Origin of the sequence: Sphingobium baderi, assembly GCF_001456115.1 — a bacterium.
Classification (GTDB): Bacteria; Pseudomonadota; Alphaproteobacteria; order Sphingomonadales; family Sphingomonadaceae; genus Sphingobium; species Sphingobium baderi_A.
Genome location: NZ_CP013264.1, coordinates 1071084 through 1297654 on the forward strand (window position 1 = coordinate 1071084; position 226571 = coordinate 1297654).

Sequence of the window (226571 nt, forward strand, 5' to 3'; positions counted from 1 at the left end):
TAGCGGGCCGCGACGGCAGCCAACGAAAACTCCTTGATGACGCGCGCGCGTCCCAATTCACCTTTCCGGCGGCGTCCCTGCGCGCCCATCCCGCTGAGCAGCGCGATGGCGTTCGCTATCGCCGCCGGATCGCCGGGCGGCACGCAAACGCCGCCTTCTCCCATGATGATGCGGCTGTCGCCCACATCGGTGGCGATGCAGGACACGCCGCACGCCATTGCCTCGCCCAATATGTTGGGGAAGCTTTCCCCCCAAGCGGAGGAGAGCGCCACGATGTCGCATCCCGGCAGCCATTCCGCCACGTCGGGCCGGTCCCCCAGAAGGCTGAGCCGGTTCCGGGGCAGCCAATGCTCGCAGGCGCCTTGCAGATCGGTAGGAAGCACGTCAGTCCCGGCACCCGCCAGCAGCAGATGCACGTCATGCCCCATCCGCCGAGCCCTCCCCGCCGCTTCGATCGCGGTGGCATGATCCTTCATGGGATGACGCCGCGCGATCACCGCCACCAAAATTGGATCAGGCTCGATCCCGAACCGCTCCCGCAGCCTGACGCGGCCATGGCCATCGGCTTCGTCGGGCCTGAAACATTGCGGGTCGAACCCATTGGGAATGACGATGGCCCCTTCGGGCGCGTACCCATTGGCCACATGCTGCCGTACGGACGCGGCGGCATTATAGATGATCGCCTTGGGGCGCCGGGAAAGCAGCGCGCCCAATCGTATGACAAGGCGGCTGGTCCGCTTTTCGGCGCGAATATCGTGCAGCGAATGGCGAATGTTCCAGAGCATCGGCAGGTTCCGCCGCCCCGATCTGGCAGCCCAGGCGGCAGCGATATTGCCATGATACATCCAGCCCTGGATCAGATCGGGCTCATAACGCCTCACGATTCGCGTCAGGCGCGCCATCGCTTCGGGCAGGCGGCGGAGATTCGTGAGGCCCAGCGTTTCGACGCAGATGCCGTTGGCGGCCATTTCCTGGCCCACTCGTCCCGGCGGCAGAAGCGACAGGACAATGGAGTCGGGATGCGCGGAATGCGCCCCATGCTGCCCGACCAGCTTGGCGAGCATCGCTTCGGCCCCTCCATAATTCAGGGCGGTTATGACGTGCAGCACTTTCATGGATGTTCCGCCGCCCGGTTGGCGACGCCTTCAACGGGAGCCATCAAGAACATAGTGCGCTCACCCTTGTCGGAGGGATCACCTCAAGAGGAAGAGAGGTGGATGCGTTCAATCGATGGCTTCAGATTAATCACTGCGCGCTGCATGCGGAGTGACGAAAAGGGTTGATAGCCTTTGGGCGCAGGTGACCGCGTCACGGCTCCGGCAGATGGATGCCCTGGCGGCCGTCGCCCATCCTACGGCGATCCTGTCCGCCTGGATGGGCGCAATGTGGACCGCTCGTGGCCCTAAAGGATAGGGCGCTGCCCCATTCGAAGTGCTGGCGGTCTTAAGGGATAGTCTCCCACCGATCAGCTTACCAAGCCGTCCCCTCCGATGGCAGGCTTCGCCGCGGCAGTGATCCGGCGCGCGCACTGCGCCCGTGCCGGTCTTGGCCCGTTCAACAGGAGGCGAAATGAGCTATGTTCATCGGTCCGCAGGCCGAATCCGGCTGCGTTATCTCGCCGCCATTCTGGTGGACGCCAGCGTTGCCGCATTGTCCCTGTTCCTGGCGCTAGAGCTTCGGCTTCAAACCGCATTGTCCGATGCGATCGTCTCAGCCGCTTCTGGCAGCGCGATCTGCACGGCCTTCATCACCGTCGTGGTTTTCCATGGGCTTGGCATCTATCGCCATGCATGGCGCTACGTATCGGTAAAGGAACTGCTGTTGCTGGCGCAGGCGACGACCATCACGGTCCTCCTGTCGACCACGGCGATATGGATGTTCTTTTCCGATCCCCCATGGCTGCCCCGGTCGGTGCCCGTCATCCAGTGGTTCGTCCTGCTGGTGATGGTGGGCAGCCTGCGCGTGTTCCGGCGCATGGCGCGCGAAATGCTGCGCCCCGCTCCGGCTTCCAGACCCATATTGCGTGCGTCGTCGGAGCGGAACGCGGAACGCGAGGATGTCCTGCTGTTGGGCGATCCGGACTGGGCCGAATCCGTTTTGCGGACATTGCAGAGCCCCGGCAATCGCCATGTTCATCCCGTGGGCATCCTGACCCACGACGATGATGGTGAGCGCAACCTCAGCATCCGCGGCGTTCCCATATTGGGTACGATGGACGAGCTGGAAAATATCGTCGGCGAACTGGCGCGCGGACGGCACCGGCCCAGCTACATTATCGTCAATCAGGGCGACGCCTGCCTGACCGGGCCCCGCATGGCGAAGCTCGCCACGAGAGCGGCGCAGCTCGGCCTTGAAGTCGCGCGCGCGCAGGAGCCCGGCCGCCTTCAACGATCAGGCGATGGCAATCTGGACCTGCGCTTCGTCAATCTTACCGATCTGCTCGGCCGGCCTGAACTGAGGCTGGACGGCACGGTCGTCCGCAATGCCATCAAGGGACGGCGCATCCTCGTCACCGGCGCGGGCGGCACCATAGGCAGCGAACTGGTCCGGCAGATCGCCTCCTTCGAAGCGGAGGAAATACTGCTGCTCGATCATGGGGAATATAATCTCTATGCCATCGACATGGAGCTGCGGGAGCAATTCCCCCATGTCCGGGGCACCCCGCTGCTCTGTTCCGTTCGCCAGCGCGACGCGCTTATCAAGCTGTTCGTTCATTATCGGCCGGACCTCGTCTTCCATGCCGCCGCGCTCAAGCATGTGCCCCTTGTCGAGGCCAATCTGTCGGCAGGCGTGCTCACCAATGTCATCGGCACGCGCAACGTGGCCGACGCCGTCCAGGCTTGCGGCGCCAAGGCCATGATCCAGGTGTCCACTGACAAGGCGGTCAATCCGGTGGGCATGATGGGTGCGACCAAAAGATTGGGCGAACTTTATTGCCAGGCGCTTGATCTTGCCGTGCCGGGCGATAGCGACACATGCCGTTTCCTGACCGTGCGCTTCGGCAATGTGCTGGGGTCCAGCGGATCGCTGATCCCGCTTTTCCTGCGCCAGCTCAGCCGGCGCGGGCCGTTGACTGTTACCCATCCGGACATCGAACGCTATTTCATGACGGTGCATGAAGCCGTCCAGCTCATCCTCCACAGCACGGCGGCCACTTTGCGCGGCGGTATCCAGCGCGGCAGGGTTTTCGTGCTCGATATGGGCGATCCCATCAAGATCGTCGATATCGCCCGCCGCATGATCCGCGCCGCCGGACTGGTGCCTGACATCGACGTGAAGATCGACTTTGTCGGCCTTCGTCCGGGAGAAAAACTGTTCGAAGAACTGTTCGACGAAAGCGAGGAACGTCTGCCTTCCACATTGCCCGGCATATTCGAAGCCGAACCCCTTTCCATCCCGCTGCCGGAATTGCAGGCCGTTTTCCAGCGTCTGGAAAAGCTGGCGCATCAGGGCGACGCCGAATCGATCAGGCTCATCATGCACAGCGTCATCCATATGTATGGCGATGATCCGCAACCCGTGCAGTCGCTCGCGAATGTCGCCGGGCCAGTTGCCGCCGTATCGCCGAACCTGCGGACGGCGCGGCTGTGACTGGCTCCGCAACGCAGGTGGCGCCAATGGCCCACCGTATCGCGCTGCCACCGGAGGAGGACGCGATACGATCGCGCTGGCCTTTCCACGGTGAGGATGAGATTGCGGCCGTCGCGGACATATTGCGGTCGGGGCGGGTCAATGCGCTGGTGCATGGTGACCATCGGCAACGCTTCGAGCAACGCTTCGCCGAATATATCGGGGCGCCTCATGCCCTGGCGGTGGCCAATGGCACGCTTGCGCTCGAACTCGCTTTGCGGGCGCTGAGCATAGGGGCTGACGACGAAGTGATCGTCAGCCCCCGCAGCTACTTCGCCTCGGCGAGCGCGATCGTGGCCGTGGGCGCAAAGCCGGTGTTCGCGGATATCGATCCTATCAGCCAGAATATCGACCCCGACAGTATAGCCCATGCCGTGACTTCTCGGACCCGTGCCGTGCTTTGCGTCCACCTTGCCGGATGGCCCTGCGATATGGACCCGATCATGGCGATCTGCGATCGGTACGGATTGAAGCTGGTCGAGGATTGCGCGCAGGCGCTGGGAGCCGCCTATCATGGCCGCAAGACCGGGTCTTTTGGAGACGCCGCGGCCTTTTCCTTCTGTACCGACAAAATCATGTCCACCGGCGGGGAAGGCGGGATGCTGCTCCTGCGGGATTCTGAAGTCTGGGAGCGGGCATGGTCCTACAAGGATCACGGAAAGAGCCGAACCCGGTTGATGACGGCAGCAGCGACATCCGACGGATGTTTCCGCTGGCTGCACGACGGGTTCGGAAGCAATTATCGCCTTACCGAAATGCAGGCGGCGATCGGGTCCATACAGCTTGGAAAACTGCCCGCGTGGCTGGCGGCGCGGCAGCGTAACGCGGCCATTCTCGATGACACGCTAGGCGACATTCCATCCCTGCGACTGGCGCGTCCGCCGTCCCATATCCGTCATGCTTATTATAAATATTATTGTTTCCTGCGAACCGGCACGTCCGACGAGGGCGCTGCGCGGGACGCATTGGTGCGCGCTCTTCAGAAAAAGGGCATTCCGTGCGGAACGGGTTCCTGCCCGGAAATCTATCGGGAACAGGCCTTTGCCGCCATCTCGGCGCGACGCTTGCCCATGGCGCGGCTGGTCGGCGCCAGCAGCATCATGTTGCCGGTCGATCCATCACTGACCGCTGAGGACATGCGGTGCATCGCGGACCGGATCAGAACATGCGCGATGCATCAAGAAGGATGAGACCGCCTCTGGCAGGCATCGGCCCGCGCGAAGCCTTTCCCGAAGGTTTCGTCCCGCCGGATCAGGATGGCGGCGTCCGCGACGCGGGCAAGGCCATGGTCACGCCTCTCCTGACTATCGCTGTGCTCTTCTTTTGCTTTCACCTCTGGCGCATCGGCAATGTGAACATCACGCTGAGCGACGCGCTGTTCATGGGCGTCGTCCTGATCGAATTGGGGCTGGGGCGCCTTAACGGAACGCCGTTCGGGACGCTGACGCCGATTTGGCTGGCCAGTCTCGTCCTCATGCTTTCGGGTCTTTTCGTCGGAAGCTATGTCAACGGCGACTTGCTGCGCTGGATCATCGTCGCGGGGCAATATCTGTTCAGCTACATGCTGCTGCCCATGGTGCTGATCCGGGACATCGGCACGATAAACAGGCTGATCGTCACGCTCATCATCGGCATGACCGCCATGGAAAGCCTGGGCGTGCTCGTTTACTACACGATGGACGGGTTCACGCAGGTCAATGCGATATTCGGCCCGGATTTCATCACCGGCGGCAGGCGGCTGGGCGCGATGGTGGGAGATGCGAACTGGAATTCCGCCGTCATCGCCATGACCCTTCCCTTCGTGATCTATGCGGGCGTCAGGCGGTTGATCCCTGCTGCAGCCGCGCTGGCCTGCGCCACGATGCTGATGTGGGCATTGATGCTCGCGGCGTCCTTCACGGGCTTTTCCGCCGCGCTGCTGGCTGTAGGTGTGATGGCCTTCCTCGGCCGTTTGCGCCCTTCGCCGAAGATATTGCTGCTGGCCGGAATATTGGCCGTGGGCCTCTTTGCGTCGGGCTATCAGATGCCCGACATCTTCGCCAAGCGGGTGGCTCCCGCTTTCCAGAGCGGCGACATAGAGGAAGCCGGCACCTATGACGACCGCGCCGAACTGATTGCGGAAGCATGGGGTAATGCCGAAAATACCGTGATTATCGGGATGGGCGTCGACCAGTTCCGGGAATTCAGCCCTTCGGGGCAGCCAGTCCACAACATGTATATGCTTGAATTGGCGGAAGGCGGCATCGTCGCGCTGATGGGCTGGTTCGGCGTCGTCCTCAGCCTGACTTTGATCCCGTTTACCAGGTTGCGGCAGCATCGACTCGAAGCTTCGCTTTCACTGGCGGTCATCGTCGTGTTCCAGGTGTTCACCATGGCCAGTCCGCACATGTATGCCCGCCTGTGGATGGTTCCTGTACTGCTGTCCCTGGGCACTGTCCTGAAAGCGGCGGACGCATCCCCCTTTTGGGCAGGTCGTTCCTCCCAAAGCGTAACCCCTCCGCGCGCTGCATGGAATAAAATCCATCGCAATCAAGTTCCGCGGAGGCGATGATGACTAAAGACAAGCGGCATCACGGACTGGGGCTTCTCGCCTGCATGGCGTTGGCGGCCTGCTCCCCCACATCGGGCCTGACGGATCTGCCGCCGGCGCCATCCAGCGAATATGCGCTGGGCGCGGGAGATGAATTGCGGGTGAGCGTCTATGGACTGGACGGGTTGGCGAACAATTACGTGATTACCGATGCGGGCGTGATCTCGCTTCCCTTCATCGGTGACGTGGCGGCAAGCGACAAGACCGCCGACCAGATAAAGCAATCCATTGTCGAGGCGTTGGTCGCCAAGCAGATCGTTAACAATCCGATCGTCAATGTTCAGGTCAATCAATATCGCCCCTTCTTCATCATCGGAGAGGTCAAGAAGCCAGGCGAATATGCGTTCCGGCCGGGCACGTCCGTGCTGACCGCGATCGCCATGGCTGGCGGTTATACCTTCCGGGCGAACACGTCCAAATTCTCCATAACAAGGCGCGACGGTAACGGGAGCATCACCGCCGCCGCCACGGAAAAGGCATATATCCAGCCCGGTGATACGATCCGGGTTTATGAAAGCTGGTTCTAAGCCGTGCGCCGGTCGACACAGCCGCCTGGAAAGGGGCGGCGCCGTCCTTATTATGGCGCCGCCCTGCTGGTGCTGGGCATGGCGCAGGGCGTCCAGGCGCAGACCATAGAGGAAGACGCCCAGCAGCATCAGTCCGTGCTCGATCTGGAACGCCCCGGATATGAACCGCGCCGAATAAAACTGGGCAATGTCCTATTGTCGCCGGAGCTGGATGTCGGCGTGACCTACAACAGCAATATCTATGCCGCGCATGTAGACCGGCGGGACGATTTCGTCACGCGCATCCAGCCGCGGCTGACCATCGAAGAGGATGAGGGCCGGTTCCAATGGCATGGCGAACTGTCTGGCGAACTGCGCCGCTATGCTTCGAACGGCCGTGAAAATAGCGAAAGCTATGGCGCAGTCGGGACGTTTGCGGCGCTTCTCAGCCAGCAATTGACGGTTACAGGAACGGCGGGTTATCGGCGGGCGGTCGAAAATCGTGCGGACCCCGAAGTGCGACAGAACCCCACGCTGGGGCCGCCGCTGTTCGACGTGCTGAACGGCGAGCTTCAGATGCGCGTCGAAGGCAGCCGACTGGGATTTTCCCTGAAGGGGCAGGCGGAAAAATATGATTTCGTCGCCCGCGCCAATGACGATCGGGATTTCACCAGCTACCGCGGTACGGCAAGGCTGTTCTACCGATTGTCGCCGATGTTCGACGGCTATGTGCAAGGCTATGTCAACCAGCGTAATTTCCGGCGCGCGGATATCGGATCGGGCGCGAGCCGCGATGGGCGCACCATCGGCGGCCTGGTTGGCGTGCAGGTCAATCCCAGTGGCAAGCTGCGCGGCGACATCGGTGCGGGCGTTTTTCGCTACAAACCTGAATCCGCTTTTTTCGAAAGCTTTTCCGGCTTTGCGCTCGAAGGATCGCTGATCTATTCGCCGCGGCAGCGCACGGCGTTGATCCTCGATGTCTTCAGCGGCGACGTCGCCACCGTGCGTAACGGCGCCAGCGGCCGCATCGACCGTAGCGCGCGCCTGACCGTGCAGCAGGAAATCCGCCATAACCTGATCGCCAGCGCGGCTTTTCGCTATCGCCAGACCCGCTATCGCGGCATCGACAGCAGGCTGAACACGATCGGCGGCGATGTGGATATCGAATATCTCCTCAATCGGCACCTGTCGCTCGCACTGACGGGGCAATTGGTGAAACGGACGGGCGGAAACGACATGGATCGGTTCGAGCGGAGCCGCATCGGCATCGCCCTGCGGATGCGGTATTGAAAGGGCGATGATGGGCAAGGCCACCCTGCTGACCCTGATCGCCGGAGGCGCTCTCCCGGTAGCTGCGCTTTTGTCGACGGCGGGTGTGGAGCGCATGAGCCAAAAGTCCGACACGCTGAAAACGGCATTCCCCGGCGCGGAAGGCTATGGCGCGATGGCGGTGGGCGGGCGCGGCGGACGGGTCATCGCCGTCACGACCCTTGCCGACAGTGGCTCCGGATCGCTGCGGGCTTGCATCGATCATCAAGGCCCTCGCGTCTGCGTGTTCCGCGTGGCGGGCGTCATCCGCTTCACGCAGCGCCCGCCCATCATCACCAACCCCTTCATCACGATCGCGGGCCAGACCGCGCCGGGCGGCGGCATCACCTTGGCACATGGCGGCGGACCCTGGGGCGTCACGCCGCTGCTTATCAAGGATACCAACGACGTGGTGATCCGGGACATCCGGGTCAGGCCGGACATGCGAGGCGACGTGCGCGGCGGGAACGATGCCATCACCTTCGAAAACAGCCGCAACATCATTCTCGACCATGTGAGCGGCAGCTGGGCGCTGGATGAGAATATCAATGGGCAGGGCGACAATGACAATGTGACGATAAGCTGGTCGATCTTTGCCGAGGGTATACCAAAGCACGACAAATGCGCGCTGCTGGGCAGCGACCCGACCAAACCGCAACGCATGAGCTTCATTTACAATGTCTGCGCGCATAATGGTGATCGCAACCCGGACATGAACTTCACGCCGAAATCCTGCATCGATATCATCAACAACATATTCTATGATGCCGGCTCCCAGTTCGCCGAACTATGGGAAAGCTATGGCGGCACTTGGGCGAATATTGTGGGCAATATCTTTCGCGCCGGGCCAAGCACGTCACCCCAGGCTATCGGCATAGACCGCCAGCAGATCGGCAGCCGCGGCGCCGGGCGCCTGTTTCTTCAGGACAACCTGTTCGAAGGGACTTTTATCCAATTGGCTCCATCCCTCTCCGAGATCGTCGTCGACAGCCCGGTCTGTCCCCTGTCGATCAAGCCCATGACGCCACAGGCCGCTTATGGCGCCATCCTGCAACAGGCAGGCGCTTTTCCCCGCGACGCCATCGATCGACGGATCGTGGCGGAAATCCGCGATCGCACCGGTCATATCCGCAAGCAGCCGGGCGCCATTCCGTCCATAGCGCTGGGCGAGACGGAAGCGGACAGCGATGGCGATGGTATGCCCGATACATGGGAACGCGCCCATGGCACGCAGGCGGGGGTCAGCGATCCCTGGCAGGATGCCGATCGCGACGGGGTGCTCAATCTGGATGAGTATCTGGACGATGCCCACAGACGGTTGGTCGCGTCGACCGATTGATCCTTTCCCTCAGCGCCCGCCCCAGCGCGCCGCGATCGTCCTGTCGATCGCCTCCGCTATATGCGCGGCGCCTTCGCGCGTCAGATGATTGTCGTCGCGATAGAAAATGGCCGTGCCGTCATGGCTGAGGCAGCGTTCGCTCCGGCATAGGCTTTGTTCCGGATAGATGCGGGCAAGGCCGGGATTCTCGCCGAGGGAATCGAGCAGGGCATAAGTCCGGCGGCTGCGATCGCGGAACTGCTGCCGGGACACGGACGCCTGATCGGATAGCTGCCAGACGTCAGAAGGCTGCGCGCGGGCGATTTCCAGCAGCTTGCGCGGAATGTTCCAGCCCATCTCCGGCACGGGATAGACCAGCACGACCTTCACACCGCTGTCGAGCAGGCGATGTATCATGGCCGTCAGTGCTGACTGGACGGTCGCGTCATCGACGGCCCGGTCATAGGGGCCGGTGGTTCTGGAAATATGCGGAGGCTCGCCCGATTCGACGCCGCCGACGCCATTGTCGAACCGACTTCTTTCCACCACTACGGGCAGGCGCATCATCAGGACGGCGATGGCGCGGGGCTGCCGCGTCAGATAACGCATCCGGATCGCATTATAGCTGTCAGGGCAACTGGGTTGCATGGCGTCGACACGGGTAAGGCCGGGCAGCAACAGGCATCCGCCCCGGTTGAGCAGGGTGAGGCTGGCCAGATCCGCGGCGCTGGGCAATCGGTCGATTAGCGCGTTGCTCAGCGTGCGGGCATGGGAATCGCCTGCGACTATAAGGTTATAGCCAGCCGGGTTCACGCCTTGGAACCGGCATGGTCCTATTTCGGGAACATAGTTGAGACATCCTTTCCCGCTCTGAAAAATGGAGGCTTCCTCTATGCGCTCCGCCTTTGCGATGGCATCGAGCGGTGGGGGGAAGCGCCCCGGCATGCCCTTGCCCATAAAAATTGCGATACCCGCGCCTGCCAGAAGCACAGCTCCGCTCAGGGCGATCATCCAGATGGTGCCGCTGGACACCTGCCGCCGGTTGCGCGTCGGCCGCTCGACTAGCAGGAACGTGCCAATGGCCAACAGGATCGAAAGCGCGATCCATCCTATCTTGACCGACAGAGTCGGCTCATCGGCGCGGATGAGGCGGCCGAAGGCGAACACCGGCTGATGCCACAGATAAAGCGAATAGGAGATCAGCCCGATCGCCGCCATCGGCCGGGAAGAAAGCCAGCGTCCGACAGGATCACCCCGTCCCGAATAGCGGATGACGATGGCTGTCCCCAGCACCGGGATGGCCGTCGCCAGACCGGGGTGATGCAGATGGACCGCCATGAAGGGAACGGAACAGAGGATCGCGCCCATACCCATGAATGGCATGAAAATGGACGACGGCCTGGCCGCGCCCCTGCCCCTCAATTCGTCCAGGGCCAGCAAGGCGCCAGCGCCCAGTTCCCACATGCGCGAGGGCAGCAGGAAGAAGGACGCATCGGGCGCCTTAGCGGTCAGGACTTCCGCCAGAAGAAGGGAAAGGACGCAAAGACCGCAGAGCAGATGCGGCAGCCATCGCGGAGCATAGCGGTGCGCCGCCCACAGGATCGCGGGAAACAGCAGATAGAATTGTTCTTCCAGCCCAAGGCTCCATGTATGGATCAGCGGGTTGGTGAGGTTGTCGCTCGCGTCATAGCTGACCTCATGCCAGAAGAAGATGTTGGACGCGGAAACCACCGCGCTCGTCAGCGCCGCGCCGTAATTCTTCATGGCTTCGGGCAGCATAAAAAACCAGGCGGCCGGTATCGTGGCTAGCAGCACGGCATAGAGCGCGGGCAGTATCCGGCGCGCGCGACGCTCATAAAAGCGTAGCAGGCTGAACCGTCCTTCGCCCATTTCCCGTAGCAGGATCGATCCGATCAGATAGCCGCTGATGACGAGAAAGATGTCGACGCCGATGAAGCCGCCGGCGAAAGGATCGGTCCCGCCGATCCGGAACCGCGCATGATAGAACAAGACGAGCACGACCGCGACGGCGCGTAGCCCATCGATCTCCGGTCGATATTGCGTCCCGGTCGCGGATAGGCCAGGAGCCTGCCCGGCGGACGGCGGCGCGGTGCTTTCCTCCTCGAAGCGCGGCAGCAACCCCTCGCTTGGGATGGAGGAAATATCCTTCACGCTCATCGCGCGGCGGCCTTTGCCGTAGGTGCCTCATGAAGAGGAGCGCGACATGCCAGCGCCCCTATCATCGTCTCCCATTGCCGGGCGATTTCGTCCAGTCTGAAGCGGCGGGCCGATATGGCGGCATTTTCCCCCAGCGCGCGGCGGGTCGCGGCGTCCTTCATCAAATGATCGAGCGCTCGTGCAAGGGCGACGACATTGCCATTGGCGACAAGGAGGCCGTCATGGCCGGTCTGGATCATCTCGCGCGGGCCATAGGGACAATCGAAGGCAAGGACGGGCAGGCCGCACGCCATCGCCTCGCCCAATGCGTTGGGGAATCCTTCGTAGCGCGACGACAGCACGAAGGCGGAGGCGCCTTCCGTCCATGCGCCCTGAATCCCGCTCACGCCTCGAAGGAAGATGCGGTCGGCCATGGCCAAAGCCCCAATCCTTTCGGCCAGCGCGGCATGGTCTGCACCTTCCCCCCAGATGCTAAGCGACCAGCGGGGATTGCCGGGTGCTACCCTTGCGAAGGCGTCGATCAGCAGATCGAATCCTTTTTGCCGGGTCAGGCGGCCGACCGCCACGCATTGGAGCGGCCCTTCCACGTCGTAGGGTGCAGGCCGTCCGGGCGGTAGCTCGATAGGGTTGGGAATCACGCGCGTCCGGCCACGGACGGACGGCGGGACGTGGCCGGCAACGCGCTTCGTCTGGAGGACGATGGCGTCGGCGCGCCGGATCAGCATTTTCAGCAGCAGATTCCACAGCGGATTGGCCTGCTGCTGGGCCGGATTGTTCCGTTCGCTCACCGCGATCTTAAGATGCATTCCGATGCCCGCCGCCAGCGTCAGCGCATTGATCTTGGTCAAAAAGCTCAGAACCGCGTCGGGCTGTTCCCGTCGCAGCACTCCCCGCAGCCGGATCACGCGGCGGATCAGGGCCGCGAACCGTGACAGTCGGCCTTGCTCCGACTTTCCCTCGCCAAGCCGCGACAGCCGGACGCGGGGATCGAGCGCATGATAGATTCTGTCCCCCGGATCGTCGAAAGTGCAGATCGCGACATCCCAGCCCGCTTTCGCCCATCGCGACGCCAGCAGGCTGATGACGCGCTCCGCCCCGCCCGGCCCCAGCGCCTCGGTCACGAAGCAGACCCGGCGGGCAGCAGGCGGTCGCCCCGCGCGATCGGCAAATCCATGCATAAGGCGATGCTACATCGTCGCCCTGGGGAGTGCCGCCGGTTCTTTAAGGTTGATACCTTAGGATAGGTGGGTGGCCCCTGCTCGCGCCAATGCTGTCCATAAGCCCACATGTCTCGTCCTTCTGGTGTATTTTGGCGGCAGGCCTCTTCTTCTAGCCTGCATGGCGCATATTCTTGCCCGGAGGAGCCGATGCAGGTCGTTCCCACAGATCGAAAGGGTCCCGTATCGGTTACCCATCAGCATTTGCTGACGGCTATCGGCACATTGTTGGCCGATGGCCGCGTTCGGCCATCGCAGGGGCGGCTGCGTATATTGGATATCGGCTGCGGCGATGGCCAGCTCATCGATTTTCTGCATGATCGCCTGACTCGAACATTTCCCGATCTGGCGATCGAGCTGCACGGTTTCGACATCGGGGAACAGGGATATAATGACGGCGGCCAGTTCCATACCGCCACGCAGATGCTGGCCGCGCGCCACCCCGGCATCGCATGGGCGGATCGCATCAGCATGATTTCCGATGCGGAAGCATGGCGCTATCCGTCCGGCTATTTCGACATAGCGCTTTCCAATCAGGTGTTGGAACATGTCGCGGATTTGGCGGCCTTCTTGGCCGAATTGCATCGCTGCCTCGCCCCGGCGGGCATGTCCCTGCACCTTTTCCCCCTCGCGCAAAGCATCGTGGAAGCGCATTGCCAGACGCCCTTCGCCCATTGGATTCGCGATTTCGATCGGCGGGTGAACTGGATTGCCCTGCTCAGCCGCATGGGCGTCGGCGCCTATAGGCGTCATCGCAAGGTGCTGGGGCATGACACGCCCAGGCAACATGCGGTGGAAACCGCGAAATATATCCAGTGCTGGACGCATTACCGCACCTTCAATGCCATCGCAGATCAGTGCAGCCGGACCAGTCTGGCGGCATCGAGCGGCCTTACCAATGGCCTGTTCATCGCCAAGCTTCGCGGCATGCTGAAGCTGCGTCCGCTTGGCCGTTACCGGCGTTCGCGTCTTCCGGGGGTGGATTGGCTCGGCTTCATGATCGGGCGCTATCTTTCTTCCTCGACGCTGGTCATCGCGCCCGTGAGCTATGACATTGGCCGGCGCATAGCGGCGGAAAAAGCCGCCAATACGCTCAGGAGGGCGGCATGAAAGGAATGGCGAACGATCGGCCCGCCAATCTGACGGCGCGGCCCGTCTGCTTCCCGTTCACCGGCGATGTCGTTGGTGGCAGCCATTTTTCCGTGCTGGGCCTTGTCGAAAATCTCGATCCGTCCCGCTATGTCCCGGTGATCGTGCCGCAGTTCCCCGATGGCGCCGTGGCGAAGCTGTTCCGCGACCATGGCATCAGGACGGAAACGCCCATGCACTGGACCGAACTGCCCTATGACCGCAACGTCAGTCCATGGAAGATCGCGCAGGTCGCCAAGGACATACCGTCCCAGATCCGGTATCTGCGCTCCCGCCGCTATCCTGTCGTCCATACCAATGACGGGCGGACCCACGCCACCTGGGCGCTGGCGGCCCGCCTTTCGGGTGCAAGATTGCTCTGGCACCAGCGTGGCGACCCCGGCGCCCTGGGCCTGCGGCTGGCCGCGCCATTGTTGGCCAATCAGGTCGTGGCCGTGTCGCAATTCGCGTCGCCAAGACCGGGCCTCTGGTCCGCCGCGCGCAAGGCCCAGGTCGTCCACAGCGCCTTCGCGACCGATGTGCAGGAGGATCGCGCCAGCGCGCGCACGCAGCTTATCCACGAACTGGGATGCGATCCCCGAACCGTGTTCATCGGCTTCTTCGGCGCCTTCATTCCGCGCAAGCGGCCTAAATTGTTCATGGACGCGATTGCCGAACTGGCCGGACGCGATCTGCCGCGCCCCGTGATGGGCCTGATGTTCGGGGAAGCCTATGATGGAGGCCGGACAGAGCGGGAACTGAAAGATCATGGCCGGCAACGCGGTATGGGGAACATCGTGCGGCAGATGGGATTCCGCACACCCGGTCCGCACTGGCTGGCGGCTTGCGACATGCTGTTGGTTTCGGCGTATGGCGAACCCTTCGGACGTACGCTGATAGAGGCGATGCTGGTGGGAACGCCGGTGGTTGCCACGGCCTCCGGTGGCAATATCGAGGCGCTGTGCGAAGGAGCGACCGGGATTCTGGTTCCGCCCGAAGATGCCGCGGCGCTGGCCAATGGCGCACAGGCTCTCATCAAACGCCCTGAAACGGCGCAGGCCCTCGCCTCCGCCGCCATGGCCAGCGCCAAGTCGCGCTTCGGGGACAGAAGCCACGCCGAGCGGATCATGGCCGTCTACGACGAAATGCTACGCATCCCGCTTCCCAACGCCGCCGACCGATCCGGCCCCTCATCCCCATCCATCAAGCCCCTGGGCTTGAAGAGCGAGGCGACATCATGATCCGTTTTGTCAACCATGCATCTTTTGTCGTGGAATCGGGCGGCGTGTCGCTGCTGTGCGATCCATGGATATCGGGAACGGTATTTCACCAGGGCTGGAGCCTGATCGCCGAACAGGACCATGCGGGACTGGATGAGGTGGATTATATCTGGTTCAGCCACGAACATCCCGACCATTTCTCGATCTCGTTCCTGCGCTCCATTCCGGAACATCGCCGTCCGCAGATCACCATTCTCTATCAGACGATGCCTGACGGGCGCGTGGCGTCCTTCTGCCGTCAAATGGGCTTCGCTGTGAAGGAACTGACCCATGCCAGGGAAGAGGATCTGGGCGGCGGCATTCGGATCGTCTGCGGCAAGATACCCTTTTACGATAGCTGGCTCTACATCGAAACGCCCGACTATCGGATACTCAACACCAATGACTGCATCCTGGAAAGCCCGGCGCGCCTCAAACTGATTCAACCGCATGTCGACCGATGCGATATATTGTTCACGCAATTTTCCTACGCCAACTGGCAGGACAGCCGCGACAATCGCAAGGCCCGGCAGGACCTGGCTCAGGAAAAGCTGCGCCGGATCGCATTGCAAAGCGAAATGTTCCATCCTCGCTTCATCGTTCCCTTCGCCAGCTTCTGCTATTTCAGCCATGTCGAAAATGAGTTCATGAACGCCGACATCAACATGCCGGTCGATGTGGTCAACTTCGTCGCCGACCATTGCGATGCGGACCCGGTGCTGCTCATTCCCGACGAGCGGTGGGACGGCCTCACGCCCAAGGACAACGGGCCGGCGCTGGAATGGTGGGCGAAACAATATTCGCAGGCGCTGTCGCGTGAAAAGACCATGCCGGGCAAAAGCGTGCCGTTCATGGACCTGTGCCTGAAAGCTGACGGTGCCATGCGCCGCGTCAGGCAGCGCAACAATTATGCGATCGTCACGGCCTTGCAGCGGCTGGGCATCACCCGCCGCCTTGAATTTCATCTGACGGACAGCGGTCAGGCGGTGTCGTTCGACTGGATCGGAGGGCTGCAATTGCTGGGCGCTCCATCCCTCCACGCGATCGAGATTCATTCAGAATCGCTAGCTTTCATCTTCGACAATGACTTCGGCATAGACACGGTCAATGTGAATGCGCGGTTCGAAGGGTCCATCCGCGACAAGAAACGGATGATCGCCCTCTTTTCCGTTCTGGAACTCAACAATACCGGCCGATGCCTGAAATTTTCCGACGGGCTGAAGCTGGTCAATCCGGCGCTGGTCCAACAGGGGCTTCGCACTATCGGCCTGTCCCGCGCCTGATGACATGGGGGAAAGGCAACCTCTGCTGATTCTCGGCGCGGGCGCACATGGCGGCGTAGTGCGCGACTGCGTGGACGATCGCCATTTTCAGTTCATGGGATATCTGGACGATCGGCCGTCCGACCGGCCTTCGGGCAAAGGCGAACCCGTGCTGGGAGGATTGGACGATCTTCCCGTTCTTCTGCGCGATTATCCGCACGCGGCGGCAGTCATCGCGATCGGAGACAATATGTCCCGCCGCCGCGTGGCGGAACGGGCGCAAAGCCTTGCGCCGGGGGTGACATGGGCACGCATCGTCCATCCCACGGCGATTCTTTCCGTCCATATAGAAATCGGGCCGGGTACGGTCATTGTCGCCGGATCGATCGTCAATTGCGGCAGTAGCCTGGGTCGGCATGTGCTGATCAATACAGGCACCATCATCGACCATGACAACAGCATGGATGATTTCGCCTCGACCGGTCCGGGCGTGTCTACAGGCGGCGACGTCCAGATCGGCAGCCTTAGCCATATCGGGATCGGCGCGAGCGTCCGGCATGGCATACGGATCGGCCGGAACTGTGTCATCGGCGGAAAGGCCTATGTAGACCGCGATGTGGGTGACAATTGGGTGAGCTTCGGCATCCCCGCCCGCCCGCAATATCAAAGAGTGCTGGGGCAGTCCTATCTCTGAATGACACGCGGCCGAATGGCGGCAGCGGCATCTCCCGGTCCGGCGGAGGCCGCGATCCGGATACGCCCCGGTTCAGGGCGACGGTAATGGCAAATATCCCCTCCTGATCCAAATCAATCGTCGCAGGTCCCCAGGCCGCGCAACGGGCTCACTATTTAGGGGTATAGCGGCCTGTTTCATTGCCATCCTTCCCATTCGTCATCCATTCTGCGTGGGCGGCTTGGAGGATGGATTGATGAAAATCGCGGTGCTGGCCGTTGCGACGAATATCCATACGATCCGATGGGCCAATGCGCTGGCGGAACGGGGCGTCGATGTGCTCCTCATCACCCAGCAGCCTCCGCGGTCAAGCGATTATCATCCGGCCGTCGTCTTTCGGATATTACCCTTCCGGGGTGCTCTTGCCTACGCGCTCAACGCCCCGATCCTGCGATATGCCTTTGATCGTTCGGGCGCGGACCTGCTCCATGTCCATTATGCGGGCGGCTATGGAGCGATGGCCTGGCTTTCCGGGATCAGGCGAAGGCTCGTTTCCGTTTGGGGCGGCGACGTCTATGATGTTCCCCATCGCAGCTTTCTGCATCGCAGGCTGGTGCTCGGCGCCCTGCGGGGCGCGCTCAGAATATCCTCGACAAGTCATGTCATGGCCGATGAAGTCCGTCGGCTGGGCATCACTGAACAGATCGATGTCATTCCGTTCGGCGTGGATACCAGCGCATTCCGGACCCGACCGGAAGCGCAGGGAGACGATCCCTTCGTCATCGGCACGGTAAAATCGCTTCAACGCAAATATGGCATAGATACGCTGATCCCCGGTTTCACGGCCGCCCTGGCCGATCCGGCCTTTGCGGCGCTGAACCCTATTCTTCGCATCGCGGGGGAGGGAGAAGCGCGCGCCGAATATGAAAGCCTTGCGCGCGCCATAGGCCAGAACCGGGTTCGCTTCGAAGGCCATATCGACCATGGCAATGTCCCCGATATGCTGCGCCAGTTCCACATTTATGTGGCGGTGAGTCGCGACGACAGCGAAAGCTTTGGCGTCGCCATTATAGAAGCGAGCGCTTGTGGATTACCCGTCATCGTATCCGACGCTGGTGGGCTGCCCGAGGTTGTCGATCATGAATCGACCGGGCTGGTGATTCCCCGCGACTCCCCGTCCGATCTGGCACGGGCGATCGTCCGTCTCGCGCTCGACGCGCCTTTGCGTCAGCGCATGGGCGAAGCGGGACGGCAACGGGTGCAGCGGCAATATGAATGGAGCGCCTGCGTCGAACGCATGATCCAACTCTATCGCGAACTGTGCGTTCCTCCGTTGGGATTACCCACTCGGTTGCAGGCCGCGCCCACCGAACGCACCGATGGCTTCCACCGAAATAGCGCCTGCAAGCTCGCGCCAGCGGAGTAATGTTCTAGACGAAAGCGGCCAGCTATGCGCTTGCGCGGGCATCCCTGGCGGGAGGATCAATCATGGCCGAAGGAAACGCAGCCGCGTGGGCGTCGGAAAATACGGGCGATCTGACGCGTGCCACCGGGAACGCATCCCGCGCGAAGGCTGGTCGTTCCGACTTCAATATCGCCGCGCATGGCCTGCGCGGGATCGCGGCGCTGATGGTGTTCTGGGGCCATTTGCTGGGCGGGACCGCGCGGCATATCTACGACAGCGACCCATCCTATGCGCGGACCGTGGAAGCTATGTGGCATCTGGGAACGGCCGGTGTCGTCCTGTTCTTCGTCATCAGCGGCTTTGTGATATGGCCCAGCGTGGTCCGTTATTCGCCCGGCCAGTTCGCCTTGCGCCGGTTCATGCGGCTCTATCCGCTGTTTCTCGCCCTGACGCTGCTGTTCATGGGCCTGAACCTTGCCACCAACGCCTACCCTCATCTGAACGACGCGAAGACGATAGCGGCGGCACTCAGCTTCACGAATATCTTCGTGGGGACAGAGCAACTGACGCCCAATGCCTGGAGCCTCAGTTTCGAAGTCATGTTCTACGCGCTGACATGCGCTACGGTTTTTTTTACCCTTCATCGGCCCAGCCGCGCGGGCATGATCGTCAGCGGCGCGATCTGCCTCTGTTTCCTGCTGGTATTTCCCATCGCCTGCTTCTTTTTAGGCGGTATCGCGGTTCGGCTGCTCCATGACCGGGGGATCACGCCACCGGCCGGGATGGCGCCCTTCCTCGAGGTGATCGCGCTCATCTGCTTCGCACTTTACGCGTCCATGTCCTGGTTCGCCTATGTCCCGGCCGACTTCGCCAACCCGATCGCGCTGATGATCCTTTCGTCTAGCCTGATCTATTTCTATCTGGCGGTTCTGCCGACGAGCCTGACCACGCTATGCCTGCGTTCAAGCCAGACGCTCTATATAGGAACGGTCAGCTACAGCCTCTATCTGGTGCATCCCTATACCTATTATCTTTGCCGGATGGCGTTCGATCGGCTGGGCCTTTTCACCGAACATCAACTTGCTTCCATGACGCTTTTCTTCGCGGTGACCACGCCGGTCACACTGATCGCGACGCACTTCGTGCACAAGACGGTGGAGATGATGCCTTATCGCTGGGCATTCGGGCAGAAAATCTATCGAGGGCGCGCTTCCGATACGCAGGTCGCGAGGGAAGCGGATACAGATAGAAGAGCGCCCAGCGCAGCGGAAGGCTAGGCTATATGCATCTTGCGGATCGGGTTCCGGCGAAAATGCCGCCCATCGCACATGTGAAGGTTGCGGACCTTGCGCCCGGAGCCTTGGGCCAGTGTTTTCACGACGGCGCGGTGGCAGTGGTGATAGAGGGCAGCGCGGCCGTGGCCTCTCTCTGGCATGGGCTTACGACGCAGAATGCCGACATGCCCTGGACGGCGCCTCTGTATGAATTGTCGGTCAATCTGCAGGCCCATGACGATCTGACCGAAACGCTGGGCGACGTCTTCTATTTCAAGCCTGGCCGCCATGCCTATATCGCCCGCAAGATCGAGATCTGCGTGGAAGGGCAGGAACTGGTCGCCCGTCCCACGACATTTCATGGTCGTCACGGCAACTGGACCATGGGCGCGGAGCTTCGGGAAGAATGTTGGCGGTTTTCCGCTGCGATCATGGAAGCGATCGCCCCTGCCAGAGGAAGCCATGGTCCCTTTCGCGCGGTCGTGCAGCAGCTAAAATATCATGAATCAGTCGCCGGGCATGACGCGCTGTTCCAGATGATGCACAATTCGCTGGGGTCATGGGGGCGCATCGGATATCGGCTCGACCAGCGCAGGGAGGAAATGCGCGGACCGCTGGGTCGGCGGGGGATATGCGATGCCCTGGCGCTTTTTTCGCTGATCCCTCTGCTGCGGTTTCCGATCGACGGATTGAATGGCGCGGCGGCACATCTGGACAAGCGCAGCATGGTGCCGGAGGGATACAGGCTGATCGTCAAACCCCATGTGGACACGCGCTATTTTTCCGCCCTGTGCGGGTCTCGCCACAACCTTCGAACGGAGGTTTTCGTCGACGGCCAATGGGTGCTGCTGCCCATCAACCAGGATGACATCGTGGTCTTTCCCGGTTCGGCGGCGAAGAGCGCCTATGGCATCGCGCCAACCTTGCATCGCGTCATTCAGGCCGATGACGCATCGTTGCCGATCGACGATCCCGGTCCTTCCAACATGACGCTGCTGCTTGGGGCCAAATGATCCCGCCCGTGCGAAACCCATTTGTGCAAAGGAGGTAGCCCGTCGGCGCGCTCGCGATGGGGAGAACCCTTGGCTAGCCTGCAAAGGCAACAGTGCAATATCATTGAAATGCCAGGCGGACAGGGAGACCAGCAGGTGCCGGCAAACAGCATCCGATCGCTCCACCGATCATTCGGCAAAAGCATTGGCCGGCTTGCGCCCGAATGGGTCGTGGAAAGATACAGGCACTGGACGACCGATGCCTATGTCGTTTCCTTTCCCAAAAGCGGGCGGACCTGGTTCCGCACGATGCTGGGCACTGCATTGCAGCTTCAGTTCGGAACGCGGACGGTCGATCCGACGTCCGTCCACCTGATGTGGATGTTCGATCCCAATGTGCCGAGGCTATTGTTCACGCATGACGTGAACGCCCATCTCAACCATGTGGATAGCATAAGCTGGGACGGACACAGATACCGCAGCAAGAAGACCATTCTTCTGGTGCGTGATCCCCGCGACACCATCGTGTCACTCTATTTCGAGATGACGAAGAGGGTGGGGGCCTATGACGGTCCGATCGATGCGTTCATCCGACAGGACGCGGGAGGAATTGCCTCTCTCGTGGCATTCCTCAACAGCTGGATACGCAATTTACACCGCGTCCGTGCCTCGCTCCTTCTGACCTACGAAGATTTGCACAGGCAGCCTCATACCGCAGTCCGCACCGCGCTGGATTTCATAGGTGCCCATGATGTCAGCGATGAAAATATCGCGGAGGCGATCCGCCTGTCTTCCTTCGAAGCCATGCGCCGGATGGAACGCGCGGGCGCCGTTCAGCATGTCCGCCTGCGTCCCGCCAATGTCGACGATCCTCAGTCCTACAAAGTGCGGAGCGGTAAGATCGGCGGCTATCGGGAAGTCCTTTCTTCCCGGGACTGCGCCTTTCTCGACGATTATATCGCCACGCATCTCGATGCCAGACTCGTCCGCTACAAGGAGTCGATGCTAACCGGATGAATGTCCTGGGAAATTGTCAATGAATCTGGCAATCGGTCCCGATATTAACAATTGGAACAAATAATTTTATTTGTTTCTTTATTGTTTCCATTCGATATTGCTTTATCAAAGCGACGTGATGCTGAAGGGAGCAATATGCGTTGCGGCAGTCACTTCAAGCTTTCGGTAATCGGGCCGGAAAAAGGATGTAAAAGCCTTCAGTCATGTCTGACAGGCAGCGCATTTCAGATCCGGGTCTGGACCTTTCCGCAGCTTTTGGAACTATTGATGGATGTCGAGGACAATCCCGACCAGATTGTCATCTTGATCATGACCGACGAACGGTCCGCCCTTATGGCCTGCCGATTATTGATGCAGCGTCTCTCAGGTCCCCGGTTATTATTGATATATGATTATCCGCAAGAATCGCCTGAGACGTCCGATTGCCTTCCTGCTCCTTCGGCGCTCCCTGCTTTCTTGAAATCCCTGCTCGATTGTCTCGGTGATGAAAAGCTGACGAATATCGCGGAAAACCCGATCGGCCAGGAACCGCCCAGCCAAAATCCGCTGTCGATGCGGGAGATCGAAATCCTGTCCTGTCTGGCCCATGGTCACGCGAACAAACGCATCGCTCGCGTACTCAACATCGCCGAAGCGACCGTGAAGGTGCATGTGAAGGCTATTCTGCGAAAACTGCACCTGACGAACCGGACGCAGGCCGCCATCTGGGCCGTGCAGCAGGGTTTCACGTGGAAGCCCGAAGCGCCTTCCATTGTGGAAGCAGCTCCAGCCCAAGAGCGGTCTCCGCTGGTCGAGCAATCGCCCATAATCCTGCCGACAGAGTTTCACTGAAGCTCATATATCCGCGATTCGCGCTCCGGGTCCTATCGTCGCGGCCCGATCATCTGGATTGCGTAAGGGGCAGTCGGCTATCGAAAGGCAGCCGCATCCGATGCAACCGTCGAGTTGGTCGCGCAAACGGGTCAGCAAGGCGATGCGCCGATCGAGATCGCTCCTCCAGTTCGCGGACAGCGCAGACCAATCCTGAGCCGTCACGGGCCGCCCGGCGGGCAAGGCCGCGAGCCGCTCCCTGATGACCGCAAGCGGAATGCCGACGCGTTGCGCGATCCTGATGATGGCGATCAACCGCAGGACGGAACGCGGATAACGGCGCTGATTGCCGCGCGTCCGCCAGCTTTCGATCAGACCCTGCGCCTCATAAAAATGCAGGGTGGAGACCGGAACGCCCGCTCGCCGGGCTACCTCACCGACGCTAAGTTCTGGACCCTGTTCCTTCAAACTCATAGGCTTGCCATGGCGCCTTTTTTCAGGTGGAGCGAAAAACCGCTTTACCTCAATAATAGTTGATGTTCTATGGAGGCGCTCCTGAGTTCAAACATGGGGGCAGATTTTGGAAACGGCAGAACGCCAGACGGACCAGCGAGCGATCGCGTCATGGCGCAACATGGCAATAGCCGTGGGTATTATAGCCCTCATCTTCCTGTTGCTTTTCGCCTGGAGAAGCTGGCGCAATGCGGCTCCTGCCGCTGCCGGTCCGCCACCCACCGCCGTTGCCGCCACGCTGATACGGCCGGTGGACGCGCCGGTTTCGCTGGAAGCGGTAGGGTCGTTACGCGCCGTAGAGGAAGTGATGCTGGCGCCCGAAGTGGCGGGACGCGTCACCGCCATCCTGTTCCAGCCCGGCGCGCGGGTGAAGGCGGGCGCGCCGCTGGTGCAGCTATATGATGCGCCAGAGCGGGCGGATCGTGCGGCGGCCGCAGCGAAGGCGCGATTTGCGGACGCACAACTGGCACGCTCTCGCGAATTGGTGCCGGGCGGCGCGGAGTCGCGCGAAATGCTCGACCAAAGGCGGGCCGAGCACGATCAGGCGCTGGCTTCGGTCCGGCAGCTGGACGCCCGCATCACCCAGAAACGGATCGTTGCGCCTTTCCCCGGCGAACTGGGTGTGCGCCGCATCAACCTTGGCCAATATCTTAATCCGGGCGACCCGATCGTCAGCCTGACGGCGCTGGACCGGCTCTATGCCGATTTCACGGTGCCGCAGCAGGATCTGTCGCGCATCAAGGTCGGCGGACCGGTGCGCCTGACGTCGGACGCTTGGCCCGGACGCAGCTTTGCCGGCCGGATCACCACCATAGAGCCACGGATCGGCACGGACAGTCGTAACATCATGGTACAGGCTATGGTTGCCAATCCCGACCGTGCGCTTCGTCCCGGAATGTATGTAAACGCTGCGCTGGAATTGCCGGTGCAAAGAGCGGCGCTGATCGTTCCGACAACGGCGATCCAAACATCGGCGTCGGGCGACAGCGTCATCGTCATTCGGGGAAGCAATGCGCGGCGACAGGGTAAGGCCGAGGCCGTATCCGTTATCACCGGGCGCCGTATCGGCAACAATGTGGTGGTGACCCGGGGACTTAAGGCCGGCGATGTTGTGGTAAGCGAAGGACAGCTTCGCATCCAACCGGGCGCTGACGTGCGCGTCACGCGTCTTGTTCCCGCGACGGAGCGCTGAAGGCCATGCGGTTCACGGATATCTTCATACGCCGCCCGATACTTTCCATCGTCGTTAGCCTGCTGATCCTGCTGGTGGGGAGCATATCCTTCTTCCTGCTGCAGCTGCGGGAATATCCGAAGATGGAAAGCGCGACCATCGTGGTCGATACCAGTTATCCGGGCGCGACGCAGGATGTGATGCAGGGTTTCGTCACCACGCCGATCGCGCAGGCGATCGCAACGGCGAACGGCATCGAATATCTCACATCGACCTCTACCCAGGGCAAGAGCCAGGTGAAGGCGAAGCTTGTGCTCAACGCCAACGCTGATCGTTCGATGACCGAGGTGCTCGCGAAAGTGCAGCAGGTGAAATATCGCCTGCCTCCCGGCGCGACCGATCCTGTCATCACCAAGATCACCGATGGCGCTTCTGCCATCCAGTATATCTCCTTCGTCAGTGATACGCTGACCGTCCCGCAGATCACGGACTTCGCCACGCGGGTCGCGCAACCGCTCATCACTGCGGTGCCTGGTGTGGCGGCGGCGGATATCTATGGCGGGCAGACCTTGGCGATGCGGATATGGGTCGATCCCGACAAACTGGCTGCGAGGGGATTGTCTGCGGGCGATATCGCTGCGGCGCTCCGGGCCAATAATGTGCAGGCCGCGCCGGGCCAGCTCAAAGGCGCGGACACTGCCATCAACATCACGGCTCTGACAGACCTGCGCGGGCTGGACGATTTCCGAGACATGGTGGTGAAGTCCGGAGCGGACGGCGTTGTCCGCTTGCGTGATATCGCGACTGTGGAGATCGGCGGGCAGAATTACGACACGATGGCGCTGGCCAATGGCAGCAGGGCCATATTCATTGCGATTTCTCCTACCCCCGACGGTAATCCGCTGGATATCGTCAAAGGCGTGCAGGATCTCCTGCCCGGTATACAGCGCGTGACGCCGCCGGGCCTTGAAGTCTTCAACCAGTTCGACGTGGCGCATTTCGTCCATGCCTCTATCGACGAAGTGCTCCGCACCTTGGTGGAGGCGATTCTGATCGTCGTGATCGTGATCTTCCTGTTCCTGGGATCGCTGCGGGCGGTGCTGATTCCCGTGCTCACCATTCCGCTTTCGCTGGTTGGCACGGCCGCCTTGATGCTGGCCTTCGGCTTTTCGATCAATCTGCTGACTTTGCTGGCGATGGTGCTGGCGATCGGGTTAGTCGTGGATGACGCCATCGTGGTCGTGGAGAATATCCATCGCCATATCGAGGAAGGTCTGACCCCCGTGCGGGCCGCGCTGATCGGCGCGCGGGAGATCGTCAACCCCGTAATCGCGATGACGATTACGCTAGCGGCGGTTTATACGCCTATCGGCCTGATGGGTGGTCTTACCGGCGCGTTGTTCAGGGAGTTCGCCTTCACGCTGGCATCGTCCGTCATCGTTTCAGGCGTGATCGCGCTCACCCTGTCGCCGATGATGAGCAGCTATCTGCTGAACGACAAGGTCGCGGAAGGAAAATTCGCCCAGCGGATCGAACATGGCATGGCGCGGCTGATCGCAGGCTATGACCGGTTGCTGGGCCGCACGCTCGCCGCGCGGAGTGCTGTGCTGGCGATGGGTGTCGCTATGCTGGTGGGCATTGTGATCCTGTTCAGCGGCGCGCAGCGCGAACTCGCGCCGCAGGAGGATCAGGGCTTCGTCCTCGTCCAGACGAAGGGACCGCAATATGCGAACATCGACTACACGGCCCGCTTCGCGCAGGATGTGGAGCGGATGTTTCGCCAATTCCCCGAATATGTCTCCACCTTCATCACGATGGGTATGGATGGGATGAACAGCAGCTTCAGCGGCATCATCCTCAAGGAATGGAACGAACGACCACGGGGCGCCGATGCGATCCAGGCGGAACTCAACGCCAAGGGCAGCGCGATCACCGGCGTTTTCGCCACGGCCTTTCAGCCGCCGCCCTTGCCTGCGGGCAGCGGTGGGTTGCCCGTGCAGATGGTGATTCGCTCGTCCGAGGATTTTCCAGCCCTGTTCACCAGCATGGAAAAGCTGAAGGGCGCGGCATGGTCGAGTGGGCTTTTCGCTTTTGTCGACAGCGATCTGGCTTTTGACAGCCCGGAAGCCCGCATGGTGATCGATAGGGCCAAGGCAGGCGAGATGGGGGTGAGCATGGATGCCATCGCTTCTACGCTGGCGACGCTCGTGGGAGAGAATTACATCAATCGCTTCAACTGGCATGAGCGGTCCTATGATGTGATCGTCCAGGTGCCGCGCGAACGGCGGCTAACGCCGGACAAGCTGGGACAATTTTATGTAAAGGCAGCATCGGGAATATTGGTGCCGCTCTCCACGGTCGTGCGGATCGACATGCATCCGCAGGCGAACCGCCTACCCCAATTCAACCAGATGAACGCAGCCACCCTGTCCGCCGTGCTGGCCCCTGGTGTCACCATGGGGCAGGCGGTCGATTTCCTGAAGGGGCAACCCTTGCCGGCAGGCATGACCGTGGACTGGCTGTCGGACAGCCGCCAATATGTGACGGAAGGGGACAGGCTGACCTTCTCCTTCGGTTTTGCGTTGGTGGTGATCTTTCTGGTGCTGGCGGCGCAGTTCGAGAGCTTCCGCGATCCGCTGGTGATTCTGGTGACGGTGCCGCTGGCGGTGTGCGGGGCGCTGGTGCCGCTCTACCTCGGCTTCACCACGCTCAACATATACACGCAGATCGGGCTGGTTACGCTGATCGGCCTTATTTCCAAGCATGGCATATTAATGGTGTCCTTCGCCAATGAGATACAGCAAAGCGAAGGGCTGGACCGTATCGCCGCGATCCGCAAAGCCGCGGCAATCCGCATGCGGCCGGTGCTGATGACGACAGCGGCGATGGTGGCGGGTCTTGTCCCGCTGCTCTTCGCCAGCGGGGCGGGTGCGGCAAGCCGCTTCGCGATCGGCATCGTCGTCGTCATGGGCATGTTGATCGGAACGCTCTTCACCCTGTTCGTGCTGCCGACCATCTACAGCTTCGTGGCGCGCGATCATCGCGCGGCGGCGGGCGGTCCTCGTGCCCGGCAGATCGCGGAGATGGAGGCGACCCATGCATAGCGCCAAGGCCGCGACGCTCGCATTGACGCTGTTCGCGAGCGGTTGCGCCGCCGGGCCGGACTATCAGCCGCCCGCGCCGCTGCCCACCGTTGCGGGGGCCTTCATCACGTCTGCGCCGGGGACGCAATCGGGGGAGGGCCAGGACAGATGGTGGCGCCTCTATGACGATCCTGTCCTCGATCACCTGATCGAACAGGCACTGGTCACCAATACCGACCTGCGTGTGGCGGCCGCGAATCTTCGCCGGGCGCAGGCCGTTTTGCAGGAATCCCGAATGGCGCGCCTGCCGTCCACCGACTTGAACGGTGGTGTCAGCTATGGCGATGGCTTCGGTCCCAATGCGGGCGCGCAGTTCGCGGGCAGCGAGCAGCAATGGTCACAATCCGGCAGCTTGGCCGTCGCATGGGAAGCCGACCTGTTTGGTCGCGTGCGCCGCTCGATCGAAGCTGCGCGCGCCGACGCCGCGACTATTGCTGCCGCCCGGGATCGCGTCGTTGTCGTCGTGGTGGCGGAAACGGCGCGGGCCTATGCCGACGCCTGCACCCTGGGCGAAAGCGAAGCTATTGTGCGTCAGTCGATCCGCATTGCCCAGCAGGGACTGGCGCTGACCCAGGCAAGGTTTGCGGCAGGTTCGGCCGCGACCTTCGATGTCGAGCGTGCGGCTGGAGCATTGGCGGATGCACGGGCTGCGTTGCCTCCGCTGGTCGGCCAGCGGCAGGCGCGCCTGTTCGAACTGGCCACCCTTGTCGGAGGCATGCCTGCCGACATCCCGGTGGAAGCGCGGGATTGCATTCGTTCGCCCGCGCCGGTTGCTTCCATTCCCGTTGGCGATGGCGTTGGCCTGCTGGCGCGGCGGCCGGATGTGCGGGAAGCGGAGAGGCGCCTTGCCGCTGACACGGCGCGTATCGGCATAGCGACAGCGGATCTCTATCCCCGCATTTCGCTGGGCGCTTCGGGCAATTTCTTCCGCAACGATCAAGTCAGGGGGAGCGATGCCTTCAGCTTTTCAGTAGGTCCGCTGCTTTCGTGGAGTTTCCCCAATATCGCCGCGGCCCGGGCACGGGTGGCGCAGGCCGAAGCGGGCGCGCAGGCGTCGTTGGCGACATTTGACGGAGTCGTGCTCGGCGCGTTCAAGGAGGTAGAGCAGGCGCTGGCCGCTTATGCCGCGCAGCAGGGGCGTCGCGATGCGCTTGCCGAATCCGTGACAAGGGCGGAAACGGCGCATCGCCTGGCTGAAAGGCGCTACAGGGCGGGGGCGATTTCGTTCCTCGATCTGCTCGACGCGCAACGGCAGTTGGTTCAGGGCCGCATTGCGCTGACTGGCTCTATGCAGGCGCTGGGATCGGCCCGCATAGACCTGTTCAAGGCGCTGGGCGGCGGATGGCAGGCTGCTGCCCCGAAAGCCGGGGATTCAGACAGGCGGGCTGGCAATGCGGATAGCGATATTGACGTTCGAGGGGTTCAATGAACTCGATTCCTTCATAGCGGCCGGGATTCTAGGCCGGATGCGCCCGCAAAGGTGGGAGATCGGCATCACCTCTCCCACCGAACGGGTGACATCTATGAACGGCGTCACGATCGTCCGGCAACAGCCACTGGACTATGCGGCGGAGGCCGACGCGGTCCTTATCGGCAGTGGCGTCAACACACGCCGGATCGCGACGGACGTCGACATGTTGCGCCGCATCCGGCTGGACCCGGCGCGCCAGTTGATTGGCGCGCAATGTTCCGGGGCGCTGCTGCTCGCCAAGCTCGGCCTGATCGGAAAACTCCCCGCCTGTACTGACCTCACCAGCAGGCCCTGGGTCGAGGATGCGGGTGTGGAAGTGATCGACGCGCCCTTCATTGCACATGGCAATGTGGCGACGGCGGGCGGCTGCCTCGCCAGTCAGTATCTGGCGGCGTGGCTGATTCTGCGTCTGGCGGGACGCGCGGAGGCGGAAGCGGCGCTGCACTATGTCGCGCCGGTGGGAGAGAAGGCGGCCTATGTCGAGCGGGCCATCGCCAATGTCCTGCCCTTCGTCAAGGACGCGCAGAGCGCCAGTTGGCGCCGGACGGGCTGACGGGAAAAAGGGCGGGCCGCTAATGCTATCCCGCCCTTCTGGATCAGGCGTCCTTGCCGCCGGGCGTATGTGCGCCGGGCATAGGCGGCACCGGCAGAGGCGGCGCGTCGGCGTCATCTTCATGGATGTCTATAATGCCGCGCCCGACATGGCTCTTGCGATAGCCATAGAGGAAATAGAGCACCAGACCGAGACCGCCCCAGACAGGCAGCACCAGTTGCGCGTCGAAGGGCAGATTGAGGAAGAGGAACACGCAGCCGATGGCGGCGGCCGGCGCGATCACCCAGACTAGCGGCGTGCGGAAAGGCCGGTGGCGGCCTGCGTCTTTTACGCGGAGCACGAGTACGGCGATCGAAACCATGAAGAAAGCAAACAATGTTCCGGAGTTTGAAATGTCGGCAAGCTGGCCGACCGGGAGCAGCGCGGCTCCTATCGCGACGAAGACGCCTGTGACCATGGTCACGACATGGGGCGTCCGAAAGCGCGGATGGATGCTGGCGAGTTTTTCCGGCAGCAGGCCGTCGCGGGCCATGACGAAGAAGATGCGGGTCTGGCCGAACATCATCATCAGGATGACGGAGGGCAAGGCCAGGTTGGCGGCGAGGCCCAGCGCATTTCCTACAACGGTCCAGTTGATCGCGCGCAGCACATGGGCCAGCGCTTCGTTGGAGCAGACCAGATCGCCCGCATGGGCGGCGGTGGCGCAGGTGGCCGCAAAACCGTGCGAGCCGGGGGCCACGGCAAGGCCGTCAGGGCCGAGCACCGGCTGCGCGCCGATCGCGCCGATCGCGCCAGCGGCGACGAAGAGGTAGAAGACGGTGCAGATCGCGAGGCTGCCGATCAGGCCGATGGGCACGTTGCGCTGGGGATTTTTGGTTTCCTCAGCCGCGGTCGAAACCGCGTCGAAGCCGACATAGGCGAAGAAGATGGAGGCGGCCGCGCCGACAATGCCCATGCCGCTGGTTCCGGGAGGCCCGAACCAGCCATTGGGCGCGAAGGGCGAGAAATTGCCGGTGTCGATCACCGGCAACGTCAGGGCGACGAAGGCGGTGAGCGCCGCCACCTTGATCGCGACGAGCACGGCGTTGACGCGCGCGCTTTCGGTCGTGCCGATCACCAGCAGCGCCGTCACCGCCAATGCGATCACGATAGCCGGAATGTTGATGAAGCCATGGGTGAAGTCTGCATGCGGGATCAGGCCGTTCATGGTCCATACGGGACCGGCGGATAAGGCCTGTGGCAGTTCCAGCCCCGTCACGCTTTTCAAAAGACCCATGAAATAGCCCGACCAGCCCACCGAAACGGCGCTGGCCGCGACCGCATATTCCAGGATGAGCGCCCAGCCCACCATCCAGGCGAGCAATTCGCCCACCACCGCATAGGTGTAGGTATAAGCGGACCCGGAAACCGGCACCATCGAAGCCAGTTCGGAATAGCAGAGCGCCGCGAAGGCGCAGACCAGCCCCGCGATCACGAAGCTCCACATCATGCCCGGCCCGGCTTTTTGCGCGGCGGCGGCGGTCAAAACGAAAATGCCGGTGCCGATGATGGCCCCGACACCCAGAAGCGTCAGTTGGATCGGTCCCAATGTCCGGGCGAGAGATTTTTTCTCCGCCGTGGCCAATATGGCGTCCAGAGGCTTGATACGCCCGAAAATCATGGTTGAAGCCCCTTGATCATCTTGTCCCCAGAAGCGGCGCAAGGCCACTTTTGCCGAAGTGGCATTGACACGGAAACTATCGCCTAATCTGTCCCGCGCAAGTATGTTGCGTATCCGGGACACGGATTTTCAACGGGCCGCGAGGGAAAACAGGATGATAGAATTGCTGCGGGCACAGAGCCTGGCAGGCGTGAGGCATGGTTTCGCGGGCAGAAAGGGTGGCGTTTCGACGGGGGTGCATAGCGGCCTGAATGTGGGGCTGGGGTCCGAAGACGAGCGGGAAGCGGTGTTGCAAAACCGCGATCTGGCGCGCGACGCGCTGTTGCCGGGAGGAACGCTGGTCACGGTGCGGCAGGTCCATTCGCCCGACGTCGTGACGGTCACCGGCCCGATTGCGGAAGAGGCGCGCCCATCCGCCGACGCCATGGTGACGGACAGGCCCGGCATCATATTGGGAATATTGACGGCCGATTGCGTGCCGGTGCTGTTCGCGGACAGGAAGGCCCGCGTGATCGGCGCGGCCCATGCCGGATGGAAGGGCGCCATTGCGGGCGTCACGGACAATGCCATCAGCGCGATGGAGGCGCTGGGCGCGACGCGGGCCAATATAGCCTGCGCCATCGGTCCCTGCATCGGCCGAGCATCCTATGAAGTGACGGCGGATTTCGCCGCGCGGTTCGAACAGGAAGAGCGGGCCAATGCGCGATTCTTTACGCCGGGGCGCGAGGGGCACTGCCAGTTCGACATCGCCGCCTATGTGGCGTCGCGGCTTGCCGATTCGGGCATTCGCACGATCGGGATGCTGGACGAGGACACCTATGGCCAGCCCGACCGCTTTTTCAGCTATCGCCGTTCCTGCCATCGCGGCGAAGCGGATTATGGCCGCCAGATTTCCATGATCGCGCTGACGGATTAAGGGATGCCCTTCCGCCGACCCGCCTGACCAATCCGTAGGAAAACAGACATCGGGCCGCAATATTACATGTCCTTAATATCTGGCTGCTAAAATCCTGCGTCACGCCCCGGACCGGACTGCCCATGACCATGCTGCTCATCACCGTCGATACGGAATTGTCCGCCGCGCTTTACCAGCGCGGGGCGGGGTTGGAGGAGAATCTGCGCCGCTCCATCTGGGGCGAGGTGGACGGTCAGCCCTATGGCATAGGGTGGCAGATGACGCTGATGGAGCGGCACGGCATCAAGGGCGTCTTTTTCCTCGATCCCCTGCCCGCGCTGCTTTACGGCCCCGATTTTCTGAGGCCCATTGTCGATGCGGTTGTCGGGCGAGGCCATGACATTCAGCTCCATATCCATAGCGAATGGCTGCAATGGGCGAAAACATCGCCGGTCGACGGACGGCAGGGCCGGAATATCGGTGATTTCTCCCTTGCCGACCAGACGTTGCTGCTGAGCCTTGGCAAGCGATTGCTGGAAGAGGCGGGGGCGCCCGCCGTCACCGCTTTTCGCGCCGGGAATTTCGGTGCGAACGACGATACGCTACGCGCCCTGGCCCAAATCGGCATCCGGTGGGACAGCAGCGTCAATCCCGCCTATCTGGGCGGGGATTGCGCCATTTCCATGCGCGGCCTTGCCGGGCCGCATCACCGGCTGGGCATTACCGAGGTGCCGGTTTCGGGCATAGCGGATCGGCCGGGCCGATTCCGCCCCGCCCAGATTTGCGCCATGTCCGCCGCGGAAATGCGCGCGGGCCTGCGCCATGCCGCGCATGAACGGCATGACGCCTTCGTCGTCGTCACGCACAGTTTCGAAATGCTTTCGCGCGATCGGACACGGCCCAACCGCGCTGTGATGCGCCGGTTCGAGCGGTTATGCAGGGAGGCGCAGCGGCTTCCCGGCATCAAGGCAGGAGGATTTGACGACCTTCCTCCCTTGCTGGCCGACCATAGGGCCTCCGCCTTCACGCTGGCGCGGCCCAATCGCGCGCGCACGGCATCGCGCATGATGCAGCAGCTTTGGGCCAATTGGCGCTATGAAAGAAAGCTGGCCCCTGCGTGACGCGCCATGCCGGTGCCATCGTGCTGGGCCTCGACAGCGCAATCGGCCTTACCATCATGCGGGAATTGGGAAGCCATGGCGTCCCGGTATATGGCGTCGGGCGGGCGGCGTCCGGCACGGCCGCCGCGTCGCGTTATTGCACGGCCGCGTTCGACCGGCCGCAGGGGCCGATTGCCGCATGGCTCCCCGACCTGATCGCGCGCACCGGGGCAGGAGCGCTGCTGGCGACATCGGAATCCGATCTGCTGGAACTGGCCGAACTGCCCGCGCGCATGGGGGATTGTCATCTGCTCGTTCCCCGGATCGACCGGTTGAGGAAGGTGATCGACAAGAATTGCACGCTGGAAGCGGCGATGGCGGCGGGGCTGCGCGTGCCCCGGACATGGCAACCGATGGCGGCGGAGGATTTCGCGGACCGCATTGCGGCGCTTCGCTATCCGGTGGTCGTGAAATGGGCCAATCCGCCCGAGGCGATGGCGTTCCTGAGCGAATGTGGACTGGAATGGATCAAGGCGGAATATGTCCGCTCCGCCGATGAATTGCGACGGCTGCTCGAACGTTATCGCCCGGTGGGGCGCTGGCCGCTGATCCAGGAATATTGCGGTGGGGTGGGCCTTGGCCAGATGCTCCATATGGAAGGCGCGCGCGCCACGCTGCGCTTCCAGCACCGGCGGTTGCACGAATGGCCGCCTGAAGGCGGGGTGTCGACGCTGTGCCGTGCGGAGCCGATGGATCGTCATGCGGCGCAGATGGCGCTCTCCGAAAAGCTGCTGCGCGCGCTCGATTGGCAAGGGCCGGCGATGGTCGAATATCGCTATGACGGCACGCATTACTGGCTGATGGAAGTGAACGGGCGCTTCTGGGGCAGCATGCCGCTGGCCTGGCATTGCGGCGCGCATTTCGCGTGGGAAGCCTATCGCCGGACGGTGTTGGGGCAAAAGGACGCGGCCAGCCCGGCGCGCGGGCATTTGCGGGCGCGCTACATGGTGCCGGAGACGAAACGGCTCGCCCGGCTGCTGCTGGCGCCGCGCCGGATCAGCGATCCCTTCTTCGCCATTCGGCCGGTGCGGGAACTGATCGGCTATGTCCTGGCCTTTTTCGATCCGCGGACGCGCTATTATATCTTCACCCTCTCCGATCCACGGCCATGGATGCGGGATATGGCGCAGATATTCAGGAAAGCCGTGCGCCGGGAAACCCCTTGACCAGCGCATCGACCGCGCCTTCGATGCGGCAAAGGCATTGCGCCATATAGCGATCATCCAGCCCATAGGGATCATGCAGATGCGGTAAAGCCGGGCGCGTCCACCGGCCCAGCAACAGGCGTGGCCGGTCCGCAAGGCGCGGGTCGGCCGCCAGCCGGTGAAGCTGGCGCACTTCCATGGCAAGCAGCAGGTCGCCGCTTTCCGGCACATAATCGCCGGCGTCCAGCGCCCGGTGCGCCGACAGATCATGGCCCAAGGCGGCGGCGGCGGCGATGGCCGGACCGTGCGCGCCCCGCCCGCTGGCCGCGGAAAGGCCGAAGGACGCGGCTCGCAGGCCTGCCGAACGGGCGGCGACCTCGGCAAAGGCGCTGCGGCAGATATTGCCCTGACACACGAAGACCAGACGCCGCACCTCCGCCGGGTCGGGCCGTCTTTCCTCGGCGAGGTGGAACAGCGCCTGCGGATAGGAAAGCGCCAGCCGGACCAGTCCGCGAAATGTGCCGAAACGCGATCGAATCATATCCAAAGCCGGAAAGATGGCGGAGACGCCGGGATTCGAACCCATCGTGCCCCATTCAGGGCACGATGGTTTGGCAAACCGCTGGTTTCAGCCACTCACTCACGTCTCCGGCCTGCTAGAATTTTCTGTAATATACTGAATATATTATATATTTTCGATTATACGGGCTGCCCATTTCCTTTGCAAGAGAAACAATTTCCGGGTTTGCGTGGCGCGATCGATCGGATCGAAGCAAGTGAAATTTGCTTGATTGCGAGAGCCTGCGTCGTTTCGCGGCGGTGATCGGCTTCAGCAGAGAAGTTGAAAAGACGAAGCTGACTCTAGCCCATGTGATGCGGTTGCGTTCCGTCCCGGGGTCACGGTCATAGCCGGTGCGGCGCCGACCACGCGCGGATATTGGAAGCTCGCCGCATCTCGGCTTGCCAGATAGACATGGTGGAAAGCGTCCACCCTGCCGCCGGTAAGAGCCACCGTATCGCAACGCCAGGTCCATGGCAGAGCATCCAGCCGCTTCTCGAACGGAGGGGACGGTTTCGAGGACCAGAAGGCGGCGATCCCTTCCGCAGTGAGGGCGCGCTCGACGGCCCTGATCCCGCATTCCCGATAGATGTCGCCATTTTCCGTGCGGACCAGATGATCAGGGCCATTGTCGGTGTCCATGAGCACGACATCATAAGGTCCGTGCCCGTTTTCCAGCGTATGCCTTACATCTTCCACGCGGACCTCGACGCGCGGATCGTCAAGCGGATTGCCCGCAAGATGGCCGAGATAGCGTCTGTTCCAATGCACGATCTCTGGCACGATTTCCGAAACGACCACTTTGGCGCCATCATCAAGGAAGTTCAGCACCATCCTCAACGTATAGCCCAGGCCCAGACCGCCGATCAGAACCTTCCTGGCCGGCCGGCCCAGCAGGCGCAGGGCCTTTTCCGCGAGGAAATCTTCCGATTGATGGCAGGAACTGCTCATCAGTTCCATGCCGTTATACCGGATTTCATAGAGATCATTTCTTCTCAGCAATAGGATTTCGTCACCGGCGGAAAGGCCGGTTCGTGCCACTTCGGTCCAGATATGCATGCCCATCCCTAACGATCGCGACGCGGCTGACGGCAGCCGGCGCGCTTCAAATTTCGCGTTAGATGATTTTCAGGGGTTGCCCGGCTTCAGAGCCGCGGCAACCCATGGGCATCGTCGGCCCTTGTCCCGACGATCAGCGGATAGATTGCGGAAATATTCACGGCCTGCATGGTCAGTATCGCAATCGGCATCCAAAGTTGCTGGCAAAGCTGCTGGAAAAACATCCATGCTTTGTCGGGATCGGATTGTCCAGTGCAGGGCGGCAGGACATCGGCAGGATCAAGGTCTTTCCCGCAAAGCCGCTCCATGCATCGCCATTCCCATGGGATTGTCGACGCATGGAAACCCGTCGGCGGCCAATATGGAGCAGCGAATGGCCCCCCTTATGAGTGTTGGGAGCCATTCGGGCAAAATTGCGTCCGCGTCGCGCCCGCGCTGCTTTCTGCCAGCCGCAGGATTGCTGCATGCCCTGCCGGACGGGGCCTATGGGCCCGCGCTCAGCAGGTTCACGGAACGAGTAAGCTCGGCCCCCCAAACAGAGCGCGACCGATCATGGCAGGTGCGATATTGACGACAAAGAAGGTGATCTGGAAAAGCCCGATCATTATCCACAATCGCCTTGCTTCGCGCCTCCAACCCGCGGGAACGCCATGCACGCCGAAGCGACGCTCCACCGACATAAAACCGTCAATGCCACGATTTGCCAATATGCCGACGAACCAGCCTGCCCACAAAGCGATCAGCGCAGGGAACACGAGCGGCAATTGCCCTTTATCGCTTTCCAGCGTCGGGCCGACAATCGCATCATATGTCCACCAGCCGTTGGCGACGGAACTACCCTCGACATAGATTTGATAGGCAAAGAAGAGGGGAAAGGCGACGAGCATCGCCCAGGCTTGCACGGGCAGAAACCGGAGCCTGCGGCCCAGCACCATGACCAGCGACGTCAGCAGAGGCAGCGATACCGCAAACCACCAACCCCAACTGAACGGTATGAACAGCGGTTTTACCGGGGTGGTAAATGCCATGTCCCCCCAGAAGGGCAGACGGGAAAAAGCGGGGTTCCAGGCCAGATAGGCACCCCAGTCACCGAAAAATTCCTGCCAAAAGGCGCTTGTCGCGGCGATCAGGACCAGACCGAACAACGGCAAGCGTCGATTTTTCAGGGTCAATGCCACAGCGGCCAGGACCAATATGCCCCACAACCAGATGCTGCCACTTTCCATGACCCACCGGTCAACCGGTTCCCCCATTTGCGATTGCATTTCCTGTATCCCCCCTCTTCCATACGAACGCTGTGCGGCCTGATGGCGCATATAATAGCAAGGCAAAAAATCCGCCAAATAGAAAGCTGGTCCATTGCTCGGCATATCGCGCTGGATTGAACCCGCCGCCAGATAGGGCGCTTGCGCCGCTTCCAGGAGGAACAATCCCCAGCATGGGGCGTAAGCCTTTTGTCCCGCCTCTCATTTGCCCCCCGAATGATAGAGGCGGGGCAACTCATTCCAGGCGCGTAGCCTTGGCGATAGCGGAGCATGTCGACCGGCGGATGGATGTTGGGCAGTTCGTCTGGTCGATGATCACGGCGCTCGAAGCGAGGTGGCGCGCCATGGTTGCCGAGCTTCAACGGGAGTCCGAGCCGCAAAATCCGTGGAACAGCGGGTTTGGAAGGTGTAGCCTCTCACGCTCTGTCCCAGCCTCTGGAGCGTACCGGAATGGTCGAAAAACAGCCCCGTTATAAGGCATATGATCACCCGGCCGGTGGCTGGGGCGCGGCTGCGGCCACTGCGAAGGTTCTTCTGGAACAGAGCGTCGTCACCAAGGGATCGCGCGCGCTCCTCGCGATGAACCAGCCAGGCGGCTTCAAATGCCCGAGTTGCGCCTTTCCGGATGCGGACTGCAAAAAGACCCTCGAATTCTGCGAGAATGGCGCAAAGGCGCTCGCGCATGAAGCCACCAAGTTCCGCGTCACGCGTGAATTCTTCGCCCGGCATACCGTCGCCGAGCTTATGGAGAAATCGGATTATTGGCTTGAAATGCAGGGGCGCCTGACCGAGCCGATGCGCTACGACGCCGCGAGCGACACATATGTTCCCTGCTCCTGGGACGAGGCTTTCGCGCTCATCGGCAAGCATCTGCGCGCGCTCGACACCCCGCACGAGGCGGAGTTCTATACGTCGGGCCGCACGCCGAATGAAGCGGCCTTCCTCTATTCGATCTTCGTCCGCCAGTTCGGGACCAACAACTTCCCGGATTGCTCGAACATGTGCCACGAACCCACGAGCCGCGGCCTGCCGCCTGCGATCGGGGTCGGCAAGGGTACTGTCGTGCTCGAGGACTTCGAGCATGCCGAGGCGATCTTCGTCATTGGCCATAATACGGGCACCAATGCGCCGCGCATGATGACCAATCTGGTGGAAGCCCGCAAACGTGGCGTGCCGATAGTGGCGGTCAATCCGATGCCGGAACGCGCGCTGATCCGCTTCACCGAGCCGCAGGATTTGGTGCAGATGGCGACTTTCGGATCGACGCCGATCGCCAGCGAGTTCGTGCACATCAGGATCGGCGGCGACCTTGCGCTCCTCAAGGGCATGATGAAGGTCATGTTCGAGCGCGAGGAGAAGGGCGAGACGATCCTCGATCACGACTTCCTCCGTCAGCATACGGCCGGCATGGAAGCGGTGCGCGACGAGGTCATGGCGCTCGACTGGGTCGACATCGTCGCAGCGTCCGGCATCGAGGAAGCGCAGATCCGGCGCTGCGCGGAGATCTACATCCGCTCGAAGGCGACCATCATCTGCTATGGCATGGGCCTCACCCAGCATCAGCAGGGATCGCGCCTTCTCCAGCAGGTCGCGGGGCTGCTTCTGCTCAAGGGCAATTACGGCAAGCCCGGCGCAGGCATCTCGCCGATCCGGGGCCATTCCAATGTGCAGGGCGACCGCACCGTCGGGATCGACGAGAGGCCCACCCAGGCCTATCTCGACCGGGTGCGTGACGTGTTCGGCTTCGAACCGCCGCGCGGATATGGTCATCACACCGTGGAATCGGTCGAGGCGATGCTCGACGGCACCGCCAAAGTCTTCATCGGCATGGGCGGCAATTTCGTGCGCGCCGTGCCCGATACGGATATCGCCTATGCAGCGATGCGTAAGCTTTCGCTCTCCGTCGGCATCGCCACCAAGCTCAACCGGGGCCATCTGGTTCATGGGCGGGACGCCCTCATTCTGCCCGTCATCGCGCGCTCGGAACGGATCGAGACTGCGCGCGGCGAGCAGTTCGTGACGATCGAGGATTCCATGTCCAACGTCACGGCTTCCCGCGGGGTACTCGCTCCGGCAAGCCCGGACCTGAAACCCGAGGTCGAGATTGTCTGCCGCATGGCGATGGCCGCGCTCCCGGACAGCCAGATTCCCTGGGAGAGCTACATCGACGACTACGACCTCATTCGCGACAAGATCGCTGCCGTCTATCCCGAGATCTATGCGGACTTCTCCGAACGGATCAAAGAGCCCAGAGGTTTCCATCTCGACGTTGCGCCGCGGCGGCTGGTCTGGCTGACCCCAAACGGCAAGGCCAATTTCCTGCCTCTGCCTGGCCTAGACGTGAATGACCGGGTCGATGATCCGGCGATGCTGCGGCTTGCGACCGTACGCTCGCACGACCAGTTCAATACGACGATCTACAGCTATAACGATCGCTATCGCGGCGTATATAACGACCGGATGATCCTATTCATGAACAAGGAGGATCGGATCGCTCGCGGACTGGAAACAGGGGCAAGAATCGCGCTCGAAACGATCAGCGGCGAGGGGATGAGACGGCGCGTGGATGCGCTGACCATCATCGATTACCCGATGCCGCGCGGTGCGGTTGCGGGCTATTATCCGGAACTCAACCCACTCCTGCCGCTCGATTATTATGATCGGATGAGCGGCACCCCGGCTGCCAAGTCGATCCCGGTTCGGGTCGTCGCGGTCTAGCTGATCCACCGCACTGGCGGCCGCCGGACTCATCCGGCGGCCTCGCCTTCCGTTACGCGCCGCCGAGTTCCTCTGTTCCGGCGAAGTCCTGTGTGACGCCCATTTTTTTGGTGAGATCGGCCATGTCGAGATATTCGCGCCATTTGAGGATGCGCCCGTCACCGTCCAGCTCATAGACCGCGACCATTTGATGCGGGCAGAATTTGCCCATGATGTAGGCGGTGTCCGAGCGTTCCTGCATGACCATGGTGTCGCTGGAGAGGATATTCACCTCGTTGCACTTGTTATGGGTGGCGATCACGCTTTGATGCTCGATTTCCTTTCGGAGAGCCTCCTTGCCTTTGATGACCGGGCCGCCGGGCACCCAGAGCTGCCATTCGGCATCGTCCGCCATCATGGAGAGGATTTTCTCGACATCCGGCTTGGTTTCAGCCGTGCCATCGCCCCAGGCAGCGTGGAATTCGCGGATATAGTTTTCCTGTTTCAGGCCCATCGTCATTCTCCTCCTAAAAGCTGCCGGTTTCAGCACTTGTGCGTATCTTGCGGGTCACGCCGTTGAACAGAGCCGCCCGGCTCTCGCTCTCGCCCCATGAATTGACGATGCGGCATCGGCTTCGCTCATGATCGCAACCTTGTTCAGCGAGGCCCATGCCATCTCCCATGATCCGCCGTCTTTTTGATATTCGCGCGTTCAGCTTAATCCGGCGCATCGGGCGCCCCACCTATCTTTCGGCGGTTCATCGGATGCCGGTCGATGGCCAGAACAGGATCAAGACATTGCCGGGCTGATGATTGCAGGGCGGAGAAATTTGCATCCTTTGCTGGAGTTCTGCTCCCGGCACGCATGGATGATCCTCGCTCGACCGTCCGTTCCCACGGCCCGTCCGCGCCGGAGATGAGCAACCTGACCCATGGTAGGTGGTTCGGAAATCAGCCCGCTTAAACCGGTGCCCCGGAGATAAAGCCGGGCCGATGGGCGCGACGATGGGGGAGGGGCATGTCCAGAACCGAACCGAGTGGATATACTTCGCCCTGCTGTCGAGGTGCTGCGCGCCGTCGAAGGGATCATAGCGACGCGTCCGCCAATGGTGGATGTTGCAAGTGACCGCTGGTGGCACGGCGGCGGCTTCGCGGTGGGCGAGCATCGGAATAAGCCGGATTCATGCGCTGTTGCTGGCCATATTCGGGTTGGCGCTCGCCGGGCCAGCGACAGCCCTGGCGCGAGTGGGCGGATCGCCCTGGTATATGCTGGCGGCGCTCGTGTCGCTCGTCACTGCCGTGCTGGTGTGGCGGCGTAGCGGCCGCGCGCCTGTCGTCTATGGTATCTTTCTGCTGGCGACCTTGATCTGGTCAGTTTGGGAAGTGGGGTTCGAGCCCTGGGCGCTGTTGCCGCGTCTGGGCATGCCGATCATCCTCGGCCTGCCGTTTCTCGCAGGGGTCTGGCCACGCGGCCGCCGGGGCGCCGTTCTCGCCGGGGTCGGAGTTTTGCTGCTGGGCGTCGTCTGGGTTGAGGCGAGCGCGTGGCGCGCAGAGCCAAGCGTTCCGGACGGGATGGGAGCCAGTGCCGCGGTCTCCGGCGACTGGCGGCATTATGGTAACGACGCTGGCGGCACCCGCTTTTCACCGCTGGGGCAAATCGGCCCCATGAATGTCGCCGCGCTGGAGCCGGCATGGACGTTTCGTTTCGGTCCTTCGGCAGTGGCGGCGCCCGTCACGCTGGAAACCACGCCGCTTGCGGTGGCGGGGCGATTGTTCCTGTGCACCGGCGACAATGACGTGATCGCGCTCGACGGTGACAGTGGCCGTCAATTGTGGCGCTTTCGCGCGCACGCCGATGGCCGGGGTGTGCCGATCGCATCCTGCCGCGGCGTCGCCTACCATCGCCAGCCAAATGTCGCAGGTCCATGCGCCGAGCGGATATTGACCGCGACGATGGATGCCCGATTGATCGCATTGGATGCCAGCAATGGCCGGCCTTGCGCCGGGTTCGGTATCGACGGTGCGGTCGACCTCCGCGCCGGGCTGGGCAGGGTCGACAAGGGCTATTATTTCGTCACCTCCCCGCCGCAGATCATCGGCAATCGCGCGGTCGTGGGCGGATGGGTGGTCGACGGCCAATATGTGGGTGAACCGTCGGGCGTGGTCCGTGCCTTCGATGTGCATTCCGGCGCTCTTGCCTGGGCCTTCGATGCAGGACGCCCGGACCGCCGCGGTCCGCCTCAACCCGGAGAGCAATATACGCCGGGGACGCCCAATAGCTGGGCACCGATGAGCGTCGACGAGGGCCTGGGCATGGTCTACGTACCGACCGGCAATGCGACGCCCGATTATTATGGCGCCAGCCGGCGACCGTTCGACGATCGTTTTTCGAGCGCGGTGGTGGCGCTGGATGCCGCGACCGGAACCGTGCGCTGGGTATTCCAGACGGTGCATCACGATCTATGGGATTATGACGTCGCCAGCCAGCCCACGCTGACGGACATCAATGGCGTGCCCGCCCTGATCCAGCCGACCAAGCGCGGCGAGATTTTCGTGCTCGATCGACGCACGGGACGACCGATCGCCCCGGTGGAGGAGCGCGCGGTTCCCCGGAGCACCGTGCCCGGTGAGCGGGCAGCGCCCACGCAGCCCTTTTCCAGCGGAATGCCGAGCTTTGCCGGAGAGACGCTGACCGAGGCGGACATGTGGGGCCTGACGCCGATTGACCAGGCGCTGTGCCGCGCCGCTTTCCGCCGCGCCCGATATGACGGGCCATTGACGCCACCGGGACTGGACCGGCCGAGCCTGATCTATCCAGGCTATGGCGGCGGCATCAATTGGGGCGGGGTTTCGATAGACGTCGCGCGCGGGATCATGATCGTGAACAGCAACCGCGTCGGCAATCTGGTGCAACTGATCACGCGGGATGCCGCCCGGCGGCGCGGGATTGTCCCGCTTTCGGTGAACAGTCATGGCGGCGCGGCGGGGGCGGTCGCGCAGGAAGGGCTCCCCTATGCAGCGGATCTGAAACCCCTGATCTCACCGATCGGCGTACCGTGCCAGAAGCCGCCCTGGGGGATGATCGCGGCAGTCGACCTGCAATCCCGACGGCTGCTCTGGAGCCGCCCGCTCGGCACCGGGCGGGACAGCGGTCCCTTCGGGATGGGATCGCAACTGCCGTTCACGATGGGGGTTCCCAATACCGGCGGATCGATCGCCACCGCATCGGGACTGACTTTTATCGGCGCGACGCACGATCGATATCTTCGCGCCATCGAGACGCGAACCGGGTGCGAACTGTGGCGTGGGCGGCTGCCCGCTGGGGGACAGGCGACGCCGATGATGTTTCGCTCGCCGCGCACCGGGCGGGAGTTCGTGGTCATCGCCGCGGGTGGCCATCCCGGACTGGGCACGAAAGGCGGCGACTATGTCATTGCCTATGCCCTTCCTCAGCGCAAATAGCCAGTCTTGAAAAGCTGTCAGTCCCGGACGACCAGCACCGTTTTGCCGCGCGCATGACCACTTCCGAGCGCAGCCAGCGCATCGCCGAATTGTTCGAGCGGATAGATCGCCGTCACCACCGGCCGGATGGTTCCCTCAGCGACCACCTTCGCCATGTCCGGCCACGCGCCGGCACTGTCCGGGCCGCTCGCGACACGGCAGGCGATATCCTTGGCAGCCCAGCGTTCCGCAAAACCGGCAGAGGGTAAGCCGCGGAGCGCGACATAGCGGCCGCCGGAACGCACCTTTTCACAGAGAGTATCCGCGTTGCTGCCGTCCGCGCTATCCAGAACGCCATCGATCTGGCCAAGATCGTCCAGCCAGTCGGACGCCGCATAGTCTCGCGGTTCAGCGCCGAGCTGACGGACGAGATCGAGATTGCCCGCCGATGCCGTTCCGATCACCCGCGCTCCGCGCCATCGCGCGAGTTGTACCGCGACGCTGCCGATGCCGCCCGCTGCTCCGTTGATAAGGATCGTCTGCCCAGGTTGAACATCGAGGCCACGTGCCGTCGAGAACAGTCCGTCCCACGCCGCCATCAGCACATTGGGGAGAGATGCGGCCTCGATGTGTGATAGCTTCTCCGGTTTCCTGGCGGCACGGTCGCAAGGGATCGTCACATAATCCGCGAATGTCCCTTCCGCGTCTGCCGCCGCCTGCCCAAAAACGGCGTCCCCTGTCCGGAACCCTGCGACTTCCTTGCCGACCGCTTCGACGACTCCTGAAAAATCACGGCCCAGAACCGCGGGAAGAGTGAAGGAGACGAAGGCATTGACATATCCTTCGACCGCGTAGCGATCGAAGGGATTGACGCCGGCGGCGTGCACGCGGACGAGCAGCGCTCCCGGATCGACCGGAGGGGTTGGGATATGGTCGATCCGGACTCCGGTCAAACCGCTATAATCATGAAAGCGCACTGCACGCATCACCGCTTTCCTTTTTCAGGCCGCCAGATCATGTTCAGGGACGGCGCGGGGCACCTGCCTTGAAGCAGGTATATTGTCGAGGCAGTTGGGGCGTGAGATCAAGCGAGCATCCGGTCTACGGCATCGCGTTCGACCGCCGTCACATCCATCAGCTTGCCGCCGAAAACATGTTCGCCCAGCATCAGCCGGCGCTCCACATCGATGGGATGGCTGCTCATCGAGCGCCATCGGATAAAATAATACCCCTCCGGATCAAGCGGATAGGGTTGAATGTGAAGAGATTTTCCGCGGATGATCGCCGTGTTGATGCCCTCGAACATCATGCCCCAGTCGGCAAACGCCCAGCGCTCTTCTATAAATGGTCCTGCCATAGGCAGATCACCTTCGGCTGCGCCCTGATAAAGGGAACGGGCCTCTTCGGTCGTCTTGAATTCCCAGTAATGGGGAATGAGAAGTCCGATTCCGTCAAAGCGGTATGTTACTTCCTTCTCCGGCAATGTTGTCATGATTGCCGCAAGGTCGTTCCGAACCTCGGCGATCCAGTGATCGCGGTACACTTCCAGCATGATACGGTCGCGTGGATTCTCCAGATCGCCAATATTTGCATTGATACGGCGCATCGCGTCGCTGACGGTGGGAATTTCGATCATTTGCGCTCTCTTTGTCAGGATTGGGATTTTTTCGTGCCTTCGACATCTGCATCATCCAGTGAGATTATATCCCGATGTCAAAATGAACATTGAAACAACTGAACCCATCATTTCGGATATTGTCAGCATGACGAGTGAGAGCAGAACCACCGTCAAGGCACGAATGGTTGCAAGGCATATTGCGTGAGACGTTCCCGCGCCGGCAATGCCTCTGCCATGCGGTCATCGACCTGCCTCGCAAAATAGTCGAGCAAGATCGCATCATGGTCCGGCCCCGCTGTCTGGACGAAGTTCTCAACCGCGGCATCAGCCTCTCGCCAGTCCGCAGGACGATAGCCCAGGAACGCGGCAGCACGATCGAGATCGGCCGCGCCATGCTCTTGCCGCATCGCGGCTTCCGCTCGCGCCCATTGGACCAGCTTCTCCGCTGAGCACCTATCGTTCTCGCCAAGCTCGGAGTTTCCCGTATCGATCCTGGCGACCGTTGCTTCCAGAATCTCCCACACGATCCGAGAGCGGCTGTCCGCAGGTTCGGGGGGAGCAGACGTGGGAATAGTGACGCCCATGTGCTCGGCAATGGCCCAGAGCAGCGCCCGACGGCATAGAATATCCCACACAATATATTCATATTGCATGTCCACCGGCCCCGGGTTCGCCATGGGAGCAGCCAGCGTCATGGACGAAGCGAGCATGAAAGTCGCGGTGTGATAGCTGAACGCCTTCTGATCAATCTCCATTCCAGTCGTGCGGGCATAGTGGCGAACCAGATGATTAGGATCAGCGCCCAGAGGCTCGGTCGGATGTCGCAGCCTAAGCGCTGCCAGATCATGCATGGGATCGCCAATGTGCGTGGCCTCGAAATCATACAGGGTAGTGATCTTGCCATTCTGGAAAAGGAACTGCCCCGGATCGCCATGCAAAACGCATGTTCGGGTGCGATGCTGCGGAACGTTTCGCTCTACCCAACGCAGAGCCCATTCCATCATCGGCTGCGGCGTTTTCTTGAGCCGGCGAAAGATTGCTATGTTCGGGGTGAGATAGGAGAATGCGATCTCCCTTGGAGACTGGGGCTGAACCACGCCTGCCGCGACGAAAGGCGCGGTGTCCAGGCTGTGGATGCGCGCTAGGATCTCGACGCTTTCCTCGGCTATCCGCTGCGCTTCTGCGGCGTTGGCTGCTTCGGTGACATCCCGTGTTCCCGGGACGCGATCCATGATGATCCCCTCTGGATCGTGGCTCATGCCATAGACGTGAGGCACCGGAATGCCCCCTTGCTCAAGCAGCCGGAGAATCCCGGCCTCGCGCGCCAGGCCAGGAAATGTCTCCGCGTCGATTCCCTTGTCGCCGCGGACATAGAGCGGGATCGTGCGATCATCGCGACTGACCTCCGCATACCAGCTCGTACGCCATCGCGGTTGCCGATCCAGCATCGTCACGCTTCCGCCCACCAGCCGCTCGATCTGCCGTGTCAGCCGTTCGGTCATGTCGTCCTTAACTATAGCATGGTTCATGTTCATCCCCGTCCCCGGATGAAGAGCGCGCCTTCATCGAGTGAGCTGCCATTTCCGGTCAGCAAAGAAGCGAGCCGCTCAAAGGTCAGGTGTCTGAGGCCAGAAGCGCGAATGCAGCGAGCCGTCCTCCCGAAACAAATATGTTTCAATCGACTCGAGTTCGATGGTCTTTCCGTCCTGAACCAGCTTGTGCGTGAAATAGGTCGCGGCTTCGCCATTGGCGACCATCGCGGACACAAGGCGGGATTGCACGTTGATGCCGTCCTCCCACATGCGATCGAGATGGTCCCAACCCTTGAAAACCTCCCCATTTGCCGGCCATTCGAGCGAGTAGCCGCCAGGTGCGATCTGGCGGTAAAGGGCCATGAAATCGTCTTTGCGGCTCTTGTCGTTGAAGATCCGGGTCTGCTCGTCGAGGAAGCTGTGAATGGTCCTGGATGATGGGATGCTCATGCTGGCTCCTTTGATGGGTCAGGGTCCGCGACGCTGCGATGTGCAGGAGAGGGAGATGGTCTTCCGTCAATAGAAAGGCGCCCGGCCCCGCATGGCAAGGCTAGCCGGCTATGACGGCTTCGGGTTTCATGCCGAGTTGCTTGCCCAGATCGGCTGTATCGAAATATTCTCTCCAGCTCACAATCTTGCCCTCTGCATCGAGATCATAAACGGCGACGAGGGCATGAGAGACGCGGACCCCGTGCATCGTGAAATAATCCAGGCGTTCGGTCATCACGGTCAATCCGGCAGAAACTAATTTAACGATCCCGCATTCCATGAAGGTCGAGAACTCACGCTGGCGTTTGACTTCAGCATGGATTGCCTTTTGGCCCCGCACGACCTGGCCGGGCACCCACATGTGCCATTCCCCTTCCGTCGCGAAATAGCTGGCGATGATATCCGGGTCGGGCTTCTCGATCTTGCCCTCACCCCAGGCAGCGCAGAAATCGCGCACGATCTTTTCGGCATCAATCATATTATCCCTCTCCCATATTCGTCAGGTCCAAAATGCCTCGACGTTAAGCCTGTTGATATATGGACACGGTTTCGACCGCGATTGTCCTTAGCCTGTTTTGGCGATCAGCTTCCGAAGCGGTAGCGAAGCTGCACGCCATACATGCGAGGTTCACCATATATCGCACTGGTGATGCCCAGCAGTGCCGATGTCACAGTGCCGCTGGCATAATATTTCTTGTTGAACAGATTACGCATGAAAACCCCAATATCCATGGGAAGGCCGCCAACATTGTTCAGATCAATCCGACCGTTGAAAAGGTCGTAGCCCGGCAGTTTAACGTCGGTAATAGGGACTTTGCTGGTATGGTAATAGTCCAGGCTCGCCGCCAGTTCACCGGCGCTGCCCAATTCTACGGCATATCGAGCGCCGCCCGAGAAGGTAAACTTCGCCGTCAGGTTGAACGGCACCTCAGGGGATGCGAGGTAGGGCCGCAATACGGCCGGAAGCGTCAATTCCCGCGTTTTAGTGTCCAACAATGTTCCCGCCGCAGTGAACGACAATCCCTGTATCGGCGAAACAAGCGTATCGAAATCAATCCCGCTCACTCGAGTCTTACCGGCATTGACCAGCAGGGTTCCGCCGGTGGGATCGTTGCCAGGATCGCAATCCCCGTCTGGTGACAGCCCCGGCGCGGTGCCCCCCGGCGTTGTGGTGCTGCAGCCAGCCGCAGGCGTCGCCAGTCCTGACAGCGGGATTTGCACGCCATTGTACCAGCCGGAGAAGGCAGACACGTTCACCCGTCCCCGGACGTCACCGGCGCGCCATTCGGTCCTGGCGCCGATTTCGACATCAGTGACCTTTTCCGGCGCGAACGATTGATAAGGCGTGAGACGGCCTGCCAGCGTTGGGCTGTTGACGCCGCCGGTTCGATAGCCACGCCGCGTGACGGCATACAAGAACACGTCCTTCGTCGCCTGCCAATCGAGGCCGATCGTCCAGGTCGGTGCCTTGGATGATGTTCTCTGGACGCTTGCGTTCACGATGTTTGAGGCGCCGCGCGCGCAGTCCGCGGGTTTGACGTCTGGCCTGCTGGTGACGCCGCTGCCGACGCATGCCTCGATCTTGTCCCAGGTATAACGAAAACCAGCGTTGAAACGAAGGCCTTCGACCACCGAGTCGAGCTTGAGCCCGATATTGGCGAACAGGGCCTTGCTGGTCTCGTCGTAGAAATTATAGGAGAAAGGGACGTCCGTGATGCCGGGAATGGTGAAGATCGGGACATAGGTGCCGCTCGGTCCTTTGGGCTTGCTCTTCAGGTAGAAGCCTCCGACCAGCCAGTCGAGATTGCCGTCCATCGCCTCACCACGCAATTGGACCTCGTCACTCAGTTGCTGGACATTCTGCGTCTGGCGGCCATTGACCACGGTGACTGGCGTGCCGACTGGAAAAACGCCTGTGCCATCCGCCACAATGGTAGGCAGGCCATCGGAACTCGCGAAATAATCGAGCTTGTTACGGCGATAGCCAAAGATGTTGATGAGATGAATGTCGTCCGCCAGATCAATCTCCGTGCGATTGGTAAGGCCGCGGCGTGATACATTCTGGAACTGCCCGATATCGGTATCGACAACGCGCGGGCCACGGCGCTGCTGGGCTTCCAGAACATCCACGATCGGTTGAAGGAGGCCGAGTGTGGCGAGCAGCGGGGAGTTTCTGTCAACATCGACCAGCACCGATGCATCGCCCGCCGTTCGGTTTCTCGAATAATCGTAGATCGTTGTGTTGGTAAACCCCTCCACCGGCTCAAGCAGAAGCGAAGCCCTGTAACCGCGGGAGTTGACGTTATCGGGGTCGCGTCCAACGCCGATCGTTCGGGTATAGCCGTCACGCTTCTGATATTGTCCGCTGAGGCGCAACGCGACCTTGTTTGCAACGATCGGAAGATTGAGCACGCCTTCGAACTGCCGATCGTCATAATTTCCGTATGCGCCCTGGATGTAACCACCCAGTTCATAGTTGGGGGCCGTTGGATAATATAAAATCGCGCCGCCCGTGGTGTTGCGGCCAAACAGGGTTCCTTGCGGCCCTTTCAATACCTGAACCGAGGACAGGTCGTAGGTAGGAATGCCGGCACCGACAACGGGTGAAGGAACCTCGGCGAAATAGGGGATCACGCCGGGGGCGCTATTGCCCGAGAGCGCCTTGGATTGCCCGCGAATAGCGTAGATCGTGTTTTCACGTCCGCCGGACCCGGCCAGGAAGATGCCTGGCGTTTTCACGATCAAATCCTGGGTGTTCTGAATGGATGCCTGGCGGAGCATGTCAGCGTTAAAGGCGGTGACGCTAACGGGTGTCGACTGGATGCTTTCCGCCGAGCGACGCGCGGTCACCACAATCTCGTCGAGCGATCCGGTTGAGGCCAGGGCATGGTCCGGTTCTTGAGCCCGTGACTGGCTTTCCCCGCTGGATTGAGCAAGTGCCGCGCCAGTCGTGGCCATGACAAGCAAGCCGGTTCCCAGCAATAGATATAATTTTTGCGATCCGCGCATGACTATCCCCTCAATTTATATATTTAACTCTATGATATTGTATTTTTTTATTATAAATTGGTCGAATACTTTATCATTTTAATTGAAAAATATAATTTTGTATAGTAAATTGTATCAGTCATTTCTTGGTGGTAACAGGCTATTCGCTACCAGATTGCGTCCAGATTGTATCGATATGGTGCGGATAGGGTGCATTCTTGACGCGCGGCGCGCCGAAAATTTCGACAGCCTGCATCACTTCGCTGAGCCCCATGACAGTGCGGTACAAGCGCGCTTCGGCTTCCGGCAGGTCGCCGTCCGGGAAACTGTCGAGATAGGTGAAAATCTCGTCCAGCCGGTTGGCCGCAGCATCGTGAAATGTGCGTAGCTCGTCCATCGTTAGCGACTGGCGCAGCAGATATCGCTCAGAGGCCGTTTCCAATTGACCCCATTTCTCTGCAAATGGCTCAAGCGCTGAAAACTGGTCGGGAAGCTTCGTAATACTCATCTTTCCACCCCCATCGACCTATCATATCGTTATTCAGCGGCGAGACGCTCCGGCTCTCCGCCCAGTCGGTTATCCACCGCCGCCTGCATGATGCCCGACATGTGCCGCAGAAGAATTTCCGGATAGCCGAAATAAACCTGCTCCAGCGCGCCGGATGCCAGCCCCTGATGCTGGCCGTTAATACTGAAATTATCTTCCGTCAGTACATCGCGGTACATCGCCATCATGCATTCCTGGGCGAAGCGCTGACGACGCGTTTTCGGCGCACAGAAATACCATCGTGCGTACCAGCGGGATTTGTCGACTGCCACTGGCCAGTAGCTGTTAAACCACCAGCCATTGGGGAACACGCCAATCTGGCCCGTAGGGAAAAGAAAAAAGCCGTCGCCGCCCCAATTCTTCGCCTTTGGCCGATTGAGATCGGGGTGGTCGCTAAAGCTGGGTTGCGCTTCCTGATCCGGCGCATCGTCCGAATTGGACGTGATCTGCGCCTGATTCATGAATGCGAATGCCTGGATCGGACGCGCGGTCAGATCGACCGTGAAATCGGGGTTGGACGGCAGCGTCGTGATGAGGTGCGGGCCCACCTGTTCCCAACCGAGGGAATGCGAATGGGGATTGTCCTCCGGCAATGCCCAACCCTTGGCGGATTTCCGGTGGAGGGACGAGACATGATAACCTTCGCCCGAAGCTTCATTGCCGAGCTTCCAGTTCGCGTCCATTGGTGAAGTGAGGGATGCCGAGCGCGGATATGCGTCGAATGGCGCATCGATCAGCTTGTTCGAAATAGGGCCGAGAAACTGCTCCAGCGTCTGCTGCGGGTGCGGATCCAGGTTGATGAAGAGAAAACCGGCCCAACTGTCGACGCTGACCGGTTTCAGCTTTTGTTCGCGTTTGCAGACTTGCGGGAAATTCTCCTCATCGGGCAGTGCCTTGAGGGTGCCATCGGTGGCAAAACTCCAGGCGTGATAAGGGCAGGTGAACAGTCCGTTATGGCCGCGCGGTTCCCACAGGAGCTTCATTCCGCGATGCAGGCAGACATTGTGAAATGCTTTGATGCCTTCGCTTCGATCGTTGACGATGATCACGGATGCATCGCAAATTTCCACATCCTTGACGAACCAGTCCCCCGGCTGGGCGACCTCTTCCACCCGACCCGCAAATAGCCACACCTTGCTGAAAATTTCGCGCTCTGCATCGAAGCGTTCGGGGGAGAAATAGACGTCAGCCGGCGCGATGCCGTTCTCCACCGTCTCGCGCTTTGGTAAGGTTGGGCCGAAGCCGATGTCGAAAGGAGATAGCAAGGGTTCGTCGAAGGATCTCACGGCATTCCCCAACGCATGTAATTCATATGAATTATCTAGGTCGGCGATATGGTGCAACCCAGGCAATGTCAAGCTTTGCTCCAAGGCGTTGCGGCCTGATACAGTTCACATATGAAAATCCCGGCAGGTCGTGGTTCGTCGCGCTTATGGGTGTTTGTGACAGTTCTGTGCCCGGGGGACGCTTGACCCAAGGGTGTGAGGAAAAGCCGATAGCGGCGGCATGTCTCTCATCTGGCGCGCAAAATCGCGTGCGCGGCCATCTAGCGATTCCGATGAGCGTGAGGTCGGCATGGTTGCGGACCAGCAACTTCAAGGATTCAATGCGATTTGCCGGGGAGGGTAGGGCATGAGGAAGATGGCGACAACCGCCTGCAATATATCCTGCCAATAAATGGATCCGGCATCATAGGGCGGGTGCTGGCGAACTTTGGGCGGTTCCGGATAGGCCACCGCTATCAGAAATATATTCGCGGCTAGCCGAAAGCGCCGTTCGATGACATCCGCAGGCATGTCGGGCCAGAAATTCATAATGCGGCGGTTTATCTCGGCCGATGCCGGCGAGTTGAACTGGGTGATAAAGAAGGGCTGTTCGGCGAGAGGTAGCGGCATCAGGGCCAGCATGAACCGCGAATAGGTTTCGCGCTCCAGTTCAGGCATGAGGATGATGGGCAATAACAGGGCGCCTATCAGATCCTCAAAGCTGATTTGAGGCTGTATCAGGAGGCGGTCCAGATGCGCCTTCCGGGCCGCTTCGATCATGGGCAGACGCATTTCGTAGACAGCCTGTATCAAACCAGCCTTAGATCCGAAATGATGATGCACCGCCGAACTGTTTGCATGTCTTGCGGCAACCGAAATCTGGCGAAGCGAAACTCCATCCAAGCCATGTTGCCCAAAGAGCTTTTCGGCAGTGACGAGCAGGCGCTGTCCACCCTTGCTATAGGTTTCGAGACTTTTGAGCATGAGAACGTCATGCTGCCATTTCCTGTACGTGCCAAGTCCATTGATGTCGCGGTCGACTCCATGTGGCGCTCGGTATGAGAACGGGAAATATGGATATATCCCGTTCACGCGAATTGAGGACGCAACCATAATGCTTTGCGAGGGCAGGCTTGCAGGCGGGAAGATCTGCCTTTGCTGGCAAGGAATTCGCGCCTGTAGGGCGTCACAAGAAAATTTCTGCCTTCCAGCAGTACGAAAAAGCTATTTCCGTTCTCCCGCGATTTCTTCTCTTCCGATCTAGCGGGGGCATCAAAGTTCGCGGCAGACGCCTTTGTCCGTGCCGTCGTGGCCTTAGCCCGGCATTGGGCCAGTCTAGAGATAGGGAGGATTACGGCTCTTTTCGAAGAGCTTGGCGGAGACGCCGGGATTCGAACCCGGGGTGCCCCATTCAGGGCACGACGGTTTAGCAAACCGCTGGTTTCAGCCACTCACCCACGTCTCCGCAATCATGCCCACCGCAAAAAGGCGGGCAGTGGCTTGGCTGGAACCGGCCTATAGCGATGCTCCAGCCTTGTGGCAACGGCCATATTTGCGATCTCCGCGATCAGAAAAACGGGCCGGATTCGTTCCGGCGCAGAATCGACTCAGGTGGGCGTTCGTTCATTGCCGTTTCAGCTTCGATGCTGATAATCTGCGGAATGGATAAATGCGGGAATGCGGGGAGCCTTAAGGCATGATCGGGACTTTGGCGCGGGTCGTGACCCGCTTTGCGCGCGGCGGCACGCTTGTCGCGGCAATGGCGGGTATGGCGCTGACGCCGCTTGCCGCGCAGGCACAGATCCGCACTGTGGACCCCAACACGGCGATCGATGCCGATCTCGCCCCGCCGCCCCCGGCCAGCAACGCGCCGACCGATCCGGGCGTGGACACCACGGTCGCCCCCGACAGCGGCGTCTATAACGACCAGACCGGCGGCAACGCCTCCACCACCGCCGCCACCGCGACGGGCGCCCCTGTCACGGCCAATTCTCCTCCACCCGCGCCTTCGCCCAGCGATTCCTATCAGGAGGACGACCTGATCGGCGCGGCCGAGGGCGTTTTCGGCAAGGGCGCCGAAGGGTTGGCTGGACTCATCGAAAAAATCCTGAAGGATCAGGGCCGTCCCAATGCCTATATCGCAGGGCGCGAAGCGTCGGGCGCGCTGGTGGTCGGGCTGCGCTATGGATCAGGCACGCTCAATCACAAGATCGAGGGCAAGCGGGAAGTTTACTGGACCGGGCCGTCGATCGGCTTCGATGTCGGCGGCAATGCGGGTAACACCTTCGTGCTAGTCTATAATCTCTACGACACGCAGGACCTTTACCACCGCTTCCCCGCGGCCGAAGGCACGGCCTATCTGGTCGGGGGTTTCAATGCCAGCTATCTGCGCTGGGGCAGCGTCGTGCTGATCCCGATCCGCATGGGCGTGGGATACCGGCTGGGCATCAACGCGGGCTATATGAAGTTCACGGAAAAGCGGAATTGGCTGCCCTTCTGAACGGGTTTCAAAGGGCGAGGGCGAGTTGATCGCCCTCTTCCGCATCGCCTTCCAGATTATGCACGCCCAGCCCCAGCAAACGCGCGCCCATTCGTAGCGGGAGCTGGGCGCGCAGCAACATGCGCCCCGTTTCGGCCAGCAGGTCCGCCGAGCGCAGGGCAGACGGAAAGCTGCGGGACCGGGTGATGATGCGGAAATCGGCGAATTTGATCTTGAGCACCACGGTCCGGCCATAGCCGCCGGATTTCTCGACCCGGCTCCAGAGATTGGCCGCGATCCGATCCATCTCCTCGATCAGCCGCGCTTCCTCTGTCAGATCGTCGAAGAAGGTGTCCTCGACGCTGACGGACTTGCGTCCCTGCCGTTCATGGACTGGACGGTCGTCCTGACCGCGCGCCGCCCGATAATAGAACAGCGCCGCGCTGCCGAAATGCGCCTGAAGGAAAGCAAGGTCGCGCGCCCGCAGATCCGCGCCGGTTTCGATGCCCAGCGCCTGCATCCGCCGGGCCGTGACCGGGCCGATGCCGTGTATTCGCCGGACCGGCATCTTCGCGATAAAGGCCGCGCCCTCCTGCGGACGGACCACGCACAGGCCATCGGGTTTGTTCTGGTCCGACGCGAGCTTGGCGATCAGCTTGTTGTAGGACACGCCCGCCGAAGCGGTAAGGCCGGTTTCCTCGCGGATGATGCGGCGGATTTCCTCCGCCACGCGCGTGGCGGAGGCGATGCCCGGCTTGTTCGCGGTGACGTCCAGATAGGCTTCGTCCAGCGAGAGCGGCTGGACGACGTCGGTGAAGCGGAAAAATATGTCCCGCACCTGCCCGGAAACGGCGCGATAGGCTTCGAAACGGGGCGGCACGAAAATGAGACCGGGGCATAGCCGCCGCGCCCGCGCGCCAGGCATGGCGGAGCGCACGCCGAAGGTTCGCGCTTCATAGCTGGCGGTTGCCACCACGCCGCGCGGACCGCCTCCGCCGACCGCGATCGGCTTGCCCCGGAGCGTGGGATCGTCGCGCTGTTCAACCGACGCGTAAAAGGCATCCATGTCGATATGGATGATCTTGCGCGGCTGTGGCGGCGAGGATTCCATGGCGCGACCTTATGCCATGCCGGGAACGAAAGGGAAACAGAGTCAGTCGGTCACGACCCGCAAATTGTCGAGCATCCATTCGAGATGAGCGCGGCTGATCCGGCTCCACACATTATAGGTGCACCGCTGCCCCGCGATCCGCATATAGGCAAGCGATTGCAGGGCCACGCCTTCGCGGTTTGCGGCGGGATAAGGTTCCGCCCCTTCCTGTCCATAGCCCGCGAAGGAAGCGCCGGGAAATTGCGCGAGGTCGCGGAAATAGGGCCACTGGCGATAGAGCCTGTCCCGCTGGACAGCCACGTCCGCGTCATCGTCCGGCAAAAGGCCCGTACCCGCGAAGCCATAGGCGCTACGCTGGTCTGGCAGGTCGAAGGCGACACCCCAGCCTCCACCGAAGTAAGCGGAGCGTGGAGCGCCTTCCGGCTGGCTCGATGCCGCCAGCGCCAGCGGGGCGCAGTCCTTGCGGTTTTCCGCTTTCGCCCATTCGACGCGCGCGCGCCTTTCGCCGATCAGGGTGGACGGTTCGGCGGCCAGAGCGGGCAGCACGAAGCCGGGCAGGAACAGGGCCGCAGAAAGGAACGCCTTCATTCCTTGGCGCCCTTGATCGAGAGAAGGGCCGCGAAGGGACTGGCCTGCTCCTCCGACATGACACCCGCTTCGCGCAGATGGATGTCTGCCTGCGGCGAGCGGGGATAGGGCGTCATCGCCAGCGCCACCGTTTCCGCGACTGCTTCGCCCATGTCGATGACGTTGCCTGTATAGCCGATGGTGTCGCAATCCTCCGCATCGAGTTCCAGTTCCTCGCCTTCGGGCTGCATCTGGTCCTCGGCCACGAAGCGCAGCAGGAAATCGCTGTCGATCGTCTCTGGCACCGGCACGCCAGTGGCGACGCAGGGCTGAGCCAGATCGGCCTTCACATGACCCCGCGCGATGATCGCGCCATCCTCTTGCGCCAGCGCATAATCCGCTTCCAGCCGGTCGAGCGCGAGCAGGTTGAAACGGCGCGCCAATGCTTCGCGTTCCGCCTCGTTCGCGACGATGGCCGTGGGATCGGCGTGGCGACCAAGCTGATCGAGCCGTACGGGCCGCGAAAATTCAGGTGCCGGGTTGTCGTTCATCCAAGGTCTCCCGTCAGCAGCGCATCGCGGGACAGGCAGCCCAGCCGTATCCAGCGTTCGCGCAATGCGCCCTCGACATGGGCGAGGGCATCGGTCGAAGGCTCGGCCCCGCGATAGAGGTTGCGGCGCAACGCTTCGCCAAGGTCGCCGTCCCCTTCCAACGCGGCGCGATAGGCCGCCAGGCGCCCACCCAGCGCGCTCACCATGCGGCCGATATGCTTGCCGACGACGACGTCGCCTATCCCTTCCTGCCGGAGCTGGCCGTCCATGTCGTCCACGAACAATTCGGTCAGCCACACGCTTTCCTGCTTGGCCCCCTGCTGCTCCAGCCGGATCAGCACCTGCGCCAATATGGCGACGATCATATCGAAACGTCCGTCCAGCGTATCGGGAACCGCGCCTTTCGCATACCAGTGCGGCTGGCGGCCCTCCGCCACGACGGCGTGATAAAGCGGCATCAGCCCTTCTTTGGGATCGCGCCGCCCGAACAGGCGCTGGAGGAAGGACGGGGCGGGTATGGACATGATCTGCCTGCTTTTCACGATCGGTTGAAAGGCGGTTTTTAGCCGCCCGTGCTGCGGCCCCTTGCCGAGGCCCATGCATTTCCATATTGATCGGCGCGCCGCCCGATGCAATGGCGGCTTGATGTTTCTTGGGTTTGGGGGCCGATCCCCGCAGGAGAAGTTCATGCGCCAGTTCAGCCGCCAATCCCGCAGCGGGCGGATCATGCTCGCGGTCGGCCTTTGCGCGCTGCTTCTGGGCACGTCGGGCTGCACGCGGATTCGTACGCATCAGGGGTATCAGGTCGACAAACTGCTGGTCGATTCGGTGCAGCCGGGCATCGACAACCGCGCATCGGTGGAAGGCACTTTGGGCCGCCCCAGCTTCGCGGCGCAGTTCGGCGATCAGGACTGGTATTATGTGTCCCGCGATATGCGGTCGCTGGCCTTTTCCAATCCCAAGCCTGTGGCGCAGACCGTCCTGCATGTGCGATTCGACCCGGCCGGCAACGTCGTGGCGGTCGACCGGATGGGCCTTGAAGATGTGGCGAAGGTGAAGCCCTGGGGTGAAAAGACCCCGACGCTGGGCCGTCATCGCAGCCTGTTCCAGGAAATCTTCGGCAATATCGGGGCGGTGGGCGCTGGCGGCATGGGCGGCGGCGGCGGCGCGACCAGTCCGGGCGGTGGCCCTAACGGTAGCTGAGCTGCCGCGGCCTCGATGCCATCATGACAGGCGTCGTTCGCGCGCCTAGCCGATCTTTTCCGCTTCGCGCCATTGGCCCTGTCCAATTCCATCGAGCGTCCAGTCGCCGATACGCCAGCGCACCAGCCGCAGCGTCGGATGTCCGACTGCTGCCGTCATGCGCCGCACTTGCCGGTTGCGCCCTTCGCGGATCGTCAGTCGCAGCCAGCAATCCGGCACGGTCTTGCGAAACCGAACCGGTGGATCGCGCGGCCAGAGCGCCGGTTCTTCGATGCGTTCGACCTGAGCTGGCAAAGTCGGGCCATCCTTGAGGCGCAGGCCGCCCCGCAATGATTCCAGCGCAGCCTTGTCGGGATCACCTTCAACCTGCACCAGATAGGTTTTCGGCACCTTGAAGCGGGGATCGGCGATCCGCGCCTGTAACCGGCCATCGTCGGTCAGCAGCAACAACCCTTCGCTGTCGAGGTCCAGCCGCCCGGCGGGATAGACGCCCGGCATGTCGATGAACGCGGCCAGCGTCGGACGTGGCGGGCCGGTGCTTTCGTCGGTGAACTGGCACAACACGCCATAGGGCTTGTTGAACAGGATGAGCGTCATCGCGCCTCAGTCCTCGTCATCAAACGCCAGGCTGCCCTGGTCGATCAGGGCCGCAATCAGCACAGCGGCAGGAGCCGATGCGGCAAGGGCCGGGTCCATTATGGTCGATCCCGCGCATAACCGTTCGGCCAGCAAGGCCGTATCGCCCGCGCAGTCGAAGCAATGGCCGTCCACGAATAGCAGGAGCGTTTCTTCCTTCTGCCGGATGAAGGAAAAGCGGCTGGCCGGGTTGCGGCTGAGCGGTACGCTTTCGGCCAGCAGCGCGCGCACGGCCTGCTGCCCGATCGCCTCTTCCGGCCGCCAGTCCGTTTCGGCATATTTGGGCAGGCTGTTGTAAAGCCCGAACCAACGGGCGAAGGCATCGCGATCGGACAGAGCCTCCATCACCATTTCGTGCAGACGGTCGATGGCCGACGTGGCGATTTCGCCGGGATTGGCCTGTAGCGTCAGGTCGGGATCGGTATAGCGATCCTCATCCGGCAATCCGTCGGCCTGATGCTCGCACCAGCTTTCGATCAGCTCGGCGCGCGACGGTGCGCGAAAACCGATTGAATAGGTCATGCAATCGTCGCTGACCGCCACCCCTTCATGTGCGAAACAGGGCGGGACATAGAGAATATCGCCGGGTTCGAGTATCCAGTCGCCCGTCGCTTCGAAATCGGCAATCAGGCGCAGGTCGTCGTGCGGCAGCAGCGGCGTCGCGGAATCGCATCGCGGTCCTACGCGCCATCGCCGCTTGCCCAGTCCCTGCACCAGAAACACGTCATATTGGTCGTAATGCGGCCCGACCCCGCCTCCGTCCGTGGCATAGCTGACCATCACATCGTCGATGCGCCAGTCAGGCACGAAACGGAACGGTTCGACCAGTTCGGCTACCTCGGGCGCATGATGGTCCACGGCCTGCACCAGCAGCGTCCAGGGGTTGCTGTCGAGTTCGCCGAAGCGGGTTTCGGCCAGCGGACCGCTTTCCGCCGCCAGACGGCCTGCGTCGCGTGTGATGAGGCGTGATTCCACGCCCTCTTCGCAGGCGAGGCCCGCCAATTCGTCCGGGTCGAGCGGATTACGCCACTCTTTCCATGGGTTGCGGATCAGCAGCGGGCGTTTCTGCCAATGGTCGCGCAGGAACAGGTCGACGTCGAAATCGGCAATTTGCATGCCTCGCCCATGCGCCCATAGGCGTCCGCTGTCAAAAATCTATCGCTTTCCCGGGGGGCGACCAGAACTGCCAGGGCGCGCGGCGAGGCCTGTTCCTTCCCGATTTCAAGACCAGATATTCTCCGGCTTTCTCAACGCACTACGCATCGGAATCCGATATGAGAAGTGGAGGTGTCGATTGTCTGGGGATAGCGCGCCGCAGGGCGATAGCGCTGGCAATAATTTTCCGCGCAGAGATGCGACCCGCCCTTGAGGGTTTTGCGGGGAAAGGCTGCTCCGGGATCGGAAGGATCATGGCTGCCCCTTTCATCCCCACCGCGCGGGTTGCTGGGAATGCAACAGGATGGCGAATCCTTTCCCTTGGCGCCGGCGCTGTACCAGTCGGCTGTCCATTCCCAGACATTGCCGATCATGTCGTAAAGCCCATAGCCATTGGGTGGAAAGGCGCCCACCGGAGATGTCCCGGCATAGCCATCGGTCATGAGATTTTCCGTTGGAAAGGCCCCTTGCCAATAATTGGCCATCATCTTTCCGTCCGGCGTCAGTGCATCGCCCCAGGCAAAAGCCGCGCGATCCAGCCCGCCGCGCGCGGCAAATTCCCATTCGGCCTCAGTTGGCAGATCCTTACCCACCCATGTCGCATAGGCGCTGGCATCAGCATAGGCGATATGGACGACCGGATGGTCGAGCAATGCGTCGATCGAACTGTCCGGTCCAGCGGGATGCCGCCAATCCGCGCCAAAGCAAAAGGTCCACCATTGCAGGCTGTTGGATAAGCTTACCTTTTTTTCAGGAGGAACGAATAGCGATGAGCCGGCCCGCAACATATGGGGTGAGGCATCAGGATAATCCGCTGGGTCGGGGGCCATTTCCGCAAGCGTTACATAGCCTGTGGTCGCCACGAATTGCTTGAACTGCCGATTGGTCACAGGCAGGGTGTCGATCCAGAAATCATCGACGCGAACCTGACGGGCGGGCGCCTCTTCAGGATAATGTTCGTCCGAGCCCATCCAAAAGGCGTCCCCCGCAATGAAGGTCATGCCGGGCCTGTCGTTGGCTTGCGGCTCAATTTGAACAGGCATTATTCATTCCGTCACAGGCTTTCGCATAAGTGGGGCTGATGCAACCGTAGGTCAGAACCGCCGCATCGGGCAATCTATCCTGGAACAGGCGCCGCCACCCATTCCAAAGGCTGACCCTGTTCTTCGACGCCGCTCCCGATTCACTGCTTCATGCCCAGAGTGATGCCGATGCGTTCAATGCGTCCGTCAAAATGCGGTGTTCCTGCATAATCGGTTACCGGGCGGCCACGATCGTCACCCACATCGAAGGTTTCACCGGGGCCAGCGGGCATCATGCCGACCCGGTCGATCCGGCCCTGGCCGATAGTGCGGCCATTGGCGGCGATGGTGAGAAGGCCGGGGGCTCCCGGTCTGGGCGCATCCGGCACGAAAGAGAATGTCAGGGTCTGCTTTCCGGCCGGGAGAGGAGAGGTGGCAGTGATACGATACTGGTCCGCTTCCGCGCTGGATGCGGCGTGGATGGCGAAGGGGATGCCCTTGTCCAGGCCAAAGGACCAACCGCCCAGGTTGCTGCCGGTGGCGACAAGCGCGCCATTGGAAGCGTTGGACAGCGTGACATCGCAGTCGATCGTGAAGCCGCGAGCCAGCATCGGTTGCTTCGCCCAGGGCAGACTCAGCTCTCCCCAGAAGACATAGTTCAATCTTGGGGTTTCCGGCCGCCGCATGCGCGCGGATTCGACCGGGTCCAGATTGGCGCGCAAGGGATAGACATTGTTGCGACGCGCTTCCGCATCGAACAGCGCCTGCATCTCGGCCAGCCGCTTCGGTTCGGTTGCCGCCAGGTCCTTTGCCTGCGCGAAATCGCTTTTGAGATTATAGAGCGACCATGTGAAGTCTTGCGGTTCGGTGGCCGATTTCTGCTGCCAAGGCATCCGGCCCGGATTGGTCGCCGCCAGCCATCCGTCACGATAGATTGCGCGATTGCCCAATAATTCGAAATATTGGACGGCATGGCGGCTGGGGAGGGAGGGGCCCGTAAAGCTGTAGGCCATGCTTACCCCGTCCAGGCTATGCTGAGGGGCGCCGTCGACGAATTTCGGCGCCGGTATGCCGGTAGCCTCCAGCACGGTCGGCAGGATGTCGTTGACGTGATGGAACTGCTCGCGCATTTGCTGCGGCTGGCCGATATGATTGGGCCATGCAACGACCAGTCCATTGCGCGTGCCGCCCAGATGGGAAGCGATCTGCTTGAACAGGGGGAAGGGGGCGTTCATGGCCCAAGCCCAGCCGGCCGGATAGACCTGATAGCTGTCGGGGCCTCCAAGCTTGTCGATATTGCGGAGCTGTTCCTCGAAGCTCTGGTCCGGCTGTCCGGTCAGCTTGGCGAGTTCGTTGACGCTGCCTTCGGGGCCGCCTTCGCCGCTGGCTCCATTGTCGCCCTCGATGAAGATGATCAATGTATTGGCAAGCGTGCCGGTGCGCTCCAATTCGTCCAGCAATCGCCCAAATTCATGGTCCTGATAGGCCAGCATGGCCGCATAGGCTTCCATATAGCGGCCATAGAGGCGCTGATGATCGGCGTCGAGACTGTCCCATGCTGGCAGCGCCTGAGGGCGGGGTGACACCGCCGTCCCCTTGGGAATGATGCCCATCTCTTGCTGCCGCGCGACCGTTCTGGCGCGTTCTGCATCCCAGCCATCGTTGAACTTGCCCTTGAACCGGGCCATCCATTCGGGAGGCGCCTGATGAGGCGCGTGGGCGGAACCGGGTGCATAATAGAGAAAGAAGGGCTTGTCGGGCGTGGCGGCCTGTTGGCTGTGCAGCCAGCCGATCGCATGGTCGATCAAATCCCGGTCCAGCAGCATCGTCGGATCGCGGCCTTCCAGGCTGACCGGTTGGGTTCCGTGATAGAGCGTCGGGCGGAATTGGTCCGTCTCTGGTCCCACGAAGCCATAAAACTCCTCGAAACCCAGGCCCGTCGGCCAGCGCGTGAAGGGGCCGGTTTCGCCCGATTCGTCGCCCGGCACATTGTGGTGCTTGCCAAACCAGGCCGTGCTGTAACCATTGCCTTGCAATATGCGGCCAATCGTGGCGGAGGTCGCAGGCAGTTCGCCATTATAACCCGGAAAGCCCATGGCGATGTCGGTCAACGCGCCAGTGCCCACGCCATGATGATTGCGTCCCGTCAGCAACGCCGCGCGCGTCGGCGAGCACATGGCGGTGGTATGGAAATTATTATAACGCGCGCCTTGTTTCGCCAGCCGGTCGAGATTGGGGGTCGGAATCGGCCCGCCGAAGGTACTGGACGCGCCGAAACCGACATCGTCGGTCAGCACCAACAGGATATTGGGCGCGCCTGCGGGCGCCTTGACCTTGTCCGCCCAGACCGGTTTCGATTCCCTGAGCGAAGGTTCCATGGTCCCGCTGAAGGACGGGACGGGAACAGGCAGGATATCGCGCGACGCCGTATCTGATGAGGTGGCATGGGCCGTGCCTACCATGCCCGGCGCGCTCGCCAGGGTCATTGCCATCGCCAGCATCGACGTTCGCATCATTGCTATCCTCCCTTATGACGGCGATTTTTCATCTGATCGGCAAATCAATCGACCGTCTATTTTTTCAGGCATATGCCTTAATAATTGACAGTCTGCTAATATTGGGATCAGGAAGAGTCAAGCATTGCTGGATAGGCGCTGAGAGACATATGGCCCGTTTGCCCCTTAAGAAAAAAAGCGGCAGCGCGGCGGATGATATCATCCGCGCGGCGGAACGCCTCTTCGGTGAGGAGGGGGTGTCCTCCATATCGTTGCGTCACATCGCGACCGCCGCCAGCCAGGTGAACAATTTCGCCGTCCAATATCATTTCGGCGACAAGGACGGGCTGATCCGGGCGATATTCGAACGGCGCCTTCCCTTTGTGGAAAACCGTCGCCGGCATATGCTGGAAGCAGCCCGGCCTGCTGGTTTTGATCTGGAAAAGCTGATCGAGGCGACCTTTCGGCCCATCATCGAAGAAGTCGACGAAAATGGGCGTCGCAGCTATGCGCGTTTCCTGGCGCAGATCGTCAACGACAAGCGGTCGGCCCATCACTGGACGGAGGTGCGCTCGCTCGTGCCTTCCGTGGCGGAAATCACCCAGGAACAGGCCCGGCTTTGCCCGGCGCTGAGCAAGGAAAAGCTCGTTTTCCGGCTCCAGCTCGTGAATATATTGATGCTGCAAGCCATATATCTGGCCGACGAGGATGGATGCGACGCCCGCGCCTTTGAAGCGAAATTCATGGATGCGGTACGCATGGCCGCCGCCGCGCTGGGAGCCCCTTGAGTTAGCGGATTCCCCGGCATTTCGTGGTTTCAGCGGTTCTTGGCCGCAGCTTTCATTCGGTTGTGCAATATAGGTGCTTGCCCACCTCATGCTCCTGCGTGAAGCCCGCAACGGCTTCGCCGATCAGCAGCAGCGTTGGATCTTCATCGCTGATCGTCGCGACGAGGAAGGCAAGTGCCGAGAGCTTGCCCCGGATAAGCCGTTCATTGGGTAGCGACACATTGACTGCCACCATCACTGGCGTTTCGGGATTGCGTCCGGCGGCGATCAGGGAACGGCTGATCTCGCTCGCGGCCGCGCGGCCCATATAGATGCCCAGCGTGCCGCCGGCGCGCGCCAGCACGTCCCAGTCGAGTTGCAGCGGTTCGCCCGCCTTGAGATGCGCCGTCACCAGCGTCAGTCCGCGCGCCACACCCCGCAAGGTAAGCGAGGCGTTGCCGCTTGCCGCCGCCGCGCTGGCGGTGGTGATGCCGGGACAGATGCGGACCGGAATCCCTTCCTCCGCCAAATATGCCATTTCTTCCGCCGACCGTCCGAAGACCGATGGATCGCCGCCCTTGAGGCGCACGACGCGCTTGCCCGCTTTCGCCGCGACAAGCAGCAGGTCATTGATGCTTTCCTGTGCCTTGCTGTGACGGCCGGAGCGTTTGCCGACGCTCACCACTTCCGTGCTGTCCGGCACGAGGTCCAGCACGCCTGGTCCCACCAGCGCGTCGTAAAAGACAATCTCCGCCGCCACGATCAGCTTTTCGGCTTTTCGGGTGAGCAGGTCCGGGTCGCCCGGTCCGGCGCCGACCAGCCAGACCTCACCGGGGGCGATAAGCTCATTCTGCTGCATGGAGCGTCTCCTGCTTGCTTTGGGCGAGGATGCTGGCGAGCGCCGGGCGGCAGGAGCCGCAATTGGTCCCCGCGCCCAACGCTTTGCCGATTGCGGGCACATCGACCAGCTGCTTTTCGCGGATGGCCGCCACGATCTGATTAAGGCCGATGTCGAAACAGACGCAGATGGTTGCGCCCTTGTCCGGCTGGTTCCCCGGCCCCCGCGCGGCGAGGACCGAAGCGCCGACGGCGGGCGCCTGAAGCTGGTCGATCAGCCAGTCGCGCGAAGGGAGGATGCCGCTGCGTGTGACGAACAGCACGCCAGTCAGTTGCCCATCGCTGATAATGGCCACACGGCGGGTGCCGCGCGTAACGTCGATGGCTTCCACCCTGTCGCCTTTGGGCAAGCATGCCTCCAACCGCGAGGGATCGCCATTGCCCGCGACCTCGTATAGCGCACCGGATGGCACGGTGACGCGCGTCGCCCAGAGGCAGGGGAGGCGCACCGGGTCTGTGCCGCGAAGGATGAGGAAGCCTTTCCATTCCACCGCCTGCCGTTCGACGCGGGCAGGCGTCGACTTGAAGCCGGGCTGGCCGGAATGAGGGTCGGTGAGTGGGCGCGGCAACAGGCCGGTGCGGCCGCCGGTCGATGTCTGGTCGGTCCAGTGGATCGGCGTGAATATCTCGCCGGGTCGCTGGCCTTCGTTGAACATCACGCGAAACAGGCTGTCGCCTTGCGGCGTGGAGACGCGAGCGAGGTCGCCTTCCTCCAGTGCGAGCGCCCGTGCGTCCTGCGGATGGATTTCGACCAGCGGTTCTTCCCGATGCCGGGCCAATTTGGGGGAAAGGCCGGTGCGGGTCATCGTGTGCCACTGATCGCGATAGCGCCCGGTGTTGAGCGTCATCGGCCAGTCCTTGAGCGGCGCCTGCACGTCCATCTGCCTGACCGGCACCAGCCGCGCCTTGCCGTCGGTCGTGGGAAAGCGGCCATCGGCGAAAGCTGCGCCGCCCCAGCGGAACGGTTCCATCGCTTCATAGGCATCATTGCCGATGGTGGCATGGGATCGCAGGTTCAGCACGCGCGCGCCGTCATTCTGATAAGCGGTCAGGCGCGCATGTTCGCGCCAGATTTCGGCTGGCCGGTCATAGGCGAAAGCATTGCGCCAACCCATGCGGCGGGCGACCTCCTTGATGATCCACCAGTCTGGCCTTGCCTCGCCGGGGAGCGTCAGGAAGGGACGCTGGCGGCTGATCGTGCGGTCCGAATTGGTGACGGTGCCGTCCTTTTCCCCCCATCCTGCGGCGGGAAGGCGGACATCGGCATAAGCGCTGGTGTCGGTGTCGGCGATCACATCCGACACGACCACGAAGGGGCAGGATTCCAGCGCCTCGCGCACGCGGCCGGCGTCGGGCAGCGAGACGGCGGGATTGGTTGCCATCACCCAGAGCGCCTTGATCCGGCCCTCGCCCATCGCACGGAACAGGTCGACGGCTTTCAGGCCCGGCTTGGCCGCCATGGCGGGCGCGGCCCAGAAGCGGCCGACCCGTTCCACATTCTCCGGCGCGAAGTCCATATGCGCCGCCAATGTCGATGCGAGGCCCCCGACTTCGCGCCCGCCCATGGCGTTGGGCTGTCCGGTGATCGAAAATGGCGCCGCGCCGGGCTTGCCGATGCGTCCCGTGGCGAGGTGGACGTTGATGATCGCATTGACCTGATCGGTGCCGCGGATCGACTGGTTGATGCCCTGGCTGAACAGGGTGACGGTGCGCGGGGTCGCGGCGAACAGCTCGAAAAACTGCTGGAGCAGAGCAGGGGCGATGTCGCATGTTTTCGCGACGGTCCACAGATCGTGACCGGTGCGGATATGTTCCCAGAAGTCTTCTGGTGCGTTGACATGTCCGGCCAGGAAAGCGGGGTCGGTGACGCCCGCCTGATCCACCCAGGCGAGCAGCCCGTTCATCAGCGCCACATCGGTGCCGGGCTTCACGGGCAGATGCAGGTCCGCGCCTTCGCAGGTTTCGGTACGGCGCGGGTCGATCACCACCAGTTTCGTGCCACGCGCGGCGCGGGCGGCCTGGATGCGCTGATAGACGATCGGATGGCACCATGCGGTGTTGGAGCCGACCAGGACGATCAGGTCTGCTTCCGCCAGATCGCCATAGCTGGCGGGCACGACATCCTCGCCGAAAGCGCGGGTATGGCCCGCGACTGCGCTCGACATGCACAAGCGCGAATTGGTGTCGATATTAGCCGAGCCGATGAAGCCCTTCATCAGCTTGTTGGCGACATAATAATCCTCGGTCAGCAACTGGCCGGAGACATAGAAGGCCACGCTGTCGGGGCCGTGGCGGTCGATCGTTTCGCGAAAGCGTTTAGCCACAAGGTCCAGCGCCTTGTCCCAGCTTGCCCGCCTTTGGCCGATCATCGGATGGAGCAGGCGGCCTTGCAGGCTCACCGTTTCGCCCAGATGCGTGCCCTTGGAACATAGCCGCCCGGCATTGGCCGGATGCGCCTCATCCCCCTTGATCTGCACGGACCGCGGGCCGGTCGGCGTGGCCGATATGCCGCAGCCGACACCGCAATAGGCGCAAGTGGTGCGGATCGGTTGCCCCATCGTCTTCAGGCCGCCTTCCTCGTCGTCCGGGCCGGTATCACCGCATCGCGCAGCAGGTAGATGCGGCCAGCGTCGACCTTGAGCGGGATGGTCGGCACGCACCCTTCGTCGCTGCCCAGCGCCTCGCCGGTTTTGAGCGAGATGTTCCAGTTGTGCAGCGGACAGGCGACGACATTGCCATGGACGATGCCCTGGCTCAGCGGTCCCTGTTTGTGCGGGCATTTGTTGACCAGCGCATAAAATTGGTTGTCCAGCGTGTGGAATATCGCGATCTCCTCCCCGCCGCGCACCGGCAGGGTCCGGGCGTTGCCGGGCGAAATCTGGCTCACCGGGCCGATATCCAGCCAATCTCCGACATTGTTCGAGACGGTCATGCGGCAAACTCCATGGGGCGCACTTCGGCGAGGTGTTGATGCAGTTCGGCGTCTTCGCCCGCGGCGCGGCGCGCCCAGGGGTCTTCCTGACTGAAGCTTTGGGAGAAGAGGAAGCGGGCACGAAGCGCCTCGCGGCCTTCCTCGTCATCGACGATGCGGCTCTTTACATAGTCGACGCCGACGCGTTCGATCCACGGCGCGGTGCGTTCGAGGTAACGCGCTTCCTCGCGGTAGAGCTGGATGAAGGCGGCGCAGTAATCGAGCGCCTCCTGCTCGGTCGCGACCTTGCAGAGCAGGTCGGTGGCGCGGACATGGATGCCGCCATTGCCGCCGACATGCAGTTCATAGCCGCTATCCACGCAGACCACGCCGAAGTCCTTGATCGTCGCCTCCGCGCAGTTGCGAGGGCAGCCCGATGCCGCGATCTTGAACTTGTGGGGCATCCACGAACCCCAGGTCATCCGCTCGATCTTGACGCCAAGGCCGGTCGAATCCTGCGTGCCGAAGCGGCACCATTCACTGCCCACGCACGTCTTCACCGTGCGGAGCGACTTGCCATAGGCATGGCCCGACACCATGCCCGCGGCATTGAGATCGGCCCAGACGGCGGGCAGGTCTTCCTTCCTGATGCCGAAAATGTCGAGCCGCTGGCCGCCGGTCACTTTCACCATGGGGGCGTTATATTTCTCAACTACATCGGCGATCGCGCGCAACTCGCGAGGGTTGGTGAGACCGCCCCACATGCGCGGCACGACCGAATAGGTGCCATCCTTTTGGATATTGGCGTGCATCCGTTCATTGACGAAGCGGCTCTGCTGGTCGTCCTCATAATCGCCGGGCAGCGCGCAGAGCAGATAGTAATTGAGCGCTGGACGGCAGGAGGAGCAGCCATCGGGCGTCGACCAATGCAGCTTCTGCATGATTTCCGGGATCGACTTCATGCCCTGCGCGACGATTTCGCGGCGGACATCGTCATGGCCGAAGCTGGTGCATTTACAGACCGTCCTGGTGGCGCGCTCCCCCGAATAATCGTCGCCCAGCGTCACCGCGAGCAGGGTTTCGACAAGGCCGGTGCAGGAGCCGCAGCTTGCAGATGCCTTGCAGGTTGCGCGCACCGCGTCCAGCGTGCCATTGCCCGCCTCGACGCAGGCGACGACCTGCCCCTTGCTGACGCCGTTGCAGCCGCAGATCTCGGCATCATCCGAGAGCGCCGCAACGGCCGCCTTAGGGTCCGCCTGCCCACCCCCGGAGGCGAAAGCCTGACCGAAGATCAGCAGGTCGCGAATTTCGGAGACGTCATCGCCTTTCCTGAGCAGGTCGAAATACCAACCGCCGTCCGCCGTGTCGCCATAGAGCACCGCCCCCACGATCCGGTCGTCCCTGACGATGACCCGCTTATAGACCCCGCGCGAAGCGTCGCGCAGGACGATATCCTCGCAGCCTTCCCCGCCGGAGAAGTCGCCAGCGGAGAAAACGTCGAGGCCTGCGACCTTCAGCTTGGTCGACGTGACCGAACCCTTATAGCCCGTGTGCTGATCGGTCAGGCCGTCGGCGAGGCTGCGGCACATGTCCCACAGCGGCGCGACAAGGCCGTAGACATTGCCGTCATGTTCAACGCATTCGCCGACGGCGAGGATGTCGGGGTCGCTCGTCACCATATGATCGTCGACCTTGATGCCGCGCCCGATATCGAGCCCCGCCTCACGCGCCAGAGCGACCGAGGGACGGATGCCCACCGCCATCACCACCAGATTTGCCGGGATTTCGCGGCCGTCCTTCAGGCGAACGCCCTCGACCTTGCCGTCGCCATAGATTTCAGCGGTATCCGCGCCGGTCAGGATGGTCTGGCCGCGTTCTTCCAGCGCGGTCTTGAGCAACCAGCCCGCCGCCTCGTCCAACTGGCGCTCCATCAGCGTGGGCATCAAATGGATGACCGTCACCTTCATGCCGCGCAGCGTCAGGCCGTGCGCCGCTTCAAGGCCGAGCAGGCCGCCGCCGATCACCACCGCGCCGCCGCCATTCGCAGCGGCTTCCAGCATGGTGTCGACATCCTTCATGTCGCGGAAGCTGATGACGCCGGGCAGATCCTTCCCCGGCACCGGGATGATGAAGGGGTCCGATCCGGTAGCGATCAGCAGCTTGTCATAGCCGACGGCGCGGCCCGACTGGCTGGTGACGGTCCTGCCGGCGCGGTCGATGGCCATCACCGGATCGCCCGCGATCAGTTCGATGCCATTGTCATCATACCATTGGCGGCTGTTGATAATGATGTCGTCGAACGTCTTTTCGCCCGCCAGAACCGGCGAAAGCATGATCCGGTTATAGTTCACATAAGGCTCTGCGCCGAAGATGGTGACGCGATAACGCCCCGCATCCCGCGCCAGCAGTTCCTCGACCGCGCGGCAACCGGCCATGCCGTTGCCCACGACGACCAGATGTTCCCGATCATCATGCGGCGGCATGAAGATGTTTTCTTCATTCTCCGCCGCCGGACTGATCCCGTCCTGAAATTCCATCCCCGGTTTCTCCAGAAAAGAAAAAGGCCGCCATCCGGACCCCGGGATTTGAAACCCGAAGTCTGGATGGCGGCCTTGCCATCATTCGCGCCTGGACGGCCCGCCGATGGACCGCTTTGGCTATGAAATAAGAGGACTACCCTGTCCTTTGCATCGCAGCATATGCCGAATCGCTTTGCGGTCAAGCGATTCCTGCGCCTTAGAGACTCCAGTCGACCTGGAACCAGAATTTGTCGGTATCGCTAGCCAGATCATCGGCCTCATAATGTGCGTAGCGGATCGAAAACGCGGTCTTTTCGATCTTCGCGGATGCGAGAAGATTGATCTCATCGCCATAATGCAGGCTTAGCCGATCACTGTCGAACCGATGCCATGTTGCTTGCAGCGCCACGGCGGAAAGCGGCCCCAGCTGTTTCCAGCCATAGCCGCCGCCAACATGGAAATCGCGCACGCCGTTAGGCGGAGTCGTCAGCAACTTGTCCGCCCAGCCCTGAAATTTGAAGTTGCTGCCGAGCGGCGTCTGGAAACTGGTGAGCGCCGCGCCCCTGTCGGCGCCCAGCACCTCATATCCGACGTTGAGTTTCCATCCCTCTACGTCCAGCGTCGCGTCGGCCAGCCAATAATCCGCCGCATAGCGACTGGGATTGGCGCGATAGTCGGATTGCCGCGCATAGCTGAACTGATAGCCGATCTTTGCGATGCTTGAGAGGGCGCGGCTTCCCGCCAGCCGCGCGCCATAGGTCTGGCTGGACAGGCGAAAACCCTGCACCGCCGCTTCATCCTGATCGATCAGATAGGCAAAGCCCGTCAGCGTGCCGACCGGCGTGACATAGGACAGGTTGGCAAGGATATTATCGTCGCTCACCGCCTGTTGCCGCGCCCCATTGCCGTCAATGCCCCAGATCGACCGCACGCTCCAGGCATAGGCGACATCCAGCTTCAGTTTCGGCAGAGGCATGAGTTCCACTCGGATGGCATCGAAGGTCTGGGCATTGTCGCGGAAGGGAACATTGCCGACGAAGCGTTCATCATCCAGAGCGATCTTCTGCCGTCCCGCGGTCAACGTCAGGTCTTTCGTCGCATATTGAAGCTGCGCGATGACGAGCGCCACATTCTGCGGATCGGCCACCAGCGGCCGGGTCGGAGCGCCGTTCAACCCGTCATGATAATGGTCGATCATGGCCAGCGTTCCCTGCCCGACCATTGTTGCGCTGACCGCGCCGCTGCTGGCGGCCAGTCCTGCCCGCGCGCGGACAGTGAGCGCGTCTGCTTGTCTGGCAAGGTCGTCCTGATCGACATGCTCATAACGCAGCCGGGCTTCGGCGATGGGCCTCAGCGTCAGTTGCTGGGCGCAAGCGGGGCCTGCGACGGCCAGCGCGGCCGCCGATGCAAGAAACAGTTTCATGGAAGATTGTCCCCCTTCGGACGATGTGATGCATGGGAAGGGCGGCCGCCCTCATGGGCCGCCGCCTTTCCCTCTCCCATTTCAGATTCGCGCGCCGCTGCTCCAGGTCGCGCGCCAGCGGCCGCGCACCATGGCGATGCCGAGGAAAGCCAGCACGGCCAACGCTGCGAAGATCAGGAAACCCGCCGCGAAACTGCCCGTCATCTGCTTGGCGATGCCGAGCGACGAGGCGAGATAGAAACCGCCTATCCCGCCCGCCATGCCGACAAGGCCGGTCATGACGCCGATTTCCTCCTGGAACCGCTGCGGGACGAGCTGGAACACCGCGCCGTTGCCCACGCCCAGCGCCAGCATCGCCGCCACGAAGAAGCAAAGCGCGGCCGCCAATGTCGAAGCATAAGCGACGGCGGACAGCGCCAGCGCTGCGACCAGATAGACGATCATCAAAGCCCGCACTCCGCCGATCCGGTCGGCCAGCGCGCCGCCCATGGGCCGCACCAACGATCCCGCGAAAACGCATGCTGCGGTGCAATATCCAGCGGTGACGGGGCTCAATCCGAACTGGTCGGTGAAATAGATCGGCAGCGATGCCGCCAAACCCACGAAACCGCCGAATGTGACGGCATAGAAGGCCATCAGCCACCAGGCGTCGGCGGTTTTGAGGGGGTGGAAATAATCGGCCAGCCGCTTGGGCGGCGGTGCGTTGGGCGCGTCTTTCGCCATCACCATATACACCACGAACACGATCGAAAGCGGGATGCAGGCAAGCCCCAGCACCGCGTTCCAGCCGAACAGCTTGGCCAGCCCCGGCGCGAAGAGCGAGGCGAGCACCGTGCCCGAATTGCCCATGCCGGCAAGGCCCATCGCCTTGCCCTGATGTTCGGGCGGATACCAGCGGCTCGCCAGCGGCAGCGCGATGGCGAAGCTTGCCCCCGCAAAGCCAAGGATCACGCCCAGCGCCAGCGTGCCGCCGAAGCTGTTGACGCCCATCATCCAGGCGGTAAACAGTCCGGCGATGACGATGATCTGGCTGATCGCGCCCGACCGTTTCGGCCCGATCCGATCGACCAGCAGGCCGTTCACGACACGCAGAAGCGCGCCCATCAGCGTGGGCGTCGCGACCATCAGCCCCTTTTCGGCGGGGGTCAGCGCCAGCGCACTGGCGATGGAGGGAGCAAGCGGTCCCAGCAGCACCCAGACCATGAAAGCCAGATCGAAATAGAGAAAGGCGGCGATCAGGGTCGGCGTATGACCGGCTTTCCAGAAGCTGGTCGGGCTGGCTTCCCCTTCGCCGTCGGACGGGCGATCCCAATAAGCAGTTGCCATGATGACGTCCTTCAATCTTGTGAAATGGACACGAAAAAAGCCGCTCTCCGAACCTCGTTTTTTCGAAGTCCGGCCAGCGGCTTTGCTGCAAAATATTAGGGGGAGAGCTTAGTCCCGGCGTTGGGAGGGCTCGTCCTGTAAAAACACGCTTCGTCGCGCGACTCTTATCTTATCTCGCGATTGCAACCATGTTGCAAGGCACAATTTACGGGGCGAAATCTTGCCGCGCCGCATCAAAACCGGCGAGAAAATCGTCGATTCGTTCCGGGTCGAAGACGCGCCCATCAAAGAAGCGGTCCGGTCCCAGAGTCAGTTCCCCGCGCTTCGATCCCACCGCTAACGGCGTATTGACCGCCCCTTCGACCTTCATGCTGGCGCCGGGCAAGGCGACGTCGCTGTCCGCCAGCGCACGGCGGAAGACGTCCGGGCGGAAAACGCCCGCCGCGTTCGCCATATTGGCGGGGCTGTGGTCGACCATCTTCCAGCGCACCAGCTGGGAATAGATCCACAGCGCCTGACTGCGCCATGGAAAGGCAGTCGCTTCCCGCGAAAAGAGCATGAAATCGGGCATGGAGAGCGGCGCCATGCCCATCCGGGCGACAATTTGCCCGGACAGGGCGCGCTGGATCAGCTCCGCAGGCTGATCGACATAGCGCGGATCGGATAGCAGATGCGCCAGCGCCGCGTGATTGGAGGCGTCGTCGCACCAGGCGGCCGACCTTGCGAGCGCACGCAGCAGCCGATCCGCGATGGCGGGATTTGCCTCCAGCCAATCCGTGCGGAAGGTCAGCACTTTCTCCACGCCCCGCTGCCAGATACGTTCGCCGACGGCCACCGCTTCAGCCAGACCAACCTCGACCGCCGCGCTGCCCCATGGCTCACCGGCGATAAAGCCGTCAATTTCCCCGGCTCTCATCGCTTCAGTCGTCAGCGACGGCGGCAGCACCCGCAATATGACATCGCGATCCGGGTCGACGCCCGCGCTCGCCAGCCAATAGCGGAGCATGATCGCGTGACTGGAAAAGCGGTGGACGACGCCGATCACCGGTTTGCGCCGCCAAAGGCCGATGGCGGCGGCAAAATCATGGGCGGTGCCCAGCGGATCGTGGAGACGCCGGGCGATGTCCGGGTCCAGCGCCTGCGCGAAATCGCGTGCCATCACCAGCATGTTGCCGTTGACGCTGAGTTTATAGGGCGCGGCCAGAGATGCGCCCTGCTGGCTGAGGCCCAATGTCACCGCCACGGCCAGCGGAGCCAGCATATGCGCCGCCTGCACTTGGCCGAAGACCAGCCGGTCGCGCAATGTTGCCCAGCTGGTCGTGCGGACGAGGTCGAGCGAAATGCCTTCTTCTTCGGCAAAGCCCCGTTCCCGCGCGACAGCCAGCACGGCGACATCGGTCAGGGGCAGGAATGCGATACGCAGCGTCGTCATCATGCCGATCCCCCGAGCAGATCGCTGGCGGTGACGAGAGCCTGGGCGACATCCACGATCTTCTTCCCCTGATTCATCGCGCTGGTCCGCAGCAGTGCATAGGCATCCGGTTCGCTGAGGCCGCGTTGGTGCATCAATATGGATTTGGCCCGGTCGATGATCTTGCGGTCGGACAGGGCGGTGCGTGCTTCCTCCAACTCGGTCTGTATGCGAGCAAAGGCGTTGAAGCGCCGGACCGCCAGTTCCAACACCGGCTTCACCCGTTCCTTCCGAAGCCCGTCGACCACATAGGCGGATATGCCAGCATCGATGGCCGCGCCGATCATTGCTTCGTCCGATTGGTCCACGAACATGGCGATAGGACGGGCGAGGGCGCGGCTGACCGTCAACATCTCCTCCAGCGTATCGCGGCTCGGGCTGCCAAGATCCATCAGGACAACATCGGGCGCCATGCGTTCAAGACGCGCGACAAAAGCGCCGCGCGGTGGGACGATGTGAATGTCGTCATAGCCCGCTTCGCGCAGTCCTTCTTCCAGGACCGTGGCCCGCAACCCGCTGTCATCGATGATGACGATTCTCATCCAGCCACACCCTGTCGCCCCTGTGACGCAATTGCCGACAGTCCTTCCCCCGTCAATGCCCCGCGATTGTTACCGGAACATTCATGTAGGCGTGTGGGGCGCAGCGATGGCATGACAGGCCCGAACGACCGCGATGGACCGTCTAGTTCCCGGCGGCCATCCCGGATAGCTGTTCGCGCTCCTTGCGCTTTCCCGCGCTCAGTAGCAGCGCATAGCCTGCCAGTGCGGACAGGAGCGATCCACCGAGCACGCCGATTTTCACTTCATCCATCAATATGGGATCGGGAAAGGCCAGTCCGCCAATGAACAGGCTCATGGTGAAACCGATGCCGCACAGGACGCATACGCCATAGATCTGCGTCCAGTTCGCGCCGCTTGGCTTGCCAGCCAGCCCGGAACGAACGCATAGCCAGAGAGCGGCAAAGACTCCTGCCTGCTTGCCCAGGAACAGTCCTGCGGCAACGCCGAGAGGCAAGGGCGCTATCAGGTCGCCCATGCCAAGACCCGCGAACGCAACGCCCGCATTGGCAAAGCCGAACAAGGGAATGATGCCATAAGCGACATAAGGATGCAGCCCGTGTTCCAGCCGGTGAAGCGGGGAATCGGCGGCGTCCGGGGCGCCAGGCGTGGCGCGGATCGGGATGAGGGCGGCGGCCAGCACCCCGGCGATGGTGGCATGAACGCCGGACAGCAGCACCGCTAGCCACAACAGGAAAGCCAGTATCAGATAGGGCCAGAGCTGTTTTACCCCCACCCGGTTGAGAATGAACATGGCCCCCATGACGAGAGCGGCCGAAAGCAGGGCAAGGCCCCGGATCTCATTTGTATAGGCGAGCGCTATGATCGCCACGGCGCCCATGTCGTCCACTATGGCGACGGTGGTCAGGAACAGCTTGAGCGAGGTGGGAACCCGTGATCCCAGCAGGGCCATGACACCGATGGCGAAGGCTATATCTGTGGCCGCCGGTATGGCCCAGCCTCTCGCCAGGCCCGGCGTCGACCCGGCAAAGGCTAGATAGACCAGAGCCGGTACCGCCATGCCGCCCGCAGCCGCGATGGCGGGAAGCGCCCGGTCCGACCAGCTTGCCAGATGCCCGTCGACAAATTCCCGCTTGATCTCCAGCCCGACGAGCAGGAAAAAAAGCATCATCAGCCCGTCATTGATCCAGTGCAGCACGGACATCGGGCCGATCTTGACATGCAGGACATGGAAATAGCCGTCGGCAAGCGGGCTGTTGGCCACGATCATCGCCAATGCCGCCGCCGCCATCAGGATGATGCCTCCGGCAGCTTCGCTCTGAAGGAAATTCCGCAGTGCCGAAGGGCGCGTGACCCTCATGGCCGAGTGCCCGTCGTGACGGCTGGGAAGGGCGCGCGAAATGACGGGCCGATGGAAGGAAGTGATTTGTCAGGCATGTCCACGTTACCGGGAAGAGGAGGGGAAGCCCCTTTTTGTAACGATATACAGGGACTTTTCCATCCTTGTATGAATAAATCCACGGCGTGCGCCGCCGTGGATGGATATTGAGGGCGAATAGTCCGCCTTTCCCGTTCCTACAGGATGGCCGGCAGGTCCAGTCCCTTGTCCACCGCACAATCGCGTGCGATTTCATACCCCGCATCAGCGTGCCGCATCACGCCCGTCGCCGGATCGTTCCACAACACCCGCTCCAGCCGCTCTGCCGCTTTCGCCGTGCCGTCGGCAACGATGACCATGCCGCTATGTTGGGAAAAACCCATCCCCACGCCTCCGCCATGGTGCACCGATACCCAGGTCGCGCCCGAAGCGGTGTTGAGCAATGCGTTGAGTAGCGGCCAGTCGCTGACGGCGTCGCTACCGTCCTTCATCGCTTCCGTTTCGCGATTGGGGGAAGCGACCGATCCGCTGTCCAGATGGTCGCGTCCGATGACCACCGGCGCCTTCAACTCCCCCTTCGCCACCATCTCGTTGAAGGCAAGGCCCAGCCGGTGCCGGTCGCCCAGCCCCACCCAGCAAATGCGCGCGGGCAGGCCCTGAAACCGGATTTTCTCTCGCGCCATGTCGAGCCAGTTGTGGAGATGGGTATTGTCGGGCAGCAATTCCTTCACCCTGGCGTCGGTTCGATAGATATCCTCCGGATCGCCTGACAGGGCCGCCCAGCGAAAAGGCCCTATGCCCCGGCAGAATAGCGGCCGGATATAGGCGGGCACGAAGCCGGGAAAGTCGAAGGCATTCTCCACGCCCTCATCTTTCGCCATCTGCCGGATGTTGTTGCCATAGTCGGTGGTCGGCACGCCCGCCGCCTGGAAGTCGAGCATGGCGCGGACATGAACGGCCATGGAGGCTTTCGCCGCCTTCGCCACGGCTGCGGGCTCGCGCTCGCGCCGCTCGATCCATTGCGCGACGGTCCAGTCGATAGGGAGGTAGCCGTTCACCGGATCATGCGCGCTGGTCTGGTCGGTGAGCAGGTCCGGCCGGATACCGCGCCGGTAAAGCTCCGGCAGGATTTCCGCTGCATTGCCTAGCAGGCCGACCGACACCGGCTTCCTGCCGGCGCAGCTTTCCCCGATGATCGCCATCGCCTCCTCAATGGTGGAGGCGACGACATCCAGATAGCCCGTCCGCAGGCGCATATCGATCCGGCTCGGCTGGCATTCGATGGCCAGGCAGGATGCGCCGGCCATCACGGCGGCGAGCGGTTGTGCGCCGCCCATGCCGCCCAGACCCGCCGTCAGCAGCCATTTGCCGCCAAGGTCGCCGCCATAATGCTGGCGGCCCATCTCGACGAAGGTTTCATAGGTTCCCTGCACGATGCCCTGCGTGCCGATATAAATCCATGAGCCTGCCGTCATCTGTCCGTACATGGCGAGGCCCCGCTTATCGAGTTCGTTGAAATGCTCCCAATTCGCCCAGTGCGGGACGAGGTTGGAGTTGGCGATGAGGACGCGGGGCGCATCTTCATGCGTGCGGAACACGCCCACAGGCTTGCCTGACTGGATGAGCAGGGTCTGGTCGTCCTCCAGCCGCTTCAGAGTCTCGATAATCCGGTCATAGCTCTCCCAGTCGCGTGCGGCCCGGCCGATGCCGCCATAGACGACCAATTCCTCCGGCCGTTCCGCCACGTCGGGATGGAGGTTGTTCATCAGCATCCGCAGCGGTGCTTCGGTCAGCCAGCTTTTGGCGGAAAGCGCCATACCGGTCGGAGCCTTGATGATGCGGCTGTTGTCGATGCGGGTCATGATCTGGATTCCTGCTGGGCGAAGGTGATGCAGGCCTGCAATATGCGGGTGAGGATCGGGGCGATGGCGGCGGCGCGCGCCGGATTGAAAGGGGGCGGCCAATTGCCCTCATCGAGAATATCCGGCTCATCCATGTAGCCGCGCATGGCCAGTTCCATCTGGATCGCGTGGACGCCGTTTTCGGGGCGGCCATAATGGCGCGTCGTCCACCCGCCCCGGAAACGCCCGTTCAGCACATGGCTGAAGGGGCCTTCCGCGCAAATGCCCGTCACCGCTGCCTCCAGCGCAGGATCGCAAGTGACGCCGCCATTGGTGCCGATATTGAATTGTGGCAATTCGCCATCGAACAGGCGCGGGACATGGCTGCGGACCGAATGGGCGTCATAGAGGACGATGCGCGGATGCAGCGTTCGCAGCCGAACGATTTCTCCTTCCAGTGCCGCATGATAGGGGGCGAACCAGATGGCCCTGCGCCGCGCGATCTCCGCATCGCCGGGCGTCGTGCCGGTATAAAGCGGATCGCCGTCGAAGGTCGAGGTCGGGCAAAGCTCTGTCGTCGTCTGTCCCGGATAAAGCGAGACGCCGGAAGGGTCGCGATTGAGGTCGATCACGCTGCGGGAAATGCGGCTGCGAACGGTCGTCGCGCCCAATCCCCGCGCAAAGCCGTAAAGCCGGTCCACCCACCAGTCGGCATCCCGCCGCGCCAGCCATGGCGACCGGAAAGCTCCCTCCACATCGGCCAATTCCATACCTGTATGGGGAAAGGCGACGATCAGCGGCGCGTCGCCCCGCGTGATTTCCAGCCAATCAGTCATGCAACCCCCGGCAAATCATGGACGACGGCAAGCAGCGCGCCTGATCGGATCAGCGCGTTGGCCCGCTCCATGACCGGATGGAAATGCCGGTCGTCGGTCAGCGTCGGCACCTCGTTTCGCAAGCAGGCGCGAGCGGCTTCCAACGGTTCGCTTGATGCCAGCGGCGCATGGAAATCCACGCCCTGCGCGGCGGCGAGCCATTCGATCCCGATCACCGCCATCGCATTCTCCGTCATGTCCAGCAGGCGGCGCGCGCCATGGGCGGCCATGGATACATGATCCTCCTGATTGGCCGATGTCGGGATGGAATCGACGCTGGCAGGAGTGGCGCGCTGCTTGTTCTCGGAAACGAGGGCAGCCGCCGTCACCTGCGGGATCATGAAACCCGAATTGAGGCCGGGTCTGGGCGTCAGGAAAGCAGGCAGGCCCGACAGTGCCGGGTCCACCAGCATGGCGATGCGCCGCTCCGCGATGGAGCCGATCTCGCAGATCGCCAGCGCAATCATGTCAGCGGCGAAAGCGACCGGCTCGGCATGGAAATTGCCGCCCGATAGCGCCTCATCGGTATCGGGGAAGATCAGCGGATTGTCCGAAACGCCGTTCGCTTCGATCTCCAGCGTGGCTGCCGCCTGCCGCAGCACGTCCAGTGCCGCGCCCATCACCTGCGGCTGGCAGCGCAGGCAATAGGGGTCCTGCACCCGCGCGTCGCCTTCCAGATGGCTCGCGCGGATCGGCGATCCGGCCATCAGCGCACGCAGGGTCGCGGCGACCTCAATCTGTCCCCTGTGTCGACGAAGATCATGGATGCGCGGGTCGAAAGGCGTGTCGGAACCCCTGGCCGCCTCGGTCGAAAGCGCGCCTGTCACCAGCGCGGACTGGAACAGCCGTTCCGCCTCGAACAGTCCGGCCAGCGCAAGGCTGCAAGAAAACTGCGTCCCATTGAGCAGCGCCAGCCCCTCCTTCGGCCCCAGTTCGACTGGTGAGAGCCCTGCCTGCCTCAAGGCGTCGGAAGCAGGCATCCGAACGCCATCGGCGAAAATCTCGCCCACGCCGATCATCGTCGCGGCCATATGCGCCAGCGGCGCAAGGTCGCCGCTTGCCCCCACCGAACCCTGTGCGGGAACTACCGGCGTCAGTCCCTGGGCCAGCATAGCCTCCAGCAGCGCGACCGTTTCCGGTCGCACGCCCGAAGCGCCCTGCGCCAGACTGGCGAGCTTCAGCGCCATCATCAGCCGCACCACCGGCACAGGCGCGGGCGCGCCCACGCCCGCCGCATGGCTCAGCACGATATTACGCTGTAACCTCGCCAGATCGTCGTCGCCGATGCGGACGCTGGCGAGCTTTCCGAAGCCGGTATTGATGCCATAGACCGGATCGCCCTTCGCCAATATGCGCGCCACCGCCGCCGCGCTTTCTGCCACGCGCTCGGCATGGGCCGGGTCGAGCCGCACCGCCGCGCCGCGATAGATTGCGCGCCATTCCGCCAGGGCTACGTCGCCGGGGCAAAGCAGGACATCGATCATTGACCACTCCAGATGCGGGCATGGAGGGGGTTGAACCCCATGCGATAGGCAAGTTCGGCGGGGCTTTCGATGTCCCAGATGGCAAGGTCGCAACTCTTGCCGGCCTCGATGGTGCCGATCCGGTTGCCCAGCCCCAATGCCCGGGCGGCGTTGCGGGTGACGCCCGCCAGACATTCCGCGACCGTCAGCCGGAACAGCGTCGCCCCCATATTCATTACCAGCAGCAGCGAGGTGAGTGGCGAGGTGCCCGGATTGCAGTCCGTCGCCAGCGCGATCGGTACGCCCGCCCGGCGCAGTCCTTCAATCGGCGGCAGATTCGTCTCCCGCATGAAATAATAAGCGCCGGGCAGCAACGTGGCGACCGTCCCGACCCGCGCCATCGCTGTGATCCCGTCCTCGTCCAGATATTCCAGATGATCGGCGGACAGCGCGCCGAACTCCGCCGCCAGCGCCGCGCCGTGCAGGTTGGAAAGCTGCTCGGCATGAAGCTTCACCGGCAGTTCGAACCGCGTGGCCGCCTCGAACAGCCGCCGCGTCTGCTCCGGCGTGAAACCGATGTTCTCGCAAAAAGCGTCCACCGCGTCGGCCAGTCCACTCGCAGCCACTTGCGGTATCACTTCCTCGCACAGCATGGCGATATAGCCGTCCGCATCGCCTGCAAATTCCGGCGGCAGCGCATGAGCGCCCAGAAAGCTCGTCTCGACCCGCACCAGCCTTTCCGCACCCAGTCGCCGCGCCGCGCGCAGCATCCGGATCTCCGTTCCGGGGTCGAGACCATATCCCGACTTCACCTCGATCGTGGTCACGCCCTCGGCTATCAGCGCATCCAGCCGGGGGAGGGCGGACGCCACCAACTCCGCCTCGCTTGCCGCGCGCGTCGCCTTCATGGTGGAGATAATGCCGCCGCCTGCCCGCGCGATCTCCTCATAAGACGCGCCTTCCAGCCGCATTTCGAACTCACGCGCGCGATTGCCGCCGTGGATCAGGTGCGTGTGGCAGTCGATCAATCCCGGCGTGGCCCAGCGGCCGTGGCAGTCGATGATCTCCTTTGCGTCCGGCGCGTCGGCGGCAGGCCCTACAAAGGCGATGTTTCCTTCGACCGCGCCCACCGCGCCGCGCTCGATGTAGCCCAGGCCCGGTGCGTCCGCGCGCAATGTCGCGATCCGCATGTTGGTCCAGATCCTGTCACATAGCACGGCCCGGTCCTTTTGCCTCTGGCGCCGACTCAATAATGTATATACTTAATTGGACAGGTCAGCGCTTGTCCAGACGGAAGGGAAAGAATGCGGCTTTGGTTCGAAGCGGCCCTGTTGCCTGAAGGGTGGCGGGATCATGTCCGGGTCACGGTGGCGGACGGCCTGATCGTGCAGGTTTTGCCGGACACGCTCCCGGCTCCAGATGACGAACGCCATGGCCCAGCGATTCCTGGCCTTGCCAATCTGCACAGCCATGCTTTCCAGCGCGGCATCGCGGGTCTGACCGAGCGGGCGGGAAGCGGCTCCGACAGTTTCTGGACATGGCGGGAGGCCATGTATCGCTTCGTCGACCGGCTCGATCCGGAAGGGCTGCGCGCCATCGCTGCTCTTGCCTATGTCGAGATGCTGGAAAGCGGCTTCACCCGTGTTGGCGAGTTCCATTATCTGCACCATGATCGCGACGGCCAACGCTATGCCGACCGTGCAGCCATGTCCTGCGTCATCGCCGAGGCGGCGCGCGAAAGCGGCATTGCGCTGACGCTGCTCCCCGTATTCTACGCGCATGCAGGGTTTGGCGGGACGCCGCCCACGCAGGGGCAGAGGCGCTTCGTCCACGACCTCGACGGCTATGCCACCCTGCTGGAGGCGGCGGGTAAGGTGATCGCCGACCTTGAAGGCGCGGTGCTGGGCGTCGCGCCGCATAGCCTGCGCGCCGTCCTGCCGGAGGAACTCTCCCAGATTACGGCGCTGCTTCTGCAAGGCCCGGTCCACATCCACATCGCCGAGCAGATGGCGGAGGTGGACGACTGCCTTGCGTGGAGCGGCCAGCGTCCGGTGGAATGGCTGTTCGACCATGCATCGGTGGACAGGCGCTGGTGCCTTGTCCACGCAACCCATGTTACGCCCGAAGAACTGGGCCGGATCGCCGATAGGCAAGCGGTCGTCGGTCTGTGTCCCATTACCGAGGCCAATCTGGGCGATGGCATCTTTCCCGCACGCGCCTTCCTAAACAAGGGCGGGCGGATCGGCGTTGGCTCCGATTCCAATGTGGAGATCGATGCGGCAGCGGAACTACGCCTGCTCGAATATGGCCAGCGCCTCCAGCATCGGGGCCGCAACCTTCTGGCGGGAGGGCCGGGCCAGTCCACCGGCGGCAGCCTCTTTCGCGCCGTTCAAGGCGGCGGAGCACAGGCCAGCGGGCAACAGCCGCATGGACTGGCGGTGGGCGCGCCCGCCGACATCGTCGCCTTCCGGCCGGACCATAGCGTGTTGGTGGAACGCCGCGAGGATGCGATCCTCGACAGCTGGATTTTTGCGGGCGGGAAGGCGCTGGTCGATAGCGTCTGGCGTCATGGCCGCAGGCGCGTTAGCGAAGGCCGCCATCTGGCGCGCCCCGCGATCGAGGCACGCTATCGCCGGACATTGGGGGCCTATCTGGATTGACGGAGCAGAAGAACAAAAGCGCGCAAGCGATCCACAGCCGTATCCGGCAGGATATCGAAACGCGCATCATGTCGGGTGAATGGCGCCCGGGCCACCGCATTCCTTATGAACATGAGTGGATGGCGCTTTACGGTTGTTCCCGCATGACGGTGAACAAGGCGCTGCGCTCGCTGGTCCAGGCGGGGCTTCTGGAAAGCCGCAGACGCGCGGGCACTTTTGTCGCGGCGCCCCGCTTCCACCGCGCCGCGCTCGAAATTCCCGACATCCGCGCTGAAGTGGCTGAGCAGGGATTGGCCTATCGCATCGAACTCATCCGCTGCGAGCGCCGTCATGCCGATGACGGGGACAAGGCGCTGCTTCAGGTTTCAGGCGGCGACATCCTCGCCATAAAATGTCGCCATTTCGCGGATGACCAACCCTATGCGTTGGAACATCGCCTCATCAACCTTGATGCCGTGCCCGAGGCGGCTGGAGTCGATTTTTCCACTGAACCGCCCGGTTCGTGGCTGCTGGGCCATGTCCCGTGGACGGAGGCCGAACATCGTATCACCGCGATCAACGTGGATGCCGCCGCTGCCGCGCAACTGGGTGTCGCCACGGGCCACGCCTGCATCTCGCTCGAACGCTGGACGTGGCGCGGGGATGAACGGATTACCTATGCGCGACAGGTTTATCCAGGCGAACGCTATGCGCTGGTCGCGCATTTTCGGGCATAACATTTTCCTGTGCTCCTGCTTTCGCGGGAACAGGGTACGTCAATCTTGACGTTCCAGCAGCTTTTCCACCAAGTTGGCCGCTGCTATCGTCACATCGCTCCACGTCACATCGAACCCCTCCGCATCGCCGAAATAGGGATCGGTTACGTTCGTCCCCTCCCGCCCCGGCACAAGGTCCATCAACAGCGCTAGATGCGCCGTTCCGTCCGCCGGGCGAATGCGGCGCAGGTCGCGCAGATTTTCTCCGTCGAGCGCGAAAATATGCTCGAAGCGATAGAAATCCTCTGCCTGCACCTGCCGCCCGCGATAGGTGCTGATGTCGATCCCATGACGCAGCGCCACCGCCTGCGCGCGCGGATCAGGGGGCGACCCAATATGCCAGTCGCCTGTTCCGGCCGAATCCGCCTCCGCTGCCAGCCGCGCCAGTGCTGCCTGTTCGCGGAACGCGGCTTCGGCAAGCGGCGAACGGCAGATATTGCCAAGGCACACGAACAGGACGGAAGGCTTGCTCATCCTTCCGCCGCCGCTGTCGAAAGTCCGAGTTGCGGCACGCCGATGGACCGCCGCCCGCCAAAATCCGTCCGCGCCACGATCACGCCCAGCTTCTCCATATAGTCGATCAGCCGCCGCACCCGACCCGGCGAACTGGTGCCATAGGCTCGCGCCAGCTCCGCGTCATCGGGGCAGGGTAGCCCCTGCATCGCCGCACGCGCGATCAGAAGGAAGGGGGCCAGCATATCCTCCGGCAGAGGGTCGGCCGCCCGCAGCGCATCCTCCCAGCGTGGGTCGGCGGCATCGGCCATCCCCGCCTGCGCCATGGCGAAGCGCTTGCGGAAGGCGGGCAGATCGATGGGCGCGCGCTTCAGTCCCTTCATCCGGCAGCGCACGGTGAAGTCCTGATAGAGCGTCGACACGCTTGGCTGCGCTTCCCCAAGGTCGGCGACGATATCCTCCAGCACCGCGACGATGACGCCGTCGGATTCGCCCATGTCGAACTCCGGCTCCACCGGCTTGGCGGAAGGCGCGGCGGCAAGGGCGCGCATCACTTCCTCCGCAGGCAGCGGCGCGGGTTCGGGCCGGGACGGCGGCGGGGGGAGCGCGCTCTCCTCCTCCACCTGTGCGAACAACAATTCCTGCATGTCGCCGGTCGCGGCGGCGGGCGGCGGCATCAGCTTGTGCGTGCCGCCGCGCGTGCTGGTCTTGACCGAACCGATCTTGACTGCGACCGGACGGCGGCAGATCGCCGGACCCAGCGCGAGAAACCGTCCGCGTTCCAGATCACGAATCTGCTCCGCCTGCCGCCGCTCCATGCCGAGCAGGTCGGCGGCGCGCGCCATGTCGATGTCGAGGAAGGTGCGCCCCATCAGGAAGTTCGACGCTTCGGCCGCCACATTCTTGGCGAGCTTCGCCAGCCGCTGCGTCGCGATCACGCCAGCCAGCCCGCGCTTGCGCCCCCGGCACATGAGGTTTGTCATCGCCGCCAGCGACAGTCGCCGCGCCTCGTCCGATACGTCGCCTGCGGCCACCGGCGCGAACATCTGCGCTTCATCGACCACGACGAGCGCGGGATACCAATGATCGCGCGGCGCGTCGAACAGGGTGGACAGGAATGTCGCGGCGCATTTCATCTGCGCTTCCAGCTCCAGCGATTCGAGACTGAGCACGACGGAAGCGCGATGTTCGCGAATCCGGGTCGCCATCGTGACGATCTCGCGCTCATTATAGTCGCCCGCATCGATCACCACATGGCCATATTCATCGGCCAGCGTGACGAAATCGCCCTCCGGATCGATCACCACCTGCTGCACCAGCGGGGCGCTTTCCTCCAGCAGCCGGCGCAGCAGATGCGACTTGCCCGACCCCGAATTGCCTTGCACGAGCAGGCGGGTGGCGAGCAATTCTTCCACATCGACCAGCACGGGGTTTCCCGAGCCGTCTGTTCCTATGCTGATACTGGCGGTCACGCATGTCCTTTGGCCCAGCCTGCGTCCCCGGCGCAAGCCCTGCCGCATCGAAGGGACATAAAGGGATGTTTCCCTTGACCCGCCCCATGGTGCGATGCAGCATCCCTTCCATGGCGACTCCTGTATCTTCGACGGGCGCTCCGGCGATCACGCAAAACCCCGATATCCGCTATCTTGGCCGTTTGCTGGGCGATGTCATCCGCGCTTATGGCGGGGACAAGCTTTACAAGCAGACCGAATATATCCGCTCCGCCTCGGTGGACCGGGCGCGGGGGATTCAGGGCGCGGATGTCACCGACACTGGCCTCGATGCCTTGAGCCTGGACGATACGCTCTCCTTCGTGCGCGGTTTCATGCTGTTTTCGATGCTCGCCAATCTGGCAGAGGACAGGCAGGGCGTCGCCGCAGAGCCGGGCGCGGATGTCGCCTCCGCCCTCAAGCGGCTGGAAAGTGAGGGCATCGGCCATGATGCCGTGATGAAGCTGCTGGATCATGCGCTGGTCGTGCCGGTGCTGACCGCGCATCCGACCGAGGTGCGGCGCAAGAGCATGATCGACCATCGCAACCGCATCGCCGACCTCATGCGCCTGCGCGACGCGGGGCGCGCCGAAACCGACGAGGGCGAAAATCTGGATGAGGCGATCTTCCGCCAGATCGCCCTGCTGTGGCAGACGCGCCCGCTGCGCCGGGAAAAGCTGTTCGTCGCGGACGAGATCGAAAATGTCCTGACCTATCTGCGCGACATCTTCCTTCCCACCTTGCCAGCGCTCTACGCCCGGTGGGAGCGGGTGTTGGAGGGGCGTCCGCACAGTTTCCTGCGCGTGGGATCGTGGATCGGCGGCGACCGCGACGGCAATCCCTTTGTCCAGGCGCCGCAGCTTCGCTTCGCCCTGTCGCGCGCCTGCCAGGCGGCGCTGGGCTATTATCTGGAAGCCATGCATGCGTTGGGCGCGGAACTCTCGCTCTCCACTGAACTCGCCCATGTGCCCCAGCCGGTGCTGGACCTGGCGCAAGCGAGCGGCGACGATTCCCCCAGCCGGCAAGATGAACCCTATCGCCGCGCCATTTCCGGCATCTATGCTCGTCTTGCCGCGACCTATGCCGCGCATATGGGTCATGCGCCGCCGCGCCCTTCGACGCTGAGCGGCGATCCCTATGCCAGCCCCGCCGAACTGCGCCGCGATCTCGTCACCGTCGCGCAGGGCCTTGCGAGCGAAGGCGATGGCGCGCTGGCGACCGGCGGTGCGCTGGGCCGCCTGATCCGGGCGGTCGAGACGTTCGGTTTCCACCTCGCCACGCTCGACATGCGGCAGAATAGCGACGTGCATCAGCGCGTCGTCGCGGAATTGTTGAAGAAGGCGGGCGTCGAGGACGACTATGGAAATCTCGACGAATTTGCGCGCATCGCCCTCTTGCGCCGGGAACTGGCGAGCAACCGTCCGCTCGGCACCCGCTTTTCCGACTATTCGGAGGAAACCGCTTCCGAACTCGCCATCGTGGAGGCGGCGGCGGAGGCGCACCGCATCTACGGCCCGCAATGCATCACCCACTATATCATTTCCAAGGCGGAAAGCGTTTCGGACCTGCTGGAGGTCAATATCCTCCTGAAGGAGGCGGGCCTCTGGCGCGTGGGCGCGGACGGTGATCCCCCACAGGCCGCCATCATGGCGGTGCCGTTGTTCGAAACCATCGCCGACCTTGAAGCCGCGCCCAAGATCATGTCCGCCTATTTCGGTCTGCCGGAGATTTCCGGCGTGGTGCAGGCGCGCGGCCATCAGGAAGTGATGATCGGCTATTCGGACAGCAACAAGGACGGCGGCTACATCACCTCCACCTGGGGCCTGTTCAAGGCGAGCAAGGCGCTGGAGCCGGTCTTCGCGCAGGCGGGCGCGGCGATGCAGCTTTTCCATGGCCGGGGCGGCGCGGTCGGGCGCGGTGGCGGCTCCTCCTTCGCCGCCATTCAGGCCCAGCCCAGGGGCACGGTGCAGGGCCGCATCCGCATCACCGAACAGGGCGAGGTGATTGCCGCCAAATATGGCACGCGCGACGTCGCCATGGCCAATCTGGAGGCGATGACCAGCGCGACCCTGCTTGCCAGCCTGGAGCCGGAGGGCATTTCCCGGCGCGATGCAGCCCGCTTCGCTGCCGCGATGGACGAACTGTCGCAGATGGCTTTCACCGCCTATCGTGACCTTGTTTACAAAACAGAGGGGTTCAAGGAATTTTTCCGCGAGCTGACGCCCATTCAGGAAATCTCCGGGCTCAAGATCGGCTCCCGCCCTGCCAGCCGCACCCAGAGCACGCGGATCGAGGATCTGCGCGCCATCCCCTGGGTGTTCAGCTGGTCGCAGGCGCGGGTGATGCTGCCGGGCTGGTATGGCGTCGGTCACGCGCTTGCCGCGTTCGAGGACAAGGCGCTGCTCGCCGATATGGCGCAAAGCTGGTCTTTCCTCGATTCCGCTTTCGACAATCTGGAGATGGTGCTGGCGAAATCCGATCTTGGCATCGCCGCGCGCTATCTGCCGCTGGTCGAGGATCAGGCAAGGGCCGCGACGATTTTCGCCCGCATCCGCGATGGCTGGGCTATGACCCATGACGGCCTGCTCGCTGCCACCGGTCAGTCGCGTCTGCTGGAAAAGAATCCGAAGCTTGACGAATCCATCCGTCTACGCCTGCCTTATATCGAGCCGCTGAACCTGCTTCAGGTAGAACTGCTGAAACGCCATCGCGCCGGAGAAGAAGATCCCCGCATCAGGGAAGGCATCGAATTGTCGATCAACGCGATCGCGACCGCGCTCCGCAACAGCGGTTGATATGAAGAGGACGAGCCAGCCTGCAGTCCAAATGGCTGACCCGTCCTCAACTCCTCCGGAGAGGAAGGGGGTGGGCGGACGCAAGGGAATGTCCGCCCAAACCTTATGCGCTGTTCAGATCAGAATTTGGCGACCACGCCCGCCATCGGACGGATGGAACGGAAATTCCCCAGAGTGTCGGCCTGGAAACGCAGGCGGATGGGGCTGCTCGTCGCCGTGCTGCCAAGGTCGGCGGCCGACAACTCCACGCCCGCGCCATAGGTGGTGCCGTGAAAGTCCGGGCTGTCGGAACCCAGCGCGTCGAAATTGACCCAGCGATAGCCGACCTTGCCGAAGATCAGGCTGTCCTTGCCCGCCTTCACGCCTGCGCGGCCAGCCACGCCATATTCCCAGTCGACATCGCCGCTGACGCCCTTGGACGCCGTGCCTTCGACGCCGATGACGATCGGCCCGGCGACATTATAGTTCACGCCCGCGACGCCTTCGACCATCCGGCCCTTATAGCCGACGGGCGGAATGCCCTCTTTGCCGGTTTCGCTGTCATAGTTATCCACGCCGCCCATTACGCCGACATAGGGTTCGATGCGGCGGGTGGAGCCTGCGTCGTCCTGGGCCATGGCGGCAGCGGGAATGAAGGACGCAACGGCGACCGCCGCGAAAAGCAGTTTGTTCATGGGTGACCCTTTTTGTTGTTGGTGAAAAAATCGCGTCCGGGGTTTGGACCCCCGTCGTGCCCGGTGCGCTCAAAGCGGCCAAGGGCACATAAGGAAATCCGCCAGAGGCCTTGAAAGTTTCCTGAACAAACGCAAAATCCGGTCGATCCACCGAAATTGCGGCACAAATACAACGGTTTCTGTCAGCCCGGTGAACGGAGTGCGGTTTTTCTGAACCTCCGATAAATAACTCTTCGATCTGCCGGCCCATTCACAACCAATTCAACCAACGCGCGTTAGGGTGTTGGCAATATTGTTTAAGGAGAAAGGCGATGGCCTTGTTTAAACGGCCTTTGCTCGCGGCGATGAGCCTTGCCGGAGCCCTCATGGTGGCTGGCTGTGCCTATGATGATGGCTATTATGGCGGCGTCGGTGTCGGCAGTGGCTATTATGGCGGCGACTATTGGGATTCCGGTTATTATGGCTCAGGCTATGGATATGGCTGGAATGACGGCTATTATTATCCGGGCAGCGGCTATTATGTCTATGATCGCGGCGGCAAGCGCCACCGCTGGAATGACGGACAGCGCCGCTATTGGGAAAAGCGCCATGCTGAGCATCGCAACGATGACCGGTGGCGTGGCCAGGATCGCGATCGCTGGCAGGGGGGCAACCGGGATCGTTGGCAGAATCGCGACCGTGACGGGCGTCGGGATGGTAACTGGAACAATCGGCCCCAACGCCCGCAGACCACGCGCCCGCAAACGAATGACGGCGATCGAGGCCGTTGGCGCGGCGGCCGGGATGCCGTAACCTCGCCCCGGCCGCAAGCGCGTCCGGAAGCGCGGGTGCCCCGCTCCGATGGAGGCCAACGCCAGCCGCGTGCCGGAAGAAGGCAGAATCCGAACTGAATAATATGGAGAGCGACGGACTGATGGGATGGCAAAAGGGAACGGTTCTTTTTCTGGGAGTTATGGCGCTGGCCGCCTGTGACGGGCGTGAGGAAAGCGCGATCGACAATCTGGCGAACGGCGCCAATGCGGCGCAGGTGCAGAATAATGTAAGGGCTGAAGCGCAGGCGCTGATGGAACCGCTGGCCCCGCCGCTGCCCGGATCACCCGGCGGCCTTCCCGTCCTCTCGGAACCGCCGATCGACGAGGACGCCATCGATCCCGACAGCGCGCAGGGCGCAGCGCAGGTCGTGCAGGGCTATTACGGCCTGCTGGAGGAAAAGCGGTATAATGACGCGCAGGATCTCTGGAACGAGAACGGCGCGATCGGATCGGAGGAAGATGTTCTTTTCGCTGCCCGTTTCCGGGGATTTAGCGAAATTCATGCCAATGTCGGCGCGCCCGGCGAAGCGGAGGGCGCGGCAGGCTCCCTCTATGTGACGGTCCCGGTGCAGGTCTATGGCCGCGTCGCCGCCACCGGCAAGCCCTGGTATACCTTGCGGCAGGTGACGCTGCGCCGCGTCAACGACGTGCCCGGATCGTCGGAAGCCGACCGCCGCTGGCACATCGAATCGATCGGGCCTTATACCGCGCCCGAAGAACCGGCGGGGGAAGCGGCGGCCAACGCCATCTCCCCCACCGACGGCATGGTCAGGAAACCATAGCCTTCACGATCTTGCCGGGGGTTGCCGGCGGCTCGCCCTTGGGCAGGGCGTCGACATGCTCCATGCCGGACGTGACTTCGCCCCAGACGGTATATTGCCCGTCGAGGAAGGTCGCGTCGTCGAAGCAGATGAAGAACTGGCTGTTGGCGCTGTTCGGGTTCGTCGCGCGGGCCATGGAGCAAACGCCGCGAACATGCGGTTCACGGCTGAACTCGGCCTTGATGTCGGGCAGCTTGGACCCGCCCATGCCGGTGCCGGTCGGATCGCCGCCCTGCGCCATGAAGCCGGGGATGACGCGGTGGAACACCACGCCGTCGTAAAAGCCGTCCTTGGCGAGCGACGTGATGCGCTCCACATGGCCCGGGGCCAGATCGGGGCGCAGCTTGATGACGACGTCGCCGCCGCTGTCGAGGGTGAGGGTAAGCGTTTCGTCGGCCATGATGTCCTCTTTGTAGGGAAGGGTCGATGGCCGTCATATAAAGGCTTGAGACCGGGATGGAAGCATTTAGGGACATGACGCTCCGTTCCTCCCCCGAACCCCATTGCAATTCGATTCCGCATGAGCGAAAGCGGCCGGATGTTACAGGAACCGGACAGTAGGGGACGCGATGAGCGAGCACGGCGACGTGGCCGAACCCCGGCCGGACGAGCAGCCTATTGACGAAACGACCGTCGATCAGGCGGATTCCCGTCATGACGAGGATGACCGGCTGAAAACCGACTTCGTATCCGCCGTGCTCGACGCGGTGGAAGAGGGCGAGAGCGAACGTGCGCGCGAACTCGTGTCGCCACTGCACCCGGCCGATATTGCCGACCTTCTGGAACTCACCCCCTCCGAACGGCGCGGGGAAGTCGCCGCAGCGCTGGGCGACCTTGTCGGCGCGGAGGTGCTTTCCGAGCTCAACGACTATGTGCGCGACGATCTGCTCGATTCGCTCGCGCCCGAACAGGTCGCCGAATTTGCGTCCGAACTGGATACCGACGACGCCGTCGCCATCATCGAGGACATGGACGACGCCGATCAGCAGGCCGTCCTCGACGCGCTCGATCCCGAAGATCGCGCCGCCATCGAAAACGCGCTTTCCTATCCGGAGGAATCAGCCGGTCGCCTGATGCAGCGCGACCTGATCGCGGTGCCCGAGCATATGACGGTCGGGCAGGTGATCGACTACCTCCGCGACAATAGCGACCTCACCACCGATTTCTGGGAAATCTTCGTGGTGGACGAGCAGCACAAGCCTATCGGCACTTGCCAGCTTTCGTGGATTCTCACCTGCCCGCGTTCCGTCGCCATGTCGGACCTCATGAAGCGGGAGCAGACACTGATCCCGGTCGATATGGATCAGGAGGAAGTGGCGCTACGCTTCCAGAAATATGCGCTGATCTCCGCCGCGGTGGTGGATGGCAGCGGACGGCTGGTGGGCATGATAACGGTCGATGACATCGTCCACATCATTTCCGAGGAAGCGGGCGAGGACATCCTGCGCCTGTCGGGCGCGGGCGAAGGCGACATCAACGAGCCCGTGATGGACAGCTATCGCGCTAGAGTGCGCTGGCTGCTCACCAATCTGCTGACCGCGCTGGTCGCCTCCACCATCATCGGCATTTTCGAAGGCACGATCGAAAAGATGGTGGCGCTCGCCACGCTGATGCCGATCGTCGCGGGCGTGGGCGGCAATGCGGGCAGCCAGACCATGGCCGTTACCGTCCGCGCGCTTGCCACCAACCAGATCACCGGGACCAACACGCGCCGCACCATATTGCGCGAGATCCGCGTGGCGCTGCTCAATGGCGCGACCGTGGCGGTCGTGCTGGGCATCGGCGTCGCGCTGGTGTTCCAAAACGTCCATCTGGGGGGCGTGATCGCGGCGGCGATGATGACCAACATATTGACGGCGGGTTTTGCCGGGGCGGCGGTGCCTTTGGCCTTCGACCGGATGAACCTCGATCCGGCGGTGGCATCCTCCATCTTTGTCACCATGATTACTGATTCGATGGGCTTTCTCGCTTTCCTGGGCCTGGCGACGGCAGCGGGATTGACGGGCTGAGTTTCGCGCCCATCTTGACGATATGTCCCTTCACCTCACCAAGATCGCCTTTGGCGCTGAAAGTCCCGCCACCCTGCGCGCCTGGCTGGAAAGCCAGGCAGACGAAGCGCGGACCAGCACCCGTTACATGCCCAAGCGTTTCGAGGAACTGGCGGGCGGCTCCCTTTACTGGATACACAGCAGCCAGCTTGTAGGGCGCAGCGCGATATTGGGTTTTGAGGAAACAGGGCAGGGTCGTTTCTGGATACGTCTGGAACCGCGTCTCATCCCCGTGCGCGCTATGCCCAAGCGCCCCCATCAGGGCTGGCGCTATCTGGAAGCAAAGGATGCTCCGCCCGACCTCGGATCGGGGGAAGCGGACGATCTCGACGCCATGCCGCCCGCGCTGCTGGGGGAATTGTCGAAACTGGGACTGGTGTGATCCTGTTTGCCCGGCAGGCGAACCAACCTCTCTGCCGGCCTTGGCGGCATCAGTATCCGTGGCGGCTGGTCCACCACAGGCCTAGCAGGCTGATCGCCGCCGCTGCCGCCATGTAGAGGCCGACCAGTTCCACGCCCTGCGCCGCGATCAGCCATGTCGCGACGATGGGGGCCAGCGCGCCGCCAATGATCCCGCCCAGATTGAAGGAGAAGGACGCGCCGGTATAGCGCAGCTGGACCGGGAACAGGGCGGGCAGATAGGCGCCCAGCGGCCCGTAGACAAAACCCATCATGAAGAGGGCAAGGCTCAGGATCAGGAAGATCGGCAGCAATGCGCCCGTGCCCATAGCGGGCCCGAAGGCGACGCCCATCAGCACGGTGCCGATGCACCCCACGACCAGCACGCGCGTCGGGCTGGTCTTGTCAGCCCACCATCCGGCCAGGACGATGCTGATCGCCATGAAGATGATCGCGCCCAACTGGACCGAGAGGAATATCTCACGGTCGATCTTCAATATCGTCGTGCCATAGCCCAGCGCAAAGGCGGTCGCGATATAATAAATGGCAAAGCAGGCAACCACGGCGAAGGTGCCCGCAATTGCCGCGCCCAAATGGCTTTGGAATAGCGTGGCGAGCGGTACGGCGGGCGGTGGCGCTTCCGCCTGCGCGGCGGCAAATTCCGGCGTTTCGGTGAGCTTCAGGCGAACCCACAGGCCAACGAACACCAGCACCGCGCTGCCCAGGAACGGCAGACGCCAGCCCCAGGCGAAAAACTCCTCGTCGCTCAGCCACAACCCCAGCAGCAGGAACATGCCGTTGGCGGCGAGGAAACCGACCGGTGCGCCCAGCTGTGGGAACATGCCGAAGCGGGCACGCCATCCCGGCGGCGCATTCTCCACCGCCAGCAAGGCCGCGCCGCCCCATTCTCCGCCAAGGCCCAGGCCTTGCCCGAACCGCAGGATGCACAGGATCAGCGGCGCCCACCAGCCGATCATCTGGTAAGTCGGCAGGAACCCGATGGCGAGTGTCGATCCGCCCATCAGCATCAGCGATATGACCAGCGTCACCTTGCGCCCGATGCGGTCTCCATAATGGCCGAACACCGCCGCGCCCAGGGGTCGCGCGAAGAAGGCGAGCGACAGACTGCCATAGGACGCCATAAGCTGCGCCGTGGGAGAGGATGCCGGGAAGAACAGCGCGGGAAAGATCAGGCTCGCCGCCGTCGCATAGATGTAGAAGTCGTAAAATTCGACCGCCGTTCCGACCAGGCTGGCGCCCAGCACCCGTCGGTGACGCCAGACCGCGCCGATGCCGTTTTCATTCCCCATTTCCGCTCCCCCCGTTTATCTTTTCCGCTTCTGGTTCAGCAATTCATAGGCCATCACCGCGCAGGCGACGGCGGCGTTCAGGCTGTCCGCCTTGCCCAGCATCGGCATCTTCACCAGCAAGTCGCACTCGGCTTCATAGGCTTCCGGCAATCCCTGCGCCTCGTTTCCGACGAGGAGGAAGGACGGGCTGTGGTAGCGCGGTTCCTGATAATCCTGCGTGGCTTTCAGGCTGGTGCCGATCAGTTCGCCGGGACCGGCGCGCAACCATGTCATGAACTCGCCCCAGCGCGCCTGCGTGATCGACTGGGTGAAGAGCGCCCCCATGCTCGCCCGCACCGCTTCGACGGAAAAAGGGTCCACGCAATCGTCGATCAGGATCAATCCGCCTGCGCCGACCGCGTCGCCCGTCCGCAGGATCGTCCCCAGATTGCCCGGATCGCGCAGCGACTGCGCGACGATCCAGATGTCGGCCTTCGTCCTGTCGAGTTTCGCCAGCGGCACCAGCCGGTCGCGATAGACGCCGACCACGGCCTGCGGATTGTCCTTGCCCGAAATCTTGGAAAGAATGTCCGGCGTAGTCTCGATAACGTCGCCGCCCGCCGCCCCCATCGCCGCGATCAGGTCCATGGCCAGCGGATGTGTGGACCCGGCATGGAACAGCATTTCGGGCAGCACGCCTTCCTCGCGCGCTTCGGTCAGGATACGAAGCCCTTCGGCAAGGAACAGTCCTTCGGCCTTGCGGAATTTCTTCTCACGCAGGGACCGGACGCGCTTGACCAGAGGGTTGGAAAATCCGGTGATCTCGCGTGCCACGCCCGTGCCTGTTCTTCGAAAGCGAATGAAGCGGCTTCTCTATAGGGGCAATGCGGAAAAGGGTAGGGCTGTATTTTGCCCTAATCCTCCCCGAACTTGTCCTCCACCAGCGTCACCAGCTGGATCAGCGAATCCTGCGCTTCCGGCCCTGCTGCGCTGATGACGATCGAATCGCCCATTGCCGCGCCCAGCATCATCAGGCCCATGATCGACGTGCCGGTGACTTCATTGCCGTCTTTCCTGACGGTGATCTGCGAAGGAAGACCGCTGGCCAGGGTGACGAACTTGGCGCTGGCGCGGGCGTGGAGGCCGCGCTTGTTGCTGATCCGGACTTCCTGGCTGATTTCGTTCATGGAGTGCTACCCAACAGTTCCGACGCTACGCTGATATATTTCTGGCCTGCCTCGCGCGCGGCGGCGACGGCGGACCGCACGTCCATCACCTTGCGGGCGCTTTCCAGGCGGATGAGCATGGGCAGGTTGATGCCCGCGATCACTTCGATTTCACCCGCACGCAGCAGAGATATGGCCAGGTTAGACGGGGTGCCCCCGAACAGGTCCGTCAGCAGGATCACGCCCGACCCGTCGTTCACGCGCTCGACCGCGGCGGAGATGTCCGCGCGGCGCAATTCCATGTCATCTTCCGGCCCGATGCAGATCGTTTCGATCTGCTGCTGCGGCCCCACGACATGCTCCATCGCGACGACGAATTCCGTCGCCAGCGACCCATGAGTGACGAGTACGAGTCCAATCATCTGCGCTAACGGCCCACCTGTTTCATGATTGTGCTTTCGGGCCTCCCGGTCTGCGCTTCTCCAGGGCGTCCTGGGGCGCTGATTCCATGTTTCTGTGGCTGACCGTGGGCGAAAAGCCCGCATCTTGCAAGTATCTGGCGACACGCTCGGCCACATGCACTGATCTGTGCCGCCCGCCGGTGCAGCCGAACGCCACGGTGATGTATGTTTTCCCACCCTCCGCATAGCGCGGCAGCAGGGTGGCGAGCAGCGCCTCGATCCGGCTCACCGTATCCTCATAGGCCGGGTCCCGCGCGATATAGGCGGCGACATCGGGATCAAGGCCGGTCTTGGGCCGCAGCGCGTCGTCCCAATGCGGGTTACGCAGATAGCGCATGTCGAACATCAGGTCGGCATTGCGGGGCATGCCGCGCGAAAAGCCGAAGGACAGGATCGTCAGCACCGGGTCGGACAACCGTTCGCGCGTGTAGCGATTGCGGATTTCCTGTTGCAGCGCATTGCTGCTGAACGCTGTCGTGTCGATGACCTGGCTGGCCCAGCGGCGCAGTGGCTCGGTCAATTCCCGTTCCCGCGATATGCCGTCGGCGGCGGGGCGGTCGAGCGCCAGCGGATGCCGCCGCCGCGTCTCGGCAAAACGCCGCTCCAACTCGCTGCCCGAACAATCGAGGAACAGCGTTTCGACATCATGGCCATGCTTTTCGCGCAAAGCCTTGATCCGGCGGACGATGGCGTTGGCGTCGAAACCCCGCGTGCGCGCGTCGATGCCAATGGCGAGCGGGCGTTCGTCCGCATCGCTGTGCCCGGCGGGCAAAGGCGTGTCGAGCAGCCGGTCGAGCAGGACCAGCGGCAGGTTGTCCACCACTTCCCAGCCCATATCCTCCAGCGTCTTGAGCGCGGTCGTCTTGCCAGCGCCGGAGAGGCCCGACACCAGCAGGATCGTCTTGGGCGCAGGAGTGGATGTCATGTCCGGCCCAGTTCCCTGAGCGCGAGTTCGACCTTGATCGGGGCGGAGGCTTCCAGCGGCGCGATGCGGACCAGCGGAATATCGATGCCGGCGATCCGGCGGCTTGCTCCTTCGGCGGGCAGCCGTTCCGTTACATCGCCCAGATGCGCGATCAGCGCGACCGGCACGCTATCGGCGTGAGGCATGTCGACGACCCCGATGCCGCGCACTTCCATCTTGTCTGCGATGGTGGCGGGTGCGGTGGCGATCAACTGGCCGCCCTCTGCCGTCAGGATCGTATAATCATCGCTCACCAGCACAGCCCCCCGGTCGATCAGGCGCAGAGCAAGGTCGGATTTCCCCGCACCGCTCGGCCCATGGAGCAGGACGGCGCGCCCGCCGATGGCGACGCTCGTTGCATGAAGTGTCTGATGTGAAGTCGCGCCCGTCATGATCCTGTCACCCTTCTAACCCCAGTCGCGAAGGGAAGATACGAAGGAAAGGCCCGCGCGCCCAAAAACTGTCCCGAGAGGGGACGTAGAGGCGCTATTCCGATACGAGGCCGGGATCGCGCTCCACCGCCATGGGCAGGCGGACGATGAAGCGCGCGCCGGTCTGTGCGTCCTCGCGGTCGGCGATGCTGACCTTGCCCTGATGCCCTTCCACGATGGACCGGGCGATGGCGAGGCCAAGACCGGAATGTTTTCCGAAGGCTTCGTTTTCGGGCCGCACGCTATGGAAGCGGCGGAACACATGCTCGCGCTCCGATTCCGGCACGCCCGGCCCTTCATCCTCGACGCTGACCAGCACTTCATTGTCGGCCACGGTCGCGATGATCTGGACCAGCCCGCCTTCGGGTGAAAAAGACACGGCATTGTCGATCAGATTGTCGAGCACGCGGATCAGCCGCTGTTCCTCGCCCAGCACTACGGCCACGTCCTTGCGCGGGCGGGCGAAGGCGAGGCGCACGCCACGCGGCACGCCGCGCGCCTCGCGGGCGATCACCATCCTCTCGATCAGCAGCCCCAGGTCAATCGGCTCGAAGCGTGTGCGCGAAAGCTGGGCGTCGATGCGGGAAGCCTCGGCGATGTCGGTGACAAGCCGGTCCAGCCGCCGCACATCCTCCCTGCAGATGTCCATGAGCTGTTCGCGCAGGTTGGGCTGCTCCACCCGGTCCAGCGCGTCCAGCGCGGAGCGGAGCGAAGCGATGGGGTTTTTCAGCTCATGGCTCACATCGGCCGCGAAGGCGTCGGTGGCGTCGATCCGCTGACGCAGCGCATGACTCATGTCGGAAAGGGCGCGGGCCAACATCCCGATCTCGTCCCGCCGTTCGGGCAGGCGAGGCACCATCACCTCCCGCGCCCGGCCCAGCCGCACGCGCACGGCGGCGCGGGCAAGGCTCTGGATGGGCTGCACGATCGTGCGCGCCAGAAACAGCGACAGCAGCACCGAAGCCAGCACCGCGGCGGCCAGCACGATGCCCAGCCGCAAACGCTCGGCGCGGACGATGCGCGTGATGTCGCGAGCGTTCTCTGTGGACAGCAGGCTGGTGCCGTCCTTCATCTTCACGGCGGCGGAAATCATGAAAGTGCGGTCGGGCGCGTAGCGGTTGGTTGCCTGCGGCTTGCCGGTCCGGTCGGCCAATATGATTTCGGGCCATGCCTGCGCCCGGTCGACCGCCGGTTCCTCGAAATTGGGCGGCCGGTCGGCGAACACGATGCGGTCCATCATCTTGTCGAGGAAGCGGGCGACATGCCGCTTCAATTCCTCTTCGGACGGCAGGCGCAGGCGATAGCGCGGCGCATCCATGGTGAAGCTGTCGGCGACCAGCCGCCCGTCGGGCGCATAGCGGCGCACCCGATCATCGGTCTGTCGCGCATAGGCCGCGATCAGCCTGTCATGCAGCTCGGGCGGCGCGTTTTCGAGGCCGATGGCAAGCAATTTCAACTCGCGCGCGGACTGTTCCAGCCGGTCGTCGACGATCCGTGTGCGATAGCTGTCGAGATAGAAGAATCCCCCCGCCAGCAGCGCCAGCGCAAAGACATTCACCGCCAGGATACGCAGCGTCAGGCTGATGCGGCCCGACCAGCGCACCGCCAGCGGTGCGTCATTCTTCCGAGAATCGGTATCCGGCGCCATAGAGCGTATCGATTGCGTTGAAATCGGAATCCACCTCGCGGAATTTGCGACGCAGCCTCTTGATATGGCTGTCGATCGTTCGGTCGTCGACATAGACATCGTCCTGATAGGCAGCGTCCATCAACTGATTGCGGTTCTTGACCACGCCGGGGCGCGCGGCCAGCGTTTCCAGGATCAGGAATTCGGTGACGGTCAGCGTCACATCCTTCCCGTCCCATTTGACGCGATGGCGGGCCGGGTCCATCTCCAGCCGCCCGCGCACGATCGGGTCGATCGCTGGCTCGTCGGCGGCAGGGGGCGTGCGGCTGACTTCCGCGCGGCGCAATATGGCGCGGATGCGCGCGATCAGCAGCCGCTGGGAAAAGGGCTTGGCGATATAGTCGTCCGCCCCCATCGCAAGACCCAGTGCCTCGTCCAGCTCATCCACCTTGGACGTCAGGAAGATGACGGGCATCTGGTTCCTTTCCCGCAGCCGCCGCAGCAGTTCCAGCCCGTCCATCTGCGGCATCTTGATATCGAACACCGCCAGGTCCGCCGGATTGTCGAGCAGGGCCTTCAACGCGGCGTCCGGGTCCGAATAGATGCGCGTTACGAAGCCTTCGGCCTGAAGCGCGATCGACACGGAGGTCAGAATATTCTTGTCATCATCCACAAGGGCGATGGTGGCGGTCATGCATCATCCCGGTAATGGCGAAAGGGCAATGGGCGCAATCGTTAGACGATGCCTGCCCCGGCTGCAAGGAAGTCGCCATATCCCATCATTATGCGGCATGACCGTCGATTTTCGGGACAAACTCAGCCTTTCGGGGGTTTGACGGTTTCTATCCGACCGCCTAATGCCGACTCCATCCACCACGAGGGACGTCTGCCGGCAGTGATCGGTGCGCCTGAGCGGAAAGGATCGGCCGCCTCCACATGATGAACGGTGGCATGGACTTATATTCAGGAGCAAAGGCGTGCAGGCCAAATCCGCTATCACCTTGGAAAAACAAGGTATTTCAACAAACGCAACGCAATTCTGGAATCTCGGCACCGCGCCGCTGGTGGAAGCCGCCATCCGCAATGGCGAAGGCGTCCTGTCAAAGGACGGCCCTCTGGTCGTCAAGACCGGCAAGCACACTGGCCGCAGTGCGAACGACAAGTTCATCGTCAAGGATGCGGAAACGGAAAACACCGTTTGGTGGGGCAAGACCAATGTCCCCATGACGCCGGAACATTTTGCCGCATTAAAGGCTGATTTCTTCAAGGCGCTGGGCGAAAAGGCGACGCTTTACGTCGCTGACCTCTATGGTGGCTCGCAGGCTGAACATCGCGTCAATGTCCGCGTCATCAACGAACGCGCCTGGCACAACCTGTTCATCCGCACCCTGCTGGTCCGCCCGACGGCGGAGGAACTGGCCGGCTTTGCGCCCGAATACACCATCATCGATCTGCCGACCTTCCGCGCCGATCCGGCCCGTCACGGCAGCCGCAGCGAAACCGTGATCGCGGTCAACTTCACCGAAAAGCTGATCCTGATCGGCGGCACCGCCTATGCCGGCGAGATGAAGAAGTCGGTTTTCGGCATCCTCAACTATCTGCTTCCGACCAAGGGCGTGATGCCGATGCATTGTTCGGCCAATATCGGCCCGAACGGCGACACTGCTGTGTTCTTCGGCCTGTCGGGGACCGGCAAGACCACCCTGTCAGCTGACGCCAGCCGCACGCTGATCGGTGATGACGAGCATGGCTGGTCGGACACCGCTGTCTTCAATTTCGAGGGCGGCTGCTACGCCAAGATGATCAACCTGTCGGCCGAGGCGGAGCCGGAGATCTTCGCCACCACCAAGCGATTCGGCACGGTGCTGGAAAATGTCGTGATCGACGAGGAAACCCGCGTCATCGACCTGGACGACAACAGTCTCGCGGAAAATAGCCGCGGTTCCTATCCCATCGACTTCATTCCCAATGCGTCGAAGGACAATCTGGGGCCGGTGCCCAAGAACATCATCTTCCTGACCGCCGACGCCTATGGCGTGCTGCCTCCGATCGCGCGGCTGACCCCGGATCAGGCGATGTATCACTTCCTGTCCGGCTACACCGCGCGCGTCGCGGGCACGGAAATCGGCGTGACGGAGCCTTCCGCCACCTTCTCCACCTGCTTCGGCGCGCCTTTCATGCCCCGTCATCCGTCGGTCTACGGCAATCTGCTGAAGGAACGGATCAACAAGGGCGGCGTCACCTGCTGGCTGGTCAACACGGGCTGGACCGGCGGCAAATATGGCGTGGGCAAGCGTATGCCGATCAAGGTCACGCGGGCGCTGCTCAACGCCGCGCTCGACGGCAGCCTCAACAATGCCGAATTCCGCACCGACCCGAATTTCGGCTTTGAAGTGCCGGTCGCCGTACCAGGTGTGGAAACCGCGATCCTTGATCCGCGTACGACCTGGGCCGACAAGGCAGCCTATGATGAAACGGCTGGCAAGCTGGTCAAGCAGTTCGTCGACAACTTCGCGCAGTTCGAGGATCATGTCGATGAATCCGTGCGCGGCGCGGCGCTGACCGCCGCCGTCTGACAGGCGCCCGCGACAGATTCGCGAAAGAGCCGGGAAGGGGAGACCTTTCCCGGCTCTTTTGCTTTCTGCGGCCTCATAGAGATGCTAATCTGGATTTGATTTATAGCGGGAGTCGTACATGGGCATGTTTGATGAACTTCTGGGCAGTGTGGGCGGGCTGGAAGCCATTGCCGCAAAAATCGGCGTCTCGCCTGAACAGATGCAGGCCCTGATGACCGAGATTGGCGGTAAGATAGGCGGAGGCGAAACCAGCGTGTCCGCGCTCGCGGAAACGGCGGCGGAACATGGCGTATCGGCCGACAAGCTGCAGGAACTGCTTGGACAGTTCGGCGGCCCCGAAGCGCTTCTCGGCAAGCTGGGTGGCCTCTTCGATCGTGACGGTGATGGCAATCCACTCGGTGAACTGGGCAGCATCGCCAAGGGGCTGTTCGGCTAGGGCAGGCAAAAAAGCTGGTCAGGCGTTTGGCATCCCCTGCACCAGCTTTCCCCGCCAAAAGTTTTTTTGGCCTTGCCATCGCGGCCCGCACGCGCCATTTCGCAGACGCATCATTTATTGCGAACGATATGCAACTGGCGTCATTGTGCGCTGGCTTTTGGCATGGATTGGCAAGGATAAAGGTCTTGAGCGAAGTGACGATCGAAAAGCCGGTGTTGGAACCGACGGGCGCGCTGAGCGTGGAAACGGTGCTGTCGGTGCGGCACTGGAACGAACATCTTTTCAGCTTCCGTATCACGCGGCCCGCCAGCTTCCGCTTCCGCTCCGGCGAATTCGTGATGATCGGGCTTCAGGGCGACAATGGCAAGCCGCTGCTGCGGGCCTATTCGGTCGCCAGCCCGTCCTGGGACGAGGAACTGGAATTCCTGTCGATCAAAGTGCAGGACGGCCCGCTCACGTCCAGGCTCCAGCTGATCCAGCCGGGCGACCAGATCTATCTTGGCCGCAAACCGACCGGCACGCTCGTCACCGATGCGTTGTTGCCGGGCAAGCGCCTTTTCATGTTGTCCACCGGCACGGGCCTTGCGCCCTTTCTCAGCCTGTCGCGCGATCCGGACGTCTACGAATTCTATGAGGAAGTGGTGATCGTCCATTCGGTTCGACGAGTCAGCGATCTTGCGTTCCATGACGAACTGACGGGCAAGCTGGCTGATGACCCGCTGGTCGCCGAGCAAGCGGCCAAGCAGTTCCATTATGTGCCGACCGTCACGCGCGAGGCTTTCCGTAACAATGTCCGCATCGATGCGCTGATTGAGAATGGCAAGCTGTTCGAGGGCATTGCCGGCGCGCCGAAGTTCGACCCGGAGACTGACCGGATCATGATGTGTGGCAGCATGGAGATGATCAAGCAATTCGGTGCCTGGTTCGAGGAGAACGGCTTTGCCGAAGGCTCCAACGCCGCGCCTGGCGCCTATGTGATCGAACGCGCCTTCGTGGGTTGATCGAATACGCATCCGTTCAAGGAAAGGGTCGCTCGCGCGGCCCTTTTTTGTGGCGATAATATTGCCCAGAAAATGGATGACGGCGGCATTGCGGCCATCCTTTGACCGCCAATCTGCCAAACTCGCATCGATAAAAGAAAGGCGCGGAAGATACCGCGCCTCTCCTTCTCATCATCTTGTTGATCCCGGTCAGGCGCCTGCGGGAGCAGGGTCGCCGAAGGGGCCCTTGCGCTTGCGCGTCTTAGGAATCGACGATCCTGCCGCCGGAATGACGGACGGCTTGATCGTCGTCCCGTCGTCGCGGGTGATCTCGCCCTTGTCGAGCAGCGTCTTGATTTCCTCGCCGGAGAGCGTCTCATATTCCAGCATCGCATTGGCGAGCAGGTGCAGCTGGTCCTCATGGGTTTGCAGCACTTCCTGCGCCCGGGCATAGCCCTGCTCGACCAGCCCGCGAATTTCCTTGTCGATCAGCTTTGCCGTCTCGTCCGACATATGGACGCGCTGGCTCTGCGAATAGCCGAGGAAGGTTTCGCCCTGCTGCTCTTCATATTGCAGCGGCCCCAACTTGTCCGACATGCCCCACTGGGTGACCATGTCGCGCGCCAGCTTGGTGGCGTACTGGATGTCGCCCGAAGCGCCCGACGACACCTTGTCATAGCCGAAGATGATCTCCTCAGCGACGCGGCCGCCCATGGCGACGGCCATGTTCGCGTGCATCTTGTCGCGGTGATAGCTGTAGCTGTCCCGTTCCGGCAAGCGCATCACCATGCCCAGCGCACGGCCGCGCGGGATGATCGTCGCCTTGTGGATCGGATCGGACGCGGGTTCATGGACCGCGACGATGGCATGGCCCGCCTCATGATAGGCGGTCATCTTCTTCTCGTCCTCGGTCATGACCATGGAGCGGCGCTCGCTGCCCATCATGACCTTGTCCTTCGCCGCTTCGAACTCGTCCATGGCGACCAGGCGCTTGCCCCGGCGCGCCGCCATCAGCGCGGCTTCGTTGACGAGGTTGGCGAGATCCGCGCCTGAGAAACCCGGTGTGCCGCGCGCGATGGTGCGCGGGTTTACATCGGGGGCCAGCGGCACCTTCTTCATGTGCACGGCCAGGATCTTCTCGCGGCCTTCAATGTCGGGGCGCGGCACCACGACCTGCCGATCGAAGCGGCCCGGACGCAGCAGCGCGGGATCGAGCACGTCGGGACGGTTGGTGGCCGCAACGATGATGATGCCCTCGTTCGATTCGAAGCCGTCCATTTCGACCAGAAGCTGGTTCAGCGTCTGTTCGCGCTCGTCATTGCCGTTGCCCAGGCCCGCGCCGCGATGGCGGCCGACCGCATCGATTTCGTCGATAAAGACGATGCAGGGGGCGTTCTTCTTCGCCTGCTCGAACATGTCGCGCACGCGGCTCGCGCCGACGCCGACAAACATTTCCACGAAGTCCGAACCGGAAATGGTGAAGAAGGGCACGCCCGCCTCCCCCGCGATGGCGCGGGCGAGCAGCGTCTTGCCGGTGCCGGGCGAACCGACCAGCAGCGCGCCCTTGGGAATCTTGCCGCCCAGACGCGCGAACTTGGTCGGGTCTTTCAGGAATTCGACGATTTCCTGCAATTCCTCGCGCGCTTCGTCGATGCCGGCGACATCATCGAACGTCACCTTGCCATGTTTTTCGGTGAGCAGCTTCGCCTTGGACTTGCCAAAGCCCATGGCGCCGCCCGCGCCGCCGCCCTTCTGCATCTGGCGCAGCACGAAGAAGGCGATGCCCAGGATCAGCAGGAACGGGAGCGACTGGTAGACGAGGATCAGCCAGAAGCTCGGTTGCTCCTCCGGCTGACCGGAATATTTGACGTTATAGTCGTCCAGCAAGCCGGTAAGACCCGGATCGTTGACCGGGACAGTGTTGAACTTCTGTCCGCTCGACAAGGTGCCGCTGATGCGGTCAGGGGCGATGGCGACATCCTTCACCTGGCCTTCCTGCACCTTGGAACGGAATTCGGAATAGGCGATGCCAGTGCCCGCGGTCGATGCCGTGCGGCTGTCGAACATGGAGACGAAAAGCAGCAGGGCGATAATCACCCCCGCCCAAATCATGGCGCTTTTGATCCAGGGATTGCCCTGCGGGTCTTTCTCGTCGTTCATCGATACTCACTTTCCCCCTGCAAGATAAGGTGCGCGGGTAAAATCGCAAGCGGCCTCGACCGCTCAGCCTCCAGTGAGGAGGGTGAGTGCCATATAGGCAAGCACCAGCGCGATGCCCGTCGACACGCCGCAGAGCAGATAACCGACATACAGCAGCAACGGCGGATGGGGGCGCGCCAGCTTGCGGTTACGCTGCGCCGCCGAAAGAATGACGCTGGCCAGCAAGCCGTAGGTCAGCGCCGCAAATTCCATCATATCTCGATAATCCTGCCATGAAGAGGCGGGGATTAACCATGATGGCCGTTAAGAAAAGGTCATTGCATCGCACCAAAGCGACAGGCCGTGGAAGGGACGGGCCAATCTGTGGAACCTTGCCAGCCCTATCGGCGCGGAGGTGCCGGAATCAGTATCCATTCCGCACCGCCGATCAGCAGCCAGTCTCCCAAACTCGCCTTTTGCCCTGTCATGGCAGCGGCGATGGCACGATCGACCGAATCGCCCCGCGGCGGCGACGCATCGGGCGCTGCCTGCGCGAGCATCCGCAGCAGAAGGCGACGCTGCAATTCATGGGGAAAGTCGCTTTTCTCCAGCCGCCAGCCATTCCCTTCGCGCCGCAGGTGGCGATCCGCCAGCGAATCGACTGTCCAGCCCAGCGCTTCCTCGGCCTCCCCCAACGCCGCCGCGCTCCGCGCCGCCGCCAGCGGATCAAGCCAATTTGCATCTGCCAGAGCCGACCGCATCAGCGATCGGTCGAAACGGGGGTCGGCATTGGATGGGTCTTGCACATGTGGCAATCCTTCCGTGTCGACCAATGCTTGAAGCACGGACTTCCGCACGCCCAGCAGCGGGCGCAGCACATGGCCCATCTGGGGCCGGACGCCTGCCAGCCCGCCAATGCCCGCTCCCCGGTTGAGCCGCATCAGCATCGTTTCAAGCTGATCGTCGGCATGATGCGCGGTAAACAGCCAATCCAGCTTCCGCTCCACACGCCATGCTTCCAATAGCGTATAGCGTTGGGCGCGGCCCCAATCATGCAGGTTGCCCGTCCTTGGCGCGACCGGGTGCAGGATGGCATGCGCGATACCCTGCGCCGCGCACCACCGTGCGACCATGGCCGCTTCATCGGCGGATTCGGGGCGCAGGCCGTGATCAACCGTAGCCGCCTCCACCCGCCCCGGAAAGGCGCAGGCCGACACATGCAGCAGCGCCATGCTGTCCGGTCCGCCCGATACGGCAATCCCGAAGCGGGCCTGGTCGATGTCCACCGCCAGCCCCTTGACCGCCTCGCGCAGAGACGTCTCCAGCGCGGTCGCATCCGTCAAGGGTTCAGCCATCGCCGATCAGCTACATTTGGCTTTGGTCCGGCCCTTTTCCATCATGCCGCGCAGGCCGGCGGACAGGGTCGCGCCATAGACCTGTTCCAGTTCCGCATAGACCTTGCAAGCGTCGGCAGGCTTCTTGAGCTGGATCAAAGCTTCACCCAGATAGGCCAGGCTGTCGGGCGCCCGGTCCCCGCGCGGCCGCTTCTGGTAATTTTCATACAGGGCGACCGATGCCAATGCGGGTTTGCCGTCGTCCAGATAGGCGCGGCCCAGCAGGTTCTGCGCGCGGCTGGCGACGGACGTGTCGCTATATTTGTCCACCGTGGCTTTAAGCTGTGCCTGCGCCTCCGGGTAGAATTTCGCGTCCCACAGGCGGAAGCCATATGTATAGGCATCCCCGGCGGCATCTCCCGTCTCGGGCCGTTCGATCGCCGCGACAGCCGCCTTGCGCGTGTCGCTCGCCTCAGCCGCCGGTGCCGCGGGCCGGGTTCCGGCGGCGGGCGCGGATACCGTGGATCTGGCGGCCGGTGGAGCGGCGGGGGCGGCGACGCTCGTCTGCTCCGCTTTATATTTGTTGAACGCTTCCTCAAGCTGCTTCAGCTTGTAGCTGTTCTCCTCCACCTGCCCCGTGATGGACGCAAGCTGCGATTCCAATGCTCCCACCCGCGCGGTCAGGTCCGCGATGGGTGCGGAGGACGGGGTTCCCGGCGGCGGCGTCGTGGTGGCGGGCCGGGTGATTTCCGGCTCGACGGGCGTGCCGGCAGGGAACACCTTGCGCTGGACGGCGCGCAGTTCCTTTTCGATGCGGTCCACTCGCGTGTCGAGCGACACGGATTGGGCGGCCGCGGGCATGGCAAAGAGCATCGATGCCGACGCCCCCAAAGCCAATGCGGAGGTCGCAAAAAAGGCGTTACGCATGATTATCCCCGACTAAATCCTTCGCCTTAACCATAAGGCGATATTCCGCGCCGTAAAGCGCGACTTTCATCGGCCTGAGCCGTGTGTCCCAGGCTGGAGCATCATCCGACCGGTTGGAATCGGATCATGGCCTACTCCTGTTTGCCTCCAGCGATTTTCGGGCGACCCGGATGATGCCGTCCGGTTCGAACTCGCTCTATGTACCGGGCGCCTCTGCCGGCGACGGTGCGGGGACAGGGGCCGGAGCAACGCCGCCTCCCCCTTGAGCGGAGGGCGGAGCGGCGGCCGGCGCCGGAATTGTGGAAACGGACGAAGGCGCGGCGCGCGACAACAGCGCTTCTGCGCTGACGGGGACGTCCGCGATGGTGCGGTCGGCGGCGCCCAGGGGTGGAACGGGCTTGCCGCCCACCGTCACGGTCAGCGCCTGTGGACGCCCGGTCAGGATCATCGGATTATGCGCGTCGGCGGGCAGGGTGAAGCTTTCACCCTTCTTCATCAGGCCATCCTTCAAACGCTCGCCCGCTTCGTCATAGATACGCAGCCAGACATCGTCATTCGCCGTGAAGACCACGGTCTGATTGACCGGCGCGGCGGGCGCTGCGCTCGCCGGTTGCTGCGGCGCGGTGAGAGCGGCACCCTCTTGCTGCGCGATTTCCTCGGTCGTGGGCGGCGTCAGGAGCTGCGAACGCCACAGCGCGAAACCGACCACCACCAAAATGGCGATGACTGCGGCTGTCCAGGCCAGCGCCCGGGATGGCACGCGGGTCGGATCGACCGGCTCGAACACTTCATAGCGGTTTGCGCCCAGATCGGAATTATGGACGGCGTGGCGCACCTCGGCGGCAATAGCCACCTCGTCCATGTCAATCGCGCGGGCATAGGCGCGGGCGAACCCCACGGCGTAGGGAATGCCCGGAAGCGCGGTATAATCATCCTTTTCAATGGCTTCGAGCTGGCGTTGGGCGATACGCGTGCGAGTCGCCACATCCTGTATCGAAAGCCCTTGCGCTTCTCGTGCAGCACGCAGCTTCGCGCCGGGTGTGGCGGATTGGCTTTCCTGCGCGTCGACCGCGCCGGTTTCGATTTCCGGTTCTTCTGCCATGCTGCTCCGCGACCTAGGATGGGTCGGCCTTGTCTCATTGTGGGACGGGGATTGTCAACGCCGGGACGAATAGTTCAGCTCAGTTCCACGCCCTTGTCCGCTGCCCACTGGCTGAGGCTGCCGCGAATGTCGACGACGGCGCGTTCCAGCACGTTCCGCATGAACGCTTGCAATTCGCCGACATCGACGGATCGGATCATCGCTTTCACCGGACCAACGGACGCCGGGGTGATCGACAGACGCCGCACGCCAAGGCCGATCAGGGCCATGGCCTCCAGCGTGCGCCCGCCCATCTCACCACATACGCCGACGGGCACTTTATGCGCGTCGCAGGCGCGCACAACCCGGTCGAGGAAGCGGACGATGGCGATGCTGAGCCAGTCATAGCGTTCCGCCAGCCGAGGATGGGCCCGGTCCGCCGCGAACAGGAATTGCGTCAGGTCATTGGTGCCTATGGACAGGAAGTCGATGCGCGGCAGCAGCAGGTCCAGCACTTCGGCAAGCGCGGGAACCTCCAGCATCGCGCCGTAGCGAACGGCGATCGGCATCTTCTTGCGCTGCTTCACCAGCCATTCGCGCTGATGTTCGACCAGAATGCGGGCCTGTTCATATTCCCAGGGCTCCGACACCATCGGGAACATGATGTGCAGCACCTTGCCAGCCGCCGCCTCCAGCAGGGCGCGGGCCTGCGCCTTCATCAGCCCATCGCGGTCCAGCGCCAGCCGCAGGGCGCGCCAGCCCATCGCCGGATTATCCTCCAACTCCTCATCGGCCCGCTGCATATAAGGCAGCGCCTTGTCCCCACCGATATCGACGGTGCGGAAGATGACGGGGCGATCGCCCGCCGCGTCCAGCACATCCTTATAGAGCCGCTGCTGCTTTTCCCGCTGCGGCAGGGTGGAGGACACGAGAAACTGGAATTCCGTGCGGAACAGGCCGATGCCGTCCGCCCCCACCACATCGAGCGCCTGCGCGTCGTCGCGCAAGCCGGCATTGACCATCAATTCGATCCGCGCCCCGTCCTGCGTGACGGAAGGCAGATCGCGCATGGCGGCAAATTCGGCGCGGCGTTTCTGCGTGATATGCAGCTTGTTCTCGAACCCCTCGTCCATGTCGGGCGTCGGGCGGATGAGCAGCGCGTTGGCGGCCACGTCCATGAGCAACAGGTCGCCTTCGTTCACCTGATGCCGGATGTCGCGCACCCGGCCCAGCACCGGCACGCCCATGGCGCGCGCGACAATGGTGACATGGGCGGTCAGCGATCCTTCCTCCAGGATCACCCCTTTCAGCCGCCGCCGGTCATATTCCAGCAGTTCGGCCGGGCCGAGATTGCGGGCGATCAGGATGGCGTCCTGCCGCAGGCCCAGTTGCGCCGCCGTGCCAAGCTGACCCGACACGATCCGCAACAGGCGGTTGGACAGGTCCTCCAGATCGTGCATCCGGTCCTGCAACAACGGATCGTCGATCTGGCGCATCCGCATCCGGGTGCGCTGCTGCACCCGCTCGATGGCGGCTTCGGCGGTCAGGCCGCTGTCGATCGCTTCGTTGATCCGGCGAACCCAGCCTTCGTCATAGGCGAACATCTTGTAGGTTTCGAGAACCTCCTGATGCTCGCCCTCCATGCCGAAATCGATTGCCCCGGTCATGCGGTCGACCTGCTCGCGCATCTTCGCGAAGGCGGAAAGAAGGCGCTGGCGCTCGGCCTCCACATCTTCCGCGACGGTATGTTCGATATGGACGCGGGGCTGGTGGAATACCGCATGGCCGCGTGCCATGCCCATCACCAGTTGCAGGCCGTGCAGGACGACGGTGCCGGTTTCCTGCTCGCGCTGGTCGACGGGGCCATCATCAGCCAGTTCCGCATTGGCGATCAGTTCCGCCAGCACCATGGCGACGGTCTGAAGCGCCTCTATCTCCACCTCTTCATACCGGCGCGGTTCGACATGCTGGACGCACAGCACGCCGATGGCGCGCTCACGCCGGACAATGGGCACGCCCGCGAAGCTGTGGAACAATTCTTCGCCGGTTTCGGGGCGATAGGCATAGTCGGGATGCGATGCCGCCTCATCCAGGTTCAGCGTTTCGACATTGGTGGCGATAAGGCCGACCAGTCCTTCCCCCATCGCCATGCGGGTGACATGGACCGCGTCCTGCTTGAGGCCGCGCGTCGCGAAAAGTTCGAGCACGCCTTCGCGCACCAGATAGATGGAGCAAACTTCGCTCGACAGGGACTGGCCGATGATGTCGACCACCTTGTTCAGCTTGGCCTGTGCGCTCGAACGCGCTGCCATGACCTCTTGCAAACTGGTGAGGATCATGCGGGCGGCGGCGGCGGGCGTGCTGGACATAAGCTATGCGCTATCAGATAGACAGGCCACGTCCAATGCGATTTCGTATTGAAACCGACAAAGCCGTTTTCGCCGCCGCCGCGCACTGTCGTCAGGCGCTCGCGGCGGAGGTTTCGCAAAGCGCCTTGAACTGATCCGCCATCTGGTCCCAGCCGGGATGGAAGCCCATTTCCAGATGTTTGTTGAGCGTTTCCGCGTCCCAGTGGCGCGCCGTCGCAGTGAAGCGCGTGCCTTCTCCCTCGTCGGCAAAGCTCCAGATCGCGGTCATGAAGGGGGTTTGCGGCACCCAGCCAACGGCATAGGCATCGGTGGTGACGATCCGCTCATGCGGCACGACTTCCAGGAATATGCCCTCCATCGGGCCGGTATCCTCGCCGTCCGGGCCATACATGCGGACGGCGCTGCGGCCGCCGGGGCGCAGATCTTCCTCCACCACCTCGGCGCGCCAGGGCTTGGGACAGAACCATTCGTCCTTGAGATCGACCCACACTTTCCAGGCAATTCCGCGCGGCGCATTCACATGCCGCGTCACTGAAAGCTCATGTTCCGCGCCGCTCATACGGTTTCTCCCTTGAAAGCGGCTTTCAGCGCAGCGATGTCCAGCTTGCCCATGGTCATGAGCGCGCCCATCATGCGACCGACCGCCTGCGTGTCGTCGCTCTTTTGCAGGGCAAGTATCTCCTCCGGCACGATCTGCCAGGAAAGACCATATTTGTCCTTGAGCCAGCCGCATGGCCCCGGCTCCCCGCCGTCCGCCGTCAGCGCTTCATGCCAGCGGTCTACTTCCGCCTGATCCTTGCAGGATACGGACAGCGAAACCGCTTCGTTGAAGCGGAAATGCGGCCCGCCGTTCAGCGCCTGATAGCTCTGGCCGAACACAGTGAACTCCGCCACCAGAACATCCCCTTCCTTGAAGGGGGAGGGTGATGATGTGCCGGGCGGATAATAGCTGATGCCGTCCACCGATCCGCCGAAAACGGAAACATAGAAGCGCGCGGCTTCCTCGGCCTGTCCGTCGAACCACAGGCATGGGGAAATCTTCGACATGATGATCCACCTCCCTCAGCTTGCGCGCGTGCCGACCAGCGCGAACATCGCGCCCTGCGGGTCTGTCGCCTGGATGATCCACGCGCCGCCGGGCACCTCCATCGGGCCGTTGAGCAGGGTTCCGCCGCCCGCCTTCACCTTGTCCACTGCCTCGTCGATGTCGCCTACCACGAAGTAGAACAGCCAGAGCGGCTGCGGCATTTCCGCGGGCTTCTTCATCATGCCGCCGGACATGTTGTTGAAATCCGTACCGCCGGACAGGGAAAAAAGCTGATAGCTGCCCATCTCGCCCATATCCATGGCGTCGCCCTTTCCCCATCCGAACTGGGATGTGTAGAAGGCAAGGTCCGCGTCGAAATCGCCGGAATAGAGTTCATGCCAGCCGACATGACCTTTTGCCATGGATGAGGAGGCATCCATCCCTTCAGGGCTGGAGCCTTTGAGCAGCAGGAAGGTCGCGCCGCCGGGATCGCCCATCACCGCAAAGCGTCCCACGCCCGGAATATCCTCCGGCGCGCGCTGCACCTTGGCGCCCGCTTCCGAAAGGCGCCTCGCATCGGCATCGACGTCCGCCGACCCGATATAGCCGCCCCACCAGGGACTCATGCCGCACGCCCCTGCTTCCGCCGGGATCGCCATGATCCCGCCCAGCGGCCCGGTGCTGCCCGAAATCACATGATAGCTGTGATCGCCGCCTTCGAATGCCTGCGCGCTCCACCCAACCACGTCGCCGTAAAAGGCAAGGGCTGCCTGCGGATCGCTGGTCATCAGTTCATACCAGAAGAATTGGCCAGTCAGATTGGTCATCGTCCGTCTCCTGATTGCGGGGCGTCAGGCGCGCTCGTCCAGCAGCACCGAAAAGCCGCCATAGACCATCCGGGCGCCCGAAAAGGGCATGTCCTGTCCCTCCTGTGGCTTCATGCGCTCATCGGCCATCACTTTCGCCATGCCCGCGTCGCGAGCCTCCTTCGAAGGCCATTCGATCCAGGAAAAGACGACTTCCTCATTCTGCTCCGCAATGACGCAGGTTCGGAAATCGTTGATCTTCCCTTCCTTGATGTCATCGCCCCAGCATTCGACCACGCGGGTCGCGCCATGTTCGATGAAGATCGGCGCGGCATAGGCCGCCGCGTCCTTGTAGGCCTGCTTGTTCTCTTTTGGCACAGGCACCACGAAACCGTCCATATAGCTCATCGTCTCTCTCCTAATTGCCCTGTTCGGGTCTCAGGCAGCCGCAGGCTCGCCCTGTCCGGTCGCCAGGGCGGCCTCCATATCCATCCACGTCACCTCCCAGATATGGCCGTCCAGATCCGCAAAATTGCGGCCATACATGAAACCATGATCTTGCTTTGGATTAGGCTCCGTTCCGCCCGCGGCAAGCGCCCTTTCCACAGTCGCATCGACATCCGGGCGGTTCGCTTCGCTGAGCGCCAGCAGCATCTGCGCGGTTTCATGGGCATCGGGAATTTTGCGCGGTGTAAAGCTGCTAAACCGCTCATGCGTCAGCAGCATGGCGTGGATCGTGTCGGAAAAGCTCATCATCTGCGCGTTATCATCGGCAAAATCATTGTTCCGGACCGCGCCGACCGCCTCATAAAAGGCTATCGAGGCGGAAAGATTCTTCACCGGCAGGTTCACGAATATCATCTTGGGAGCAGGGGCATTCGACATCACATATCTCCTCGGGATTATCTGGTCCGGCATCGCATCTGACCTGAACAGGCGAATCGCCGACTTGAACTTTTTGCACTCATAACTTATGTTATGCAACAGACAAGTTATAAAATATAACTATGGATTCTCAAACGTGAAAAAACGAGCCTATCTGGACGGATGCGCGGTTGCCCATGCGCTCGACATCATCGGAGATCGCTGGGCCATGCCGATCATGCGGGAATTGATGCTGGGACCGAAGCGCTTTACCGATCTGCGCGCCAGCCTGCCCGGAATCAGCGCCAATGTGCTGACGCAGCGGCTGGAGGAACTGGAAGCGGCCAGCATATTGATCCGCCGCCGCCTGCCCCCGCCCGCCGCCAGCCAGATCTATGAGTTGACCGATTGGGGCCGCGAGTCGGAAATCCTGTTTCAGGTGCTGGGCCGCTGGGCGTGCCGCTCTCCCACGATGCAGCCGGGTCAGCCGATGAGCAATGTGTCGGTGATCCTGTCGATGCGGACCATGATCGACCGCGGCCGGATCGGCGACATGGATGCCGCCATCGGTATGCGCTTCGGCGAGGAGGTGTTCCGCGCCACCTTGAAGAGCGGGGATTTCATCATCCATCGGGGCGAAACGGAGGATGCCGACGTCATCTTCTCCGGCGACCAGAATGCGCTCGTCGCGGTGGTTTACGGCGGTGCGCGGTTCGAGGATGTGGCGGACGTCCTGACGGTGGAGGGCGACAGGGAACTTGCCGAACGCTTCATCCGGCTGTTTCCCCTGCCACCCAAGGCCCCCTCGACCGTTACGCCGGAGACGACAGCTTCATGAGGAGGAGGCCGCCAAGGATCAGCGCGGCTGCGACCAGACGCATGGCCGACGCGGCTTCTCCCAGAACGGCGATGCCGACCAGAAACGCGCCGACCGCACCGATCCCGGTCCAGATCGTATAGGCCGTGCCGAGTGGCAGGCTTTTCATCGATACGGACAGCAGGGCGAAACTGCCGATCATCGCGACCAGAGTGATGATGGTGGGCGTGAGGCGCGAAAAGCCCTGGGACTGCTTCATCGCAAAGGCCCAGACGATTTCCAGCAGACCGGCGGCGACCAAATATACCCAGGCCATAAAGGCCCTCCTTTCGCAAAGAGAGCCGGGCCGTCCCGGACTTATGCCCGCGTCAGGCGGGGGAGGACGTGGCCTCGCTTGCCGCTCAGATAGGCCCGCCGCTCCGGATGGGCAAGGTCAGCGTTGTCCGGAAGGCAGGGTCGGCACGACGGGCACGGGCGATGCCGACGGCGCGGGTGGCGTCGCGATGCGAGGTGCCGGAGCCGCCACAGCGGGCAGGGTCGGCTTGAAACCCGGTGGCGGCGCTTCGCCCGGCGGCACCGGCGGAGGCGGCAGGGGAGTGGGCGACACGACCACCGTCACGCTCGCGCCAAAACGGGCCTGCCATTCCGCCAGTCGCCGCAGATAGTCGGCATAGGCTTCGTAAAAATCCTGGAACGGCTTTTCCAACGCCGCCAATGCCTCTGGCGCATAGGTCAGCAGCGAAGCGGAAGGCATGGACAGCATCTTCGCCCCGACTTCGACGGCTGCTTTGCAGAAGGTGGGTTGCACTGGCGGCAGCGAGAAGAAATTATAGACGACGGTGTTGAGCTGTTCGCGCCGGGCGATCCCGGTGCTGCCATATTCGAACTGGTAGTTGCGGTCGACAGCGGCGTTCGCCGCGCCCAATGCCGCTTTATGGACATGCAGCATCTGATTATATTGCATCCGCGCCAGATCGCCCGCCCCATGACAGGAAAGAGCCGCGACATTCAGCGCCATGCGAACATGCCACAAAGCCGTGTTGGAGGTGACGCCGCGATTGGGCGTCAGCCGCTTCCCGTCTGGCCCGACATCCGGCACGCTCATGCCAGCCACCGCGCCCATCGGCGGAACGGGCCTTATGGTTTCAATGACCGGAGGCGGGGTCACGACCTCCTTCTTCGGGGTGGCACAGCCCGCGATCAGCGCGAGCGTCGTCAGGGACGCCACTGAACAGAAGCGACGAAATGCGGTACGCGGCGGCACCCGTATCCCCTTTTTCCCTATATTATCCAGACAGCAGAAACTCATGGCAAATGCTGGAGTTCCTGACGACTGCGCCGGACTCGCTTCGTCCAGAAAGGGATTCGGTTCGTCCCGTTTGGATTGGCAGGCGGTGTCAGGCCGCCCGACGTTCGAGCGCGAAGGCCGCTTCTTCCATCAATTGCGCGATAATGGCGGCGACCGGTTCTTCCTTGCTGACCATGCCGACCGACTGACCGGCCATCAGCGATCCGCCCTCCACATCGCCATCGATCACGGCGCGGCGGAGCGCACCGGCCCAGTAATGCTCGATCTGCAACTGCGCCTCATTCATATCGACCGCGCCGCTATCCAGCAGGTTGGCGACTTCCCGCTGCTTGGCGGTGAAGGCTTCGGTGCCCGCATTTTTGAGCGCGCGCACCGGGATGACCGGCAGGCGCGCGTCGATCTGGACGCTGGCGATGGCGTCGCGGGCGGAGGCGCGGAAGAAAGCCTTCTTGAACGCGGGATGGGCGATGCTCTCGCTCGCGCAGGCGAAGCGGGTGCCAAGCTGCACGCCAGCCGCGCCCATTTCCAGATAGCCCGCAATCGCTTCGCCCCGACCGATGCCGCCAGCGACGAACACGGGAAGTTGCGGCGACATTTCCGGCAATATCTCCTGCGCCAGCACGCTGGTCGCGACCGGTCCGATATGGCCACCCGCCTCCATCCCCTCGATGATGAGCGCATCGACGCCCGAGCGCGCCAGCTTCTTCGCCAGCGACAAGGCGGGGGCAAAGCAGAGCAGCTTCGCGCCCTTGGCCTTGATCGCCTCGATGCTGCCTTTGGGTGGCAGGCCGCCGGCCAGCACGACATGCCCCACATCATGCTTCGAACAAACCTCGATCAGTTCGAAAAGCTGGGGATGCATGGTGATGAGGTTCACGCCGAAAGGCTTGTCCGTCAGCGCCTTGGTCGCCGCGATTTCCTTGTCGAGCAGGTCGGGCGTCATCGCGCCACAGGCGATCACGCCAAAGCCGCCTGCATTGGAAATGGCCGAAACGAGATGGCGTTCGGACACCCAGCTCATCGCTCCGCAAAGGATTGCGGTTTCACAGCCCAGAAATTCGGTGCCGCGTGCCATGAGGGACTGGAGCTTGGCGTTCGTCATATCGTGTTCCATCGAATCAAAAGCCCCTCCCGTGTGAAGGGAGGGGTTTGGGATGGCAACGACCCAAAGCCGTCACCGGTTGATATTCTCTGAAGCGGAGAAATCCTCCGGTCAAGCTACCGGCGCATCAAGACCGTAGGCCGTGTGCAGCACGCGCACTGCCAGCTCCGTCTCGTCCTCGTCGATCAGCACGCTGACCTTGATCTCGCTGGTGGAGATGGCGAGGATGTTGATGCCGCGATCTGCCAACGACTGGAACATGGTGGAAGCCACACCAGCGTGGCTCTTCATGCCAACGCCCACGACACTGATCTTCGTAACCTTCGTATCGGGAATGATGCGATTGAAACCGATGGTTTCCTTCTGGCTTTCCAGTACGTCCAGCGCCCGCGCAAGGTCAGCGCCCGGCACGGTGAAGGTCACATCCGTCTCCCCCTTGTCGCGGCCGACATTCTGGATGATCATGTCTACATTGATCGCCGCTTCGGCCAGCGGGCCGAAGATATGGGCCACCGCGCCGGGACGATCGGGCACGCGGGTGATGGTGACCTTCGCCTCATTCTTGTCATGGGCGATGCCGGTGATGAGCTGACGTTCCATCTGGTTTTCCTTGAGCTTGGCTTCCAGTTCCTCCTCGCTGACGATCAGCGTGCCGGGGAGGTCTTCCTGGGTGGGATCATCGAAGGAGGAAAGCACCTGCACGACCACGCCTTCCTTCATGGCGAGGCCGACTGAGCGGGTCTGGAGCACCTTGGCGCCGACCGACGCCAGTTCCAGCATTTCCTCATAGGTGACGAGATCGAGCTTGCGCGCCCGCGCCACGATGCGGGGGTCGGTGGTGTAGACGCCGTCCACATCGGTGTAGATGTCGCAGCGATCGGCCTTGAGCGCCGCGGCCACCGCGACCGCCGAGGTGTCGGACCCGCCACGGCCCAGCGTGGAGATGCGGCCATCTTCCATCATGCCCTGAAAGCCGGGGATCACCGCGACCGTGCCCGAACCCATGGACGCCAGGAGATCGCTGGTGTCGATTTCCCCGATCCGCGCCTTGCTATGCGCTTCGTTCGTGCGGATCGGAAGCTGCCAGCCGAGCCAACTGCGCGCGTTCACGCCCATGGCTTTGAGCGTCATGGCCAGCAGGCCGCTCGTCACCTGCTCGCCGCTGGCGACGACCACGTCATATTCTGCCGGATCGTAAAGCGCCGAGGCTTCCTTGCAGAAGCCGACCAGCCGGTCAGTCTCGCCCGCCATGGCGGAAACGACGACCGCGACTTCATTTCCCTGCTCGACCACATGCTTGACGCGGGCGGCCACATTGCGAATCCGCTCCATCCCCGCCATGGAGGTGCCGCCGAACTTCATCACGATGCGCGCCATTTGCTTGTCGAGCCTGCCTGCTGGTAAGAAAGAAAATGTCCCAAAAGGGCGAAACGGCGCTTCTCTTAGCAGCGGATACGGATATGGCAAGCAGCCCAGACACAGCGATCAACGGGACAATCGATCCGAAGGAGGCCGCGCATTTCGGCGCGATGGCTGCCGAGTGGTGGGATCCGAATGGCAGTAGCGCCATGCTGCACAAGCTGAACCCGGTGCGGTTGCGCTATATCCGGGAAGCCATCGACCGGCATTGGCCGGGAAAGGATCATTCTTTTCAGCCGCTTGCTGGCAAACGGGTGCTGGATGTGGGGTGCGGTGCGGGTCTGCTGGCGGAGCCGTTGGCACGCATGGGCGGGGCGGTGACGGCGCTGGATGCGGCCGAGGAAAATATCGCCGCGGCAATAGCCCATGCACAGCCGCAGGGTCTTTCCATCGACTATCGCGCGACTCCGGTGGAGCAATTGGCGGAGGGCGGATTCGATCTCGTCACCTCCATGGAAGTGATCGAGCATGTGGCCGATCCCGCCGTGTTTGTGGAAGCGGTGGCGGACAAGCTGGCGCCCGATGGCCTGATGATCCTTTCGACGCCCAATCGCACGCCCCTTTCCCGCGTCGCCATGATTACCATCGGCGAAAGCGTTGGCGGCATTCCCAAGGGCACGCATGACTGGAACAGGTTCCTCACGCCCGACGAGCTGACCGCGCTGCTGGAAGATGTCGGGCTGGAGGTGATCGATTCGAGCGGCCTCAGCTTCGATCCGCGTAAGGGCTTTGTGCTGACGGAGAACAAGGCGATCAACTATCTGCTGACCGCCCGTCACCGTCAGGAGAACGGCTGAGAAACGGGAGGGGCTACAACCCTACCGCTTCGGCGCGGGCGACCAAGGCCTTCGCCTCCGCCACATGCATGGATTCGATCATGCGCCCTTCGAAGCGTTCGGCGCCGCCGGTCGCCGCTTCGATCAGGCGGCGGGCGTCTGCGACGGCCTGTGCGTCCGGGCCGAACACCTGATTGGCGACTGGCACCTGGCTGGGATGGATCAGCGTCTTGCCGTCGAACCCCAGGGTATGACCCGCGACGCATTCCGCCTCGAACCCCGCTTCGTCGTCCAGTCGGTTGAACACGCCATCGAACACGGCGATCCCGGCCGCGCGGGCAGCGAGAATTACGGATTGCAGGGCCAGCGCGAGCCCCTCGCGGTTCGCCGATGCGGGGATGCCGATGTCTTGCCGCAGGTCGTTGGTGCCCATGAACAGTGCTGCCGTGCCTTCCCCCGCCGCGATTTGGGACGCGGCCAGTACGCCCTTGGCGCTTTCGATCATGGCGATGACCGGCTTTTGCGTGACGCTGAATACGTCCTTCACCTGTTTGGAATTTTCCACCTTGGGCAGCACGACATAGTCGACGCCGGACTGCTTGGCGGCGATCATTTCCATGCCGTGCCAGGGCGTGCCCTCGACATTGATCCGCAGCGCCGTCAGCCGATTTCCGAACCCCTCCGCCAAGGCTTCCAGAGCGCCGGCGCGCGCCTCTGCCTTTCTGTCGCCGGGCACTGCGTCCTCCAGGTCCAGGATCACGAGATCGCAGGGCAAGGTGCGGACCTTGGCAATGGCGCGAGCATTGGACGCAGGCAGAAACAGCAGCGAGCGGGCGTGGCGAAGCAACATGGCGGCAATCGACTCCATGGAAGAACGGTTCTTGCGGCGGGTTTAGCCGGATTGGCTTCCCCCGTTAATCTTTTCACGTCATAGTCAATTTTGTTCGGGTTTGAGGGGAGGACCTATGGTGACGACATTCGCGCTCACGGTAACCTTGCTGGTGCTGTTCTATCTGGCGGCCAGTATCAAGGTAGTGCGGCAGGGCTATCAATATACGATCGAACGCTTTGGCCGTTTCACCGAGGTGGCGAAGCCCGGTCTTAATTTCTATCCCGCCTTCTTTTACGCTGTCGGTCGCAAGATCAACATGATGGAGCAGGTCGTCGACATTCCAGGGCAGGAGATCATCACCAAGGATAACGCCATGGTGTCGGTTGACGGGGTGGTGTTCTTTCAGGTGCTGGACGCGGCCAAGGCAGCCTATGAAGTGTCCGAACTCTATGTCGCGATCATGCAGCTTGCGACGACCAATTTGCGGACCGTCATGGGGTCGATGGACCTGGATGAGACCCTCTCCAAACGTGACGAGATCAATGCGCGGCTGCTGTCCGTGGTCGATCATGCGACTAACGCCTGGGGCATCAAGATCACCCGAGTGGAACTCAAGGACATTCGCCCCCCCGCCGATATCGTCAACGCCATGGGCCGGCAGATGAAGGCCGAGCGCGAGAAGCGCGCCCTCATCCTGGAATCGGAAGGCTTGCGCGCGTCGGAGATCCTGAAAGCGGAGGGACAGAAGCAAAGCCAGATCCTTGAGGCCGAAGGCCGCCGCGAAGCCGCTTTCCGCGATGCCGAGGCCCGCGAGCGCGAGGCCGAAGCGGAGGCCAAGGCGACGCAGATGGTGTCCGACGCCATCGCCAATGGCAACGCACAGGCAATCAACTATTTCATCGCCCAGAAATATGTGGAAGCGGTCGGCCAGTTCGCCACGTCACCCAATGCCAAGACGATCCTGTTCCCGGTCGAAGCCACGCAGCTGATCGGAACGCTGGGCGGAATCGGCGAACTGGCGCGCGACGCGCTGGGCGGTGACAGGACGCCCCCTCCGCCGCCTCCGCCCGCGCCGCGTCGCGGGCCGTTCGAATAAGGAGCGGAGCCGATGGATATGTTGGCGATGCTGGAGGACCATTGGTGGTGGCTGATCTTCGCCGCGCTGCTGGGTATCGGCGAGGTGCTGTTGCCCGGCGTGTTCCTGATCTGGATCGCAATCGCGGCGGCGATCACGGGGCTGGCGGCGCTGGCACTGCCGATCGGGGTGCCGTTGCAGTTCCTGATTTTCGCGCTGCTTTGCCTGATTGCGGTGTGGGGCGGACGGCGATGGTATGCGGCCAATCCAGTGTCGTCGGAAGACCCGTTGCTCAATGATCGCACCGCCCGGCTGATCGGAGAGGTCGTGACCGTGGTCGAAGCGATCGACAACGGGCGAGGGCGCGTGAAGGTGGGGGACGGCGTATGGTCGTGCCGTGGCCCGGAAGCGCCAGCGGGAGCGCGGGTAAGGATCGTCGGCGCGGACGCCTCCGTGCTTCAGGTGGAACTGGCCTGAGCAGCAGCGGTTCATTTCGTATAATTCGCGTGGCCCCGATTCTATTCGACTTTCGGATGAGACGCGAGGGCCGACTATACCAAAGAGCCGGACGGATACGGGCATGACGCTACCGCTGTAGGAAAGCGGCCATCGCGGGTGCGTGCGCGATATGCTATTTTCCGGCCGCCATCGCCCGGCCGCCAGAGTCGGACGTGACGAGAGGAGCGCAGCCATGTCCGCACCGATCGACGAAACGAAACTTCACGCCTTTGTTGGAAAGATGCTGGGCGATCTGGGCGGCGCGATGAGCGTGCCGACGGTGCGGCTGGGTGCGCGGCTGGGGCTGTTCGATGCGCTGGCGCAGGCACCCGCCACCGCTGCTGAACTGGCGCGGCGAGCGGGCGGCCTGCATGAGCGCTATGTGCGAGAATGGGCGCTGGCGCAGGCGGCGAACGGCTATGTCGATTATGACCCGGCCACGGAACAGTTTAGCCTGTCGCCCGAACAGGCGATGGTGTTCCATGATCCCGATAGCCCCGTCTATCTGATCGCGGCGTTCGAGATGGTGGCCGCGATGATCGAGGCGGAGCCTAAGGTGGAGGAATGTTTCCGCCACGGAACCGGCGTGCGCTGGGGCGATCATGCGGGATGCCTGTTCTGCGCGACGGGCGCTTTCTTCCGGCCCGGTTACCTCAATAATATCGTCCAGACGTGGATTCCCGCGCTCGATGGCGTGGAAGCGAGGCTGCGGGAAGGCGCGAAGGTCGCTGATGTCGGGTGCGGCGTGGGCTTTTCGACGCTGCTGATGGCGCAGGCTTATCCACAAAGCCGCTTCACCGGCTATGATTTCCACGAACCGTCCATTGAGGAAGCGCGGCGTCATGCACAGGCGCATGGCTTGGGCGACCGGGTGCGTTTCGAGGTGTCGACCGCGAAGGATGTGGCTGGGCGGGATTTCGACCTTGTCACCATGTATGACTGTTTGCACGACATGGGCGACCCGCGCGGCTGCGCGGCTCATATGCGGCGGATATTGGCGCCGGGGGGAAGCTGGATGATCATCGAGCCGGTGGCCGGGGACCGGCCGGAGGAAAATCTCAATCCGGTCGGGCGCTTATATTATAATGCGTCCACGATGATCTGCGTGCCGACGTCGCTCGATCAGGAAGTGGGTGAAGCATTGGGCGCGCAGGCCGGGGAAGCCCGGTTGTCGCAGATCGTCCGCGAGGGCGGTTTCGAAAATGTCCGGCGCGCGGCGGAAGGGCCATTCAACATGGTGCTGGAGGCGCGGTAGAGCTGGTTTCTGCTTTTGTGGACGTGACGCGATGACCTCGTCAACTTGAAGTCCATTTCGCCGAATCAAGGTTTCCGCAGGGCAGGCACGGTGCGCGCGGCTTCTTCCGGCGTGATGCCCGGCGGCGGCGCAGCGGCGACCTGTTCTTCGCCGCGCATGATCCGCCCCGCGCGCTGGATCGCGCCGCGCAGCCGGGGATAGATGCCGCAGCGGCAGAGGTTGGTGATCGCCGCGTCGATCTCCTCGTCGCTCGGATCGCTGTTCCGCCGCAGCAGCACGGACGCCGCCATCACCATGCCGGGAATGCAATATCCGCATTGCGATACATTTTCCGCCGCGAAAGCCTGTTGCACCGGATGCCCCCGATCGGGCGAAAGTGCTTCGATGGTGGTGACGAATCGGCCTTCGGTTTGGGCGATGCTGACCTGGCAGGACCGCACGGCTTCCCCATCTATGTCCACCGTGCAGGCCCCGCAATCGCCGGTGCCGCATCCATATTTGGTGCCTGTCAGGTTCGACGCGTCGCGCAGCGCCCAGAGCAGCGGCGTGGCGGGGTCCATGCGATATTGCACCGGCCGGTCATTCACTGTGAAGCGCGTCATTGTCCCTCCGCCGCCTCTTCATCTTCGGCCTTGTGATAAAGCACTTCGTTGCGAATATGGATGGTGCGCGACGCCAGCCGGATTTCCTGGATGAAAGTGGCGAAGGCAGCCGCCAGCAAGACCATCGCCAGGCTGAACAGGATCGCGATGATCCTGCCCAGATGCGCGTCGAACAGTTCCGCCGCGAACAGCAGGATGACGACCAGGCAGATGGCGCAGGCACTGGCGACCGATAGGAAAATCGCGATGTTGACGACGCTCATCCGCCGGTCGAGCACCCGGATTTCGCTCACCATCCGGTCATGTTCCTGGCCGCGCGTGGACAGCACCAGCTTTTCCACCATCCGCGCCCGGTCGATGATGCGCGCCAGCCGTCCCACGCACACGTTCAGGAACGCGCCGATGCCCGCCAGCAGGAACACCGGCGCCAGCGCGAGCTGGATCGTCTGCGCGACCTGCGAAACCTGCGGCAGGGGGATCATGTGGGTACGCTGTCCTGTTGGGGCAGCACGTCCCCCTTATCTTCCTCCGGCTCCGCCTTTGGCAGGCCCCAGCCAACCTGGGCCCATGCGCGTTCGTGGAAATAATAAAGCAGGATCTTGGTGACCACCTCGGTCGACGCGATCGCGCCAGCCGCCTTCACGTCGTGCGTGAAGAGAAGGCCCAGCACAAAAGTGTCGATGCTGCCCAGTGTGCGCCAGCTTATCGCTTTCATCAGCGATCGGGGATTGGACTCCTTGCCGCGAAACAACAGCATATTCCGGTCACATCCCCTCGAAACCTGCGCCAGCCCCCGGACGCTGCGCCCGCATATCCACCATCATTGCCGCGCGGGCAAGGGCCAGCTATCGTGCCGATGCCAGCCCCGTCGCGGAAAAGGGAGGATCAGGCCGCGCCCTTGGCGGGTGTATTCACGCCCATGGACTTGAGATATTGCTTGATGTTGCGTGCCGCCTGCCGCAGCCGCTGTTCATTTTCCACCATGGCGATGCGGACATAGCCTTCGCCGTCCTCGCCATAGCCGACGCCCGGCGCGACCGCGACCTTGGCATGGGTCAGGAGCTGCTTGGAAAATTCCAGGCTCCCCATGTCCTTGAGCGCGGGGGGCAGGGGCGCCCAGGCGAACATCGACGCCTTGGGCGCGGGAATGTCCCACCCGGCGCGGCCGAAGGCTTCCACCATCACGTCGCGGCGCTTGTGATACAGTTCGCGATTCTTCTGCACGATGTCCTGCGGTCCGTTCAATGCCGCGCAGGCGGCCGCCTGGATCGGCGTGAACGCGCCATAGTCGAGATAGCTTTTGACGCGCTTCAACGCCGTGATCAACTGCCGGTTGCCGACCGCGAAGCCGATGCGCCAGCCAGCCATGCTATAGGTCTTGGAAAGCGACGTGAACTCCACCGCCACATCCTTGGCGCCGGGCACCTGAAGGATGGAGGGCGTGGGGTTTCCGTCATAATAGAGTTCGGAATAGGCAAGGTCGCTCAGCACCCAGACCTTGTTCTCCTTCGCCCAGGCGACCAGCCGCTCATAAAAGGCGAGGTCCACCGTCTCCGCCGTCGGATTGCTGGGATAGCCCACGACGAGAATCGACGGGCGCGGCACGGTGAAGGCCATCGCTCGTTCCAGCGATTTCCAATAATGCTCGTCCGGCGTTGTTGGCACGGAGCGAATCGTCGCTCCCGCGATGATGAAGCCGAACATGTGGATCGGATAGCTTGGATTGGGCGCCAGCACGACGTCGCCCGGCGCGGTGATCGCGGTGGCGAGGCTGGCGAGGCCCTCCTTCGACCCCATGGTCACGACGACTTCGCTCTCCGGGTCGAGGTCGACCCCGAAGCGGCGGCCATAATAATTCGCCTGCGCCTTGCGGAGGCCGGGAATCCCCATGGACTGCGAATAGCCGTGCGCGCTCGGCTTCTGAGCCACTTCGCACAGCTTGGCGATGACATGGTCGGGTGGCGGCAGGTCGGGATTGCCCATGCCAAGGTCGATAATGTCCTCTCCTGCCGCGCGCGCCGCGGCCCGCATCGCGTTGACTTCGGCGATGACATAGGGGGGCAGGCGCTTCATGCGATAGAATTCTTCGGACATTATAGACTTTCCTGAAATCGCTCCGTGGAGGATAGTGGCCGCCGCGCTTCGTCGCGGAGCCGTCCCGGCTATATACCGGCCTACGGCGCCGCGCCACAAAAAGCGCAGCGGAACGGCAAGGCCAGGATGAGGAGAATGGCTATGGATAGACTCGAAAATATCGAACCTCATATGCCCAGCCTGGAGGACATGCAGCAATGGACACAGGTGATCGGCCGCGCACAGCAATTGATGCTGGAGCAGGCGGCGGGCGCGACCGGCCGCCATCTGCCCTTCGATCCGCAAACCGTCGCTGATGTCCAGAGCAGCTTCGCCAAGGAAGGGATGGCGCTGTGGCAGCGTTTCCTCGACACCGGCGGGATGCTGCGTAACCAGCCTGTCCCCGCGCCGGAGGGTAGCCCCGCCGCCCGCAAGGATCGCCGCTTCGCCGATCCGGCCTGGACCAGCCACCCCTTTTACGACCTCATCCGCCAGAGCTATCTCCTGGTGTCGGACTATCTGATGCGGCTGACCGATGCGGTGGACGGCGTCGACCCAAAGCAGAAGGCCAGGCTGCGTTTCGCCGCCAGCGGCATCCTTGACGCCCTTGCGCCCAGCAATTTCCCCCTGACCAACCCGACCGTGGTGGAAAAGACGTTGCAGAGCGGCGGTGAGAATCTGGTGAAAGGCCTCCAGCACATGCTGGCGGACATGGAAAAGGGCCAGCTCACCCACACCGACGGCACCGCGTTCGAGGTCGGCCGCAACATCGCCGCCACGCCCGGCAAGGTCATCAAGGAAACGCCCCTTTACCAGCTCATCCATTATGAGCCGACGACGGACAAGGTGTTGGAAACGCCCCTCATCATCTTCCCGCCGTGGATCAATCGTTTCTACATCCTCGACCTCGCGCCGGAAAAAAGCTTCGTCAAATGGGCGGTGGAGCAGGGGCTCAGCGTGTTTCTGGTCTCGTGGAAATCCGCTGACGCTTCCATGAAGGATCTCGTCTGGGACGATTATATCCTGCAAGGGCAGGTCGACGCGATCGACACGGTGCGCGACCTTCTCGGCGTGAAGCATGTCCACGCCATCGGCTATTGCGTCGCGGGCACGACGCTGGCGGCCACGCTGGCCCTGCTCACCGCGCGCGGCGAAGCGGACAAGGTCGCCAGCGCCACCTTCTTCACCGCGCAGGTCGATTTCAGCAAGGCGGGCGACCTCTGCCTCTTCATCGACGATGAGCAATTGAAGCTGGTGGATCAGCTTTCGGCGGGCGGCTATCTGGACGGGCGCTACATGGCCGCGACCTTCAATCTTCTGCGCGGGCGCGACCTCATCTGGAACTATGTCGTCAACAATTACCTGCTGGGACAGGATTATCCGCCCTTCGACCTGCTCTACTGGAATGGCGACACCACCAACCTGCCCGCACGCTGGCACAAGGAATATCTGACGCGGCTCTATCGCGACAATCTGCTGATCCAGCCCGGCGCGATCAGCATCGACGGCACGCCGATCGATCTTAGCCGGATCGAAACGCCCGCTTATGTTCAGGCGGGGCGCGAAGATCATATCGCGCCGGTGGAAAGCGTGTGGAAGATAGTGGGGCATCTGTCCGGCCCCGTGCGCTTCCTGCTCGCGGGTTCGGGTCATATTGCGGGCGTCATCAATCCGCCGGCCGCCGGTAAATATCAATATTGGTCCTGTGACACGCCACAGCCGACGCTGGACGATTTCATCGCCGCCGCTACGGAAACCAAGGGAAGCTGGTGGCCGGACTGGATCGAATGGATTCGCGGCCATGGCGAAAAAAATGTGACCGTGCGGGGCGCGCGCAAGCCCGGCGGGGGCAAGCTCAAGGCCATCGAAAACGCACCCGGAGCCTATGTAAAGTCCCGATAGTAAAAGGCAATTTTCTCCGGCGGGGCGGGTGCTCCGGCCGCCTCCATGTCACTTTTGTTGCAGTGCACAAATTCTCTTGCAATGCGTCCCGGAAATGCTTATTGTGCAATGCAGCAAATGGAGGCAGAGGCGATGGCCGTTACCCCAAGGACAAGGCGTGCCGCGCCGCGCGCCAAGAAAAGCGGCGACAAGACCCTTTCCGCCGCGGACGTGCTGAAAGCGGCGGAAACCGCGATCGGCGAAAAACCCCGGAGCGCCACGCCCAAGGCTGCCGCTCCCACGACTGTGGCGGCAAATCCCGCCGCCGCAAAGCCTGCCCCGTCGCGGAAGCCCGTGACCAGGCCGGCAACTCCGGCGTCTGACGCCGCTCCGGCCGTTGTGGCCGCTGCCGTCATGGCAGTGGACGCCGCGCCCGAACCGAACAGCGAAGGGGCCGAAACCTTTGGCAAGCTAAGGGATGCGTCTTCGACTGCCGGTGTGAAAAAAACGCCTAAGCTGCTGCCTGTTACGGAAGGAAATGCGACGATGAACGAGATTATCGAAAACGGAAAGAAGTTCGCCGAAGACGCCAAGGCGAAGATCGAAACCGCCTATGCCGATTTCAACGAGAAGGCGAAGGCCGGCGTTGAAAAGTCGACCAAGGCGATGGAAGAGATCAGCGACCTTGCCAAGGGCAATGTCGAAGCGCTGGTCGAATCGGGCAAGATCGCGGCCAAGGGTGTCGAAACCCTGGGCCAGGAAGCCGTCGACTACAGCCGCAAGAGCTTTGAAAAGGCGACTGCCTCTTTCAAGAGCTTCTCGACCGTGAAAACCCCGACCGAGTTCTTCCAGCTCCAGAGCCAGCTTTTCGCGACCAGCTTCGACGACTTCGCCAAGGAAGCCGCCAAGGGCAGCGAAACCCTGCTGAAGCTGGCAGGCGACGTGGCCCAGCCGCTCGCGGCGCGCGTATCGATCGTCACCGACAAGGTGAAGACGCTGGCCCGCTAAGCGGCACAGGGTCAGAACCCAAAAAAAAGGCGCGCCTTCCATTGGAAGGGGCGCCTTTTTTTTGGTGATGCTGTTTGCAACCATCCGGCTCTTTCACATCGCCGCGTTCAGGTCAGTCAGCCTGACACCGCCAGATAATATATGATCGCCCTGCTTTAATTCTCCGCTTCGGCCCGCTTGAGTTCCGCAGGTTTGCGGTGGGCGAAAAGGGCCGCGAGCCGTTCTTCCTCGTCTGCGGTCAGTTCCTTGGCGGCGTCGGGGAACATCTCCTCTTCCTCCTCGTCGATATGGTGGAGATAGCGTTTTCGCATCTCGGCGAACTTGCGTTTCCACGCTTCACCATTGAACTTAAGTTCGCTCAATTCCTCCAGATAATCGTCGATTTCCTTATGTTCCGACACGCTGTGCTGGGCGTCTTCCCGCAGATCCGGTCGCGCCAGCATCGTGGCGTAGAGCGTTTCCTCTTCGGCCGCCGCATGGGCGGTCACCTCGATCTTGAATTGCTCGAACAGCTTGTCCAGCCGGTCCGGTTCGCTCTTGGCGTCGCTGATCTTGTCCAGCAACTGGCGGTGGGCGTCGTGATCCTGTTTCAATCGGTTGAAAATCGTGGCGTCGGCCATGGGTCGTTCCTCCTGCAATCGGGAAGAAACGAAGTAGGGATCGCTTTGGCTCCGCCCGGATCAGCCGAACAGGGCGTGATAGACGATCGCTACCGGAATCCACAGCAGGGCGCCGATCAGGCTGGCCGCCCACAATTGCAGCACATCGCGTCGGAACCGCAGCGCCAGCCCGCTATGCGACAGCCCCGCATGTTCGATCATCTGCCAGCGCCGTTCCAACCCTCGCGCGGCCACCGCAAAGCCGCCAATGGCGATGATCACGCCCAGATGCAGGACCAGCGATCCGCCCATTTTTGCGACGATGAAGATCTGAAGCAGGCAAAAGACGACAAGGGCGGCGGCAAGGTGCGAACTGATCCGCTTGGCAAAGGAGGCATCCCGGCCATTCTTCGCGGCGTGATTGTTCCATATTGTTGCCAACCTCATCCCTCCCTTGCGTTCGGCCGGGGTAAGAAAACCATGAAGTGCCACGCCGATCAACCGCAAAGAGCAGGGAAAGGGCGGAAAATCGTCCGCCGCGTGGCTGGAGGTCAGCGGTGGTGTGCCCTCCGCTTCGCCGGATGACGGCGATTCATGCGGTGAATGGCCGGGACAGGGCGGCTTTAGGGTTGAATTTGCGCGACTCTGCTGGTAGGGCGCGCCCCACACGGCGCAGGGTGACTTGCGGCGACTCATGGATTTATATTCGGGAGGCCCGCCGGGAATGGGTTTTTCATTCCTGGCGAACCGCCCGTTTTCGATTGGAGATTGACTGGCTTATGCAAATCATCGTTCGCGATAACAATGTGGATCAGGCTCTTCGCGCGCTCAAGAAGAAGCTCCAGCGTGAAGGCGTTTATCGCGAGATGAAGCTGCGCCGTCATTATGAAAAGCCGTCGGAAAAGCGCGCCCGTGAAAAGGCTGCGGCGGTCCGCCGTGCGCGCAAGCTGGAGCGCAAGCGCGCCGAGCGTGACGGCGTCCGGTAAACATATCTGACGGGGCGGTCGAAGGGCCGCCTTTTCCTTCAAAGTCTTTATCCAACTGCAAGGCGCGCGCCCATGTCCACGACGGCTGTTCCCCTTCATCCCATCGCCAAGGGGTCGCTGACGCGGCTCTGGATCGGCGTCGCCGCGATTGCGCTGGCGGCGGGAGGGCTCGCCTGGGCCGGGCAGCGCAATCTGGAACCGTCGCCCGCGACCTTCCTGACGCAGAATGCGAACGCGGACGGCGTGGAGACGACGCAATCGGGCTTGCAGTTCAAGGTGCTGGAAGAAGGCGCCGGCCCCAGCCCGACCGGGCAGGATGTGGCGCTGGTCGGCTACAAGGGCGCGCTGCTCGATGGCACGGTGTTCGATGAGAACCCGCAGACGGCGATGCCGGTGGATGGCGTCGTGCCGGGCTTTTCCGAAGGCCTGCAGAAGATGAAGAAGGGCGGCAAATACCGCCTGTGGATTCCGCCGCAGCTTGGCTATGGCGAGCAGGCCGCCGGCCCGATCCCGGCCAATTCGGTCCTGGTGTTCGACGTCCAGCTCCATGACTTCAAGTCACGCGCGGAAATCATGCAGATGCAGCAGATGATGCAGCAGCAGGGCGGCGCCCCGCAGGCTTTGCCCGGCAACTGATCGCCGCGCTCATCGCAGGATCAAGGAAGAGGCCCCATTGCGGGCCTCTTTGCTTATGAAGCGTCCTGAAGGATGGCGGGGTCTTCCGTCCGTTCGGCTTCCAGCGCCTTCGACCGTTCCTCCAGATAGACTTTGAGCATGGCGACGATCGGGTCGGCCAGGAACAGGCCCAATATGCCGAACAGCGCGCCGAACAGGATCTGCGCCGCCAGCACCAGCGCAGGAGCGAGGTCCGTCGCGCGCTTGGCGACCATCGGCACGATCAGATAGCCGTCCACGATCTGCACGACCAGATAAACGCCAAAAGCATAGAGCCCGGCGTCCACTCCTGCCGAAAAACCGACCAGAACGATCAATATGCCCGATATGATCGACCCGATATTGGGCAGAAAGGCGAACAGGCCGGTCAAGATGCCGAGCAGACCCGCCATCGGCACGCCGCCCGCCCATAGCAGCAGCCATGTGCCCACGCCCTCCACCGCCATGCCGATCAGCCGCCCGAACATCAGCCGGCGCAGCGTCCAGCCCATCTTGTCCGCGATCCTGTAGAAACGCGCGCGCTTTTCCATCGGCAGCATCCAGGCGACGCCGCGCTCGTAGAGCTTCGGCTCGACGGCGATGAAGATCGCCAGCACCAGCATCATGACCCCGCTGGTCAGCGCGCCCACCATCGTCCCGACCGCCGCCGTGACGCGGCCCAGCGAACTCATCGCCTGGCTCGCCAGGTTCTTGAAGTCCTCGGGCGTCGTCGTGATCCCGAGTTGCTGCATCCATCCGCCGATCTGCGTCACCTGCGTCTCGACGATGACCCGCATGGCCTGCGCCTGCGCGGCGAGGCTCGATCCGGTGAGAAAGAAGGTGTAGATCAGGAAGGCCAGCGCGGCGAGCAGCACGATGGCGAGCCGCCAGCCCCGCCCAATGGGCAGCACGCGGCCCAGCAGGCGGGTTCCGCCATCCATCATCGCCGTCAGGACCAGCGCGCCCAGGATCAGCATGATGGGCTGGGCCAGCAGCACGACCAGCGCAACCGCGATGCCCATCGCGATCCACACGCTGGCGCGTTTCATTTCATGCTGGACAAGAAGACTGCGATATTCGCTGGGGCCGGGCTCTTCGATATGGATCTGCTTGTCGCTCAAACCCGGCTCCCTGATAAATCGTCTATTGTGGCGCGGTAACGCTCCGGGGGCGCAGGCTGTTCCCGGCGCGCCCGCTCCGCAGGGCATGGAGCCAGCTCACGGGGTTCCAGGTGGCGTCGCCGTCCAGCGAGAAGGTGATGAACTCGGCCCGCCCGCCGATCGCTTCCCATGGCACCGGTCCGCCCAGACCGTTTTCCTCCAGCGGTGCGCGGCTGTCGGCGCTGTTGTCGCGATTGTCGCCCATCAGGAAGACATGGTGCGGCGGTATGCGGACGGGACCATACCAGTCCAGCGCGCTCGGCCCCATGTCGATGGTGACATAGGTTTTGCCGTTTGGCAGTACTTCCTGCTTCACGGGCAGTTCGCAATAGCTCTTGCCGTCTGGGCCTGTCCGCCGCGCGCCGGGGAATTGCAGCGGTGGGCAGGGCGCGTTGCCGTCGATGGGGACGCGAACGGGCTTCAGTGTCTTTTGGGGCACTGGCCTGTCGTTCAGGATGATCTGCCCGCCGCGCACTTCCAATATGTCGCCGGGCAGGCCGATCACGCGCTTGATATAGTCCTCCCGCCGGTTCTGCGGGGATACGATCACGATGTCGCCGCGCTGGGGCATATGGCCGAACACGCGCCCTTTCAGAAAGGGCAGCGGGTGGAAGCTGGGCGAGACATAGGACCAGCCATAGGGAAATTTGCTGACCACCAGCCGGTCGCCTTTCAGCAACACCGGCATCATCGACTCCGACGGAATGTAAAAAGGCTTCGCGACGAAGCTGTGAAAGGCCAGCACCGCCAGAATGAGCAGCGCGATGCTCCGCACTTCATGCCACCAGTTGACCGGGCCGGAACGGGCGTCGGCTTCCGGCGGCGCAGGGTTCTGGTCTGCGGGGGGCGGGCTGTTTTCGGTCATGTCGGGTGCCGTCATGGGTGGGGGCGGGCCTCTGGCGCCGCAACGTCCTGCGGCAGGATTTCGATGATGACGAACGCCTGCGCCCATGGATGATCGTCCGTGAGCGTCAAGTGAATGACCGGCTTGTAGCCTGTCGGAACCAGCGATTGAAGCCGGGCGAGCGCGCCGCCCGTCAGCGCCAGCGTCGGCGCTCCGCTGGGCGCGTTGACGACGCCGATGTCCTTCATGAACACGCCGCGCTTGAAGCCCGTGCCCACGGCCTTGGAAAAGGCTTCCTTGGCGGCGAACCGCTTGGCGAGCGTGCCGGCCTTGGTGAAGGGGCGGCGATTGGCCTTGGCGCGTTCAACATCGGTGAAGACCCGCTGTTCGAAACGGTCGCCGAAGCGGTTGAGCGAATTTTCGATTCGTTCGATATTGCACAGGTCGGAACCGAGGCCGATGATCAACGCACGAGGTCCATCTGCCGCCGCATTTCGCGAATGGCGTTTTCCAGGCCTCCGAAGATCGCCTCGCCGATCAGGAAATGGCCGATATTGAGTTCCGCGACCTGCGGAATGGCGGCAATCGGCCCCACATTGTCGAAGGTCAGGCCGTGGCCCGCATGGGGTTCTATGCCGTTTTTCGCAGCGAGCGCGGCCGCGTCCGACAGGCGCCGCAATTCCTGCGTCCGTTCCGCGCCGGCCAGATGGGCGTAGCGGCCGGTATGGAATTCGACCACTGGCGCGCCGAGGCGGATGGCCGCTTCGATCTGGGCGGGGTCGGGTTCGATGAACAGACTGACGCGCACGCCCGCTTCGCCTAACGTGTCAACGATGGGGCGCAGGGCTTCGATCTGCCCCGCTGCATCCAGCCCGCCCTCGGTCGTCCGTTCCTCGCGCTTTTCGGGCACGATGCAGGCGGCGTGCGGCCGATGCCTGAGCGCAATGTCGAGCATTTCCCGCGTCGCCGCCATTTCCAGATTCAGCGGCACGGAGAGCGCGCCGATCAGCGTCGCTATATCCTCATCCCGGATATGGCGGCGATCCTCGCGCAGATGCGCCGTGATGCCGTCCGCCCCGGCCTTGACCGCCAGAAGAGCGGCTTTCACCGGGTCGGGATGCTCGCCTCCGCGCGCGTTGCGGATGGTCGCCACATGGTCGATGTTGACGCCAAGGCGAAGATGCGCGGGAGGGGACGTCATTGGCTACTGCTTCCGGCTGCCCGGCTTTTCGGCGGGGATGGCCGCCAGTTCGGGCGGCACCTCATTTGTTTCATAAACGGGGAAATTGATGCTGACGAGGGGATAGAAGGGCACGCCCAGATCGACCTCGCCCGCCGAACGGTCCACCAGCGCCGCTTCCGCGATCACGATGCCGCCTTCCGCCGCCACGGCCTCGATCGCCTGGCGCGAAGACAGGCCCGTCGTGACCACATCCTCCACCATCAGCACTTTCTGCCCTGGCGCAATGGCAAAGCCGCGCCGCAGTTCGAACGTCCCTTCGGGCCGTTCCAGGAAGATGGCGTCCTTGTCGAGCGCCCGGCCGACCTCATGGCCGATGATAAGGCCTCCCATTGCCGGGGAAACCACCAGATCGATCTCCTGCCGCAATTCGCGCGGAAGTTGCTGCACTATCGCCCGGGCGAGCCGTCCGGCCCGCTCCGCATTCATCAGCACGCGCGCGCATTGCAGATAATTGCCGCTGCGGCGTCCCGATGACAGGATGAAATGTCCTTCGAGCAGCGCTCCCGCCGCCCGAAACTCCGCCAATACTTCCTCGTCGGTCATTCGATACAGATCCATTCGCGTGGCGAATGCGGGGCAAGCCCGCCCGTCACACTCCTTTATTAAAGGGCATGTCGCGCCCCATGAAACAGCGCCCCTATGCGCGGGAGCGGAATAGGCGGGCAAGGGAGGCGTTGCAACAGAGAAGAAAATCTGCTCCTGGATGCTTGAGGCTGAAAAAAACCATGCCTATAAGCCGCCGCAGACCGACCGGGCGAGGACGAAGCATGTGCGCGTGCGTCTTTGCCGCAGGGGCGCGAAGGGGTTACGGGGTAAGAAGACGCTATGAACAAGGTGAAATCGCTCATTCTCGCCGGGATGCTGGCCTTTGCGCCAGCTTTGGCGATGGGCAGTCCGGCGCTGGCGCAGGATAATGCCGTCGCGGCGCCGGCCGCTGCAAATGCCGCCGCGCCGGTCGAATCGGTTGCCAATGCCGCCGAAGCGGCGCCCGCCGCCAAGGTCGCGGCGCCGCCGCGCATGAAGCCGACCGAAGGCATCGGCATGCCCCGTCCGGGCGAAATCACCCTTCAGGAGCAGTTTACGTCCACCGGGCACTCCGCCCGCTGGTTGCATGACAAGATGCTTCTGCCGATCATCACGATCATTTCGATCTTCGTACTGATCCTCATGCTTTATGTGATGTTCCGGTTCCGCCGCAGCGCGAACCCGAATCCGTCCAAGACCTCGCACCATACCCTGATCGAAGTGGTCTGGACGGTGGTGCCGGTCGTGATCCTGCTGGTGATCGCGGTGCCGTCGATCGGCTTGCTCGCCGACCAGTATAAGCCCGCGCCCAAGGATGCGATCACCGTCAAGGTGACCGGCTATCAGTGGTATTGGGGCTATGAATATCCCGACAACGAAATCCCCGAATTCGTGTCGAACATGCTGACCAAGGAAAAGGCGGCCGAAAATGGCGAGCCTTATCTGCTGGCGCCCGACAATCGCCTGGTCCTGCCCGTGGGCCGTCCGATCAAGCTCATCATCACCGGCGCTGACGTGATCCACAGCTTTGCGGTTCCTTCGCTCTGGGTGAAGATGGACGCCGTGCCGGGCCGTCTCAATGAGAAGAGCTTCACCATCGAGAAGCCGGGCGTCTATTACGGCCAGTGTTCGGAACTTTGCGGCGCGCGTCACGGCTTCATGCCGATCGCGATCGAGGCGCTGCCTCCCGCGCAGTTCGACCAGTGGGTGCAATCGCAAGGCGGCAAGCTCAAGGCCGCAGGCGCCCCGGCGACGGCGGAGGCCCCCGCGCCCGCCGCCGCTCCGGCCAAGATTTGATGTAAGGGCAGATACGCCATGACCACCATTACCGCAGACCATCACGGCGATCATGCTCACGAGCATCACGACGCCGATCACAAACCGGCCTTTTTCCAGCGTTGGTTCATGTCCACGAACCACAAGGACATCGGCACTCTCTACCTGATCTTCGCCATCATCGCCGGCATCATCGGCGGCGCGATTTCCGGTCTGATGCGCGCCGAACTGGCGCAGCCGGGCATTCAGTATCTTCATGCATGGGCGCAGTATAGCGACGGTCCCTCGGCTACGCTGGATCAGGCCTATCACCTGTGGAACGTGCTCATCACCGCCCACGGCCTCATCATGGTTTTCTTCATGGTGATGCCCGCGATGATCGGCGGCTTTGGCAACTGGTTCGTGCCGATCATGATCGGCGCGCCGGACATGGCCTTCCCGCGCATGAACAACATCAGCTTCTGGCTGTTGATCCCCGCCTTCGCGTTGCTGCTCGGGTCGACCTTCGTCCCCGGCGGCACCGGCAACGGCGCGGGCACGGGCTGGACGGTCTATGCGCCGCTGTCGACCAGCGGGTCGGCCGGTCCGGCGGTGGACATGGCGATCCTGTCGCTCCACATCGCGGGCGCCAGCTCGATCCTGGGTGCGATCAACTTCATCACCACCATCCTGAACATGCGCGCGCCGGGCATGACCCTGCACAAGATGCCGCTGTTCGTCTGGTCGGTGCTGGTCACGGCCTTCCTGCTGCTGCTCGCTTTGCCGGTTCTGGCCGCGGCGATCACCATGCTGCTCACGGATCGTAATTTCGGCACGACCTTCTATGACGCCGCTGGTGGCGGTGATCCCGAGCTGTATCAGCACCTCTTCTGGTTCTTCGGCCACCCTGAAGTCTACATCATGATCCTGCCGGGTTTCGGTATGATCAGCCAGATCGTCTCGACCTTCAGCCGCAAGCCCGTCTTCGGCTATCTCGGCATGGCCTATGCCATGGTCGCGATCGGCGTCGTCGGCTTCGTCGTCTGGGCGCACCACATGTTCACCACCGGCATGTCGGTCAACGTGAAGATGTATTTCACCGCCGCGACGATGGTCATCGCCGTTCCCACCGGTATCAAGATCTTCTCGTGGATCGCGACGATCTGGGGCGGTTCGATCAGCTTCAAGACCCCGATGGTCTGGGCGCTGGGTTTCATCTTCCTGTTCACCGTGGGCGGCGTCACCGGCGTCGTGCTGGCGAATGGCGGCGTGGACGACGTGCTGCACGACACCTATTATGTGGTCGCGCACTTCCACTATGTGCTTTCGCTGGGTGCGGTGTTCGGCTTGTTCGCCGGTTTCTATTACTGGTTCCCCAAGATGTCGGGGAAGATGTACAACGAGTTTCTCGGCCATCTGCACTTCTGGGTGTTCTTCATCGGCGTGAACATGCTGTTCTTCCCGATGCACTTCCTGGGATTGTCGGGCATGCCGCGCCGCTACCCCGATTATCCGGAAGCCTTCGCCTACTGGAACCAGGTTGCCAGCCACGGCTATGAAATCATGGCGGCTGGCATGGTGATCTTCTTCATCAACCTGATCTGGTCGCTCGCTGCCGGCAAGAAGGCGGCGGACAATCCTTGGGGTGAAGGCGCGACGACGCTGGAATGGACGCTGTCCAGCCCGCCGCCCTACCACCAGTTCGAAACGCTGCCAGTCGTTGACTGACGCTTGATGAAGTAGCGCTCCGAATTGGCGGGGCGCTGATGGGCAGGGCTTTGGAGCCCTGGCCTTGGGTTCAGTCCCGGCGCTGCATCGGCGCCGGGCTGACGCATGAGGAGTTTATGGCAAGTTCGCCGATCATGTCCGGGGCCATCTCGCCCACCTTGCCAGCCCATTGGCGGGACTTTGTGGCGTTGACCAAGCCCAGAGTGATGACGCTCGTCGTCTTTACGGGCCTGTGCGGACTATTGGCCGCGCCGGGGCATATTCATCCGGTTCTCGCCTTCACGGCGATCCTGTGCATCGCCTTGGGGGCGGGGGCTGCCGCCACGCTCAACCAATGGTATGAGAAGGATATGGACGGCCTGATGAAGCGGACGGCCAATCGCCCGCTTCCCGCAGGCCGCATGGACCCGCAGTCCGCTTTGCATTTCGGTGTCGGCCTGTCCGTCTTTTCGGTCCTGCTGATGGGGATTGCGACCAACTGGCTTGCGGCAGGCGTGCTGGCGGTATCGATCCTGTTCTATGTCTTTATCTACACTATTTGGCTGAAGCCCCGCACGGCGCAGAATATCGTCATTGGCGGGGCGGCCGGCGCTTTTCCGCCCGTCATCGGCTGGGCGGCGGTCACGGGCGATATTTCGGCCTTGCCCGTTGCGCTCTTCATGCTGATCTTCTTCTGGACGCCCCCGCATTTCTGGGCCTTGGCCCTGTTCGTGAAGACGGACTATGCCGCCGCCGGTATTCCGATGCTGCCCGTGGTGTCGGGCGAGGTCGCGACCCGGCGCCAGATCTGGTTCTATACCGCGATCATGGCGGCGGCCGCCATGGCGCCGGTGCTGCTTGGCCTGACGGGCCCCGTTTACGGCACCACGGCGCTGCTGGGGACGGCGCTCTTCGCGTTTTTTGCCTTTCAGGTGTTCCGCCGCCGGGAAAGCGATCCGAGCCGGATGGGGCCGGAACGCCGCCTTTTCAAATATTCCATCCTCTATCTGTTCCTGCTGTTCGGAGCGGTCGTGGTCGACCGCTGGTTGATGGCATGACGCCCGAGGAAGACGGTCAGATTCGCGCGCGGCAAAAATCCCGCGCCCTTGTCACCGGCGTGCTGCTGGCTGCGCTGGTGGTGCTCTTTTACGCGATCACCATCGTAAAGATCGGCGGAGGCAATTGATGGCAAGTCTTCCTCCCTCCCCCTTCGATCGTGATCGCCGTAACCAGCGGACGCTCATCACGATGGCCATCGTCGGGCTGGCGATGCTGGGGCTGGGCTTCGCATCGGTTCCCCTATACCGCATTTTCTGTCAGCAGACGGGCTTTGGCGGCACGACGCAGCGCGCATCCGCCGATGTCCAGGTGAAAGCGGCTGTCGGTCATACCCTGTCCATCCGCTTCGATTCCAACGTGCAGCCCGGCATGCCCTGGAAATTCTATCCCGAGCATCCGACCGACACCGTGACGGTGGGTGCGCGCGACATGGCGATCTTCATTGCCAAGAACATGTCGGACAAGCCGGTCACGGGCACGGCCAGTTTCAACGTCACGCCAACCCAGGCGGGCGCCTATTTCACGAAGATCCAATGCTTCTGCTTCACGCAGCAGACGCTGAAGCCCGGCGAAGAAGTGCGGATGCCGGTTCTTTATTATGTCGATCCGAAAATCCTGTCGGACCCCGACAACAAGGACACGCAGGAAATAACGCTGAGCTACACCTTCTATCCTGTTGAGCAGGACAAGAAGCCAAGCTAAGGCAACAGGCAATAACGCGAACAGGGAAGAGTAGGTCATGGCAGGCGCCAAGAATCACGATTATCACATTCTCCCGCCCAGCATCTGGCCGATGTTCGGCTCGCTGTCGGCGCTGGTCATGGCGTTCGGGGCGATCATGTGGATGCATCCCGATGCGCTGCCCGCGGGCGGTGGCTGGGTATTCCTCATCGGCGTCGCGGGCGTTCTCTTCACCATGTTCAGCTGGTGGAGCGACGTGATTCGGGAAGCCCATGCGGGGGATCACACGCCGGTTGTGCAATTGCACCTGCGTTACGGCATGATCCTGTTCATCGCGTCGGAAGTGATGTTCTTCGTCGGCTGGTTCTGGGCCTTTTTCGACTTCTCGCTTTTCCCCAGCCAGCTTGCCCCGATCGATGGCCTGTTCCCGTCCAAGGGTATTGAGGTGATGAACGCGTTCGAGCTTCCGCTGCTCAACACGCTGATCCTGCTCTGCTCGGGCACCACCGTCACCTGGGCGCACCACGCGCTGATCCACGGCGACCGCGAGGGCCTCAAGAAGGGTCTGTGGTGCACCGTGATCCTGGGCCTGCTCTTCTCGTCGATCCAGGCCTATGAATATGCCCATGCGCCGTTCCCGTTCGGCGGCAGCCCCTATAGCTCGGCCTTCTACATGGCGACCGGCTTCCACGGCTTCCACGTTCTGGTCGGCACGATCTTCCTGATCGTCAATCTGGTGCGTTCCTATAAGGGCGACTTCACGCCCCGGCAGCATTTCGGTTTCGAAGCGGCCGCATGGTATTGGCACTTCGTCGACGTCGTCTGGCTGTTCCTCTTCGTCGCCATCTATGTGTGGGGCGGCTGGGGCGCGCCGATTCACGGCGGCTGAGGGTTCCGATCCTTTCCAGCGAAATAAACGGCCGGGGATCATTTCCCGGCCGTTTTCTTTTGCCGCTCCGGGCGCTATGCCGGTTGCTCATGACGACGCAGAACGATCCCCCTTCCGCGCTACCCATGCCGCTCCTGCAAGCGGCGGCCAAAGGAGCGTGTCCGCGCTGCTCTGCGTCCACCATCTTTGCCGGCCCGGTCCGTTTTGCGTCTTCCTGTCGGCAGTGCGGGCTGGATTATGAACAGTTCAACGTCGGCGACGGACCGGCGGCCTTCCTCACCCTGATCGTGGGCGCGGTCATTGTCACGCTTGCGCTGGTGCTGGAACTGAAGGTTCACCCACCGCTCTGGCTGCATGTCCTGCTGTGGACGCCGCTCATCGTGCTGGCGGTCATGGGAAGCCTGCGCCTTGCGAAGGGGGCGCTGCTGATCCTCGAATATCGCAACAAGGCGCGTGAGGGGCGCATCATGGACAAGTCCGACGCATGAGCGATCGGCGCCCCTTGCCGCTGGTCCCAACGATCATCGTCGCCCTCGCCGTGGTGGCGATGATCGCCCTTGGCATGTGGCAACTTGAGCGGCGGCATGAAAAGGAGGCGATGCTGGCGCTGGCGGCCGCCAATCCTACCAAGGTCGCGGTCGCCTTTCCTGTCCTGCCGCCGGTGCCGCCGGAAATCCTCTTTCGCCCATCTTCCGTCCACTGCCTGCGGGTCGTCGGCTGGCAAACCGAAGCCGGGCGCGCGGCGGACGGTTCCACCGGCTATCGCCATATCGCCCAATGCGCGACCGGAGCCGAAGGGCCGGGCGTTCTTGTGGCGCTGGGCGTGGGCCAGCGTCCCGACGTCAAGCCGCAATGGAACGGCGGCCAGATCGCGGGCTGGATTTCCGAGGAGCCTGATCACCGCTCGCTCCTGTCGCGACTCGACCGCCGCGTATCGCCGCTTCGTCCCATGCTGATCGCCCGCGCAGCACCGGCAGGCCTGAAACCGGTTGCGCCGCCCAATGTCGCGGACGTGCCCAACAACCATCTGGCCTATGCGGTGCAATGGTTCTTCTTCGCGGCGGTGGCGGTGGCGATCTACCTTCTTGCGCTTCGGCGGCGGGCCAGGCAGCCCGCCGATCCGTCGTAAAGGCTTGCTCCAAAGGCCGCGCGCCGTTACCGCGCTTCTCCATCATGCAATATGTGAGCACCAGAGGGAGCGCGCCTGCGCTGGGTTTTGAAGATGTGACGCTGGCGGGGCTGGCGTCCGATGGGGGACTATATGTCCCGGAAAGCTGGCCCAGCTTCTCGCCCGACCAGATTCGCGCCCTCGCTGGCCTGTCCTATGTGGAAACGGCGGTGCGCGTCATGGCCCCCTTCGTGGCCGGATCGCTCTCCGAAGAGGAACTGCGCGAATTGTGCGAAGCCGCCTATGGCCGGTTCAGCCATGATGCCGTGACTCCGCTGGTGCAGCTCGATCATCGCAACTGGATGCTGGAGCTGTTCCACGGTCCCACGCTGGCGTTCAAGGATGTGGCGCTGCAATTGCTCGGTCAATTGTTCGAGCGCTTCCTGTCGCGCCGCGACGATCATCTCACCATCGTCGGCGCGACCTCGGGCGACACCGGGTCGGCGGCGATCGATGCGGTCGCTGGCCGGGAAAAGATCGACATCTTCATGCTGCATCCCGATGGCCGCGTATCGGACGTTCAGCGGCGGCAGATGACGACGGTGCGCGCGCCCAATGTTTATAATATCGCTATTGAAGGCAGCTTCGACGACGCGCAGGCGCTGGTGAAGGCGATGTTCAACGACGCGGATTTCTCGCGCCGCTTCAACCTGTCCGCCGTCAACAGCATCAACTGGGCGCGGCTGATGGCGCAGGTGGTTTATTATTTCTACGCCGCTGTCCGTCTGGGCGCGCCGGACCGGGAAGTCGCCTTCTCCGTCCCCACCGGCAATTTCGGCGACGTGTTCGCGGGCTATGTAGCGGCGCAGATGGGGTTGCCCGTCGCGAAGCTGATGGTTGCGACCAACGTCAACGACATTCTGCACCGCGCTCTGTCGGAGGGCGACTACAGCCAGGGACAGGTGGTGCCGACCGTGACGCCCAGCATGGACATTCAGGTCAGCTCCAATTTCGAGCGGCTGCTGTTCGACGCGGGCGGGCGCGATGGCAAGGCGCTGGCCGATCAGATGCGCGGTTTCGAAGCGAGCAGGGCAATGCGCCTCACCAACGCCCAGCGGGATGGCGCATCGAAGCTGTTCACCTCGGCGCGCGTGGATGCCGACAGCATGACCATGGCGATGCGCTGGGCGCTGGACGCGGCGGGGCAGGTGATTGATCCGCACAGCGCGGTCGGTCTGGCTGCGGCGCGAACGATGGAGCTTGATCCGTCGATTCCGGTGGTCACGCTGGCGACGGCCCATGCCGCCAAGTTCCGTGATGCGGTGGAGCGGGCGACGGGCACGCGGCCGCCCTTGCCGGCCCGCGTCGGCGACCTGTTCGCGCGCGAGGAAAGCTATGCCAAGCTGCCCGGCACGTTCGAGGCCGTGACCGCCTATGTCGCGGAACGTGCGACGCCCCGGGGATAGAATAAGCGCGGAGGCTGGCTTGGAACTCCACACACTCGTTGGCGAGCCGTGGGCCGATTATGGGCTGATCGATTCGGGCCATGGCCGCAAGCTCGAACGCTATGGCCGTTTTCGCTTCATCCGTCCTGAGCCGCAGGCGATGTGGGCGCCCGCGACCGACGACTGGCGCGCCGATGGAGAGTTCGTTCCCGGCTCTGACGAGGAAGGCGGCGGGCGCTGGTATTATGAGCGTCCGGTGCCTGCCGAAGGGTGGCCGCTCACATGGAATGAGGTGACGTTCCAGTCCAGTTGCACGCCCTTCCGCCACCTGGGCTTCTTTCCCGACATGGCGCCGGTGTGGGACTGGATGCGCGAGCGGACGGCGGACAAGGCCGAAGCCGATGTCATGAACCTGTTCGGCTATACTGGCGTGGGCACGCTGGCCATGGCGGCGGCGGGCGCGAAGATGGTGCATGTCGACGCTTCCAAGAAATCCGTGGCGCAGGCGCGGTCCAATGCGGCGCTTTCCGGGCTGGATGACCGCCCCGTCCGCTGGATCGTGGACGATGCCGCCAAATTCGTGGCGCGCGAGGTGCGGCGTGGGCGGCGCTATGACGGCATATTGCTCGACCCGCCCAAATATGGGCGCGGTCCCGATGGCGAAGTGTGGCGGCTGGAGGAAGATCTGCCCGGCCTGATCGCCCATTGCCGGCAGTTACTGGATGCCGACAGCCGCTTTCTGTTCCTGACCGTTTATGCCGTGCGGATGTCGGCGCTGGCGATCGGGGAACTCCTGAAACAGGCCTTTGCCGATCTGCCCGGCACGGTCGAAGCGGGCGAACTGGCCGTGCGGGAGGAAACGCGCGGCCTGCTGCTGCCGACGGCCATCTGGGCGCGCTGGAGCCGCTGATACAGCCTCAGCGGCGCGGGCGGAAAAGCGGCAGCATCCGGCTCAGCACCTCGTCCCGGTCCAGAAAATGATGCTTGAGCGCCCCCAGCACATGCAGGGCCAGCACGACATAGATCGCCTTCACCATCAATTTGTGCACGCCGCCCAGCACTTCGGACAGCTCCTTGCCCTGCGCGATGGGCAGGTTGGGTGCAGGCACAGCGCCATAGAGCGGCACTTCCGGCGCGCCTCCGGCTGAGGCTGCGGCCCAGCCCAACAAGGGCGCGCCGATCATCAGTACATAGAACAGGATATGCGTGCCCCGCGCCAATATGCGTTCCCACTGGGCCATCCCACCGGGAAAAGGCGGCCAGGGATGCGCGAAACGCCAGCCGAGCCGGATGAGGCTGAGCAGCAGGATCGTGATGCCGACCGATTTATGAAGAGCGAAATAGCGCAGTCCATCGGCAGGCGTCGTCGCATCCTCCATCCACCCGCCAAAGGTCGCATTGGCAAGGATCAGGACGAAAATCGTCCAGTGGAGCAGGATCGAGACCGTGGAATAGCGGCTTCTGTTTTCGCGCATCTGTCATCCTCCCTGTGCCGATGGAGGAAGAACGCGCCCGGCCCCATCCCGTTGCGCGCTCTTATCGTTCCACCCGGATCTCGAACAGTTTCGGCCAGTTCTTGCCCGTCACGAACAGCCGGTCGCCCGCCGCGTCATAGGCGATGCCGTTCGCCACCGCTTCGCTGTCGCGCACGCCCGCCGCCTTCCGCAAGGGCGCGATGTCGATCCAGTCGATGACGCTGCCGGTGCGCGGATCGATGCGGGCGATATGGGTGTCATACCAGATGTTCGCCCAGATCTCCCCCTTCACCCATTCCAGTTCGTTGAGCCGTTCGACCGGACGGCCGTTCCAGGTGACGGTGATGCGCCGCTCCTCCGCCAGCGTATCGGGATCGAGGAAACGTAGCTGCGCGCTCCCGTCGCTCATGATGAGGTGGCGGTCATCCTGCGTCAGCCCCCAGCCTTCGCCTTTATAGTCGAAGCTGGAAACGGGCGAAAAATCGTCGAGCTTCCACACGAACCCGCGTTCATGCTGCCAGGTCAGGCTGATGAGCCGGTCCTTCCAATTGACGATGCCTTCGCCGAAATAGGGTCGCTCAATGACGCGGCGTTGGAGAACCTTGCCGTCCTTCAGGCGCAGCTTGCGGATTTCCGACTGGCCGGCCAGGCCTGTGCTTTCATAGAGCGCGCCATCGTGGAAGAAGAGGCCCTCCGTAAAAGCGGTGGGGTCATGGGGGTAGCTTTTGACCAGCTTCCACGGCGTATCGGCATAGGCGGGGGACGCGAGCAGGAAAAGAAGCGCAGCCATTAGCCATGACAGGCTCCGTTCGTGTCGAGCCCTTCGACTGTCCGCCTGCGGCAGGCGCTCAGGATAAACTATGTCGAGGCACGCTGGCGCGCCATATCCGTTTATCGACTGCGCTCGAAACGAACGGATGGCAGCGAATATGGCATCGCTCATTCGGCCGCCTGCTCAGCGATGGCGGCGGCAAGCCAGCCGGGGAGCGCGGCGGGGTCCAGATCCTCCACCCGCCGCAGTTCGATGGAAAGGCCCAGGTCCGGCAGGGCGGCGCGCTGGCGCTTTTCGTCGGCTTGCACCAGCGGCACGGTGACGAGGCGGCGGTTCACCTTGTTGCGGTAATGCATCCGCGCGGTGTTTTCCTGCCCGACATAGCAGCCCTTGTCATAGTCGACGCCGCGCAGGTCCTCCGCATTGGTTTCCAGCCAGAGCGTCTGGTCCTGCCCCAGTTCCGCCGCGCCCTCGAACACGCCCAATGACAGCCGCTGGGCGCGGAAGGCGGGGGAGGCGTCGCCTTCCTCCGGCGCGGCCAGCCAGCGATGGCCGAGCGCGGGCAGGCGCGGATCGAGCGGCCTGTCGGCGGCATCGAGCGACCAATGCACGGCAAGGCCCTCCTCCCGCGCGATCGTCACCTTGCGGCGCAGGCGATAGAGGGTGAGGCGTTTCGCCAGCGCGTCGGCTTGGCTTCCTTCGCAGTCGATCAGCACATCATCGCCGTCCGCCCACAGGATGAAGTCGAACAGCGCCTTCCCCTGCGGCGTCAGCAGGCCGGTCCAGCGCGGCTCGCCCTCTTTCAGGCCCAGAACGTCGCGGGTCAGCAGCCCCTGAAGGAAGGAGCGGGCGTCCTCGCCCGAAATTCTCAAGATCGCGCGGTCGCGAAGGGTGGTGCCGGTCATCGGCTTTAGGTAGGACAGTTCCGCCCGATTACCAACCCGTTCGGGCTGAGCTTGTCGAAGCCAGCGCCTGAACTTGGCGAAGGCCCGACCTCACGGACTTCATGGAACGGAATCACGCCATGCCCCAGACTTTCGACCTGATCCTCAAGAACGGCACCGTGCATACGCCGGGCGGCGCGGAAAGCGTGGACGTGGGCGTGCGGGGCGGGCGGATCGCCGCCATCGGCACGTCGCTGGGCGACGCGGGCGAGGTGATCGACTGCGCGGGGCTGGACGTGCTGCCCGGCTGCATCGACAGCCAGGTGCATTTCCGCGAGCCGGGCCTCGAATATAAGGAAGACCTCGAATCGGGCAGCCGCGCGGCGGTGCTGGGCGGCGTCACGGCCGTGTTCGAAATGCCCAACACCAATCCCAATACCGACAGCGCCGAACGCGTCCATGACAAGCTGTCCCGCGCGCACCATCGCATGTGGTGCGATCATGCCTTCTATGTCGGCGCGACGGCGGACAATGCCGAGCAACTCGGGGAACTGGAGCGTATCCCCGGCACGGCGGGGGTGAAGATCTTCATGGGCGCATCGACCGGCAGCCTGCTGGTGGACGACGACGATGCGCTTTCCCGCGTGCTGGCGAGCGGCTGGCGCCGCGTCGCCATCCATGCCGAGGACGAGGCGCGGATGAATGCCCGCAAGGACTTGCGCGTCGAGGGCGATCCGTCCTCCCATCCCGTCTGGCGCGACGATGAAAGCGCGATGATCGCCACGAAGCGCATCATCGCCCTTGCCCGCAAGGCGCGGCGGCGCATCCACATATTGCATGTGACGACGCCCGCCGAACTGGAATATATCGGCCAGAACAAGGACATCGCCACCTGCGAGGTGACGCCGCAGCATCTGACGCTGGCGGCGGAGGATGCCTATCCGCGCCTTGGCACCTATGCCCAGATGAACCCGCCGATCCGATCCGGGGCGCATCGCGAGGGTCTCTGGCGCTGGCTCAATCAGGGCGTGCCCGATGTGCTGGGCAGCGACCATGCGCCCCATACCATCGAGGAAAAGGCGAAGAGCTATCCCGCGTCCCCCAGCGGGATGCCGGGGGTGCAGACGCTGGTGCCGCTGCTGCTCAACCATGTGGCGGAGGGGCGGCTCACGCTGCGTCGCTTCATCGAACTCACTTCTTCCGGACCGCAGCGCGTGTTCGGGCTGGTGGGCAAGGGCCGGATCGCGCTCGGCTATGACGCCGACTTCACCGTGGTCGACCTGAAGAAACGGTGGACGGTCGGGAGCGACTGGCTTGCCTCGCGCTGCGACTGGTCGCCCTTCGAGGGCATGGACCTCACCGGCAAGGCGGTCGGGACGATCATTCGCGGCCATCGCGTGATGTGGGAAGACGCCCTCGCCAACGAAGCCGTGGGCGAGCCGGTCCGTTTCGAAGCGACGGAATTTTCCTAAGCCGTCGCCGGCCGGTTACGGCGGGCGGCGGCCATGCTGTCGCTGGCGAACAGGATGAGGCCCAGCCAGATCAGCGCGAAGCTCACCATCTGGCCATGGCTCAGCGTCTCGCCGAACAGCAGCACGCCGCACAGGAACTGCAATAACGGCGCGACGAATTGCAGCAGGCCCAGCGTCGCCATGGGCAGGCGATGCGCGGCCACGGCGAACAGCACCAGCGGCACCGTCGTCATCGCGCCGCTCACCACCAGCATGACGGTGGTGAAGTTGTCCTGACCGAACGCCAGCCCGCCATGCCCCGAAAGCCAGCCGAGATAGGCGAGCGCAACGGGCGTCAGGATCAGCGTTTCCGCGCCAAGGCCCGCCATCGGCGCAACCGGCGTCAGCTTGCGGACCAGCCCATAAAAGGCGAAGGAAAGCGCCAGCATGATGCTGATCCACAGCGTCGTCAGCGCCGCCGCCGCCATGATCGCGACGCCGATGGCGGCCACGCCGATCGCCAGCGTCTGCCCCCGCCGCAGCCTTTCCTTGAGCACCAGCACGCCCAGCGCGACATTGACCAGCGGGTTGAGGAAATAGCCCAGGCTCGCGGCGATCACATGATCGTCGTTGACCGCCCAGATATAGGTCGTCCAGTTGATCGCGATGAAGAGCGAACTGGCCGTGAGCGGCAGCAGCAGGCGCGGCGTCGAAAGCGCCGCCCACAGCGGACCGAGCGCCCGGCGCGCCGCCAGCAATATCAGAATCAGGACCAGCGACCAGATGACCCGCTGCGCCACCAGTTCGAACGGGCCGACATGGTGAAGCAGCTTGAAGAAGATGGGAAGCAGGCCCCACAGGCCATAAGCCGCCAGCGCCGCCAGCAGGCCGCTGCGTATCTCATCGGCCGGCTGCTGGCCGGCGTTCAAAGCAACCCGCCGCCCATGAATAGCCGCAGAGCGCCGAAGGCCGCGACGATCAGGCAGAAATTGCGTCCACCATTTTTGGACGAAAGCATGCCGATGAACGCACCGACCAGCGCGATCGGCACCAATATCCAGTTCAGCGCGCCCAGCAGGGGCAGCACGGCGGGGATCATCAGGATCAGGGTGACAAGGCCGATCAGGGCTGACAGAATGTTGAGCATGGCCGTCAAATGGCCCTTCCGCCGCGTCAGGGCAAGCGCCCCGGCCATGCCATTACAACGCAACTGGCCTGATCGCCGAGAGAATCGGGCATCGCCGCTTGTAAACACAAGGCTTGGCGATGACCGAAAGCGGCCAATAGCCGCCACCCCACCTCAGGGCGAACGGAGATGGGAATAGCAGACCGTCCGTTCCCCGCCCATCTCAACCATAGATTCTCTCCGCGCCCGCTCGGGAAAAGCCAATCCCTGACGGCCGGCCCTGTCCCCTCGCGCGCCAACCGGGCAAACGGGCGCGACAAGGAGAAACCCATGACCAGCCTGCCTTTCGCTCAGGTCGATGCCTTTGCCGATGCGCCCTTCACCGGCAATCCCGCCGGGGTGATGCCGCTCGGCCAATGGCTTGCCGACGATGTGCTGCAAGCTATCGCCGCGGAAAACAACCTGTCTGAAACCGCCTTCACCGTGCCGACGCCCGACGATCCGGATGCCGATTATGCCCTGCGCTGGTTCACCCCGGCGGTCGAGGTGAAGCTATGCGGCCATGCCACGCTGGCGAGCGGCCATGTGCTGATGGAGCGGGACAGCGTCCGCTTCCGCACGCGCCATGCCGGCATACTCACCGTGTCGCGGGCGGAGCAGGGCTATGCGCTGTCGCTGCCGGCATGGACCATGGAGCCGCGCTCGCTGCCTGATCTGGCGGCGGGTCTTGGCGGCGCGCCGCTCGAAAGTCACTGGCGCGAGGGCGGCTACAGCCTGTTCCTCTTCCCCGATGCCGCCGCCGTTCGGGCGCTCTCCCCCGATTTCGCGCGCCTCAGGGCATTGGGCGACATCATGCTGATCGCCACGGCAGCGGGTGAGGATAGCGACATCGTCAGCCGCGTATTCGTCCCCGGCGGCGGCGTCGATGAAGATCCCGTCACCGGATCGGCGCATGGCCTGCTCACCCCCTTCTGGGCGGATCGGCTGGGCCGAAATCGGATCAGCGCCTATCAGGCGTCGGCGCGTGGCGGTCGCATCGGCTGCGCGCTGGAGGGCGACCGGGTGATCCTGACCGGCGCGTGCCGCACGGTGATAGAAGGCCGCTTTTCCCTCTAACCCGGAAACAGGCCGATCAGCCTGGCCAGTCCCGCCTTCAACGCCTCCTGCTGCTGCGTGCGCGGCGACATGCCGATCCGCACCACGGTCAGCTTCTGCCCCGGCGACACGAGGATATATTGTCCGTTATGCCCGACGCAGCCGAACAGGCTGTCGGGCGCGATCCCCGGCATCAGCGGGCTTTCCTCGCTCGCCCGGTTGATCCACAGATGCGCGCCATAGGCCGGATTGCGCGGCGAAGGGCGGCGCATGAAGTCGATCCATTTTTCCGGCACGATCTGGTGCCCGCCCACGCCCCGGCCATGGTTGCGGAGCAATTCCCCGAAGCGCGCATAATCCCGCGCCGTCATGTGCAGGAAGCTGCCGCCGATCATCGTTCCCGCCGGGTCATATTCGACGGTCAGGCTCTTCAGCCGCGCGGGCGCCTTCAGCCTGCCGTCGATGAATGTCTGCATCGCCCGCCGCCGCGCGTCGGGATCGCGGCTGTTGGTCAGCATCCGCGCCATCAGTTCCGACAATATCGTCGTGCTGCCGGTGCTGTAGGAAAAGGCCGAACCGGGCGCATGGGCCAGCGGCTTCGCCTCGGCATAGGCGGCCATGTCCTGCGCCCCGTCGGTGAACAGCATCCGGGGCGTGTCGCCGCGCTCGATCGGCTTCATTTCCTCCACATGGTCAAGGCCCGACGTCATGGTCAGCAACTGGCGCAGCGTGATTCGTCCGCGCGGATCGCCCGGCTGGCCCCATGCCTCGACCGGCACCGGCGAATCGATGCCCAGCCGTCCGTCCGACACCATCAGGCCGACCAGCACCGCCGTCACGCTCTTGGCGATGGACCAGGACAGCAGCTTCGTCTCCGGCCCGAACCCGGGCGCATAGCGTTCCGCGACGATCCGCCCCCGGTGCATCACCACCAGCGCCCGGGTCTCGCCCATCGCGCCATCCTCGAACAGCGGATCGACGGCGGATCGGATCATGGCCTCGCTCACATCGTCGTCGCTGGCGACGCTATAGACCGGCGCGACGGCGTTCTGCGCGCGCACGGCCCACGCCCCCGCCACGCCGATCAGCGACAAAAAGGCCACCCCTGCGCCAAGGCGCTTTACGCTTATCCCACGGAGCTTCATAAGCCGCGCATAGAGCGTTTTCCCTTCCGGTGAAAACGCTCTGATTTTTGTTTGCCGCATTTTCCGGGTCGCCGCCCATGAATGGGTGGCTCGAAAATGCTCTGCACGGTTTTTGGGAAAGGGGAGCATGTCCGCGCGCCGCAAATGGATTTACGGGTTGGGGGGCCTCATCGCGGTCCTACTCGCCCTGCTGGCGTGGAATTGGCGGTCCCTGAACGCCCGCGCGGCGCTGGGCGCGGCCTATGGCGCGCGCGTCGCCTGCTCCTGCCGCTATGTTGAGCGGCGCGACATGCCAAGCTGTCAGGGCGACAAGGAACCGGGCATGGGCATGGTGGCGCTCACCGACCATCCCGATGCGCGCGCCGTCAGCGCCAGCGTGCCGCTCATCGCGACACGCACCGCCCGCTATCGTCCCGGCTGGGGTTGCCTGCTCGACCCCGTCCGCTAAGGCGTCTCCATGCGTCCCGACATCCCCACGCTGCTGCACGACATATTCGGCTTTCCCGGCTTTCGCGGGGTGCAGGAACAGGTGGTGGGCCGTGTCATGGACGGGCAGGCCACGCTCGCCATCATGCCGACCGGCGCGGGCAAGTCGCTCTGCTATCAATTGCCCTCCGTCGCGCTGGAGGGCTGCTGCGTCGTCATATCCCCGCTGATCGCCCTCATGCACGACCAGCTTCGCGCCGCGCAGGCGGTCGGCATCCGCGCCGCCAGCCTGACCAGCGTCGATGCGGACTGGCGCGAAACGCAGGAGCGGCTTCGGGGCGGCGACCTCGACCTGCTCTATGTCGCCCCCGAACGCGCCAGCGGCGAAGGCTTCCGCAGCCTGCTCCGTTCGGCGAAGATCGCCCTCTTCGCCATAGACGAAGCGCATTGCGTCTCAGAATGGGGCCATGATTTCCGCCCCGACTATCGCCTGCTCCGCCCGCTGCTGGACGAATTCGCCGCTGTCCCCCGCCTTGCGCTCACCGCCACCGCCGACGCGCACACGCGTGAGGACATCCTCGTCCAACTGGGCATCCCGCGCGAAGGCATGGTCATCGCGGGCTTCGACCGGCCCAATATCCGTTATGCCGTCCACGCCCGCGATGGCCTGCCGCGCCAGTTGGCCGACCTCGCCGCCGCCAATCCCGGCCCCGGCATCGTCTATGCCCAGACCCGCGCCGCGACCGAGAAGCTGGCCGACGGCCTCGCCAGGACCGGCCGCGCCGTCCGCGTCTATCACGCGGGCCTCGACCCGCAGGTCCGCGCCGCCAACCAGGCCGCCTTCATCGCCAGCGAGGACATGGTGATGGTCGCCACCATCGCCTTCGGCATGGGCATCGACAAGCCCGACGTGCGCTTCGTCGCCCATGCAGGCCTGCCCAAATCGATCGAGGGCTATTATCAGGAATCGGGCCGCGCAGGCCGCGACGGCGAACCGGCGCAGGCGCATCTCTATTGGGGCGCGGAGGATTTCGCCCGCGCCCGCCAGCGCATCGCCGAACTCGATCCCACCCGCCAGCAGGGCGAGCGCGCCCGCATCGCGGCGCTGGGCGCACTGGTCGAAACCGGCACCTGCCGCCGCGCCATCCTGCTCCGCCATTTCGGCGAAAGCCCGCCCGCGACCTGCGGCAATTGCGACAATTGCATGAGTCCGCCCGCCAGCATCGACGCGACCCAGACCGCGCAGAAATTCCTCTCCGCCGTCTACCGCACCGGCCAGAGCTTCGGCGCGGGCCATATCGAATCGGTCCTGACGGGCGCGGCGACGGACAAAATCCGCGATCGCGGCCATGACAGGATTTCCGTCTATGGCATCGTCGAGGGGGATGAGACGGCGCTCCTCCGTCCCGTCTCCCGCGCCTTGCTGGTCCGCGACGCGCTCGAAACCACCGAGCATGGCGGCCTGATGCTCGGCCCCAACGCCCGCCCGATCCTGCGCGGCGAGGAAGAAGTCCGCATCGTCCTCCCCCCGCGCCGCGAACGCCGCAAGCGCAGCGCCCGCAACGGCAGCGAAGCCAACCCCGTGGGCGATCCGCTGTTCGACGCCCTGCGCGCCTGCCGCCGCGAACTGGCGCAGGAAGCGGGCGTGCCGCCCTATGTCATCTTCCACGATTCCACCCTGCGCGAAATGGCGGAGCAGCGCCCCACGACCCTGGCCGAACTCGGCCACGTCAGCGGCGTCGGCCAGCGCAAGCTCGACGCCTATGGCGACGCCTTCCTGGCCGCCATCCGACCCTTCGCCTGATCCTTCCCTCTTGAATCCCGCAGCCCCAAAGCGCAAGGAAGGCCGCAAAGGAGTCCCGCCGATGTTCCGCCAGCTTACCCCCAGCATCCTCGTTTCGCCGCAGATCAGCGTGGCGGATGTCGAACAGGCCAGGGCGCAGGGCGTGACCGTCATCATCAACAACCGCCCCGATGACGAGGAGCCGGGCCAGGTGAACGGCGCGGAAATCGAAGCCGCTGCCAAGGCCGCCGGCATCGCCTACGCCGCCGTCCCCGTCGCCCATGGCGGCTTCGCCCCGTGGCAGCTTGACGGCATGGCCGCCGCCCTCGCGCAGGCGGGCGAAGGCAAGATCCTCGCTTATTGCCGCTCCGGCACGCGCAGCACGCTCCTTTGGGCGCTGACCCGCGCCCGCGCGGGCGATCACCCCGCCGCCCTCACCGAACAGGCCGCCAATGCGGGCTATGACGTGACGCCGGTGCGGCAGATCATGGACGCGCTCGCCGCGAACTGATCCACCGATTGCCCCAAAGCGACACCCATTATGACGTGATCGTCCTCGGCGCGGGCGGGGCCGGGCTGCTATGCGCCGCCACCGCAGGCCAGCGGGGCAGGCGCGTGCTGCTGATCGACCACGCGCCCGAAGCGGGCAGGAAGATCGTCATCTCCGGCGGCGGCCGCTGCAACTTCACCAACATCCACACCGCGCCGGACCGCTATATCTCCGCCAATCCCCATTTCGCCAAGTCGGCGCTGGGCCGCTACACCCCGTCCGATTTCCTCGCCCTCATCGAGCGCCACAGGATCGCCTGGCACGAAAAGACGCTGGGCCAGCTATTCTGCGACGGCTCCGCGCGGCAGGTGGTGGCGATGCTGCTGGACGAATGCGCGGCAGGCGGCGTCGACATCCGCCTCGACCACCCCATCACCGCCGTGGATCATGCCGACGCCCTATATCGCGTCACCCATGGCGCCCGAACGGCCACCGCCCCCGCGCTGGTGATCGCGACCGGCGGCCCCTCCATCCCGAAAATGGGCGCGACCGGCTTCGCCTATGACCTCGCCCGCCGCTTCGGCCTCAAGGTCGTGGAGCCGCGCCCCGCGCTCGTCCCCTTCACGCTGGGCGGCGAGGATGTGTTGTTCCGCTCCCTCTCCGGCGTCTCGACCGAGGTGATCGCCCACAGCGGCAAGACCGCCTTCCGCGAGGCCACCCTGCTCACCCATCGGGGCCTGTCCGGCCCGGCGATCCTCCAGATTTCCTCCTATTGGCGGCACGGGGAGGCCATCGCGCTCGATTTCCTGCCCGATCGGCCGGACGGCTGGCTGATCGACGCCAAACGCCACAAGCCCCGCGCCACGCTGGCCCAGAGCCTGCGCGCCCATCTGCCCGACCGCCTTGCCGATGCGCTGGGCGAACGCCTTGCGCTGCATGGCGACCTCGCCAACCTCCCCGACCGCAAGCTGGCGGAGGCGGAGCGCCGCCTCGCCCGCTGGTCCTTCACCCCCAACGGCACCGAAGGCTATGCCAAGGCCGAAGTCACCTCCGGCGGCATCGCCACCGACGGCCTGTCCTCCCGCACCATGGAGGCGCGCAAGATGCCCGGCCTCTACGCGATCGGAGAGGCGGTGGACGTCACCGGCTGGCTGGGCGGCTATAATTTCCAATGGGCCTGGGCCAGCGGCTGGGCGGCGGGGCAGGCGGTGTAGAATCGGTTCGCGGCGGAAAAGCCGAAAATAGCCCCTTTCCTTGGGCGATGATGCAGCTTGCAAACGATCCTTGCCTGATAGCCATTATCGATCATAATTAGTCATTGAAACGATAGCCATATCACCCCGGATGCGGTCACGCGCGTATTCCCACGCATCAGGGCCCAGCAATTGGCTTATTCTGCCCAGAGCAGATATTTTCTTGTGCATATGAGGGGGGGGCGTCGGTGCGCTATCGTATTTTTGCTTTCACAATAATGCTCTCGATGCTCGCGGTTATTGCTCCTCCCACCAGCGCCAATGAAGTCGCAAACGGAACGCGATTAGTTACAGCGGCGCAACCAGACCACTGCACTCCGGCCTATGACGCTGAGAAATGCAGAACCGCTTGGGCAAAGGCTCATGAAAAGCGCGAGCTTCTCGCCCGGTGTCTTCGTAAGACTGGAAATCGCCTTGCTGCTTCTGCCAACACATTGGACAAAAATTTTGTCGAATTCGTCGGATCATGCAGCCATGAAAGGGCGCGCTGTATGGCGGCGATGATGAAGGCCCAGATATCACGATCCGCTAGAGCAGACCCTTGGAGCGATAGACGCCCACGGCAAATTGCGATGTTGAATGCGGGAAGCAGATGCGATGAGCAGTTTGAAACCATTTCTGCGCGAACGATCGGTCCACCCGAAATCCAATATTGATCGAACTTTTACAACATGTTTGTCCGAAAGCTGCCATTCTCGAATCCACCCATATCGGTCAGCAAGTCGGAAAGTTTGCCGAGGATATAGCCGCCTTACCTCTGGACGGCTGCTACCGTCTCCACCGTCACATGCTCCATTCCCGGCAGCGCGCCGACCTTTGCGCGCACCGCCGCGATGTTCGCGCCGGGCGTCAGGCTGATGATCGCTGCATGGGCATGGGGTCCGACGCGCCAGACATGCAGGTCGCGGATCGTCGCGCCTTCCGCTTCGGCAAGGCTCCGCACCCGCGCCATCAGCGCCGGTTCGGCCGTGTCCAGCAGGATCGCCGACGTGTCCTTCATGAGGCCCCAGGCCCAGCGCGCGATCACCACCGCGCCCAGCAGGCCGACCGCCGGGTCCATCCACCACCAGCCAAGATAGCGCCCCGCCAGCAGCGCCATGATTGCCAGCACCGACGTCAGCGCATCGGTCAGCACATGCACATAGGCGGCGCGCAGATTATTGTCGGCATGGCCGTGCTTGTGGTCATGGCCACCATGCTCCTGCCCGTCATGGCTATGGTCGTGGCCCAGCAGCAGGGCGCTCAGCAGGTTGATGGCAAGGCCGATCACCGCGACCAGCGTCGCCTCCCCGAACCGGACGTTCACCGGTTCGAACAGGCGCATCCCTGATTCGACCGCGATGAACAGCGCCGTCACGCCCAGCAGCAGCGCGGAGGCAAAGCCCGACAGGTCGCCGACCTTCCCCGTGCCGAAGGTGAAGCGCGGATTGCGCGCATGTTTGCGGGCGTAGGCATAGGCCGCCGCCGCCACTGCCAGCGCGCCCGCATGGGTCGCCATGTGGAACCCGTCCGCCAGCAGCGCCATGGACCCGGTGATCCATCCAAAGGCGATCTCCACCACCATGGTCGCGGCGGTGAGCCAGACCACCCACAGCGTCCGCTTCGCATTGCGGTCATGCCCCGCGCTCAGGTAGATATGATCGAAATAATGCAGTTCCTCCAGCTCGTCGGGCGGCGGCGGAAAATCGTCCGCCGCCCCGGCCTGCATCCGTGCCTGCCCATGCGCCTGCTTGTGCGTGTCCCCATGGCCCTGTCCATGGCGATGGTCATGCCCATGATGAGGGTGGCCGTGGTGAGAGGGGCCGTGATCGTCGTGCATCGTCATTTCCCGTATCGCCGGATCAGCGCGAGCATTTCTTCGGCCGCTGCCTGCCTCTCCATATCGGTCAGGCCGGGGCGCGCCACATGCTCGCGCATATGCTGTTCGATCAGTTCTTCCATCAGGCTGCCCACCGCGCCGCGCACGGATGCGACCAGCTGCAACGTCTCCGAACAGCCCGCATCGCCCATGAGCTGGCGCTCCACGGCCTGAACTTGCCCCGCGATCCGCCGGACCCGCGCCAGCAGCTTTTCCTGATCGGCAACAATATGCATAGGATACCCCCCTATACTATATAGGAGATCGTGCCAACCCCTTCCCCTTCGCCACCTCTCTCTTGCTTTGGCCTCCATCCCTCATCGACATCTTGTGCCCTCCCTCCCCCATGCCCATAAGAGGCGCCATGCTTCCCTTGCCCAGCCCCATCGCCTGATGAACAGGAAGGCCATTGTCATAGGCGCGGGCTTTGGCGGTCTGGCGCTCGCCATCCGCCTCCAGTCCGCGGGGATCGAAACCACGCTGGTGGAAGCTCGCGACCGCCCCGGCGGCTGCGCCTATATGTGGGAAAGGGAAGGCTTCACCTTCGACGCCGGTCCGACCGCCATCACCGACCCGGCCTCGCTGGCGGAACTGTGGCGCCTGTCCGGGCATGACATGGCCGAAGATGTGACGCTGCTCCCCGTCGATCCCTTTTACCGCCTGAACTGGCCGGACGGCACCCAGTTCGACTGCGCGGGCGGGGAGGGCGCGCTGCGTACCCAGATCGCGAAACTCAGCCCGCCCGATGTCGCGGGCTATGAGCGGTTCCTCGACCATGCCGACGATATATATGAAGAAGCATGGCGGCGGCTAGGCTGCGAAACCTTTCCCGACTTCGCCTCGATGGTCCGGGCCGCACCCATGCTGGCCCGCAATCAGGCGTGGCGCTCCGTCTCTTCCGTCGTTTCGTCTTATGTGAAGGATGAACGGTTGCGGCAGGCGCTGTCATGGCGTGTGCTGATGATCGGCGGCAATCCGACGACGGCCAGCGGGATCAACAGCCTGATCCACAAGTTGGAGAAGCAGGGCGGCGTCTGGTTCGCCCAGGGCGGAACCAACCGGCTCGTGCAGGGCATGGCGACACATTTCGAGCGTCTGGGCGGTGTGCTGCGTCTGGGCGACAGGGTTGTGCAGATCGAGGTGCATGGCGACCGGGCGGTCGGCGTGCGGACCGCCTCGGACTGGCATGGTGAGGCGGAGGCCGTCGCCAGCAATGCCGATCTGGTGCACAGCTATCGCGATCTGCTGGGCCATCATCCGCGTGGCGCGAAGCAGGCTGACAGGATCGCCCGCAAGCGCTGGTCGCCCGGAATGTTCGTGCTGCATTTCGGGATCAGGGGAAGCTGGCCGGGCATTCCGCATCATATGATGTTGTTCGGTCCGCGTTATGAAGCGTGGCTCAAGGACATTTTCGATTATGGCATCCTGCCGCAGGATTTCGCCCTATATCTGCAACATGCCACCGTCACCGATCCGTCGCTGGCGCCAGAGGGCTATTCGACTTTCTCCGTCATGACGCCGGTGCCCCATATGGGCAAACTGCCGATCGACTGGGATCGCTTCGCGCCTGCTTATGCAGATCGGATATTGGATGAAGTCCAGCATCGGTTGATACCGGACATCCGTTCCCGTATCGTCACGCAGTTCCATTATACGCCAGCCGATTTCGCGCGCGATCTTTCCACCCATTGCGGCAGCGCTTTCAGCCTGGAACCGCTGTTGACGCAGAATGCCTGGTTCCGGCCGCACAATCACGATGATGTCATTCCCAACCTCTATCTGGTGGGCGCGGGCACACATCCGGGCGCGGGCATCCCCGGCGTGGTGACCGGAGCAAAGGCGACCGCTGCCCTAATGTTGAAAGACCTGGCGTGAAGAGATTGGCCATCTATTGCGGCTCGGCTACGCCCGCCGACCCGGCTTTTGTCGAAGCGGCACGGCAGGTCGGGCACGACCTGGCAAAGCGGGGAATCGGCATTGTCTACGGAGGTGGGCGATTGGGCCTGATGGGCGCCGTGGCGGATGCCGCGCTCGAAGCGGGCGGCGAAGTGATCGGGGTGATCCCCGAGGCGCTGGTCAGCGCTGAAGTCGCTCATCGCGGTTGCACACAATTGCACATCGTCCAGACGATGCATCAGCGCAAGGCGATGTTCACCGATCTGTCCGATGGCTTCGTGACGCTGCCCGGCGGCGTTGGCACGATGGATGAACTATGGGAGGCGATCAGTTGGGCGCAGCTTGGCTATCATGCCAAGCCGGTCGGGCTGTTCAACATGAACGGCTTTTACGATCCGTTGATCGCCTTCTATCGCCAGATGGTGGAGGTGGGATTCATCCGCCATGGCCATGCGGACATTCTCATTCATGCCAGCGAGCTGGATATATTGCTGGACAGGATGGCGAGCTACCAGCCGCACGAACCCATCTTCGCGATGAAATCGACCCAGCTTTAATTGCCCTCACCGGCGTGTCCCGCATAAAAATGGGACCGATGCTTTCGCACCGGCCCCGAGGTATGTTCGCAGGAGGAACAAGGTGAGGCGGGCGGCTTCGCGGCCGCCCTGCCAATCTCAGTAGTTGTAGGCGCGTTCGCCATGCTCGCCGAGGTCGAGGCCTTCCTGTTCGACTTCGGGACTGACCCGCAGGCCGGTCACTGCCTTGGCGATGAATATGGCGATGGTGGTGCCGATCGACGCCCAGACGATGGTGGTCACCGTGGCAAGGATCTGCGTCACGAGCTGGCTGCCGATCGCATAGTCCGCGCCGCCCGGTCCGCCCAGCGAAGGCGAGTAGACGATGCCGGTACCGATCGCGCCGATCATGCCGCCGATACCATGGATGCCGAAGGCGTCGAGCGAGTCGTCATAACCCAGCTTGGGCTTGAGCACTGTGACCGCGAAGAAGCAGATGACCGAGGCGACAGCACCAAGGACGATCGCGCCGAACGGGCCGCTGTTACCCGCCGCCGGAGTCACGGCGACGAGACCGGCGATCACGCCCGAACAGAAGCCCAGAGCCGAAGCCTTGTGCCCGGCGACACGCTCCGCAACCATCCAGGCCAGCGCGGCCGAGGCAGTGGCGACGAAGGTGTTGATCATCGCGAGAGCAGCCGAACCATTGGCTTCCAGCGCCGAACCGGCGTTGAACCCGAACCAGCCGACCCACAGCAGGCCGGTGCCGACGGCCGTCAGCGTCAGCGAATGGGGCGCCATCGGTTCCTTGGGGAAGCCCATGCGCTTGCCCAGGATGATGCACGCCACCAGCGCGGAGACGCCGGCGTTGATGTGCACCACCGTGCCACCCGCAAAGTCCAACGCGCCCATTTCGAAGAACAGGCCGCCTGCCGCCCAGACCATATGGGCAATCGGGAAATAGACAATGGTGAGCCAGACGAGGGCGAAGATCATCACGGCCGAAAACTTGATGCGCTCGACCACCGAACCCAGCACCAGCGCCACGGTGATCGCGGCGAAGGTCATCTGGAAGCTGACGAACACATATTCGGGAATGACTACCCCGTCGGTGAAGGTCGCCGCCGTCGAATCCGGCGTGATGCCGGCCAAGAACATTTTGCCAAGGCTGGCGACGAAGGGCTTGAGCCCTTCCGACGCATCGGGACCGAATGCCAGGCTATAGCCATAGGTGACCCAGACGAGCATCGCGAGACACGCGACCGCGCCGATCTGCGTCATGACGGACAGCATGTTCTTGGTGCGGACCAAGCCGCCATAGAACAGCGCAAGGCCAGGGAGGATCATGGCGAGAACGAGGATGGTGGAAACCATCATCCAGGCGGTGTCGCCCTTATTCGGCACGGGGGCCGCAGCGGCGGCGTCCTGCGCCCAAGCAGGCAGCGCGGTGAACAGCGATAACGCCGCAGCGCCCGCCATGCTGCAAAGTTTTTTGGAAAAGCTCATTATTCCCCCCAATTTTACAGAGCGGTTTCGCCGGTTTCGCCGGTGCGGATGCGAACCGCCTGGCCGACATCGAGGACGAAAATCTTGCCATCGCCGATGGCGCCGGAATTGGCGGCGGACTGTGTTGCCTCGACGACGCGTGGCGCGAGGTCGTCGTCGCAGACAACCTCGATCTTGATCTTCGGAACCATGTTGGTTGAATATTCGGCCCCGCGATAGATTTCGGTCTGTCCTTTCTGACGACCAAAGCCCTTCACTTCGCTGACCGTCATGCCGGCGATGCCAAGCGAGGAAAGTGCCTCGCGGACTTCGTCAAGCTTGAACGGCTTGATGATAGCCATGACAAGTTTCATGTCGCCCCCTTTAACTGGTGTGCGAACACTACTCAGCAAGAGCTGTGCCAATTCGTTAAACGGGGATTAACAGGGGTTTTCAGGTGCGCTGCTTATGATGCAGCGCCAAAAAAATGGGCAGCGGCCGGAATGTGATTAAAATTTGGGCAGCGGCCGATGCTGTTTTACCAGATCGCGCCTTGCGTTGCCGCTTCTGCCTCGCCGGGCCGGTCTGAACGGCCCAGAACGGCATTGCGATGTGGAAAACGACCGAATTGCTTGACAACGGCGTGATGCTCGCGCGCGAAGTCCAGTGATTGCTGATCGCCCGCAGCTTCGAACAGCGTGAGCGAAAGCTCCTGATCCTCAAGCGCCTCGCTGTGCTGGAAAGGCATGTAGAAGAAGAGACGGCCAGCCCCGCCAATCTGGATATCATAGCCATGGGCGATAGCGCCGCGGGCAATGTCGCGGGCGAGGGGATCGGTGGCAAAGGCCGTGGCGCTTTGCCGGAACATATTGCGGGGCAATTGGTCGAACAGCAGCACCGCGGCCAGCGCTTCGTCCGCGCGTTCGAGGAAGTCTTCGGCAGGCAATCTCCGCTTTTCTTCCCAAGTCTTCATGAAACGCGTTTTGCAGAGTCGATCCAATAGCGGATCATGGCCCCACCAGCCTTTTTCGCCGACCTGATTGAACCAGAAGTCAAGCAGCGCCGCCGCCCAATCGGCGGTCACGGCATCGGGACTATCGGTCAACATGTTCATACCAGATGAATGAGCGGCTCGCAGCCGGGTTCCTCAGCCCATGGCGGCTTCGCGTCAGGTCGCCGTGCCGCCGACCGTCAGCCCCTCGATCAGCAGGGTTGGCTGGCCGACGCCAGCAGGCACGCTCTGCCCGCCCTTGCCGCACATGCCGATGCCTTCGTCCAGTGCCCAGTCATTGCCGATGCCTGCGACCTTGGTCAGCGCGGTCGGGCCATCGCCGATTAGCGTGGCACCCTTGATCGGCTCGCCCAGCTTGCCATTCTCGACCTTGTAGGCTTCGGTGCAGGAAAAGACGAACTTGCCCGATACGATGTCGACCTGTCCGCCGCCGAAACTCTTGGCGAAGATGCCGGATTTCATGCGGCTCAGCAACTCTTGCGGGTCATCATTGCCGCCTTTGATGAATGTGTTGGTCATGCGTGGCATCGGCGCGTGGGCGTAGCTTTCGCGGCGGCCGTTACCGGTCGGCTCGACGCCCATCAGCCGGGCGTTCAGCCGATCCTGCATATAGCCCTTGAGGATACCGTCGTCGATCAGGACATTTTCGCGGGTTGGCGTGCCCTCATCGTCGATGGAGAGGGAGCCGCGACGGTTCAGAATGGAGCCGTCATCCACCACCGTCACGCCGGGTGCGGCAACGCGTTGACCAATGCGGCCGGAAAAAGCGCTGGTGCCCTTGCGATTGAAATCGCCCTCCAGCCCATGACCGATGGCTTCATGCACCAGCACGCCGGGCCAGCCCGGCCCCAATAGCACCGTCATCTCTCCGGCGGGGGCGGCGACAGACCGCAGGTTGACACGTGCCTGCGCCAGCGCTTCGTCTATGGCGCGGTTCCAGATCGCCGCATCCATGACCTGATCGTAAAGATAGCGCCCGCCCACCCCGAACACGCCGGTTTCGCGGCGGCCATTCTCCTCCAGGATAACCGACACGTTGAGGCGCACTAGCGGGCGAATATCCGTTGCGGTGAAACCGTCGGCGCGGAGGATCTCCACCACGGACCAGCTTCCCGACAGGCTCACAGATACTTGCGCGACGCGGGGATCGCGGGCGCGGGCGGCTGCATCGATCTCGGCGCACAGCCTCACCTTCTCGGCGAAGGGGACGATCTCCAGGGGATTGGCGTCGGTATAAAGGTGGCGGTTGGTCCGCTGCGGAGGCGGGGCTGGCCTGCCCTCGGCCGGGTCAAGCAGCGTCAATGTTTCGGCGGCGCGGCGAATAGCGGCTTCGCTTATGTCGTTGGCGTGGGCAAAGCCCGTCATTTCGCCCGACACGCCGCGCAGGCCAAAGCCCGCATCGGTCGAATAGTCGGCGGTCTTCAGTCGCCCATCATCGAAGCCGAAGCTTTCGCTCGCCCGATATTGCAGATAAAGTTCGCCATCGTCGCAGGCTTTCAGCGCCTCGGCGGTCAGGCGGCACGCGCCATCTGGATCGAGCAGACCCGGACGATAGAGCAGGCCACGAGCATCGGTGAATTGGGAAGCAAGATCGGTCATGCGTCCGATATAGAATGATTTCGAGGCAGGTGAAGCCCACCGCCTCGGGAATCACGTCAAATTAGATGCCGAAGTCGCCCTTAAGCCCGGCGAAATTTCGTCAGATGCTGGCGCCTGAGGCTATATCGGGCAAATTGCCTACTTCAGGCGTGTCACCCGGCCCGCCGATCAGCACGAAGCGCCGGTCGCAATAGCCGCAGTCGACATAGCCATGCTCGTCGATTTCCAGAAAGACGCGCGGATGGCCGAGGGCGGCGGGAATGTCGCCCGAACCGTCGCAGGAAACGCGCGACCGGGAGACTCGGATGATTTCAGGCGGCTGGATCATGGAGCGGTCGATTAGCAGCGGTCGAGCCGGGCCGCAATATGCTGGCGGGCATGCATTACATCAGCAGCGGAGGCGGGCAGGGCTTGTCCGAGGAGGCTGTGGCCTTGGCGGGTGGATACCAATCGAGGCAGTCCCTCATGCTCGCCGCCGCCGAAGGAGAGAGCAGAAACAGGATGGGGGCTATGACACCGCTGAAAAGGATTGAGACCGGCATGGGCTAGACGAGTGCCTGACCAGAGATTGCTGGCGGATGAATATCATTCATCCGCATCGATACGACGAACGACAAGTCACCGATCATGAATTTATGGTGGGCGATGACGGGCTCGAACCGCCGACATTCTCGGTGTAAACGAGACGCTCTACCAACTGAGCTAATCGCCCCCGTGGGGATTTCCCCGCGCTTCTAGGGTCTTTTGGCCAACGGTCAAGAGTATGTTCGCGGAACAGAGCAGCAGCGAACGGACTGGAATGGATATGAGAGTCCCGAACTATTCCCGAAGGAAGCGGCAGGGATGTCCCACATGGCTCTTGGGCGAGAGGAGCATTGCCTGCAGGTCACGCATGTATCCCCGTTCTTCCATCATGGCCAAGAAAGCGTCGGCTCGCTCCAAACCAACGGGTCAGGGCGGCGGCGGCACTATCGGCCAAGGTGATGAAGACGCGGCGCCCGTCGTGCGGATCGGCCTGTCGTTGCAATAGCCCTTTTTCCGTCAATGTGCGAATCCAACGGAGCGCGGTGGTGGGCGGCACGGCCGATGCGATGCATAGGCTGGACACCGATACGCGTTCCTGTCCCAGCCGCGCGGCAAACAGGTCGAGCAGCATGTCCCATGCCGGATCGGCAAACAGGTCCCCCGGCAGAAACTCGTCACGCAGGCGGCGGACGCGCAACCAGTCCCGCACCTGTTGAGGTGTGATGTCATTCCGTCCATCCACGTCTGTCTGCTCCTCGCCCAGGGGGGCAATGGCAGGCATGCCTATATAATCGCTTGGTCGATCGGAAATGCGGGGGCCAAGTTCGAAGGACGGTGCGGCCTGATGCCGTCTTTGGGTCAGTGTTTCCAGAGTGCGGGCAAGGCGGCTGACTTCATCGCTCAGCTTTTGCAGGCGGATGCCGTCGCTATCGCCGCTGAGGTCATGAAGGGTCTGCCCGTTGCCTATTGTCTCGACGGCGGCAAGTAGCGCGGCAGCGAGATCGGTTTCATCAGGTCGACACAGCAACTGCGTCCGTTCATTACGGGTGCAGGCATAGGCCAGATCGATCGTTTCCAGGCCAGCCGCGAGGATCACCGGAATATCATGCTGGATGGCAAAGGTTTCCACCTGTACGAACAGGCGTTCCAATATCGGATGGGCCCGGTCGCATAGCAGGAGAACGACGTCACAGCCGAGCTGAATGTCAAGCCGGGAGGGCGCGTCCTCTATCGCCACCGCCTCCAGAAGGCGCAGCCCGGCCGCCGAAGCGACAGTTGCCATATCGCCCGTTGCCGCCATATCGGTCAAAACCAGCAAGCCGGCGCGATCATCCTTCGTGCCAAAGGGCAGATCGACCGATCCCTCGTTCGTGCCGTAGGGGAAATCATAGGTCATGAGCGGCTCCCGTGCTTGTTCTGTTCTTCACCCTACTGAAATATCGGAACAGCGCAGCCCGATCTTTTCTCCAAAGCGGAGACAATGGCGGCCGCCCTCGGGGTTGTGTAGGAAAAAGGAAACGGGCTCGCAACGAACGTGCCGTTCCCGATGCGATTCGGCTGACTCATTTCACCAGATGAAGGGAAGGAGCGCATGAGGAGGCATTCCTCCATATTGGACGCATTTTCGATCTTTTCAGGAAGCAGTGCGGCGGGCGAAGTCGATATAGAGTTCGCGCAGCCGCATCGCGACCGGGCCGGGAAGCCCGGAACCGATGGCCTGTCCGTCGATCCGCACCACCGACTGGCAAAGCGTGGAGGCGCTTGTGATGAAGGCTTCGCGGGCGGCGAGCGCTTCGATCACGGTGAAGGGACGGCGGATGACCTTGAGGCCGCTTTCCTCCGCCAGCGCCGTTAACGCCGCGCCAGTGCAGCCCGCCAGCACCGCATGGGAATAAGGGCGGGTGATAATGCCTTCGTCGGTCAGGATGAAGGCGGTGGAGGATGCGCCTTCGGTCACGAAGCCATCCTCTATCATCCACGCTTCCTGCGCGCCTGAGACTTTGGCGGCCTGTTTCGCCATAGCCTGCGCCAGCAGCATGACGCTTTTGATGTCGCGGCGCTTCCAACGCAGATCGGGCGTGGTTGCCACGCTGATCCCCGTGCGGACGGCGGGCACGTCGAGAAAAGGCTTGTCCTGCACGAACATGACCAGAGTAGGCTGGATTGCGGCGGAGGGCTGGAAATCGCGGGTGCCATCCGCGCCACGGGTCAGTTGGAGATAGACGAGGCCTTCGCCAAGGCCGTTGCGGGCGACGAGATTCTTTTGCACCGCCTCAATCTCCGCCGGGGGAATAGGGAGGGGAATGTCGATTTCTCCGGCCGATCGTTCCAATCGGGCCAGATGCGCTGCACTGTCGACCAGATGACCGTCGATCACGGCAGCGACTTCATAGATGCCGTCGGCAAAGAGGAAGCCCCGATCGAGCACGGAGACATGGGCCTGTTCCAAGGGAAGGAACCGACCGTTCAGATAAGCGACGGACATGGCGACGCGATCACCCTTCGGATGCATGGAAAGGTCGTGATGTTGCCGCTCCGCCGCCGCCGGTCAAGAGGTGTCTGGAATGCATTTTGCACGGCTGCTCACTATCCAGCCGCAGCGTGCGTTCAGGCGGCCTTGCCTTGCAACGCCTTTTGCCGCCGTCGCTGGACGGAGGAGCCTATGCCCATGGATTCGCGATATTTGGCAACGGTGCGGCGGGCTAGGTCCATGCCCTTGGCGCGCAGCAGGTCGACCAGCGTGTCGTCGGACAGGATGGCCTGCGGATCTTCTGTAGAGATCAACGCCTTAATGTGGCTTTTCACCGCTTCGGCGGAGACTGCGCCATCGCCGCCCGCCGCAGCCACGCCGCTGGTGAAGAAATATTTGAGTTCGTAGAGGCCGCGCGGACAGGAGAGATATTTGTTCGACGTGACGCGACTGACTGTTGATTCATGCATCTCTATCGCTTCGGCTACGGCTTTGAGCGTCAGGGGCTTCAGATGCGCGACGCCCTTGTGGAAGAAATCCTCCTGCTGGCGCACGATCTCGCTTGCTACCTTGATGATGGTTTTCTGCCGCTGGTCGAGCGCCTTCACCAGCCAGTTGGCGCTGGCAAGACAGTCTGCGAGCCAGCTTTTGGCCGCTTTGCCCTGTGTCCCACTGGACAATTCGACATAATAGCTGCGGTTGATGAGGATGCGGGGCAGGGTGGTCGCGTTCACCTCGATCGCCCAGCCTTCCTTGGTCGGGTTGACGAACAGGTCGGGCGTGACCGGCGCGGCGCGTTCTCCGCCAAAGCGCAGGCCGGGTTTGGGATCATATCCACGCAGTTCGCGGATCATGTCGGTCATATCCTCCTCATCCACGCCGCAGATGCGGCGCAGTTGGGGCAGCGCGCCCCTGGCGAGCAGGTCGAGATTAGCGAGCAGCTTCGCCATGCAGGGATCGTAGCGGTCAACTTCCTTCGCTTGCAGGGCGAGACATTCGGCAAGCGAGCGCGCGCCGACGCCTGTGGGGTCGAAGCCCTGGATCACGCCCAGTACGCGCTCCACATCATAGAGCGGCACGCTCAGCCCATGAGCGGTTTCAAGGAGATTGGCCTCCAGATAGCCCGCTTCGTCGATCTGGCCGATCAGTTGCGTCGCGATGAGGATATCCATGCCCGACAGATGCGATCCGGCCTGCTCCATCAGATGTTCCTGAAGGCCGGGTTCCATCTTGGCGAAACTGTCCAAATCGGGCGCTTCGCCACTATAGCCCGGCATTATGTCGCCGCCGCCTGCTGATCCTACCGCTTGGGCGGCCAAGCGATCGCCGGGGCCGTCATCGATAAAGGTTTCAGCGCTGTGGTCGACATCGAGGGGACAGTCGGCCTCGCCCAACCCCTGTCCGATCAGCGCGTCGGCTTCGCCTATGTCGGCGGAGAGGGTTGGTTGCTCAACATCGCGGTCCACGCCGTCAGCGGAGATGAACCGGTCATCCTCTGCGCCGCTGGATTCAAGCAGTGGGTTCTTTTCCAGCTCTCCCGCGACAAAGGCTTCGATTTCGAGATTCGACAGCGTCAGCAGCTTGATTGCCTGCTGAAGCTGCGGCGTCATGACGAGCGACTGGCTCTGCCGCAGGTCAAGGCGGGGACCGAGCGCCATCAGTCTGTCCCGATGCCTGAAGGGCGGGGGAGGAAAGTGCGCCCGATCATGTCACAGCGAGAAATTCTCGCCCAGATAGAGCCGCCGGACGTCGGCATTGGCGACCAGTTCGGTCGGGCTGCCGGTAAAGAGCACCTGGCCGCTATAGATGATGCAGGCGCGATCCACGATTTCCAGCGTTTCGCGCACGTTATGGTCGGTGATGAGGACACCTATCCCCCGTGTCTTGAGCTGCTTCACCAGATCGCGAATGTCGGCGATGGACAGCGGGTCGATGCCCGCGAAAGGTTCGTCCAGCAGCACGATGGAAGGATTGGCCGCCAGCGCGCGGGCGATTTCGCAGCGGCGGCGTTCACCGCCCGACAGTGCCATGGCGGCGGAATCGCGCAGGCGGGTAAGGCCGAATTCTTCCAGCAGCTGTTCAAGGCGGGCCGCGCGGGAACTCTTGTCCGGCTCGGCCAATTCCAGCACCGCGCCGATATTCTGCGCGACGGTAAGGCCACGAAAGATCGACGTTTCTTGCGGCAGATAGCCAAGGCCCAATATCGCGCGGCGATACATGGGAAGCCCTGTAATGTCCTGCCCGTCGAGGATGATGCGGCCATGATCGGGGCGGACGAGGCCCATGACTGAATAGAAGCAGGTCGTCTTGCCCGCGCCATTGGGGCCGAGCAGGCCGACGACTTCGCCTTTGCCCACGGTCAGCGAGACGTCGGTCAAGACAGCGCGCTTGTCATAGCTTTTGGCAATGGAGATCACTGACAGGCCGTCGCCCACTTCCTGTGGCACAGGATAGGTTTCGGCAGTCTTGTTTTCCATGATCGTCACATCGTCCATTCGTCTGTCCTTGCAGCCGCTTTGGTTAATCACGCGTATAGATCGATCCGAAATGCGGCAATTGGCAAGCTTTGTGCATGTCGGGATCGCCGGAGCAAGGGGAAAATCACTGCCCGCCCGTGACATGGGATGGAAATGGCGCTTTTCCAGTCCCGCCAGCCAGATCGATAGTCCGTTCGATGCCGATGGCGCGGAGGAAGGCGCCATCATGGCTGACCACCAGCAGTGCGCCATCATAGCCGTTAAGGCCTGCTTCGACGGCTTCCATCGCTTCCAGATCCAGATGATTGGTTGGTTCATCGAGGATCAGTAAGGGTGGGGGCGATGCTCCGCCCAGCACGCATGCAAGCCCCGCACGCAGCATCTGACCGCCGCTCAGTGTAGCGACCCGCTGATCGGCGGCGTCGGCGCGGAAACGAAAATGGGCCAGCGCGGCTCGGCAGGCATGATTTCCGACGCCAGGATGGAAGCGCAGGAAATTCTCCGCGATGGTCCGCGCGGGATCGAGCAGCGTGACCTGCTGATCGAGAAGGGCGAAGGGCACATGCAATTTCACGTCTCCGGCCCAGGGCCGTAGATGACCTGTGATGGTGGCCAGCAGGGTGGATTTACCCGAACCATTGGGACCGGCCAGCGCGATCCGTTCCGGCCCGACTATGGAAAAGCCGAGGCTGGTGATGATGGCACGTTCCCGTTCGTGGCCAACTGTCAGACTCTCCACATCGAGCACGCGTTGGGACGCAGCGAGGCCCGTTGGCGTGAGAGCGATGGAGATGGGTTCGACCACTTCGACACGCGCTTTTGCCTGACGAGCAGCCTGCTCGGCATCGGCACGCAGGCGGTCGGCCAGATGAGCATTGTCGCCGCCACTCTTTTCCGCGCGTTCACGCCGCATGCCCAAAACTATGCGGGGCATGTCGCCGCGTGCGCCCTTCCGGCGGCCTGCGGCGTCGCGTCGCTGTTTGCGCTCGACCGCGATCTGGGCATCGCGGCTTGCAGCTTTAACGCGGCGCTCAGCGGTAGCGAGATCCTGTTGTGCGGCGGCGAGTTCAACGGCCTTGCGCTCGCGATAATGGCTCCAGTTGCCGCCATGGCGAGTGGCGCCGATGCTCGTAAGTTCGAGGATCGCGTCCATTTCCTCCAGCAGTTCGCGGTCGTGGCTGACTATAATCGCGCCGCCACGCCAATCACGCAGTAGGTTGAGCACGGCGCGCCGTCCATCATGATCGAGATTGTTGGTTGGCTCGTCCAGCAACAGAAAATCGGGCTGGGCGAAAACAGCCGCAGCAAGGGCAAGGCGCGTGCGCTGACCACCGGAAAAAAGGGCAAGGGAGGTAGCCGGAGTGGCGTCGAGCGCAAGTCGGCCAAGCGCGGACAGGATGCGGGACTCCAGCGTCCAGTCGGCATGTTCCAGTTCTACCATGCTGGCTTCACCGGTTTCGGCCTTTTGCAGCAGCGCCAGATCCTGCGTGACGCCGAACAGATCGGCGACCGTCTCGTCCGATTCGGCGCGGACGATCTGGCGCAGCCCGCTCAGCGTACCATTGAGGATGATATGCCCATTGAGCGGCTTCAACGTGCCATCAAGCAGATGCAGCAACGTGGATTTACCCACCCCATTGCGGCCGACGATACCGGTGCGTTCCTGATTGAATTGGAGGTCGATGCCGGTAAGAACAGGCTGTCCTTCAGGCGTGGACCAACTGATATGGGAAACGGAAATGGAGGGCATGGGCAAGGACTTTCCTGGCGGCGGGGCTGGATGGCTTTGCTGTCAGGTGGAAATCCATGATCGCCTTCTCCCTTGCGATTGCTGGTGCCAGAATAGGGTAGGGAGAGCTGCGCTGCAAGGCGCGGGTTTCGGTTGGGAGGGCGGGTGGTCGAATCCATTTGCCATGTTGCAGGGACGCAGCCTTTTTCGCACAGCTTATAGAGCGGAACGCTTAGGGACGACGTGACGTTGGATTGAGGCGCCATAATGCCCGTCCGTTGGAATGGAGAACAATCTTGTGATTTTGCTCAACCGCCCAGACCTGCTGCGCGAACAAGCCTATGTTGGGGGGGAGTGGGTTGGCGCCGACCGCACATTCGCCATTCACGATCCTGCAACCGGCGCGCCCATCGCAAATGTGCCGGACCTCACCGCGCAGGATATGAGGCGCGCCATCGATGCCGCGGACGTAGCGATGAAAGGATGGGCGGCCAAGACAGCGAAAGAGCGTGCGTTGGTGTTGCGCCGCTGGTTTGACCTGATGCTGGCTCACCAGGATGATCTGGCGGCGATCATGACCGCCGAACAGGGCAAGCCGCTGGCAGAAGCGAAAGGCGAGATAGTCTATGGCGCAAGCTTCATCGAATGGTTCGCGGAAGAAGGGAAGCGTGTCTATGGCGACGTCGTTCCTACCCATGCCGCCGATCGCCGCATCCTGACGCTGAAACAGCCCATCGGCGTATGTGGTGCAATCACACCGTGGAACTTCCCGGTGGCAATGATTACGCGCAAGGCCGGTCCGGCGTTGGCGGCGGGCTGCGCGATGGTGCTCAAGCCCGCAGAGCAGACGCCGCTCTCCGCGCTGGCGCTGGCCGTGTTGGCGGAGGAAGCGGGGCTGCCCGCGGGACTGCTGAGCGTCGTCACCACCAGTGACGCCAAGGCTATCGGCGGCGAAATAACCTCCAACCCCAGGATCGCGAAGATCAGTTTTACGGGTTCTACGGAGGTCGGCAAGCTGCTGATGACGCAATGCGCGGGCACCGTGAAGAAGGTCAGCCTGGAACTGGGAGGCAATGCGCCCTTCATTGTGTTCGACGACGCTGATCTCGACGAAGCGGTGAAAGGCGCAATCGCGTCCAAGTTCCGAAATGCGGGTCAAACCTGCGTCTGCGCCAACCGGCTCTATGTGCAGGATGCCATTTACGAGCGTTTCGTCGAACGGCTGACGCAGGCGGTGGCGGCACTGCATGTCGGTATCGGCACGGAGCCGGGTGTCGATATCGGGCCGCTGATCGACGATGACGCCCTCTCAAAGGTAGAGGCGCATCTGGCCGATGCGCTGGAACATGGTGCGAAAGTCACTGCCGGTGGTGCGCGGCATGAATTGGGAGGCAACTTTTTCCAGCCCACGGTGATCGCGGGAATGACGCCGGACATGCGGATTGCCACTGAGGAAACCTTTGGCCCCCTCGCGCCCATCTTCCGCTTTTCGGACGAGGCGGACGCCATCGCGCAGGCCAATGCGACGCGCTTTGGTCTTGCCGCCTATTTCTACGCCCGCGATCTGGGACGAGTGTGGCGTGTCGCCGAAGCACTGGAATATGGCATTGTCGGCATTAACACCGGCATCATCTCCACCGAAGTCGCGCCCTTTGGCGGCGTGAAGGAATCAGGCATTGGCCGCGAAGGGTCGCGTTATGGCATCGACGATTATGTGGAGATCAAATATCTCGCCATGGCGGGCATCTAGTAAAGAGAAATGAGAGAGCCGTGCAGGATCGGGCGGGGCTTGAAAATTCTTCGCCGCCAGCGACCGCGTCCCTGCACGACTCCGCACTTAGGTCATTGCCTTCCCACCCTTTGCTGATGATAGGATGCGGAAAAGCGGCAATGATGCCGGCAAGGAAGAGGGAAGGCCGGATATGACGATGACAGCGGGCGCGAATGCCGGTTCTCAGGTCGGAACAAGGACGGCGGCGCGGGGGTTGGCCGGTTTCGTCTTTGCTCTGTTCTTCGTGTTCGGTGGAATCACCAGTCTCAACGATGTACTGATCCCCAAGCTCAAGGATCTCTTCACCCTCACCAACGCGCAGGTATTGCTGGTCCAGTCGGCCTTCTTTGCGGCCTATTTCCTGATTTCCATTCCCGCCTCCGCGCTGGTGCATCGCTTCGGTTACATGCGGACGGCGGTGATCGGGCTGCTGTCGATGACGGCGGGGTGCCTGCTGTTCATTCCGGCGGCAGGATCAGGCCTGTTCGGTGCGTTCCTGTTCGCACTATTCGTGCTGGCGAGCGGAATCACCATCGTGCAAGTGGTCGCCAATCCTTTGATCTCCATGCTGGGCACGCCCGAAACCGCGTCCAGTCGCTTGACCTTCGCGCAGGCATTCAATGCGCTGGGCACGACCGTCTTTCCCTATGTCGGGTCGATACTGATCCTGGGCAGCATTGCAAAAATCGATCCGTCCACCCTGACGGGGGAGGCGTTGACTGCCTTTCGCGCGCAGGAGGCGCGGGTGGTCGTCCATACCTATATCGGTCTGGCAGTTGCGCTGGTCATTGTCGCGTTGGCGGTCTGGTTCCGGCGCACGAAGCTCAAGGAAACACGCGCGGCGAAGATGAACGTCACCGCCGCCTTCGGGCTGTTGTCGCGGCCTCGCTTTGCTTTCGGGACAATGGGCATCTTCCTCTATGTCGGCGCGGAAGTGACGATCGGCAGCCTGATGGTGCTCTATCTGGTGCAACCCAGCACGCTGAGCCTCGACATGGAAAGTGCGGGCAAGCTGGTCGCTTATTATTGGGGCGGCGCGATGGTGGGCCGCTTCATCGGATCGGCGGTGCTGCGCTTCTTCTCGCCGGGGCGAGTGTTGGCCTGCGTCGCGACAGGCGCGGTGTTGCTGTTGGGGATTTCGGCTTCCACGACGGGCGCGGTGTCGGGTTGGTCGCTGATCGCTATCGGCCTCATGAATGCGATCATGTTCCCGACGATCTTCAGCCTCGCGTGCGAAGGGCTGGGCCAGCGCGCGGCGGATGGGTCGGGGGTCATCTGCATGGCGATCGTGGGCGGCGCGATCCTGCCGCCCATCGCCGGATGGGTATCTGACATTGCGACGCTCCGCACGGCGCTGATCGTGCCCGCCATCGCCTATGGCCTTATCCTGTTGTTCGGACTGTTCGCTACGCGTCCAGTCATCCCCCTGGAGGAGTAATCAGGCGGCGGCGTCCTTCACTTTCCTGAGACGCAGCGACAGGCCGATGTAGAAGATCCCGACTATCAGCGCGAAGATGCCGATCATCCAGGCGACGGACAGCAAGCCGGTAAGCGGATAGCCGATCAGCAGCGCTCCGAGAATGACGGAGGCAAGGCCGCTCAACGCCAGCATCGATTCATTGTCGATCGCTTTGCGGAGACGGATCGCGCCGATGATCTGAAGCAGGCCCATCGCGATCAGCCATGCCGAGAAATAGAGAAGCAGGCCAAAGGCGGTGACGGCCGGCGCGAAAAAGGTGAGCAGCCCCGCCGCCACGCCCAGCAGGCCGACCAATCCCATCCACCATCGCGACCCTCCGCCCGGCCGTTTCGTCATGAAGGCGGTTGCAATGGCTAAAATTCCGTCGACAAAGGCGAATGCGCCCCACAACAGCACGATCGACAACAGCGATAGCGACGGCCACAGAAAGGTGAGAACGCCGAACAATATGGCCGCGATCCCCCGCAGCAGGATGAGCCACCAATTATCGATCAGCCACGTGATTTCAGAAAAGCGTCCGAGAGCGGTTCCATTCGTCATGTCGGTTCCCCTTTTTCACAATGACGGGCATTTCTTCGAACAGGTCGAGCAACACCGAAATGGCCCGGCAATGACTGATCCAAAGAGGAAGCTAAATCAAAAGGATGCAGGATGCCAGCCATTCGGGTCACGGATAAGGGAACTATCCATGCCCCTGAAGCAGCAGCGTGGCGCGCAGCCCCGGCCCGTTTTCAGCCAGTTCGATACGGCCATGGTGCAACCGCGCGACCGCTTCGGCCAGCGATAGGCCCAATCCCGAACCTGGCTTGCTGCGCGATGGATCTAGCCGCCCGAACCGCTTGAGTGCGGCGGCGCGCAGATCCTCCGGGATGCCGGGGCCATTGTCCGCGACGCTGATTGCCAGCCATGATCCGACCTCACGCTGTTCCGCCGACAGAGTGATGTGATCGCCGCTCTCCGCATGGCTCAGCGCATTGTCGATGAGGTTGGCGAGCGCCTGGCTCACCAATTCGCGGTGCAGCGGGAAGGGCGGCATATCCGGCGCTTCGATGGCGAGGGCAAATCCGCTATCCTCGACCAACGGCCCATAAACCTCCTCTAGGTCGCGCAGTAGCGTTCGGATATCGGTGTCCAGCAGCCGGTCTCCGCCGAAGCCTGCCTCCGTCCGGCTGATGAGCAGCGCCGTCGACAACATGGATTGCAGCGCGCGGGCTTCGCGATGCACTTTTTCCAAGGCGTCGAGCGCCATGTCGTCCCGTGTCTGCGCGCTTGCCTGCTCGACGACGGAGATCAGGCGCGTGACCGGGGATTTAAGGTCGTGGGCAAGCCCGTCGGTCATCATGCGAAGCTGCGTCACCAGCGCGTCAATCCGCTCCAGCATGGCGTTGATCGACTGGCCGAGCTGATCGAAGGCATCAGCGCTGCCATCCGTTTCGACCCGCCGGTCCAGGGCGCCCACCGCGACGGCGTTGGCGGTGTCGGCTATCGCCGAAACTTGCCGCGCCAGCACCCGGCCCAGCAGGATGGCGATTCCTAGTGTCAGCATCAGCGTCATGACGAAGGCGATGCTGAGCGCTTCTTCATAGATGCGAGAGAGTTGCAGGCTGTTGGTGGTCGCGATGCCAGTTAACAGATGGCCGCCGCTGGACAGGGTGTCCGCCGTCACGCCTATGGGTTCGGGGCGGTCATTGCCTATGCGATAAAGGTCGATGGTCTGCCATGGGCTGTCATAGGCAATGGTGGCAGGCCATGCGCCCAGATTGCCGATCAGCACCCGCCCTTGCGCGTCGGTGAGGAGGAGGACGATCCTTTCGCCCCTTACCGTGGAAAGCCGCCCCTTGATCGCGCGTTGTAGCGCCGAAAGTCCGCGCACGCGCTCTACCCGTAGCAGTTCGTCGCGCAGGCTTTCCACGGTCTGCCGGTCCGCCGCGACGATCGAGCGCTGGCTTGCCTGCTGCACAAAGAGCAGCACTCCGCCGCTGACGATGAATTGGCAGAGGAAAGCCAGTCCCACGAAGCGCCCGATGGTTGACCGCGCAAAGCCCCGCAGGCGGGTCGCGATGCTATTTTTCGATGCCAAGGCGGTATCCCATGCCACGCACGGTGTGCAGCAACGGACGGTCGGACCCGTCGTCCAGTTTGCGGCGCAGGCGGCTGACATGCACGTCGATGACGTTGGTGCCGGGATCGAAATGATAATCCCACACGCCTTCCAGCAGCATGGTGCGGGTTACGACCTGATCGGGGTGGCGCAGGAAAAATTCCAGCAGGCGGAATTCCCGCGGTTGCAGATCCACCGCCTTGCCGCCGCGTTTCACCCTGCGGGAGAGGAGGTCCATCTCCAGATCGTCGTGGCGCAGCGCCGTCACCACAGCGCCGCCGCTCTGTCCGTTCCGCGCACGGCGTAGCAGTAATTGCACGCGGGCAAGCAACTCGGCGAAGGCGAAAGGCTTGGTCAGATAATCGTCCGCGCCGCCGGTCAACCCTTCTACCCGGTCTTCGGGCGTGCCGAGCGCGGAAAGGATGATCGCAGGCGTTTCGATACCTGCCGCGCGCAGGGCTTTCAGCACGGACATCCCGTCCATAGCGGGCATCATCCGGTCGAGGATGATCGCGCCATAGCCGCTGTCGCTCGCCAGGAACAGGCCGTCGCGACCATTGTCTGCCCGATCGACGGTGAAGCCCGCCTCCGTCATCCCTTTGGCGATATAGTCGGCGGTGACGGCATCATCTTCGACGATGAGGATTTTCTGGCTCATTTGCTGTCATCCGACAGATCGAAGGTCACTTTCCGCATCGTTCCCTCATGACGCAGCGCCAGCCGGACGCTACTCCGCGAATGATGTAACAGATAGGCGGTCGCCTGATCCAGCGATCGCGAGGCTTGCCCGTCGATTTGCACGATATTGTCTCCCACCGCGAGTCCCAGCCGTCGCGCTTGCCCATCCGACGCCAGGCTGGTGACGATCAGGCCTGATCCCGCAGGCTGTCCATTCACCAGCGTCAAGCCAGGCAAGATATGCCCCTGTGCAGCAGCTTGCCCCGCATGGCTGCCGGTTGCCCGATGGACATGGAGGAAGAAGGCAAAGCTCATTCCCAGCGCGCCGATGGCGAGGCACCCCAGCATCGCGCCGGTCGCGGTTCTGCTTTTCCGGTTATCGCGCCGGAGCGCTTTCATGCGGCGCGCAATCGTCGGGAAGGGCTGGGGGAAGGAAGGGCTTCGCCCGGAGCCATGGCGACGCGGCCCGATCGCTCGAGCTTGCCCCAGCCCACGACCCAGCCGCCGACGGCCGAAGCAATGGCGCGCACCACCACCCAATACATGATCTGGCGGTAGACAAAGCGCTGCGCGATCAGCAGATGCGGGGGATAGCGGAGCGTGCCCCCGTCGAGCCGATAGGCAACCCAGCCGCAGGCGACGTCGATGGCAATGAAGGTCAGCCAATAGACGCCCATGGTCCAGACGTCACCGCTGGTCTGCGCCCAGCCATGTTCCTGCACCCGGACCACGGTGGCGGCGATGGAGAGGATGAGGGCGAGGTCGATCAGCGGAGAGATCGCCGCAAAGACGATCTGGAAAAGCCACGCCTGCGGCATCCCGACCAGCGCGAGGCCAGTGGGCTTGCGCGCCCGCAGCACGCTGGCATGTTTCCACAGGCATTGCAGCGTGCCGAACGCCCAGCGATAACGTTGCTTGGCAAGGGCGCGAAAGTCTTCGGGCGCTTCCGTCCAGGCGACCGCTTCAGGGTCGTAGGTGACGCGCCAGCCCGCGCGCTGGATCGCGATGGTCAAATCCTGATCCTCCGCCAGCGTGTCCTCGGGATAGTCGCCGACCGCATCCAGCGCCGCACGCCGCCACGCGCCGACCGCGCCCGGCACCACCGTTATCGCATCGAAACCCGCCAGCGCGCGCCGTTCCAGATTCTGCGCCGTGATATATTCCAGCGCCTGCCAGCGCGTGACGAGGTTCACCCGGTTCCCTACACGCGCCTCGCCCGCCACGGCGCCGATGGCGGGGTCGACGAACCAGCGGGCAAGGCGAGCGATGGTCGTCGGCTCGAACTGGGTATCGGCGTCGAGCGCGATGACGATCTCGCCCATCGCTTGGGCGAGGGCGCGGTTCAGCGCCGACGCTTTGCCGCCATTTTCCAGCGTGAGCAGCGTGACGCGCGGATCGCCAGCAAATGCGCTGGCGACGGTGGCGCTGGTTGCATCCTTCGACCCGTCATCCGCCACGATCAGTTGGAGGCCGGGATATTGGCTCGCAAGCACCCGGCGGATGGATGCTTCGATCACGCGGGCTTCATTATAGGCGGGGATGATGACCGACACGCTGGGTTGATGGACCGGCGGCTGCATGCGGGGACGGCGCGACTGGAAAGTAGCGAGCCCCGCCATCAGCACCGCCCGTGCTATCCCCAGCGAAATTGCGAGGGTGAAGATCCAGCCGAGCAATGTGCTGAGCGCCGCCAGCGTGACGAAGGCGGCGACGTCGATCCGCACTGCCGTCAGGTCAGCGGGCTGGACCGGCGGCATGGCGGTTTGTTGAGACAGGCCCGCAAGGCGCGAGACGGGCACAAAGCTGTATCCCTCCGCCCGCAGCGTCGCGATGATGCGGGGCAAGGCCGCGACCGTTTCCGACCGCTCGCCGCCGCCGTCATGCAGCAGGACGATATTTTCGGAACGGTCGGGCGTCACGGCATGGACTTGATCGATCACCTGCCTGACGATTGCATCGGTGCCGGGGCGCTGCCAGTCATTGGGATCGACATGGAGACCGACAACCGTATATCCCGCTTTCTGTGCGGCGAGTGCGGGGCCGAGTTCGTCCGCCGTGGTGGGTTCCGCATCCCCGAAATAGGGTGCGCGGAACAGCTTCATGCTACGGCCGGTATAGGCTTGCACCAGCCGCTGCGTGGCGTTGAGCTGGAGTCGCGTCCCTTCCTCCGGCCATGTCGCAAGGTTGGGATGGGCATAGGTGTGATTGCCGATCTCGCTGCCGTCCGCGACGATGCGGCGCAGCAGGGCCGGATGCTCCAGCGCATTTTCCCCGATGACGAAGAAGGTCGCGGGCGTGTGCGTCCTTTCGAGGATGGAGAGGATCTTCGGCGTCCATGTCGCGTCCGGCCCGTCGTCGAAGGTCAGCGCGAGCATCTTCGCCCGCTGCCCGCCGGTCCGCTGCACTTGATAGGGCGTGGGAAGGGCGCGGTAGCTTTCCCGCGCGATCATGCCCTGCGGCCCAAAGGCGATGGCGCGGCTGCCTTCGGTCGGCGTCGCGGTGATCCGCAGGATTTCGCCCGTGCCCTCGACATCGGTGTTGAGCATACTGGCGATGCGGGTCAGGTCCGGTCGGCCGCCGCGGCGGAAGGCGGTGAGGTCGGGCCAGAAGCCGGGGTCTTCGCTGCCCAGCCGCCACAGCGCCACGCTGCCCACGCCGAGTCGTTTGAGCGCTAGCATCTGGTTCCATGTCGCGGCGGCGTCCAGCATCCAGACTTGGTGCCGCTGTCCGCTTTCGTCATAGGCGAAACCGGTATTGCCGCTGGCTGGATCGAAGGTGACGGGCGCATCGCTGTCATGCGCGGCGAGCCATGCCTCGTCTAGCGATAGTGCATCGGCGGCCCCGCCGTGCCAGTCATAGCCATAGCTGCCGAGAGCGACGACCAGTTTGTCAGGACCGATGCGGCGTATCGCCTCTTCAACCTGCCGCACGAACCAGGGCTGCGCGGCGATGGGACCGGCCTCGCCGCCTTGCCAATGCTGGTCATAGGCCATGAAGATCAGTCGATCAGCAGCGCGCGCGAGTTGCTCCATCGGCCATCCGTCGCCCGCCGGAACGGTGAGCGCCAGCGTCGCGTGGGGCGGCATGGCAGCGCGAAGCATGTGGAGGAAGCGCAGATAATCGCCCATCGCCCCGTCCGGCAGGGATTCGAAGTCCATGACGAGCCCGCCCATCCGATGCCGCGCCACATAGTCGCCCAGGTGCCGGGCGAGCAGGCGGCTCGTTTCCGCATGGCCGAGCAGCCGCGCCATGCCCGCGCCGTCCCAGCCATTATCACTGACATTCTGGACCATCGGCAATAGCTTGGGCGGATGCGGCATGGCGGCAATCATCTGGGACAGGCGCGGGTCACTGACGAAATGCGGCATGGGGGAATGAGCCGAAACCGTTACCAGCGCGGGCACGATCCAATCAAGTTGTCCCACATGCCGCCGCAGCGAGGCGATGCTCGTTTCATCATCGGGAACGTAGAAGCCGACGTTCAGCGGCTTGACGGCCCTGCGGGTGGCGGGCCAGTCGGGCAGCCATTTCGTGATGTCGTGATGCAGGCGAGACAGGCCGTAAAGGCGCGCCGCATGGGGTTGGGGCAGCGGCAGGGCCAGGTCGCCTTCGGACGGCACGGCGATCAGCGTGGAGGCAAAGGCGATGGCCGCCGCAACGATGGCCGCCAGTAACGTCGCCAAGGCGCGTCGCGCCCATATGCCCCGCCGCCCGGTGGGGTCGAAGAAAATCGGGCTTGTCATGTCGTCGCTCGAGCGCCTGTCGCTATTATTCCGGGTACATAGAGATCGCCGTCCGCAACGGTGATGATCCGATGATGAAATCTTGGTCATGATGGGCATCGGCCTTTTCGTCGACGTTCGCGTGTTCCGGGCGAAGCGGCGATCTGCTACCGCTGATGCGTCCATATGATCTGGAGACATCATGAGCGTCGTTGCTGCCTATCTCTACAGCGCGGGGAAACCAGTCGAAAGTGTTTCGCTCGATCATGCGCCGGTGATGGGGAATCCGTCCGATTTCGTATGGATCGGGCTGGTGGAACCTTCGGAGCAGGAATTACGGACGTTGCAGGTGCATTATGGCCTGCACCCCTTGGCGGTCGAGGACGCGCTCAAGGCGCACCAGCTTCCGAAGGTGGACGTATATGGCGATCAACTTTTCGTGGTCGCGCGCACGGCCCATCTGGATGGGGACAAGATCCTCTACGGGGAAACGGCGGTTTTTCTGGGGCCGAACCATATCATCTCCGTGCGGCACGGTTCTGCCCGCGCTCACACGGAATTGCGATCGCATCTGGAGGCGGCGCCTTCGCTGCTCAGCCATGGCGTCGACTATGTGCTCCACGCGATCCTCGATTTCATCGTCGACGGTTATCTGCCCATTGTTGAAACCATTGAGGAGGAAGTGCTCGCGATGGAGGATCGGGCGCTCGACACTTTTCTTGAGCGGGACGACATCATGCGTATCTTTCACCTGCGCCGGGAACTGATCCGTTTTCGCCGTATTCTTGGCCCCATGTCGGAAATGGCGAGCCGGCTCGTGCATCTCGATCTGCCTTGTCTCGACGCGCAGGTGCAGCCCTATTTCAAGGACGTGTATGATCATGTGCGGCGGGTTGAAGTCATGGTCGAGAATTTGCGCGAAGTGCTGACTTCGGTGTTCGAGGTCAGCCATCTGCTCGAATCCCAGCGGCAGGGCGCTACCACGCGGCAATTGGCAAGCTGGGCCGCCATCCTTGCCGTGCCCACCGCGATTGCGGGAATTTATGGCATGAATTTCCGCAATATGCCTGAACTGCGGACGCATTATGGCTATTTCGTCGTTCTGGCGGTGATGGCGAGCATCTGCGGACTGCTTTACCTGCGTTTCAAGCGGGCCAACTGGCTCTAGGCGGTCGCTGGTTGCGATTGGTCCGCGGCGTCTTTAGCCTTGTCCCGCTTCCTTCCGATCCAGATATGAGTGCCTGTCCGTTGAAGTCCTTTTCCACTGTCCCACGTTTCCTGTTGCTGATCTTCGCCTTTCTTCCCGGCATGGCCGCCGCTCTTCCTGCCAATCGCCCGACGCCGGGCTATACCCGGGTCGCCATCGAAACCTCTGTCGGGACGATCATCGTTGCTACCGACAATCGCCATGCCCCGCACACAGCAGCCAATTTCCTGGCCTATGTGGATGATGGGCGGTTCGATGGCGTCACTTTCTATCGGGCGGCGCGACGCAAAAGCGCACCGGAACTCGGCCTGATCCAGGGCGGCATCGACACGGATGCGCGTCGTGCGTTGCCCCCCATCCAGCATGAGTCGACGAGCAAGACGGGCATCCGCCATCTCAACGCCACGCTGTCGATGGCGCGGCCCAACCGTCCCGATTCGGCGATGGGTAATTTTTTCATCACGGTGGGGCCGACGCCGAACATGGACGCGCAGGGCAGTTATATCGGCTATGCCGCCTTCGGTCATGTCGTCGCGGGGATGGACGTGGTAAAGCGCATCCTCGCCATGCCGACTTGTTGTGGCTCAGGTCCTATGCGCGGGCAGATGATCGTGAAGCCGATCCGCATCATCCGCGCCAAAAGGCTCGACGGAACGCCACTCCCGACCGGCAAGGTGAAGCCCTGGCTGATCGGGATTAACCGTCCGAAAGCGAAGTGAAGAGACGACCGTGCCTATATTGGAAGGCACGCCGCGTTCCTAGGTTCCGATTCAGAATGGCGACGCGCTTTCCTTCCAGCTAATTCTTGCGCTGCGGCACGGAAAAGGTGCCTGATACGCGCCCGCTGGACCCGCCCGAAACGCCCGGCGTCCCGCCGCTCGCCCGCCCGTCGACAGTGGAAAGCCCGCTGTTGAGGTCCATCACGAGCCGCCCGCCCGTCAGACGATTCGCGCCTTGCGTCAGCGCCACATTGCCCAACATGGTGATGAGCCGCTTGTTGAGGTCGTAAATGGCGACATTGCCACGCGCCGTCTGGTCCGCCTTTGTCACAACGACATTGCCCGAAGCATCGATCCGATCGACTTCCACGCCACTGCCGGTATTGCCGGTGCTGTTGCCCGGCGTCTGGCGATAGGCAACGGTCATGCGCGCCGCATTCAGCGTCATGCCCGCCTGTGTTACGACGACATTGCCCGACACGACCACCCGGTCGGCGCGGTCCTGCACTTCGATCCGATCGGCGGAGAAGTTGACCGGCGCATTGCTATCGTGATTCTTCATCACCTGCGCGCCTGCCCCCGCGAAAATGGCGCTCGCGGTGCCGATCGCGCCTAGTGAAAAGAGGGTGATGGTGCGTTTCATCAATTCCGCCCTTTGAGGCCATTTTGTTCGATGCGCAAGCGCGCCCTGCCGTTCAGCGTCACCGTGCGGGCATTGAGATCCGCTTCCAGATGATCGCCGCTGAAGGTGCCGATGGGGATGCGCCCGTCGACCCGGCCTGCGCTCTTGAGCCTGCGGGACTGAAGGTCGACGCCGACATCGCGGGTCGTCATGCGGTATCCGCCCGCCGACTCGAACTGCACCGGGCCGATGATGCCGACCCGTTCGCTATCCATATTATACTGGCCCTTTTGTGCACTCAGCACCGCGGGGCCGTCGGACAGCAATATGCGCGCTGACAGGTCGCTCAAGTCCACGACGGGCTCGCGTGAGCTTTTCTGCACCGCCGATCCCGCGCGCAGGGAGAAGGGCTGCCCCTTGCTGTCCTCCCCTCGGTAGAGCGCCTCTGTCAGGCGCATCCTCTCATGCGCGATCTCGACCCGGTTCTTGTCGAGCAGGAAGCTGACCTTGTCCCCGCCGGTGAAGGGCGCGGTCGCCAACAGCGCCGCCAGAACGCCCACCGCGACCGGCAGCCAGTTTTTAAGCGTCCTGACCAGCCGGTCATGGCTGCCGCCCGGCCGCGCCCAGTGGCGGCGCGCATGGCGTTGCTGTTCAGCCTGGATCGACATGGATGGCGCGCTTCCCTTTATATCCTTACATGTGGGCGAAGATATCGATCTCCGGCCACCCCGCCAGATCTAGGACAGCCCGATGAGGGAGGAAATCGAAACAAGCCTGCGCCAGTTCCATGCGCCCTTCGCGGATCAGCCGCTTGTCGAGCTGTTCTTTCAGCAGATGCAGATAACGCACGTCCGACGCCGCATAATCCTTTTGCGCGTCGGACAGCAGCGGCGCGCCCCAGTCGGAACTTTGCTGCTGCTTGCTGATTTCCTGCCCCAGCAGTTCGCGCACCAGTTCCTTCAGGCCATGACGGTCGGTATAGGTCCGTACCAGACGCGAGGCGATCTTGGTGCAATAGGCGGGCGCGGCGATCACACCCAGATAATGTTTGATGGCGGCAATATCGAAACGCCCGAAATGATAGAGTTTCAGCCGCTCCGGATCAGCCAGAACCGCCTTCAGGTTTGGCGCGGCATAATCACTTCCCGGACTGAAGCGCACCAGGTGCTCATCGCCCTTGCCGTCGCTGATCTGGACGACGCACAGTCGGTCGCGCGGGGTGATGAGGCCCATGGTTTCAGTATCGACGGCGATCGGGCCGGGTGCAAGGACGCCCTCGGGCAGATCCTCTTCATGGAAATAGACGGTCATGGCTCCCCTCTATGGTGAAAGCGGTCATATCGCAATCGAGGCTTTCATCCTGTCTCTATGGCATCCTGTCTCTATGGAAATGCGGGCCAGCGGAATCTGACGGGTTGCAGGCTAAAATCATTCGCGCTCCCCCGAAAAGTTGATATAGTGATTCTCAAACCGCTGTGCTGCGGTGGATTCTGCATGTCATTTCGCCCGGCATGTTTGTCCGATTTTACATTTGGGCGAAGCGAAAGTGACCAACAGGGCATGAGTTTTGATAGAGGTCGCCGCGGCGGGCGCGGCAAGGACAAGCGCGACGGTTTCGGCGAAGACAGTTTCTACGAAGGTGGCCGCACTTTCGGCGGTGGCGGCTTTGGTGATCGTGGTGGTTTCGGCGGTGATCGCGGCGGCTTCGGCGGTGGTGACCGAGGTGGCTTCGGCGGCGGTGGCGCTGGCGGCGGCGGTGGTTTCCGCAGCGGCGGTGGCGGCGGCTTTGGCGGCGGCGGCGCTGGTGGTTTTGGCGGCGGTCGCGGCGGAATGCCCGCACAGGTCGTCGGCGAAGGCACTGGCGTCGTAAAGTTCTTCAATGGACAGAAGGGTTTCGGCTTCATCGTGCGTGATGATGGCGGCGAAGACGTATTCGTGCACATCAGTGCGGTCGAACAGGCAGGCCTGACCGGCCTGGCGGAAGGGCAGCCGCTTGGCTTCACCCTCGTCGATCGCGGCGGTAAGGTGTCGGCGACCGACCTGAAGATCGAGGGCGAGCCGCTTCCGGTCGAGGAACGTGCGCCGCGTGAGCCGCGCGCAGGCGGTTTCGGCGGCGCTGAGCGTGGTGGCGATCGCGGTCCTCAGCGTCAGCTTACCGGCGAGCGCGCCAGCGGCACGGTCAAGTTCTTCAACGCGATGAAGGGCTTCGGCTTCATTCAGCGCGATGATGGCCAGCCGGACGCATTCGTGCACATCAGTGCGGTTGAGCGTGCGGGCATGCCCGCCCTCAACGAAGGCGACCGTTTGGACTTCGAACTGGAAGTCGATCGCCGCGGCAAATATGCGGCGGTGAATCTCCAGTCGAAGGCCGACTGACGCCCTGCTATCCTGCCGTCAGGATACAGAGCAAGAAAGGGTCGCCTGCCCGGCGGCCCTTTTTCTTTTAAGGTTGCCGTGAATGGGTCGAGAGCGGGCGTTGCCCGCGACATCATGCTGAACTTGGTTCAGTAATCATCATGTCCCAAGAACCCTGCTTGATCCGGCAATTGAACCCTGAGCCGAGCCTGCGAAGCTGAACAAGTCCGCGGTGTCGGGGAAGGATGCCGGGTCGCCACCAATCTCTCACCTTGCGAACCCATCCGTTGCCCGGATCAGGGCGTCCAATATGCCCGGCTCGTTATAGGCGTGGCCCGCGCCCTCGATCATCTCGAAGCGCGCCCGCGGCCAAGCGCGGTGCAGCGACCAGGCGGTCTCCGCCGGGCAGGCCATGTCATAGCGGCCCTGCACGATGACGCCGGGAGTGTCGCGTAGCTTGCCCGCGTCGCGGATGAGCTGGTCGTCCTCCAGCCAGCCGCCATGGACGAAATAATGATTTTCGATTCGGGCGAAGGCGAGCGCAAAATCGTCGGCTTCGTGGGTCGCCGACAGATCGGGGTCGGGCAGCAGGCGGATGGTTTCGCCTTCCCAGACGCTCCATGCCTTGGCCGCTGCGATCTGCGCCGTATGATCCTCTCCCGTCAGGATGCGGCGATAGGCATGGAGCAGATCGCCGCGCTCGCTTTGCGCTATAGGCGCGAGGAAGCGTTCCCATTTGTCCGGATAGATGCGGCTCGCGCCCTCCTGATAATACCAGTCGATCTCGCGCTTGCGGACGGTGAAGATGCCGCGCAGCACCAGTTCGCTGACGCGATCCGCATGGGCCTGAGCATAAGCGAGCGCTAGCGTCGATCCCCATGACCCGCCGAAAACCAGCCATTTTTCGACGCCCATCATGGTCCGCAGCCGTTCGATGTCGGCCACCAGATGCCATGTCGTGTTGGCGTTGAGGTCGGCATGGGGCGTCGAGCGGCCGCAGCCGCGCTGGTCGAACAGCAGCACGTCATAACGCGCCGGATCGAATAGACGCCGATGATCGGGCGCGCAGCCCCCGCCTGGCCCGCCATGAAGGAAGATGGCGGGCTTCGCGCCCGGCGTTCCGGCGCGTTCCCAGTAGACGCTGTGGCCGTCCCCGGTATCGAGATGGCCGGAGGTGAAAGGTTCGATCGGGGGATAAAGTGTTCGCATGGTCCGACATTACAATCTCCCATGTCGGAAATACAATTTGCGACAAATCTCCCTTTGCTCCGCGAGAATTTTGCGACAACTGGCTGCTAGGCTCAGGACCCATTGATCCGGGAGGGATGATCTGATTCAGGCTCCGCAAGGAGATTGAACATGAGCGACCTGTACTGGCTGACGGACGAGCAGATGGCTCGGCTCCGACCGTATTTTCCCAAGAGCCACGGCAGGCCACGAGTCGATGATCGGCGGGTGCTGAGCGGGATCATTTTCGTCAATCGCAACGGGTCGCGCTGGTGTGATGCGCCGAAGGACTATGGTCCCCACAAGACACTCTACAACCGATGGAAGCGGTGGGGCGAGATGGGTGTCTTCCTCCGCATGATGGAAGGGCTTGCCGCCGAGGGCGCCGATCCGAAGACGGTCATGATCGATGCGACCTACTTGAAGGCGCACCGCACGGCATCGAGCCTGCGGCTTAAAAAGGGGATCTCGGGCGGCTGATCGGCCGCACCAAAGGGGGCATGAACACGAAGCTTCACGCCGTCACCGATGCAAACGGTCGTCCGCTCAGCTTCTTCATGACCGCAGGCCAGATCAGCGATTATACCGGCGCTGCCGCGCTACTCGACGACCTTCCCAAGGCGCAGTGGCTGCTGGGCGACCGCGGCTATGACGCCGACTGGTTCAGGGGCGCCCTTCAAGAAAAGGGGATCAAGCCCTGCATTCCTGGGCGAAAATCCCGTCTCGATCCCATCAAATACGACAAGCGTCGCTACAAACGCCGCAACCGCATCGAGATCATGTTCGGTCGCCTCAAGGACTGGCGCCGCGTCGCCACCCGCTACGATCGGTGCCCTACGGTCTTCTTCTCCGCCATCGCTCTTGCCGCCACCGTCATCTTCTGGCTCTGATCAATGAGTCCTGAGCCTAGGCAGGCCATGTTCAGGTCTGTTCTGGGGGTTTCCGTGCGGCGTTCCATGTCCTTTGCCATTTTCACCTTATTGTCCGGCGCGGCGCCCGGCGCGCTGATGGCGCAGGAGGCCGAGCGCCGCCCGCCCGTGGAGATGGACGAAGGGGAGGAAATCGTCGTCACCGGCCAGCCGGAACGTGGGGCGGTGTTCGGAGATGTCCAGCCCGAACAGCAGTTCCGCGCCGCCGACATCCGCGCGCTGGGCGTCGCGTCGATTTCCGAAATGGTGTCTGAACTGTCGGCCGAAACCAACGGCACGCCCATCATCCTCCTCAACGGCAAGCGCATCTCCAGCTTTTCGGAGATTCAGGATCTCCCTTCCGAAGCGGTGGCGCGGGTCGACGTGCTGCCCGAACAGGTTGCGCTGTCCTATGGCTATGCGCCGACGCAGAAGGTCATGAACATTGTGCTGCGCCAGCGTTTTCGCGCGGAATCCGCCGATGTGCGCGGGGGCGTGACGACAGATGGCGGGCGTGAGAATGGATCGGCCGAAGCAGGCATCATGCGTATCCGGGGCGACAACCGCTTCACGTTGAACCTCAAATATAGCCGCGCCGCGCAACTGCTGGAAAGCCAGCGGGATATCATTCCGACCGCGCCGTCCCGGCCCTATTCGCTGGGCGGCAATATCACCGCCCCGACGCAGGACGGGGAAATCGATCCGGCGCTTTCTGCCCTTGCCGGGCAGACCGTGACGGTGGCTGCCGTGCCGAAAAGTGCGGCTGCCTCCGTGCCTGCGCTTAGCGATTTCGTGGCGGGCGCGGGACAGCAGAGCGTCAGCGACCTTGGCCGCTATCGCACGCTCAGCCCCGCCACAGAGAATTTTGCCGCCAACGCCACGCTGGCTCGCGCGCTGGGCGGGGTGTCGGCCACCATCAACGGGCGGCTGGAGCTTTCGGACAACGATTCGTTTCAGGGGCTGTCGGCGGCGGCGCTGACATTGCCTGCAGGCAATCCCTTCTCGCCCTTCGCGGGCGATGCGCGGCTTTACCGCTATCTCGCGCAGACGGGTGCGCTGGGGCAGGGGATAAGGGGCACCACGGGCCATATCGGGATCACGCTGAACGGCGCGCTGGGGGGCGGATGGCAATGGTCCTTTACCGGCAATGGCGACATTTCCGACACCCGCACGCGGACGGATCGCGGCATTTCCACCGGCGCGATACAGGCGGCGCTGGAAGCGGGCGACGCGTCGGTGAACCCCTATGGCGACATGTCCGGCAATCTGCTGGCCACACGCCTCACCGACCGTGCGCGGGCGAAATCGCAGGCGATTTCGGGCGATCTGCTGCTGAGCGGCCCGCTATTCGACCTGCCTGCGGGGGAGGTCACGACATCGCTCAGTCTGGGCGGGTCGGCCAATGGCTTTGAAAGCTGGTCGATCCGGTCGGGGGTCGAGCGCAATGCGGATTATAGCCGGGAAATCGCGAGCGGGCAGATCAGCCTGGACGTGCCGCTCACCAGCCGGTCGCGGGACGTGCTGGGGATGCTGGGCGACATCGGCGTCAACATAAACGCCGCCGCGCAGCGCCTGTCGGATTTCGGCACGCTTTCGACGCTGGGCTACGGTCTGCGCTGGAAGCCAGTGAAGGCGGTTCAGGTCCTGATGTCCGCCAATCAGGACCGGGCCGCGCCAACCGGATCGCAGATCACTGATCCGTTGATCTCCACGCCCAATATGCCTGTCTTCGATTATGCCACCGGGCAGACGGTGTTCGTGACGACGTTGTCGGGTGGCAATGCCGGGCTGAAGGAAAGCGTGCGCGACCAGTTCCGCCTGAGCGCAACGGTGAAGCCCTTCGACAAGCCCAATCTGACGCTGACGGCGACCTACCTCAACAGCCGCACCCGTAATCCCATCGCGGCCTTCCCCACGCCCACACCCGCCATAGAGGCGGCCTTTCAGGATCGTTTCCTGCGCGATGCGGACGGCGCGCTGACGCAGATCGACGCGAGGCCGATCAATTTCCTGCGGTCGCAAAGCGAGGAACTGCACTGGGGCTTCAACCTGTCGATCCCGCTCAAATCGCATGTGCAGAAGCTGATGGAAGCTTGGCGCGCGGCGGGTGGAAAGCCCGAAAACCGGCCGGTCGAGCTGCAATCGCTGTTCGGCAATCGCCGTCCCGCTGGTGGAGGCGACGGCGAGGGAGGCGGCGACGGCCAACCCAGACGCGATGCTGGTCCGGGCGGACCGGGTGAGACTGGCGGCAGCAACGCGGGACCGAGCGGAAGGCCGGGCACCGGCTTCGGCGGGCGGGGTGGTTTTGGCGGGCGGCGTGGCGGCGGCGGTGGCGGACGCCTCAGCTTCAGCCTGTATCACACATGGCATTTGACCGAGAGCATCCTGATCGCGCCGGGCGTGCCGGAACTCAACCTGCTGAGCGGCGACGCGACCGGTTCATCGGGCGGGCAACCACGCCATGAGGTCGAAGCGCGGCTGGGCTATTCCAACAACGGCATCGGCGGGCGGCTGAGCGTCAACTGGGAAAGCGGGACGCATGTCGACGGCGCGCTGGGCGGCACGTCGCGCCTGAACTTCGGCAGCCTCGCCACCGCCAATCTGCGCCTCTTCGCCAATCTGGGGCAGATGCCCGGACTGGTGCGCGACCATCCTTTCCTGCGAGGCGCGCGGGTTTCCATCGGCATCGACAATATCTTCAATGCGCGGCGGGATGTGACGGACGCGACCGGGGCGACGCCGCTGCGTTATCAGCCGGACTATCTGGACCCGCTGGGCCGCACGGTGACGATCAGTTTCCGCAAGCTGTTCTTCTGACCGGCCATGCTGCCGCGTGATCTTGCAAAGCGGCGGTTATTAGGTGGATTTTGGACATATTCCATCCGTTCGTCCTGAGTAGCCACTTCGGCTTCGCTCACCCCTACTCCGGGCGAACGGGTGTTGGGAGGAATGGCCGAGAACGGAGACAATCCCGAGAGGTCAGGATGCGAGTAGGCGGCGAGTGGTGGTTTTCAGGCGGCTGAGATCGACCGCCTCCCGGAATTCCACGCCCATGCGGTCATCCTTCGACCAGTGTGCGACGGCGTCGGCGAAATAATTGTCCGCCAGCTCGATGATGAAGGTCGTCCCTTCCGGCACGTTCCACAGTCCTTCGACCAGCGCGCCGGTGGCGGAAATGTTGCGGATGCGCGCGGAATATATGTCTCCGTCATTATGCACGGCCACGGTCCGCAGCATGGATTTGCGTTCGGGCCGACTGGATTTGAAACCTTCGACCTTGGCAGCAGTGCCCGCGCTCAACTGACGTTCGAGCACCTCAGCGGCGCCCATCGGCCGTCCGTAGACATAGCCCTGCACATGACTGCACCCCAGTTGGCGGATCAGGTCCAGCTCGTCATGGGTTTCCGCGCCCTCCGCCGTCGTGTCCATGCCCAGTGCTTCGGCCAGGCTTACGATGGCCTTGATGATTGCGCTGTTGCGATTGCCCTTGATCGCCGCGCCGCGCACGAAGCTCTGGTCGATCTTGATCTTGTCGAACGGCGCTTTCTTCAAGTAGCCGAGCGAGGAATAACCTGTCCCGAAATCGTCCAGCGCCAGACGTACGCCCAGGGCCTTCAGTCGCGCGAACATCGAATCGGTGTCCGCATTGTCGTTCAGGAACACGCTCTCGGTGATTTCCAGCTCCAGGCGTTCGGGCGACAATTGCGTCGACGCCAGCGCGTTCATGATTGTGGAGGGAAAGCTGGGATTGGCGAACTGGATTGGGGAGACGTTGACCGCCACGCGCGTGCTTCCCACCCATTGCGCCGCGTCCTTGCAGGCTGTGCGGATCACCCAGTCCCCGATCTGCGCGATCAGGCCTGTATCCTCCGCGATGGGAATGAAGATATCGGGGCCAATCAGCCCCCGCCGGGGATGCTGCCAGCGAAGCAGCGCTTCATAGCCAGTGATCTGTTCGGTGACGGACGATACGACCGGCTGATAGACCAGATGCAGCGCGTCGGTCGCCAGCGCGTCGCGCAAATCCTCCTCCAGTCGGCGGCGATCTTCCGCATCGGCGTGCATGTCGGATGAATAGAAGCGATAGACGCCTCGGCCGTTGCCCTTTGCCGCATAAAGCGCCAGATCGGCGTTGCGGATCAGAGCGTCGGTGGTCACGCCGTCGTGCGGGCAGTGGGAAATGCCGATCGAAACGCCGATGACGACGGACGTATCCTCGATCTTGTAGGGCTGAGATATGGTGCTGATGATAGCCTGGGCGAGATGGCCCAGCACCGCTGGGTCCTGACGCCCGACCAGAAGGATCTTGAACTCGTCGCCGCCTTGGCGGCCGACCAGCCCCTGATTGCCGACCACTCGGAGCAGTCGCTCGCTGACCTGTCGCAACAGCGCGTCTCCGGCCGGATGTCCCAGCGTGTCATTGACGCTCTTGAAACGGTCCAGGTCCAGCATCATCAGGGTGCATTCGCCCATCTGGCCATTGATGCTCTTGATGGAGTGCTCCAGCGCCTGCATTATCTGGACCCGATTGGCGAGGCCTGTGAGAGAATCGAACTGGGCCAGTCGCGCCACTTCGGCTTGACTGCGCTTTATTTCGGTAAGATCGGTGCCGCTGCCGCGAAAGCCCTGGAACTGACCATATTCATTGAATACCGGTTGGCCGGAAATCGACCACCAGCGCTCCTCGTTCATCATCGCGGCCTGAACGGCGACCTCGGTAAAACCCGAACGCGCCGACAGATGGAATCCCAATGTACGTTCACCGTCGCCATGAGGGCGGTTGCCGGGGCCGACAAGATCGGTGAAAGGTTGTCCGATGAGTTGTTCGACGGGCCTGCCCAACGTCGTGGCCAGCGTTTTGGAAAGATAGACTAGCAATCCCTGCCGGTCCGTTTCCCAGAACCAGCCCCGACCGGAGCGTTCATATTCATGAAGCAGTCGGTCGGAACGCTGGGCCCGCAATTCCTGCCGGTAGCGTAGCATGGCCTGATCGCGGTCCACCCTGGCCTGCCGCACCGTGGCGATCAGCATGACCGACACGCAGCTCACCGCCAGCCCGGCCTGCATCCAGCCGCCTTGCTGCATGACCGACACCAGCAGGACGCCCAGGAAATAGGACAGGCCCAGCAGCCTACGGTCGCCGAAGATGCACACCGCCAGCAGCGCGACGGCAAATTCGGGCACGATGAAATGCAGGGACGGGGCGGTGACATTGCACCAGAGGCTGAATGTAAGTCCCGAAAGGAAAGCCATGGGCAGCATAAGCCACATCTGTACATGTGGCATGAGCGCGCGGAATCGGCTCTGGCGCGGCGCGATCATCAGCGCGCCGTCCGCCAACAGCATCGCCGCCAGCAGGATCGATTGCCATGGGCTGGCTATATGATGGAAAGGCGCGCCGTAGAGGGCGGAAATGCAAATCCTCGCCAGCAGAACCAGCGGCCAAAGCGCGGCAATGAGAAGGAAGGCCCGTGAAACCCAGGTCGCAGATACATCTCCACCGCTTTCTGCCAGTCCCAGCGACGTCATGAGGCCGGGACTGGGCGCTGTGGACTCCGGAAAAGCTGGACGCACGGGGTTCATGCCCTGTGCCTAACCCAAACTTCTTGAAAGAAGCTTACCTAGAAGGCTCAAAAACGACGGAATTTAATCACTTCATTCGCGAAGATCGGCAATCACACTCGCATCGGCATCAGCACATAGAGCGCCGGGCTGCGATCATTCTCGCGAATCAGCGTGGGCGCCGCCGCATCAGCCAGATGCAGTTCGACGAGGTCGCTGTCGATCTGCCCCAATATGTCGAGCAGATAGCGGGCGTTGAAGCCGATTTCGAAGCCTTCGCCCTGGAACGCGCCGGAGACTTCTTCCGCAGCCGTGCCGTTTTCGGGGCTGGTGACGGATAGTGTGATCTTGTCGCGATCGAGTGCCATCTTGACCGCGCGGGTCTTTTCCGTGGCGATGGTGGCGACACGGTCCACGCCTTCCTCGAAGCTGCGCGGGTCGATCTTGAGCAACTTGTCGTTCCCCGTCGGAATGACGCGGCTGTAATCGGGGAAAGTGCCGTCGATCAACTTGCTGGTCAGGATCGCGCTGCCAAGGCCGAAACGGATCTTGCTGGCGGACAGCGAAACTGCGACCGATCCTTCGACCTCGTCCAGCAGCTTGCGAAGCTCGCCAATGCATTTGCGCGGGATGATGATGCCCGGCATCCCATCCGCGCCATCGGGCCGGGGAACCGTCACGCGGGCGAGGCGGTGGCCATCGGTCGCCGCGGCCTTGAGCACCGGCTGGCCTTCATCCGACACATGGAAATAGATGCCGTTGAGATAATAGCGCGTCTCTTCGGTCGAAATCGCGAAGCGCGTCTTGTCGATGATCTGCTTCAGCGTTTCGGCGGGCAGTTCGAAGCTGGTCGGCAGGTCGCCTTCCGCGATCACCGGGAAGTCGTCGCGCGGCAGGGTCGACAGGTTGAAGCGCGCACGGCCCGCCTGGATCAGCATCTTGCCCTCGGCCGCGTGGAGCAGCACCTGGCTGCCTTCGGGCAGCTTGCGCGCGATGTCGAACAGCGTGTGCGCCGAAATGGTGGTGGCACCGGCCTGTTCGACCTGCGCGGAGATGCTCTCCACGATCTGGAGATCGAGGTCGGTCGCCATCAGCTTGATCGCGCCGTCTGCCGATGCTTCGATCAGCACGTTCGACAGGATCGGTATGGTGTTGCGCCGTTCGACCACCGACTGGACGTGGCTCAGACTTTTCAGGAGCGTTGCGCGTTCGATGGTGGCCTTCATGTCCCTGTTCTGTCCGTTTCTTTTTCGCCGATGACCCGGCTTCGGTCGAATCCGGGTGACAATGATGGATGGTCCTTCATAGCCGCTATGACGGCGGCGGCAAGCACTCGCTCATCCTTTCCGTGCAAAGCCAGGGCTTGCAAAAGGAATCGGCTTGGGCTTTGCCGGGGGAATGCGATGCGCCCTTGCCCTGATCCCCATCCTGATGCTGGCTGCCGCGCCAGCGCAGGCGCGCGATTCGCTGGGGATATTCGAAGGTTGGGGCGCTTTCCGCGATCCGGCGACGCCGCGCTGCTACGCCATCGCGCAGCCCGTTAGCATCCGTTCCAGCGTTGCGCTCAATGGATTCGCCTCGGTTGCGAGTTGGCCGCGCGAGAAACTGCGGGGGCAGGTTCATTTTCGCCTGAGCCGGATGCGCGGCGACAAGGCGCCCGTGATCCTGAGCATTGGCGATAGGCGCTTTCCCCTTGTCGCGGGGCAGGTCGATGCCTGGGCCCCCGATGCGCGCGGAGACGCCGCCATTGTCGCGGCGATGCGGTCGGCCACCAGCATGAGCGTGCAGTCCGCCGACATGCGCGGGCGGGCTTTTGCCGACACCTACGCTTTGCGCGGGGCGGCGACGGCGATCGACGCGGCGGCGCTGGGATGCGCGAAACTGCGCTAGATCTTTTTGCCGCATTTTTGTGAGCCGTCAGCCGTGCCAGCTGACTTCAAAATGCTCTGGCAAGCCGCACCCTTTCAAAATCCAGGCAAATCGACTATGTGCGCGCCCTATGCAGACAGCCGCCAACCCGCTCATGCCGATTCCCGGCGCTATCGATCCTGTGCCCGTGCCGCGCGCCGTAACACCGCGCGAGGATGGCCGCGTCGACCTGCTAGGCCTGGCGCGCGATCGGATCCGTGCTGTTCTGGAAAGCGCGGGGCTGGAGCCCAAGCAGGCGAAGCTGCGCGCCAAGCAGCTTTTCCACTGGCTCTACCATCGCGGCGAGACCGATTTCGAGAAGATGACCGACCTCGCCAAGCCGATGCGCGGCTGGATGGCGGCGCGCTTCATCGTCGGCCGTCCGCAGGTGGTGGAGGCGCAGGTGTCGAGCGACGGCACGCGGAAATGGTTGCTGCGCTCCGACGACGGGCAGGATTATGAAATGGTGTTCATCCCCGATGCGGATCGGGGGACGCTCTGCGTGTCGAGCCAGGTCGGCTGCACGCTCAACTGCCGCTTCTGTCATACCGGCACGATGCGCCTTGTCCGCAATCTGACGCCGGGCGAGATCGTGGGGCAAGTGATGCTGGCGCGCGACGCGCTGGGCGAATGGCCCAAGGGGAGTATGTCCTCGACCATCGAGGATGAGGATGATGACGCTCCGCAATATGCGCCCGACGGCCGGATGCTGACCAACATCGTTATGATGGGCATGGGCGAGCCGCTCTATAATTTCGACCATGTGCGCGACGCGCTGAAGGTCGTGATGGACGGCGACGGGCTGGCTTTGTCGAAGCGGCGCATCACTCTCTCCACGTCTGGTGTAGTGCCGATGATGGCGCGGGCAGGTGAGGAGATCGGCGTCAATCTTGCCGTGTCGCTCCATGCCGTGACCAAGGACGTGCGCGACGAACTGGTGCCGCTCAACCGGAAATATGGGATCGAGGAGCTGTTGCAGGCCTGCGCCGACTATCCCGGCGCGAACAATGCGCGGCGCATCACCTTCGAATATGTGATGATAAAGGACAAGAATGACAGCGACGCCGACGCGCATGAGCTTGTCCGCCTGCTCCGCCAGTTCAAATTGCCTGCGAAGGTGAACCTGATCCCCTTCAATCCATGGCCGGGCACCGACTATGAATGTTCGACGCCGGAGCGGATCAGGCGCTTTTCCGACATAGTGTTCGAAGGCGGTATTTCCGCTCCGGTCCGCACGCCGCGCGGGCGGGACATCATGGCGGCGTGTGGGCAGCTCAAATCCGCGAGCGAGAAGAAGAGCCGCGCCGAACTCAACCGGCTGGCCGAGGAGAAACAGGCGGCGCTGGGCTGATCGTTCACCAACCTAATATGGCGCAACGAAAAAGGGCGGCCCCATGGGACCGCCCTTTCCTATTTGCTGTCCAGGAAGGATCAGAAACGGAAGCCGATGCCGACGACGCCCGCATCACGGCCACCGAAATTGGCTTCATATTCGGTGCGCTGATACTCAGCCGAAATGTAGATGTTCGGACGGGCTGCAAATTCCAGACCGCCGCCATAACGCACACCTTCCACCGCGAAGCCCGCACCACCGACGTCGACGCGGGTGTCTGCGTAGCCGACCTTGGCGAAGGCGAGGATCTGCGGGGTGACAATATAACCCAGACGCACCGAAGCAGCGAGGTCGCGGCTGATTTCGACGCCGCCTTCACCGGTGGTGGTGTCGCCGAAGGACACTTCGGGGCCGAAGGTCACGCGGGGAGCGAGCGCCAGGTCATAGCCGGCGGTCACGCCATAGCTGAAGCCATCTTCACCGTCGAACTTGTCATAGCCCATGGTCACGCCGGCGCGCGGACCCGTGAAGGACGCGGCTTCCTGAGCGAAAGCAGGCGCGGACACGGCAACAGCGGCAGCAGCAGCGGCTGCGAAAATCACAGTCTTCATAAAACCCTCATATTATGGAAGCGGCAACATTGTCGGAATGACAATAGCCGTCATGTATTCATGATCTGGTGTTTCGATTGTTTTCTTTATCACCTTGCAAAAAGACTGCGGTAAGCAGCCTTCAGCCTTCTCATGAACCGCAATGTTCATCTGCGGTGACGCGCATATGCGTCGCCATGGATCGAGTTGCAACATCGTCATAAACATTATTGAGGATTGATGTTTTTTCGCAACAGTTTGGGCGGCGCAAGCGTAGATGCAAAAAAAAGGGCGGCTCACAAGGGGAGCCGCCCTTCTCCATGCACTGGTTCCGTGCTTAGAAGCGGAAGCCGATACCGACGACGCCCGCATTGCGGCCGCCGAAATCATCTTCATATTCGGTGCGCTGATATTCGGCGGAAATATAGGTGCGCGGAGTCACCGAATATTCCAGGCCGCCGCCGAAACGCACGCCTTCCAGCGATTGATGCGCGCCGGCAAATTCGAAGCGGGTGTTGGCATAGCCGACCTTGCCGAATGCCAGAACCTTCGGCGTCACGGCATAACCGAGACGCAGCGAGGCGGCGAGGTCGCGGCTGGCGTGGACGCCGCTGTCCTTGGTGGTGGAGTCGCTGAACGACACTTCCGGGCCGGCCGTGATGCGCGGGGCCACCGCGATGTCGTAACCGGCGGAGGCGCCATAGGTGAAACCATCGCTGCCCTGGATATTGTCATAACCCAGGATCGCGCCTGCACGCGGGCCAGTAAAGGGAGTTGCGTCCTGAGCAAAAGCTGGAACGGCAACGGAGGCAGCAGCAATGGCCGCGAGAATCGCAGTCTTCATGATATTCCTCATTTATTCTTTGACACCCTGAACCGGGATGAACTCCATCTAGGTGCTCAATCAGTTTTGAAAAGGGACTGATCTATTATTTATTTTGATCAAGCCCTCCTTGAAACATGCAGGTATCGTTCCGTAGTCGCTTATATGTCCGACGATCTTACTTGCGAGGGGAGCGCGCTTATGCTCTCGCCAGATGGCTGCCACATGAACGGCTTCTGTCATTTCCGTCAGGGAACATCCATTTTGACCTGACTGATGCAAAAGAGTAACAGTGCCTGCCATGAAAGAAGGCTTGGTCCCCGCTACGGCGGCGCGTATGGTGCAACGCCATCGGCTGTCCACCCGTCTGTGGCATTGGGCGAACGTGCTGCTGCTCTACACGCTGTTTACCAGCGGCCTTGGCATCTTCAATGCCCACCCCCGGCTCTATTGGGGCCAGTATGGCGCCAATTTCGATCATGCGTGGCTGGAACTGGATCGTTTTCCGGGCTGGATCACCCTGCCGGCACTCTATAATCTCGCCATGTCGCGGCATTGGCACCTGACCGCCGCGCCGATCCTGATCGTCTCGCTCCTCGCTTATATGCTCTGGAGCCTTGGCAACGGGCATATTGGTAAGGATTTGCTTTTCCGCCGGGGCGAGTTGGCGCCTGCTCATCTCTGGCGAGACGTCAAGGATCATGTCCGGTTGCGTTTCCCAAGGGGGGAAGCGGCGCTGCATTATAATGTGTTGCAAAAGGCCAGTTACATGGCCGTGATCTTTCTATTGCTGCCGCTGGTCATTCTGACCGGGCTTACCATGTCACCGGGCATGAACGCGGCCTGGCCCTGGCTGATCGATCTGTTTGGCGGCCGCCAATCGGCCCGGTCGCTTCATTTCCTGGCGGCGTTCGCCCTGATGGCCTTTTTTCTCGTTCACATTCTCATGGTTCTGCTGGCGGGGCCGCTGAATGAAATCCGGTCGATGCTCACCGGCAAATATCGCCTGCCGGAGGAAGGGAGATGACGCTTTTGCTATCCCGCCGCGCACTGGTGCTGGGCGGAGCGGTCACGCTGGCCGGATGCGATCGGCTGGCGAGCAATGAAAGGGTGCGCGACACGCTGTTTTCAGCCGAGAATTTCCATAAATGGGCGCAACGCAGTCTGATGCGCCGCGATGCCCTCGCCCATGAATTCCGGCCCGACCAGATTTCCCCCTTTTTTCGCGCGAACGGCACCGCTAATCCCAACACGCCCGAATATAAGACACTGTGGCGCAACGGCTTTGCCGACTGGCGGCTGCGCGTAAGCGGAATGGTGGCCCGGCCCCTGTCGCTTTCCCTCGTGCAACTTCATGCCATGCCCCATCGCGAGCAGATTACGCGCCACGATTGCGTGGAAGGATGGAGTGCGATCGGCAAATGGCGCGGCGTGCCGCTATCGCTGATTCTGAATGCGGCGCGGATGAGCAGCCGCGCGCGCTACATCGTTTTTCGCTGCGCCGACGATATGGGGAACGGTAATGCCTATTATGAAAGCATCGACCTGATCGACGCGTTCCATCCCCAGACCATTCTGGCTTTCGCACTGGGCGACCAACCTTTGCGGGTGGCGAACGGGGCGCCGCTGCGACTGCGGGTGGAGCGGCAGCTTGGCTACAAGCACGCCAAATATCTGACGGGAATAGAGGCGGTGGAAAGTCTCTCCGGCATCGGCGCGGGTAAGGGCGGCTACTGGGAAGATCGGGCCGGTTATGACTGGTATGCAGGCATTTGACGCCCGCGTCATGACAGGGCAGGGTGCGGCGCATGAAAATATTCGATCGGGTTCTCAAACGACTGGTTTCGCAAGGCCAGCTTACGGTCATCTATCATGACGGCTCTCGCAGCACGGTGGGAACGGCCGATCCAGCCTTTCCCGCGTTGACCCTTCAATTCCTCGATTCGCGCGTTCCCATCGATATATTGAAAGATCCGCGGCTCGGCATGGCGGAAGCCTATATTGAGGGGCGGGTCATCATCGAAGGTGGCGGGATCATGGAACTGATCTCCCTAATTCGCGTCAATAACGCTTGGGAAAACGGCAAATCGATCAGCGCCAAAGGGCCCTTGAAACGCGGTTTCAAGGCGCTTCGACAGACGCTCTGGCGCGCCAACCATCGTTCCCGCGCCAAAGCCAATGTCGCCCATCATTATGATTTGTCGGGCGCGCTTTATGCGCTCTTCCTCGACAAGGACCGGCAATATAGCTGCGCTTACTGGCCCGATGCCGACAATCAGGCGGGGATCAGCCTGGAAGAGGCGCAGGAAGACAAGAAAGCGCATATCGCTGCCAAGCTGCTGCTGGAACCGGGCATGAAGGTGCTGGACATCGGTTGTGGTTGGGGTGGCATGGCGCTCTATCTCCACCGCACCTGCGGCGTCGATGTGACCGGCATCACCCTATCCGAAGAACAGCTCAAGGTTGCGCGCCAGCGAGCACAGGATGCTGGCGTATCGGACCATGTCCGTTTCGAACTGATCGACTATCGCGATATGGAGGGGCCGTTCGATCGGGTTGTGTCCGTCGGCATGTTCGAACATGTGGGCACAGCGCATTACCGCACCTTCTTCAACAAATGCCGTGACCTGCTGACGCCTGAAGGGGTAATGCTGATCCACACCATCGGGCGGATGGACGGTCCCGGCATCACCGACGCCTTCACGCAAAAATATATCTTCCCTGGCGGATATATCCCAGCTTTGTCTGAAATGTTGATAGGCAGCGAGGGCACGCGTCTGATGGTGACGGACGTGGAGGTTCTGCGCCTGCATTACGGCCTTACGATCCGCGAATGGTATAAGCGGGCAATGGAGCACAAGGAAGAGATCGTCGCCCTGTATGACGAGCGGTTTTTCCGCCTGTGGACTTTCTATCTGGCGGGTGCCGCGACGGTGTTCGAGCATGGCAGCATGGTGAATTTTCAGGTCCAATATGCGCGTAACCGGCGCACCCTGCCGATCACCCGCGATTATATGGCGCAGGCCGAAGCAGGTCTGCGCGGGCGGTAGGATAAGCCTGAACCCAAACTGACAGGCGCGTTCCCCGACGGTTCAGTCGCCAACGCCCATCTTCCTCATCAAGTCCCGTCGGCTGGAGCGGCGGGACTGCGTGAGGAGAAGTATCATGACCCTTTTGTGGAAAGGCGTTGCTGCGCTGGGACTGGCGATCGCCAGCCTGGGCGCGACGGCGGTTCCCGCACAGGCGCGCGATCATAGCTATCGCGACGGCTGGCGCGGCGACCGCGATCATCGCTGGAATGACCGGCGTCACTGGAGAGGCGATCGCCGTGACTGGCGCCGTGACCGTCACTATCGGGCGAACTGGCGCGGCTATCGTCAGCGTTGCTGGACCGAATGGCGCTACAGCTATTATGCTGATCGGCGCGTTCGCGTCCGAATCTGCCGCTGAAGCCGGATGAAAGGGGAGGGGCGAACAGGCGCGGCTCGCGTCCATTCCTCCTCTTTCTCCGCCGCGCCATGGTTGACGCGCGGCAGGGTGACGGGGTAGGCGCGCCGCACACGTCACAGGAAGCAGAGATATGAGCGACACGCCCCCGGATCGTCTTTCGACCAACCCGCGCAGCCCCCATTTCAACATGGAAGTCCTGCAGCGCGGTATCGGCATCCGCTTCAAAGAGCGTGAACGGAAGGATGTCGAGGAATACTGCATTTCCGAAGGCTGGATTCGCGTCGCGGCGGGCAAGACCCGCGATCGTCATGGCAATCCGTTGACCATCAAACTGTCCGGGCCGGTCGAAGCCTGGTTTGAAACCGCTGCTGAAGACACATCTGAGACAAGCGGGGAATAATCCTCAGCGCATCCGCGCTTCCTGCTTCACGTCGGCGATAATGTCGCCCAGCGAACGCGAGGCGGGCGTCGCATCGGCATATTCCATCACGCGCGGATCGCTCTCAAGCCATGGCTCATGGGCGGATTTGCGCCGATCTCGCATATCGTTCGATGCCGTCCTCTGCAATCGCGCCTCATTCGACGCAGGACGGAAAACCGCGCGCGCCGGCACCTGAACATCCCGCCATGCGTCCTGATCCATGCTGGCCAAACGGATGCTGCTCCCCATGGCCGGATTGGGCGTGAAGGGATGCAGCTTTTCCCTGTCGCCATAGATGAAACCATAGGTCGGATTGATCCGCGCACCCATCCGGCGGGTCGGACTGTGCCATACGCGCACCTCGCTCCAATCCCCGGCGGGGGAAACGTCCACCGCCATCACGTCTTCCTCGATCGCTCCGGGAGCGGACCAGTTGGCATGGCGGATCAAGATACGTCGCGCGTCCATCACATGGCTGACCACCGCCACATGCCCCAGCGCCATCGGCCCCGCCGGACGGAAGGCGAGAACTGCGCCTTTGCGCGGCCTATGCCCGCGTTGATATTGGTTTTCCGCCTGTGCCCACCATGTCAGCGCGTCGCCGTAAATCTCCACGCCGGAGACGATGCGCGCATAGGGAACGCATTGAAGAGGCGTTGTCCCCAGAGCGGGCGCAGCCATCGCGCCGGACAGGAGCATCGCCACCGCCCAACGAATCCATCGAAACATCATGCGACCTCAAACAGAGAATCGCCCCACCGGGGACGATCCTAGGTCGCGACATTTAGGAAGTGGTTAAACGTTCAGTAGGCACCGTGCGCGGATTCGGAGCCCGCAGTGGCGCGATCGGCTGAAGCGAACTGCACGCCCGTCGTATCGTCGCGCGCGGGGCTGGCATAGATGAAACCGCGCGCCGGATTGGAACGCAGGCCCAGCTTGCCGATGGGGCCGTACCATACGCGCACGTCGGACCAGTCATTGTTCGGCGACACGTCGATGGCCCGGACATTGCGTTCGATCCCGCCACGATAGGACCAATTGGCGTGGGTCAGCAGCACTTCCCGATCACTGATGACCTTGCTCACCATCGCAACATGGCCGACAGGCATGGCGCGGCTGGATGAAAAGGCCAGAACCGCGCCTACGCGTGGTTCATGTCCGCGATCATAGCGGCCCTGCGCTTGGGACCACCAGGTGTTGGCATTGCCATAAAGTTGGATACCGGAAATCTGACGGGCATAGGGAACGCACTGAAGTACGCCGGCAGTAGCAGGCGTAACGGTCAGGGCGCCGAGCGCAAGCATCACTGCTGCGAACAGAGCGCGAAAACCACCGATCATGCGTTGCGACCCCCGAATATATTAAAGGTGTTTCATCCCCGTGACGGCCTTAGGGCAGAGGCCGGACGAATTGAAAAGTGCGGGGCGACGAGTCGTTGCTACCGCGCGTTAGCTGGCGGAACGAAAGAGCTGACCAGCCGTGATGGACAGCCGTGTGGCTGCGTCAATATCTTGGAAAAGCGCACTTTCCGTCCCGGTCATCCACACCTGCGCGCCCATGCCGCGCAGCCGGTCGAACAAGGCGCTCCGACGCAACGGATCGAGATGGGCTGCCACTTCGTCGAGCAGCAGCACCGGCGGCTGCCCGCGCGAAGCCGCCACCAAAGCGGCGTGGACAAGCAGAATAGAGAGCAGCAAGGCTTTTTGTTCACCCGTCGAGCAGAGTGCTGCCGCCTGGCCCTTGGCGACGTGCGTGACGGCAAGATCCTGCCGGTGTGGCCCCGACAATGTGCGCCCAGCGGCGGCATCCCGCCGCCGCTCTCGGCTAAGGCGGCGGGCAAGCGAATCGTGGCTTTCTTCTTCCGTCTGGAGCGCGAGTGATGGCCGGGCAAAGGGGGCGTCGGACTGATCCACCAGCAAGGTGTTCAGCCGCGTGATCAGATCGGTGCGCCCGGCGGCCAGCGCGGCGCCATGCTCCTCCATCTGCGCTTCCAGCGCGTCGAGCCAGAGCGGATCGGCGTTTCTAAGATCGCCCAGCAGCCGGTTACGCGCCCGCATCGCCGCTTCATAGCGAGCGCTATGGGCGGCATGACTGGGGTGCAGCGCTAGGGTCAGCCGGTCCAGAAACCGCCGCCGCCCGCCCGGGCTATCCATGAACAGGCGATCCATTGCGGGCGTTAGCCACATGATTGACAAATGATCTGCCAGCGCATTGGCGGAAGAGGCAACCCCGCCGATCCTCACCTGTCGTCGATCGGGCGTGTCGGCCACGATTCCTGTGCCCAGCATCACGCCATCGACCTCCGCCGCTATGCCGAAGCCCCCCATGCCGTCCTGTTTTGCCATGTCGCGCAGAGCCGCCCCGCGCAGCCCGCGCCCCGGAGCCAGCATCGACACTGCTTCCAGGATGTTCGTCTTGCCCGCGCCATTTTCGCCGGTCAGCAGGATGAATGCATGATCGGGTACGATCAGCGCGTCCGCATGATTGCGGAAATCGCTTAGGGTCAGTCGGCCGATCATCAGGCCGCTCTAGCGGTGCGGAAGCGGTTTAGGAAGCGTACGCCGCGCAGCTCAACCGCAACGCTTGCGCGTGACAGCTACGCCGTCGTTTACCATAGTCAGTTCCTGCCCCTTGGCGGAGGGTTTGAGCGTCAAGCTACGGGTCCAGCTTTGGCCCTCGCCTGTAAAGGACGCGTTTACCTTCATCCGCCCATCCGCCTGCTGTTCGATACTGGTCACGGTGCCGACGCTTTCATGGAAGATCAGTTCCTTCGGCGTGATGGACAGTTCCTGCTCGGCGGTTTTGTCGGTGCAATCGTCGCCTATTCCCGTCCAGCGCCCCTGTAATGCCGTGGGGATTAGTGATCCGGTCTCCTGCGCGCGTGGCGCTGTGGCATTTTCGAGCGGTGGGTTGGCATTGTTCGTGACTATCTTCTCCTGTGGGCCGGAAGACGTCGCATTTTCGATATCGGTGATCATGCCGGATTGCTGATCATGGCCGCCATCGCAGGCGACAAGCAGAAGCGGCAGGGCGAAAGGAAGATAGAAACGCATCCGGAAGGAACTGGCGACGCGGGCAAGAGTTCCGCTGGGGAAGAAGGATGACACTTGCCTTGATTGTGTCAGGAGTGCTTTTTCATGCCTGTATTGGGAATGGGCGGATTGTTCTTCCGATCGCGTGATCCCGACGCGCTGGCCTCATGGTATCGACAGCATCTGGGCGTTGGCGCTGGTTGCACGAGCGATCCTGCGGCACCGCCTAATGAATGGGTGTGGCAGACGCTGGGGGGACCGATGGTCTTTTCGCCGTTCAATCTGGACAGCGACTATTTCGCCGCCGACAAGAATTTCATGATGAATTTCCGTGTGAGCGATCTCGACGGCCTGCTCGCGCACTTGCGCGCCGCGCGGATAGAGATCATCACCAAGGATGAGTGGGACGATCCCGCGGTCGGCCGTTTCGCACGAATCCATGATCCGGAAGGTAACGCCATCGAATTGTGGGAGTCGCCCGCATCGTCAGATAAGGACAATTGAACCATGTCAAGCAGATCGATCGCACGGATCGCAGCGCTTTCCCTTGCCGCAGCCGCAATGATGAGCGCGACTGGCGCAACGGCGGCGCTGGCCGTTGGTGCGAAAGCGCCTGATTTCACCACGCGCGGCGCGATGGCGGGCAAGACCTTCACACTCACTCTATCGCACCAGTTGAAGCGCGGGCCGGTGGTGCTCTATTTCTTCCCCAAGGCGTTCACCCCTGGCTGCTCCGCCGAAGCCCGCGAGTTTGCCGAGCATATCGAGGACTTCAAGAAGGCTGGCGCCACAGTCATTGGCATGTCGACCGATCCGGTCGATGATCTGGTCGCCTTTTCCACCAAGGAGTGCGCTGGCAAATTCGCTGTGGCTTCCGCCGGGCCGGGGATCGTGCAGGGTTATGATGTGGCGCTCAAGATGCGGCCGGGCATGACCGACCGCACATCTTATGTTATCGCGCCGTCGGGCCGCATCGCCTTTGTCCATAGCGAGATGAATTATAGCGGCCATGTGCAAAGCACGCTGGCAGCGGTGAAGGCGATAACGGGGAAATAGTCACTTGCCCTCTTTCACATAGCGGTCGAACCAGCCCAGCGTTGCCTGCCATGCCGCTGTGGCGGCGGCTTCGTCATAGCTGGGACGATAGTCCGCCATGAAGCCATGGTCCGCGCCGGGATGGACGGTGATTTCGTCGGGCGGGGACTTGCCCGCCTGCTTGAGCGCGGCGCGCATGGCATCCACGTCGGCCAACGGTATCCCCTTGTCGAGCGCGCCATATTGACCGAGCACCGGGGCTTTCAGTTTCGTCACTTCCTCGATCACACTTAGCGGCTGAAGTGCTGTTTTCTGGCTGACGAGGCGGCCGTAGAAAGCAACTCCCGCATCCAGATTGGGGCTATGGGCCGCATAGAGCCAGACGATCCGCCCACCCCAGCAAAAGCCGGTGATGCCGCGCCGCGTTCCGTTCGCGCCATGGCTACCGGCCCAGGCATATGCCGCATCGATGTCGGCCAGCACCTGCGTATCGGGGGCTTTGGAAACGATGGTGTCCACCAGTTGCTTGATCTCGGGAATCTTCGTCGCATCGCCGTGGCGGGCGAAGAGGTCGGGGGCGATCGCATAATAGCCGGCCTTTGCGAAGCGGCGGCATATGTCGCGGACCCATTCGTGGACGCCGAAAATCTCATGAACGACACAGATGACAGGGGCGTTTTCCGTGTCGGCAGGGCGCGCGACGAAGGCGGGCATGGCAAAGTCGTCATCGGTAGGGATCGACACGCTTTCTTCGGCCAGCCCTTGCGCGGAGGTCTGGATCGCGCTGCTGGACACGGGGCGGCAGGCCGCGGCGAAACCCGCGGCGAAGGTGCCGCCGATCAGCAGCCGCCGCCGGTTCAGGCCCGTGGAACTGATCCAGTTGCGGTCTTCGGGCAGGCGCTCGCTATGATCATGGGGGTGCTGGCTCATGGCATGCTCTCCTCTGTTCCCGCCCCGGATCGCAGACTAGCGAGGGAGCGTCCCGGCGCAAGCATGTCAGGCGGACAGGTCGCCATTTTCCAGGCGTTCCAGCCCGTCGGTCGGGCGGGCATAGACATAAACCCAGGCCTGCACCGGCCCGTCCGGCATATCCACCGCCAGCATTTCGCGGCGATATTCATGGGGTGGCAGGAAGTCCGGCGAACATTCCTCATAGATGTCCAGTTTCGCAAGGACCGGCGTGGGATCGGGCAGTTCGAACACATCGCCTGCCACCACGCCATTCGGTCCGGGAACGAAGCCCGGATAATCGGCAATGCGATAGAGTGCTCCTTTCGCGCTTCCTTTTCCCTTGTGCCGCGCGACCGTGCCGAACCAGAGCGCCATCGGCCTGCCAAAAGCCGGGCGCAATGTTCCATAGACGAAGAGAAGTTGTGCAGGCATGGCATCCTTCTTGAAAATTATCCCGATAAACGGTGAATTATTCTAATTTACGGAATTTTACACGTTGCGCTTTCGCTGAAAGCGTGTCCGAAACCCTGCATTTCCGCTGGAAAAGGCAAATGGCACGGCTCCTGCAATCAAGTGGGCATCAAGGCCGGATGGTCTGGCCGCCACAAGTCAAGGGAGTCATTAACATGTCCATCGCCAAGATTCAGAACGTCGCTTTTGCCGTCGCTGGAGCTTTGCTGTTCGCCAGCGTCTTTGTTGGCGCGGCTGTAGGTCCAGTCGTTTCGATCGCTTGAACCAGCACCGAACTGTTCCGCATAGACCAGAATATTTGCATCAGAAGGCCAGAATCATGAACAACAGCTTCACTCTCGACCGCCGCAACGGAAAGATCATGGGCGTGTGCGCGGGTCTTTCCAACCGCACCGGCATGGATGTAACGCTGATCCGCGTCGCTGTGCTGCTGCTGACACTCTGTGCGCTTGGGCCGGTGGGCGTCGTTGCCTATCTGCTTGCAGGCTGGATGGCGGAAGGCTGACGGGTCAGTTCCGCAATATCGTCTGAACTGGGTAAAACTGCAGATAATAAAAGAGCCGCCCTTGGCTGATGCCCGGGGCGGCCTTTTGAGTCCCGACGATAATCGGGAGAGAGGAAAGCGCAGAAGAACTCAGGCAAAAAGCACCGAATAGAAGGTCAGCACCTGTGCACTGACCGCAACTACCAGCACGACGCCCTGAAAAGCGTGACGCATATTTAACTCCATCAACAGGTTGATTGATCGCCCTGTGGGCTGATATCGCCGTTATGCGCGTGTCATTGCGCTGCAACAATCGCAAAGCGCGCCTTCGCAGTTGCAGCAAATGCAACAGCCTGTTGCGCGAGAGTGACAGGATGCTGGTTCGCCGAAAAGGAGAGGGAGGAACGCTATTTCCTCATCTAGCCGTCCAAATGCGCGATCATGGTCATCGCAGCCGCCGGATTCCTTGCTTTAGCGCCACTGATGAAGAAGGCGAACACGTCGCCGCCCCGTGCTCTTTCGCGCAGGATATCGGCCCATCGCGCTATCTCCGCCACGCTATAGCCGGTCACTTCCTCCTCCCGGCTCCGCATCAGGCGCACATAGGAAAAGTCGACATCATGGCCATGGATCGCGGGATATTCCGGGTGATCGGACAGCACGACCGCCGCGCCCGCATCCCGCGCCATAGCCAGAAAGGCGGGATCGCCGAAGCTTTCATGCCGCACTTCCAGCGCATGATGTAGCGGGACGCCTTCGACGCTCGCCGGGAGCAGTTTCAGGAAGGTGCTGAAATCATCCGGATCGAATGTCTTGGTCGGCATGAACTGCCAGAGTATCGGGCCCAGCCGGTCGCCCAGTTCGACCAGTCCCTGGTTCACGAACTTCGCGACGGATTCGCCTGCCTCTGCCAATACGCGCCGATTGGTGCAGAAACGCGACGCCTTGACCGCGAAATGAAAGCCCTCTGGCACCGACTTGGCCCAGTTGGCGAAGGTCGCGGGCTTCTGCGTGCTGTAATAGGTCGCATTGATCTCGGTTGCGGTCAGATGCTGTCCAACATAGGCCAGTTCGTCCTTTTGCCGTAGCCCCTCAGGATAGAAGGCGCCGCGCCATGGTTCAAAGGTCCAGCCACCGATCCCGACCCTGATCCGTCCGCGCATGACTCATTCCTCCTGCGCGGCATATTGATCGGTCGAAGCGATCAGAGCCAGCGGGAAAAGATGTTGGTCTTTATTGCGATTGATTCTTAACTGTTGCGGCAGGAGATTTCGCCATGCCGCTCGACCTCATCAAGACCGCCACCTATTTGTCCATTCACCTGACCATCGGCTTTTCCGTGGCTTATGTGCTGACCGGATCGGCCGCCCTGGCGGGCGGCATCGCACTGATCGAGCCGATGGTGAATGCCGTCGCGTTCTTCTTCCACGAACGCGCGTGGAAACGGATCATGGCCCGCCCGCCGCGCGGGGCTGGGCGCGAATGGATGCGCGGACGGGCGAGCTTCGCGTGATGGTGGCAGGGCGGGGCCAGGCGGGTTTCGACCGTGAGCGGACATAGCCCGCAACGGAGAATGAAGAAGCGCACAGTCCGCAATCCACCTATAACTGCCATTCCACTCAACGGTCCTATCGTCCGAACTTCCGCTGCGTCCTGCCGTAGCGCAGTTTCCGCGTTCCCGGCTTGCCTTCGCTCGCGCGGCCTCTGGGGGCGGCGACCTGCTGTTCGGAGGGCAGGCCCAGTTCCTCGGCCTCCAGCTTGCGGATCTCGTCGCGGATGCGGCCGGCTTCCTCGAACTCCAGATCGGCGGCCGCAGCGCGCATCTTCTTTTCCAGATCCTCGATATAGGCGCGCAGGTTGTGGCCGACCAGGTGCGGGCGATCGTCGATCCCCGTGTCGATCGTGACCTGATCCTTGCTCGCGACATGGGCGATGATGTCGCCGATGTGACGCTTGATCGTGGTCGGCGTGATGCCATGCTCGACATTATAGGCCTGCTGCTTCTCGCGGCGGCGGGACGTTTCATTGAGCGCCCGCTCCATGGAGCCGGTGATTCGGTCGGCATAGAGGATGACGCGCCCGTCCACATTGCGCGCCGCGCGGCCGATGGTCTGGATCAGCGATGTTTCGGAGCGCAGGAAGCCTTCCTTGTCCGCGTCGAGGATCGCGACCAGCCCACATTCGGGAATGTCCAATCCCTCGCGCAACAGGTTGATGCCAACCAGCACGTCATAGACGCCGAGCCTGAGGTCGCGGATCAGCTCGATACGCTCCAGCGTTTCGACGTCGCTGTGCATGTAGCGGACCTTGATGCCCGCCTCATGCATGAACTCCGTAAGGTCTTCGGCCATGCGCTTGGTGAGCGTGGTGACGAGGGTGCGGTATCCCTTCTTCGCCGTTTCCCGCGCTTCGTGGATCAGGTCGTCCACCTGATCCTCCACTGGCTTGATCTCGACCGGCGGGTCGATGAGGCCGGTAGGGCGGATCACCTGTTCGGAGAACACGCCGCCGGTCTGCTCCATTTCCCACGGACCGGGGGTAGCGGAGACGCTGACGGTCTGCGGGCGCATTGCGTCCCATTCGTTGAAGCGCAGCGGGCGGTTGTCGATGCAGCTCGGCAGGCGGAAGCCATATTCGGCGAGCGTGATCTTGCGTCGGTGGTCGCCCCGCGACATCGCGCCGATCTGCGGCACGGTCTGGTGGCTTTCGTCCACGAACAGCAGCGCGTTTTCCGGCAGATATTCGAACAGGGTCGGCGGCGGTTCCCCAGGCAGGCGGCCGGTAAGGAAGCGCGAATAATTCTCGATCCCCGCGCAGGAGCCGGTGGCCGCGATCATCTCCAGGTCGAAATTGGTGCGCTGCTCCAGCCGCTGCGCCTCCAGCAGCTTGCCCTCCGCATGCAATTCCTTGAGCCGCTCGGCCAGTTCATGTCGGATCGCCTCCATCGCCTGCTTGAGCGTCGGGCCGGGCGTGACGTGGTGGCTGTTGGGAAAGACCTTCACATAGTCCAGCGACGCGACCTTCTTGCCGGTCAGCGGATCGAACTCGACGATCTCTTCGATCTCATTGCCGAAGAAGCTGATGCGCCACGCCGTATCCTCATAGTGCGAGGGAAAGATTTCCAGATTGTCGCCCTTCACCCGAAAATTCCCGCGCGCGAAGGCGGCGTCGTTGCGCTTATATTGCAACGCGACGAGCTTGCGGATGATCTCCCGCTGGTCCTCGATCCCGCCCTTCTGCATGGCGAAGGTCATGGCGGAATAGGTTTCGACCGAGCCGATGCCGTAAAGGCAGGAGACGGACGCGACGATGATGACGTCGTCCCGCTCCAGCAGCGCGCGGGTGGCCGAATGGCGCATCCGGTCGATGCTCTCGTTTACCGAGCTTTCCTTCTCGATATAGGTGTCCGACCGGGCGACATAGGCTTCGGGCTGGTAATAGTCGTAATAGCTGACGAAATATTCGACGGCGTTCTCCGGAAAGAAGCTCTTAAACTCGCCATAAAGCTGGGCGGCGAGGATCTTGTTGGGGGCCAGCACCAAAGCCGGGCGCTGCAGTGCCTCGATCACCTTGGCCATGGTGAAAGTCTTGCCGGAGCCGGTGACGCCCAGCAGCACCTGATCGCGTTCCCCTTCGTGCGCGGCGGCGACCAGTTCGGCGATGGCGGTCGGTTGGTCGCCCGACGGCTCATAGTCGGACACGAGTTTGAAGGGTTTGCCGCCTTCGCTTTTTTCCGGGCGCGCGGGGCGGTGGGGGACGAAGTCTTCGCCTGTCTCCGGTTCTGCGAGGGATGTGCGGATTTGAATTGTCATCGCTGCTTGATATGGTCCTCCCAAGGACGGGTCGCAACCGCCAAGATCAAACAGGGAACCCATGCCATGAACAAAGCCGTCGTGACCGCCGCCCTTGCCTCCGTCACCCTGTTGCTCGCTGCCTGTGGCGAGAAGGCGGGGGAGAAAGCGGAAGGCGCGGGAGACATTGCCGCGACCGACGGCATGAGCCGGGGAGAGGTGAAGGCGCAGGTCGACAAGGTGCAGCTTAAGCCTGGCCAGTGGGAAGGCAGCTTCACGCTGGAGGATATCGACCTGTCGAACATGCCCGGCGCATCGCCGCAGATGAAGGACCGGATGAAGCAGATGATGACGCAGCCCTCGATCAAATATTGCGTCACGCCCGAAGAGGCCGCCAATCCCAGCGGCAAGATGTTCTCCGGTCAGGAGAACAAGGATTGCACCTATAGCGGCTTCGACGCGCGTGGTGGCGCGGTGAAGGGGCAGGTATCGTGCAAGGGGGAGAATGGTACGATGAATGCGGTGATGACGGGCAATTATGCGCCGGAAAACTATGAGATGCAGATGAACATGAAGATGGAGGGCGGCCCCCAGGGTATGACCATGGCGATGAAGGCGCGGACGACCGGAAAGTGGGTCGGAGCCACCTGTTCCTGACCACCTCCTCGCGCCTGCACCGGCATGGATGAAGCGCGGGCGGCGTGTTGCTGGCTGTGTGGGCGTTCGCTCGGGCGGCGGGTGGAATGGCATCATCCGCTGCCTAAAAGCAGGGGCGGGCGGGATGTGGTCCCGCTGCATCCGATTTGCCACCGGACCATTCATGCCATCGCCACCAATGCCGAACTGGCGCGTGTTTATCGGGATGCCGACCGCCTGCGCGCGCATCCTGCCATGACCCGCTTCCTCGACTGGATTGCGGACAAGCCGCCGGATTTCCATGCGCCCACCCGCCGAAGGCATTGAACAGGATCGCGTTTTCGCTTGCACTTTACTGCCAGAGGGGTGAGCCTGCCCTCCGTTCCGTAAGAGAACAGGGGAGAGATGATGCGATACACTGTTCTGGCGGCGATGCCGCTTGTGATGACTCTTGGCCTGACAGGGTGCGGCAGCAGTTCCGCGCCCGAACCCGAAGCAGAAGAAGTGCCGATTCTGATGCAGGCGGGCGAATGGGCGCTGACCCGGAAGACCACCGGTTATAACACGCCTACGGTGACGCCCGCCGAATATCAGGCCGCGCTCAAGGAAGTGAGCGAAGACAAGACGTGCATCGTGGTCGATGCCGCCGGAGTGCCCAATGCCGATGCCTTGGCAGGCACGGAAGGCAAGGATTGCACTTACAAGGACAAGCTGGTCCGCAAGGGGAGGCTTATCGCGACCCTGTCCTGCAAGTCGGGAAGCGGCACATCGGAAATCACGGTGGAAGGCAATTACACAGCTGATACGCTGACGCTGGGCACGACGATGACGAAGACGGTGGGCGGCCAGCCCACATTGCGGACAACGCATGATTTGAGCGGCAAGCGCGTCGGCGACTGCCCCAAGGCCTGAACTTGCCTGGACGGTCTGCCGGGCATGGCGGCCCGGCAGCTCCGGGCCGGAATCTCCAATCCGTAATCGTGCACGGCATCATTCCATGGAAAAGGGAATCGGCCACGCTGTTTCATCTTTCGATCGCAGCGCACGATCCGCGCCATCTGGCGGAGGTCATCGCGCAATTTTGAGATGGTGCCGCCTTTCCCTTTCCGCCGGTTGCTGAGGGAAGCTGGATCACGCTCGCCAATGACGAACATGGCACCGCGGTGGAGGTCTATCCCATAGGCATCATGCTGTATGAGGCGGAGGGCGGTGCCGACGGCGAGGGCGAGCGCGCCGGTGAAACCGGATTTGCCGGCACCCATGCCGCCATCGCCACGCGCCTCAGCCAGGATGATGTGATGGCGATTGCCAGGCGAGAAGGCTGGCCCGCAAAATATCGTAAGCGTGACGGCGGCTTCGGCGTCAGCGAGCTACGGATTGAAGGCGTCAGATGATCGAACTGCTGACCGCGGAGATGCAGGCCGAATATCTCGCCGCAGTGAGGGTGGACAATTATCGCGCCATGATGGGGGTTTGCCCGCCGTCCTGATTGCGCGGTCTATTCCAGTGCCGCGATGGCCCGTCGGTCGCAGCGTTTTGGCCCTCGTGGGACAGGCGTATAATTGGGCACCAGAATCGACTGGCCGATCCTGAGTGGGGCGAAGCGCTTGCGCTCTATCCCCTCGCATTGCAGGAACATTTCCAGCATCCGGGGCGGGGTGTCCCATTTCTCATAAGACAGGCGGAACGTGCCCCAATGGACGGGGATCGCAGTCGATGCCTCTAGCCGCTCAAAGATCTGCACGGCCTGTTCCGGGCCGATATGGGTGCCCGAAGCCATCTGCCCTTTCTGAAAGCGGAAGGCGCCGATGGGGAGGATGGCGAGGCGGACCGGACCCAGTCGCGCGGCTTCGGCTGGCCAGGCCATATCGCCCGCACCGGTATCGCCCGCAAAGAAGATGTTCCCGGCCCGTGTTTCGATCACGAAGCTGGACCATAGCGCGCGGTTCCGGTCCGTGGCCCAGCGCGAACTCCAGTGATGGTTTCGCATCACATGGACGCGGTAATCGGGGCAATGCTCATAATTTTCGCACTGGATCACCGTATCGGCACCAAGACCGCCCAGTGCCGCGCCGCTGATTGACTGGCCCCAATCCAGCGCGGTGGCGGGAATGCCGGACGCTTTCAGGATCGTGTCATTGCCAAGGCCGGTGACGATCCTGGGCCGGTCGCGTTCCCAGAGCTTTTTAAGGGTGGGGATGTCGAGATGATCGTAATGATTGTGGCTGATGACGATCAGGTCGATCTTTGGCAGGTCGTCGAAGCGGATGCCCGGCTGTGCGACGCGCTTTGGCCCGACCAGATTGAACGGCCCGGCACGATCCGACCAGATCGGATCGGTCAGGATGTTGATGCCGGCCGCCTGCACCAGCACCGTCGCATGACCCACCCATGTCGCCGTCATGCCGCGCGGAGCGGCGAAGGGGGCGGGGCGCGCCGGTCTTACCGCTATCGCGTCCGGCCATTCGGGCCGGTCGTCCCGCCCCAGCAGATAGCGGGCGATGGCATTGTGCATATTGGGGCCGCGTGAGATGAAATCGTCCGTGCCATCGGGATTGAAGAAGTGTGCGCCGTCGAAATGGCGGCTGGCAGGGCCCTGATAATAGATGCGGTCGAGGAAAGGCGGGATGACGGTGACCGCCAGGCATAGGGCGATGACCGCAAACAGTGATGCGATGCCCACGACACCGGCGATTTTCCTGAACAGGCGACCCATGCGCTCTCCGAACCTTTTGCCATCAGCGACATAACGCGGATTGGCGGCGCGGCAAGGGGCATGGCGTCAATGCCGCTCAGCAGGGGTTCTCATAGGCAAGCTGCAATATGCCCCAATGTCGCCCATTCACATGGATGGAAGCAATCACCTGTTTGAGCAGCACGACCTCCATATCGGCCGTCAGGCGGCGATAGGCCTTGATATAGAAGGGCTGGGTGATTTTGCTTTGCTCCCGGGTGTCGGGGAAATCGAAGATCACGCCCTGACGCGAATGTTCAAGGTTCCACTTGTCCTGCCCCGGCCGCTGCGGCTGGGCGCGTTCAGGCATGGCCACCGCGCCAAAGGCGTTGCGATCGGTGAAGGTCATGCCAAAGAACCCTTTTAAGCCGCGCGCCTTTTCCTGCTGCTCGCGGGCCGCGGGCATCATCACCTGCTGCGCGGGATGCGAGAATTGCAGAGGATTGGTGCCGGCTATCGGTATATAATGTTCGCTGAATATCTCGGCTTCGCTCACACGCCCTTGTGTGATCGCTCGTTCGATGGCCGCACCCACCATATCGGCGGATTCGAGACCGAAGCGGATATAAGGGGAATCGGGAATCTCGACCCCGCTCTCCGCCAGATATTGCAGCAGTTCGTTGGTGTCGTCGCTTGCTGTCGATACGCGGCTGGACAGGCGCTGAAGCCCGTCGGCATTGTCGGTCGATGTGCTGGCCAGCGCCGCCAGCCCTTCCCTGATTTGAGCCGCGGATCCCACCATGGAGGCGATGCGGTCGGCCGCAGCGTCGCTCTTGCCGGACAGGTCGCGTATCAGCGCGTCCAGCCTTTCCACCAGCGCTTCGATATTGCGCGTGTCATTGGCCGCGGCGTGGGCCGTCTCCGCGCCATGAATGATGCCCTCCAGCATTTTCCTGGCTTCGTCGGTCAGTGCGCCGATGGAGCGCTCGATCGTCTGGGTGGCGGTCGTCGTTTCCTGCGCCAGCTTCTTGACCTCTGACGCGACTACGGCAAAGCCACGTCCCGCATCGCCTGCGCGTGCCGCCTCGATCGTGGCGTTGAGCGCCAGCAGGTTCGTCTGGCTCGCGATACCGCTGATGACGCCGGTCACATGGGCTACGGTCTTGAGCGCTTCGCGAAAGCTGTCGAGTCGCTCGTGGATGCCGCTGACCTGTGTGATCAGTTCGCTGAAATTCTGGTTGGCCGTTGAAAGCTGCCGCCCCGAATCGTCGATGATAAGCCGGGCGGCGTCGGCTTTCGTTCGCGCTTCCTCCCCCGCGAGCGAGGCGCGGTCGCCATCCTGCGACAATTGGGCTGCCGCTTCGCCGATGGTTTCGATGGTGCGTGCCTGTCGCGTCACCCGGTCCGCCAGTTCGCTGATGTCAGCCTGAAGATCGAGCGTGCGGATGCCAAGATCGCCCGACAGGCGAGCGACTTTCTCGACGGCATGGGCGATGTTTTCAAAGGGCACTATTCTTTCCACGCCGTGTGGCTAGAACAGGATGGTAAATGAAAGGTTAGGTGCGCGACCAATGGAGTCAGAGAGCGCCGGCCAACGCCAGGATGACGCCCAGCGCCACTAGCATGAGGCCCACCGCCTCGCTGCGTTTCATGCGTTCGCCAAGGTAGAAATGCCCGAAGGCGAGCGTGAAGGCGACTTCGACCTGCCCGACGATGCGGACCAGCGCCACCGGTGCGGTGGCGAAGCCGGTGAACCAGCAGGCCGATCCGGCCGCAGACAGAAATCCGACCTGTCCCGAGACCCGCCAACTCGCCAGCACCCGCCGCATTTCGCCCGATTCACGCAGCAGCAGATAACCGCCCTGCATCACCGTCTGAAGCGCCACCGTCACCGCTAGAACGATGAGCGCGGCATGGATTGGGTCGCTGCCGCCCACTTCCTGCGCGGCGCGGCGGATGCCGATGGCGGTCAGGGCGAAGAAAAAGCCGGATGCTATGCCATAGAGCGCGGCGGGCTGGCCCAGGGCCTTCAGGAAATCCAGCGGACCCATGCGGCGTCCGCCCGTGGATAACAACATGATGCCTCCGACGCCGCAACCGATGCCGCAGAGGCTGGGCGCGCTCAGCCTTTCGCCCATCAACAGGAAGGAGAGGATGGCGCTCTGCACCGCCTCCGTTTTCGAATAGGCAGTGCCGACCACGAAATTGCGGTGATGAAAGGCCATCAGCAACAGGTTGGTGGCGATGATCTGTGCCAACCCGCCCGCAAGGCAGAAAAGCAGGAATAGCCCGCCGACAGAAGGAAATGGCGCTGGAAAAGTCAGCCGGTAGGCCGCCAGCATCAACAGTGCGAAGGGAAGGCCGTAAAGATAGCGGACCAGCCCCGCACCGTTGATCGACAGGCTTTTGCCGACTCGGCGTTGTACAGCGGTCCGCCATGCCTGCATTCCGCCTGCCATCAACGTGGCGGGCAACCAGATGGGAGAAGAAATCATGCCCGGCCTATAGCCGAAAAGCGCGGGGCGTCACCTTTAGCTTGCCCTGCTTTGCACGCCGTCTGGGGAAGCGTTCAGCTTGGCTTGACGCCGTTCGCCGAGGCTCCGCCATGATGCCAGCCGATGGGAGGCGCGGGGGCATCCACCAGCGGAAGGCGACCCATGGTCCAGTTCGTCTGGAGCCGCACCAGCGGATTGGGCGCGCACCATATCTCGCCGCTGTCGTTGAGACCCGTAACCCAGATCAGATTATGTTCTGGTCCATAGTCGATGACCGCGAAGGCATAACCTTTTCCCTTGTCTTGGATATCGATGGGAAGCGGTGGATTGAGCTGAATAAAGGACATGAAGAAACTCCGGCGCAAGATGCCGGAAACAATGCGGCGGCGGCCACAGGGTTCCGCCCATTGCCGCCACCTTGATTTCGATCAGGAGGATTTGTCCTGCGGGAAGTTCACACGCCTTCGAGCAGACGTTCCTTGCGGATTTTCTCCTGCCACACCAGTGGGGCGAGGCGATGGACATTCTGCCCTTCGCTATCGACCGCGACGGTCACGGGCATGTCCTGCACCTCGAATTCGTAGATCGCTTCCATGCCCAGATCCTCGAAGCCCACGACCTTCGCGCCCTTGATCGCGCGCGCGACAAGGTAAGCCGCGCCGCCGACCGCCATCAGATAGGCGCTCTTGTGCTTCGCGATGCTTTCGGTCGCCGCCGGGCCGCGCTCCGCCTTGCCGACGCAGCCGAGCAGGCCCTGCTCCAGCATCATGTCCATGAAGCTGTCCATGCGGGTCGCGGTGGTGGGACCGGCGGGGCCGACCACTTCGTCGCGCACCGGGTCGACCGGGCCGACATAATAGATGACGCGGCCCTTGAAATCGACGGGCAGTTGTTCGCCCTTCGCCAGCATGTCCTTGATCCGCTTATGCGCGGCGTCGCGGCCGGTCAGCATCTTGCCGTTCAGCAGGAGGCGGTCGCCATGCTTCCAGCTTTGCACGGCTTCCGGCGTCAGCGTGTCGAGGTTGACGCGGATCGCTTCCTTGCTGGGCTTCCAGTCGACCTGCGGCCATTCGGAAATCTTGGGCGCCTCCAGATAGGCGGGGCCGGAGCCGTCCAGCGTGAAATGCGCGTGGCGGGTCGCGGCGCAGTTGGGGATCATTGCCACGGGCTTGCCCGCCGCATGGCAGGGATAGTCGTAGATCTTCACATCGAGGATGGTGGACAAGCCGCCCAGCCCTTGCGCGCCGATCCCGAGCGCGTTCACCTTGTCGAAAATCTCGATCCGCATCCGTTCGATGTCGTTCTGCGGGCCACGGGCTTTCAACTCGCCCATGTCGATTGGCTCCATCAGGCTTTCCTTGGCGAGCGCGACGGCCTTTTCCGCCGTGCCGCCGATGCCGATGCCCAGCATCCCCGGCGGGCACCAGCCCGCGCCCATCTGCGGGATCATCTCCAGCACCCAGTCGACGATATTGTCGCTGGGGTTCATCATCTTGAACTTGGTCTTGTTCTCGCTGCCGCCGCCCTTGGCCGCGACATCCACCGTCACCTTGTTCCCCGGCACCATCTCGACGTTGAGGACGCAGGGCGTGTTGTCCTTCGTGTTCTGGCGGCTGAACGCCGGATCGCGCAGGATCGAGGCGCGCAGGCGGTTTTCAGGGTTGAGATAAGCGCGGCGCACACCTTCATCGACGACCTCCTGCATGGAGCGGCTATTGTCGTCGAGGCGGCAGTCCATGCCCCATTTGACGAAGACGTTGACGATGCCGGTGTCCTGGCAGATCGGGCGGTGCCCTTCGGCGCACATGCGGCTGTTGGTCAGGATCTGGGCGATGGCGTCCTTGGCCGCCGGATTGGCTTCGGCGTCATAGGCTTTGCCCAGCGCGCGGATGTAATCCATCGGATGATAATAGCTGATGAACTGGAGCGCGTCCGCGACGCTCTCGATCAGATCGGCGGTCTTGATGACAGTCATTACCCATGTCCCTTCTGACGCCCCGCCTTTGCACGGCGGATGCATTCGCAGGGCGGCTATAGGACTTTGGCGTGCTGAGTCCAGATAGAGCGGCTATCCGTTGGCGTAGGGGAACATCGCCCAATAAGGCTCCTTCTCCGCCAGCACGCGGGCAAAGCTTTCCCGCGCCTCCAGTCGGTCGAGATAGGCAGCGAGGATAGGGAAGTTTCGCCGCATCGGCTCCACCCTGTCCGCATAAAAGAGGGCGGGGGCGGCCGCGCAATCCGCGAGGGTGAAATCATCGCCCGCCGCCCATGACTGGCCCGTCATCCGTTCCTCCAGCAGCGCATAGGCCTTGAGCAGCATCTGGCGGGACTGGGCGACGCCCCGCGGGTCGCGCGCGTCTTCCGGGCGGAGGCGGTCGGCGACGATGGCCTGCATCGGCCCCATTACATAATTGTCGAACAGCCGATCCATCAGCCTGACCTCCAGCGCTGCGTTGGCATCTCCCGGAATCGCGCGGAAGGGACCGGGCGCATGGTGGTCCAGATATTCAATGATGATGCTGGCTTCGGCCACGGTACGGCCCCGCGCCTTGTCATGCAGCACCGGAAAGCGGCCGATCGGCCAGAGCGCCATCCACTCTTCCGCAGCCGCTTCGGATTCGCCCAGCAGGCGCGGCGTGAAGGGGGTCGCATTCTCGTAAAGCGGGATCAGCACCTTCCAGCAATAGGAGGACAAGGGGTGGTAATAGAGAATCATGGGACAGCCTTTCCAACCTTGGCGACCTCTCCAGCGGTCTCTTATTATCACAATCTGGCGCTTGGCCGATCCAAGCCGTTGAGAGGGACGATTTTCCTGACACGCACATTTTCGTGGCAAGCCAAATTTATTTTTGCAGATGCATGAACCCTCTTGCCTTTTTTGGACCCGAGGGAAGTCCGTGCGTCGCGCCGATGAAGCGCCTCGAATGTACGGTGAGCCGACTCAAGGCAGCGGTGAACCGAGTCTTCAACCTGTCATTTACCCTCTTGCGCGTGGCGGAGGGTGTGGCACTATCCCTTGTATCGGGATAACTGGGGGCACCCAATAGATTGTGATTGCTTCGCTGGACGGGTTTCCAGCGCGGGGGCGTTTTTGCCCTTGCGATCCGGTCGATTGGGCCCATTTCCGTCCCGGCGCGGTTTGGATCATGCTATGCTCCCCGGTCTGCCGGGTTTAGCTTGACCGAATCGAACGGAACAGGAGCATTCGGGGGCTCGCATGGATTTTCGAGATAGCGCACAAGGTATTGGCGACGTGGCAACCGTGATGGAAGATTTGGTGGAAACGCAAGCGATGGAGCAGGCGCCCAAGCCCGTTCCGGCGAAGGAGGCGATTTCATCGTCCAAGATATTGGACCGGCGCTTCGATGTTGTGACCGATCCGTCGCGAGACGCGCTGCTGACCGAATTCGGCAAGGATACGCTCAAGGACCGCTATCTGCTGCCCGACGAAAGCTATCAGGATCTCTTCGCCCGTGTCGCGGCCGCCTATGCCGACGACCAGGACCATGCCCAACGCGTCTATGACTATATCTCGCGCCTGTGGTTCATGCCCGCGACGCCCGTGCTGTCGAACGGTGGCACCGGACGCGGCCTGCCCATCAGTTGCTACCTCAATTCAGTGGACGACAGCCTGGAAGGCATCGTCAACACCTGGAACGAGAATGTCTGGCTGGCCTCGCGGGGCGGCGGCATCGGCACCTATTGGGGCAGCGTGCGCGGCATCGGCGAGCCGGTCGGCCTTAACGGCAAGACCAGCGGTATCATCCCCTTCGTCCGGGTGATGGACAGCTTGACGCTCGCCATTTCGCAGGGTTCGCTGCGCCGTGGGTCCGCAGCCTGCTATCTCGACGTTTCCCATCCTGAGATCGAGGAGTTCCTCGAAATCCGCAAGCCCAGCGGCGACTTCAACCGCAAGGCGCTCAACCTCCATCATGGCGTGCTGCTGACCGACGAGTTCATGGAAGCGGTGCGCGACGGCGCGGAGTTCAATCTCAAATCGCCCAAAGACGGTTCGGTCCGGGGCAAGGTGGACGCCCGCGCCCTGTTTCAGAAGCTGGTCGAAACCCGCCTTGCGACCGGCGAACCCTATATCGTCTTTTCCGACACGGTGAACGGGACGATGCCCAAGCATCATCGCGATCTGGGCCTCAAGGTCTCCACCTCCAACCTGTGTTCGGAAATCACCTTGCCGACGGGTCGCGACCATCTCGGCAATGACCGCACGGCGGTCTGCTGTCTTTCTTCCCTCAATCTCGAAACATGGGATGAGTGGAAGGAAGACAGGCAATTTATCGAGGATGTCATGCGCTTCCTCGACAATGTGCTGCAGGACTATATCGACCGTGCGCCGGACGAGATGGCCCGCGCCAAATATAGTGCGTCGCGCGAACGTTCGGTGGGGCTGGGCGTCATGGGCTTCCACAGCTTCCTGCAGGCCCGCAATCTGCCCTTCGAAGGCGCGATGGCGAAATCATGGAACCTTCGCATCTTCAAGCATATCAACGAGAAGGTGAACGAAGCCTCGATGCAACTCGCGGTCGAGCGCGGTCCGTGCCCGGATGCCGCCGACATGGGCGTGATGGAGCGCTTCTCCTGCAAGATGGCGATCGCGCCCACCGCGTCGATCAGCATCATCTGCGGCGGCACGTCGGCCTGCATCGAGCCGATCCCAGCGAACATCTACACCCACAAAACGCTGTCCGGCAGCTTCGTGGTCAAGAACCCGTATCTGGAAAAGATATTGCAGGAGAAATCGAAGGACAGCACGAATGTCTGGAATACGATCCTCGAACGCGGCGGATCGGTCCAGCATCTCGACTTCCTCTCCCAGGAGGAAAAGGACACGTTCAAGACCAGCTTCGAGATCGACCAGCGCTGGCTGCTCGAACTCGCCGCCGACCGCACACCCTATATCGATCAGGCGCAGTCGCTGAACCTGTTCATCCCGGCCGACGTGGAAAAGTGGGATCTGCTGATGCTCCATTTCCGCGCGTGGGAACTGGGCATCAAGTCGCTTTATTATCTCCGTTCCAAATCCGTGCAGCGCGCCGGTTTCGCGGGTGGGGTGGAAGCGGACAACACCATCGACGCGCCGAAATTCGAACTGGCCGGCGGGAGCACTGACTATGACGAGTGCCTTGCCTGCCAGTAAGACGCATCCCGCAGCCCTCTTCCCTTGGGAAGAGGGTGGGGAGAGGGAGTTGTCCCTTCATGGCAAGCGTCTATTCCGTCGTTTCGAACAGGTCCGCCGCATTGGCCGCCGTCGCGGACAGGCGCACGGTGTCGCCTTCGACTTCGGCAATCAGCCCACCGTCGAAATAATGATGCTTCGCCCCTTTGCCGTCCGGCCCCTGCGGGCTATCGGCCTTGGTCAGCTTGATCCGGTTGCCGTCGACATGATCGACGGTGCCCAGATGCACGCCGTCCGCGCCGACGATATTCATATGTTCCTTTATTTGGGACAGATCGGCCATCGCCATTCTCCTTGGTTGGTCCGGTCCCAACGCATGAAACGCCATCCGGTCGCAGGCTCTGCCCGCCGCCCGTCCCACAGTTCGCTCTTTAAGGCCCAAGGATAACAGCCATGCCTCTTCTTCAAGCCAGCAAGGTCTACAAGCCCTTCGAATATCCCTGGGCCTATGAGTTCTGGAAGCGCCAGCAGCAGCTGCATTGGTTGCCGGAGGAAGTGCCGCTGGGTGAGGATTGCCGCGACTGGGCGCAGAAGCTTTCCGACCATGAACGCAACCTGCTGACGCAGATCTTCCGCTTTTTTACTCAGGCGGACGTGGAAGTGCAGGATTGCTACCACGAAAAATATGGCCGCGTGTTCAAGCCGACCGAAGTCAAGATGATGCTGACCGCGTTCAGTAATATGGAGACGGTCCACATCGCCGCCTACAGCCATCTGCTTGACACCATCGGCATGCCCGAAAGCGAATATAGCGCCTTCATGCAATATAAGGAAATGAAGGACAAACACGATTATCTGCAGCAGTTTGGGGTCGACAGCGACGAGGATATTGCCCGCACACTGGCTATGTTCGGCGGCTTTACCGAAGGGTTGCAGCTTTTCGCGAGCTTCGCGATGCTGATGAACTTCCCGCGCTTCAACAAGATGAAGGGCATGGGACAGATCGTCACTTGGTCCGTCCGCGACGAGACGCTGCACTGCGAAGGCATCATCAAGCTGTTCCATACCTTCGTGAAGGAACGCGACTGCCTGACCCCCTCGGTTAAGGACGACATCGTCGATATGTGCCACAAGACGGTGCGGATCGAGGATGCGTTTATCGACCTGGTATTCGAAATGGGGCCGGTGCCGGGCATGACGCCCAAGGACATCAAGCGTTACGTCCGTTACATTGCCGACTGGCGGCTGGGGCAGTTGGGTTTGAAGCCCATCTATATGATCGACGAGCATCCGCTGCCGTGGCTGACCCCGCTGCTCAACGGCGTGGAGCACGCGAACTTCTTCGAAACCCGCGCGACCGAATATTCGAAGGGCGCGACCCGCGGCCAGTGGACCGAAGTATGGGACGCCTTCGACCGCCGCAAGAAGCTCAAGGGCAGCGACCCCGCCAACAGCGACGAGGCAAGCGACCCGGATATGTTCAAGGCGGCGGGCATCGCGGCGGAGTAAAACGGCAAATGCAAGGGCGGTCCGATGGCAGAGCCACCCTTGGCTTTTTCGAGCATTGCACTTTCCCAGGTGGTGGCTGGTTTCCGCTAGGAACGGGCCTTCGCCTCAGGGTTATTCGCCGGATCTCGCGCGATTGATGCCGCCCGATGTCTGCACAGTGATTATCCGATTATCCTGATGCTTGGCTGAACGATCTGTTTTATTCCGTTCATGCAACATTTCCCCTGAGCGCGGGTTCTATGGCCAGAACCGAGTTGAGAAGGGAAGGATATCCCATGAAAATGCATTTCAAACAGCTGCTTGCCGCTTTTTCGCTGGGCGCGATGACGTTGATCGGTGTGGCCGTAACCCCGGCCCATGCCGATCCGCCGCGCTGGTCGAGCCATGATAAGGGACACCGTGACAACTGGAAGGGCAACCGGCACGACAATGGTCGCCACCAAGGCTGGCGGCGTCCAGGCAAGAGCGTCTACAATTATGATTGGAACCGACCCGACCCGCGCTATGGCAAGCGTTATCGGCCGGATCGTTATTATCGCGGCGGCTATCAGCCCATTCGCGTGACGCGCAACACGCGTATTTATCGCGGTTATGACGACCGCTATTATTGCCGCCGTTCTGATGGCACCACGGGCCTGATCGTCGGCGCGGCTTTGGGCGGCCTGCTCGGTAGCCAGCTGGATCGCGGCTATTCCAACACGGCGGGCATCTTGATCGGTGGCGGCGCTGGCGCGCTGCTGGGTCGGGAAATCGACCGCGGCAATCTGAACTGCCGCTAGGGCATCCTGCGGAAAATCGGGGACCGGTTTCCGCTGAAGCGATGCGACAGCAAAGAAGGAGCGCGCGCGACCTGCAGTCGATTTAACGCAGCGCGCTCCAGCTAGGGCGAAGGGCGGGGACATGGCCGCCGCCCTTCGCCGCGCCTCACATGAAAAGATAATCCGCTAGCGCCTCGACCGCAGGGGTTTCTGTTGCGCTGGCGCTGATCGCCTGTCGTATCTCGATGGCAGGCAGAGGGGCCTCCAGCGCCAGCCTTTTGATCCCGTCGATCCGTCCCATGTCGCGCGCCATAGGGCCGAAGGCCGGGAACCAGCCCATGCCCTTCCGCAATGCCGTCATGATATCGAACAGATTGTCCGACTCCAGCGCGGGTGGCCCCGGCGTGATGCCGCCATGCCGCAGGGCATCCTCCGTTATCGCGCGCAGCCCGTTGCCCGGCTCCATCGTTAGCATAGGCGCGGCCTCGACCTCCCAGAACGACACGATTTCCTGCTGCGCCAGCGGATGCGCGCTGCCCGCATAGAGGCTGAGCGGCTCCGACCAGCCATAGCGTGAGTGCAGTCCAGCTGGTTCCCCCAGCGCATAGAAATAGGCGATGTCGACCTTTCCCCGGTCCAAGGCCTCGCGCGCTTGCTCCGCAAGCAGGATATGTAGGTCCAGCGTGATTGCCACATCGTCATTGGCTTCTTCGAACGCGGCCAGCGCCTCCTGGAAATGCCCGAAGACAGGCGGCGGTGCGCCTAGCGTGATCAGCTTGCGTGTCGCCTCGGCAGGCGACGGCGAGGTCGGTTGGGCCGGCGGTTCAGTCCCCATGATCGCCTGTTCCGGATTGTGCTGCCCCAGCAATGTCATGGCCTGCGCCGTCTGATGTCCGGCGCGCGTCAGTCGCGCCGCGCCATGCAGGTCGTCGAACAATCTGTAGCCAAGCCGCATTTCCAGCGCGGCGATATTGCGCGCGATCTCATCGATGCCGATGCCCAGATCGCTGGCGCAGCGCGCAATGCTGCCCGCCGCCACCATCTGCGCGAAAAGGTCAAGTTGGCGCAGGGAAGGCTTGGCCATGAACCGGGTGATAGAGCAAAGCATGTCCCGGGTTAAGCATGAACTTGGCCATGAACTTCGATGCGATATTGACGAAGCCCATAAAATGATGGCAGGGCGCTTTTCCTGACGGGCGGGTATAGCTCAATGGTAGAGCACTAGCCTTCCAAGCTTGTGATGCGGGTTCGATCCCCGCTACCCGCTCCAGTATTACATTGCCCCGTTCAGGTGGCCGCCGATGCCAGCCAGGTGTGCATAGTCGCGATATCTTCGCGATCCGCAGGAGGATGGTGCACGGTGCTGCTTTGCCACCCTGTTGCCCGCGTGCTGCTATGCTGTCGCGGCTTTCGGGCCGGATATCCGAAAGCCGCGAAAAAGCGTCAGGCCCTGGCTGCGACGATGATGATTTCCACCTTATATTCCGGGGCGGCGAGCTTTACTTCGCCGGTGGCGCGGGCGGGCGCGGGGTGTCCCGCGATCCATGCATCCCACACGCCGTTCATTTCGGCGAAGTCGGCCATGTCCGCCAGCCAGATCGTCGCGGTCAAGAGGTGATCCCTGGAACTGCCGGTTTCCTTCAAAAGTTGGTCCACCTGTGCCAGCACGGCGGTGGTCTGCGCGGTGACGCTTTCGCCCGGCGCACCCACCTGCCCGGCTAGATGGACGGTGTTGCCATGCACGACGGCCTGACTCATGCGTGGACCGCATTCGATCCGTTGGATAGTCATGTCTTACATCTCCTTGATGTTGCCGCTGGCGCATGGCGCGCGAAAGGCGTGTCGATAATCCGCCGCCCATTGTCCAATCACGCGCTTCCTGTCCAGTGCCGCCAGCGCTTTTCGCGATGCGTCAGGATTCGGGAAATACCTAGCCCAGGGTTACGGCTCTGCTTTTATGGATGGCCCGGCGCAAGGTCGGGATGCGCGGCCTTGATGGCTGGATGTTTGCGGGCATGGCTCACGGCTGCCATCAGGGCGGGATAGGCCTTGAGGGGCACTGCGAAGCGTTCCGCCGAATAAACCTGAGGGACGAGATGGCAGTCGGCCATGGTGAGGCTGTCGCCAAAAGCGTAGAGGCCGCCATGACGGACGACCATCTCCTCCAGCGCGACAAAGCCGTCCGCGATCCACCGGCCGGTCCATGCCTTTCGCGCATTTCCATCTGCGCCGAGATCGTCCCTTAGCGCGTTCAGCACCCGCGCATTGTTGAGCGGATGGATATCACAGGCCACCGTCATCGCCATGGCGCGCACGATCGCGCGGTCATCGGCCTCTCGCGGGAGCAGAGGAGGATCGGGATAGCGTTCTTCCAGCCATTCTATGATGGCGCTGCTCTGCATGAATATTCGACCGTCTGCCTCCAGTGTGGGCACCAGGCCTTGCGGGTTGAGCGCCCGATAATTGGCGGCGTGCTGTTCGCCGCTCAGCAGATTGACGGGCACCTGCCGATAATCCAGTCCCTTGACGTTCAGGGCAATGCGCGTGCGATAGCTGGTTCCAGACCGCCAATAGCCATGCAATATGAGGTCCATCATATCACAACTCCCATTGTGGGGACGGTGCGATGCGGGCACGGCATTCGCCAAAGCCGATCCGCACGAAGCCTGATGCCTCTGCAAAGGCGGTGATGACGATTTCGTCTCCATCCTCCAGGAAGGTGCGGCT

The 226571-nt window shown here is 62.6% G+C and carries 219 protein-coding genes and 4 tRNA genes (2 of these 223 cut by a window edge); 90 read left to right on the forward strand and 133 right to left on the reverse strand.

The genetic code is table 11. The features are described 5' to 3' along the window. On the reverse strand, positions 1–1115 hold the 5' portion of the coding sequence (locus ATN00_RS05340; RefSeq protein ID WP_062062983.1) for a glycosyltransferase. Its footprint begins 79 nt before the window's first position; only the first 1115 of its 1194 coding nucleotides appear in the window; the start codon lies at positions 1113–1115; its stop codon lies beyond the left edge, outside the window. A 454-nt stretch (positions 1116–1569) separates the two neighbouring features. Between ATN00_RS05340 and ATN00_RS05345 the strand changes: the two genes are divergently transcribed. The 6 genes from ATN00_RS05345 to ATN00_RS05370 are packed head-to-tail and all read left to right on the forward strand — an operon-like array spanning position 1570 to position 9373. Continuing rightward, entirely contained in the window at positions 1570–3591 is a 2022-nt protein-coding gene (locus ATN00_RS05345; RefSeq protein ID WP_062062985.1) for a polysaccharide biosynthesis protein, read from the forward strand. Positions 3592–3617: 26 nt separating this feature from the next. Next, complete coding sequence (locus tag ATN00_RS05350; RefSeq protein WP_062062988.1) at positions 3618–4820, forward strand: DegT/DnrJ/EryC1/StrS family aminotransferase; 1203 nt, start codon at positions 3618–3620, stop codon at positions 4818–4820. Further along, a complete protein-coding gene (locus ATN00_RS05355) occupies positions 4817–6181 on the forward strand; it encodes an O-antigen ligase family protein (RefSeq protein ID WP_062062990.1) in 1365 nt (454 codons plus the stop codon). Before ATN00_RS05350 ends, ATN00_RS05355 begins: the two co-directional genes overlap by 4 nt. Next, the gene (locus tag ATN00_RS05360; protein ID WP_062062992.1) at positions 6178–6747 is read left to right on the forward strand and encodes a polysaccharide biosynthesis/export family protein; all 570 of its coding nucleotides are present in this window, start codon (positions 6178–6180) and stop codon (positions 6745–6747) included. Before ATN00_RS05355 ends, ATN00_RS05360 begins: the two co-directional genes overlap by 4 nt. 3 nt (positions 6748–6750) lie before the next feature. Next, positions 6751–8016: an outer membrane beta-barrel protein gene (locus ATN00_RS05365; RefSeq protein ID WP_062062995.1), complete on the forward strand. Its 1266-nt coding sequence runs from the start codon at positions 6751–6753 to the stop codon at positions 8014–8016. Positions 8017–8023: 7 nt separating this feature from the next. Next, positions 8024–9373: a pectate lyase family protein gene (locus tag ATN00_RS05370; protein WP_156415225.1), complete on the forward strand. Its 1350-nt coding sequence runs from the start codon at positions 8024–8026 to the stop codon at positions 9371–9373. Between the two features lie 9 nt (positions 9374–9382). Here the strand turns inward: ATN00_RS05370 and ATN00_RS05375 are convergent, their stop codons facing one another. Together ATN00_RS05375 and ATN00_RS05380 are read right to left on the reverse strand one after the other, a co-directional pair. After that, positions 9383–11530: an acyltransferase family protein gene (locus ATN00_RS05375; protein ID WP_062062999.1), complete on the reverse strand. Its 2148-nt coding sequence runs from the start codon at positions 11528–11530 to the stop codon at positions 9383–9385. Then, positions 11527–12708, reverse strand: coding sequence for a glycosyltransferase family 4 protein (locus tag ATN00_RS05380; protein WP_082635104.1), 1182 nt, complete (start codon positions 12706–12708; stop codon positions 11527–11529). Before ATN00_RS05380 ends, ATN00_RS05375 begins: the two co-directional genes overlap by 4 nt. Positions 12709–12897: 189 nt before the next feature. Here ATN00_RS05380 and ATN00_RS05385 point away from each other — a divergent pair, with 189 nt between their 5' ends. From ATN00_RS05385 to ATN00_RS05425, 9 genes are all read left to right on the forward strand, one after another. Next, positions 12898–13857 (forward strand): class I SAM-dependent methyltransferase, encoded by a 960-nt coding sequence (locus tag ATN00_RS05385; protein WP_062063001.1) that lies wholly within the window; start codon positions 12898–12900, stop codon positions 13855–13857. Then, positions 13854–15116, forward strand: a complete 1263-nt coding sequence (locus ATN00_RS05390) for a glycosyltransferase (protein WP_082635106.1) — start codon at positions 13854–13856, stop codon at positions 15114–15116. Before ATN00_RS05385 ends, ATN00_RS05390 begins: the two co-directional genes overlap by 4 nt. After that, entirely contained in the window at positions 15113–16417 is a 1305-nt protein-coding gene (locus ATN00_RS05395) for an MBL fold metallo-hydrolase (RefSeq protein ID WP_062063004.1), read from the forward strand. The genes ATN00_RS05390 and ATN00_RS05395 overlap by 4 nt, the downstream gene beginning before the upstream one ends. A 4-nt stretch (positions 16418–16421) precedes the next feature. Continuing rightward, positions 16422–17090, forward strand: coding sequence for an acetyltransferase (locus ATN00_RS05400; RefSeq protein ID WP_062063006.1), 669 nt, complete (start codon positions 16422–16424; stop codon positions 17088–17090). Between the two features lie 235 nt (positions 17091–17325). After that, the gene (locus ATN00_RS05405; RefSeq protein ID WP_062063009.1) at positions 17326–18495 is read left to right on the forward strand and encodes a glycosyltransferase; all 1170 of its coding nucleotides are present in this window, start codon (positions 17326–17328) and stop codon (positions 18493–18495) included. Between the two features lie 62 nt (positions 18496–18557). Next, on the forward strand, positions 18558–19751 hold the full coding sequence (locus tag ATN00_RS05410) for an acyltransferase family protein (RefSeq protein ID WP_062063012.1): 1194 nt from the start codon (positions 18558–18560) through the stop codon (positions 19749–19751). 5 nt (positions 19752–19756) lie between these two features. After that, complete coding sequence (locus ATN00_RS05415) at positions 19757–20761, forward strand: hypothetical protein (RefSeq protein WP_062063015.1); 1005 nt, start codon at positions 19757–19759, stop codon at positions 20759–20761. 135 nt (positions 20762–20896) lie between these two features. After that, positions 20897–21757: a sulfotransferase domain-containing protein gene (locus ATN00_RS05420; RefSeq protein WP_197413673.1), complete on the forward strand. Its 861-nt coding sequence runs from the start codon at positions 20897–20899 to the stop codon at positions 21755–21757. A gap of 51 nt (positions 21758–21808) precedes the next feature. Then, positions 21809–22588: a response regulator transcription factor gene (locus ATN00_RS05425; RefSeq protein WP_231746391.1), complete on the forward strand. Its 780-nt coding sequence runs from the start codon at positions 21809–21811 to the stop codon at positions 22586–22588. Positions 22589–22591: 3 nt separating this feature from the next. On the opposite strand, the gene soxR is transcribed toward ATN00_RS05425, so the two are convergent. Next, positions 22592–23041, reverse strand: coding sequence for a redox-sensitive transcriptional activator SoxR (soxR, locus tag ATN00_RS05430; protein ID WP_062063022.1), 450 nt, complete (start codon positions 23039–23041; stop codon positions 22592–22594). 172 nt (positions 23042–23213) lie between these two features. Here soxR and ATN00_RS05435 point away from each other — a divergent pair, with 172 nt between their 5' ends. The 4 genes from ATN00_RS05435 to ATN00_RS05450 are packed head-to-tail and all read left to right on the forward strand — an operon-like array spanning position 23214 to position 29418. After that, a complete protein-coding gene (locus ATN00_RS05435; protein WP_335338083.1) occupies positions 23214–24272 on the forward strand; it encodes an efflux RND transporter periplasmic adaptor subunit in 1059 nt (352 codons plus the stop codon). Positions 24273–24277: 5 nt separating this feature from the next. Beyond that, entirely contained in the window at positions 24278–27355 is a 3078-nt protein-coding gene (locus ATN00_RS05440; RefSeq protein ID WP_062063023.1) for an efflux RND transporter permease subunit, read from the forward strand. Then, positions 27348–28823, forward strand: coding sequence for an efflux transporter outer membrane subunit (locus ATN00_RS05445; RefSeq protein WP_062063025.1), 1476 nt, complete (start codon positions 27348–27350; stop codon positions 28821–28823). Before ATN00_RS05440 ends, ATN00_RS05445 begins: the two co-directional genes overlap by 8 nt. Next, a complete protein-coding gene (locus tag ATN00_RS05450; protein ID WP_062063027.1) occupies positions 28786–29418 on the forward strand; it encodes a DJ-1/PfpI family protein in 633 nt (210 codons plus the stop codon). The genes ATN00_RS05445 and ATN00_RS05450 overlap by 38 nt, the downstream gene beginning before the upstream one ends. A 43-nt stretch (positions 29419–29461) precedes the next feature. Here the strand turns inward: ATN00_RS05450 and ATN00_RS05455 are convergent, their stop codons facing one another. Beyond that, a complete protein-coding gene (locus ATN00_RS05455; protein WP_062063029.1) occupies positions 29462–31078 on the reverse strand; it encodes an amino acid permease in 1617 nt (538 codons plus the stop codon). Positions 31079–31232: 154 nt separating this feature from the next. Between ATN00_RS05455 and pgeF the strand changes: the two genes are divergently transcribed. From pgeF to ATN00_RS05470, 3 genes are all read left to right on the forward strand, one after another. Next, a complete protein-coding gene (gene pgeF / locus ATN00_RS05460) occupies positions 31233–31994 on the forward strand; it encodes a peptidoglycan editing factor PgeF (protein ID WP_062068436.1) in 762 nt (253 codons plus the stop codon). 122 nt (positions 31995–32116) lie between these two features. Beyond that, a complete protein-coding gene (locus ATN00_RS05465; protein ID WP_062063031.1) occupies positions 32117–33094 on the forward strand; it encodes a polysaccharide deacetylase family protein in 978 nt (325 codons plus the stop codon). Next, positions 33091–34299 carry a carboxylate--amine ligase gene (locus ATN00_RS05470; protein WP_062063033.1) on the forward strand — a complete coding sequence of 403 codons (1209 nt, stop codon included), beginning with the start codon at positions 33091–33093 and terminating at the stop codon, positions 34297–34299. Before ATN00_RS05465 ends, ATN00_RS05470 begins: the two co-directional genes overlap by 4 nt. Here ATN00_RS05470 and ATN00_RS05475 read toward each other — a convergent pair. The 5 genes from ATN00_RS05475 to ATN00_RS05495 all read right to left on the reverse strand — a co-directional run bounded on the left by ATN00_RS05475 (position 34268) and on the right by ATN00_RS05495 (position 37149). After that, positions 34268–34819 carry an arsenate reductase/protein-tyrosine-phosphatase family protein gene (locus tag ATN00_RS05475; protein ID WP_062068438.1) on the reverse strand — a complete coding sequence of 184 codons (552 nt, stop codon included), beginning with the start codon at positions 34817–34819 and terminating at the stop codon, positions 34268–34270. The genes ATN00_RS05470 and ATN00_RS05475 overlap by 32 nt on opposite strands. Positions 34820–34836: 17 nt before the next feature. Beyond that, a tRNA-Gly gene (locus ATN00_RS05480) sits at positions 34837–34928 on the reverse strand. Between the two features lie 179 nt (positions 34929–35107). Further along, complete coding sequence (locus ATN00_RS05485; RefSeq protein WP_156415227.1) at positions 35108–35896, reverse strand: spermine/spermidine synthase domain-containing protein; 789 nt, start codon at positions 35894–35896, stop codon at positions 35108–35110. 86 nt (positions 35897–35982) lie between these two features. Then, the gene (locus ATN00_RS05490; protein ID WP_062063036.1) at positions 35983–36204 is read right to left on the reverse strand and encodes a hypothetical protein; all 222 of its coding nucleotides are present in this window, start codon (positions 36202–36204) and stop codon (positions 35983–35985) included. 198 nt (positions 36205–36402) lie between these two features. Further along, positions 36403–37149, reverse strand: coding sequence for a hypothetical protein (locus tag ATN00_RS05495; RefSeq protein WP_156415228.1), 747 nt, complete (start codon positions 37147–37149; stop codon positions 36403–36405). A gap of 462 nt (positions 37150–37611) precedes the next feature. Here ATN00_RS05495 and ATN00_RS05500 point away from each other — a divergent pair, with 462 nt between their 5' ends. Continuing rightward, the gene (locus tag ATN00_RS05500; RefSeq protein WP_062063040.1) at positions 37612–39879 is read left to right on the forward strand and encodes an FdhF/YdeP family oxidoreductase; all 2268 of its coding nucleotides are present in this window, start codon (positions 37612–37614) and stop codon (positions 39877–39879) included. A 52-nt stretch (positions 39880–39931) separates the two neighbouring features. On the opposite strand, the gene ATN00_RS05505 is transcribed toward ATN00_RS05500, so the two are convergent. Further along, positions 39932–40378 (reverse strand): limonene-1,2-epoxide hydrolase family protein, encoded by a 447-nt coding sequence (locus ATN00_RS05505; RefSeq protein WP_231746393.1) that lies wholly within the window; start codon positions 40376–40378, stop codon positions 39932–39934. A 7-nt stretch (positions 40379–40385) separates the two neighbouring features. Further along, positions 40386–40529, reverse strand: a complete 144-nt coding sequence (locus ATN00_RS23335) for a hypothetical protein (protein ID WP_156415229.1) — start codon at positions 40527–40529, stop codon at positions 40386–40388. Positions 40530–40980: 451 nt separating this feature from the next. On the opposite strand from ATN00_RS23335, the gene ATN00_RS05510 reads away from it, so the two are divergent. Continuing rightward, a complete protein-coding gene (locus ATN00_RS05510; RefSeq protein ID WP_231746394.1) occupies positions 40981–43320 on the forward strand; it encodes a membrane-bound PQQ-dependent dehydrogenase, glucose/quinate/shikimate family in 2340 nt (779 codons plus the stop codon). Positions 43321–43337: 17 nt separating this feature from the next. Here ATN00_RS05510 and ATN00_RS05515 read toward each other — a convergent pair whose 3' ends face one another. From ATN00_RS05515 to ATN00_RS05560, 10 genes are all read right to left on the reverse strand, one after another. Then, positions 43338–44285, reverse strand: coding sequence for an NADP-dependent oxidoreductase (locus ATN00_RS05515; protein WP_062063049.1), 948 nt, complete (start codon positions 44283–44285; stop codon positions 43338–43340). A 98-nt stretch (positions 44286–44383) separates the two neighbouring features. Next, complete coding sequence (locus tag ATN00_RS05520; RefSeq protein WP_062063051.1) at positions 44384–44935, reverse strand: hypothetical protein; 552 nt, start codon at positions 44933–44935, stop codon at positions 44384–44386. A gap of 152 nt (positions 44936–45087) precedes the next feature. Further along, positions 45088–46446, reverse strand: a complete 1359-nt coding sequence (locus tag ATN00_RS05525; RefSeq protein WP_197413674.1) for a phosphotransferase family protein — start codon at positions 46444–46446, stop codon at positions 45088–45090. A gap of 78 nt (positions 46447–46524) precedes the next feature. Then, a complete protein-coding gene (locus ATN00_RS05530; protein ID WP_062063054.1) occupies positions 46525–46899 on the reverse strand; it encodes a hypothetical protein in 375 nt (124 codons plus the stop codon). Between the two features lie 100 nt (positions 46900–46999). Further along, positions 47000–47416 (reverse strand): limonene-1,2-epoxide hydrolase family protein, encoded by a 417-nt coding sequence (locus ATN00_RS05535; protein ID WP_062063055.1) that lies wholly within the window; start codon positions 47414–47416, stop codon positions 47000–47002. 104 nt (positions 47417–47520) lie between these two features. Continuing rightward, a complete protein-coding gene (locus ATN00_RS05540; RefSeq protein ID WP_231746395.1) occupies positions 47521–49896 on the reverse strand; it encodes a TonB-dependent receptor in 2376 nt (791 codons plus the stop codon). A 190-nt stretch (positions 49897–50086) separates the two neighbouring features. Next, on the reverse strand, positions 50087–50434 hold the full coding sequence (locus tag ATN00_RS05545; RefSeq protein ID WP_062063058.1) for a hypothetical protein: 348 nt from the start codon (positions 50432–50434) through the stop codon (positions 50087–50089). A 29-nt stretch (positions 50435–50463) separates the two neighbouring features. Continuing rightward, positions 50464–51759 carry an aromatic ring-hydroxylating oxygenase subunit alpha gene (locus ATN00_RS05550; RefSeq protein ID WP_197413675.1) on the reverse strand — a complete coding sequence of 432 codons (1296 nt, stop codon included), beginning with the start codon at positions 51757–51759 and terminating at the stop codon, positions 50464–50466. A 309-nt stretch (positions 51760–52068) separates the two neighbouring features. Next, a complete protein-coding gene (locus tag ATN00_RS05555) occupies positions 52069–52722 on the reverse strand; it encodes a TetR/AcrR family transcriptional regulator (protein ID WP_062063061.1) in 654 nt (217 codons plus the stop codon). Positions 52723–53111: 389 nt separating this feature from the next. Beyond that, positions 53112–53203 (reverse strand) — tRNA-Ser (locus tag ATN00_RS05560). Between the two features lie 231 nt (positions 53204–53434). Here ATN00_RS05560 and ATN00_RS05565 point away from each other — a divergent pair. Further along, positions 53435–54238 (forward strand): DUF1134 domain-containing protein, encoded by an 804-nt coding sequence (locus tag ATN00_RS05565; RefSeq protein WP_062063062.1) that lies wholly within the window; start codon positions 53435–53437, stop codon positions 54236–54238. A gap of 7 nt (positions 54239–54245) precedes the next feature. Here the strand turns inward: ATN00_RS05565 and dinB are convergent, their stop codons facing one another. From dinB to ATN00_RS05585, 4 genes are read right to left on the reverse strand one after another with little or no spacing between them, the layout of a single operon-like run. Continuing rightward, positions 54246–55328, reverse strand: a complete 1083-nt coding sequence (dinB, locus tag ATN00_RS05570) for a DNA polymerase IV (RefSeq protein WP_062063064.1) — start codon at positions 55326–55328, stop codon at positions 54246–54248. A gap of 42 nt (positions 55329–55370) precedes the next feature. Continuing rightward, positions 55371–55916: a hypothetical protein gene (locus tag ATN00_RS05575; RefSeq protein WP_062063065.1), complete on the reverse strand. Its 546-nt coding sequence runs from the start codon at positions 55914–55916 to the stop codon at positions 55371–55373. Further along, positions 55913–56446 carry a DUF177 domain-containing protein gene (locus ATN00_RS05580; RefSeq protein WP_062063066.1) on the reverse strand — a complete coding sequence of 178 codons (534 nt, stop codon included), beginning with the start codon at positions 56444–56446 and terminating at the stop codon, positions 55913–55915. The genes ATN00_RS05575 and ATN00_RS05580 overlap by 4 nt, the downstream gene beginning before the upstream one ends. Continuing rightward, the gene (locus tag ATN00_RS05585) at positions 56443–56970 is read right to left on the reverse strand and encodes a ubiquinol-cytochrome C chaperone family protein (protein WP_062068442.1); all 528 of its coding nucleotides are present in this window, start codon (positions 56968–56970) and stop codon (positions 56443–56445) included. Before ATN00_RS05585 ends, ATN00_RS05580 begins: the two co-directional genes overlap by 4 nt. A 163-nt stretch (positions 56971–57133) precedes the next feature. Between ATN00_RS05585 and ATN00_RS05590 the strand changes: the two genes are divergently transcribed. Further along, on the forward strand, positions 57134–57649 hold the full coding sequence (locus tag ATN00_RS05590) for an outer membrane protein assembly factor BamE (RefSeq protein WP_062068440.1): 516 nt from the start codon (positions 57134–57136) through the stop codon (positions 57647–57649). Positions 57650–57694: 45 nt separating this feature from the next. Here ATN00_RS05590 and ATN00_RS05595 read toward each other — a convergent pair whose 3' ends face one another. The 4 genes from ATN00_RS05595 to ATN00_RS05610 form a co-directional block, all read right to left on the reverse strand. Beyond that, positions 57695–58246 (reverse strand): rRNA large subunit pseudouridine synthase E, encoded by a 552-nt coding sequence (locus tag ATN00_RS05595; protein WP_062063068.1) that lies wholly within the window; start codon positions 58244–58246, stop codon positions 57695–57697. Between the two features lie 6 nt (positions 58247–58252). Then, a complete protein-coding gene (locus ATN00_RS05600) occupies positions 58253–59401 on the reverse strand; it encodes a cupin domain-containing protein (protein ID WP_062063070.1) in 1149 nt (382 codons plus the stop codon). Between the two features lie 131 nt (positions 59402–59532). Beyond that, on the reverse strand, positions 59533–60441 hold the full coding sequence (locus tag ATN00_RS05605; protein ID WP_082635297.1) for a formylglycine-generating enzyme family protein: 909 nt from the start codon (positions 60439–60441) through the stop codon (positions 59533–59535). 182 nt (positions 60442–60623) lie between these two features. Further along, the gene (locus ATN00_RS05610) at positions 60624–62978 is read right to left on the reverse strand and encodes an arylsulfatase (RefSeq protein WP_231746396.1); all 2355 of its coding nucleotides are present in this window, start codon (positions 62976–62978) and stop codon (positions 60624–60626) included. 14 nt (positions 62979–62992) lie between these two features. Here ATN00_RS05610 and ATN00_RS05615 point away from each other — a divergent pair, with 14 nt between their 5' ends. Beyond that, complete coding sequence (locus ATN00_RS05615) at positions 62993–63745, forward strand: TetR/AcrR family transcriptional regulator (protein ID WP_197413676.1); 753 nt, start codon at positions 62993–62995, stop codon at positions 63743–63745. A 52-nt stretch (positions 63746–63797) separates the two neighbouring features. On the opposite strand, the gene cobA is transcribed toward ATN00_RS05615, so the two are convergent. The 13 genes from cobA to hutI all read right to left on the reverse strand — a co-directional run bounded on the left by cobA (position 63798) and on the right by hutI (position 81539). Next, a complete protein-coding gene (gene cobA, locus ATN00_RS05620; RefSeq protein WP_062063075.1) occupies positions 63798–64583 on the reverse strand; it encodes a uroporphyrinogen-III C-methyltransferase in 786 nt (261 codons plus the stop codon). Then, positions 64570–67179, reverse strand: a complete 2610-nt coding sequence (locus ATN00_RS05625) for a nitrate reductase (protein WP_062063077.1) — start codon at positions 67177–67179, stop codon at positions 64570–64572. Before ATN00_RS05625 ends, cobA begins: the two co-directional genes overlap by 14 nt. A 5-nt stretch (positions 67180–67184) precedes the next feature. Continuing rightward, on the reverse strand, positions 67185–67553 hold the full coding sequence (gene nirD / locus ATN00_RS05630) for a nitrite reductase small subunit NirD (protein ID WP_062063078.1): 369 nt from the start codon (positions 67551–67553) through the stop codon (positions 67185–67187). Then, the gene (gene nirB / locus ATN00_RS05635; RefSeq protein ID WP_062063080.1) at positions 67550–70069 is read right to left on the reverse strand and encodes a nitrite reductase large subunit NirB; all 2520 of its coding nucleotides are present in this window, start codon (positions 70067–70069) and stop codon (positions 67550–67552) included. Before nirB ends, nirD begins: the two co-directional genes overlap by 4 nt. A 199-nt stretch (positions 70070–70268) precedes the next feature. Continuing rightward, entirely contained in the window at positions 70269–71474 is a 1206-nt protein-coding gene (locus ATN00_RS05640; RefSeq protein ID WP_062063081.1) for a hypothetical protein, read from the reverse strand. An 81-nt stretch (positions 71475–71555) separates the two neighbouring features. Next, on the reverse strand, positions 71556–72800 hold the full coding sequence (locus tag ATN00_RS05645) for a nitrate/nitrite transporter (protein ID WP_062063082.1): 1245 nt from the start codon (positions 72798–72800) through the stop codon (positions 71556–71558). A 205-nt stretch (positions 72801–73005) separates the two neighbouring features. Continuing rightward, on the reverse strand, positions 73006–74235 hold the full coding sequence (locus tag ATN00_RS05650) for an ABC transporter substrate-binding protein (protein WP_062063084.1): 1230 nt from the start codon (positions 74233–74235) through the stop codon (positions 73006–73008). Then, positions 74232–74813, reverse strand: coding sequence for an ANTAR domain-containing response regulator (locus ATN00_RS05655; protein WP_062063085.1), 582 nt, complete (start codon positions 74811–74813; stop codon positions 74232–74234). Before ATN00_RS05655 ends, ATN00_RS05650 begins: the two co-directional genes overlap by 4 nt. Positions 74814–74955: 142 nt before the next feature. Continuing rightward, a complete protein-coding gene (nhaA, locus tag ATN00_RS05660; protein WP_062063086.1) occupies positions 74956–76152 on the reverse strand; it encodes a Na+/H+ antiporter NhaA in 1197 nt (398 codons plus the stop codon). A gap of 215 nt (positions 76153–76367) precedes the next feature. Then, a complete protein-coding gene (gene hutU / locus ATN00_RS05665) occupies positions 76368–78032 on the reverse strand; it encodes a urocanate hydratase (protein ID WP_062063088.1) in 1665 nt (554 codons plus the stop codon). Then, positions 78029–78847: an N-formylglutamate deformylase gene (gene hutG / locus ATN00_RS05670; protein WP_062063090.1), complete on the reverse strand. Its 819-nt coding sequence runs from the start codon at positions 78845–78847 to the stop codon at positions 78029–78031. The genes hutU and hutG overlap by 4 nt, the downstream gene beginning before the upstream one ends. Continuing rightward, positions 78844–80370 carry a histidine ammonia-lyase gene (gene hutH / locus ATN00_RS05675; RefSeq protein ID WP_062063091.1) on the reverse strand — a complete coding sequence of 509 codons (1527 nt, stop codon included), beginning with the start codon at positions 80368–80370 and terminating at the stop codon, positions 78844–78846. Before hutH ends, hutG begins: the two co-directional genes overlap by 4 nt. After that, a complete protein-coding gene (hutI, locus tag ATN00_RS05680; protein WP_062063092.1) occupies positions 80367–81539 on the reverse strand; it encodes an imidazolonepropionase in 1173 nt (390 codons plus the stop codon). Before hutI ends, hutH begins: the two co-directional genes overlap by 4 nt. A gap of 114 nt (positions 81540–81653) precedes the next feature. Between hutI and ATN00_RS05685 the strand changes: the two genes are divergently transcribed. Further along, entirely contained in the window at positions 81654–83009 is a 1356-nt protein-coding gene (locus ATN00_RS05685; RefSeq protein ID WP_062063094.1) for a formimidoylglutamate deiminase, read from the forward strand. Next, positions 83006–83725, forward strand: coding sequence for a histidine utilization repressor (hutC, locus tag ATN00_RS05690; RefSeq protein ID WP_062063095.1), 720 nt, complete (start codon positions 83006–83008; stop codon positions 83723–83725). The genes ATN00_RS05685 and hutC overlap by 4 nt, the downstream gene beginning before the upstream one ends. A gap of 39 nt (positions 83726–83764) precedes the next feature. On the opposite strand, the gene ATN00_RS05695 is transcribed toward hutC, so the two are convergent. Beyond that, on the reverse strand, positions 83765–84238 hold the full coding sequence (locus ATN00_RS05695; RefSeq protein WP_062063096.1) for a low molecular weight protein-tyrosine-phosphatase: 474 nt from the start codon (positions 84236–84238) through the stop codon (positions 83765–83767). Beyond that, positions 84235–85689, reverse strand: a complete 1455-nt coding sequence (locus ATN00_RS05700; RefSeq protein ID WP_062068448.1) for a helicase HerA domain-containing protein — start codon at positions 85687–85689, stop codon at positions 84235–84237. Before ATN00_RS05700 ends, ATN00_RS05695 begins: the two co-directional genes overlap by 4 nt. Positions 85690–85799: 110 nt before the next feature. Between ATN00_RS05700 and ppc the strand changes: the two genes are divergently transcribed. Further along, positions 85800–88502 carry a phosphoenolpyruvate carboxylase gene (gene ppc, locus ATN00_RS05705; RefSeq protein ID WP_062068446.1) on the forward strand — a complete coding sequence of 901 codons (2703 nt, stop codon included), beginning with the start codon at positions 85800–85802 and terminating at the stop codon, positions 88500–88502. 119 nt (positions 88503–88621) lie between these two features. Here the strand turns inward: ppc and ATN00_RS05710 are convergent, their stop codons facing one another. Further along, positions 88622–89176 (reverse strand): outer membrane protein, encoded by a 555-nt coding sequence (locus ATN00_RS05710; protein ID WP_062063098.1) that lies wholly within the window; start codon positions 89174–89176, stop codon positions 88622–88624. Positions 89177–89487: 311 nt separating this feature from the next. Here ATN00_RS05710 and ATN00_RS23885 point away from each other — a divergent pair, with 311 nt between their 5' ends. After that, entirely contained in the window at positions 89488–90066 is a 579-nt protein-coding gene (locus ATN00_RS23885; RefSeq protein WP_062063099.1) for a hypothetical protein, read from the forward strand. 23 nt (positions 90067–90089) lie between these two features. Beyond that, on the forward strand, positions 90090–90770 hold the full coding sequence (locus ATN00_RS05720; RefSeq protein ID WP_062068450.1) for a hypothetical protein: 681 nt from the start codon (positions 90090–90092) through the stop codon (positions 90768–90770). Here ATN00_RS05720 and ATN00_RS05725 read toward each other — a convergent pair. Beyond that, entirely contained in the window at positions 90757–91209 is a 453-nt protein-coding gene (locus tag ATN00_RS05725) for a peptidylprolyl isomerase (RefSeq protein WP_062063100.1), read from the reverse strand. The two genes, ATN00_RS05720 and ATN00_RS05725, sit on opposite strands and share 14 nt — an antisense overlap. A 169-nt stretch (positions 91210–91378) precedes the next feature. Here ATN00_RS05725 and mgtE point away from each other — a divergent pair, with 169 nt between their 5' ends. After that, on the forward strand, positions 91379–92818 hold the full coding sequence (gene mgtE / locus ATN00_RS05730) for a magnesium transporter (protein ID WP_062063102.1): 1440 nt from the start codon (positions 91379–91381) through the stop codon (positions 92816–92818). A 22-nt stretch (positions 92819–92840) separates the two neighbouring features. Beyond that, positions 92841–93239: a DUF1489 family protein gene (locus ATN00_RS05735; RefSeq protein ID WP_062063103.1), complete on the forward strand. Its 399-nt coding sequence runs from the start codon at positions 92841–92843 to the stop codon at positions 93237–93239. A 49-nt stretch (positions 93240–93288) separates the two neighbouring features. Here ATN00_RS05735 and ATN00_RS05740 read toward each other — a convergent pair whose 3' ends face one another. From ATN00_RS05740 to ATN00_RS05775, 8 genes are all read right to left on the reverse strand, one after another. Beyond that, positions 93289–94566, reverse strand: a complete 1278-nt coding sequence (locus tag ATN00_RS05740) for an MFS transporter (RefSeq protein ID WP_062063104.1) — start codon at positions 94564–94566, stop codon at positions 93289–93291. Between the two features lie 15 nt (positions 94567–94581). Then, complete coding sequence (locus tag ATN00_RS05745) at positions 94582–95379, reverse strand: TrmH family RNA methyltransferase (RefSeq protein WP_062063106.1); 798 nt, start codon at positions 95377–95379, stop codon at positions 94582–94584. A gap of 80 nt (positions 95380–95459) precedes the next feature. Beyond that, positions 95460–95732 carry an HPr family phosphocarrier protein gene (locus ATN00_RS05750; RefSeq protein ID WP_062063107.1) on the reverse strand — a complete coding sequence of 91 codons (273 nt, stop codon included), beginning with the start codon at positions 95730–95732 and terminating at the stop codon, positions 95460–95462. Beyond that, a complete protein-coding gene (locus ATN00_RS05755; RefSeq protein ID WP_062063108.1) occupies positions 95729–96133 on the reverse strand; it encodes a PTS sugar transporter subunit IIA in 405 nt (134 codons plus the stop codon). Before ATN00_RS05755 ends, ATN00_RS05750 begins: the two co-directional genes overlap by 4 nt. Before the next feature lie 22 nt (positions 96134–96155). Next, the gene (gene rapZ, locus ATN00_RS05760; protein WP_062063110.1) at positions 96156–97097 is read right to left on the reverse strand and encodes an RNase adapter RapZ; all 942 of its coding nucleotides are present in this window, start codon (positions 97095–97097) and stop codon (positions 96156–96158) included. After that, positions 97094–97528 (reverse strand): HPr kinase/phosphorylase, encoded by a 435-nt coding sequence (locus ATN00_RS05765; RefSeq protein ID WP_062063111.1) that lies wholly within the window; start codon positions 97526–97528, stop codon positions 97094–97096. The genes rapZ and ATN00_RS05765 overlap by 4 nt, the downstream gene beginning before the upstream one ends. A gap of 94 nt (positions 97529–97622) precedes the next feature. Further along, the gene (locus ATN00_RS05770) at positions 97623–99215 is read right to left on the reverse strand and encodes a sensor histidine kinase (protein WP_062063112.1); all 1593 of its coding nucleotides are present in this window, start codon (positions 99213–99215) and stop codon (positions 97623–97625) included. Further along, a complete protein-coding gene (locus ATN00_RS05775) occupies positions 99184–99888 on the reverse strand; it encodes a response regulator transcription factor (protein ID WP_062063114.1) in 705 nt (234 codons plus the stop codon). The genes ATN00_RS05770 and ATN00_RS05775 overlap by 32 nt, the downstream gene beginning before the upstream one ends. Before the next feature lie 283 nt (positions 99889–100171). Here ATN00_RS05775 and ATN00_RS05780 point away from each other — a divergent pair, with 283 nt between their 5' ends. The 3 genes from ATN00_RS05780 to ATN00_RS05790 all read left to right on the forward strand — a co-directional run bounded on the left by ATN00_RS05780 (position 100172) and on the right by ATN00_RS05790 (position 103207). Beyond that, positions 100172–101770 carry a phosphoenolpyruvate carboxykinase gene (locus tag ATN00_RS05780; protein ID WP_062063115.1) on the forward strand — a complete coding sequence of 533 codons (1599 nt, stop codon included), beginning with the start codon at positions 100172–100174 and terminating at the stop codon, positions 101768–101770. 118 nt (positions 101771–101888) lie between these two features. Beyond that, complete coding sequence (locus tag ATN00_RS05785; RefSeq protein ID WP_062063116.1) at positions 101889–102206, forward strand: hypothetical protein; 318 nt, start codon at positions 101889–101891, stop codon at positions 102204–102206. Between the two features lie 185 nt (positions 102207–102391). Then, on the forward strand, positions 102392–103207 hold the full coding sequence (locus ATN00_RS05790) for a ferredoxin--NADP reductase (protein ID WP_062063118.1): 816 nt from the start codon (positions 102392–102394) through the stop codon (positions 103205–103207). 189 nt (positions 103208–103396) lie between these two features. Here ATN00_RS05790 and ftsH read toward each other — a convergent pair whose 3' ends face one another. The 11 genes from ftsH to ATN00_RS05845 form a co-directional block, all read right to left on the reverse strand. Then, positions 103397–105346 (reverse strand): ATP-dependent zinc metalloprotease FtsH, encoded by a 1950-nt coding sequence (ftsH, locus tag ATN00_RS05795; RefSeq protein WP_062063120.1) that lies wholly within the window; start codon positions 105344–105346, stop codon positions 103397–103399. Positions 105347–105409: 63 nt separating this feature from the next. After that, complete coding sequence (locus ATN00_RS05800) at positions 105410–105601, reverse strand: hypothetical protein (RefSeq protein WP_062063121.1); 192 nt, start codon at positions 105599–105601, stop codon at positions 105410–105412. 125 nt (positions 105602–105726) lie between these two features. Then, positions 105727–106680, reverse strand: a complete 954-nt coding sequence (gene tilS, locus ATN00_RS05805) for a tRNA lysidine(34) synthetase TilS (protein ID WP_062063122.1) — start codon at positions 106678–106680, stop codon at positions 105727–105729. A 6-nt stretch (positions 106681–106686) separates the two neighbouring features. After that, the gene (locus ATN00_RS05810; RefSeq protein WP_062063124.1) at positions 106687–107586 is read right to left on the reverse strand and encodes a hypothetical protein; all 900 of its coding nucleotides are present in this window, start codon (positions 107584–107586) and stop codon (positions 106687–106689) included. 196 nt (positions 107587–107782) lie between these two features. Further along, positions 107783–108688: a helix-turn-helix domain-containing protein gene (locus ATN00_RS05815; RefSeq protein WP_062063125.1), complete on the reverse strand. Its 906-nt coding sequence runs from the start codon at positions 108686–108688 to the stop codon at positions 107783–107785. A gap of 74 nt (positions 108689–108762) precedes the next feature. Next, a complete protein-coding gene (gene ptsP, locus ATN00_RS05820) occupies positions 108763–111036 on the reverse strand; it encodes a phosphoenolpyruvate--protein phosphotransferase (protein WP_062063126.1) in 2274 nt (757 codons plus the stop codon). A 91-nt stretch (positions 111037–111127) separates the two neighbouring features. Continuing rightward, the gene (locus ATN00_RS05825) at positions 111128–111595 is read right to left on the reverse strand and encodes an SRPBCC domain-containing protein (protein WP_062063128.1); all 468 of its coding nucleotides are present in this window, start codon (positions 111593–111595) and stop codon (positions 111128–111130) included. Further along, positions 111592–112083 (reverse strand): VOC family protein, encoded by a 492-nt coding sequence (locus ATN00_RS05830; RefSeq protein ID WP_062063129.1) that lies wholly within the window; start codon positions 112081–112083, stop codon positions 111592–111594. The genes ATN00_RS05825 and ATN00_RS05830 overlap by 4 nt, the downstream gene beginning before the upstream one ends. A 15-nt stretch (positions 112084–112098) precedes the next feature. Beyond that, entirely contained in the window at positions 112099–112890 is a 792-nt protein-coding gene (locus tag ATN00_RS05835) for a VOC family protein (RefSeq protein ID WP_062063130.1), read from the reverse strand. 24 nt (positions 112891–112914) lie between these two features. Then, the gene (locus ATN00_RS05840) at positions 112915–113277 is read right to left on the reverse strand and encodes a DUF1428 domain-containing protein (RefSeq protein ID WP_062063132.1); all 363 of its coding nucleotides are present in this window, start codon (positions 113275–113277) and stop codon (positions 112915–112917) included. 30 nt (positions 113278–113307) lie between these two features. After that, positions 113308–113754, reverse strand: coding sequence for a VOC family protein (locus tag ATN00_RS05845; protein WP_062063133.1), 447 nt, complete (start codon positions 113752–113754; stop codon positions 113308–113310). A gap of 136 nt (positions 113755–113890) precedes the next feature. On the opposite strand from ATN00_RS05845, the gene ATN00_RS05850 reads away from it, so the two are divergent. Next, a complete protein-coding gene (locus tag ATN00_RS05850) occupies positions 113891–114571 on the forward strand; it encodes a winged helix-turn-helix transcriptional regulator (RefSeq protein ID WP_231746397.1) in 681 nt (226 codons plus the stop codon). Here ATN00_RS05850 and sugE read toward each other — a convergent pair. From sugE to ATN00_RS05870, 4 genes are all read right to left on the reverse strand, one after another. Continuing rightward, on the reverse strand, positions 114546–114866 hold the full coding sequence (sugE, locus tag ATN00_RS05855; RefSeq protein ID WP_062063136.1) for a quaternary ammonium compound efflux SMR transporter SugE: 321 nt from the start codon (positions 114864–114866) through the stop codon (positions 114546–114548). The genes ATN00_RS05850 and sugE overlap by 26 nt on opposite strands. Before the next feature lie 117 nt (positions 114867–114983). Beyond that, on the reverse strand, positions 114984–115814 hold the full coding sequence (locus ATN00_RS05860; protein ID WP_062063138.1) for a hypothetical protein: 831 nt from the start codon (positions 115812–115814) through the stop codon (positions 114984–114986). Between the two features lie 133 nt (positions 115815–115947). After that, on the reverse strand, positions 115948–116961 hold the full coding sequence (locus tag ATN00_RS05865) for an NAD(P)H-dependent flavin oxidoreductase (RefSeq protein WP_062063139.1): 1014 nt from the start codon (positions 116959–116961) through the stop codon (positions 115948–115950). Between the two features lie 111 nt (positions 116962–117072). Then, positions 117073–118338, reverse strand: coding sequence for an aspartate kinase (locus ATN00_RS05870; RefSeq protein ID WP_062063140.1), 1266 nt, complete (start codon positions 118336–118338; stop codon positions 117073–117075). An 83-nt stretch (positions 118339–118421) separates the two neighbouring features. Here ATN00_RS05870 and ubiG point away from each other — a divergent pair, with 83 nt between their 5' ends. After that, the gene (gene ubiG, locus ATN00_RS05875; protein ID WP_062068452.1) at positions 118422–119177 is read left to right on the forward strand and encodes a bifunctional 2-polyprenyl-6-hydroxyphenol methylase/3-demethylubiquinol 3-O-methyltransferase UbiG; all 756 of its coding nucleotides are present in this window, start codon (positions 118422–118424) and stop codon (positions 119175–119177) included. Positions 119178–119190: 13 nt separating this feature from the next. Here the strand turns inward: ubiG and ATN00_RS05880 are convergent, their stop codons facing one another. Continuing rightward, positions 119191–120006 carry an HpcH/HpaI aldolase/citrate lyase family protein gene (locus ATN00_RS05880; RefSeq protein ID WP_062068453.1) on the reverse strand — a complete coding sequence of 272 codons (816 nt, stop codon included), beginning with the start codon at positions 120004–120006 and terminating at the stop codon, positions 119191–119193. 115 nt (positions 120007–120121) lie between these two features. Here ATN00_RS05880 and ATN00_RS05885 point away from each other — a divergent pair, with 115 nt between their 5' ends. From ATN00_RS05885 to ATN00_RS05895, 3 genes are all read left to right on the forward strand, one after another. After that, positions 120122–121084 carry an SPFH domain-containing protein gene (locus tag ATN00_RS05885; protein WP_062063142.1) on the forward strand — a complete coding sequence of 321 codons (963 nt, stop codon included), beginning with the start codon at positions 120122–120124 and terminating at the stop codon, positions 121082–121084. Positions 121085–121096: 12 nt separating this feature from the next. Next, entirely contained in the window at positions 121097–121540 is a 444-nt protein-coding gene (locus ATN00_RS05890) for an NfeD family protein (protein WP_062063144.1), read from the forward strand. Between the two features lie 214 nt (positions 121541–121754). Next, positions 121755–122816, forward strand: a complete 1062-nt coding sequence (locus ATN00_RS05895; protein WP_062063146.1) for a class I SAM-dependent methyltransferase — start codon at positions 121755–121757, stop codon at positions 122814–122816. 65 nt (positions 122817–122881) lie between these two features. Here the strand turns inward: ATN00_RS05895 and ATN00_RS05900 are convergent, their stop codons facing one another. From ATN00_RS05900 to ATN00_RS05915, 4 genes are all read right to left on the reverse strand, one after another. Continuing rightward, complete coding sequence (locus ATN00_RS05900) at positions 122882–123418, reverse strand: (2Fe-2S)-binding protein (protein ID WP_062063148.1); 537 nt, start codon at positions 123416–123418, stop codon at positions 122882–122884. After that, positions 123415–123900 carry a DUF2721 domain-containing protein gene (locus ATN00_RS05905; RefSeq protein ID WP_062063150.1) on the reverse strand — a complete coding sequence of 162 codons (486 nt, stop codon included), beginning with the start codon at positions 123898–123900 and terminating at the stop codon, positions 123415–123417. Before ATN00_RS05905 ends, ATN00_RS05900 begins: the two co-directional genes overlap by 4 nt. Beyond that, positions 123897–124175 (reverse strand): DUF2061 domain-containing protein, encoded by a 279-nt coding sequence (locus tag ATN00_RS05910; RefSeq protein WP_062063152.1) that lies wholly within the window; start codon positions 124173–124175, stop codon positions 123897–123899. Before ATN00_RS05910 ends, ATN00_RS05905 begins: the two co-directional genes overlap by 4 nt. A 128-nt stretch (positions 124176–124303) precedes the next feature. Next, positions 124304–125512, reverse strand: coding sequence for an LL-diaminopimelate aminotransferase (locus tag ATN00_RS05915; RefSeq protein ID WP_062063154.1), 1209 nt, complete (start codon positions 125510–125512; stop codon positions 124304–124306). A gap of 135 nt (positions 125513–125647) precedes the next feature. Between ATN00_RS05915 and ATN00_RS05920 the strand changes: the two genes are divergently transcribed. Together ATN00_RS05920 and ATN00_RS05925 are read left to right on the forward strand one after the other, a co-directional pair. Then, the gene (locus ATN00_RS05920; RefSeq protein ID WP_420496694.1) at positions 125648–127393 is read left to right on the forward strand and encodes a PHA/PHB synthase family protein; all 1746 of its coding nucleotides are present in this window, start codon (positions 125648–125650) and stop codon (positions 127391–127393) included. A 132-nt stretch (positions 127394–127525) separates the two neighbouring features. Beyond that, entirely contained in the window at positions 127526–128380 is an 855-nt protein-coding gene (locus tag ATN00_RS05925; protein ID WP_062063158.1) for a phasin family protein, read from the forward strand. A gap of 155 nt (positions 128381–128535) precedes the next feature. Here ATN00_RS05925 and ATN00_RS05930 read toward each other — a convergent pair whose 3' ends face one another. Both ATN00_RS05930 and ATN00_RS05935 read right to left on the reverse strand, forming a co-directional pair. Continuing rightward, positions 128536–129000, reverse strand: a complete 465-nt coding sequence (locus ATN00_RS05930) for a hemerythrin domain-containing protein (RefSeq protein ID WP_062063160.1) — start codon at positions 128998–129000, stop codon at positions 128536–128538. Positions 129001–129060: 60 nt separating this feature from the next. Continuing rightward, complete coding sequence (locus ATN00_RS05935; RefSeq protein WP_197413677.1) at positions 129061–129426, reverse strand: hypothetical protein; 366 nt, start codon at positions 129424–129426, stop codon at positions 129061–129063. Between the two features lie 332 nt (positions 129427–129758). Here ATN00_RS05935 and rpsU point away from each other — a divergent pair, with 332 nt between their 5' ends. Both rpsU and ATN00_RS05945 read left to right on the forward strand, forming a co-directional pair. Beyond that, a complete protein-coding gene (gene rpsU, locus ATN00_RS05940) occupies positions 129759–129965 on the forward strand; it encodes a 30S ribosomal protein S21 (protein ID WP_004208618.1) in 207 nt (68 codons plus the stop codon). 72 nt (positions 129966–130037) lie between these two features. After that, positions 130038–130601: an FKBP-type peptidyl-prolyl cis-trans isomerase gene (locus tag ATN00_RS05945; protein ID WP_062063162.1), complete on the forward strand. Its 564-nt coding sequence runs from the start codon at positions 130038–130040 to the stop codon at positions 130599–130601. 53 nt (positions 130602–130654) lie between these two features. Here ATN00_RS05945 and ATN00_RS05950 read toward each other — a convergent pair whose 3' ends face one another. Genes ATN00_RS05950 through pyrE form a run of 5 tightly spaced genes read right to left on the reverse strand, consistent with a single transcriptional unit; the run spans position 130655 to position 134409 of the window. After that, complete coding sequence (locus ATN00_RS05950) at positions 130655–131740, reverse strand: AI-2E family transporter (RefSeq protein ID WP_062063164.1); 1086 nt, start codon at positions 131738–131740, stop codon at positions 130655–130657. A gap of 22 nt (positions 131741–131762) precedes the next feature. After that, positions 131763–132659: a signal peptidase I gene (lepB, locus tag ATN00_RS05955; RefSeq protein WP_062063166.1), complete on the reverse strand. Its 897-nt coding sequence runs from the start codon at positions 132657–132659 to the stop codon at positions 131763–131765. Beyond that, positions 132656–133090, reverse strand: a complete 435-nt coding sequence (acpS, locus tag ATN00_RS05960; protein WP_062063168.1) for a holo-ACP synthase — start codon at positions 133088–133090, stop codon at positions 132656–132658. Before acpS ends, lepB begins: the two co-directional genes overlap by 4 nt. Then, entirely contained in the window at positions 133087–133824 is a 738-nt protein-coding gene (locus tag ATN00_RS05965) for a pyridoxine 5'-phosphate synthase (RefSeq protein ID WP_062063169.1), read from the reverse strand. The genes acpS and ATN00_RS05965 overlap by 4 nt, the downstream gene beginning before the upstream one ends. 3 nt (positions 133825–133827) lie before the next feature. Further along, positions 133828–134409 (reverse strand): orotate phosphoribosyltransferase, encoded by a 582-nt coding sequence (gene pyrE, locus ATN00_RS05970; RefSeq protein WP_062063171.1) that lies wholly within the window; start codon positions 134407–134409, stop codon positions 133828–133830. 282 nt (positions 134410–134691) lie between these two features. On the opposite strand from pyrE, the gene coxB reads away from it, so the two are divergent. The 10 genes from coxB to ATN00_RS06015 all read left to right on the forward strand — a co-directional run bounded on the left by coxB (position 134692) and on the right by ATN00_RS06015 (position 143444). Continuing rightward, positions 134692–135687 carry a cytochrome c oxidase subunit II gene (gene coxB / locus ATN00_RS05975; protein WP_062063173.1) on the forward strand — a complete coding sequence of 332 codons (996 nt, stop codon included), beginning with the start codon at positions 134692–134694 and terminating at the stop codon, positions 135685–135687. Between the two features lie 18 nt (positions 135688–135705). After that, the gene (gene ctaD, locus ATN00_RS05980; protein WP_062063175.1) at positions 135706–137373 is read left to right on the forward strand and encodes a cytochrome c oxidase subunit I; all 1668 of its coding nucleotides are present in this window, start codon (positions 135706–135708) and stop codon (positions 137371–137373) included. 116 nt (positions 137374–137489) lie between these two features. Then, the gene (locus tag ATN00_RS05985) at positions 137490–138410 is read left to right on the forward strand and encodes a heme o synthase (protein ID WP_062063177.1); all 921 of its coding nucleotides are present in this window, start codon (positions 137490–137492) and stop codon (positions 138408–138410) included. After that, a complete protein-coding gene (locus ATN00_RS24190; RefSeq protein ID WP_257720657.1) occupies positions 138407–138538 on the forward strand; it encodes a hypothetical protein in 132 nt (43 codons plus the stop codon). The genes ATN00_RS05985 and ATN00_RS24190 overlap by 4 nt, the downstream gene beginning before the upstream one ends. Next, positions 138538–139113, forward strand: a complete 576-nt coding sequence (locus tag ATN00_RS05990) for a cytochrome c oxidase assembly protein (protein WP_062063180.1) — start codon at positions 138538–138540, stop codon at positions 139111–139113. Before ATN00_RS24190 ends, ATN00_RS05990 begins: the two co-directional genes overlap by 1 nt. A 37-nt stretch (positions 139114–139150) precedes the next feature. Further along, a complete protein-coding gene (locus tag ATN00_RS05995) occupies positions 139151–139981 on the forward strand; it encodes a cytochrome c oxidase subunit 3 (protein ID WP_062063182.1) in 831 nt (276 codons plus the stop codon). Between the two features lie 89 nt (positions 139982–140070). Continuing rightward, the gene (locus ATN00_RS06000) at positions 140071–140469 is read left to right on the forward strand and encodes a DUF983 domain-containing protein (RefSeq protein ID WP_062068456.1); all 399 of its coding nucleotides are present in this window, start codon (positions 140071–140073) and stop codon (positions 140467–140469) included. After that, positions 140466–141110, forward strand: a complete 645-nt coding sequence (locus ATN00_RS06005) for an SURF1 family protein (RefSeq protein ID WP_062063184.1) — start codon at positions 140466–140468, stop codon at positions 141108–141110. The genes ATN00_RS06000 and ATN00_RS06005 overlap by 4 nt, the downstream gene beginning before the upstream one ends. A 44-nt stretch (positions 141111–141154) precedes the next feature. Further along, a complete protein-coding gene (thrC, locus tag ATN00_RS06010) occupies positions 141155–142555 on the forward strand; it encodes a threonine synthase (RefSeq protein ID WP_062063186.1) in 1401 nt (466 codons plus the stop codon). A gap of 19 nt (positions 142556–142574) precedes the next feature. Continuing rightward, positions 142575–143444 (forward strand): class I SAM-dependent methyltransferase, encoded by an 870-nt coding sequence (locus ATN00_RS06015; protein ID WP_062063188.1) that lies wholly within the window; start codon positions 142575–142577, stop codon positions 143442–143444. A gap of 7 nt (positions 143445–143451) precedes the next feature. On the opposite strand, the gene ATN00_RS06020 is transcribed toward ATN00_RS06015, so the two are convergent. The 3 genes from ATN00_RS06020 to ygfZ all read right to left on the reverse strand — a co-directional run bounded on the left by ATN00_RS06020 (position 143452) and on the right by ygfZ (position 145686). Beyond that, the gene (locus tag ATN00_RS06020; RefSeq protein WP_062063190.1) at positions 143452–144009 is read right to left on the reverse strand and encodes a cytochrome b; all 558 of its coding nucleotides are present in this window, start codon (positions 144007–144009) and stop codon (positions 143452–143454) included. A 61-nt stretch (positions 144010–144070) separates the two neighbouring features. Next, positions 144071–144799, reverse strand: a complete 729-nt coding sequence (locus ATN00_RS06025; RefSeq protein WP_062063192.1) for a glutaminyl-peptide cyclotransferase — start codon at positions 144797–144799, stop codon at positions 144071–144073. Positions 144800–144948: 149 nt separating this feature from the next. Further along, positions 144949–145686, reverse strand: a complete 738-nt coding sequence (gene ygfZ / locus ATN00_RS06030) for a CAF17-like 4Fe-4S cluster assembly/insertion protein YgfZ (protein ID WP_062063194.1) — start codon at positions 145684–145686, stop codon at positions 144949–144951. A gap of 119 nt (positions 145687–145805) precedes the next feature. On the opposite strand from ygfZ, the gene ATN00_RS06035 reads away from it, so the two are divergent. After that, positions 145806–147137 (forward strand): dihydroorotase, encoded by a 1332-nt coding sequence (locus tag ATN00_RS06035; RefSeq protein ID WP_062063196.1) that lies wholly within the window; start codon positions 145806–145808, stop codon positions 147135–147137. Here ATN00_RS06035 and rarD read toward each other — a convergent pair. After that, complete coding sequence (rarD, locus tag ATN00_RS06040) at positions 147134–148045, reverse strand: EamA family transporter RarD (protein WP_082635109.1); 912 nt, start codon at positions 148043–148045, stop codon at positions 147134–147136. The two genes, ATN00_RS06035 and rarD, sit on opposite strands and share 4 nt — an antisense overlap. Next, complete coding sequence (locus ATN00_RS06045) at positions 148042–148263, reverse strand: hypothetical protein (RefSeq protein ID WP_062068458.1); 222 nt, start codon at positions 148261–148263, stop codon at positions 148042–148044. The genes rarD and ATN00_RS06045 overlap by 4 nt, the downstream gene beginning before the upstream one ends. A 309-nt stretch (positions 148264–148572) precedes the next feature. Between ATN00_RS06045 and ATN00_RS06050 the strand changes: the two genes are divergently transcribed. Further along, positions 148573–149358 carry a PhzF family phenazine biosynthesis protein gene (locus ATN00_RS06050; protein ID WP_062063198.1) on the forward strand — a complete coding sequence of 262 codons (786 nt, stop codon included), beginning with the start codon at positions 148573–148575 and terminating at the stop codon, positions 149356–149358. On the opposite strand, the gene ATN00_RS06055 is transcribed toward ATN00_RS06050, so the two are convergent. After that, on the reverse strand, positions 149355–150482 hold the full coding sequence (locus tag ATN00_RS06055; RefSeq protein ID WP_062063200.1) for a serine hydrolase domain-containing protein: 1128 nt from the start codon (positions 150480–150482) through the stop codon (positions 149355–149357). The two genes, ATN00_RS06050 and ATN00_RS06055, sit on opposite strands and share 4 nt — an antisense overlap. 127 nt (positions 150483–150609) lie before the next feature. Between ATN00_RS06055 and ATN00_RS06060 the strand changes: the two genes are divergently transcribed. The 4 genes from ATN00_RS06060 to ATN00_RS06075 all read left to right on the forward strand — a co-directional run bounded on the left by ATN00_RS06060 (position 150610) and on the right by ATN00_RS06075 (position 154395). Then, positions 150610–150930 carry a hypothetical protein gene (locus tag ATN00_RS06060; RefSeq protein WP_062063202.1) on the forward strand — a complete coding sequence of 107 codons (321 nt, stop codon included), beginning with the start codon at positions 150610–150612 and terminating at the stop codon, positions 150928–150930. Positions 150931–150939: 9 nt separating this feature from the next. Continuing rightward, a complete protein-coding gene (recQ, locus tag ATN00_RS06065; RefSeq protein ID WP_062063204.1) occupies positions 150940–152712 on the forward strand; it encodes a DNA helicase RecQ in 1773 nt (590 codons plus the stop codon). A 61-nt stretch (positions 152713–152773) separates the two neighbouring features. Next, on the forward strand, positions 152774–153202 hold the full coding sequence (locus ATN00_RS06070; RefSeq protein ID WP_062063206.1) for a TIGR01244 family sulfur transferase: 429 nt from the start codon (positions 152774–152776) through the stop codon (positions 153200–153202). 8 nt (positions 153203–153210) lie between these two features. Next, entirely contained in the window at positions 153211–154395 is a 1185-nt protein-coding gene (locus ATN00_RS06075; protein ID WP_062063208.1) for a BaiN/RdsA family NAD(P)/FAD-dependent oxidoreductase, read from the forward strand. 790 nt (positions 154396–155185) lie between these two features. On the opposite strand, the gene dmeF is transcribed toward ATN00_RS06075, so the two are convergent. Further along, the gene (gene dmeF / locus ATN00_RS06080; RefSeq protein WP_062063210.1) at positions 155186–156259 is read right to left on the reverse strand and encodes a CDF family Co(II)/Ni(II) efflux transporter DmeF; all 1074 of its coding nucleotides are present in this window, start codon (positions 156257–156259) and stop codon (positions 155186–155188) included. Further along, a complete protein-coding gene (locus ATN00_RS06085; RefSeq protein WP_021245083.1) occupies positions 156256–156528 on the reverse strand; it encodes a metal/formaldehyde-sensitive transcriptional repressor in 273 nt (90 codons plus the stop codon). Before ATN00_RS06085 ends, dmeF begins: the two co-directional genes overlap by 4 nt. 157 nt (positions 156529–156685) lie before the next feature. On the opposite strand from ATN00_RS06085, the gene ATN00_RS06090 reads away from it, so the two are divergent. Together ATN00_RS06090 and ATN00_RS06095 are read left to right on the forward strand one after the other, a co-directional pair. Continuing rightward, positions 156686–158167 carry a phytoene desaturase gene (locus ATN00_RS06090; protein WP_062063212.1) on the forward strand — a complete coding sequence of 494 codons (1482 nt, stop codon included), beginning with the start codon at positions 156686–156688 and terminating at the stop codon, positions 158165–158167. Next, positions 158164–158745, forward strand: coding sequence for an LOG family protein (locus ATN00_RS06095; RefSeq protein ID WP_062063214.1), 582 nt, complete (start codon positions 158164–158166; stop codon positions 158743–158745). Before ATN00_RS06090 ends, ATN00_RS06095 begins: the two co-directional genes overlap by 4 nt. Positions 158746–158862: 117 nt before the next feature. On the opposite strand, the gene ATN00_RS06100 is transcribed toward ATN00_RS06095, so the two are convergent. The 11 genes from ATN00_RS06100 to ATN00_RS06155 form a co-directional block, all read right to left on the reverse strand. After that, positions 158863–160209 carry an ammonium transporter gene (locus ATN00_RS06100; protein ID WP_062063217.1) on the reverse strand — a complete coding sequence of 449 codons (1347 nt, stop codon included), beginning with the start codon at positions 160207–160209 and terminating at the stop codon, positions 158863–158865. Positions 160210–160223: 14 nt separating this feature from the next. Then, the gene (locus tag ATN00_RS06105; protein WP_062063219.1) at positions 160224–160562 is read right to left on the reverse strand and encodes a P-II family nitrogen regulator; all 339 of its coding nucleotides are present in this window, start codon (positions 160560–160562) and stop codon (positions 160224–160226) included. 164 nt (positions 160563–160726) lie between these two features. Continuing rightward, positions 160727–161302 carry a DUF924 family protein gene (locus tag ATN00_RS06110; protein ID WP_062063221.1) on the reverse strand — a complete coding sequence of 192 codons (576 nt, stop codon included), beginning with the start codon at positions 161300–161302 and terminating at the stop codon, positions 160727–160729. A 54-nt stretch (positions 161303–161356) separates the two neighbouring features. Then, positions 161357–162799, reverse strand: coding sequence for a metalloprotease TldD (gene tldD / locus ATN00_RS06115; RefSeq protein ID WP_062063223.1), 1443 nt, complete (start codon positions 162797–162799; stop codon positions 161357–161359). A gap of 100 nt (positions 162800–162899) precedes the next feature. Continuing rightward, positions 162900–163127 carry a zinc-finger domain-containing protein gene (locus ATN00_RS06120; RefSeq protein ID WP_062063225.1) on the reverse strand — a complete coding sequence of 76 codons (228 nt, stop codon included), beginning with the start codon at positions 163125–163127 and terminating at the stop codon, positions 162900–162902. A gap of 308 nt (positions 163128–163435) precedes the next feature. Beyond that, positions 163436–163511, reverse strand: a tRNA-Val gene (locus ATN00_RS06130). Positions 163512–163685: 174 nt separating this feature from the next. Further along, positions 163686–164720 carry a winged helix DNA-binding protein gene (locus ATN00_RS06135; protein WP_062063229.1) on the reverse strand — a complete coding sequence of 345 codons (1035 nt, stop codon included), beginning with the start codon at positions 164718–164720 and terminating at the stop codon, positions 163686–163688. A gap of 237 nt (positions 164721–164957) precedes the next feature. Continuing rightward, positions 164958–165809 carry a D-amino-acid transaminase gene (locus ATN00_RS06140; protein ID WP_062068462.1) on the reverse strand — a complete coding sequence of 284 codons (852 nt, stop codon included), beginning with the start codon at positions 165807–165809 and terminating at the stop codon, positions 164958–164960. A 122-nt stretch (positions 165810–165931) separates the two neighbouring features. After that, entirely contained in the window at positions 165932–167452 is a 1521-nt protein-coding gene (gene rpoN, locus ATN00_RS06145; protein ID WP_062063231.1) for an RNA polymerase factor sigma-54, read from the reverse strand. A gap of 51 nt (positions 167453–167503) precedes the next feature. Beyond that, positions 167504–168289 (reverse strand): LPS export ABC transporter ATP-binding protein, encoded by a 786-nt coding sequence (lptB, locus tag ATN00_RS06150; protein ID WP_062063233.1) that lies wholly within the window; start codon positions 168287–168289, stop codon positions 167504–167506. A gap of 106 nt (positions 168290–168395) precedes the next feature. After that, the gene (locus tag ATN00_RS06155; protein WP_062063234.1) at positions 168396–170021 is read right to left on the reverse strand and encodes an ABC-F family ATP-binding cassette domain-containing protein; all 1626 of its coding nucleotides are present in this window, start codon (positions 170019–170021) and stop codon (positions 168396–168398) included. 262 nt (positions 170022–170283) lie between these two features. Between ATN00_RS06155 and ATN00_RS06160 the strand changes: the two genes are divergently transcribed. Then, positions 170284–171750, forward strand: coding sequence for an NAD-dependent succinate-semialdehyde dehydrogenase (locus ATN00_RS06160; protein ID WP_156415231.1), 1467 nt, complete (start codon positions 170284–170286; stop codon positions 171748–171750). Between the two features lie 172 nt (positions 171751–171922). Next, a complete protein-coding gene (locus ATN00_RS06165) occupies positions 171923–173209 on the forward strand; it encodes a sugar MFS transporter (RefSeq protein ID WP_082635301.1) in 1287 nt (428 codons plus the stop codon). Here ATN00_RS06165 and ATN00_RS06170 read toward each other — a convergent pair whose 3' ends face one another. From ATN00_RS06170 to ATN00_RS06190, 5 genes are all read right to left on the reverse strand, one after another. Then, positions 173210–173791: an HdeD family acid-resistance protein gene (locus tag ATN00_RS06170; RefSeq protein ID WP_062063237.1), complete on the reverse strand. Its 582-nt coding sequence runs from the start codon at positions 173789–173791 to the stop codon at positions 173210–173212. It lies immediately after the preceding gene. Positions 173792–173933: 142 nt separating this feature from the next. After that, positions 173934–175331 (reverse strand): sensor histidine kinase, encoded by a 1398-nt coding sequence (locus ATN00_RS06175; protein ID WP_062063238.1) that lies wholly within the window; start codon positions 175329–175331, stop codon positions 173934–173936. Beyond that, a complete protein-coding gene (locus ATN00_RS06180; RefSeq protein ID WP_062063240.1) occupies positions 175315–176010 on the reverse strand; it encodes a winged helix-turn-helix domain-containing protein in 696 nt (231 codons plus the stop codon). The genes ATN00_RS06175 and ATN00_RS06180 overlap by 17 nt, the downstream gene beginning before the upstream one ends. After that, positions 176007–176429, reverse strand: coding sequence for a PDZ domain-containing protein (locus tag ATN00_RS06185; RefSeq protein WP_062063242.1), 423 nt, complete (start codon positions 176427–176429; stop codon positions 176007–176009). Before ATN00_RS06185 ends, ATN00_RS06180 begins: the two co-directional genes overlap by 4 nt. Continuing rightward, complete coding sequence (locus ATN00_RS06190; RefSeq protein ID WP_062063244.1) at positions 176426–179773, reverse strand: trifunctional glycoside hydrolase family 18/polysaccharide deacetylase/glycosyltransferase family 2 protein; 3348 nt, start codon at positions 179771–179773, stop codon at positions 176426–176428. Before ATN00_RS06190 ends, ATN00_RS06185 begins: the two co-directional genes overlap by 4 nt. A gap of 181 nt (positions 179774–179954) precedes the next feature. Between ATN00_RS06190 and corA the strand changes: the two genes are divergently transcribed. Then, entirely contained in the window at positions 179955–180920 is a 966-nt protein-coding gene (gene corA / locus ATN00_RS06195; protein WP_062063246.1) for a magnesium/cobalt transporter CorA, read from the forward strand. Positions 180921–181060: 140 nt separating this feature from the next. Next, positions 181061–181678, forward strand: coding sequence for a peptidylprolyl isomerase (locus ATN00_RS06200; protein WP_062068467.1), 618 nt, complete (start codon positions 181061–181063; stop codon positions 181676–181678). Positions 181679–181757: 79 nt separating this feature from the next. On the opposite strand, the gene ATN00_RS06205 is transcribed toward ATN00_RS06200, so the two are convergent. The 3 genes from ATN00_RS06205 to ATN00_RS06215 are packed head-to-tail and all read right to left on the reverse strand — an operon-like array spanning position 181758 to position 183611. Continuing rightward, entirely contained in the window at positions 181758–182321 is a 564-nt protein-coding gene (locus tag ATN00_RS06205) for an LptA/OstA family protein (RefSeq protein WP_062063248.1), read from the reverse strand. Continuing rightward, positions 182321–182968, reverse strand: a complete 648-nt coding sequence (locus tag ATN00_RS06210) for an LPS export ABC transporter periplasmic protein LptC (protein ID WP_062063250.1) — start codon at positions 182966–182968, stop codon at positions 182321–182323. The genes ATN00_RS06205 and ATN00_RS06210 overlap by 1 nt, the downstream gene beginning before the upstream one ends. 25 nt (positions 182969–182993) lie before the next feature. Further along, a complete protein-coding gene (locus ATN00_RS06215; RefSeq protein WP_062063252.1) occupies positions 182994–183611 on the reverse strand; it encodes a ribonuclease D in 618 nt (205 codons plus the stop codon). 249 nt (positions 183612–183860) lie between these two features. Between ATN00_RS06215 and ATN00_RS24260 the strand changes: the two genes are divergently transcribed. Continuing rightward, the gene (locus ATN00_RS24260; protein WP_062063254.1) at positions 183861–184676 is read left to right on the forward strand and encodes a cold-shock protein; all 816 of its coding nucleotides are present in this window, start codon (positions 183861–183863) and stop codon (positions 184674–184676) included. A gap of 246 nt (positions 184677–184922) precedes the next feature. Here the strand turns inward: ATN00_RS24260 and pip are convergent, their stop codons facing one another. Then, positions 184923–185864, reverse strand: a complete 942-nt coding sequence (pip, locus tag ATN00_RS06225; protein WP_062063256.1) for a prolyl aminopeptidase — start codon at positions 185862–185864, stop codon at positions 184923–184925. 150 nt (positions 185865–186014) lie between these two features. On the opposite strand from pip, the gene ATN00_RS22775 reads away from it, so the two are divergent. Further along, a protein-coding gene (locus tag ATN00_RS22775; RefSeq protein WP_156415232.1) for an IS5 family transposase occupies positions 186015–186772 on the forward strand; the annotation gives its coding sequence in 2 pieces (ribosomal slippage) (positions 186015–186348 and positions 186348–186772; 759 coding nt in all). Between the two features lie 66 nt (positions 186773–186838). Further along, positions 186839–189607: a TonB-dependent receptor gene (locus tag ATN00_RS06240; protein ID WP_231746398.1), complete on the forward strand. Its 2769-nt coding sequence runs from the start codon at positions 186839–186841 to the stop codon at positions 189605–189607. Positions 189608–189769: 162 nt separating this feature from the next. Here the strand turns inward: ATN00_RS06240 and ATN00_RS06245 are convergent, their stop codons facing one another. Continuing rightward, complete coding sequence (locus ATN00_RS06245; RefSeq protein ID WP_062063262.1) at positions 189770–192373, reverse strand: putative bifunctional diguanylate cyclase/phosphodiesterase; 2604 nt, start codon at positions 192371–192373, stop codon at positions 189770–189772. 92 nt (positions 192374–192465) lie between these two features. After that, complete coding sequence (gene dnaN, locus ATN00_RS06250) at positions 192466–193578, reverse strand: DNA polymerase III subunit beta (protein WP_062063264.1); 1113 nt, start codon at positions 193576–193578, stop codon at positions 192466–192468. Positions 193579–193750: 172 nt separating this feature from the next. Between dnaN and ATN00_RS06255 the strand changes: the two genes are divergently transcribed. Then, positions 193751–194242, forward strand: a complete 492-nt coding sequence (locus ATN00_RS06255; protein WP_062063266.1) for a hypothetical protein — start codon at positions 193751–193753, stop codon at positions 194240–194242. A gap of 109 nt (positions 194243–194351) precedes the next feature. Next, positions 194352–195611, forward strand: coding sequence for a dual-specificity RNA methyltransferase RlmN (rlmN, locus tag ATN00_RS06260; RefSeq protein ID WP_062063268.1), 1260 nt, complete (start codon positions 194352–194354; stop codon positions 195609–195611). Between the two features lie 80 nt (positions 195612–195691). Here rlmN and ATN00_RS06265 read toward each other — a convergent pair whose 3' ends face one another. Continuing rightward, positions 195692–196204, reverse strand: coding sequence for an outer membrane beta-barrel protein (locus ATN00_RS06265; RefSeq protein WP_062063270.1), 513 nt, complete (start codon positions 196202–196204; stop codon positions 195692–195694). Between the two features lie 316 nt (positions 196205–196520). Next, entirely contained in the window at positions 196521–197027 is a 507-nt protein-coding gene (locus tag ATN00_RS06270; RefSeq protein ID WP_062063272.1) for an outer membrane protein, read from the reverse strand. A gap of 280 nt (positions 197028–197307) precedes the next feature. Here ATN00_RS06270 and ATN00_RS06275 point away from each other — a divergent pair, with 280 nt between their 5' ends. The 5 genes from ATN00_RS06275 to ATN00_RS06295 all read left to right on the forward strand — a co-directional run bounded on the left by ATN00_RS06275 (position 197308) and on the right by ATN00_RS06295 (position 200856). Beyond that, positions 197308–198033 (forward strand): cytochrome b/b6 domain-containing protein, encoded by a 726-nt coding sequence (locus ATN00_RS06275; protein ID WP_062063274.1) that lies wholly within the window; start codon positions 197308–197310, stop codon positions 198031–198033. Beyond that, positions 198030–198782: a molybdopterin-binding protein gene (locus ATN00_RS06280; RefSeq protein ID WP_062063277.1), complete on the forward strand. Its 753-nt coding sequence runs from the start codon at positions 198030–198032 to the stop codon at positions 198780–198782. Before ATN00_RS06275 ends, ATN00_RS06280 begins: the two co-directional genes overlap by 4 nt. A 32-nt stretch (positions 198783–198814) precedes the next feature. After that, a complete protein-coding gene (locus ATN00_RS06285; RefSeq protein ID WP_062063279.1) occupies positions 198815–200056 on the forward strand; it encodes an SAM-dependent methyltransferase in 1242 nt (413 codons plus the stop codon). 115 nt (positions 200057–200171) lie between these two features. Beyond that, complete coding sequence (locus tag ATN00_RS06290) at positions 200172–200456, forward strand: hypothetical protein (protein ID WP_062063281.1); 285 nt, start codon at positions 200172–200174, stop codon at positions 200454–200456. A 130-nt stretch (positions 200457–200586) separates the two neighbouring features. After that, the gene (locus ATN00_RS06295; protein WP_062063283.1) at positions 200587–200856 is read left to right on the forward strand and encodes a DUF3297 family protein; all 270 of its coding nucleotides are present in this window, start codon (positions 200587–200589) and stop codon (positions 200854–200856) included. Between the two features lie 3 nt (positions 200857–200859). Here ATN00_RS06295 and ATN00_RS06300 read toward each other — a convergent pair whose 3' ends face one another. The 4 genes from ATN00_RS06300 to ATN00_RS06315 form a co-directional block, all read right to left on the reverse strand. Then, positions 200860–201606, reverse strand: coding sequence for a CHAP domain-containing protein (locus tag ATN00_RS06300; RefSeq protein ID WP_062068471.1), 747 nt, complete (start codon positions 201604–201606; stop codon positions 200860–200862). 74 nt (positions 201607–201680) lie between these two features. Then, entirely contained in the window at positions 201681–202217 is a 537-nt protein-coding gene (locus ATN00_RS06305) for a CHAP domain-containing protein (RefSeq protein WP_062063285.1), read from the reverse strand. 108 nt (positions 202218–202325) lie between these two features. Next, complete coding sequence (recF, locus tag ATN00_RS06310) at positions 202326–203396, reverse strand: DNA replication/repair protein RecF (protein ID WP_062063287.1); 1071 nt, start codon at positions 203394–203396, stop codon at positions 202326–202328. A 51-nt stretch (positions 203397–203447) separates the two neighbouring features. Continuing rightward, positions 203448–203984: a hypothetical protein gene (locus tag ATN00_RS06315; protein ID WP_231746399.1), complete on the reverse strand. Its 537-nt coding sequence runs from the start codon at positions 203982–203984 to the stop codon at positions 203448–203450. Between the two features lie 30 nt (positions 203985–204014). Here ATN00_RS06315 and ATN00_RS06320 point away from each other — a divergent pair, with 30 nt between their 5' ends. Further along, the gene (locus tag ATN00_RS06320; RefSeq protein WP_062063290.1) at positions 204015–204413 is read left to right on the forward strand and encodes a VOC family protein; all 399 of its coding nucleotides are present in this window, start codon (positions 204015–204017) and stop codon (positions 204411–204413) included. Positions 204414–204470: 57 nt separating this feature from the next. Next, positions 204471–204965 (forward strand): peroxiredoxin, encoded by a 495-nt coding sequence (locus ATN00_RS06325; protein WP_231746459.1) that lies wholly within the window; start codon positions 204471–204473, stop codon positions 204963–204965. On the opposite strand, the gene ATN00_RS06330 is transcribed toward ATN00_RS06325, so the two are convergent. After that, the gene (locus tag ATN00_RS06330) at positions 204966–205874 is read right to left on the reverse strand and encodes a dienelactone hydrolase family protein (protein WP_062063294.1); all 909 of its coding nucleotides are present in this window, start codon (positions 205872–205874) and stop codon (positions 204966–204968) included. A gap of 66 nt (positions 205875–205940) precedes the next feature. Continuing rightward, positions 205941–206327: a gamma-glutamylcyclotransferase family protein gene (locus tag ATN00_RS06335; protein WP_062063296.1), complete on the reverse strand. Its 387-nt coding sequence runs from the start codon at positions 206325–206327 to the stop codon at positions 205941–205943. 358 nt (positions 206328–206685) lie between these two features. Here ATN00_RS06335 and ATN00_RS06345 point away from each other — a divergent pair, with 358 nt between their 5' ends. Next, positions 206686–206871 carry a PspC domain-containing protein gene (locus tag ATN00_RS06345; protein WP_062063300.1) on the forward strand — a complete coding sequence of 62 codons (186 nt, stop codon included), beginning with the start codon at positions 206686–206688 and terminating at the stop codon, positions 206869–206871. Between the two features lie 398 nt (positions 206872–207269). Here the strand turns inward: ATN00_RS06345 and ATN00_RS06350 are convergent, their stop codons facing one another. Beyond that, positions 207270–208013, reverse strand: a complete 744-nt coding sequence (locus ATN00_RS06350; protein ID WP_062063302.1) for a DUF72 domain-containing protein — start codon at positions 208011–208013, stop codon at positions 207270–207272. Positions 208014–208126: 113 nt separating this feature from the next. On the opposite strand from ATN00_RS06350, the gene ATN00_RS06355 reads away from it, so the two are divergent. Then, the gene (locus tag ATN00_RS06355; protein ID WP_062063304.1) at positions 208127–208363 is read left to right on the forward strand and encodes a DUF2061 domain-containing protein; all 237 of its coding nucleotides are present in this window, start codon (positions 208127–208129) and stop codon (positions 208361–208363) included. A gap of 115 nt (positions 208364–208478) precedes the next feature. Here the strand turns inward: ATN00_RS06355 and uvrB are convergent, their stop codons facing one another. Next, entirely contained in the window at positions 208479–210662 is a 2184-nt protein-coding gene (gene uvrB / locus ATN00_RS06360; protein WP_062063305.1) for an excinuclease ABC subunit UvrB, read from the reverse strand. A gap of 66 nt (positions 210663–210728) precedes the next feature. Between uvrB and ATN00_RS06365 the strand changes: the two genes are divergently transcribed. The 4 genes from ATN00_RS06365 (at position 210729) to ATN00_RS23900 (ending at position 212671) form a co-directional block, all read left to right on the forward strand. Continuing rightward, positions 210729–211298: a DUF3617 domain-containing protein gene (locus ATN00_RS06365; RefSeq protein WP_062063307.1), complete on the forward strand. Its 570-nt coding sequence runs from the start codon at positions 210729–210731 to the stop codon at positions 211296–211298. A gap of 24 nt (positions 211299–211322) precedes the next feature. After that, positions 211323–211604, forward strand: coding sequence for an HNH endonuclease (locus ATN00_RS06370; RefSeq protein ID WP_062063309.1), 282 nt, complete (start codon positions 211323–211325; stop codon positions 211602–211604). Between the two features lie 81 nt (positions 211605–211685). Then, complete coding sequence (locus ATN00_RS06375; protein WP_062068473.1) at positions 211686–212189, forward strand: DUF3617 domain-containing protein; 504 nt, start codon at positions 211686–211688, stop codon at positions 212187–212189. A gap of 251 nt (positions 212190–212440) precedes the next feature. Continuing rightward, positions 212441–212671: a hypothetical protein gene (locus ATN00_RS23900; RefSeq protein WP_231746400.1), complete on the forward strand. Its 231-nt coding sequence runs from the start codon at positions 212441–212443 to the stop codon at positions 212669–212671. A 104-nt stretch (positions 212672–212775) separates the two neighbouring features. Here the strand turns inward: ATN00_RS23900 and ATN00_RS06385 are convergent, their stop codons facing one another. From ATN00_RS06385 to ATN00_RS06410, 6 genes are all read right to left on the reverse strand, one after another. Then, positions 212776–213993 (reverse strand): MBL fold metallo-hydrolase, encoded by a 1218-nt coding sequence (locus ATN00_RS06385; protein ID WP_062063311.1) that lies wholly within the window; start codon positions 213991–213993, stop codon positions 212776–212778. Positions 213994–214069: 76 nt separating this feature from the next. After that, positions 214070–215461, reverse strand: coding sequence for a methyl-accepting chemotaxis protein (locus ATN00_RS06390; protein WP_197413678.1), 1392 nt, complete (start codon positions 215459–215461; stop codon positions 214070–214072). Positions 215462–215528: 67 nt separating this feature from the next. Continuing rightward, the gene (locus tag ATN00_RS06395; RefSeq protein WP_062063313.1) at positions 215529–216446 is read right to left on the reverse strand and encodes a DMT family transporter; all 918 of its coding nucleotides are present in this window, start codon (positions 216444–216446) and stop codon (positions 215529–215531) included. A gap of 74 nt (positions 216447–216520) precedes the next feature. After that, positions 216521–216793, reverse strand: a complete 273-nt coding sequence (locus ATN00_RS06400; protein ID WP_062063315.1) for a hypothetical protein — start codon at positions 216791–216793, stop codon at positions 216521–216523. Between the two features lie 107 nt (positions 216794–216900). Next, entirely contained in the window at positions 216901–218421 is a 1521-nt protein-coding gene (locus ATN00_RS06405) for a fumarate hydratase (RefSeq protein ID WP_062063317.1), read from the reverse strand. 93 nt (positions 218422–218514) lie between these two features. Continuing rightward, positions 218515–219162: a glutathione S-transferase family protein gene (locus tag ATN00_RS06410; RefSeq protein ID WP_062063319.1), complete on the reverse strand. Its 648-nt coding sequence runs from the start codon at positions 219160–219162 to the stop codon at positions 218515–218517. Between the two features lie 501 nt (positions 219163–219663). Here ATN00_RS06410 and ATN00_RS06415 point away from each other — a divergent pair. After that, positions 219664–221598 carry a ribonucleoside-diphosphate reductase subunit alpha gene (locus ATN00_RS06415; RefSeq protein WP_156415233.1) on the forward strand — a complete coding sequence of 645 codons (1935 nt, stop codon included), beginning with the start codon at positions 219664–219666 and terminating at the stop codon, positions 221596–221598. Between the two features lie 70 nt (positions 221599–221668). Here ATN00_RS06415 and ATN00_RS06420 read toward each other — a convergent pair whose 3' ends face one another. Then, positions 221669–221920 (reverse strand): DUF2171 domain-containing protein, encoded by a 252-nt coding sequence (locus tag ATN00_RS06420; RefSeq protein ID WP_062063320.1) that lies wholly within the window; start codon positions 221918–221920, stop codon positions 221669–221671. Between the two features lie 110 nt (positions 221921–222030). Here ATN00_RS06420 and ATN00_RS06425 point away from each other — a divergent pair, with 110 nt between their 5' ends. Both ATN00_RS06425 and ATN00_RS06430 read left to right on the forward strand, forming a co-directional pair. Next, positions 222031–223086 (forward strand): ribonucleotide-diphosphate reductase subunit beta, encoded by a 1056-nt coding sequence (locus ATN00_RS06425; protein WP_062063322.1) that lies wholly within the window; start codon positions 222031–222033, stop codon positions 223084–223086. A 275-nt stretch (positions 223087–223361) separates the two neighbouring features. Beyond that, on the forward strand, positions 223362–223865 hold the full coding sequence (locus ATN00_RS06430; protein ID WP_062063324.1) for a glycine zipper 2TM domain-containing protein: 504 nt from the start codon (positions 223362–223364) through the stop codon (positions 223863–223865). A gap of 145 nt (positions 223866–224010) precedes the next feature. Here the strand turns inward: ATN00_RS06430 and ATN00_RS06435 are convergent, their stop codons facing one another. Next, on the reverse strand, positions 224011–224928 hold the full coding sequence (locus tag ATN00_RS06435) for a LysR family transcriptional regulator (protein ID WP_062063326.1): 918 nt from the start codon (positions 224926–224928) through the stop codon (positions 224011–224013). Between the two features lie 112 nt (positions 224929–225040). Between ATN00_RS06435 and ATN00_RS06440 the strand changes: the two genes are divergently transcribed. After that, positions 225041–225114: transfer RNA gene (locus ATN00_RS06440), tRNA-Gly, on the forward strand. A 173-nt stretch (positions 225115–225287) separates the two neighbouring features. Here ATN00_RS06440 and ATN00_RS06445 read toward each other — a convergent pair. The 3 genes from ATN00_RS06445 to fahA form a co-directional block, all read right to left on the reverse strand. After that, complete coding sequence (locus ATN00_RS06445; protein ID WP_062063328.1) at positions 225288–225635, reverse strand: RidA family protein; 348 nt, start codon at positions 225633–225635, stop codon at positions 225288–225290. A 164-nt stretch (positions 225636–225799) separates the two neighbouring features. Continuing rightward, positions 225800–226441, reverse strand: coding sequence for a maleylacetoacetate isomerase (gene maiA, locus ATN00_RS06450; RefSeq protein WP_062063330.1), 642 nt, complete (start codon positions 226439–226441; stop codon positions 225800–225802). A 1-nt stretch (position 226442) separates the two neighbouring features. After that, a protein-coding gene (fahA, locus tag ATN00_RS06455; RefSeq protein ID WP_062063332.1) for a fumarylacetoacetase crosses the window boundary here: on the reverse strand, positions 226443–226571 show its final stretch. 1182 nt of this gene lie beyond the right edge of the window; only the last 129 of its 1311 coding nucleotides appear in the window; its start codon lies off the right edge, out of view; it ends in the stop codon at positions 226443–226445.

Bases quoted from the DNA above. Each gene is read 5' to 3' on its own strand.
- ATN00_RS05345 (WP_062062985.1), top strand. From the start codon at position 1,570: ATGAGCTATGTTCATCGGTCCGCAGGCCGAATCCGGCTGCGTTATCTC.
- ATN00_RS05350 (WP_062062988.1), top strand. From the start codon at position 3,618: ATGGCCCACCGTATCGCGCTGCCACCGGAGGAGGACGCGATACGATCG.
- ATN00_RS05355 (WP_062062990.1), top strand. From the start codon at position 4,817: ATGAGACCGCCTCTGGCAGGCATCGGCCCGCGCGAAGCCTTTCCCGAA.
- ATN00_RS05360 (WP_062062992.1), top strand. From the start codon at position 6,178: ATGATGACTAAAGACAAGCGGCATCACGGACTGGGGCTTCTCGCCTGC.
- ATN00_RS05370 (WP_156415225.1), top strand. From the start codon at position 8,024: ATGATGGGCAAGGCCACCCTGCTGACCCTGATCGCCGGAGGCGCTCTC.
- ATN00_RS05375 (WP_062062999.1), bottom strand. From the start codon at position 11,530: ATGAGCGTGAAGGATATTTCCTCCATCCCAAGCGAGGGGTTGCTGCCG.
- ATN00_RS05380 (WP_082635104.1), bottom strand. From the start codon at position 12,708: ATGCATGGATTTGCCGATCGCGCGGGGCGACCGCCTGCTGCCCGCCGG.
- ATN00_RS05385 (WP_062063001.1), top strand. From the start codon at position 12,898: ATGCAGGTCGTTCCCACAGATCGAAAGGGTCCCGTATCGGTTACCCAT.
- ATN00_RS05390 (WP_082635106.1), top strand. From the start codon at position 13,854: ATGAAAGGAATGGCGAACGATCGGCCCGCCAATCTGACGGCGCGGCCC.
- ATN00_RS05395 (WP_062063004.1), top strand. From the start codon at position 15,113: ATGATCCGTTTTGTCAACCATGCATCTTTTGTCGTGGAATCGGGCGGC.
- ATN00_RS05400 (WP_062063006.1), top strand. From the start codon at position 16,422: ATGGGGGAAAGGCAACCTCTGCTGATTCTCGGCGCGGGCGCACATGGC.
- ATN00_RS05405 (WP_062063009.1), top strand. From the start codon at position 17,326: ATGAAAATCGCGGTGCTGGCCGTTGCGACGAATATCCATACGATCCGA.
- ATN00_RS05410 (WP_062063012.1), top strand. From the start codon at position 18,558: ATGGCCGAAGGAAACGCAGCCGCGTGGGCGTCGGAAAATACGGGCGAT.
- ATN00_RS05415 (WP_062063015.1), top strand. From the start codon at position 19,757: ATGCATCTTGCGGATCGGGTTCCGGCGAAAATGCCGCCCATCGCACAT.
- soxR (WP_062063022.1), bottom strand. From the start codon at position 23,041: ATGAGTTTGAAGGAACAGGGTCCAGAACTTAGCGTCGGTGAGGTAGCC.
- ATN00_RS05440 (WP_062063023.1), top strand. From the start codon at position 24,278: ATGCGGTTCACGGATATCTTCATACGCCGCCCGATACTTTCCATCGTC.
- ATN00_RS05445 (WP_062063025.1), top strand. From the start codon at position 27,348: ATGCATAGCGCCAAGGCCGCGACGCTCGCATTGACGCTGTTCGCGAGC.
- ATN00_RS05450 (WP_062063027.1), top strand. From the start codon at position 28,786: ATGCGGATAGCGATATTGACGTTCGAGGGGTTCAATGAACTCGATTCC.
- ATN00_RS05455 (WP_062063029.1), bottom strand. From the start codon at position 31,078: ATGATTTTCGGGCGTATCAAGCCTCTGGACGCCATATTGGCCACGGCG.
- pgeF (WP_062068436.1), top strand. From the start codon at position 31,233: ATGATAGAATTGCTGCGGGCACAGAGCCTGGCAGGCGTGAGGCATGGT.
- ATN00_RS05465 (WP_062063031.1), top strand. From the start codon at position 32,117: ATGACCATGCTGCTCATCACCGTCGATACGGAATTGTCCGCCGCGCTT.
- ATN00_RS05475 (WP_062068438.1), bottom strand. From the start codon at position 34,819: ATGATTCGATCGCGTTTCGGCACATTTCGCGGACTGGTCCGGCTGGCG.
- ATN00_RS05485 (WP_156415227.1), bottom strand. From the start codon at position 35,896: ATGCATATCTGGACCGAAGTGGCACGAACCGGCCTTTCCGCCGGTGAC.
- ATN00_RS05490 (WP_062063036.1), bottom strand. From the start codon at position 36,204: ATGGAGCGGCTTTGCGGGAAAGACCTTGATCCTGCCGATGTCCTGCCG.
- ATN00_RS05495 (WP_156415228.1), bottom strand. From the start codon at position 37,149: ATGGGGGAACCGGTTGACCGGTGGGTCATGGAAAGTGGCAGCATCTGG.
- ATN00_RS05500 (WP_062063040.1), top strand. From the start codon at position 37,612: ATGGTCGAAAAACAGCCCCGTTATAAGGCATATGATCACCCGGCCGGT.
- ATN00_RS05505 (WP_231746393.1), bottom strand. From the start codon at position 40,378: ATGACGATGGGCCTGAAACAGGAAAACTATATCCGCGAATTCCACGCT.
- ATN00_RS23335 (WP_156415229.1), bottom strand. From the start codon at position 40,529: ATGGGCCTCGCTGAACAAGGTTGCGATCATGAGCGAAGCCGATGCCGC.
- ATN00_RS05515 (WP_062063049.1), bottom strand. From the start codon at position 44,285: ATGCGTGCAGTGCGCTTTCATGATTATAGCGGTTTGACCGGAGTCCGG.
- ATN00_RS05520 (WP_062063051.1), bottom strand. From the start codon at position 44,935: ATGATCGAAATTCCCACCGTCAGCGACGCGATGCGCCGTATCAATGCA.
- ATN00_RS05525 (WP_197413674.1), bottom strand. From the start codon at position 46,446: ATGAACCATGCTATAGTTAAGGACGACATGACCGAACGGCTGACACGG.
- ATN00_RS05530 (WP_062063054.1), bottom strand. From the start codon at position 46,899: ATGAGCATCCCATCATCCAGGACCATTCACAGCTTCCTCGACGAGCAG.
- ATN00_RS05535 (WP_062063055.1), bottom strand. From the start codon at position 47,416: ATGATTGATGCCGAAAAGATCGTGCGCGATTTCTGCGCTGCCTGGGGT.
- ATN00_RS05540 (WP_231746395.1), bottom strand. From the start codon at position 49,896: ATGGCCACGACTGGCGCGGCACTTGCTCAATCCAGCGGGGAAAGCCAG.
- ATN00_RS05545 (WP_062063058.1), bottom strand. From the start codon at position 50,434: ATGAGTATTACGAAGCTTCCCGACCAGTTTTCAGCGCTTGAGCCATTT.
- ATN00_RS05555 (WP_062063061.1), bottom strand. From the start codon at position 52,722: ATGCTCAAAAGTCTCGAAACCTATAGCAAGGGTGGACAGCGCCTGCTC.
- ATN00_RS05565 (WP_062063062.1), top strand. From the start codon at position 53,435: ATGATCGGGACTTTGGCGCGGGTCGTGACCCGCTTTGCGCGCGGCGGC.
- dinB (WP_062063064.1), bottom strand. From the start codon at position 55,328: ATGGAATCCTCGCCGCCACAGCCGCGCAAGATCATCCATATCGACATG.
- ATN00_RS05575 (WP_062063065.1), bottom strand. From the start codon at position 55,916: ATGAAGGCGTTCCTTTCTGCGGCCCTGTTCCTGCCCGGCTTCGTGCTG.
- ATN00_RS05580 (WP_062063066.1), bottom strand. From the start codon at position 56,446: ATGAACGACAACCCGGCACCTGAATTTTCGCGGCCCGTACGGCTCGAT.
- ATN00_RS05585 (WP_062068442.1), bottom strand. From the start codon at position 56,970: ATGTCCATACCCGCCCCGTCCTTCCTCCAGCGCCTGTTCGGGCGGCGC.
- ATN00_RS05590 (WP_062068440.1), top strand. From the start codon at position 57,134: ATGCGCCAGTTCAGCCGCCAATCCCGCAGCGGGCGGATCATGCTCGCG.
- ATN00_RS05595 (WP_062063068.1), bottom strand. From the start codon at position 58,246: ATGACGCTCATCCTGTTCAACAAGCCCTATGGCGTGTTGTGCCAGTTC.
- ATN00_RS05600 (WP_062063070.1), bottom strand. From the start codon at position 59,401: ATGCAAATTGCCGATTTCGACGTCGACCTGTTCCTGCGCGACCATTGG.
- ATN00_RS05605 (WP_082635297.1), bottom strand. From the start codon at position 60,441: ATGACCTTCATTGCGGGGGACGCCTTTTGGATGGGCTCGGACGAACAT.
- ATN00_RS05610 (WP_231746396.1), bottom strand. From the start codon at position 62,978: ATGATGCGAACGTCGATGCTGGCGATGGCAATGACCCTGGCGAGCGCG.
- ATN00_RS05615 (WP_197413676.1), top strand. From the start codon at position 62,993: ATGACGGCGATTTTTCATCTGATCGGCAAATCAATCGACCGTCTATTT.
- cobA (WP_062063075.1), bottom strand. From the start codon at position 64,583: ATGCAGCAGAATGAGCTTATCGCCCCCGGTGAGGTCTGGCTGGTCGGC.
- ATN00_RS05625 (WP_062063077.1), bottom strand. From the start codon at position 67,179: ATGGGGCAACCGATCCGCACCACTTGCGCCTATTGCGGTGTCGGCTGC.
- nirD (WP_062063078.1), bottom strand. From the start codon at position 67,553: ATGACCGTCTCGAACAATGTCGGAGATTGGCTGGATATCGGCCCGGTG.
- nirB (WP_062063080.1), bottom strand. From the start codon at position 70,069: ATGGAATTTCAGGACGGGATCAGTCCGGCGGCGGAGAATGAAGAAAAC.
- ATN00_RS05640 (WP_062063081.1), bottom strand. From the start codon at position 71,474: ATGAAACTGTTTCTTGCATCGGCGGCCGCGCTGGCCGTCGCAGGCCCC.
- ATN00_RS05645 (WP_062063082.1), bottom strand. From the start codon at position 72,800: ATGGCAACTGCTTATTGGGATCGCCCGTCCGACGGCGAAGGGGAAGCC.
- ATN00_RS05650 (WP_062063084.1), bottom strand. From the start codon at position 74,235: ATGATGACGACGCTGCGTATCGCATTCCTGCCCCTGACCGATGTCGCC.
- ATN00_RS05655 (WP_062063085.1), bottom strand. From the start codon at position 74,813: ATGAGAATCGTCATCATCGATGACAGCGGGTTGCGGGCCACGGTCCTG.
- nhaA (WP_062063086.1), bottom strand. From the start codon at position 76,152: ATGAGGGTCACGCGCCCTTCGGCACTGCGGAATTTCCTTCAGAGCGAA.
- hutU (WP_062063088.1), bottom strand. From the start codon at position 78,032: ATGACCCGCATCGACAACAGCCGCATCATCAAGGCTCCGACCGGTATG.
- hutG (WP_062063090.1), bottom strand. From the start codon at position 78,847: ATGACTGATTGGCTGGAAATCACGCGGGGCGACGCGCCGCTGATCGTC.
- hutH (WP_062063091.1), bottom strand. From the start codon at position 80,370: ATGATCGATGTCCTGCTTTGCCCCGGCGACGTAGCCCTGGCGGAATGG.
- hutI (WP_062063092.1), bottom strand. From the start codon at position 81,539: ATGCGGATCGCGACATTGCGCGCGGACGCACCGGGCCTGGGCTACATC.
- ATN00_RS05685 (WP_062063094.1), top strand. From the start codon at position 81,654: ATGCGGCTTTGGTTCGAAGCGGCCCTGTTGCCTGAAGGGTGGCGGGAT.
- ATN00_RS05695 (WP_062063096.1), bottom strand. From the start codon at position 84,238: ATGAGCAAGCCTTCCGTCCTGTTCGTGTGCCTTGGCAATATCTGCCGT.
- ppc (WP_062068446.1), top strand. From the start codon at position 85,800: ATGGCGACTCCTGTATCTTCGACGGGCGCTCCGGCGATCACGCAAAAC.
- ATN00_RS05710 (WP_062063098.1), bottom strand. From the start codon at position 89,176: ATGAACAAACTGCTTTTCGCGGCGGTCGCCGTTGCGTCCTTCATTCCC.
- ATN00_RS23885 (WP_062063099.1), top strand. From the start codon at position 89,488: ATGGCCTTGTTTAAACGGCCTTTGCTCGCGGCGATGAGCCTTGCCGGA.
- ATN00_RS05720 (WP_062068450.1), top strand. From the start codon at position 90,090: ATGGGATGGCAAAAGGGAACGGTTCTTTTTCTGGGAGTTATGGCGCTG.
- ATN00_RS05725 (WP_062063100.1), bottom strand. From the start codon at position 91,209: ATGGCCGACGAAACGCTTACCCTCACCCTCGACAGCGGCGGCGACGTC.
- mgtE (WP_062063102.1), top strand. From the start codon at position 91,379: ATGAGCGAGCACGGCGACGTGGCCGAACCCCGGCCGGACGAGCAGCCT.
- ATN00_RS05735 (WP_062063103.1), top strand. From the start codon at position 92,841: ATGTCCCTTCACCTCACCAAGATCGCCTTTGGCGCTGAAAGTCCCGCC.
- ATN00_RS05740 (WP_062063104.1), bottom strand. From the start codon at position 94,566: ATGGGGAATGAAAACGGCATCGGCGCGGTCTGGCGTCACCGACGGGTG.
- ATN00_RS05750 (WP_062063107.1), bottom strand. From the start codon at position 95,732: ATGAACGAAATCAGCCAGGAAGTCCGGATCAGCAACAAGCGCGGCCTC.
- ATN00_RS05755 (WP_062063108.1), bottom strand. From the start codon at position 96,133: ATGATTGGACTCGTACTCGTCACTCATGGGTCGCTGGCGACGGAATTC.
- rapZ (WP_062063110.1), bottom strand. From the start codon at position 97,097: ATGACATCCACTCCTGCGCCCAAGACGATCCTGCTGGTGTCGGGCCTC.
- ATN00_RS05765 (WP_062063111.1), bottom strand. From the start codon at position 97,528: ATGACGGGCGCGACTTCACATCAGACACTTCATGCAACGAGCGTCGCC.
- ATN00_RS05770 (WP_062063112.1), bottom strand. From the start codon at position 99,215: ATGGCGCCGGATACCGATTCTCGGAAGAATGACGCACCGCTGGCGGTG.
- ATN00_RS05775 (WP_062063114.1), bottom strand. From the start codon at position 99,888: ATGACCGCCACCATCGCCCTTGTGGATGATGACAAGAATATTCTGACC.
- ATN00_RS05785 (WP_062063116.1), top strand. From the start codon at position 101,889: ATGGGCATGTTTGATGAACTTCTGGGCAGTGTGGGCGGGCTGGAAGCC.
- ftsH (WP_062063120.1), bottom strand. From the start codon at position 105,346: ATGAACGACGAGAAAGACCCGCAGGGCAATCCCTGGATCAAAAGCGCC.
- ATN00_RS05800 (WP_062063121.1), bottom strand. From the start codon at position 105,601: ATGATGGAATTTGCGGCGCTGACCTACGGCTTGCTGGCCAGCGTCATT.
- tilS (WP_062063122.1), bottom strand. From the start codon at position 106,680: ATGGCTGAACCCTTGACGGATGCGACCGCGCTGGAGACGTCTCTGCGC.
- ATN00_RS05810 (WP_062063124.1), bottom strand. From the start codon at position 107,586: ATGCGTAACGCCTTTTTTGCGACCTCCGCATTGGCTTTGGGGGCGTCG.
- ATN00_RS05815 (WP_062063125.1), bottom strand. From the start codon at position 108,688: ATGGCAGAAGAACCGGAAATCGAAACCGGCGCGGTCGACGCGCAGGAA.
- ptsP (WP_062063126.1), bottom strand. From the start codon at position 111,036: ATGTCCAGCACGCCCGCCGCCGCCGCCCGCATGATCCTCACCAGTTTG.
- ATN00_RS05825 (WP_062063128.1), bottom strand. From the start codon at position 111,595: ATGAGCGGCGCGGAACATGAGCTTTCAGTGACGCGGCATGTGAATGCG.
- ATN00_RS05830 (WP_062063129.1), bottom strand. From the start codon at position 112,083: ATGTCGAAGATTTCCCCATGCCTGTGGTTCGACGGACAGGCCGAGGAA.
- ATN00_RS05835 (WP_062063130.1), bottom strand. From the start codon at position 112,890: ATGACCAATCTGACTGGCCAATTCTTCTGGTATGAACTGATGACCAGC.
- ATN00_RS05840 (WP_062063132.1), bottom strand. From the start codon at position 113,277: ATGAGCTATATGGACGGTTTCGTGGTGCCTGTGCCAAAAGAGAACAAG.
- ATN00_RS05845 (WP_062063133.1), bottom strand. From the start codon at position 113,754: ATGTCGAATGCCCCTGCTCCCAAGATGATATTCGTGAACCTGCCGGTG.
- sugE (WP_062063136.1), bottom strand. From the start codon at position 114,866: ATGGCCTGGGTATATTTGGTCGCCGCCGGTCTGCTGGAAATCGTCTGG.
- ATN00_RS05865 (WP_062063139.1), bottom strand. From the start codon at position 116,961: ATGACGAACGCCAAGCTCCAGTCCCTCATGGCACGCGGCACCGAATTT.
- ATN00_RS05870 (WP_062063140.1), bottom strand. From the start codon at position 118,338: ATGGCGCGCATCGTGATGAAGTTCGGCGGCACCTCCATGGCGGGGATG.
- ubiG (WP_062068452.1), top strand. From the start codon at position 118,422: ATGGCAAGCAGCCCAGACACAGCGATCAACGGGACAATCGATCCGAAG.
- ATN00_RS05880 (WP_062068453.1), bottom strand. From the start codon at position 120,006: ATGTTGCTTCGCCACGCCCGCTCGCTGCTGTTTCTGCCTGCGTCCAAT.
- ATN00_RS05885 (WP_062063142.1), top strand. From the start codon at position 120,122: ATGGTGACGACATTCGCGCTCACGGTAACCTTGCTGGTGCTGTTCTAT.
- ATN00_RS05890 (WP_062063144.1), top strand. From the start codon at position 121,097: ATGGATATGTTGGCGATGCTGGAGGACCATTGGTGGTGGCTGATCTTC.
- ATN00_RS05895 (WP_062063146.1), top strand. From the start codon at position 121,755: ATGTCCGCACCGATCGACGAAACGAAACTTCACGCCTTTGTTGGAAAG.
- ATN00_RS05900 (WP_062063148.1), bottom strand. From the start codon at position 123,418: ATGACGCGCTTCACAGTGAATGACCGGCCGGTGCAATATCGCATGGAC.
- ATN00_RS05905 (WP_062063150.1), bottom strand. From the start codon at position 123,900: ATGATCCCCCTGCCGCAGGTTTCGCAGGTCGCGCAGACGATCCAGCTC.
- ATN00_RS05910 (WP_062063152.1), bottom strand. From the start codon at position 124,175: ATGCTGTTGTTTCGCGGCAAGGAGTCCAATCCCCGATCGCTGATGAAA.
- ATN00_RS05915 (WP_062063154.1), bottom strand. From the start codon at position 125,512: ATGTCCGAAGAATTCTATCGCATGAAGCGCCTGCCCCCCTATGTCATC.
- ATN00_RS05920 (WP_420496694.1), top strand. From the start codon at position 125,648: ATGGCTATGGATAGACTCGAAAATATCGAACCTCATATGCCCAGCCTG.
- ATN00_RS05925 (WP_062063158.1), top strand. From the start codon at position 127,526: ATGGCCGTTACCCCAAGGACAAGGCGTGCCGCGCCGCGCGCCAAGAAA.
- ATN00_RS05930 (WP_062063160.1), bottom strand. From the start codon at position 129,000: ATGGCCGACGCCACGATTTTCAACCGATTGAAACAGGATCACGACGCC.
- ATN00_RS05935 (WP_197413677.1), bottom strand. From the start codon at position 129,426: ATGAGGTTGGCAACAATATGGAACAATCACGCCGCGAAGAATGGCCGG.
- rpsU (WP_004208618.1), top strand. From the start codon at position 129,759: ATGCAAATCATCGTTCGCGATAACAATGTGGATCAGGCTCTTCGCGCG.
- ATN00_RS05945 (WP_062063162.1), top strand. From the start codon at position 130,038: ATGTCCACGACGGCTGTTCCCCTTCATCCCATCGCCAAGGGGTCGCTG.
- lepB (WP_062063166.1), bottom strand. From the start codon at position 132,659: ATGACGGCACCCGACATGACCGAAAACAGCCCGCCCCCCGCAGACCAG.
- ATN00_RS05965 (WP_062063169.1), bottom strand. From the start codon at position 133,824: ATGACGTCCCCTCCCGCGCATCTTCGCCTTGGCGTCAACATCGACCAT.
- pyrE (WP_062063171.1), bottom strand. From the start codon at position 134,409: ATGACCGACGAGGAAGTATTGGCGGAGTTTCGGGCGGCGGGAGCGCTG.
- coxB (WP_062063173.1), top strand. From the start codon at position 134,692: ATGAACAAGGTGAAATCGCTCATTCTCGCCGGGATGCTGGCCTTTGCG.
- ctaD (WP_062063175.1), top strand. From the start codon at position 135,706: ATGACCACCATTACCGCAGACCATCACGGCGATCATGCTCACGAGCAT.
- ATN00_RS05985 (WP_062063177.1), top strand. From the start codon at position 137,490: ATGGCAAGTTCGCCGATCATGTCCGGGGCCATCTCGCCCACCTTGCCA.
- ATN00_RS24190 (WP_257720657.1), top strand. From the start codon at position 138,407: ATGACGCCCGAGGAAGACGGTCAGATTCGCGCGCGGCAAAAATCCCGC.
- ATN00_RS05990 (WP_062063180.1), top strand. From the start codon at position 138,538: ATGGCAAGTCTTCCTCCCTCCCCCTTCGATCGTGATCGCCGTAACCAG.
- ATN00_RS05995 (WP_062063182.1), top strand. From the start codon at position 139,151: ATGGCAGGCGCCAAGAATCACGATTATCACATTCTCCCGCCCAGCATC.
- ATN00_RS06000 (WP_062068456.1), top strand. From the start codon at position 140,071: ATGACGACGCAGAACGATCCCCCTTCCGCGCTACCCATGCCGCTCCTG.
- ATN00_RS06005 (WP_062063184.1), top strand. From the start codon at position 140,466: ATGAGCGATCGGCGCCCCTTGCCGCTGGTCCCAACGATCATCGTCGCC.
- thrC (WP_062063186.1), top strand. From the start codon at position 141,155: ATGCAATATGTGAGCACCAGAGGGAGCGCGCCTGCGCTGGGTTTTGAA.
- ATN00_RS06020 (WP_062063190.1), bottom strand. From the start codon at position 144,009: ATGCGCGAAAACAGAAGCCGCTATTCCACGGTCTCGATCCTGCTCCAC.
- ATN00_RS06025 (WP_062063192.1), bottom strand. From the start codon at position 144,799: ATGGCTGCGCTTCTTTTCCTGCTCGCGTCCCCCGCCTATGCCGATACG.
- ygfZ (WP_062063194.1), bottom strand. From the start codon at position 145,686: ATGACCGGCACCACCCTTCGCGACCGCGCGATCTTGAGAATTTCGGGC.
- ATN00_RS06035 (WP_062063196.1), top strand. From the start codon at position 145,806: ATGCCCCAGACTTTCGACCTGATCCTCAAGAACGGCACCGTGCATACG.
- ATN00_RS06045 (WP_062068458.1), bottom strand. From the start codon at position 148,263: ATGCTCAACATTCTGTCAGCCCTGATCGGCCTTGTCACCCTGATCCTG.
- ATN00_RS06050 (WP_062063198.1), top strand. From the start codon at position 148,573: ATGACCAGCCTGCCTTTCGCTCAGGTCGATGCCTTTGCCGATGCGCCC.
- ATN00_RS06055 (WP_062063200.1), bottom strand. From the start codon at position 150,482: ATGAAGCTCCGTGGGATAAGCGTAAAGCGCCTTGGCGCAGGGGTGGCC.
- ATN00_RS06060 (WP_062063202.1), top strand. From the start codon at position 150,610: ATGTCCGCGCGCCGCAAATGGATTTACGGGTTGGGGGGCCTCATCGCG.
- recQ (WP_062063204.1), top strand. From the start codon at position 150,940: ATGCGTCCCGACATCCCCACGCTGCTGCACGACATATTCGGCTTTCCC.
- ATN00_RS06070 (WP_062063206.1), top strand. From the start codon at position 152,774: ATGTTCCGCCAGCTTACCCCCAGCATCCTCGTTTCGCCGCAGATCAGC.
- dmeF (WP_062063210.1), bottom strand. From the start codon at position 156,259: ATGACGATGCACGACGATCACGGCCCCTCTCACCACGGCCACCCTCAT.
- ATN00_RS06085 (WP_021245083.1), bottom strand. From the start codon at position 156,528: ATGCATATTGTTGCCGATCAGGAAAAGCTGCTGGCGCGGGTCCGGCGG.
- ATN00_RS06090 (WP_062063212.1), top strand. From the start codon at position 156,686: ATGAACAGGAAGGCCATTGTCATAGGCGCGGGCTTTGGCGGTCTGGCG.
- ATN00_RS06100 (WP_062063217.1), bottom strand. From the start codon at position 160,209: ATGAGCTTTTCCAAAAAACTTTGCAGCATGGCGGGCGCTGCGGCGTTA.
- ATN00_RS06105 (WP_062063219.1), bottom strand. From the start codon at position 160,562: ATGAAACTTGTCATGGCTATCATCAAGCCGTTCAAGCTTGACGAAGTC.
- ATN00_RS06110 (WP_062063221.1), bottom strand. From the start codon at position 161,302: ATGAACATGTTGACCGATAGTCCCGATGCCGTGACCGCCGATTGGGCG.
- tldD (WP_062063223.1), bottom strand. From the start codon at position 162,799: ATGACCGATCTTGCTTCCCAATTCACCGATGCTCGTGGCCTGCTCTAT.
- ATN00_RS06120 (WP_062063225.1), bottom strand. From the start codon at position 163,127: ATGATCCAGCCGCCTGAAATCATCCGAGTCTCCCGGTCGCGCGTTTCC.
- ATN00_RS06135 (WP_062063229.1), bottom strand. From the start codon at position 164,720: ATGACCTATGATTTCCCCTACGGCACGAACGAGGGATCGGTCGATCTG.
- ATN00_RS06140 (WP_062068462.1), bottom strand. From the start codon at position 165,809: ATGTCCGTCGCTTATCTGAACGGTCGGTTCCTTCCCTTGGAACAGGCC.
- rpoN (WP_062063231.1), bottom strand. From the start codon at position 167,452: ATGGCGCTCGGTCCCCGCCTTGACCTGCGGCAGAGCCAGTCGCTCGTC.
- lptB (WP_062063233.1), bottom strand. From the start codon at position 168,289: ATGGACGATGTGACGATCATGGAAAACAAGACTGCCGAAACCTATCCT.
- ATN00_RS06155 (WP_062063234.1), bottom strand. From the start codon at position 170,021: ATGCCCTCCATTTCCGTTTCCCATATCAGTTGGTCCACGCCTGAAGGA.
- ATN00_RS06160 (WP_156415231.1), top strand. From the start codon at position 170,284: ATGGAGAACAATCTTGTGATTTTGCTCAACCGCCCAGACCTGCTGCGC.
- ATN00_RS06165 (WP_082635301.1), top strand. From the start codon at position 171,923: ATGACGATGACAGCGGGCGCGAATGCCGGTTCTCAGGTCGGAACAAGG.
- ATN00_RS06170 (WP_062063237.1), bottom strand. From the start codon at position 173,791: ATGACGAATGGAACCGCTCTCGGACGCTTTTCTGAAATCACGTGGCTG.
- ATN00_RS06180 (WP_062063240.1), bottom strand. From the start codon at position 176,010: ATGAGCCAGAAAATCCTCATCGTCGAAGATGATGCCGTCACCGCCGAC.
- ATN00_RS06185 (WP_062063242.1), bottom strand. From the start codon at position 176,429: ATGAAAGCGCTCCGGCGCGATAACCGGAAAAGCAGAACCGCGACCGGC.
- ATN00_RS06190 (WP_062063244.1), bottom strand. From the start codon at position 179,773: ATGACAAGCCCGATTTTCTTCGACCCCACCGGGCGGCGGGGCATATGG.
- corA (WP_062063246.1), top strand. From the start codon at position 179,955: ATGAGCGTCGTTGCTGCCTATCTCTACAGCGCGGGGAAACCAGTCGAA.
- ATN00_RS06200 (WP_062068467.1), top strand. From the start codon at position 181,061: ATGGCCGCCGCTCTTCCTGCCAATCGCCCGACGCCGGGCTATACCCGG.
- ATN00_RS06205 (WP_062063248.1), bottom strand. From the start codon at position 182,321: ATGAAACGCACCATCACCCTCTTTTCACTAGGCGCGATCGGCACCGCG.
- ATN00_RS06210 (WP_062063250.1), bottom strand. From the start codon at position 182,968: ATGTCGATCCAGGCTGAACAGCAACGCCATGCGCGCCGCCACTGGGCG.
- ATN00_RS06215 (WP_062063252.1), bottom strand. From the start codon at position 183,611: ATGACCGTCTATTTCCATGAAGAGGATCTGCCCGAGGGCGTCCTTGCA.
- ATN00_RS24260 (WP_062063254.1), top strand. From the start codon at position 183,861: ATGAGTTTTGATAGAGGTCGCCGCGGCGGGCGCGGCAAGGACAAGCGC.
- pip (WP_062063256.1), bottom strand. From the start codon at position 185,864: ATGCGAACACTTTATCCCCCGATCGAACCTTTCACCTCCGGCCATCTC.
- ATN00_RS06240 (WP_231746398.1), top strand. From the start codon at position 186,839: ATGTCCTTTGCCATTTTCACCTTATTGTCCGGCGCGGCGCCCGGCGCG.
- ATN00_RS06245 (WP_062063262.1), bottom strand. From the start codon at position 192,373: ATGAACCCCGTGCGTCCAGCTTTTCCGGAGTCCACAGCGCCCAGTCCC.
- dnaN (WP_062063264.1), bottom strand. From the start codon at position 193,578: ATGAAGGCCACCATCGAACGCGCAACGCTCCTGAAAAGTCTGAGCCAC.
- ATN00_RS06255 (WP_062063266.1), top strand. From the start codon at position 193,751: ATGCGATGCGCCCTTGCCCTGATCCCCATCCTGATGCTGGCTGCCGCG.
- rlmN (WP_062063268.1), top strand. From the start codon at position 194,352: ATGCAGACAGCCGCCAACCCGCTCATGCCGATTCCCGGCGCTATCGAT.
- ATN00_RS06265 (WP_062063270.1), bottom strand. From the start codon at position 196,204: ATGAAGACTGTGATTTTCGCAGCCGCTGCTGCTGCCGCTGTTGCCGTG.
- ATN00_RS06270 (WP_062063272.1), bottom strand. From the start codon at position 197,027: ATGAAGACTGCGATTCTCGCGGCCATTGCTGCTGCCTCCGTTGCCGTT.
- ATN00_RS06275 (WP_062063274.1), top strand. From the start codon at position 197,308: ATGAAAGAAGGCTTGGTCCCCGCTACGGCGGCGCGTATGGTGCAACGC.
- ATN00_RS06280 (WP_062063277.1), top strand. From the start codon at position 198,030: ATGACGCTTTTGCTATCCCGCCGCGCACTGGTGCTGGGCGGAGCGGTC.
- ATN00_RS06285 (WP_062063279.1), top strand. From the start codon at position 198,815: ATGAAAATATTCGATCGGGTTCTCAAACGACTGGTTTCGCAAGGCCAG.
- ATN00_RS06290 (WP_062063281.1), top strand. From the start codon at position 200,172: ATGACCCTTTTGTGGAAAGGCGTTGCTGCGCTGGGACTGGCGATCGCC.
- ATN00_RS06295 (WP_062063283.1), top strand. From the start codon at position 200,587: ATGAGCGACACGCCCCCGGATCGTCTTTCGACCAACCCGCGCAGCCCC.
- ATN00_RS06300 (WP_062068471.1), bottom strand. From the start codon at position 201,606: ATGTTTCGATGGATTCGTTGGGCGGTGGCGATGCTCCTGTCCGGCGCG.
- ATN00_RS06305 (WP_062063285.1), bottom strand. From the start codon at position 202,217: ATGATCGGTGGTTTTCGCGCTCTGTTCGCAGCAGTGATGCTTGCGCTC.
- recF (WP_062063287.1), bottom strand. From the start codon at position 203,396: ATGATCGGCCGACTGACCCTAAGCGATTTCCGCAATCATGCGGACGCG.
- ATN00_RS06320 (WP_062063290.1), top strand. From the start codon at position 204,015: ATGCCTGTATTGGGAATGGGCGGATTGTTCTTCCGATCGCGTGATCCC.
- ATN00_RS06325 (WP_231746459.1), top strand. From the start codon at position 204,471: ATGATGAGCGCGACTGGCGCAACGGCGGCGCTGGCCGTTGGTGCGAAA.
- ATN00_RS06330 (WP_062063294.1), bottom strand. From the start codon at position 205,874: ATGAGCCAGCACCCCCATGATCATAGCGAGCGCCTGCCCGAAGACCGC.
- ATN00_RS06335 (WP_062063296.1), bottom strand. From the start codon at position 206,327: ATGCCTGCACAACTTCTCTTCGTCTATGGAACATTGCGCCCGGCTTTT.
- ATN00_RS06345 (WP_062063300.1), top strand. From the start codon at position 206,686: ATGAACAACAGCTTCACTCTCGACCGCCGCAACGGAAAGATCATGGGC.
- ATN00_RS06350 (WP_062063302.1), bottom strand. From the start codon at position 208,013: ATGCGCGGACGGATCAGGGTCGGGATCGGTGGCTGGACCTTTGAACCA.
- ATN00_RS06355 (WP_062063304.1), top strand. From the start codon at position 208,127: ATGCCGCTCGACCTCATCAAGACCGCCACCTATTTGTCCATTCACCTG.
- uvrB (WP_062063305.1), bottom strand. From the start codon at position 210,662: ATGACAATTCAAATCCGCACATCCCTCGCAGAACCGGAGACAGGCGAA.
- ATN00_RS06365 (WP_062063307.1), top strand. From the start codon at position 210,729: ATGAACAAAGCCGTCGTGACCGCCGCCCTTGCCTCCGTCACCCTGTTG.
- ATN00_RS06370 (WP_062063309.1), top strand. From the start codon at position 211,323: ATGGATGAAGCGCGGGCGGCGTGTTGCTGGCTGTGTGGGCGTTCGCTC.
- ATN00_RS06375 (WP_062068473.1), top strand. From the start codon at position 211,686: ATGCGATACACTGTTCTGGCGGCGATGCCGCTTGTGATGACTCTTGGC.
- ATN00_RS06385 (WP_062063311.1), bottom strand. From the start codon at position 213,993: ATGGGTCGCCTGTTCAGGAAAATCGCCGGTGTCGTGGGCATCGCATCA.
- ATN00_RS06395 (WP_062063313.1), bottom strand. From the start codon at position 216,446: ATGATTTCTTCTCCCATCTGGTTGCCCGCCACGTTGATGGCAGGCGGA.
- ATN00_RS06400 (WP_062063315.1), bottom strand. From the start codon at position 216,793: ATGTCCTTTATTCAGCTCAATCCACCGCTTCCCATCGATATCCAAGAC.
- ATN00_RS06405 (WP_062063317.1), bottom strand. From the start codon at position 218,421: ATGACTGTCATCAAGACCGCCGATCTGATCGAGAGCGTCGCGGACGCG.
- ATN00_RS06410 (WP_062063319.1), bottom strand. From the start codon at position 219,162: ATGATTCTCTATTACCACCCCTTGTCCTCCTATTGCTGGAAGGTGCTG.
- ATN00_RS06415 (WP_156415233.1), top strand. From the start codon at position 219,664: ATGGATTTTCGAGATAGCGCACAAGGTATTGGCGACGTGGCAACCGTG.
- ATN00_RS06420 (WP_062063320.1), bottom strand. From the start codon at position 221,920: ATGGCCGATCTGTCCCAAATAAAGGAACATATGAATATCGTCGGCGCG.
- ATN00_RS06425 (WP_062063322.1), top strand. From the start codon at position 222,031: ATGCCTCTTCTTCAAGCCAGCAAGGTCTACAAGCCCTTCGAATATCCC.
- ATN00_RS06430 (WP_062063324.1), top strand. From the start codon at position 223,362: ATGAAAATGCATTTCAAACAGCTGCTTGCCGCTTTTTCGCTGGGCGCG.
- ATN00_RS06435 (WP_062063326.1), bottom strand. From the start codon at position 224,928: ATGGCCAAGCCTTCCCTGCGCCAACTTGACCTTTTCGCGCAGATGGTG.
- ATN00_RS06445 (WP_062063328.1), bottom strand. From the start codon at position 225,635: ATGACTATCCAACGGATCGAATGCGGTCCACGCATGAGTCAGGCCGTC.
- maiA (WP_062063330.1), bottom strand. From the start codon at position 226,441: ATGATGGACCTCATATTGCATGGCTATTGGCGGTCTGGAACCAGCTAT.